The sequence below is a fragment of the Pseudomonas sp. P4_B3 genome (genome assembly GCF_056402295.1).
In genome coordinates, this window is the sequence record NZ_JBFUHR010000018.1 from 57,672 (window position 1) to 222,890 (window position 165,219).

Sequence of the window (165,219 nt, forward strand, 5' to 3'; positions counted from 1 at the left end):
GGAAATCGCCCGCCGGGTCAACCTTGAACAGGAACTGCGCAGCAGCGAATACCACTACCGCGGCCTGGTGGAGAGCCTGTCGGCCATCGCCTGGGAAGCAAAAGTCACCGACTTCACCTACAGCTATGTATCGCCCCACGCCGAAGACCTTCTCGGTTATCCCCTGTCCCATTGGCTGATTCCGGGTTTCTGGCGCAACATCATTCACCCCGCCGACCTGACCCGCGCCCAGACCTTCTGCGATCACGAAGTGCTGGCCGGGCGCGATCACCGCCTCGATTACCGGGTGATCACCGCCGACGGCCGCTGCCTGTGGGTGCGCGATATCGTCAGCCTGATCGAACACGGGCATGAGCCGGTGCTGCGCGGGTTGATGATCGATATCACCGACGCCAAGCGCACCGAGGAAGCGCTACGCCTGTCGGAGCAGAAATTCGCTTCCGTGTTCCAGCAATGCCCGGACATGCTGGTGATCGCGCGCCTGAGCGACGGCTGCCTGCTGGAAGTCAACGAAGCGTTCGAAGAACAGATCGGCCTCAAGGCCGAGGACGTCATTGGCCAGACCGCCACCAACCTGAACATCTGGGGGATTCCCGGTGTTGGGCCAGGCCTGTTGCAACGCTTGCAGGCCGGCAGCATCCGCAACCTGGAGATGCCCTTTCGTCGCAGCAACGGCCAGGTGTTTACCGGCCTGATCTCCGCCGAACCGTTCAACCTCGACATGACACCGGCGCTGGTGGTCGTAGTGCGGGACATCACCCAGCTCAAGGAAACCCAGCAACAGCTGCAAACTTCCGAAGAAAAATTCGCCAAGGCCTTCCACGCCTCTCCCGACGGTTTGCTGCTGTCTCGGCAAAGTGATGGCTTGCTGCTGGAGGTCAACGATGGTTTTAGCCGCATCACCGGGTTCAACAGCGCCATGTCGGTGGATCGTTCGGCGCTGGACCTGGGAATCTGGGTCAACCTCAATGAACGCAAGCAAATGCTCGACCTGCTGCACCGCGACGGCTTTGTCCGCGACTTCAGCTGCCATATCCGCCGCAGCGACGGGCAGATCCGCCTCTGTGAAGTGTCCAGCCGTCCGCTGCCGATTGGCGATGAAGACTGCATGCTGACCATCGCCCGGGACATCACCGAGCGGCACCTGATGCAGGAAAAACTGCAACAGGCCGCCACCGTGTTCGAAAGCACTGCCGAAGGCGTGTTGATCACCGATACCCAACAGCACATCAGCGCGGTCAACCGTGCGTTCACCGAAATCACCGGTTACAGCGAAAACGAAGCCCTGGGCCACACGCCACGCCTGCTCGCCTCAGGCCTGCATGACAGCGCGTTCTACGCGGCCATGTGGCATCAATTGACCGCCGAAGGTCATTGGCAGGGCGAGATTTCCAATCGGCGCAAGAATGGCGAGCTGTACCCGAGCTGGCTGACCATCAGCGCCGTGCGCAACCGCGACAAGTTCATCACCCACTTTGTCGCGGTGTTCGCCGACATTTCCAGTCTCAAACATGCCCAGGCCAAACTCGACTACCAGGCGCACCACGACCCACTGACCGGCCTGCCGAACCGCACGCTGTTCGAAAGCCGCCTGCTGACGGCGCTCAACAATCAACAGGAAAACGGCGGCCAGGGCGCCGTGCTGTTCCTCGACCTTGACCGCTTCAAGCACATCAACGACAGCCTCGGCCACCCGGTCGGCGACCTGCTGCTCAAGGGTATTGCCGTACGTCTCAAGGAGCAGTTGCGTGACATCGACACCGTGGCGCGCCTGGGTGGTGACGAATTCATCATTCTATTACCGGGCCTGCAACAATCCAGCGATGCCGACCACATCGCCACCAAATTGCTCAATTGTTTCGCCGCGCCGTTCCAGGCCGGCGAACACGAGTTTTTCATCAGCGCCAGTATCGGCACCAGCCTCTATCCGAAGGATGGCTGCGACGTTGCCACACTGATCAAGAACGCCGACGCCGCGATGTACCGCTCCAAGGCCAAGGGCCGCAACCGCGTCGAAAGCTACACCCGCGACCTCACCGCCCAGGCCAGCGAACGCGTGGCGCTGGAACACGAACTGCGCCGCGCCATCGAACGCAACGAGTTGCACCTGTGCTACCAACCGAAAATCAGCCTCGCGGACTACAGCCTGGTCGGTGCCGAAGCCCTGATCCGTTGGCGCCATCCGACCTTTGGCGACGTGCCGCGGGAACACTTCATCCCGCTGGCGGAAGAAAACGGCATGATCCTGCAAATCGGCGACTGGGTCCTGGAAACCGCCTGCCGGCAGATGGCCGAATGGCACCGGCTGTACGACAGTCCCGGCCCGCTGTCGGTCAACCTTGCCGGCGCCCAATTGCGTCAACCCAATCTGCTGGGCCGTATCGAACAGTTGCTCAAGGACAACGGCCTCAACCCCGGTTTCCTGCAACTGGAAATCACCGAAAACTTCATCATGAGCCAGGCCGAAGAAGCGCTGGCGGTGCTGCATCAACTCAAAAAACTGGGCGTGCAACTGGCCATCGATGACTTCGGTACCGGTTACTCGTCCCTGAGCTACCTCAAGCGCCTGCCACTGGACATCCTCAAGATCGACCAGTCCTTCGTCCGCGGCCTGCCGGACGATCCCCACGATGCGGCGATCGTACGCGCCATCATCGCGCTCGGACGCAGCATGCCATTCACCGTGATTGCCGAAGGGGTCGAGACACTGGCGCAACAGCAATTCCTCGCTGCCGAGGGCTGTGAACAAATCCAGGGCTACATCGTCAGCCTACCCCTGCCCCCCGACGAATTTGCCGCGACATTTCTTCGTACAAACGTAATGGCTTTTTCAGATGGCACAGCCGCGAAACCGTCGTTATAATCCGCGGCCTACTGAGGGCCTATAGCTCAGTTGGTTAGAGCAGAGGACTCATAATCCTTTGGTCCACGGTTCAAGTCCGTGTGGGCCCACCAAACAAGAAAGCCGCGCAATGCGCGGTTTTTTCGTGTCTGACGTTTAGTTTTGTTTACTTATGGTCTCGCTTTATCGGATGACGCCCGCAGACCTTGTAGGCAAACTCCGAATCTTGCTTTTGGGCACTTTGATGCCTTGTTGCGCTTTTCTTCGACGGGATAGTCTCTGGACGTCGCTGACCATTCAGCGATCGGGCTTGGAAACCCGTCGGATCAAAGCGCAGCAGTATCTACCACTACTCCAGTCGTTTTTTACGACTGCGAAACTGTGTTATGGCAGCTGTGCGTGGGACGCTTTCGGGCGTGCCGGTTTCCTTGATCCCCGGTTTTCCAACCTGCGTACAGCTGCCACCCATTCGCTTGGAAACGAAAATGGCCGCTCCTTGGATTAAGGAGTTACATCATGAGCAAACCCATTTCGTCCGATCCTTCACAACTGAAAACCGTCGGCTTCGCCCCCTTCCTCTATTTCTCGGACCAACCCCTGTTCCACGTCTGCCGCAACGTCCCCATCGCCGACGCTCTGACCCAAGCCTCTGACCTGCTGTTCCTCGCCAAGTCCCTCACCGTGGACGCCGCCTACGCCCAAGACTCCGACCGCCACGCCAGGGCCGCGCACTATCTAACGACGATGAGCAAAGCGGTGATTGATGATGTGGTGAAGGTGCTGACGCGAAGGCCTGTTCAATCGAGAACGGATGCAGATCAATAGAACACTGTTCACAGGACCGGAAAATTCCCAAAAAGGGACCGAGAATTCCCTTTTGGGGACTGATAGAGCCAGCCTCTTCGGGCTTTCGTTATTTCCAGTGCTGAACGACATCACTGCAACTGTCAGTCCAAACACGCAGCGAAGGGATAGCCTGGACTGCCCGCAGCCGCTCCAGCATCTGCCCCGTCAACACGACCTCATACGTATCCGCCGCCCGCCCCCACTGCTCCACGATGACCATGCCGTCCACCAGCGCCCCCGCCAATTCGGCAATCGTCTCGGCCTGATCCTCTATGATTTTTTGCGTCCGATCCCACACCCGATCAGTCATCGCTTTGAGCTGCGCCGTTATGCGTTCAGACGACGCTGGATCGGTATCGGGACAGGCGATGTTGCGCAGCAGATGCTGAAGCTCCCTGATTTTTGCGTAATCCTGTTCCGCCCCCTGCTCGCCTTTGAGGATGGCGGCGGCTTTGGGCTTATCGACGCGTTTTGCGGCTGAAGGTTTTGATGGCAGGGTCTGCGCCATTGCGCCAGCCAGGAGCACCATCATCCGGGCTTCCAGATGTTCCTTCATGGCTTCCATCGACGAAATTGGGCGCACCAAGGTAATGGAGGCCCCTCCCTGGTGCCGCAAATCCTTGGTCACTGTCAGCGTCACGCTGCCCGTTTCAAATCCCAGGGCGCGGGCCACCACGTAGTGCCCCATTTCGTGATGGGCGATCTGCAATGCACGGTCCCGTACAGCAGCAGGTAGCTTTGTTGTCATGTCCTTGGCCTCTCGCCCTCGACTGCATCAATCTTAGTCGATTGCCCACTCTCTTTCGGCCACAAGCGTCGCGTCGAACGAGCCTGTAACATGCTGGACCATTGATTCACGCCTCTGGAGCCACGCCGTTGCCCGACACTCGCCCCCCTGTTCTCGATGAAATCGACCGCCAATTGATTGCCGCCCTACAGATCAACGCCCGCGAGAGCGTGGCCATGCTTGCCCGGCAACTGGGCATCGCCCGTACCACGGTCACTTCGCGCCTGGCGCGGCTGGAAAAGGCCAAAGTGATCACCGGCTACGGTGTGCGCCTCGGTCAGCGGGTGGTGGATGGCGGGTTGCAGGCGTATGTCGGGATCACTGTGCAACCGCGTTCCGGCAAGGAGGTGTTGCGACGCCTGAGCGCGATGGCGCAGGTGCAGCAGTTGTGTGCGGTGAGTGGTGAATTTGATTATGTGGCGTGGTTGCGCACCGATTCACCGGAGCAGCTGGATCAATTGCTGGATCAGATTGGCAGCGTGGATGGGGTGGAGAAGACCACGACCTCCATCATCTTGAGCAGCAAGATTGATCGGGGGCAGCCGGTTTGAGATTCCAATTCAGGTTTCATGGGTGTCTGAACTGACGTCATCGCGAGCAGGCTCGCTCCTACAGTGGTCAGTGTGTATATAAAGTTCGTCATATCGACCAATAAAATGGCAAAATGACGACACTTTGCGTCTTATTAACGTGTTCTGTGCTCTCTAGAATGGCTGGCATCTTTTCCTATACTCAGATGCGCATTCCGCGTCGGGTCGCCAGCAAGGTCAGCCATGAACAAGAACAATCGCCATCCTGCAGACGGTAAGAAACCAGTCACCATTTTCGGCCCGGATTTTCCTTTCGCCTTCGACGACTGGATCGAACACCCGGCCGGGCTGGGCAGCATTCCTGAGCATAGTCACGGTGCCGAAGTGGCGATTGTCGGCGGCGGGATCGCCGGCCTGGTAGCGGCGTATGAGCTGATGAAGCTGGGCCTGAAACCGGTCGTCTACGAAGCTTCGAAAATGGGCGGCCGCCTGCGTTCCCAGGCGTTCAATGGCGCCGAAGGCATCGTGGCCGAACTGGGCGGGATGCGCTTCCCGGTGTCGTCCACCGCGTTTTATCACTACGTCGACAAACTGGGTCTGGAAACCAAACCTTTCCCTAACCCGCTGACGCCCGCGTCGGGCAGCACGGTGATCGACCTCGAAGGTCAGACCCATTACGCACAGAAGCTGTCGGACCTTCCTGCGCTGTTCCAGGAAGTGGCTGACGCTTGGGCCGATGCCCTGGAAGCCGGTTCGCAGTTCTCCGATATCCAGCAAGCCATTCGTGATCGTGATGTTCCACGCCTGAAAGAGCTGTGGAACACCCTGGTGCCGCTGTGGGACGACCGCACCTTCTACGATTTCGTCGCCACCTCCAAGGCCTTCGCCAAGCTCTCGTTCCATCACCGCGAAGTGTTCGGCCAGGTCGGTTTCGGCACCGGCGGCTGGGACTCGGACTTCCCCAACTCGATGCTGGAAATTTTCCGCGTGGTGATGACCAACTGCGACGACCATCAGCATCTGGTGGTCGGCGGTGTGGAACAGGTGCCACAGGGCATCTGGCGCCATGTGCCGGAACGTTGCGCGCATTGGCCGGCCGGCACCAGCCTCAGTTCCCTGCACAACGGCGCACCACGTACCGGAGTGAAGAAAATTGCCCACGCACCGGGCGGCCGTTTCGCCGTCACCGACAACTGGGGCGACACACGCGAATACGCCGCAGTGCTAACCACTTGCCAGAGCTGGCTGCTGACCACCCAGATCGAATGCGACGAAACCCTGTTCTCGCAAAAAATGTGGATGGCCCTGGACCGCACCCGCTACATGCAGTCGTCGAAGACTTTCGTGATGGTCGACCGCCCGTTCTGGAAAGACAAAGATCCGGAAACCGGCCGCGACCTGATGAGCATGACTCTCACCGATCGTTTGACCCGCGGCACTTATTTGTTCGACAACGGCGACGACAAACCGGGAGTGATTTGCCTGTCGTACTCGTGGATGAGCGACGCCCTGAAGATGCTGCCGCAGCCGGTGGAAAAACGCGTGAAGCTGGCGCTGGATGCGTTGAAGAAGATCTACCCGAAAGTCGACATCGCCGCGCGGATCATCGGCGATCCGATCACCGTGTCCTGGGAAGCCGACCCACATTTCCTCGGTGCATTCAAAGGCGCCCTGCCCGGCCATTACCGCTACAACCAGCGTATGTACGCACACTTCATGCAGGACGACATGCCAGCCGAACAACGCGGGATTTTCATCGCCGGCGACGATGTTTCGTGGACGCCGGCCTGGGTCGAAGGCGCGGTGCAGACGTCGCTCAATGCGGTGTGGGGCATTATGAAACACTTCGGCGGTGCAACTCACGCCGAGAATCCGGGTCCAGGAGATGTGTTCAACGAGATCGGACCGATCGCCCTGCCCGAGTAAGAGGAATCCGAAATGCGCGTAGCCCTTTACCAATGTCCACCGCTGCCTCTGGATGTCGCCGGCAACCTGCAACGCTTGCAGCAGCTTGCGCTGGAGGCAAAAGGCGCCGACCTGCTGGTGCTACCGGAGATGTTCCTGACCGGCTACAACATCGGCGTCGATGCCGTCAGCGTGTTGGCGGAGGTGTACAACGGTGAGTCGGCGCAGCAGATCGCGCGCATTGCCAAGGCAGCCGGGATCGCCATCCTGTATGGCTACCCGGAGCGCACCGCCGACGGGCAGATCTACAACGCCGTGCAGTTGATCGATGCCAATGGCGAGCGCGTCTGCAACTACCGCAAAACTCACTTGTTCGGCGACCTCGATCACTCGATGTTCAGCGCCGGCTCAGACGAGTTTCCCATCGTTGAGCTCAACGGCTGGAAGCTCGGTTTCCTGATCTGCTACGACCTGGAATTTCCGGAAAATGCCCGACGCCTGGCCCTGGCCGGTGCCGAGCTGATCCTGGTGCCGACCGCCAACATGATTCCCTACGACTTCATCGCTGACGTCACCGTCCGCGCCCGGGCCTTTGAGAACCAGTGCTACGTGGCCTACGCCAACTACTGCGGCAGCGAAGGCGACATTCATTACTGCGGCCAGAGCAGCATCGCCGCACCGGATGGCAGCCGTATCGCCCAGGCGGGTCTGGATGAGGCGCTGATCGTCGGCGAGCTGGATCGCCAGTTGATGCTCGACTCCCGCGCCGCCAATCGCTATTTCCTCGATCGCCGCCCTGAGCTTTACGGCAACCTGAACAAGCGCTAGTCCACTGTAATCCGCTAGCATTGGCACTTCACTGTTCTGGAAGTGCCCATGCCCGCGCTGAATCAACCTCGCCCCCCTACGGAAACCCTGGCCAACGGCCTGCGGGTGACGCTGCGTCATGCCCCGAACCTGAAGCGTTGCGCGGCGGCGTTGCGCGTGGCTGCCGGCAGCCATGATGTGCCGCTGGCCTGGCCCGGTCTGGCGCATTTTCTTGAGCATTTGTTGTTTCTGGGGACTGAGCGTTTTCCTGCGGGCCAAGGGCTGATGGCCTACGTCCAGAGCCATGGCGGGCAAGTGAATGCGCGGACCAGCGAACGCACCACGAACTATTTTTTTGAACTGCCACCCCAAGCGTTTACCGGTGGGCTTGAGCGTCTGTCAGACATGCTCGCCCATCCACGTATGAATCCGGACGATCAACAGCGGGAACGGGAAGTGCTGCAGGCGGAATTTGTCGCCTGGTCGCAGGATCCGGTGGCGCAGCAACAGCGGGCATTGTTCGATGGGCTTTCTGAGGCTCATCCGCTGCGAGGTTTCCATGCTGGCAATCGCGACAGCCTCCCAGTGTCGCAACCCGAATTTCAGCAGGTATTGCAGGATTTTTATCAGCGGTTTTACCAGACCGGGCAGATGACCTTGAGCCTGGCCGGGCCACAGAGCCTCGATGAACTAAGAGGTTTGGCCGAAACATTTGCCAGCGTCATTGCCGGCGGTGAAAAGGCCACGCAACAATCCCCGGCACCGCTGATGGCGACCTCAAACGCCAGTTATCAACAGGCTGGCGAGCGCCGACTGGATTTGCTGTTTGCCCTCGAAGCGCTACCCGACTCCGCCGCCGAAGCACTGGGTTTTCTGTGTCACTGGCTGAATGCCGAGAAACCGGGCGGTTTGCTGGCGGATTTGCGTGAGCGTGGATTGGCCGAAAAACTGAAGGCCGAGTCGCTGTATCAATTCGCCGGGCAAGCCTTGCTGCACTTGGCGTTTACATTGCCCGCCAACTCTTTGGCAACCGGGATTCGCGAGCGGCTGATGGATTGGCTGGGCTTCTTCGCCAGGCAAGACTGGAGCCGATTGCGCGAAGAATACGCAACCCTGCTCCAGCGCCAACAGCAAGTCAGCAGCGCCTTGCAACTGGCCCAACTGGACAGCGAACAACGCGAAGTCGGGTTATCTGACCAAGGCGTTACAGCCCTCAAGCAAGTCCTCAAACAAATCGGCGCTGTGGATAACTTCAGCGGCCGCTGGCAATTGCCAGCACCCAACCCGTTCTTGCCCTGCGAAGCACCGACAGCCAACGCCGGATTGATTCGCGGCCAGACCAGCGCCCACCGTGGCCTGCGCACTTTTGCCCAGGATCGCTCGCGCAGCCGTCGTGAACGTTCGCCGATGCAATTCAGCCAGGCATGGCCGGACAACGGTGCTGAAGGTGCGATTTATCTGCGCTGGCGCCTAGGTTCGACTCCCGGCAGCCACCTTCAATCACAGCTGGAAAACCACCTGCAACCATTGCGCGAAGACGCGCGTCAGGCCGGCGTGGATGTTTCCTTCAGTGCGTCGGGCAACGAATGGCTGCTGAAACTGAGCGGGCTTCAGGAGCCGATGCCCGGCGTCCTGGAGCATGCGCTGAAAGAACTGACAAAACCTGATGCCGCTGTCTCACAAGCCGAATCGACCAGCGTTGCGTTGATACCGATTCGACAACTGCTCAAAACATTGCCCGATCACTGCCTCGAGCACAGCGCGAGCTCGGATGACCTGCAGCAACTCTGGTCGAGTGCGCGATGGGATGGGTTGGCCATCGGGTTATCGGCTCAGACTCAAGCGGCCATGGGCCTGGCCTTGAGCCGCATACCCGGCACGCCGGACAATCAACTGACGCAGCCCTCTTCGATCCTCGCACAGCATCTGTGGAGCACTGTCGATACCGCCTCCAGCGAGCACGCGTTGCTGCTGTTCTGTCCGACAGCCACCCAGGAAATGGCCGACGAAGCCGCGTGGCGTTTGCTCGCTCACCTCTCACAGACGCCGTTCTACCAGCGCCTGCGGGTGGAGCTGCAACTCGGCTATGCGGTGTTCAGCGCCACGCGGCAGATTCACGGCCAAACCGGGCTGCTGTTCGGCGTGCAATCGCCAAGCGCTGCACCAACGGCGTTGCTGCAACACATCGAGCAATTCCTGAATCGATTGCCGGAGCTGATCCACGCGCTCGACGACACCACCTTCAATGCTCAACGCCAGGCTCTGGCGGATCAATTTTCCAGCGCCGCGCTCACCACGAGCCAAGCGGCCGAATTGCTTTGGCAGGGCAAGTTGGGCGGCCGCTCGTCGGATTATCTGACGCAATTACCCGAGGCAATCCTGCTGATCGACCGCGCCGAACTGCTGGCCGCCGCACAGCGATTGAATCAGGCCGAGGGCGGCTGGCTGAGCCTGGCCAACAGCCCTGCACCCGGCACTCCCTGGCGAGCGACAAAATGATCATTACCGGGGCTGTAAGGAGCTTTCTCAAAGTTTCACGGACAATCCCTTTGAAATTTTGAGTAACATTGCCACCTAACTATCTGGAACATCTCTGATTTGAGGTGGACTATACCTATAGATAGCGCTGTCCCACCCCACTTGAAGGAGTTCAATCTATGGCCTGGACCAAACCTGCCTACACCGACCTGCGTATCGGCTTTGAAGTCACCATGTACTTCGCCAGCCGCTAATCTGCCTTGGCGGACTGCAGCTAACGCCTCGGTTATCCCGAGGCGTTTTATTTTCAGCGTTGAAATGATGGAGCGTCCATGTTTGTCCAGATTCTAGGTTCCGCTGCCGGCGGCGGCTTCCCCCAGTGGAACTGCAACTGCGTGAACTGCGCAGGCTTTCGTGACGGCAGCCTGCGGGCCAAGGCGCGGACGCAATCGTCCATCGCGATTTCCGATGACGGCGTGAACTGGGTGCTGTGCAACACCTCCCCGGACATTCGCGCCCAACTCCAGAGCTTCGCCCCGATGCAGCCGGGCCGCGCCCTGCGCGATACCGGGATCGGCGCGATCATCCTGATGGACAGCCAGATCGACCACACCACCGGCCTGCTCATGCTGCGCGAGGGATGCCCGCATCAGGTCTGGTGTACCGACATGGTCCACGAGGACCTGAGCACTGGTTTCCCACTGTTCAACATGCTGACTCACTGGAACGGCGGGCTGAACTGGAACCGTATCGAACTCGATCAAAGCTTCACCATCCCCGCCTGTCCGAACCTGCGCTTCACCCCGCTGCCTTTGCGCAGTGCCGCGCCGCCGTACTCGCCGCACCGCTTCGACCCGCATCCGGGCGACAACATCGGCCTGATCGTCGAAGACCTCAACACAGGCGGCAAGCTGTTCTACGCACCGGGCCTGGGCAAGGTGGATGCAGAGCTTCTGGAAATCATGGCTGGCAGCGATTGCCTGCTGGTCGACGGCACGCTGTGGGATGACGATGAAATGCAGCGGCGTGGCGTAGGCACCCGCACCGGTCGCGAGATGGGCCACCTGGCGCAGAACGGCCCTGGCGGCATGCTCGAAGTGCTGGAACAACTGCCCGAGCAGCGCAAGGTGCTTATCCACATCAACAACACCAACCCGATTCTTGATGAGGACTCGCCGGAGCGCACGGAGCTGGATCGGCGCCAGGTTGAAGTGGCGTATGACGGCATGAGTATTGTGTTGTAAGCAATCGAGACCGCTGCGCGGTCTATCGCGAGCAGGCTCGCTCCCACAGGGGTATGCGTTTCAATTGTGGGAGCGAGCCTGCTCGCGATGAGGCCAGCTCAGGCACTGAAGAATCCACCGGTCCTACCCGGAGAACCGCAATGACCGACACCCCAATGTCCCCCGCCGAATTCGAAGCGGCCCTGCGCGCCAAGGGCGCCTATTACCACATCCATCACCCCTATCACGTGGCGATGTATGAAGGTCGGGCCACCCGCGAGCAAATCCAGGGCTGGGTCGCCAACCGTTTCTACTATCAGGTGAACATCCCCCTGAAGGACGCGGCTATCCTCGCCAACTGCCCTGACCGCGAGATCCGCCGCGAGTGGATTCAGCGCCTGCTCGACCACGACGGTGCGCCCGGTGAAGACGGCGGCATCGAAGCCTGGCTGCGCCTGGGCCAGGCCGTGGGCCTCGACCCCGACCAACTGCGTTCCCAGGAGCTGGTGCTGCCCGGCGTACGCTTCGCCGTGGACGCCTATGTCAATTTCGCCCGCCGCGCCAGTTGGCAGGAAGCCGCGAGCAGCTCGCTGACCGAACTGTTCGCCCCGCAGATCCACCAATCGCGCCTGGACAGTTGGCCCCAGCATTACCCATGGATCGACCCGGCCGGCTACGAGTATTTCCGCACGCGCCTGGGTCAGGCACGGCGTGATGTCGAGCATGGTCTGGCGATCACGTTGCAGCACTACACTACTCGTGAAGGCCAGGAGCGCATGCTGGAAATTCTCCAGTTCAAACTGGACATTCTTTGGAGCATGCTCGATGCCATGAGCATGGCCTACGAACTGAAACGCCCGCCGTATCACAGCGTGACCGGGGAACGGGTCTGGCACAAAGGAATCACCTTATGAGTTTCGATCGCAGCAAGACCCCGACCTGGCGCCCCGGCTACCGATTCCAGTACGAACCGGCGCAAAAAGGCCATGTGCTGCTGTACCCGGAAGGCATGATCAAGCTCAACGAAAGTGCCGCGCTGATCGGTGGTTTGATTGATGGTGAGCGAGACGTGGCAGCCATCATCGCCGAGCTCGACCAACAGTTCCCCGGCGTGCCCGAGCTTGGTGACGACATCGAGCAATTCATGGAGGTTGCCCGTGCGCAACACTGGATCGAACTTGCCTGATTCATCGGTGCAAGTGCCGCCCAAACCTGAAATCGGCTTGCCGCTGTGGCTGCTGGCCGAGCTGACGTACCGCTGCCCGCTGCAATGCCCGTACTGCTCCAATCCGCTGGATTTCGCCGAACAAGGCAAGGAGCTGAGCACCGAACAGTGGATCAAGGTGTTCCGCGAAGCGCGGGAAATGGGTGCCGCGCAACTGGGCTTTTCCGGTGGCGAGCCGCTGGTGCGCCAGGACCTTGCCGAGTTGATTGGTGAAGCCCGCAAACTGGGTTTCTACACCAACCTGATCACCTCTGGCATCGGCCTGACCGAGCAGAAAATCAGCGACTTCAAGAAGGCCGGTCTCGATCACATCCAGATCAGCTTCCAGGCCAGCGACGAACAGGTGAACAATCTGCTGGCCGGGTCGAAAAAGGCCTTTGCGCAGAAACTGGAAATGGCCCGGGCAGTGAAGGCCCACGGTTATCCGATGGTGCTGAATTTCGTGACCCATCGGCACAACATCGACCAGATCGACCGCATCATCGAGCTGTGCATCGCTCTGGAAGCGGACTTTGTCGAGCTCGCCACTTGCCAGTTCTACGGCTGGGCGCAACTCAATCGCGTTGGGCTATTGCCGACCAAAGAACAACTGGTGCGCGCCGAACGCATTACCAACGAATACCGCGCCAAACTGGAAGCCGAAGGGCATCCCTGCAAGCTGATTTTCGTCACCCCGGACTATTACGAGGAGCGCCCGAAAGCCTGCATGAATGGCTGGGGCAGTATTTTTCTGACGGTCACGCCAGACGGAACCGCCCTGCCCTGTCACGGCGCCCGACAGATGCCGGTGCAGTTTCCCAACGTGCGCGACCACAGCATGCAGCACATCTGGTACGACTCGTTCGGCTTCAACCGCTTTCGCGGTTATGACTGGATGTCCGAGCCGTGCCGCTCCTGTGACGAGAAAGAAAAAGACTTCGGCGGCTGTCGCTGCCAGGCGTTCATGCTCACAGGTGATGCAAGTAACGCCGACCCGGTGTGCAGCAAGTCGCCACAACACGGCGTGATCCTCAGGGCTCGCGAAGAAGCCGGGCACGCTACCCAGACCATCGACCAACTGGCCTTTCGCAATGAACGAAACTCACGCCTCATCGCCAAAAGCTGAACCTTTCAGCGCTGCCAAAGCCGTGGCCGCCGGTATCGACTTTGCCGAACTGCAGGTCGGTCGACAGGGCCTGTTCTGGAACGAGTACCGACCCGAAGACGCGGCGTGCCGGATCTGGCATTGGCGTGACGGTGCAGCGAAATGCCTGACGCCACTGGGGTTCAGCGTGCGCAGTCGGGTGTACGAATATGGCGGCGGCGCGTTTTGCCTGACGGACGACGGTATCGTTTTCGTCAACGAGGCAGACCAGCAACTGTATCGGCAATCACTGCAAGGCGAAGCGCCCGAAAGGCTGACGTCCAGTGCGTGCCGTTATGGTGATTTACAGTTCGCCAACGGGCAGGTGCTGGCGGTCGAGGAACTTCGCGATCAACACCGACTGGTGGCGATCGATCTGTTCGATGGCGCACGTCACCTGCTGGCCGAGGGTGCTGACTTCTACGCGGCACCGACGCTGAGCCCTGATGCCCGGCGCCTGGCCTGGATCGAATGGAGTCGTCCGGATCAGCCATGGACAACGACCCGCTTGATGGTTGCCGAACGCCTCGCCAATGGCGGGCTTGCCGAAGCTCGTTGTGTGGCGGGCGAAGGCGCGCAAGAGTCTGTGCAACAACCGCGGTTTGATGCCAACGGTCGCTTGTATTGCCTGACCGATCGCGCTGGTTTCTGGCAGCCATGGATGGAATCTGAAAAAGGCCTGAGCCCATTGCCAAGCGCCGCCGCCGACCATGGCCCCGCGCCCTGGCAACTCGGTGGCAGCACCTGGTTGCCGCTGGGCAACGACAGTTATCTGGCCAGTTGGACCGAAGGCGGGTTTGGCCGATTGGGCATAGGCGGCGATTCCAGCGCCGACTTCACCGGCGACTACAGCCGCTTCCGCCATCTCGCCGTGGATAAGCAGTTCATCTATTGCATCGCGGCGTCGCCCGTCAGTTCAACCGCCGTCATCGCCATCGACCGCCAGAGCCGGCAAGTGCAAGTACTGGCCGGCGGCATCGCACCGCTTGCTCCCGAACAGATCAGCCGCCCGCAAACCTTGCGCTACCCAAGTGGCTCAGGCGAAGCACACGGCTTCTTCTACCCGGCGATGACCGGCGCGGCGAAACCGCCATTGGTGGTGTTCGTCCATGGTGGCCCGACTTCGGCGTGTTACCCGATGTTCGATCCGCGTATCCAGTATTGGGCACAGCGGGGCTTCGCTGTGGCCGACCTCAACTATCGCGGCAGCAGCGGTTATGGCAGGGACTATCGTCAGGCGCTGCATTTGAGCTGGGGTGATGTGGATGTCGAAGACGCTTGCGCGGTGGTCAGCCATCTCGCCGAACGTGGCTTGATCGATGGCGACAAAGCGTTCATCCGCGGCGGCAGTGCTGGCGGTTACACCACCCTTTGCGCCTTGGCATTTCACAACGTGTTCCGCGCCGGCGCCAGTCTGTATGGGGTCAGCGATCCGGTGGCGCTGGGGCGCACGACCCACAAATTCGAAAGTGATTATCTGGATTGGTTGATCGGCGATCCTCTGCGGGATGCCGAACGCTACGCGGCCCGCACGCCGCTGCTGCATACCGGCAACATCCGCGTGCCAGTGATCTTCTTTCAAGGAGAACTGGATGCCGTGGTCGTCCCGCAGCAGACCCGCGACATGGTCACGGCGCTGCAGGACAACGGCATCCTGGTCGAAGCGCATTACTATGCAGACGAACGCCACGGTTTTCGCAAGGCCGGTAACCAGGCCCATGCGCTGGAGCAGGAGTGGTTGTTTTATCGGCGGGTGATGGAGCACGCCAGCTGAAATCGGCGGTATTCCAATCGCTGGCAAACCAGCTCCTACAGAACCGTGATCTCCCGTAGGAGCTGGCTTGCCAGCGAAAGCGATCTATCTAACGCCGCAAAAATTCAGCGCTTGGCGATGATGTACACCGCATGCACGATCCCCGGAATGTAACCGCACAACGTCAGCAGAATATTCAGCCAGAACGCCCCGCCGAATCCTACTTGCAGAAACACACCCAGTGGCGGCAACAGGATGGCGATGATGATGCGAATAAAGTCCATGGGACAGCTCCTGATTGGGGTGGACTCGTTCGAGCCCTACAGCTAATCGACCTGTGCCGTTTGTCAGGGTTCAGCCCGATTCCTCAGGCCAGTATCTCCAGACCGTGTTTGCGCACGATACTCAGCAACTTCAACGCCATGCCACTGGGGTGCTTATTCCCTGCTTCCCATTGCTTGACCGTGGAAGCGCTGGTGTTCAGGTAGCGCGCAAACACCGGTTGGCTGACATTGTTGCGCTCGCGCAGTGCCTTGATCTCTTGTGCGGGAATTGCATCCGGTATCGTTGCAAGACAAGACTCATCGAACTCACGCATGGTCGCCTTGCTGATTGCACCGATGGCGTACAAGGCACTGGCCGATTCGTGGATCGATTCCGATAGCTCACTTTTGAATTTTTTACTCATTTGGTATCTCCACAAACTCCTTTGCATCCAGCAAGCGCTGAATTTCCATTTCGGTCAGTCCACCATATGTCTTGGCCAACTCTCGCAAGTCGAGCAAATGCCTGGGACTGATATTGCTCTGATCTTTCTTTGCGTACAGGAACTGATAGACCCAATGAGCACCGCCCTTCGCTAGGATAATCGAGCGATGGCGGTTGGCATTCAAACGCTTCTTCCAGACTCCGCCGCCCAGATTGTCAGCCTGACCATTGAGCATTTCGGTGAATGCCTCCCGCAGCTCGTCATCACCGATCCAGGCCTTGGCAGCCTGCATTGCGAAGCGCTTTGTCTTGAACAGCCTTGGTGACATCGGCATCCCGTCCATAAAACATACCACCTAGTGGTATAGAAATCAAAACCAACGCGACAGCAATACTGTTTCGCTGGCACCGGCACTCCCTGCCGATACACGCTAGAAAGCCATTGATGCGCCAACCGCTCAAGCCGAGATTGCCTTTGGAAAAACCCGGCCACAAAAAAACGCCCCACGCCAAAAATGTCGGGCGTGAGGCGTGCGTATTACCGCGAGACGGTTCTGGAATGTGCGCAGGGCGCGTCGGATCAGACGGCAATCCCTTTGCGGCATTGCAATTGCGCGGTGCGTACTCGGGAGAAGGCGCGCGCCAGGCGCAGGAGCATTTCATCGATGTTGGCGTTGCTGACATTCAGCGCAGGGGTAAAGCGCAGGCAGTCGGGTTGTGGGGCATTGAGCAGCAAGCCTTCGTAGAGCGCGGCCTTGACCACCGCGTCAGCAGAATCGTCCGACAGCGTCAGCCCCCAAAGCAGCCCTTGTCCGCGCAACTCGCCGTGATCGTAACGATGGGCCAACCGCTCCAAGCCTTCACGCAGGTGTTGACCGGCTTCTGCGACGTGCTTGAGGAACGCCTTGTCCTGCACCGTATCGAGCACCGCAAGTCCCGCAGCGGTCATCAAGGCATTTCCATGATGAGTACCTGCCACCTCGCCAATGTCGAAACAGCAAGCCTTGCCCCGCGCCAGCAGCGCAGCCAATGGCACGCCGCCGCCCAACCCTTTGCCGAGCACGACGATATCCGCTGTTACACCGCAGGACTGTTCCGCGAGCAAGGTGCCACAACGACCAATGCCGGTTTGCACTTCGTCGAAGATCAGCAAAATGCCGAGTTCACGGCACAAGCGTTCGACGCCCTTGAGGTAGTGCGCGGTGGCCGGGATCACGCCGGCTTCGCTCTGGATCGGCTCGAGCATGATCGCAACGGTCCGTTCATCCACGGCCGCATGCAACGCTGGCAGATCATTGAATGGAACACGACTGAAGCCTGGCAATTGCGGCTCGAATCGGTTGGTCAGTGTCGAACTGTCCGACGCAGAAATCGTCCCCAGGCTGCGGCCATGGCAACCGTTGTTGGCCACAATAATTCGCGACGCACCGCCGCGATGCTGTTGACCCCATTTTCGCGCCAGTTTGATCGCTGCCTCACAGGCTTCGCTGCCGGTATTGAGCAGGTAGGCCTGATCACTGCCGGTGCTGGCACACAGGTGTTCGGCGAGGCTGAGCATACCGCGGTTGTACAGGCCGAAACCCGGGTTGATCAGCGACTGGGCCTGGGCAGTGATTGCATTGACCAGTACCGAGGGGCTGTGACCAAGGCTGTTGGCCCCGCCGCCCTGGGAAAAATCCAGATACGCACGGTCATCGCTGTCCCACAACCATGAACCCTGGCCACGCACAAACACCTGTTTCGGCCGCTCGACACTGGGCATCAAGTACTCGCTGGAAAGGTTATTGCCTAGGGATGGCAGGGAGGCGTCCATGACCAGATCATCAAGACTGGGAGGACTGCGGCGCAGACTGAACAGATTCATCTGACAAAACCTCTGATGAGGTTTTTTGCCTTACCTATGTAAACACCATCGAAGCAAAGGGTATTCATCGCGCTCTGTGGCCCTGTAAGCCCTGTGAGTGCGGTTAGACTAGGCTCAGGCGAGGCATTCAGCCATTTCGATTTCCCAGCATTTTCGATAAGTATTACTTATGGATTTCAAGCAACTGCGTTATTTCGTCGCGGTCTATGAAGAAGGCCACGTGGGCCGTGCCGCCGAGCGCCTGTCCATCTCCCAGCCGGCGCTGTCCCAGCAAATCCGCCACCTCGAACAAAACCTCGAGGTGAGCCTGTTCGAGCGCAGCAGCAAGCGCCTGTTGCCGACCCTCGCGGCCCACACGCTGTACAACCACGCATTGCCTTTGCTCGATGGCCTGCAACGGGCACGGGAAGCGCTCGGCAACTTCAAAGGTCAGGCGCTACGCACCCTGGCCATCGGCGTATTGCAGACCGTGCATACCAGCCTCGTTCCGCAGATGCTCGAGCGGGTGCGCAAGGCGCAGCCGCATCTGGTGGTGCAGATCTATGAACTGACCGGCCTGGAAATCGAGCGACGACTGCTCAACGGTTCTCTGGATATCGGCATCGGCTACCTGCCGCCCCGCCAGCCTGGCTTGCATGGCGTGATGCTGTACGAAGATGAACTGACCCTGGTCATCCCGGCAGAGCATCCGCTGCGTGAATTCAAGAAAGTGTCCATGAGTCAGGCCGCCGAACTGCCGATGTTGCTGCTGGGCGAGGAATTTCAGATCAGGCAGATCTGGCAGGCACAGCTGACAAGCCTCGGACGTCGCCCACAGGTGCAAGCCGAACTGAACAACATGGCCGGCATCCTCGACAGCCTGCCGCACACGCGCCTGGCGACGGTGCTGCCCGGACGCTCGCAAAAGACTCATGGCAACCACGAACTGCTGTGGAAACCCCTGAGCGAACCACGAGTGCCGCTGAAAGTCGGTTTGGTGTGCCGGGATGTGCAACGGCAGCAGGCCTCGCTGGCCTTGCTGCGGACATTGCTGGAAGAGGTGATAAACGGCCCGGATGGGCGCTTGAACAGCGCGCAGGCTCTGGATGGGCTGGGCTAGAAACTTTTCTTTGGGCAAAAGAAAACCCCGCCGAAGCGGGGCTTTGCAGACTGTTTCCCTGACATCCATTTCACTCCGCCGTCCTGGCAGAATCCTACGTGTCCCTGTTGTTGCTTTGCGCTTCCTGCGCTACGTCCATGAGAAGTAGATTAGCTGTGGATCCAATTTGTATCTATGGGAGAACAGCAGCACGTTATGTAAGAGAATGCTTACATAACGTTACTTCTTCAGAATTGTCCTGCATCCAGCAGGAACAACGATTCGCTACCGGCCTTCACCGACGCGCTCAACGAGTGAATGCGCGGCAGCAGTCGGGCAAAATAGAACCGCGCCGTGCCCAGTTTGCTGGCATAGAAATCGTCTTGCGCTTCCTTGCCGAAAGCCGCCTTGGCCATCAGAGCCCACATGTAGGCGTACGCCACGTAACCGAAAACCTGCAGATACTCGACCGACGCCGCGCCGATTTCGTTCGGATTGCTCTTCGCACGGTCAAGCAACCACGCGGTCAGTTCATCGAGGGTGGTCACTGCGTCGTTCAGCGGCTTGGTGAACTCGGCGAGGTCCGCGCTGGCGGTCGCCGTGAAGTGGCGAATCTCGTCGGCGAACAGGTTGTAGAACGCCCCGCCGCTACCCACGATCTTGCGCCCGACCAGGTCCAGCGCCTGAATGCCGTTGGTGCCTTCGTAGATCTGGGTGATGCGCACGTCACGCACCAGTTGCTCCTGGCCCCACTCACGGATGTAGCCGTGGCCGCCGAAAATCTGCTGACCGTGAACAGTGGTTTCCAGGCCGAGGTCGGTCAGGAACGCCTTGGCCACCGGGGTCAGCAACGCCACCAGGTCTTCCGCACGCTTGCGGGTGGTTGCATCTTCGCTGAACTTGGCGGTGTCCAGTTGCATCGCCACGTAGGTGGAGAACGCACGGCCCCCTTCGTTCGAGGCTTTCATGGTCAGCAGCATGCGACGCACGTCCGGGTGGACAATGATCGGGTCAGCCACTTTGTCCTTGTTCTGCGCGCCAGTTGGCGCACGGCTTTGCAGACGGTCACGGGCGTATTCCACGGCGTTCTGGTACGAACGCTCGCCAGTGGCCAGGCCCTGGATACCGACGCCCAGTCGCTCGTAGTTCATCATGGTGAACATCGCCGCCAGGCCTTTGTTTGGCTCGCCGACCAGGTAACCCACGGCTTCATCGAAGTTCATCACGCAGGTCGCGGACGCCTGGATGCCCATCTTGTGCTCGATCGAACCGCAATTCGCCGGGTTGCGCGCGCCCAGGCTGCCATCGGCATGGACCATGAACTTCGGCACCAGGAACAGTGAAATACCTTTCGGCCCCGCCGGTGCATCCGGCAGCTTGGCCAGTACCAGGTGGATGATGTTTTCGGTCAGGTCGTGTTCGCCACCGGTGATGAAGATCTTGGTGCCGCTGACCTTGTAGGAACCGTCGGCCTGAGGCTCGGCCTTGGTACGGATGATCCCAAGGTCTGTACCGGCGTGTGGCTCGGTCAGGCACATGGAACCGGCCCAGATACCGGCGTACATGTTCGGCAGGTACGCGGCTTTCAGCTCTTCGCTGGCGTGGGCATTGATCGACAGGCAAGCGCCGGCGGTCAGCATCGGGTACAGACCGAATGACAGGCTGGCGGAGTTGACCATTTCTTCGACCTGGGCCGAAACGGCTTTGGGCATGCCCATGCCGCCGTAGGACGGATCGCCACCGACACCGACCCAGCCGCCTTCAGCATAGGTCTGATAGGCCTGTGGGAAACCTGCTGGCGTGGTGACGGCACCGTCCGCCCAATGGCAACCTTCTTCGTCAGCGGCACGGCTCAGCGGTGCGATGCTTTTGCTGGTGACTTTGCCGGCTTCTTCCAGGATGGCTTCGACCGTTTCTGCATCGACGGTCTCAGCCAGTGCAGGCAGTTCGGCCCAGAGTTTGGCGACCTCGAAAACTTCATTGAGGACGAAGCGCATATCGCGCAGGGGCGCTTTGTAGTCAGCCATGGCAAACCTCGCAAGATCTATACAGGTGATTCACAGGAAGAGTGTTTTCGTTGGGTCGGAGTGTAACCCAACAACTTTTGCGACACATAGGGTCAACTCATGACCGCTTTGTTATTTTTAGTCACCAACAAAAAAGCCCGCGCAAGGCGAGCTTCTTTGTAACGGATTTATATGACTAAAGTGCAAACAACTCCGCCGGCAGTTGCATCAGGCAATCGCTACCCGCCTCTATGGCCGCCCGATGAGCGGCCGTGCGTGGCAACAGACGCTTGAAGTAAAACTCGCTGGTCGCCAGTTTGCCCCGGGAGAAGTCGCCATCGCCGCTGCCCGCATCGAGCTGCGCCTGAGCCACCAGCGCCATTCTCAACCACAGATAGCCGAGGATGATGTAACCGCTGTACATCAGGTAATCCACCGACGCGGCACCGACTTCGTCAGGGTTTTTCATCGCCGCCATGCCGACCCTGGTGGTCAATTCACCCCACTGCTGGTTCAGTTGATTGAGTTGCGCCACATACCCGGCCAGTTGTGGATGCTCGGCGTTCGCCGCGCAGAACTTATGGACGATTTTGGTGAAGCCGCGCAGCAGCTTGCCCTGGCTGCCGAGTACCTTGCGCCCGAGCAAGTCCAGCGCCTGAATGCCGTTGGTGCCCTCATAGATCGGCGCGATCCGGCAGTCGCGTACCAGTTGCTCCATGCCCCATTCGCGAATGAACCCGTGGCCGCCAAACACCTGCATGCCATGGTTGGTCACCTCCAGCCCGGTGTCGGTCATGAAGGCTTTGCAGATTGGTGTGAGAAAGGCCAGCAAGTCTTCGGCATCCTGACGCGCCGTTTCATCCGGGCTCAGGTGTGCAACGTCGAGCAACTGCGCGGTGAAGTAGGTCAGCGCGCGGTTGCCTTCGTTGAAGGCTTTCATGGTCAGTAACATCCGCCGCACATCAGGGTGCACGATGATCGGGTCGGCGGCTTTTTCCGGCGCTTTCGGGCCGGTCAGCGAGCGCATCTGCAAACGGTCGTTGGCGTATTTGATCGCGCCCTGGAAGCTCGCCTCCCCCAGACACAGCCCTTGCATGCCGGTACCCAGCCGCGCGTGGTTCATCATGGTGAACATGCAGTTGAGGCCCTTGTTCGGCTCGCCGATCAAGAAGCCCTTGGCCTCGTCGAAGTTCAGCACGCAGGTGGCCGAGGCCTTGATGCCCATTTTGTGTTCGATCGAGCCGCAGGATACGCCGTTGCGCTCGCCCGCTTCACCCGTCGCATCGGGCAGAAACTTGGGCACGATGAACAGTGAAATGCCCTTGGTACCGGCCGGGGCGTCCGGCAATTTGGCCAACACCAGGTGAATGATGTTGGCGCTCATGTCGTGCTCGCCGGCGGAGATGAAGATCTTGCTGCCGGAGATCGCATAACTGCCATCGGCCGCAGGCACGGCGCGGGTCTTGATGATGCCCAGGTCGGTGCCGCAATGGGCTTCGGTCAGGCACATGGTGCCGGTCCATTGGCCAGCGGTGAGCTTTTTCAAATAGGTCTGCTTTTGCGCCTCGGTGCCATGGGCGTGGATCGCCGACATCGCACCGTGGGTCAGGCCGGGGTACATGCCCCATGAGGTGTTGCTGGAACCCACCATCTCGCTGATCACCAGGCCCAGAGAGATCGGCAACCCTTGACCGCCGTAAAGCGGATCCGCCGCCAGGCCATGCCAGCCAGCTTCGACATATTGGGTGAAGGCCTGCTTGAAGCCCGCGGGGGTGGTGACCACGCCATTGTCGAAATGGCAGCCTTCTTCATCGCCACTGCGGTTGAGCGGCGACAGCACGTTTTCGCAGAACTTCGCCCCTTCTTCGAGGATCGCATTGACCATGTCCGGGCTGGCATCGGTGGCCCCCAGCGCGGCGTAGTTGCTGTGAAAGTCGAACACGTGGTCGATCAGAAAGCGCATGTCGCGCAAGGGAGCTTTGTACTCGGGCATGGTCATTCTCCGTCGGCAGATTTCTCCAACCTACTGCTGCCGACCACGCCTCACAATCACTTTGCGCTCGCTGAATGCGCCATCATCACTCAACCGTAGCGGCGTCCATGCGCACCGCGCCACGACGGTTCTGCCCGAACGCCATCACGCAGTTGCGCCCCGCGCCCTTGGCGCTGTAGAGCGCCTGGTCAGCGGACTTGAGCACCTCTTCGGGGGTGCGTTGATCGATCCGTTCGGCAACGCCGATACTGACCGTCACCGACACACTCGACGCACCGGAACCGGCACGCCGCTGGCGCCCCTGATGATCGTCCTGCGGGCGACTTTCCTGATTGCGCAGCTGAATGTTGTAAGTGGCGATGGACTCGCGGATCACTTCCAGGTGCGGCATGCACTCTTCGAGGGTCTTGCCTGCAAACACCAGGGCAAATTCCTCGCCGCCATAGCGATACGCCTTGCCGCCACCGCCGATTTTCGACAGTTTGCTGGCCACCAGCCGTAGCACCTGGTCACCGACGTCGTGGCCGTGGGTGTCGTTGAATTTCTTGAAGTGGTCGACGTCGCTCATGGCCAACACGTAATTGCGCCCCAACCGTTGCATGCGTTCATTCAGCGCACGACGGCCCGGCAGTCCGGTCAGTTCGTCGCGGAAGGCCATTTGATAGGCTTCGTGGGCAACGGCGGCGGCGATCATCAGCATCACCTGGCTGCACATGATGTTCAGCGTGAACGGCAGGATGAAGGTTTTCGGCAACATCCAGAACAACCCGAGCAGCCCCACCAATTGCGCGGCATGCAGCGGTCGCGGGTTGCGCCAGTATTGCCAGGCCAGCAGCAGGAACGCAGCCATGAACACCGGATAGGACAACTGGATCAGGCTCATCCAGGCGCCATGCAAGGCAGGCCAGCGAATCTCCGACAGCCAGATCAGCAGCGCGTGTGGATAACTTTGCTCAAGCCCCAGCGCCACGCAGCCGACCGCCAGCAATACCGCGAAACGCGCAATCATGTCCTGGAACAGATGGGTACGTTCCTGCCACGCCGCGAACACGCCAAACAGCAGCGGCAGCAGCAGGCAACACAAATGAAAGACCACCGCGGCATCGTCACGCACCTTGCCGTTGTCGCGGTAATAGTCGGTCTGGGTGTCGAGCAGGAAGTAGGCGATGTACACCGTGACCATCAGAAACAGTTCACGCTGGCGTCGGTACACCGCGCAATAGGCCCCACCGAGCAACAACACCAGGGTGGGAAGCACGTTGAACAGCGAGGTGAAGAAGACGTTCAGATCCTTGATGTATGCAGCCGCAAGCCCCGCCAGCAACAGCAGTAATGACGGCAGGAAATGGCTGAAACGCATAGCGGAAGAACGCAGCAAGGGTAAAGCTCCGACCCGTCAGATCAATAGATGGCAATGTGCCCACCCCCTTTAACGGCAGAAAACCCGATTTGCTGAGTGAAATACTGAGGTATTTGTAAAAGGTCGTCACTGGCGTCCATCGGCCGCCAGTGACGCAAGGGGCAATACGGTTACAGGTCGTTGTTGAACGGTTGCAGCGGCCCTTCCAGCGCTGTGCGACCTTCCGCACCGATCGGTCTGAGCTCGATTTCGGCATCCTTCGCTTGCCGGGTAGTAATCTTCGGACTCGCCGGTTTTTGCCCGACGGAATTTTCATCACCCTTTTCACCCTGTGCCAGCACCAGCGACGGATGGTCAAACGGCGCCCGTTCCCACGCGACCCGTGGATCGGTCAGCCCGACTTCCATGAACTTGACCAGTGCATCCACTTCATCCGGGGCCAGGCTCAGACGGGTGATGTCCGGATCAAGATTGGAGCCGTTGTGCTGATTGACCGCCGGATGCTCAAAGCCGCTGGTGTTGCTGGCATCTTCGCCACGCCGGTCGCCGCCGCGGTTGTAGAACTCCATCACCTGTTGCAGCGTTGCGCGACTGCCGTTGTGGAAATACGGCCCGGTCAACGCGATATTGCGCAAGGTCGGTGTCTTGAAGGCGCCATCGACCGCATCGCGGAAACCGACATTGGGCTTGAGCGTCGCGTCACAAGGGATGGCCGGGCTCAAAGGCGCTTCGAAGGTGCACACATCGACTTCCAGTGGGTCAGGGATCTGGCCGCCCTGGAGTACGGTGTTGTACTCACGGGTGAAAGACAACGGATTGCCCCACGCATCCGAGCCACCGAGCGCCAGGTCCTCCGACGTTGGACGCACCCCGGTGTTGTAGAAGCCGTTGTCATACAGCGTGATCAGGTTGTCGGCCATGACCATGCGTTCGATCCGTTCCTGAGGATGGAACAGCAAACGGCTGCCGGCGTTGGTCAATTCCGCGCCGCCGTGGCAACTGATGCACTTACCCTTGCCCAGGAAAAGTTCCATGCCTTGGACCTGCTGGTTATTCATGGCTGTGTGATCGCCCTGTAAATAGGCATCCAGCGGCGCCTGGTCCGAGATCAGCGTGGATTCATACATCTGGATCGCCAGCCCGAAGAACAGCGGGAAGTTCGCCTCCATCTGGGTGTATGGCGCACCGCCCAGCGAGACCTGCTGCGTGGCATTCCACAGGCGCGGCTGGAACGCGTTCTTGATCAGTTCACGGTAGGTCGGCCGATGACCACCGGATATCGGCCCGAGTACCGAATCGGTGGACGAGATCCGTTGCTGCTTGAGCATCAAGGTGTCGAGCATGCGCCGGCCGATGTCGGCGAAGGTACGCCCGCCGCAGGACATTTCCACCGGGCTGCCGGGAGGCCCTACCGCTTGCGAGGCGGCGGAAGCATCCTTGAGCGCCAGCCTGACTTTGGTCGCCACGCCACTGCGATCGCTGGTCACGAAAATCCCGGCGTCAGGGTCGCGATTGCCGAACGGTGAGAAACCGTTGAATACGTTGTTGGCCCGGCCATCCCAGAAGTTGCGCACGTTGAACGCAGCGTTGATCACCGTCGGTGCGTTACGCCCGGTGCTACGGCGAACATTGATACCGCCCACCTGGAAGATACCGTCTGGTTGCTGAATGCACTTGTCGAACCGCGACTGATTGGGCTTGACGAAGTTGGCGTCGAACACGCCTTGGGAGCCGATCACATCATCGCTTGAATAGACAATCGCCGAGTTGCGATCCAGCGGATCGGCCAGCACGTGGGTCGGGAAGTCGCTTTTCTTCAGCAGGTAGTTCGGGCCGCCCTTGCCACCGGACCTGGTGGTGTAGCTCGGCACGTCGCCCGGAATATCCGACGCGGTAAACGGCTTGTTGAAGATCGACGAGACGTTCGCGTTGGTATTCGCCTGGCCCGGGTTGATCTGGTTGGTGGTGCGATGATCGACACCCGCGTGGAAGTGGCAGGATGCGCAAGCGGTGGAGCCGTCACTGCCGATCTCCATGTCCCAGAACAATGCCTTGCCCAGGAGCACTGCCGCCGAGCGATTGAGCACGTAGTCGGTCATCAGGTCGACCTTGCGCCCGCCTTCGGTTCCTGAAGGGTCGGGAGGCATCATGCCGCGCAGTGACTGCAGACTGGGCACGTCCGGCACGACCGGGTCTGCGGCCCAGACGCTCATGACGGGCAGGCCAATGGCGAAGAGTGTCATCACCATTGCACGGGGCAAGCCGGTGGTTCGAAAGATGCTCAAATACTTAAACATGACGACGTTCCCGATTCAGTACGGAGTAGTCAGGCTCCGCGGTTGCCCTGTTGCGAGATGAGCTCATCGCCATGAATCTTGCTGCTCGCTCGAGTATCCACATCAACTTTAAGCTGCATGGAAAATGCGAGACCTAACTGGCAAAGCACTCTCGTGGCTCAGGCCTTTTTAAAGAATGATATTTGGCACTACTGGGTAGCGCTTGATGCAACTCTAGCCGCAACAAAATATTTCAACATGAAATTTTCAATACTTTTCATTTAAGTCAAATCAAGAAGCCCTACTATCAACAGCAATTGCGCACTATTCCTCAGTTCTGGTTAAACTTCACCCCATTATTGGGTGCCTTTCCCCAAACAGCCCGCATCAGGTGATCACCAACGATCTCTAAAAGCCAGCATTTAAAGGGCATCACGCCACCAGACTGCGTTTCTTGAAGATGGCAGAGTATTTGCTAATCCAAACACCCCGGTGTAAGCGGCACTTTAAAAAACACCTGTAAACCGCATCGCCAGCCAATAGAAACATCCATCAAACCTATAAAATCCATTCGTGCGCAAGTTGCACTGCGTCAGCTATTGCCTTTTTTATTTATACCTCTCACACAAGAATATTTTCTCGCTACCCTCTTCAACACCCCTCTTGCACACCTACGACCTTAGTAGTATTTAATAGACAACACTTCTCAACTACCACTAACAGAGACACACCCACTAAAACTTTTCACAGCACTCCAAACTTGGGTACATATCCCCACCTACTTCGGCGTTAACCACATAACATATAACTATGTGTATACCACCGACATCAGCGCAGCCCGCATTTTAGCTGGCTAACAAGCGACTGAACCAATCAGGCACGACTACTGCTATGTACCCCTCAGGCTCAAGGAAATGTCTCTCGCGTTTGCGTTCGTAACCGGCCAACGCAACGCAGGTGAAAGCATCCGAACGGCAAGTGACGACAGTACACAGGCACTTATCCCGCCGGATCGAGCCCCAATTCGACACTCACGGCTTTACGTTTTTCTTGCGCAGGATTCAGCGCATCAGCAGATCCGCGATCTCGATCGGCCGGCAATTGGTCCTGCAAGATTCTGGAGTGAGCCATGAGCTTATCTTTGTTCGAAAAAACGCTCGCCATACCGCTGCTGCCTCACAAGCGATTCAACGGCATCTTCAGTCGCCATGCTCTGCTCGCCAGTGCCGTCGCTGTCGCACTGGCCATTGGTGGTGGTGGAGATGCATTTGCCAAAAACGGAGCTGGCGGTGGCGGTGGTGGCGGCGGCGGCGGGACTGCCAAGCCCCCGGGTTTGCCCTCGCCGTTCACGACACCCACACTGCCCGATCCGATTTTTACAAACCCGACTGCGATTCATGGGTTTGACGTTACCGGTTTTATCCAAAACATGACCCTGGACACCACCAATGCGAATTGCCCCAATACCAGCGACCCGGGCCGCTTTGGGGGGACCGTCCAGTTGAACGGCGTCACGATTGTTGTCCCTTGCAACACCGTTATGCAGATGCCGGCCAATACCCTGACCTGGGCCGACTTTGTCAGGGGTGGAACGCTGGCGCTCGGAAAATCACCGGCAGCCTACCCCTCGTTCGAGATCCATGTGGTGGGTAATACTGTCTCCAACAAGCAAATTGCCGGGCTGATCTTTGTCTCCCAGCAATCAGTCAATGCGGGCAGCGGTGTCATCACCCGGATCGACTACACCAACGGCAACCTCGAAGTTGACAGCGGGAACCCGACGCAACCCACGATCATTCAGATCAACGATCCGACTGGACGTTTTGGCCGTGCCCAAAGCCCCGACCCACGCTTCTCCGTCGATGATGCCAACCCGACCATCCATGCCGCCACCGGCTACCCGATGTGCGTGCCGCGCACGATTTCCGGGGACGATGCGCTCTGCCCACAGAAAAACCGACCACAAGTGGTTACCCCGACCACGACCAACAACTGCCGCAACTTCAGCCAGGCCGGCGTCACGCCTCCGGCCAGTGGAGAGCTCTCGGGTCCAGCGGTGGGGCAGGTCTATTGCAGCCAGTACGTCATGAAGAGATTCAGCGATGCTACACGCACGGCGACGGACCCCGACCCGACACAACAGGCCCCCTTCGAAGTCGGCGACTTCATCAGCTGGTCCGGTACTCTGTTCAAGTCAGCAACAACGGGCCTCCCGGACTTCATCTCTGCACACACGATCGAGGCGAATGTCGGGATCTACACTCAGCCTGGTTCGCAGCCCAGCTACCTGGCTATCGGGGAATTTGGCATTGGTACGGCCGACCCGGCCGCAACGGCCATCAGCGGAGTAGCCCAGGAGACGCAGGACCGGATTTTCCTTGAAGCCTCGACCACCGACATCAAGACCCCGGTCGACATCTATCTGATAGATGTCAATCCATCGACGGGTGTGCAAACCAATCGCTGGATTACACCCTATGAGATGACGGGTGAATGCAACTCTGGGCTGGGCCTTGCGGCCAGTTGCCTGGGAGCCTCGGGCGGTATTACCACACAGAACACGGGCCCTCAGCCACAACGCGCCAGATTACGCGCGACCAAAGCGCCCACCGGGCTACTTAGCCAGCCGACACGTACCTTGCGCGTCGTTGCGCGGTCACTTTGCGTTCCACAGCTAAGCTTGTCCCAGCCCGGCGTGGACAGTTGCATCCAGAACGCGGGCAGGCTGACCGTCGCCAATGGACTGATTGCCGGACAGTATGTGGCGCCGGTGTTCGAGTTCATCTTTCCGGAAGGCGTCAAGCCTGGCGATCCCGTCGTCCCGAACGACTTCTGGCACCTGCCGTTCATACGTAACGGAGAAGGCGTGGGCACCCCGACTGGCGTTGGCCCTCTGGACCCGACGCCATGGTGATCAAGGCCTGACCACAGCGCAAAAAAAAACCGCCGCTCCCGGAGGAAGCGGCGGTTTTTTTGAAGGACTGCGGTAGGACTTAGTAGCCCAGGTCGAAGTTCTCTTCTTTCATGTCCATCAGGTTGTTGGCGCCCGACAGCATGGTTGCGACGTGAGTGCGGGTACGCGGCAGGATGCGCTGGAAGTAGAAGCGCGCTGTCTGCAGCTTGGCGGTGTAGAACGCCTCTTCGGAAGTGCCGGCAGCCAGTTTCTCGGCAGCCAGGCGCGCCATGTCAGCCCAGAAGTAGGCCAGGCAGGCGTAACCGGAGTACATCAGGTAGTCCACGGAGGCCGCGCCGACTTCTTCACGATCTTTCATGGCGGCCATGCCGACCTTCATGGTCAGTTCGCCCCATTCCTTGTTCAGTGCAGCCAGCGGAGCGACGAACTCTTGAACCGCTTCGTTGCCTTCGTTGGTCTGGCAGAACTTGTGGACGATCTTGGTGAAGCCCTTCAGAGCCTCGCCTTGGGTCATCAGCACTTTTCGGCCCAGCAGGTCGAGAGCCTGGATACCAGTGGTGCCTTCGTACAGCATCGAGATGCGGCTGTCGCGGACGTTCTGCTCCATGCCCCACTCGGCGATGAAGCCGTGGCCGCCGTAGATCTGCACGCCGTGGTTGGCCGATTCGAAACCGACTTCGGTCATGAAGGCTTTGGCGATTGGCGTCATGAAAGCCAGCAGTGCGTCGGCTTTCTTCTTCTCTTCCTCGTCCACACCGTACTTGACGATGTCGACTTGCTTGGCGGTGAAGTAAACCATCGCACGGTTGCCTTCGGCGAATGCCTTCATGGTCAACAGCATGCGGCGCACGTCAGGGTGGACGATGATCGGGTCAGCGGCTTTGTCCGGTGCTTTCGGGCCAGTCAGCGAGCGCATTTGCAGACGGTCGCGAGCGTATTTCAGGCCGCCCTGGAAACCCACTTCAGCGTGGGCCAGACCTTGCAGTGCGGTACCCAGACGTGCGGTGTTCATGAAGGTGAACATGCAGTTCAGGCCTTTGTTCGCCGGGCCGATCAGAAAACCGGTGGCACCGTCGAAGTTCATCACGCAGGTGGCGTTGCCGTGAATGCCCATCTTGTGTTCCAGGGAACCGCAAGACACAGCATTACGCGCGCCAACCGAGCCATCGGCGTTCGGCATGAACTTCGGCACGATAAACAGGGAGATGCCTTTGGTCCCGGCCGGTGCATCCGGCAGGCGGGCCAGTACGATGTGGACGATGTTATCGGCCATGTCGTGTTCACCGGCTGAGATGAAGATCTTGGTGCCGGAGACTTTGTAGGAACCGTCGGCCTGAGGCTCGGCCTTGGTGCGCAGCATGCCAAGGTCGGTGCCGCAGTGCGGCTCGGTCAGGCACATGGTGCCGGTCCACTCGCCGGAAACCAGCTTGGTCAGGTAAGCCTCTTGCTGCTCAGGGGTACCGTGCTCGGAGATGGTGTTCATCGCACCGTGCGACAGGCCTGGGTACATACCCCACGACCAGTTGGACTCGCCAACCATTTCGCTGATCGCCAGACCCAGGGACTCCGGCAGGCCTTGGCCGCCGTGCTCTACGTCATGAGCCAGGCTCGGCCAGCCACCTTCGACGAATTGCTTGTAGGCTTCCTTGAAGCCAGTCGGGGTCTTGACGCCGGACTCGCTCCAGGTGCAACCCTCGATGTCGCCCACACGGTTCAGCGGAGCCAGTACCTGCTCACAAAACTTGGCGCCTTCCTCGAGAATGGCGTCAACCATGTCCGGAGTTGCGTCGGCACAAGCCGGAAGGCTCTGATAGTGCGCTTCGTAGCCGAGCAGCTCGTCACGAACGAAGCGAATATCACGCAAGGGGGCCTTGTAGTCAGGCATAGCGATAAACCTCTGCTGATGTAACCGGGAATGAACGACCGCATTGATTTGTTGTTGCGATCAAACAGTTGTTTGAAACATACGTTTACGCCCAAATCTTGTCAAGCGTCGATCTTTTGCCGTTCGTCATCGCAGGTTTGGACACACAGGCACACGACAACGCAGCCGCGCTTTCGAAGCAGCCCGCCACACTGAAAAGATTAGTTGAGCAAGAAAGACTTACGCAGAAAAACGCCGCGAACAGGCGCGGCGCTGGAGGGTGCGGACTCTTTAAAGAATCAAGCGTAGGTATCGATCAACGTCCCGAGCACTTCGTCGGCTGCCTTGGCGACTTTCACGCCCAGCTCTGCCTGAATCTTGCCTTGGGCCATTTCGACCACGTTGCTGCTCAGGTCCGATTGCTGGCTGCGATCAACCGATCGCAGACGATCGACCTGCGCCTCGGAGGACTGGCTGGTGACCGATCGCTCGATCGTCATGTTGGCGATCTGCCCGGCGGCTTGATCGACACGGTTCTGCCCTGCCTGAAGGGTGCTCAGACCGGCATAAAAAGCGGTGTTTCCTGAGATTTCCATGGGAAAACTCGTCCTTTCAAAGGATCAACAGCGGCCATTGAAGCAGAGTGGCCGGCAAAACACCCGACAAAAACACTAATGGCACAGTGCCTTATCATAGGCAAAAGCCGCATTGCAAAAACGTCAGTCCAACAGGTCCAGTTGCAAGTGCTCGGCCACTGCTTCGGCCGTGACGGCCTTGAGTTTAGGTACACGTCCCAGGCACGGTGCCGGGAGGCGCTCGGCAAGGGTGGCCAGGTTTTCTTCCAGCCGCGAGGTTTTCGGGTCGATGATGTTGGCCACCCATCCCGCCAGTTGCAAACCGTCCCGGGCAATCGCTTCGGCGGTCAGCAAGGCATGGCTGATACACCCCAGTCGCACGCCGACCACCAGAATCACCGGCAACTGCAACGCGATGGCGAGATCCGACAGATTGTCCTGATCCGCCAACGGCACGCGCCAGCCGCCGGCGCCTTCGATCAGGGTGAAGTCCGCCTGCATGCCCAGAATCTGCCGCATCGGCGCCAGCAACGACTGCACCGTCAGCGCCACGCCCGCCTCTCGAGCCGCCAGGTGCGGTGCAATCGCAGGTTCAAAGGCCACCGGGTTGACCTGTGCATACGTCAGCGGCAGCGAACACTCCGCCAGCAAGGCCAGCGCATCGGCGTTGCGCAGGCCCTTGGGTGTCACATCGCAACCGGACGCGACCGGTTTGCCCGCCGCCGTGCTCAAACCCGCCGAACGCGCCGCATGCAGCAGCCCCGCAGCGACCGTGGTTTTACCGACATCGGTATCCGTGCCGGCGATGAAATAGGCTGCGCTCATAAGGGTTTCTCCAATACGGCGTACACCACTTGATAAGTCGCCGGCAGTCCCCGGGCCTGACGAAACTGCTCATAAGCCTCAATCAGACCCAAAATCCGCGCCCGGCCGGTCAAGCCACCCGGTCGACCGGGATTGAGGTTGTGCGCGCCCAGCGCCTTGAGCTCATGGGTCAGGCTGCGCACATCCGGGTAATGCAGCACGTGCGGTTCGTTTTGCAGACTGACGACATGTAACCCACTGGCTGAACACAGCTGTTGATACACACCAAACTCCCGGAAGCGATTGACGTGCACCATACCGTCGACCTGCCGCCAGCTGTCGCGCAATTCAAACAATGTCCCTGCACACAGACTAGCAAACGCGAAAATGCCACCCGGTTTCAGCACCCGAAAGGCTTCACCGAGCACCGAGGCGAAGTCCGCGCACCACTGCACCGCCAGGCTGGAGAAGATCAGGTCGCAGGTCGAATCCTGCAGTGGCAATCGCTCGGCATCGCCGGCCACGAAGTGCGTGGCACCGCCCAATGGCCGGGCGTGGTCGAGCATGCCTTCGGCAATGTCCAGCGCCACACCGTGACTTCCCGCAAATTGCTCATCCAGCGCACGACTGAAATGCCCGGTGCCACAGCCCAGATCCAGCCAACGCTGCGGTACGAAGCCCTGCGGCAGGCGCCTGAGCAATTGGCTACCGACATCACGCTGCAACTCGGCCACGCTGTCGTAGCTTGTCGCCGCACGGGAGAAAGAGGCTGCTACCTGGCGCTTGTCAGGCAAGCCGCCGGGCAGTTTGGGAAGAGATAAATCAGTCATCGCCGGACTCATGCAAAAAGGCCTGGATCGCCCCCGCTACCCCGTGGGGATCCTCCAGAAGAAACGCGTGACCGGCCTGTTCAATCAGACCGACTTCGACATCCGGCAGCAATGCCAACAACTCGCCCGCCGCTTCCACCGGCACCAACCCGTCGAGGCCGGCGAACAAATGCAGTTGCGGACCGCGGAACGATTGCAAAGCCTGTCGTGTATCCAGTTGCGCGAGCACTTGAAGACCACTGAGCAGCACCGGCGCGACGGTGTTCGGTGCGCCACCAAGCAACAACCGCGACAATCCGCGCGGGTCTTCGGCGCCTTGGGCGCAGAGCAATGAAAAGCGTCTCAATGTCGCACGAGGATCGGCTGCACATCCCGCCAGAAACGCATCGAAGGTTTCCCCGGACATGGCGCTTGACCATTGTTCATGAGCGACAAAAGAAACATTGCTGGCCAGGGTGAATACACCACAACAGCGATCGCCACGCCGGGCCGCCAACTCGCAGGCGAGCATGCCGCCCAACGACCAACCGCCAAGCCAGGCATCTTGCGGCAAGGTCGAATCAAGCTCATCGAGCCACTCTTCAAGATCGCTCGACTCCAGCTCCGGCAATGGCTCGATCTCGACGCGCAGATGTTCATCCAGACCGCGCAAGGCCGCCGCCAAAGGCTCCAGCGGTGAAACGCCAAGGCCCCAGCCGGGCAGCAGAATCAGACGATCACGCATGGCTTGGCTCCGGCTTCAGTTGTTGAAAACAATCGGCCAGTCCGTTTAACAATAGCTGTACCTGGGCCTCACTGTGGGCAGCCGTCAGCGTGACCCGCAGTCGGGCGCTGCCGGCGGGTACGGTCGGCGGGCGAATTGCGGTCACCATCAACCCGCGTTCGCGCAGCATTTGCGAAAGGCGCACCGCGCGCCCGGCGTCGCCGATCATGATCGGCTGGATCGGCGTGAAGCTGTCCATGAGTTCCAGGCCAATCTGTTCGGCGCCGTCGCGGAACTGGCGGATCAGCGCCTGCAAATGCTCGCGGCGCCAGTGTTCACTGCGCAGCAGTTCCAGGCTTTTCAACGTGGCGCAAGCCAGCGCAGGTGGCTGGCTGGTGGTGTAGATGTAGGGCCGGGCGAACTGGATCAGACTTTCGATCAGCTCTTCGCTGCCAGCCACAAAGGCACCCGCCGTACCGAACGCTTTGCCGAGGGTGCCGACCAGCACCGGAACGTCATCCTGGCTCAAACCGAAATGTTCGACGATTCCGCCACCGTTGGCGCCCAGCGGTCCAAAACCATGGGCATCGTCGACCATCAACCAGGCGCCTTTGGCTTTGGCCTCTCGGGCAAGCGCTGGCAAGTCGGCGATATCGCCGTCCATGCTGAACACGCCGTCGGTGACCACCAGCGTATTGCCGGTGGCTTTTTCCAGGCGCTTGGCCAGGCTCACCGGGTCGTTGTGCAGATAACGATTGAACCGCGCGCCGGACAGCAGCCCCGCGTCGAGCAGCGACGCATGATTGAGCCGGTCTTCGAGCACCGTATCGCCCTGCCCCACCAGCGCCGTGACCGCGCCGAGGTTGGCCATGTAGCCGGTGGTGAACAGCAACGCGCGAGGGCGACCGGTCAAGTCGGCCAATGCTTCTTCCAGGGCATGGTGCGGGGCGCTATGGCCGATGACCAGATGTGACGCCCCTCCGCCCACACCCCACTTCAAAGCGCCGGCGCGCCAGGCTTCGATCACTTGCGGGTGATTGGCCAGGCCCAGGTAGTCGTTGCTACAGAACGCCAGCAACGGCTGGCCATCGACCACCACTTGCGGCCCCTGCGGGCTTTCGAGCAGCGGACGCTGGCGATAGAGGTTTTCGGCACGACGGGCAGCAAGGCGTGCGGCGAGATCGAAAGACATGCAGGCCTCGGGGTCAATTCACAGGTTGGCGAACACTACGCAGTCCCCTGTGGGAGCGAGCCTGCTCGCGATGCGGACTGACATTCGACATGGATGTCGACAGACATGACGCCATCGCGAGCAGGCTCGCTCCTACAGGGGGTTTTGCATTCCTTCAGAGGAATAAAAGTTGGATTCAAACCGCGGCGTTATAGAACTGCTCGCTGCTCTTCTGCTCCACCAGAGCCTGTTCGATAGCCGCCTGATGCACTTCGTCGGCGTGCTCTTCGCGAGCTTCCGGCAGGATGCCCAGACGCGAGAACAGTTGCATGTCCTTGTCGGCCTGCGGGTTCGCGGTGGTCAGCAGTTTTTCGCCGTAGAAAATCGAGTTTGCACCGGCGAAGAACGCCAGGGCCTGCATCTGTTCGTTCATGGCTTCGCGGCCGGCGGACAGGCGCACGTGGGATTGCGGCATCAGGATGCGCGCGACGGCGAGCATGCGGATGAAGTCGAACGGGTCGACGTCGTCGGCATTTTCCAGCGGCGTGCCGGCGACTTTCACCAGCATGTTGATCGGCACCGACTCCGGGTGCTCCGGCAGGTTGGCCAACTGGATCAGCAGATTGGCGCGGTCGTCCAGCGACTCGCCCATGCCGAGAATGCCGCCGGAGCAGATCTTCATCCCCGAATCACGCACATACGCCAGGGTTTGCAGACGCTCGCTGTAGGTGCGGGTGGTGATGATGCTGCCGTAGAACTCCGGCGACGTATCGAGGTTGTGGTTGTAGTAGTCGAGGCCGGCCTTGGCCAGCGCTTCGGTCTGCTCCTGATCCAGGCGACCGAGGGTCATGCAGGTTTCCAGGCCCAGGGCTTTCACGCCTTCGACCATCTTCAGCACGTACGGCATGTCCTTGGCCGACGGGTGCTTCCACGCCGCGCCCATGCAGAAACGGGTCGAACCGATAGCCTTGGCGCGCGCGGCCTCTTCGAGGACCTTCTGCACTTCCATCAGCTTTTCTTTTTCCAGGCCGGTGTTGTAGTGACCGGACTGCGGACAATATTTGCAATCTTCCGGGCAAGCGCCGGTTTTGATCGACAACAGGGTCGACACCTGGACGCGGTTGGCGTCGAAATGCGCACGGTGCACCGTCTGCGCCTGGAACAACAGGTCGTTGAATGGCTGAACGAAGAGTGCTTTGACTTCGGCCAAAGTCCAGTCATGACGCAGGGTTGCAGTGGTGCTGGCGCTCATGGGCGTTTCCTTTGAATTATGCTTTGGCATGCGGCTGGGTAATGGAATGTCACAGCCGCTTCACAGATGTTTCGGCATATTTAAGGAAGAGCGATGCGCTGTCAACCGCGATACAAAGGCCAGGTTTACATCTGGTCAAAAAACAATCAAACATGTCTTTTGTGCGATGAGACGGCCGACGGCATCTCCCCTGTCTGCACGGCCTGCGAAACCGAGTTGCCCTGGCTCGGTGATCACTGCCAGACCTGCGCCCTGCCGCTCCCGGCGGCGGGACTGACCTGCGGCCATTGCTTGAAGCAGCCACCGGCATTCGAACAAGTGATTGCCCCCTGGACCTACAGCTTCCCGGTAGACGGCCTGATCACCCGCTTCAAACACAACGCGAAGTGGCCGTTTGGCCGCCTGCTCGCCGAACTTCTCGCTCAATACCTGCAACATCGCTTCGATGACGATCTGCAGCGACCCGATGTACTGATCCCGGTGCCGCTGGCCAACCGACGCCTGCGCCAGCGAGGGTTCAATCAGGCGGCGATGCTGGCTCAGTGGCTGGGTACGAGTCTCGATATCCCTTGCGACGAACGACTGCTGCTACGAACCCAGGACACCGATGCCCAACAGGCCTTGAACGCCGAAGCCCGCCGAAAGAACCTGCGTAACGCTTTTGCCCTGGCGTCCGGCGTCGTCGTCAAAGGCCAACACCTGGCCCTGATCGACGACGTCCTGACCACCGGCGCCACGGCCCAGGCCCTGGCTCGCCTGCTGATGGACGCCGGTGCGGCGAGGGTCGACGTCTATTGCCTGGCCCGCACACCAAAACCCGGTGAGACCCCCTGACTTGACTCGCGCGACCCAAGCGGCCAACGTCCTCACCATCGTCACCACCCAAAGCGACTTGTCATGTCCTTGCCTACCTTGTTGTCCCAGCACATTGTCCGCCGTCCGCAGCGCATCGCCCTGCTGCAGCACATCGCCGAACAAGGCTCGATCACCCGCGCGGCAAAAAGCGCAGGCCTGAGCTACAAGGCCGCCTGGGATGCGATCGATGAACTGAACAACCTGGCGCAGAAGCCGCTGGTGGAGCGGATCGTCGGCGGCAAGGGCGGCGGCGGTGCGCGCCTGTCCAACGAAGGCGAGCGCGTATTGCGCCTGTACCAGAAGTTGCAAGCCTTGCAGGCCCAGGTGCTGGAAGCCGCTGAAGACGCGAGCGACCTCGACCTGCTCGGGCGCCTGATGCTGCGCACCAGCGCGCGCAATCAGTTGCACGGCAAGGTGATCGCAATCGAACCTCAGGGACGCAACGACCTGATTCGCCTCGCAGTCGCCAAAGGCTTGATCGTCGACGCGCAAATCACCCACGACAGCACCGAGCGCCTGGAACTGCAAATCGGCACCGAAGTCGTGGCATTGATCAAGGCCGGTTGGCTCGACGTGCTGCAAATAGACTCTGTCGAAACGCCTGGAAACAATTGCCTCAGCGGCATCATCGAAAAAATTCTCGACGCCGACGACGGCCCCAGCGAAGTGCGCATCACCCTGCCCAACGGTCTGACCCTATGCGCCTTGGCCGAACCGAGTCATCTGCAAGCATCGCGGTTGACCTGCGGCAAACCGGTGCGCGTGGAGTTTTCGCCGTCCAGGGTTCTGCTGGGCACACCGCTATAAGCAAAACTGCAACAAAAGGTTCATTACTCACCATTAAGGTGTCTGCAAAATCCGCAGGGAGCCTGAAATGAGCCTATTAGAAGAAAACCAGTCCACCGACCTCGAAACCATGGTCGGCCTCAGTCGTCGCGGCTTCATCAGCGCAGGTGCCCTGTGCGGCGCCGCGATGTTCCTCGGCGGCAACCTGCTGAGCCGCAGTGTGATGGCTGCCAGCGTCAGCGCCGGTAACAGCCAGCTGCTGGGCTTTGACAGCATTGCCGCCGCCGCCACTGACACCATCACCCTGCCGCCGGGCTACAAGTCCTCGGTGCTGATCAGCTGGGGCCAGCCTTTGCACAAGGACGGCCCGGCGTTCGACCCGAGCGGCAACGGCAGCGCCGAACATCAGGAAGCCCAGTTCGGCGACAACAACGACGGCATGAGCCTGTTCGAATTTCCGGGCGAAAAAGACCGGGCGCTGATGGCGATCAACAACGAATACACCAACTACCGCTACCTCTACGCTCACGGCGGCATGCCGCAATCGGCACAAGAAGTGCGCAAGGCGCTGGCCTGCGAAGGTGTGTCAGTGATTGAAGTGCAGCGCAAGAACGGCCAATGGCAGTTCGTCCAGGGTTCGCGCTACAACCGCCGCATTCACGGCAACGCACCCATCACCCTGAGCGGCCCGGCCGCCGGACATGCCCTGCTGAAAACCAGCGCCGATCCGCACGGCAAGAACGTTCTGGGCACGTTCCAGAACTGCGCCAACGGCAAGACACCGTGGGGCACCTATCTGACCTGTGAAGAGAACTTCACCGACTGCTTCGGCAGCAGCAACGCCGAGCAGAAATTCGACCCGGCGCAAAAACGCTACGGTGTGGTGGCCACCAGCAAAGAGATCAACTGGCACCCGCACGACGAACGCTTCGACATGGCGAAGAACCCCAACGAACTCAACCGTCACGGCTGGGTGGTGGAGATCGATCCGTTCGATCCGAAATCGACACCGGTCAAACGCACGGCCCTGGGGCGCTTCAAACACGAAAACGCCGCCCTGGCCGAAACCGGCGACGGTCATGCCGTGGTGTACATGGGCGACGATGAACGCGGCGAGTTCATCTACAAATTTGTCAGCCGCGACAAGATCGACCACAAAAACCCCAAGGCCAACCGCGACATTCTCGATCACGGCACCCTGTACGTGGCGCGTTTCGATGCGGGGGACGGCAACGCCGATCACCCGAAAGGCCAGGGTGAATGGATCGAGCTGACCCACGGTAAAAACGGCATCGACGCCAGCAGCGGTTTTGCCGATCAGGCTCAAGTGCTGATCCACGCCCGTCTCGCCGCCAGCGTGGTGAAAGCCACGCGCATGGACCGCCCGGAATGGATCGTGGTCAGCCCCAAGGATGGCCAGGTTTACTGCACGCTGACCAACAACGCCAAGCGCGGCGAAGACGGGCAACCGGTGGGCGGGCCGAACCCGCGCGAGAAGAACGTCTACGGCCAGATCCTGCGCTGGCGCACCGAGCGCGACGATCACGGCTCGAAAACTTTTGCCTGGGACCTGTTCGTCGTCGCCGGTAATCCGGGTGTTCACGCCGGCACACCAAAAGGCGGATCGTCGAACATCACGCCGCAGAACATGTTCAACAGCCCGGACGGGCTGGGCTTCGACAGGGCCGGACGCTTGTGGATTCTCACCGACGGCGATTCGAGCAACGCCGGAGACTTTGCCGGCATGGGCAACAACCAGATGCTCTGTGCCGACCCGGTAACCGGCGAGATTCGCCGCTTCATGGTTGGCCCGGTAGGTTGTGAAGTGACGGGGATCAGCTTCTCGCCGGATCAGAAAACCCTGTTTGTCGGGATCCAGCACCCGGGTGAAAACGGTGGTTCGACCTTCCCCGAGCACCTGCCCAATGGCAAGCCGCGGTCTTCGGTGATGGCAATTTCGCGGGAAGATGGCGGGATCGTCGGCGCCTGATCCGGCCTCTTCGCGGGCAAGCCCGCTCCCACAGGGATTCATGTAGTCCTTGTGGGAGCGGGCTTGCTCCGGGCGGCGTTCCGACGAAGGCGTCAGCCCAGACACCACACATCTCAAGCCCAACCACTAAAACCGCGCCGTCTGCGCTACCATGCCTGGCCGGACGCAGCAGCCTGCTGCGCGCAGGAGTCAGCATGGCCCACCCGTTTGAAACCCTCACACCAGACCTCGTGCTCGATGCTGTAGAAAGCATCGGCTTTCTCAGCGACGCGCGCATCCTGGCGCTCAACAGCTACGAAAACCGCGTCTATCAGGTCGGTATCGAAGACGCCGAGCCGCTGATCGCCAAGTTCTACCGGCCGCAACGCTGGAGCAACGAAGCGATTCTGGAAGAGCACCAGTTCACCGCCGAACTCGCCGACTGCGAGGTACCGGTCGTGGCGCCGTTGATCCACAACGGTGAAACCCTGCACGAACACAACGGTTTCCGTTTCACCCTGTTCCCCCGCCGTGGCGGCCGCGCACCGGAGCCGGGCAACCTCGACCAGCTGTATCGCCTGGGCCAGTTGCTCGGCCGCCTGCATGCGGTCGGCTCGACCCGACCATTCGAGCACCGTGAAGCACTGGCGGTGAAAAACTTCGGCCATGACTCGCTGGCCACGTTGCTCGACGGCAACTTCATCCCCCGCAGCCTGCTGCCGGCCTACGAGTCGGTGGCCCGCGATCTGCTCAAGCGTGTGGAAGATGCCTACAGCAACACGCCACACCAGAACATTCGCATGCACGGTGACTGCCACCCCGGCAACATGATGTGCCGCGACGAGATGTTCCATATCGTCGACCTCGACGACTGTCGTATGGGTCCGGCAGTACAGGACATCTGGATGATGCTCGCCGGCGATCGCCAGGATTGCCTGAGCCAGTTGTCGGAACTGATGGATGGCTACAACGAATTCCACGACTTCGACCCGCGTGAACTGGCCTTGATCGAACCGTTGCGCGCCTTGCGCCTGATGCACTACAGCGCCTGGCTCGCCCGCCGCTGGGAAGACCCGGCCTTCCCCCGCAGTTTTCCGTGGTTCGGCACCGAGCGTTATTGGGGTGATCAGGTTTTGGCGTTGCGTGAGCAGTTGGCGGCGCTCAATGAAGAGCCACTAAAGCTTTTCTGACTACACAAATCCCCCTGTAGGAGCGAGCTTGCTCCGGGCGGCGTTCCGACGATAAACGCAAGGGCAATGCGTTTATCCAGACAGCACGCGTTATCGTTGGCGTCCATCGCGAGCAAGCTCGCTCCTACAGATACCGATGTTCACAAATGACCTACCTATTCAGTCAGGACATTCGCAGATAAATCTCCTTACAATCCCCTCTTTGTTAGCTGCCTAAGCAAGGATTCTGCATGCAAGCCGCCAACCCGCGTCGCGGGTACATTCTAGGCCTGAGTGCCTACATCATCTGGGGACTTTTCCCCCTCTATTTCAAAGCCATCGCCAGCGTGCCCGCCGTGGAAATCATCATCCACCGGGTACTGTGGTCGGCGCTGTTCGGCGCCTTGTTGCTGATGGTCTGGAAGCATCCCGGCTGGTGGCGCGAACTGCGGGAGAACCCGCGAAGGATGGCGACCCTGGCCCTGAGCGGTGCACTGATTGCGGCCAACTGGCTGACCTACGTCTGGTCGGTGAACAACGGCCGCATGCTGGAGGCCAGCCTTGGTTACTACATTAACCCGTTGGTGAACGTGTTGCTGGGCATGCTGATCCTCGGCGAACGGCTGCGGCGCATGCAATGGATTGCCGTCGGTCTGGCGGCTGTGGGTGTGGCGCAGCAGGTCTGGCAAGTGGGCAGCCTGCCGTGGGTGTCGCTGGTGCTGGCACTGACCTTCGGTTTCTATGGCCTGATTCGCAAGCAGGCACCGGTCAAGGCGCTGCCGGGGCTGGTGGTGGAAACCTGGATGCTGGTACCGATTGCCCTCGGCTGGTTGCTGCTCAATCCGACGGCCAGCAGCGCCCAGGCCGAATTCTGGACCACCTCCCAGGCCTGGTGGCTGGTGGCCGCCGGCCCGATCACGCTGGTGCCGCTGGTCTGTTTCAACGCGGCTGCCCGGCATTTGCCCTACACGACACTGGGCTTTCTCCAGTATCTGGCACCGACACTGGTGCTGCTGCAAGCGGTCCTGCTGTTTGGCGAACACCTGTCGTCCAGCACCCTGGTAGCGTTCATGTTCATCTGGGCCGGTCTGGCGGTTTACAGCGTCGACGCGTGGATAAGTTTGCGCCGCCGCAGCTGATCAAAAAACACACAAAACCCTACAGGCCACGTCTCCCGTGGCCTGTATCATTCCTTCCCAAGGTTATCCACAGCGTGATCCCCGCCGATTGTGCGCAAGTGGTTGAAACTGCTGGTTTTTTGATCAGATCTTGGAGAACCCCGGCCGGTGTGGTCTGGCGGGGTGTCTCTACAGGTTATCCACAGGCGGGTGCACGTTTAACTTGGATAACCTAATCAGGGTTCACTGCGCAGCACCAATTCGACCATCAGGTCGTCAGCCAGGGTTTCCAGGCGCGATTGCAGTACGTCCAGCGACAGCGTCAGCGGGACGGCAAGAATCGCTTCGGCATGGAACAACGGTTCGCTGCTCATCGGTGCCGGGCGCACTTCGGTGACCAGCCGCTCCAGGTTCACCCCCTGCTCGCTCAACAAGCGTGTGATGTCACGCACGATCCCCGGACGATCATTGCCCACCAGTTCCATGGCGATCGGCTTCCAGGTGCAGGATTGTTCGATGCCACTTTCGGCGATTAACACGCGAATGCCCTGGGTGGACAAGCCCTGTAGGGCATCGACCAATTCGTCGTAGGCCTCGGCCGGCACACCCACTCGAAGAATCCCGGCGAATTGTCCCGCCATGCGCGACATGCGGCTTTCCAGCCAGTTACCGCCGTGTTCGGCGATGCATTGGGCAATGCGCTCGACTTGCCCTGGCTTGTCCGGTGCGAATACGGTGAGTACGAGGTGGTCCATGGCGCAGCCCTCTGGTCATGACTTTTGTTATAGAGAACCAAGTATAGGCAAGGGTTGAACCTGTGCTGACAGGTCCGGCGCCTTCGCGAGCAGGCTCGCTCCCACAAGGGTTGCGCGGGCCATTGTGGGAGCGAGCCTGCTCGCGAATAAAGGCACCGCCGATCTGACTGACCCAACAAATCGTGTACAACTTTAGATATTTAACTGGAACAATCCACTGGTTTTTTGAGAACATCTTGCTCCGCACCGTGACCGCAATGCGTCATGGGGTCGCAGAACGACGTAATTAGTCTGATTTTCACAACCGCAATTCATCATGTAGTATGCCGCAGCGCGCACTACATAACGTTGGATCGATGTCTGCCTCAGGCACGTTCGCAACCCTGAAAGCCCTGTCAGCAAGGCCCCAAGCCGTTGATTGGTCCCAACCCAGCCGCCTGTCATGGGCATGTACTGGTAGAGGGGTTTGTGGTTTAAATGGCCAAAGGCTTCATTGTTAAATTGAAGAGCTGAAAAGCGAAATAGCTGAGCAGAGTGAGGCAAGCAATGACTGAACACGTTCAAGTCGGTGGCCTGCAGGTCGCCAAAGTCCTGTTCGACTTCGTGAACAACGAAGCCATTCCCGGTACCGGCCTCACCGCCGATAAGTTCTGGGCCGGTGCCGACAAGGTCATCCATGACCTGGCGCCGAAGAACAAAGCCCTACTCGCCAAACGCGATGATTTCCAGGCTCGTATCGATGGCTGGCACCAGGCGCGTCGAGCTCTTGGGACAGCCCAGGTGCACGACCCGAAAGCCTATAAAGCCTTCCTGCAAGAGATCGGTTATCTGCTGCCAGAAGCGGCCGATTTCCAGGCAACGACGCAAAACGTCGACGAAGAAATCGCCCGCATGGCCGGTCCGCAGCTTGTAGTGCCGGTCATGAATGCCCGCTTCGCGCTCAATGCCTCGAACGCCCGCTGGGGCTCGCTGTACGACGCGCTCTACGGCACCGATGCCATCAGCGAAGCCGACGGCGCGGAAAAAGGCAAAGGCTACAACAAGGTGCGCGGTGACAAGGTCATCGCTTTCGCCCGTGCCTTCCTCGACGAAGCGGTGCCTTTGGCGGCCGGCTCCCACGTCGACTCCACCGGCTACAAGATCGTCGACGGCAAACTGGTGATCGCCCTTAAAGGCGGCAGCAACACCGGCCTGCGCAACGATGCGCAACTGATCGGCTTCCAGGGTGATGCTTCGGCACCGACCGCGATCCTGCTGAAAAACAACGGCCTGCATTTCGAAATCCAGGTCGACGCCAGCGCCCCGGTCGGCCAGACCGACGCGGCCGGCGTCAAAGACATCCTGATGGAAGCCGCACTGACCACCATCATGGATTGCGAAGACTCGGTTGCCGCCGTCGACGCTGATGACAAAGTGGTGATCTACCGCAACTGGCTCGGCCTGATGAAGGGCGATCTGTCGGAAGACGTCGCCAAGGGCGGTCAGACCTTTACCCGCACCATGAACGCCGACCGCACCTACACCGCTGTCGACGGCAGTGATCTGAGCCTGCACGGCCGCTCGCTGTTGTTCGTGCGTAACGTTGGTCACCTGATGACCATCGACGCAATCCTCGACAAAGACGGTAACGAAGTGCCGGAAGGCATTCTCGATGGCCTGGTGACTTGCCTGGCATCGATGCACAACCTGAACGGCAACACCTCGCGCAAAAACACCCGCACCGGCTCGATCTACATCGTGAAGCCGAAGATGCACGGCCCTGAAGAAGCAGCGTTCACCAACGAGCTGTTCGGTCGCATCGAAGACGTGCTGGGCCTGCCACGCAACACCCTCAAAGTCGGGATCATGGACGAGGAGCGTCGTACCACGATCAACCTCAAGGCCTGCATCAAGGCGGCGAGCGAGCGCGTGGTGTTCATCAACACCGGTTTCCTCGACCGCACGGGCGACGAAATCCACACCTCCATGGAAGCCGGCCCGATGGTGCGCAAGGCGGACATGAAGGCGGAAAAATGGATCGGCGCCTACGAGAACTCCAACGTCGATATCGGTCTGAGCACCGGCCTGCAAGGTCGCGCGCAGATCGGTAAAGGCATGTGGGCCATGCCTGACCTGATGGCGGCGATGCTCGAGCAGAAAATCGCTCACCCGATGGCCGGTGCCAACACCGCCTGGGTACCATCACCGACCGCTGCTGCCCTGCACGCGCTGCACTACCACAAGGTTGACGTGTTCGCCCGTCAGGCCGAACTGGCCAAGCGTGCCCATGCTTCGGTGGACGACATCCTGACCATCCCGCTGACGGTGAACCCGCAGTGGACCGCCGAACAGATCAAGAACGAACTGGACAACAACAGCCAGGGCATTCTCGGTTATGTGGTGCGCTGGATCGACCAGGGCGTCGGCTGTTCGAAAGTGCCGGACATCAACGACGTCGGCCTGATGGAAGACCGTGCAACGCTGCGTATTTCCAGCCAGCACATCGCTAACTGGCTGCGCCATGGCATCGTCACCAAAGACCAGGTCATGGAAAGTCTCAAGCGCATGGCGCCAGTGGTTGACCGCCAGAACGCCGGCGACGCGCTGTACCGTCCGCTGGCCCCGAACTTCGACAGCAACATTGCCTTCCAGGCAGCCGTCGAACTGGTGATTGAAGGCACCAGGCAGCCGAACGGCTACACCGAGCCGGTCCTGCACCGTCGTCGTCGCGAGTTCAAGGCGAAGAACGGGTTGTAAACCAGCTCACTCCACAGCAATCCCCCGATTGAAAAACCGGGGGATTTTTGTTTCTGCGTCCTGCAAATGCAGAACTATCTCCTGAAACGCAACGCGTTTGCAGCGATGTGGCGGCCTATTCTCGATGCATTCATGAACAAGGCAATTCCAAGGACCGTGATGATGAGAGCAAACAGTTTTTCACCACCAATGGGTTCGTCGAGTACATACCACGAGGTCAAGATACCCGATATCGGAACAATCACTGACAAGGGTGCAACCTGGCTCGCCGGATACTTCTCAATCATTCGGTTCCACACCCAATACCCGAATACCGTCGCCACATAGGCCTGGAACAGGACCGATGCCAGCACTGGAGCAGTTATGTCCGTTAGCAACGACTGGAAAGGGGCTGCTCCCTTGACCCAGTAAGTCATCAGATATAGAGGAGGTGTTGCATACAGACTCGACCAAACGACAAAGGAAAATATATCAACCACTTTGCTTCTCTTGACCAGCACATTGCAAAGACTCCAGAACAATGCGCCGAGCAGTACCAGAAAAAGTCCAAAGCTTTCGGCATCACCGTGCGTTACATGAATAATGAACATCAGCCCCACCAACGCCATGAGAATGCCGGCCACTTGTATTGCCGTCATTTTCTCGCCAAACAGCAGCACTCCCCAGATGACCGTAAAAAAAGCACTGAATTGCAAGAGCAAAGATGTCACGCCGGCACTGACACCAAGAAACATGCCGTAGTTCATCAGCCAGCACATTCCGATACCAAACAACAAACCGTAGACGATAGTTACAAAAGTACTGACACCTTTCGGTTTCGGGATGAAGAACACCAGTGGCAATGCACAGAAAGTAAAGCGCATTGCTGTCAATATGAATGGATCGATGCCATCGAGACTGATATCAATTACCGTAAAATTGCTGCCCCACATGATTGTGACACCGACAATAAGTACAAGATCGCGAAATTCCATTTTCTTTATCATATCGTCCTCAATGCGATACACAGCCACACAACCCAGGAAAAGTAATGACCTTTGTCGGTATTTTATCCGCAGGAACTAGCCGCAGACTGAATACACGACAACCATCGGCATACTCAAGCCACTAAAAAGCGGAGTGCCAAACTGGCAACCTGGATAGTGCTACGACAGATTTCATTAAACCAAGTACAACATCAAATAGATGCCCACATTGGCTTTCAAGAACCGAACGATAGCTGAATAATCGAAAGAAGAAACAAGCTATGTGTGAGTAGCTTTTTCGCAGACCAATTAGATAAATTTAATTACAAGCCAAGCTCACAAAAACAACTCAAGCCTGTAATTAACAATTACAGGCTTGAGTTATTTAATGCCCAATTCGCGTTTTACCAGTGTCCGCAGATGACTGGCATCAATCGGCTTGAGCAGAAAGTCCACCACGCTCAAATGCATTGCGGCGATCGCATCCTTCACGTCGGCGTCACCCGAGACAATGATGATCGGCAATGCCGCCCTTACCGATTCGCGTACATGGCGGATCAGATCCAGCCCGTCAACGTGGCCCATTCGCAGGTCGGTGATCATTAAACCAATCGAGAGCTTTTTGATTTCTGCCTTGGTCAGCAGGATCTTGAGTGCCGCTTCGCCACTGGACGCCATTACACAGTGAATGCTGTCTATCGCCAGAATCTCTGACAGCAGCTCCCGGGCGTCTTCATCGTCATCGACGATCAGCACCCGTTGCTGCGGCAGGTCAGGTTCCAGCATGACGGCGCTCAGCGCTTCGCGCTCGGCGTCACTCAAAATGTCGTGGTCGGACATGGCTTTCCCTATATGTTCAATACAATTCCCTGACACAGCGGTGTGACATCGCTCAGCGAACCATCAATGTGCACCCCGTCGGATATTTTTCCAATAGCAGAATAGAGAGGTTTTTCTCACAGTTGCGTAAGGTTTTTCCGACATTCCATCACCCTGATCGCCTACCTAGACTTACGTCCAATGGGCACCCCGGCCACAGGGGTCGACCATGTCCGGGTCATCCGACTAAAACAATTCAAAAAAGACTGCGGTAATGGTTATGAGTAAAGCGGACGCCTTCACACAGGCAGGGAAAACCGCGGTGTTGCAGAACATCCAGGGCACGTTGCAATTCCTTCAGCGCTTCCCGCCCTTCAACCAGATGGAACACGCTCATCTGGCGTATCTGGTCGAGCAATGTCAGCTGCGTTTTTACGCCCCCGGCGAGAGCATCATCAAACCCGCCGACGGCCCGGTCGAGCACTTCTATATCGTCAAGCAAGGCCGGGTCGTGGGCGAGCGTCCGCACACGGCCAAGGGTGGCACCGAAACGGTTTTCGAGATCACCACTGGCGAATGTTTCCCTCTCGCGGCGTTGCTGGGTGAACGGGCGACCCGCACCGAGCACCTGGCCGGCGAGGACACCTTCTGCCTGCAACTGAACAAACCGGCATTCATCCGCCTGTTTTCGCTATCGGACACCTTCCGCAACTTCGCCCTGCGCTGCGTCAGCAGCCTGCTGGATCAGGTCAACCAGCAAGTGCAGCAAAAAGCCGTGGAAACCCTCGGCACCCAATATTCACTCAATACCCGACTGGGCGAATTGGCCATGCGCCACCCGGTGACATGCGCCCCACAGACGCCATTGCGCGAAGCCGTGACGTTGATGCACGAACAACAGGTCGGCAGCATCGTGGTGGTTGATGAACTCAAGGCGCCACTGGGGATTTTCACCCTGCGCGACCTGCGTCAAACCGTGGCCAACGGCAGCAGTGATTTCAACGAAGCCATCGAAGGGCACATGACCCGGGCACCGTTTTTCCTGTCGCCGGATCACAGTGCATTCGATGCGGCGATTGCCATGACCGAGCGGCACATCGCCCATGTCTGTCTGGTCAAGGACCGACGCTTGTGCGGCGTGGTTTCCGAGCGCGATCTGTTTTCCCTGCAGCGGGTCGACCTGGTGCACCTGGCGCGCACTATCCGCAATGCCCACAAGGTGGAAAACCTGGTGGCGCTACGGGGCGAAATCGGTCAACTGGTCGAGCGCATGCTGGCCCACGGCGCGTCTTCGACGCAGATCACCCACATCATCACCTTGCTCAACGACCACACCGTGTGCCGGGTGATCGAACTGACCCTCGCCGAAAAAGGCGACCCCGGTGTGCCATTCAGCTGGCTGTGTTTCGGCAGTGAAGGCCGTCGCGAGCAGACCCTGCACACCGATCAGGACAACGGCATTCTGTTCGAAGCCAGGGATGCGGCCCATGCCGCCGAGATTCGCGGCAAGTTGTTGCCCATCGCCCAGCAGATCAACCAGAGCCTGGCGCTGTGCGGCTTCACCTTGTGCAAGGGCAATATCATGGCCGGTAACCCCGAGCTGTGCCTGTCCCGGGCCGAATGGGCGCGGCGCTTTGCAGTGTTTATCCGCGAGGCCACCCCGGAGAACCTGCTGGGTTCGAGCATCTATTTCGATTTGCGCGTGGTCTGGGGCAGCGAGCAAGGCTGTGAGCAGTTGCGTCGGGGCATTCTCGATCAGGTCGGCGACAACCGTTTGTTCCAGCGCATGATGGCCGAGAATGCGCTGCGTAATCGCCCGCCTGTTGGGCGTTTCCGCGAATTCGTGCTGGCGCGCAAAAATGGCGAGAAGGCCACCTTGGACCTGAAGACTCAGGGCTTGGCACCGTTCGTCGACGGCGCCCGGTTGCTGGCCCTCGCCCACGGTATCGAAGCGAACAACACGCTGGAGCGTTTTCGCCAGCTGGTCGCCAAAGAGGTCATCGAACCCCTGGACGGCGCCGCGTACGAAGAGGCCTATCACTTCATCCAGCAAACCCGCATGCAGCAACATCAACTACAGACCCGGGAGAATTTTCCTTACTCAAATCGGGTCGATCCCGACAGTCTCAATCATCTGGACCGGCGCATCCTGCGTGAGTCCCTGCGCCAGGCACAACGCCTGCAAAGCAGCCTGACCTTGCGGTATCAGTTATGAGCCTGTTTTCATGGCTGCGCCCGGCGAGTCCCACCCTCCCAGCTCATCTGCAACATCGGCTGGACCAATTACCGACGGCTGCCGACCTGTCTGAGTGCAGCCTGCGCGAGCAACGCTGGGTGGTGCTCGATCTGGAAACCACCGGCTTGAACCTGAACAAGGACCAGGTGTTGTCCATCGGCGCGGTGGTGATCGAGGACGGGGCCATCGATTTTCGCCAGCAGTTCGAACGCACCCTGCAATATCCGCAAGTGAAACTCGGCCCCAGTGTGCTGATCCACGGCATTGGCCCCAGCGCCATTGCGGCAGGCAGCGACCCGGCAGAAGCACTGCTCGACCTGATGGAGTACATCGGGGACAGTCCGGTGCTGGCCTTCCACGCGCCGTTTGACCAACACATGCTCGGCCGTGCGCTGAAAGATCATCTGGGCTTGAAGTTGCAGCATCCGTTTCTGGACGTGGCGGACATTGCGCCGCTGCTATGCCCCCAGGCGCACATTCGCGAGGCCGGGCTGGACGACTGGATCGACTGGTTCAAGCTCGAAGTCTTCGAGCGCCACCACGCCAGCGCCGACGCCCTGGCCACCGCTGAGCTGGCGCTGATTCTGTTCAGCCGCGCGCGGCAGCAGCAGATTCATAGCCCGTTGAATCTGCAACAGCGCTTGAGTCAGTGGAAACGTCGGCAGCAGGCGCCTTCCTTCTGACCTATACGCAATCCCTGTAGGAGCGAGCCTGCTCGCGAAAATCGTCAACGGTGACACGTTTTTCTGGCAAGACCGAGGTGTCAGATGATTTTTCGCGAGCAAGCTCGCTCCTACAGGGGCTGTCACCAAATTCCCACCCGACCAACGCCAATTGCTTACCTCCCTCGCTTCTGACACAATCGCGAACAATTCTCGTTAGTTAATATTTCCCAATCGGTGTGCGGCGTGTCGTCAGTCCCAAGCCCTCAAAGTGAGCTCGTCGGTGCGTTATATCGCGACCATCGCGGTTGGCTTTTGGCCTGGCTTCGACGCAACGTCGCCTGCCCGCAGCGGGCCGAGGACCTGAGCCAGGACACGTTCGTGCGCTTGCTGGGCCGCGAGGAACTGAAGGTCCCGGGCGAACCCCGGGCATTCCTGGTGGCGATCGCCAAGGGCCTGCTGTTCGATTATTTCCGCCGCGCCGCGCTGGAACAGGCTTACCTCACCGAGTTGATGCTGGTTCCCGAAGCCGAACAACCGTCGGCGCAAGAACAGCAAATGATCCTCGAAGACCTGAAAAACATCGACCGATTGCTCGGCAAGCTTTCCAGCAAGGCCCGGGCAGCGTTCCTCTACAACCGTCTCGACGGCCTCGGCCACGCAGAAATCGCCGAGCGCCTGGGGGTGTCGGTGCCGCGGGTGCGCCAGTACCTGGCCCAAGGCATTCGCCAGTGTTACATCGCGCTATATGGTGAGCCGACGTGAATCCGCTCAGTTCCAAACCGGTATCGGCCAACGTGCTGGACGCGGCGATTGCCTGGCAGTTGTCCATGGATTGTGCCAACCCGGTAGAACGCGAAGAGTTCGCCAAGTGGCACGCGGCCCACGAAGAGCACGCCCGCGCCTGGCGCCAGTTGGGCATGCTCGACCAGCGTTTCGGCGTGGCCAGCGGCCCGGCCCGCACTGCCTTGCTGCAATCACGCGAAGGCATTCGCCGGCGAGTGCGCAAGCTTGGCAACAGTGTCGCCAGTATCGTTGCAGTGATCGGCCTGGCCCTGTTCGCCGGGGATCGTTACCTGCCGATCGACTATTGGCTGGCCGACCAGCGCACCGCCGTTGGCGAGCAGCGCACCCTGCGTCTGGCTGACGGCACGCTGATCAATCTCAATACCCACAGCGCGCTGGATCTGCGTTTCGATGAAAAGCAGCGGCGCATCGTGCTTCAGGAGGGCGAAATCCTGGTGGAAACCGGCCATGGCGATCCGCGGCCGTTCATCGTCGAAACCCGTGAAGGCAGCATGCGCGCGCTGGGTACGCGGTTTCTGGTCAAGCGCGAAGAACAAGGCACGCGCCTGAGTGTGTTGCAGTCGGCGGTGGCGGTTCACCCTGAGTCCAACCCGGCCGAACAGATTCTGCACGAAGGCCAGCAGGTACTGATCCGCAACAACGGTCTGGGTCCGGTGCTGGCCGTCAACCTCGGCGCGGATGCCTGGACCCGCGGCATGCTGGTGGTGGACAACACGCGACTGGAAGATCTGGTGCATGAAATCGGTCGCTATCGAACCGGTTACGTCGGCGTCGCGCCGGAAGTGGCCGACCTGCGCATCACCGGCAGCTTCCCGCTGCGCGACACCGACCTGGCGCTCAATGCCCTGCTGCCGACCCTGCCGGTGCAGATCGAACAGCACACGCAATGGTGGGTGAAGGTCGTGGCCAAGGCTGATCCCAAGCCCTGAGCGAGCATAGGCACCCTCGTCTGTAGGAGCTGGCTTGTCGGGTCGCCGCATCGCAGCGAATGTCGTCAACGATAACGCGTATCTACTGGATCGCCGCGGTGCCTTTGAGTGCATCGCTGGCAAGCCAGCTCCTACAAAAGCGAATACTGAATCGAAATTATTTTCATCCAGCCCTATCACTTTTTGATTTTCGTTCGGCACACAGGCAATTGAGAAATATTTCCATTCAGGAGCCGCTGTATGCCTCGTTCGCTAGACTCCCTGTTGCGCCGCAGTTTGCTGGCGGTCGCCATTGCCCTTTGCACCCCTTTGGCCGGCAGCCAACTGGTCGCCGCTGAACAGGTGTCCAGCGTCCGCACCTACAACCTGCCAACCGCACCGTTGGCCAGCACCCTGAACCAGATCGCCAGCCAGGCCGGGTTGGCCCTGTCGTTGACCCCATCCCTGGCGGCGGGCAAGACCTCGGCGCCGGTCAAAGGCCAGTTCGACGCAGCCGGCGCGTTGCGCGAAGCCCTGCGTGGCACTGGCCTGCAACTGGAGCTGAGCAGTGCGGGCACCTACAGCCTGGTGGCCGTGCCCGAGGGCGTGATGGACCTGCCGGCAACCAGCGTGATCGGTGTGCAAGACACTGAAAGCGCCTGGGGCCCGGCACAGGGCTACCTGGCCAAGCGCACCGCCGCCGGCACCAAGACTGACACCGCGCTGGTCGAAGCACCGCGTTCGATTTCGGTCGTCACTCGTGAGCAGATGGACGACCGCAACGTGCACACCCTCGATGATGCCGTGCGCTACTTGCCGGGCATCACCGCCAGCAGCTTCGGCAGCGACACCCGCTCCGACTGGTTGCGCGTGCGTGGTTTCGAACCGACTCAATTCCTCGACGGCCTGCCACTGCCAAAAGGTGTGTACGCCAACCCGAAACAGGAAACCTGGAACCTCGACCGCCTGGCACTGCTGCGTGGCCCGGCCTCGTCCGTATACGGCCAGACCCCGCCGGGCGGCCTGCTGGACATGGTCAGCCGTCGCCCAAGCGCTGAAGCCAGCAGCGAGATCCAGTTGCAGTACGGCAGCGACAACCATCGCCAGATCAACTTCGCCAGCACCGGCAAGATCGACGACGAAGGCCAGCTCCTGTACAGCCTCAGCGGCGTGCTGCGCGACGGCGGCACGCCTATCGACCACATCGATGACAAGCGCTACAACATTGCGCCGAGCCTGACCTGGAACATCGACGAAGACACCAGGTTCACCCTGCTCACGCAGTTCACCCGTGACGATACCGGTATCACCAGTCAGTTCTATCCGATCCAGGGCACCAAGATCGACATGCCATTCGGCGAGATCTCCCACCACAAGAACCTGGGTGATCCGAACTACGACTTCTACGACCGCACCTACTACGCACTGGGTTATGCCTTCGAACATCGCCTGAACGATGTCTGGCAGTTCCGGCAGAACCTGCGCCACACCAGGTCGGAGCTGTCGTTCCAGGCCGTGACTGTCAACAGCTACAACCCTGACTTTGCCAACCTCGGCTTTGTCGTCGACGATCAAGGCAACACCGGACGTGGCACCACCAACGTCGACGAAGACATCGCCCAATTCGCCGTGGACAACAACTTCCAGGGCGACTTCGTCACCGGCGACGTCAGTCACACCTTGCTGATCGGTCTGGACCACCAGCGCAACACTACCAACTACCTCTCAATCTTCGGCACCGCGCCGGGCATCAACGTCAACGACCCGGTCTATGGCTTGCCGATCACCCGTCCGCCACGCTCCACGGCGTTCTACGACTACGAGCAGAAGACCCAGCAGACCGGCCTGTACATCCAGGACCAGATGGCCCTCGACCAATGGCGCCTGACCCTCGGCGGCCGTGAAGACTGGGTCCACACCGGTACCAAATTCTTCAACAAGGGCAATGTCACCAACACCGAGCGCGACAAGAACTTCAGCGGCAATGCGGCAATCAGCTACGTGTTCGACTCGGGCTTCGTGCCATACCTGTCCTACGCCGAGTCGTTCCAGCCGACCAGCAATGCCGTCGCCTCACCGACCGAGTCGTTCATGCCGACCGAAGGCAAGCAATGGGAACTGGGGATCAAGTACCAGCCACCGGGCAGCAACACCCTGCTGACCGCTGCTGTGTATGACCTGACCCAGAAAAACGTTTCCGTCACCAACAACGTGGGCAACGTGACGGTCACCAGCCAGACCGGCGAAGTGAAAGTCAAAGGCCTGGAGCTGGAAGCCGTTTCCGACGTGACCGAAAACCTCAAGGTCACGGCTGCTTACACCCTGGCCAAATCCGAAGTGCAAGAGGGCATTTACAAGGGCAACCGCCTGCAACTGATGCCTAACCAGCAAGCATCGGTGTGGGGCGACTACACCTGGCACAACGGCGTGCTGGATGGCTTCGGCATCGGCGCTGGCGCGCGCTATACCGGCAATACCTATGGCGATCAGGCCAACACCTGGCTGGGCAAAGCCGGTGCTTACACGGTGTTCGACGCGGTGGTTCACTACGACCTCGGTCGCCTGGACAACAGCCTCAAAGGCGCTTCGCTGGCCGTTAACGCAACCAACCTGTTCGACAAGGACTACATCTCGACTTGCGACAGCTTCTACTGCTACTACGGCGACCAGCGCAGTGTCGTCGCCAGTGCAACCTACAAGTGGTAACGCGTTGAGCTGACACGCCCAATGATCAGGCCGTCCTTCGTGGACGGCTTTGGTTTTTCTGAAGGCCAAGAAATGAAAAGTAAAACAATTCGCCGCTGGTCCGCTGTTCATACCTGGACCAGCCTGATTTGTACGGTGTTCCTCTTGCTGCTGGCACTGACCGGCCTGCCGTTGATCTTTCACCACGAGATTGACCACTTGTTGGGCGATGCGCCTGAAGTGAAGGAAATGCCGGCGGACACTCCGCACCTGAATTTGCAGCAGTTGGTGCAGGCCGCCGAGCAACATCGCCCCTACGAAGTCCTGCAGTATTTTGGCTTCGAAGATGATGAGCCCAACACCGTGCTGACCATCATGGCCGCGACCGCGGGCACCGAGCCGAACTCGTCCCACACCTTCATGCTCGACGCCCGTACCGGCGAAGCGCTGGAGACGCCATCGGCCAACGGCGGCTTCATGCTGACCATGCTGCGCCTGCACGTGGACATGTTCGCCGGTTTGCCGGGCAAATTGCTGCTGGCGTTCATGGGGATTCTGTTCGTGGTGGCGATCGTTTCCGGCACGGTGTTGTATTTGCCGTTCATGCGCCGCTTGAAATTCACCACCGTGCGCCAGGACAAATCCACGCGCCTGCGCTGGCTCGACCTGCATAACCTGATCGGCGTGGTGACGTTGACCTGGGCCCTGGTGGTCGGCGTGACGGGCGTGATCAGTGCCTGCGCCGACCTGATCATTGCCGCCTGGCGCAACGACAGCCTGAGCGCGATGGTCGCGCCGTACCGCGATGCGCCACCGCTGACGCAACGGGCGCCGGCCACCCATCTGCTCGACATCGCCAGGGACGTTGCGCCGGGCATGCAGCCGGACTTCATCGCCTTTCCCGGCACGCAATTCTCCAGCGAGCACCATTACGCGGTGTTCATGAAAGGCAGCACGCACCTGACCTCGCACCTGCTGACGCCGGTACTGATCGACGCCAGCACCCTGCAAGTCACTGCCGTGGCCGAACGACCGTGGTACATGGACGCCATGGGCATGTCGCAGCCACTGCACTTCGGCGACTACGGAGGCATGCCGATGAAGATCCTCTGGGCGACCCTGGATGTGCTGACCATCATCGTGCTCGGCAGCGGTGTTTATCTGTGGGTGGTGCGGCGCAAGGCTGTAAAACCCGTGGCGGAAAAAGCGGAGAGCGTGGCATGAAGCCCCGGCAGTCGAACTTCTGGAAAGTGTTTGCCATTCCGACCGTCATCGCAGTGCTCAGCGCGGCAGGGTTGTTTGCCGCGTTGCTCGGGGATGGTGTTTGGGATTCGTTGAGCTGGTTGGGTTTGGGCATCCCCGCAGCACTTGCCCTGCGCGGCCTCCTGCAACGCCGCTCCTACAAGGGTGTTTGCCATCTTGAGCTATCGCTCCAACGCGCTATGCTGCCCGACACTGCCACCGATCGAGACGCTGCCATGTCCGCCCCGAGCATGACCCTGTACCACAACCCGCTCTCTCCCTTCGTTCGAAAAGTCATGGTGCTGCTGCACGAAACCGGTCAACAGGACCGCGTGGCGTTGCAGACCAGCGTACTCACCCCGGTCAACCCGGACCTCACGCTGATCGAAGATAATCCCCTGGGTAAGATCCCGGCGCTGCGCCTGGCCAATGGCAACATCATCCATGACAGCCGGGTCATCCTCGATTACCTCGATCAGCAGCACGTCGGCAACCCGCTGATCCCCCGCGAAGGCTCGGCCCGCTGGCGGCGCCTGACCCTCGCGTCCCTTGCCGACGGGATCATGGACGCGGCCGTGCTGGTGCGCTACGAAGTCGCCCTGCGCGCCCCGGAGAAACACTGGGACGAATGGCTCGACGGCCAGCGCGACAAAATCCGCCGCGCCCTGGCATTGCTGGAAAAGGACGCGATTGCCGAGCTGACCTGCCACTTCGACGTGGCCGCGATCAGCGTGGCCTGTGCACTGGGTTACCTGGATTTGCGCCATCCGGATCTGGACTGGCGCACGGCGAATCCGCAACTGGCGGCGTGGTATTTCGAGGTGAGCCAGCGGCCTTCGATGATTGCGACGATGCCGAAGGTTTAAGCCTGCAAAAGATCAGCAATCCGGCTTGTCGGCCGTAAACCGCCGAGCCGGATTCACCGCCGCCCCGAACTCACGCAACGCCTTGGCGCCAATCAGCAACGGGTAGTTGAAGCTGCTGCGGTCGGTGAGGTTGACCTCCACGGTGCGCTTGACGTTGCCCAGACACAGTTCCAGATCGACCACCGGACGCTTGGTTGGCGCGACGACTTCGCGGTCCTCTTCGTCCTCTTCGGAACGGGTCTTGATCTTGCTGATGCGCGCTATCTTGTGTTCGTAGACCTGGTTGCTCGCGTCCTTGGTGCCGAGGCGGAAACGCACCCAGTCTTCACCGTCACGCTTGAAGGTTTCGATGTCCTTGGCCGACAGCGACGCGGTCAGGGCGCCGGTGTCCATTTTGGCCTTGAGAACCTGCCCGCCGATTTCCGGCAGGGCAATGTATTCGTAACGCCCGTACAGGGTCGGCTCGACGGCCATGACCGGCAGGGCGATGAGGGAGAGCACTGCAAGGAGGGATTTCACGTAATGGGTTTCCATGAGAGTGAGCAGTCGGATTTTAGACCGTCGTTCGCTTGATCGTTCCCACAACGTTACCGACCCGAAAGTGAAACATTCGTCAGCACCGATTTGGCCTGCCGCCCGAAGCTGCTTATCATGGCGCGCCCAACCGCCTCCACGAGTGACTTATGCGCCGCCTGCTCACCGGCTGTTTCGTGACCCTGCTGCTTGTGCTCAACACCCTGGTCCTGATCGGGCCACTGCTGGTGTTTGCCCTGCTCAAGCTGGTCCTGCCTGGCCGTTTTCGCGATTACGCCTCATGGGTGGTGATGTGGATCGCCGAGACCTGGTCCGAGATCGACAAGCTGATTTTCCGCCTGTACATCCCCACCCAATGGGACATCCGCGGCGGTGACGATCTGCGCCGTGATACCTCGTACCTGGTGATCAGCAACCATCAATCCTGGGTCGACATCCCGGCGCTGATCCAGACGCTGAACCGACGCACACCGTTCTTCAAATTCTTCCTCAAGAAAGAACTGATCTGGGTGCCCTTCCTGGGCCTGGCGTGGTGGGCGCTGGATTACCCGTTCATGAAGCGCTACAGCAAGGCATTCCTGGCCAAACACCCGGAACTGGCGGGCAAGGATCTGGAGATCACCAAACAGGCCTGCGAGCTGTTCAAGCGCCAACCGGTAACCGTGGTCAATTATCTGGAAGGCACGCGGTTCACGTCGGCCAAACGCGCTCAACAGCAATCACCGTTCAACTACCTGCTCAAGCCAAAGGCTGGCGGCGTGGCGTTTGTACTGGCGGCAATGGGCGAACAGCTGGATGCGATTCTCGATGTGACGGTGGTTTACCCGCAGCAGAAGATTCCGGGGTTCTGGGACTTGATCAGCGGCGATGTGCCAAGGGTCATCATCGATATCCGAACCCGCGATCTCGACCCGGCGCTGTGGCAGGGCGACTACGAAAACGATCCGCTGTTTCGCGAGAAGGTCCAGAACTGGGTCAACCAGCTCTGGATCGAGAAGGATCAGCGCATCGACGCCTTGCGCGCCGGGCACCGCTGAATCAGCTACCGGTGCCCCAGATGCTGCCCAGGCTGCTCAGCAGCGTACCGCCGACGCCCTGCTGACCGAGGTACTGCAGGAGCACCGGGGTAAACAGGCCGATCATGCCGCTGTCCATGCCCAGGGCGCTGAAGGCGTTGTTCAGGTCGTTGGTGTCCTTGACGTTACCCAGGGCATTGTCCAGCCCTGCCGCTTTGCCGCTGGAGCCGAGCAGACCGGCCAGCGCACCCAACTCGCCGCCGCCCGAGAGCATGTCGATGCCTGGCACGCTTTTGGCCAGTTCCGAGTAGTCGGTCGAACTTAACTGGTTCTTCGCCAGCCCCAGCATCGCCCCGGCACCGCCGATGGCTTGCTGTGGGGTGATGTTCAATTGAGTGAGCGTGCTCAGCAAGTCGGCTGTCTGCGGTGTGGGTGCGGCAGTCGCTGCCACGTCACCGCCCTTGATGCCCGAAATCGCATTGGCCGCATCGTTCAGGCTGAACTGTGCAAAGGCCGGACTGGCGGACAGTGCCAACAGCGAAGCCAATGCAATGCCGCGTGAAATCTTCATCCAGACATCCTCTTGTGCCATGAAACCATCCGAAAACCGGCGGTAAAACTGCCGGTTTGACCAGGCATCCTCAATCATGTTCCTTGCCGCGCATCCACTTTTACCCCGGTCACGTATAAGAAACGTGAATCCCTGGATGTCGCGCGATGAATAAGGCGTCAACGCAACCTATCAATACTGATAGTACCTGCCGCAGTCCACCTCCCCCAACATGATGGCTCAAACCCATGTAAAGGAGTACATCATGATACGTAAAACACTCGCGGCAAGTGCCGTACTACTGTCAGTATTCACAGCCAACGCCTTGGCGGCAACCACTATGTGTCCGTCAGCTGCAAGCATCAAACAAAAACAGGAGGAACAAGGCTACAGCTATACCGCCCCCGGTCCGAACGGCCGCGTCTGGGTAGGCGAAAACCCCTATGCCAGCGAGGGAGATCTTAAAACCTTCGTATTCACCGGAGCGCTCTACCGGACCGTCAGTTCCGAAGGTAATACGGATGTAGTTTCGTGTGATTACGAGGGTGACGACTGGTATGCGTTTGCCAGGATGACGTTGTACTCCTTCAGAGAGTGGGCCCCCGTCAAGGGCACAAAATGGGAGGCGCAACCCATTAAAGAAAAGGCCGGAGCTTCCAACAAAGCCAAGTCCGTTGAACACTGCGATTCACGGGTGGAAAAGGAATGTGAGTTCAACTACAGAGTCCTGACCATGCCACCGACAGGCCATTGAACAAAAAAAAGGGCGACCTCGGTCGCCCTTTTTTTAACCCGACGGCCTTAGGCCGCGCTGAACATCTTGTGCGGATCGATCACAAACTTCTTCGGTACGCCGGCATCGAACTCGCCATAACCCTGCGGAGCCTGATCCAGGCTGATCACCTGAACGCCTACCACTTCGGCGATGTTGATGCGGTCCCACATGATCGCTTGCATGAGCGCGCGGTTGTACTTCATCACCGGGGTCTGGCCGGTATGGAAGCTGTGGGACTTGGCCCAGCCCAGACCGAAGCGGATGCTCAGGCTGCCCATTTTCGCGGCAGCATCGACAGCACCCGGGTCTTCGGTCACGTAGAGGCCGGGGATGCCGATCTTGCCTGCCACACGCACCACGCCCATCAGCGAGTTGAGTACGGTGGCCGGGGCTTCGTGTTTCACGCCGTCATGGCCATGGCCACGGGCTTCGAAGCCTACAGCGTCGATGGCGCAATCCACTTCCGGTTCGCCGAGCAGTGCGGCGATCTGCTCGTGCAGCGGCGTGTCCAGGGACAGGTCGGCGATTTCGAAGCCCTGGGCCTTGGCGTGAGCCAGGCGCACGGTGTTGACGTCGCCGATGATCACCACCGCCGCACCCAACAGGCGAGCGGATGCGGCCGCCGCCAGGCCGACCGGACCGGCACCGGCGATGTATACGGTGCTGCCCGGGCCGACGCCAGCGGTCACGGCACCGTGATAGCCGGTCGGCAGGATGTCGGAAAGGCAGGTCAGGTCGCGGATTTTTTCCATGGCCCGGTCGCGATCCGGCAGTTTCAGCAGGTTGAAATCGGCGTACGGCACCATGGCGTATTCGGCCTGGCCACCGGTCCAGTCGCCCATGTCGACATAACCATAAGCGCCACCGGGACGCGCCGGGTTGACGCTCAGGCACACGCCGGTGTGCATTTCTTTGCAGGAGCGGCAGCGCCCGCAAGCCACGTTGAACGGTACGGACACCAGGTCGCCGATATTCAGGTTCTCGACGTCGCTGCCCTTCTCGATCACTTCACCGGTGATCTCATGGCCCAGCACCAGGCCGGTTTGCGCCGTGGTACGCCCGCGCACCATGTGCTGGTCGGAACCACAGATGTTGGTGGACACCACACGCAGGATGACAGCGTGTTCAATCTTCCTGCCGCGCGGGTCCTGCATTTTCGGATAGTCAATACTCTGCACTTCGACCTTGCCAGCGCCGAGATACACCACACCACGATTGCCAGACATGCTTTCACCTCGCTGTTGTTTTTATGGAACCGCGTTGCCCAGGCAGGCAGCGCGTTAAGTGCTCGGGAATTCAAAAGATCGCAGCCTTCGGCAGCTCCTACATTGATCACATACCCCTGTAGGAGCTGCCGAAGGCTGCGATCTTTTCAGGCAGTAAAAAACGCTAGAGAACAACCGTCCTGTTCGCGTTCAAAAACACTCTTCTTTCAATGTGATAGCCCACCGCCCGGGCCAGCGTCAGCCCTTCGATATCCCGCCCCTTGGCGATCAAATCTTCCGGATAATGGCTGTGGTCCACTGCCTCCACACCCTGGGCAATGATCGGACCTTCATCGAGGTCGTTGTTGATGTAATGCGCCGTGGCGCCCACCAGTTTCACGCCCTTGTTGTAGGCCTGGTGATAGGGCTTGGCGCCCTTGAACCCGGGCAGCAGGGAGTGGTGAATGTTGATCGCCTTGCCATCGAGCTTGCGGCACAACTCCGGCGACAGCACTTGCATGTAGCGTGCAAGGATCACCAGTTCGGCGCCGGACTCTTCGATGACCTGCCACACCTGACGCTCTTGGGACGGCTTGTCGTTCGGATCCAGCGGGAAGTGGTAGTACGGAATCTGGTGCCAGTCGGCCAGCGGCTTGAGGTCCGGGTGGTTGGAGACCACGGCAGCGACGTCCATCGACAACTGGCCGATGCGTTGGCGATAGAGCAAGTCATTGAGGCAGTGATCGGCCTTGGAAACCATGATCACCACTTTCGGCCGATAGTTCGGCGCGACCAGTTCGAAGATCATGCCGAAGGCTTCACCGCGCTCGGCCAGGCCCGCGCGGAAGGACTGCTCGTCGAAACCATCGGGTTGGCGAAATTCCACACGAATGAAGAAACGGCCCGAGAGCCGGTCATCGAACGAATGGTGCTCGGTGACGTAGCAGCCCTGCTCGAACAGAAAGCGGGTCACCGCGTCCACGGTGCCGAGCACGCTGGGGCAGTCGGCGGTCAGAATCCATGTGTCTGGGGCGCGGCTCATGGTACGGTGACTCCTGTTCGTTTATTGGCAACCGCTTCGCGGTTGATCGCTGGCAAGCCAGCTCCTACAGGGACCGCGGTCAATTGTAGGAGCTGGCTTGCCTGCGAAAGCAATCTCAAGCCTGAACGCTCAGCCCGTACTCGGCAGAAGCATCCTGCAACCACAGCCACCAGTAATCCGAGAAGCTGCGACGAATCAACAGTTCCCAAGTGTCCTCAGCGGTGTGACGGATCATCAGTTGCGACTTGGCGAACACCGTGCCGACAGCTTTGCCTACCGGGAAGTTGTTCGGGTGCACGTCGTAGCTGGTGGACTTCATCAGCACCTGGCGCACGTTCGGGCCGCTCAGTTCGAGGACTTGCTGGCCACCGCTGACGTTGACGATTGCAATGTGCAGATCGCCAAGCGCTTTGCGGAGCTTTTGCTCGGCGGCCAATTCTTCGCCGGTCGGCACGATCAGCAGCCACTCATCCGGCCCCATCCATTGCAGGCTGGTTTCGCCTTTGACGATGACGCTCAGCGCGCCCGGCAACTCGATGCCAAGGGCCTTGTGCACGCCCGCGGCAAACGCGGCATCGTGGCCATCGCCACGAATGGTCAAGTGGCCGAGGAGTTTTTTCTCACGCACGGTCACGCCGGCGTTCTTGCGACCCTTGCCCACTAGGCTGGCGAGGTCGGCGTGATGCAGCGACGACTCGGCCTTGGCCCCGGAGGTTGGGCGTTGTTGGTAAACATTGGCTGCGGTCATAAAGCACCTTTCCTGAATTCTGTTAAAGAGTGTGGTTTCTGACCCTGTAGGAGCCGGCTTGCTGCGGGCGGCATTCCGACGATCCAGACGACTCGGTGTCCGGACTGACGCCTTCGCTGGCAAGCCAGCTCCTACAGGGGATCACCACACCTGGCAATCAAACGTTCTGGCGTTCGCCCTTCGGATCGAAGAACACCGAAGAAACGATTTCCGCCTCGATCACGCTGCCATCCGCCAGCGGTGCGAACACGCGCTCGCCCATGCGGTTCAGACCGCCCTTGACCACGCCCATAGCGAACGAATAGCCCAGGGAGTTGTGCAGGTAACTGGAGGTCACGTGACCAACCATGGTCATCGGGATCGCCTGCTTGGTGTTAAACACCAGCTGCGCGCCTTCCGGCAGCCATTTGTTCGGATCGATCGGCTTGAGGCCAACCAGTTGCTTGCGCTGATCACGCACGCAATCTTCACGGTTCATGCCGCGCCAGCCGATCCACGAGAACGGTTTGGTGCGACCGACACACCAGCCCATGTTCAGGTCGTCCGGGGTCATCGAGCTGTCAGTGTCCTGACCGACGATGATGAAGCCCTTCTCGGCCCGCAGCACGTGCATGGTTTCGGTGCCATATGGCGTCAGGTTGTACTTCTTGCCAGCGTCGACGATTTTTTCCAGCACACCCATGGCGTAGTCGGCTTGCACGTTGACTTCGTACGACAGTTCACCGGTAAACGAAATCCGGAACACCCGCGCCGGCACACCACCGACCAGACCTTCTTTCCAGGTCATGAACGGGAAGGCTTCGTTGCTCAGGTCGATGTCGGTGACTTCAGCGAGCAGCTTGCGGCTGTTTGGCCCGGACAGGGTCATGGTCGCCCAGTGGTCGGTGACGGAGGTGAAGTACACCTTCATGTCCGGCCATTCAGTCTGGTGGTACAGCTCCAGCCACTGCAGCACACGAGCGGCGCCGCCGGTGGTGGTGGTCATGACGAAATGGTTGTCGGCCAGGCAAGCCGTCACGCCGTCGTCGAACACCATGCCGTCTTCTTTGCACATCAGGCCATAACGCGCCTTGCCCACGTCGAGCTTGGTCCAGGCGTTGGTGTAGACGCGGTTGAGGAACTCGCGCGCATCCGGGCCCTGGATATCGATCTTGCCCAGGGTCGAAGCGTCGAGCAGGCCGACGCTGTCGCGCACGGCTTTGCACTCACGCTTCACTGCAGCGTGCAGGTCTTCACCGGATTTCGGGAAGTACCACGGACGTTTCCACTGGCCGACGTCTTCGAACTCGGCGCCGTTCTTCAGGTGCCACTGATGCAGTGCGGTGTAGCGTACCGGCTCGAAGATGTGCCCACAGTGACGACCGGCCACGGCGCCAAAGGTCACCGGCGTGTAGTTCGGACGGAACATGGTGGTGCCCATCTGCGGGATGGTCACGTTCAGCGAGCGGGCAGCGATGGCCAGGCCGTTGACGTTACCGAGTTTGCCCTGATCGGTGCCGAAGCCCAGCGCGGTGTAGCGCTTGACGTGCTCGACCGACTCGAAGCCTTCACGGGTCGCCAGTTCGATGGCGGCGGCGGTGACGTCGTTTTGCAGGTCGACGAATTGCTTCGGCGCCCGTGCGGTGTTCTTTTCATGCGGCACCTGGAACAGCGCCAGAGTCGGCTCTTCGAGACGGCTCAGGGCTTTCGGCAGTACGCCTTCGACGGTCTGGAACCCGGCTTCAGCGGCAGCGCGGGCGCCTCCTTCAAAACCGTCGGCCAGGGAATCGCCAAGGCCGTAGACGCCGTTGATGCCACCGACACACACGCGTTTCTGCGGCGCTTCACCCGGTACGAAACCGAGGATGTCTTCGCGCCAGATCGGCTTGCCACCCAGGTGCGAAGCCAGGTGAACCACCGGGCTGTAACCACCGGAGCTGGCCACCACGTCGCATTCAAGCCATTCGCCAGGGCTGGTCACGGTGTGGGCTTTGACATCGATGGCGGCCACACGGGCAGCGGTCACGCGCTTGCTGCCACGGGCCTCGATCACGGCGCTGCCGGTGAGAATGCGGATACCTTTGGCACGTGCTTCTTCCACCAGCGCACCACGCGGGTTGCTGCGGGCATCGGCGATGGCCACCACTTGCAGGCTGGCATCGAGCCAATCCAGGGCAACGCGGTAGGCGTGGTCGTTGTTGGTCGACAGCACCAGCTTCTTGCCCGGTGCCACGCCGTAACGACGCACGTAGGTCGAGATGGCGCCGGCGAGCATGTTGCCCGGCACGTCATTGTTGCCGTAGACCAGTGGACGCTCGTGAGCACCGGTCGCCAGCACCACGCGAGTGGCGCGGACCCGGTGGATGCGCTGACGCACCTGGCCAATCGGTGCGCGGTCGCCGAGGTGATCGGTCAGGCGCTCGTGAATGGTCAGGAAGTTGTGGTCGTGGTAGCCGTTGACGGTGGCGCGCGGCAACAGCAGCACGTCCGGGGTGTTCTTCAGCTCGTCGATGACGCTGGCGACCCACTCGGTCGCAGGCTTGCCGTCGAGGCTTTCGCGGGAATCGAGCAGGCTGCCGCCGAACTCTTCCTGCTCATCGGCGAGGATCACACGGGCACCGCTGCGCGCAGCCGCCAGTGCTGCCGCCAGGCCAGCAGGGCCAGCGCCAACGATCAGCACGTCGCAGTGCTGGTTCATGTAGTCGTAGGTGTCCGGATCGTTCTCGGTCGGCGAGCGGCCAAGGCCGGCGGCTTTGCGGATGTACTTCTCGTAAGTCATCCAGAACGATTGCGGGTACATGAAGGTTTTGTAGTAGAAGCCCGGTGGCATCAGCTTGCCGCCGACCTTGCCGAGAATCCCCATCATGTCGTTGTTCACGCTCGGCCAGCCGTTGGTGCTGGTGGCGACCAGGCCTTGATACAGCGCCTGTTGCGTGGCGCGCACGTTCGGGATCTGCGTGGCTTCGGTGGCGCCGATCTGCAGCACCGCGTTCGGCTCTTCAGCGCCCGCAGCGAAGATGCCGCGCGGACGGGAATACTTGAAGCTGCGACCGATGATGTCGACGCCGTTGGCCAGCAGTGCAGCGGCCAGGGAATCGCCTTCGAAGCCTTTGTAGTTCTGGCCGTTGAAGGTGAAGCTCAAGACTTTGTTGCGGTCGATCCGTCCGCCGTTGGACAGGCGATTGATCTGGCTCATACCTTCTCTCCCAGAGCCGTGCTGGCCGCTTTCGGGCTATCGGTCTTGTCGGTGAATTGTGGCTTGGTGCCGATCTTGTAGGTTTCGAGAATCTCGTAGGTCACGGTGTCGCGGGTGGCGTTGAAGTACTGACGGCAACCGGCGACGTGATCCCACAGCTCGTGGTGCAGACCGCGCGGGTTATCGCGGAAGAACATGTAGTCGCCCCACTCCTCGTCGGTGCAGGTGTTCGGATCCAGTGGACGCGGGATGTGCGCCTGGCCGGATGCATGGAATTCCTCTTCGGAGCGCAGTTCGCCGCAGTGAGGACAGAAGATATGCAACATGGGGATTTCTCCTGTTAGTGGGCAACCGCAGCAGCGCCGTGTTCATCGATCAACGCACCGTTGTGGAAACGGTCGATGGAGAAAGGTGCGGCCAATGGGTGCATTTCACCCTTGGCCAGGCTCGCGGCAAACACGTTGCCCGAGCCAGGTGTGGCCTTGAAGCCGCCGGTGCCCCAACCGCAGTTGAAGAACATGTTCGGTACCGGGGTTTTCGAAATGATCGGGCAGGCATCCGGCGTGGTGTCGACGATGCCGCCCCACTGACGATTCATGCGTACGCGCGACAGCACCGGGAACATCTCGACGATGGCCTGGATGGTGTGCTCGATCACCGGGTACGAACCACGCTGGCCGTAGCCGTTGTAGCCGTCGATACCGGCGCCGATCACCAGGTCGCCCTTGTCGGACTGGCTGATGTAACCGTGCACGGCGTTGGACATGATCACGCTGTCGATAATCGGCTTGATCGGCTCGGACACCAGCGCTTGCAGCGGGTGGGATTCGATCGGCAGGCGGAAACCGGCGAGCTTGGCCATGTGCCCGGAGTTACCGGCAGTCACCACGCCGACGCGCTTGGCGCCGATGAAGCCCTTGTTGGTTTCAACGCCGATGCACACGCCGTTTTCCTTGCGGAAACCGATCACTTCGGTCTGCTGGATCAAGTCCACGCCGAGGGCGTCGGCGGCACGGGCAAAGCCCCAGGCCACGGCATCGTGACGGGCCACGCCGCCGCGACGCTGGACAGTGGCGCCCATCACCGGGTAGCGAGTGTTCTTGGAGCAGTCGAGGTACGGGATCTCGTCGGCCACTTGCTTGGCATCGAGCAGCTCACCGTCGACGCCGTTGAGGCGGTTGGCGCTGACCCGACGCTCGGAATCACGGATGTCCTGCAGGGTGTGGCACAGGTTGTAGACGCCGCGCTGGGAGAACATCACGTTGTAGTTGAGGTCCTGGGACAGGCCTTCCCACAGTTTCATCGCGTGTTCGTACAGATGCGCCGACTCGTCCCACAGGTAGTTGGAGCGAACGATAGTGGTGTTGCGCGCGGTGTTACCGCCGCCCAGCCAGCCCTTCTCGACCACGGCCACGTTGGTGATGCCGTGTTCCTTGGCCAGGTAGTAGGCCGTGGCGAGACCATGCCCGCCACCGCCGACGATGACCACGTCGTAGACCTTTTTAGGGGTCGGCGTGCGCCACATTTTCTGCCAGTTTTCATGATGGCTGAGAGAGTGTTTGAAGAGGCCGAAGCCCGAGTAGCGTTGCATAGTCATTTACTCCAAAACCGCACTCAGCGATAAACCGGGAAGTCCGCGCACAGGGCTGCCACTTGCTCGGCGACATTGGCCTCGACATCGGCGTCGCCGAGGTTGTCGAGGATGTCGCAGATCCAGCCGGCCAGCGTGACGCACTGGGTCACCTTGAAGCCGCGCGTGGTCACCGCCGGGGTGCCGATGCGCAGGCCGGAGGTCACGAACGGCGACTGTGGATCGTTCGGGACAGCGTTCTTGTTCACAGTGATGTGGGCGCGACCGAGTGCTGCATCCGCCTCTTTGCCGGTGAGGCCCTGACGGATCAGGCTGACCAGGAACAGGTGGTTGTCGGTACCGCCGGACACTACATCGTAGCCGCGTTTGATAAACACGCCGGCCATGGCCTGGGCATTGTCGATCACTTGCTGCTGATAAGCCTTGAAGCCTGGTTCCAGCGCTTCCTTGAAGCACACCGCCTTACCGGCGATCACGTGCATCAGCGGGCCGCCCTGGGCACCGGGGAATACCGCGGCGTTGAGCTTCTTCTCGATTTCTTCGTTGGCCTTGGCCAGGATCAGGCCGCCACGTGGACCGCGCAGGGTCTTGTGGGTAGTGGTGGTGACCACATCGGCGTAAGGCAGCGGGTTCGGGTACAGGCCGGCAGCGACCAGACCGGCAACGTGGGCCATGTCGACGAACAGCAGTGCACCAACCTTGTCGGCGATCTGACGGAAGCGCGGGAAGTCGAGGGTCTTGGAGTAGGCCGAGAAGCCGGCGACGATCATCTTCGGCTTGCACTCGACGGCCAGGCGCTCGACTTCGTCGTAATCGATCAGACCGGTTTTGGTGTCGATGCCGTACTGCACGGCGTTGTACAGCTTGCCCGAGGACGACACCTTGGCGCCGTGGGTCAGGTGACCGCCGTGGGCCAGGCTCATGCCGAGGATGGTGTCACCGGCTTGCAGCAGGGCCAGGTACACGGCGCTGTTGGCCGAGGAACCGGAGTGTGGCTGGACGTTGGCATAATCGGCGCCGAACAGTTGCTTGGCGCGCTCGATGGCCAGGGCTTCAACCTTATCGACGTGTTCGCAACCACCGTAGTAGCGCTTGCCCGGGTAGCCTTCGGCGTATTTGTTGGTCAGGCCGCTGCCTTGCGCTTGCATCACGCGCTTGCTGGTGTAGTTCTCCGACGCGATCAGCTCGATGTGATCTTCCTGACGTTGCTCCTCGGCATTCATCGCCGCCAGCAGTGCATCGTCGTAACCCTGGATCTGGTCTTGCTTGCTGAACATCGCGTCTCTCCCAGCGGCGGCGGTGCGCCATTCGTCTCGGTGAGGCACTGGTTTTTCGGCAGTGCCCTTTGATAGCGATGGTATGACTGGCTTGGAGTCGTCAAATGCCTACGGGCGCCACGCAAAGGTGCGTTTACGACATGGCGGGAAATGGCTGGCCGAACCCGACCGTCGATCCAGCGCAGATCCCCTGTAGGAGCGAGCCTGCTCGCGATAGCGGCATCACATTCAACATTGATGTCGGCTGACCCGCCGCTATCGCGAGCAGGCTCGCTCCTACAGGGTCATCCGATGGCCTGTCGCACTGCGAGCAACAGCAGGAAATGCACGGGATACAGCGCATACGCCCAACGTCGAATGGGTGGTGGTTTTACGTCATGGGCATGTCGCAACAAGAACACTCCGAGCCATGGCGCAATCAGACAAGTGGCGACTGCCGCCATCGCCACGTGATTGCCCAATCGAACAGAGTAATACAGCACCTGCCACTGATTGCCCGCCAGGCACACCAACCCCGCCAACAGCGCGAAGTACCAGGGCCGTTGCAGTACCAGCAGCATCGCCAGCGGCAACAGCACGCCAAAGAACCCGAACATCAATCGCTGGGAGAAAAACCCTGCCAGCAGTACCGCGCCGACGGCCAGCAGTCGCGATGCAAGCACCGGCTGCTGCCAGCCACGAACCACCAGCAAGCCCAGGGCAAGGGTGGGCAGCACATTCAAGGTGTCGGGATCGGGAATGAACATTCGGTAAGGAATTTCACTCATCGCGCTAAACAGCAGCAACCACCCCAGATAGCGCCACTGGCCACCGGTCGTCGCAGTCCGCACGCGCGCCAGATTGGCCGCCATCGCCAGGCAGAACCACGGAAACGCCAGGCGTCCCGGCACATACAGCAAATCGGCGGAATAACCGACATATCGCAGGTGATCGAGCACCATGCTCAAAAGCGCCAGCCACTTGAGCAGATCCAGTGCCCCGTCCCGCTGCTTTAAGTGCATGGCCTTGTGCATGATCTTGTGCGTTGTCACGTGCATAATTGCCCTTCGACCGTGTATTTTCCCGACAGCGACATCCTGTGCGCTCCACCTGACGATCTTGGGTACAGTGCGCACCCTCATTGACCACGGGACGCTTCACCATAGGCATCTCGACCACGGAAGCAGGCCATGACCGACAAGAGCCAACAATTCGCCAGCGACAACTATTCCGGCATCTGCCCTGAAGCCTGGGCTGCCATGGAACAGGCCAACCACGGCCACCAGCGCGCATACGGCGACGACGAGTGGACCGCCCGGGCCTCCGACGGTTTCCGCAAACTGTTCGAAACCGACTGCGAAGTGTTTTTTGCCTTCAACGGCACCGCCGCCAACTCGCTGGCGCTGTCGTCGCTGTGCCAGAGTTACCACAGCGTGATCTGCTCGGAAACCGCCCACGTCGAAACCGACGAATGCGGCGCCCCGGAATTCTTCTCCAATGGCTCCAAACTGCTGATCGCCCGCACTGAAAACGGCAAACTGACCCCGGAATCGATCCGCGAGGTCGCGCTCAAGCGCCAGGACATCCACTACCCGAAACCCCGCGTCGTGACCCTGACCCAGGCCACCGAAGTCGGCAGCGTCTACACCCCGGACGAAATCCGCGCCATCAGCGCCACCTGCAAAGAGCTTGGCTTGAACCTGCACATGGACGGCGCACGGTTCTCCAACGCCTGCGCATTCCTCGGCTGCACCCCGGCCGACCTGACCTGGAAGGCCGGGGTCGACGTGCTGTGCTTTGGCGGCACGAAAAACGGCATGGCGGTGGGCGAGGCGATTCTGTTCTTCAACCACAAACTGGCCGAAGACTTCGATTACCGCTGCAAGCAGGCCGGGCAGTTGGCGTCGAAAATGCGCTTCCTGTCGGCGCCGTGGGTCGGGATCCTGGAAAACGACGCCTGGCTCAAATACGCCAACCACGCCAACCACTGCGCGCAATTGCTGGCCGAAATGGTCAGCGACATCCCCGGCGTGGAGCTGATGTTCCCGGTACAGGCCAATGGCGTGTTCCTGCAGCTGTCGGAGCCGGCCATCGCTGCGCTGACCGCCAAGGGCTGGCGCTTCTACACCTTCATCGGCAACGGCGGCGCACGCTTCATGTGCTCGTGGGACACCGAGCAAGAGCGCGTGCGTGAATTGGCGCGGGATATCCGTGAAGTGATGTCTCACTAACGCCACAATCCCTGTGGGAGCGAGCCTGCTCGCGATGAGGCCAGCACATCCAGCATAGATGTCAGCTGTCGCCAGGCCATCGCGAGCAAGCTCCCTCGCCATCTATTCGCTCATCCATTTTCGCCTACATTCAGTCACATCTCTCGCTGCAGCTCCTGAACGACTTCGTCTACATTGTTTGTCGAGCCGATCCGCTCACATAACAACAATCAGGAGCGTCAGCATGTCATTGCAAGGCAAAACCCTGTTCATCACCGGCGCCAGCCGCGGCATCGGTCGCGAGATTGCGCTGCGGGCCGCACGCGATGGGGCCAACATTGTGATCGCCGCCAAAAGTGCCGAACCCCACCCCAAGCTGCCGGGCACAATTTTCAGTGTGGCCCGGGAAGTGGAAGCCGCTGGCGGGAAAGCCTTGGCTCTGCAGGTGGATGTGCGTGAGGAAGACGCCGTACGCGAAGCACTGGCCCAGGCCAACGAACATTTCGGCAGCATCGATGCGCTGATCAATAACGCCGGGGCGATCAAATTGACCGGGGTCCAGCACCTCGAACTCAAGCGCTTTGACTTGATGCACCAGATCAACACCCGTGCCGTGCTGCTGTGCAGCCAGGCCGCCCTGCCCTATTTGAAGAAGTCCGGTGGCCACATCCTCAACCTGTCCCCACCCCTGAACCTGGCCACCAAGTGGTTTGCCCAGTACAGCCCGTACACCGTGACCAAATACGGCATGAGCATGCTGACCTTGGGCATGAGTGAGGAATTCAGGAATTACGGCATCAGCGTCAACTCGCTGTGGCCACAGACCATGATCGCCACCGCTGCCATCGAGTTTCAGCTGGGGTCAAGGGAATCGTTCAAGCATGCACGCCTGCCTGCGATCATGGCCGATGCGGCGCACGTCATTCTGAGCAGTACCAACCGCAGCCTGACCGGGCGGCTGTTGATTGATGAGGAAATTCTGCGGGAAAGCGGTGTGACTGAATTCAACCATTACCGTTTCGAGCCAGACAGCGACGACAAACTGATGCCTGACCTGTTCGTCGACTGAGATATCCACAACCCCTGTAGGAGCTGTCGAGTGAAACGAGGCTGCGATCTTTTGATCCCGCACGTCACCCTTCGGCACACTGCAGCACGACAGAATATACCCTTCGGCTTCGTCTTCTTCAGTGATCCCGCCGTTGTGTTCCATCTCGACTTCACCACCCAGCTTCAACACCTTGCAGGTGCCGCAGATGCCCATGCCGCACGCTTTCGGGATCATCAGGCCGACCTTGGCCGCCGCGGCATGCACGGTCTCGCCCGGGGCCACGCGGATGCTCTTGCCGGATGCGGTGAACTCCACCTGATGCAGATCCGCCGCGTCGATTTCCGGGGCATCGGCCGCTTGTTCAGCGTGTTCCACGGCGTCGGCGCGGGCTTCTGGCGGAGTCGCGCCGAAGGACTCTTCGTGGTAGCGCGACATGTCGAAGCCAGCGCCTTCCAGCAAGCGCTTGACCGCGCTCATATACGGTGTCGGGCCGCAGCAGAACACTTCACGCTCAAGGAAATCCGGCGCCATCAATTCAAGCATTCTGTGGTTCAGGTAACCGCGATAACCGGCCCAGGGCTCACCCATGCCATGTTTCTCGCAAATCAGGTGCAGGCTGAAGTTCTCGATCCGCGACGCCATGTGTTCCAGTTCGCGGTGATAAATGATGTCTTTGGGCGAGCGGGCGCTGTGGATAAACGTCATGTCGACGTTGCCGTTGGTGTCGTAGAACCAGCGCGCCATGGACATGCACGGCGTGATGCCGACGCCGCCGCTGAGGTAGAGTATTTTCGGCGCAGGGAAGTCCATGGCATTGAACAGTCCGACCGGCCCGTGCACCGCCAGCTCCTGGCCTTCATGTAGAGTGTCGTGCAGCCAGTTGGACACCTTGCCCCCCGGCACGCGCTTGATGGTCACCGAAAAGCTGTACGGCACCGACGGCGAACTGGAAATGGTGTAGGAGCGCATGATCGGCACGCCGTCGATTTCCAGCTCCAGGGTGACGAATTGCCCGGGCTTGAAAAAGAACAGAATCGGCTGGTCGGCCATGAAACAGAAGGTGCGCACATCCCAGGTTTCCTGGATGACTTTGACGCAACGGACAATGTGTCGACCATTGGCCCAGGTCTGGGTGGTTACCGGGTTCAGGAAGCTGTTGGACATGCTGATCTCCACGGCCGACTGTCGGCCTTCATGTTGGCGATTCTGCGTATAGCGCGAACCACCCATTTACCTATCTGCGACATTCACATACTTATCGCGACCAGCCCCCAATTACCGGGGGTTGCGCGTCGGGAACAGATTGGGCCATGTCGCCCATGGATAAGGTTCCGGGCAGCGCCGGCCCCACACTCGCCTCAACAGATAACTGCTGTTTTTTGTCTTGCGTCGCACAACCGTAGCCACTATTCGCCGGCCACACAGAATGGCCTTGAGGATTAAATGATGGACGTCACTACTACCCTGAGCCTGGGCGATCCGCTGGAACCCGCACGCAAGGCCACCGCACAGATGCTGCAAGAGCGCGAGCGCACCTTCTCACTGCCGCAGCCGTTTTACTCCGACGAGCGCCTGTTTGATATCGACATGCAGGAAATCTTTCAGAAAGAGTGGTTGATCGCCGGCATGACCTGCGAAATCCCGACCAAGGGCAACTACCTGACCCTGCAGATCGGCAAGAACCCGATCATCGTGATTCGTGGCGCCGATGGCGTGGTGCATGCGTTCCACAACGTCTGCCGTCACCGTGGTTCGCGGTTGTGCACCAGTGAAAAAGGCAAAGTCGCCAAACTGGTCTGCCACTACCACCAATGGACGTATGAGCTGGACGGTCGCCTGCTGTTCGCCGGCACCGAAATGGGCGCCGACTTCGACATGAAGCAGTACGGCCTCAAGCCTGTGAACGTGAAAACCGCTGGCGGTTACATCTTCATCAGCCTGTCGGAAAACCCGCCGGCCATTGATGACTTCCTGTCGACGCTGAACCATTACATGGAACCGTACGACATGGAGAACACCAAGGTGGCGATTCAGACCACCTTGTTCGAAAAAGCCAACTGGAAACTGGTGCTGGAAAACAACCGTGAGTGCTACCACTGCAACGCGTCGCACCCGGAACTGTTGAAAACCCTGCTGGAATGGGACGACGTCACCGACCCGCGTGCCGACCAGGCCTTCAAGGATCACGTAGCCGCTTCGGCCGCTGCCTGGGAAGCCGAGAAGATCCCTTACGCTCACGCCAGCTTCGGCCTGCGTAACCGCATCGTGCGCATGCCGCTGCTCAAGGGCACCGTATCGATGACGATCGACGGCAAGCAGGGCTGCAAAAAACTCATGGGCCGGATCCAGAACCCGGACCTGGGCTCGATGCGCATCCTGCACCTGCCGCACTCCTGGAACCACTGCATGGGCGACCACATCATCGTGTTCACCGTGTGGCCGATCAGCGCCCAGGAAACCATGGTCACCACCAAGTGGATCGTGCACAAGGACGCGGTCGAAGGCGTGGACTACGACGTGGAGCGCATGCGCCAGGTCTGGGACGCCACCAACGACCAGGACCGTCGCCTGGCCGAAGAGAACCAGCGCGGGATCAACTCCACCGCGTACCAACCTGGCCCGTACTCCAAGACCTATGAGTTCGGCGTGGTGAACTTCGTGGACTGGTACAGCGAGCGGTTGCTGAACAACCTTGGGGCCGAGCCTGCGCCTTATCTCAAAGGGGTTCCGGTCCAGGGCTAATCAAGATCAAAAGATCGCAGCCTTCGGCAGCTCCTACAGGTGTACACAAGACCCTGTAGGAGCTGCCGCAGGCTGCGATCTTTTTAAGGGCAACACACCATTACTGTAATGCCGAAGACCACCGCACCGACCCATTCTCGCCAATAAACGTCTCTTCGATGTTCTCCCCCACCAGCCGCACCTTCACATACCCGTTCAATACCCGATCCGGATAGGCCGGATCCCGCGCATTCTGCGTTTCCGACCACAACACCCGCGAATGCCCGTTCAGTTCACTGGCGTTGCCGTAAGGGATCGCCCCATGCCCGGCGCAACGTGCATGCAACCCGCCCTGGGTGGCGTAACAGATGCCGTTATGCAAATGCCCCCAATACCAGTAGTCCGGCTCGCGCCCCAGGGCGTCGCACACCGGTTGATACAGCGCGGTCTTGTTGTGCCCTGAGATGTCAAAGCCCTGGTGATGACTGAGCACCATCACTTTCTTGCGCTGCGGCAGGCTTTTCATCCAGTCGATCTGTGGTTGGTTCAGGGTGCCATCCATGTACAGGTTCATGGCGTCCGAGGCATACGCCGAGTCGAGGCCGATCACCAGCCAGTCGTCGTTGTACAACGCAAAATAGCTGGTGCCCTGCTGCGCCGCAAAGCGCTTGGCCAGTTCCTTGAAATAGCCGTGGGCGCCGCTGTACATCTCGTGGTTGGAATTGAGCGTGAACGAGCCCTGCGTGCCCATCGGCCAACCGGCCATGTCCACGTCTTCCTGGGAGCGGGTGCCGGCGTAATACACATCCCCCAGGTGAATAGTGAAATTGGCCCGGGCCAGTTTCATCTGATTGGCCACCGCCACCGCCGGGGCATGGCTGTCGAATGGCCCGGTGCCCCAGTCGCCGGCGATCGCCAGGGTCACGTCGCGCCCCATTTTCACCAGTGCCGGGTCCGTGGCGAACGGTGCATGATGGTGCAGGTTTTCAATCCACTTCAGCAGGGCCTCGCTCCATAAAAGATCGAGCAGTTCCCATTTACGGCAACCGAGCAGACTGCCGTCCTTCAGCACCCGGGTTTGCAGTTCATCCACCGATTGCGGCAAGGGGCTGGCGTTACCGATGCGCAGGATAGACAAGCCGTGGGCCAACTCCCACGGCACGCTCGGCTGATCGTCCGGCAACTCGCCGTGCTTGAGCACGTACTGCGCCTGATCGTGGCCACGTTTGAGCAGCGCGATGATGGCTTCGAACTCCTGGGGTTCGAGCTCGCTGACGAGCTTCATCCAGGCCATTTCCACGCGCGTGAGCAACCCGTGCAGCCGCACTTTGACCTTGTCGTACTCATTTCCCAAATGATTGACCAGTGACATATCGCCTTCCTCCATCCGATTGGAATCACAAGGTTTTCATGAACTCAATGAGCGCCCGCTTATCGAGTTCCGACAGCTGCGTGCCGTACAGGTGGCCGCCGTTGTGGTTGCCCTCCAGACGGGTGTCGTATTTGAAGTCCGCCGAAGCTTTCATTTGCTCGCCACTGGTGACGAAACCAACCTTGTCCTGGTCGTAAATGTCGGAGCCGGTGAAGAACACCTGCGGCCGCAGTTGCGGTGGTTGCAGCAGATCCCACAGTGTCGGCACCGAACCGTTGTGCAAGTACGGCGCGCGCAACCAGATGCCGTCGGTGGGCGTGTTGCTGTAGCTCTGGGTCTTGCGGTAGGCGCCAAAATCGAACGGCGACTTCTTGAAGCCGTGGAAGGCCGTCACCAGACCCGTGGTGAACGAATTCAGCCGATGGGGATCGGTACCCAGTTCATCAATGTTGGTGGTGACCTGACCGGTGTCGGTGCGGCCGAAATCATGGCAACCGGCGCAGTTGTTTTCCCAGACCGGCTTGCCCCTGGCGACCTTGGCCTGATCCAGCGCGAACGGCCAGGCCGGTGCCTTGTGGCCCAGCAGCCAGTTGGTCACCCGGTTGAAACTGGTTGGCAGCACCGACTCCGGCGTCGCGCCCACGGCCATGGCCGCCGCATAGTTGCGTTCGTGGATGTCGTTGTTGTTGCCGTCCCAGTGCAGGTACAGCGACTCCCGGGGTTTCTGGTTCCAGACTTGTGGCAAGTCGACGGTGCCGATGGTCGAGTCATCCGGGAAGCCGAACACCACCATTTTCGTCGGATTGAAGGTGTCGGTGCGACCCGGTCCTTGCGGTGCGCGCAGTTGTTGCCAGGCATAGGCCTGTTTCTGCTTGATCAGTGCGCTCGTGGCCATCGGGATGATCAGGTAGCGGTTGTACAATCGCTCGAAAAAACCGAGCTGGAACTTGCTGTTGATCGCTGCCATCACCGCGTCGGTGGTGAATTTCGGGTCGCTGGCGCAATCGTAGGCGAACCACTGGAAGGCTTGCAGCTGCAGGGTGTTGGCCGGCGCACTGGCCACCGCAGTGGCGACGTCGCTGGCATTGGCGCGGTAGGAGCCGGTGTGGCACAGCGCGCAGTTGGGCTCCACGGTCGGGTAGCCGATTTGTCGTTTGGCCATGCCGATCGGCAGATCCTTGCCATTTTCGTAGAGGAAACCGAACACTTCGTAGCCGCCAGGCTTCGGCAATTTTTCCGGGCACATTTGCGGCAGCACGGCGAACAGGTAATACGGGATTCGCGCCTCAATGCCGAGGCCGATGGCGGCGTACTTGTAGTGGTCTTCGTCGGAGGCGTATTGCTCGGCCGGCACCACCCGCAGCATCTGGTACCAGGTCTGGTAACCGATGAACGCCAGCAACAAAACCACAATCGAAGTGCCCACCTTGAAACTGTGCCGTTGCCAGCGCTGCGCCCACCCAGCACACCAGGCCCGCCAGCCATCGCACAGCAAGGCCCACGGCCGACTCGCCGGAGCGCTGCCCAGGTACAGCAGAATCCCGAGGATCAGGAACATGCTCAGATCGCCCAGCAGCATCGGCACGAATACCTGGGCCTGGTTGCTCGTATTGATCAGATAGATCCAGAACGCCACGGCGACCAGTCGCGACAATACGCACAGCCACGAATGCACGACATATCGCGGTGCGTTGAAGCCTGATGGCATGTAGAACAGGCTGATCCCCACCAGCAGCATGCCGGCATTTTCCAGCCACGGATCGGAGAGTTGCGGCGGCATACCGAGCATCGAGGTCAGCAATGCCGGCGCAAACAGCGCCGGGATTGCGAACACCATGTTCATTAAAATGCCTAACCAGATGAAGCGTTGAAACCAGCGGATGTAACTGTCCATGGCATCCCTTTCCTTTTGTCCTTTTCGAGCGCCACACCGCCCCCTTGTAGGAGCTGCCGAAGGCTGCGATCTTTTGCCTTTAAAAGATCGCAGCCTTCGGCAGCTCCTACGCGGTTGCGTCAGCCGAGGGCGGTTTTTTCCAGGTGTCCAAGGATGATCGGGTACACATCCGCCACCGCGTTCTTGCCGAACATGCAGTCGATGTGGCCGTAGCCCGGCACCACATGCCGGCTGTAGCGCTCCGGTCCATGGACTTTGCACACGCGCTCATAGGTCTTGAGCGTGCTTTCCGGCAGGTAGCATTGGTTGTCGGCGCCGCTGATGAAGCAGATTGGCATGCTCAAGCGCTCAAAGTGCGGCATGTACACGTCATGCCCCTTGAAGTCCACCAGATGCCCCTTGCGCACGATCAGCGCCAGATGCTCGAAGGTGTGCATGTTCGACTCACCGAACAGCTCGTGCAGGTTGTCGTGCAGGGTTTCATTGAGGGTGTCGTGGCGGTACAGCGAGGCGTACATGAAGGTGATGCGGTGGCACACCGGGTTGGTGCAGTAACCCTGGGCTTCGATCCGCGCATAGCCGTTGAGGGCTTTGTCGTAAAGCTTGTTGAACCAGTTCTCCTTGCTGTCGGCGTAGGCCGTGAGTGATTTGATGCCGAGCGCGTCGAGCATCCCCGGCAGGTGCAGCCCGGCCTTCAACCCTGTCGCAGTGGCGACCACGGTGTCGGCGGCAATTTGCGAGCAGACCACCGAGCGCACCCCTTGCAGCCCGGCCAGCAGCGACATGAAGAAAGTCGTCGCGCCGTAGCAATGCACCACGCACTGCACATCGTTAGCCTTGGTTTGCTGTTGGATCTGAGCGATGGCCGCCTTGAAATCGTATTGGGCGATCTGGTCGCCGTTCCATTCCTGTTTACTCGCCGGCAGCAGAATGCTCACCCGCAAATCCAGCAACCAGACGTCGTAGTCATGCTTGCACAGATATTCCAGCAGGTTGGTCTGGATGGTGTCGGTGGAGAAAATATTCGAGCCCACCCCCAAGCCATGCACCAGCATCACCGGGCCTTTTGTGCCGCCCTGATAGCGGGTCAGCCTTAATTCGACGCCATCTTCGGTTGAGAAGAAATGCACGCTCGGTGGCGGCGCATCCAGCGGCCGTTTCTGCCGCGGCGGTGCATCGGGGTTGAAGTAGATGTCACCGGCGAACACCCCGCCATAGCTTTCCCAGAGGATGCCGGCGAAGAACTTGCCGAAACGTGCCAGACCGTCGATGCGCTCGCGCTCGTTGCGGGCGTTGAGCACCTTCATGGTGGTCATCTGTTTGGCGAAATCGGTCGGGTGGATGTGCATCACTCCGGAGCCGATCACTTCGCCACTCTTGTCCGGCCCGCGATGCAGCGTGATGTAGAGAGTGCTGGTGTCGTGCCAGATGTTCAGCACGCCATTGTCTTCCGGCACGGTTTTGAAGGCGCTGAAGAAATAATCGCTGCCGTCCTCGGCGGTCATCTTCATGTCGTAGTTCATGTGGCGCACGCCGACCTGTTGCTGATACTGCTCGAACAGGTTGAACACACCATTGCTGGCGGTCAGCGGCTCAGACGACAACGCCGGGGCGCTAACCGTGCCGACCAGGGTTGCGGCGTGCTCCGGCTCCTTGATCATGCGGTTGAGGTCGGCAGCCGTGATGGTCAGGGTGAAGTCGATCGGCGAATTGTCCGCTTCGCCACGCTTGGCCGCGGCTTCATAGACTTTCAGGTCGGGGCTTTGAGCAGCGGTGAAGGCCCGGGAGAAATAGCCCTTCATGGTTTCGGTGAACTGCACACCGAGGGTCTGCGGCACCGACGGTTTGCGTGGCGCCGACGGCAGTCTGTAGTCGATGTGCCAGCCGCGATCAGCCGCCAGCAGCCCCATATTGCGCTCGCTCACCGCCGAGATGGTCAGCAGCGGGTTGACCGCCAGCGACGTCGGGATCACCGCACCGTCGGTCACATACAACGAGGCGTACACATCGCTGCCGCTGGCACCACTGAACACCTGCCCCTTGTGGTTGACCACGCCTTGCGCCGCGTCCTCGCCCATCACGCAACCGCCCAACGGGTGCACCGAGACGATGCTGTGCTTGAGCAACTTGGTCCAGATCGGATTTTCCACCCAGATCCCGCCCAGCGCCCTGGTGCTCTGGTGCAGCCGTTGGTTGCCGAGTTTGACGTTTTCCTGCTCGCCGACACCCGGCCAGTCGATACGCAGCTGGTCCTTGCTGTCGAGCAGCATGCGTCCATTGCCGCTGTCGTGACTCATGATCAGGTAGGTCTGCATGTTGTGCAGCGCGCCGTAGTACGGGCCACGCAGGAAGCTCTCGACTTCGCGTTCCTTGTACTTCACCTTGGCGCTGAACGTGTCGTCGCTCGGTACGCCAAGCAACTCGGCGAATCCGGCCATGCTCGGCACCATCGGCCGGCCGAGGGCGCCAGGGATCGAACCTTCTTCGATGACCATGCGGCTGCGCCAATCGCCTTCGGTACGCATGTCGATGATCGAGGTAATGCAAGGACCGACCGGGTGCAGTTCCTTGGCCGGATGCGCGCCGAAACCGATACCGTTGATGCTCTGTTCGCAGTTGTGGCCGAAGCCGAGAATGTCGCCGTTGCCGCTCATGTTCTCGCCAAGCTGGCCGGACATTGCCAGGCCTTTGTCGCGAGAGCGCAGGAGGATTTCGGTGGAGCCAAGCGTGCCGGCAGAGACCACGACGATGTCGGCTTTGACGAACAGGGTCGGTGCGCAAAACTTTTCGCGACCGCTCTCCAGGTACTGGAAGTGCACGATCCAGCCATCGCCATCGCGCTCCAGATACCGCACTTGGGCTTGACAGAAAATCTCCGCACCGTGGTTCCAGGCGTCCGGCAGGTAATTCATCAGCGTGGTGTTCTTGGCCTTGTTGTTACAGCCCGAAACGCAGTCGCCGCAGTGGTTGCACGGCAGCTGCTCGACGCCGACGTGGTTGGTGTTGTTCGGCAGTTTGTCGAAGGTCACGTTGATCGGTGGCTTGTAGAAAAGTGCACCCTGCTTGAGGTAATCCGCGGATTTTTTGTTGGCGTCGAGTTTGGGCAGGTTCGGCGCAGTGTCCGGATAGGGATTGGGCTTGAGCATTTCCCGGGCGCGGGCGTAACCGTCCTTGAGCAGGGTGTCACGGTGTTCGCGCACTTCCAGCGGCCAGCGCGGGTCGTCAAACACCCCGGGCTCCGGCTCCAGGGAGACGTTGGCGTTGATCAGCGACGTTCCGCCGAGGCCGCAGCCCACCACCACGTTCTGTTGGGCATTGACGTGCAGGTCGAACAGCCCGGTGCGTGAACCGATGTGGCCGTCCGGATCGTGCACCTGCAGCTCTTCAGTGGCGGCGAGCATGGTGTTGGGGTACTCGCCGGGGCGGATTTCCCGACCGCGCTCCAGCAGGCACACCCGTTTACCGGCCCGGGACAGGCGCGACGCGGCAATGCCGCCGCCGTAACCGGAACCGATGACGATCACGTCGTAGTGTTCCTTGATCTCGCTGATGGGCGTTGCAATCCGTGTCATGAGTAGGTTCCTCTCAGGCAAATTGGGCAACTCTACGGTTGCCTGCAATCAATGGACGAACGGGCACCAAGCCTGCGGGCGAACCCGGCGGCGGCGCAGCGGTTTGGGCAGGATTCAGGCGCTATAGGCGAGCGCGCTGGTTGGCGGTACGACGCAGCGTGCGTTTGCGCGGCAACGGCGTCGTCAGCAAAGCGCGGAACGCGCAGGGAATGGGGGACGAGCGATTGGACTGGCTATCCATCATGTGTTCTCCCTGAACCTGATGTGGATAAGTGACGGCTGTCCTTGGTGCCATTGGAGTGAAGACAGGCGACAGAATGAAGTCAAGGTATTGCCCTAGAACTGTATGAAATCTGAGCTATCGCGTTGCGCACTATAGCCGGCGGGGCTTGCAGGGTTTGGCGAACAAGTTATCCACATAGCCACCCACAGCAAATGGGGACAACTATGGAAGTGCTGGAAACTTTCTCCACAGAAAACGAAGAAAATCCGTGACTTATTCAAAATCGGAGTTTTCTGCGGCAGCAGGTCATTTTTTAATCAACAGCACAGACACCACGTTCTACATGGCCTGTGGCGGATGACAAACACCTTATCCACAGAAGCGCCAACAGACTTTGGGGGCAACTTCCCGACTTCTGTGGAAAACCTCTGAAAGCCACGAAATATCTGCACTTGCCAGCGCTTCAACTGTAAAAGACAGCGGATTGGTCGTTTTTTGATCAAGCTCGTGAAAGGCACGTTTCATAAGGCCTGCAGCGGTAAGCGAACATCTTATCCACAGAAACGCCAACAGAGATTGGGGGCAAGTCGCAGCGCTCACGCGTCCTTATTCCCTGAAAAAGCCATGAAAAACCATAGCTTAGGCTGGTTATTTTTTGATCTTGTGGCTGTATCGCCCGGTTTTCAAGGGCTGCAGCGATGGGCAAACAGGTTATCCACAGTGGCGCTAACAGGGATTGTGGGTAAACGCATCAACCCTTGTTGAAACACGAGCGCCCCGACTCGATATCCAGATTCAACTCAAAGTCATTGAAGGCACGCCAGCCGAGCAAAATCGACGGCACGTACCGACCAAGCACCCATGACGGCGGGATGGTGAAGCGCGGGTAGTACTTGTAGGTAATGGGCATGCTATGGCCTGACAGATTCAGCAGGCCCTTGAAGGTCTGATAGCGTGGCTTGTCGGCAGAATCAACGGGGGAGTTGCCCGGCGAGGCCGACGTCAGGTAATCGACATTGCCGGTGTCGACGATGGCCCGGGTAACCCGATTATCCAGGCGTGCGGCGATGGTCAAGCGTTGATTGATGTCCATGCGGGTATACACAATCGACGATTCACAGCGCGCGGCAGGCGCCGGGTTCAGTTCCAGGGTTCTGCGGGTGATTTTCAGGCGTCCCAACTTGCTGATCAGGTCCAGCCCCAACAAATTGTCCCGGTCGCTGACAAACACCAGCACATTCCTGAATTCGCTGCCTCCCACCTTTATCGAGTCAAGAATCCCCAGCCCGGCGGACAGGTCGCTCTCGCCATAAAAAGTGCTGTAGGCGTAGTGGGCGTCGGGCAACAGCCGGATCTCCATCAGCTTGGCGGTCTCGACATTGACCCGTGTTTGCGGGGCGCCAGTATCGAGTACGAAACGCGCCGAATGACCATTGGCCGCGTCGACATCGATGAAAGGCAGCACCTCGCTGGCAATGAAAGAGTCACTGGCATACGGATGAATCTTCAACACTTCGCGTTGCCCGGATCCTTTCACCGAGAACTCGCCGGTCCTTCTCAAGATCGAGAGGGACTGGTTGCCGAACATGGAAAACAACGCGTTCAGCTCCTGACTGGCCTCGATGGCCCGGGCGTGTTTGCGCTTGACCGCCAGAACATAATCCGGCAACTGGTTGGCCGCTTTGGCTTCGAACATCCGGGCGATGACAGACACTGAACAACCGAGGTTCTTTTGTGCATCCAGCACCCTGTCACAGTGCTGGCGCATTTGCGCCAGGGAGGCGTTCTGTCCCTGCGCGGACTGCAGCCACTGATCGAAGTCCGGTTCGGGCTCAGGTCGCGTAGCGGCCATCGGCCCCGTCGACACGGCCATGCCCCATCCAAGCAGCAACACGGAGAGCTTTACAGGCTTCATGGGCAACCCACTCATAAAAACCGGGTTTTATGATCAAGCGCTGAAAACTCCGTAACACCCTGCCGCACCCTGCACAGCGCACAGTGAAAATGTAGTTCAACGAACAGGACCGGGCCCTAGGGGCGGTACATCAGATAAGCTTCACCGGTAACCCGAATCATCGGGTGCGGCGTGATCTGGCAGGTGTCGACGATACGGAAACCGTGACGCTCATAAAAACGCCGGGCGCCGGTATTCGCGGCGTAGTCGATCAGACTCAGGCCATTGAGCCCTAGCCGGTTGGCCCGGTCGTAGGCGTAGGCGAGGAATTGCTTGCCCAACCCCTGGTTCCGCCAGCCTTCATGCAGCGCCAGGCTGGAAATATAGAGGGTGTCGGGGATTTCCATCGTGGCGTAGGGCGCCAACACCGGGTCGGTCACAGGAGCCGCCGACGGATCATGGCGCATTACGTAACTGTGCAGCATGCCGACGACTTCCCCTTGTACCTCGGCGATCAGACAATTCTGATAGGAAAAGTCCACATCATCGCGGGCATAGCGGGTGGCGCCGACATCCAGCAGGTCCTGGCCGGGTGCTGCCATCTGGCTCCAGATGTAATCTGCGGCGCCCTCCGATGAAATCTGGAACAACCGGGCAATCTCCCGCGCATCGCTGCGCAGGGCCGAACGAAACTCAACAGCCATTTATTTCCCCCAACGGACCGCTAGCGGACCACGCCTTCTTCAATCAACAACTTGAGTATCGCCTCAGCCCCAGCTTGCGCCGTCACGCCTTTAAGCACCTGCCCGCCTCCACCACTGGCCTTGGCTGTCGCGGCTTTCATACGGTCGGCACCGCTCTTGGCCTTGATCACCTTCAGGCGCTTGGGCCGTGGCTTGGCCGGTTGCAGGCTGGCCACTGCGAGCAGTTCATCATCGATGACTTCAACTTCCTGCGCTTGCAGCACGCCGCGTCGGGCCGGGCCGTAAGCGCTCTGGCGAGGCTTGGGCGCGGCGTTATCCACCGTTGCCAGAAACGGCAGGCGTACCTTCAGCCGACGGCGTTGACCGCGCGGCAAGGCTTGCAGCACCAGCGCCGTACTGCCATCGATGGACTCGACCTGCGCCAGTCCCACCACCAGCGGCCAGCCCAGGCTTTCGGCCAGCAGGAACGGCAACATGCCCGAGCCTTCACCGGTTTCCGCCTGACTGCCGGTCAACACCACCTGAGCACCTGCATCGCGCAGATACTCGGTCAGCGCCGGTAGCGCATCGGCGCCTTGCGGTTGCTCCAACACATGCAGTTGCTCCAGCCCCATGCCCAGGTAAGCGCGCAATGCAGGCTCGGCGATGTCGCCGGCATGCAGCACTTGCAGGTTATCCCCAGCCAGTTGCAGGCCCAGTTCTACCGCCCGCGCATCCTGTTCCGCGCGACGTGGCCGACCGGACGTCGGGTGGGCGCCGATGGACACCAGGCTGATGATTTTCGTGCTCATAACCCTTTCCTTCCCTTAAGCCGCATCGCGCTTGGCGTCGTTGCGATAAGCCTCTACCGCCTCGATCAAGGCTTGAAGAATCTCCGCGCTCTCACCGATCACCGAGAGGTCGGCACGCTTGATCATGTCGCAGCCAGGGTCGAGGTTGATCGCCACCACCTTGTCGCAGGCACCGATGCCTTGCAGGTGCTGGATCGCCCCGGAAATCCCCACCGCCACATAGACTCGTGCGGTGACCCAGGTGCCGGATGCCCCGACCTGACGATCGCGGGCCATGAAGCCGTCGTCCACCGCCACCCGCGAGGCGCCTTCGGTCGCGCCGAGGGCTTCGGCGGTCCTGTGGAAAAGTCCCCAGTCCTTGACCCCGTTGCCACCGGAGAAAATGAACTCTGCTTCAGCCATGGGGATTGCCGCCGGATCCACCGCCACCGCCCCCAGATCCTCGATGCGCGAGAGACTGCGGGCGACGGTTGTGGATAACTCCACCGGCAAGGCTTCGTGACGGGTTTCGCTGACCGGTTCGGCGCACTCGGCAGCCGCCAGAATCAAGCGCGCCAGCGGACGGGCAAGGTCTTGCAGGCCCGCACCGGCGCGGCCGATGCACTCCTGATCCTTGACCTGCCAGACCCGCGTGGCCGGGCGCTCGCCCAGTGCCGCGGCGAAACGTCGGCCGAGCTCGCCACCACCGCTGCGACTGTCCGGCAGCAACCAGTGACGCGGGCTGAACTGGTTATCCACAGCCCGCAGGCCCTGGACCCGTTGCTCCGGTGCATAACCGCTGAATTCGTCGCCCTCAAGCACTAGCAAGCGATCCACGCCAGCCGTAGCGAAGGCGTTTTCCTTGTGCTCACCGAAGACCACGGCCAATACCGCGCCGTCCTTGCCGGCCAACTGATGAGCCAGGCCGAGCAAGTCGCGGTCGTGGCTGCTCAAGCGACCGCCGACCATGTCCGGCACCACGCTGATGTAGAACGCGGGTGCAGGCACTTGATGCAGCGGCAATTGCACTTCAACTGCGGCCGAGCGTTTGGTCGCCCCGCCCTGCTGAGCGCCGCTGCGGTCGATTCGTTTGATGCCGTTGGGGCCGATAAAACCGATCCCGTGAGGATTCTTGCGGATGAGACCGTTAGGCCCCATCCAGCTGTGTTGCGCCGGTTGCATGGCCGCGTGCAGCGGGTGCAAGCGGTTGCGGGCGATCCATTCGGCGCGTGGGTCGCGGCGGATAATGTCGCTCATTAATGCACCTCCGCAGGTTCACGTTTGGCCGGTGCCGAAGGCTTTCCCGGCGTTGCGTCTTCGAGCAACGCATCGGCTACCAGTTCGGCGATGTCCTTGATCATTGGACGCGGTTCGACCACACCTTCGAGCATCGCAGTGCACTGTGGACAACCCACGGCCACCAGTTCGGCGCCGGTTTCGCGGATATCGTCCATGCGCATGTCGGGAATACGTTGCTTGCCGGGAATGTCGGTGATCGGCGCGCCGCCACCACCGCCGCAGCAGCGCGAACGGAAGCCGGAACGTTGCATCTCTTTCACTTCGATCCCGAGGGCGCGCAACACCTGACGCGGCGCCTCGTACTCGCCGTTGTAGCGGCCGAGGTAGCACGGGTCGTGGTAGGTCACGCTGTCGCCTTTGTGCTGACCGAGATTGAGCGCGCCAGCATCGATGATTTCCGCCATGTAGGTGCTGTGGTGCTGCACCAGGTAGTTGCCATCGAAAGCGCCGTATTCGTTTTTCAGCACGTGGAAACTGTGCGGATCGCAGGTAACGATGCGGTTGAAACTGTACTTGGCCAGGGTCTGGATGTTGCGCTTGGCCAACAGCTGGAAGGTCGCTTCGTCGCCCAGGCGCCGGGCCACGTCACCGCTGTCGCGTTCTTCGAGGCCGAGCACGGCGAAGTCGATTTTCGCCGCCTTGAGCACTTTGACGAACGCGCGCAGGGTGCGCTGGTTGCGCATGTCGAAGGCGCCGTCGCCGACCCAGAACAGCACATCGGTGGATTTCTTTTCGCTGAGCAGGTTGAGGTTCAGGTCAGCCGCCCAGTTCATCCGCCCGCCCGGCGCGAAACCGCCCGGGTTGTCGGTGGCGATCAGGTTCTCCAGGACTTCCGCGCCCTTGTTCGGGGTTGCGCCTTTTTCCAGGGTCAGATGGCGGCGCATGTCGACGATGGCATCGACGTGCTCGATCATCATCGGGCATTCCTCGACACAGGCACGGCAGGTGGTGCACGACCACAGGGTTTCGGCGTCCACCAGACCGTTGACGATCGGTTGATGCGGATTGCCCGCGTGCTCACCGATGGCCTTGCCCGGGTACGGACTGCCGGCGAACTTGGCATCGGTGCCACCGGCCAGGCCGACGACCATGTCCTGAATCAGTTTTTTCGGGTTCAGCGGCTGGCCGGCGGCGAAGGCCGGGCATGCCGCTTCGCATTTACCGCACTGCACGCAAGCGTCGAAGCCGAGCAACTGGTTCCAGGTGAAATCCTTGGGTTTTTCCACGCCCAGTGGCGCAGTTGGGTCATTCAGGTCGAGCGGTTTCAGCCCCGTGGAACGGCCACCGCCAAAGCGTTCGGCGCGACGGTGCCAGGCCAGGTGCAAGGCACCGGCGAAGGCGTGTTTCATCGGCCCGCCCCAGGTCATGCCGAAGAACAGTTCCGACACGCCCCACAGCACGCCAACTCCGAGAATCGCCGCCAACAGCCAGCCACCGAAGTTTTCCGGGAGGATACCCGCCACCGGCAGGGTCAACAGGAAGAATGAAGCCGAGAACGCCAGCAGGCTTTTCGGCAGGCGCATCCACGGGCCTTTCGACAGACGCGACGGCGGATTGCGTCGACGCAGGTAAACAAAGATCGCGCCGACGAACATCACCGCTGTCATCAGCAGCAGCGCATAGCCGAGGAAGCGGTTATGCAGGCCGAAACCGTGCACCAGAATCGCCAGCACGATGGACGCTACCGCACCGCCGGCCGTGGCGACGTGGGTGTTGGCAATGTATTTGTCCCGCGCCACTACGTGGTGCAAGTCGACCATGTAGCGCTTGGGCATGGCGAACAGGCCGCCGATCAGGTCGACTTTCGAAGCCCGGCCCCGGCGCCACATGGCCACCCGCCGCAACGCGCCCAGGACACCAAGGCCAAGGGCGGCGAACAACAGGATTGGAAGAAGGGTGTTCAACATGGTGAAGCTCCCACCAGTACATCTTGGAGAAACACGGTCGGCGTAGGAGCTGCCGAAGGCTGCGATCTTTTGATCTTCAGGTCTGGCGACTTTCAAAGATCAAAAGATCGCAGCCTGCGGCAGCTCCTACAGGGGGCGCGTCAGTGACTTAGAAATCCTTGCACAACCGCAGCGCGTCATAGATCGCAGCGTGTGTATTGCGCTGGGCCACGCAGTCGCCGATACGGAACAGCAAGTAGCCGTCACCCGTGGTGCTCAGCGAAGGTTGCGGCTTGATCGCAAACAAGGCTTCGATGTCCATCTGGCCTTTGTTGCGCGAGCCTTCCTTCAACGAGTAGTAGATTTCTTCGTCCGGACGCACGCCGTTTTCCACCACCACCTGGTCGACCACCCGCTCCTCTTTGGCGCCGGTGTATTCGTTTTCCAGCACCGCCACCAGCTTGTCGCCTTCGCGGTAGACCTTCTCCAGCATCATGTCGCCGGTCATGATCACTTCTTTCGGGTACATGCTGCGGTAGTAAGTCGGGAACGACGTACCGCCAATGGCCACGCCCGGCTTGATGTCGTCGGTGACGATCTCGACCTGGCTGCCCTTGTCGGCGAGGAAGTCGGCCGTCGACATCCCGGTGAACTCGCAAATGGTGTCGTAGACCAGCACGTTCTTGCCCGGTGCAACCTTGCCGTCGAGGATGTCCCAGCTGCTGACCACCAGGCCTTCAGCCGCGCCCCAGTGTTCGTTCTGTTCCAGGAATGGATGACCGCCGACAGCGAGCACCACCACGTCCGGACGCAGGTCGAGAATGGTCGCCGCATCCGCCGCCACGCCCAGGCGCAGGTCGACTTTCAAACGCGCCAGTTCCAGCTGGAACCAGCGAGTGATACCCGCGATCTGGTCCCGTTGTGGAGCTTTCGACGCGGTAGTGATCTGCCCACCGATAAATTCTTTCTTTTCGAACAGGGTCACGTCGTGGCCACGTTCGGCCGACACGCGAGCGGCTTCCATCCCGGCTGGGCCGGCACCGACTACCACCACCTTGCGTTTGACACCGGTGGTTTTCTCGATGATGTGCGGCACGCCCATGTATTCACGGGAAGTTGCGGCGTTCTGGATGCACAGCACGTCCAAGCCCTGATACTGACGGTCGATGCAGTAGTTGGCGCCGACGCACTGTTTGATCTGGTCGACCTGGCCCATCTTGATCTTGGCGATCAGGTGCGGGTCGGCGATATGGGCGCGGGTCATGCCGACCATGTCGACGTAGCCGCCCTCCAGAATACGGGTCGCCTGGTTCGGGTCCTTGATGTTCTGCGCGTGCAGTACAGGTGCCTTGACCACTTCCTTGATACCGGCCGCCAGATGCAGGAACGGCTCCGGTGGATAACTCATGTTGGGGATAACGTTGGCCAGGGTGTTGTGGGTGTCGCACCCTGAACCCACGACACCAATAAAATCGATCATGCCGGTGTCGTCGTAGTACTTGGCGATCTGCTTCATGTCCTCATGGGACAAGCCATCCGGGTGGAATTCATCACCGCACAGACGGATGCCGACGCAGAAATCCGGACCGACTTCCTTGCGCACAGCCTTGATCACTTCCAGGCCGAAACGCATGCGGTTCTCGAAGCTGCCGCCCCATTCGTCGGTACGCTTGTTGACCCGAGGGCTCCAGAACTGGTCGATCATGTGCTGGTGCACGGCGGACAATTCGACGCCGTCCAGGCCACCGGCCTTGGCCCGCGCCGCTGCCGTGGCGTAGTTGCCGATCACCCGCCAGATTTCTTCCGGCTCGATGGTCTTGCAGGTCGCACGGTGCACCGGCTCACGGATGCCCGACGGCGACAGCAGGGTTGGCCAGTGTTCGCCGTCCCAACGGGAACGACGGCCCATGTGGGTAATCTGGATCATGATCTTCGCGCCATGCTTGTGCATGGCATCGGCCAGGTTCTGGAAGTGCGGAATGATCCGGTCATCCGCCAGGTTCACCGACTTCCACCAGCCTTGCGGGCTGTCGATGGCCACGCTGGAGGAGCCACCGCAAATCGCCAGGCCGATCCCGCCCTTGGCTTTCTCTTCGTAATACTTGACGTACCGGTCGGTGGTCATGCCGCCGTCGGTGGCATAAACCTCGGCGTGCGCGGTGCTGAGCACGCGGTTACGGATGGTCAGTTTGCCGATCTGGATCGGCTGGAACATTGCTTCGAAAGCCATGGCGGGTTCCTCGACTTACAACGGCTTGACGATGAACAAGCCGTCTTCGTGGCCCTCTTCGGAGCCACCGTAGACTTGCTCGGCCACGGTACGGATCTTGCTGCCGCGAGCGGCGAGGATCTGGTCCATCGCGCCTGCAAACCAGCCAGTGAACATGTAGTCGACCTTACGCCCGACCTTGCCGTACACGTAGACGAATGCCGAGTGTTCGAGCTTGACGCTGGCGGTGCCTTTGTCGAGGTCGATGTCCTGGATCTTGAACAGGCCCCAGCCGCGCTGCGACAGGCGCTTCATGTAGTGTTCGAACACCGCGACGCCTTCCAGGCCGTGGCATTCGGCTTCTTTTTCACACCAGTGCCAGGCAGACTTGTAGCCGGCCTTGTAGAGGATTTCGGCGTAGGCTTCAGCGCCCAGCACTTCCTCGATGCCCATGTGGTTGTTGACGAAGAAATGGCGTGGCACGTACAGCATCGGCAGGGCGTCGGAGGTCCAGACACCGGTTTCGCTGTCGACTTCGATTGGCAATTGCGGGGCGATCTTGGCCATGGAAACTTAACTCCAGAAAATTCGTTGTGTTGCCCGCTGCACGGACGGCAGCGGGAAAGGATTCAGAGATGCGGTGGCTTATTCGCCCCAAACGTCCTTGAGGACATTCACCCAGTTCTCACCCATGATCTTGCGCACCACGCGCTCGGAGTGGCCGCGCTTGAGCAGGGTCTCGGTCAGGTTCGGGAACTCGCCGACGGTGCGGATGCCCAGCGGGTTGATGATCTTGCCGAAGCTGGTCAGGCGGCGGGCGTAGCCCTTGTCGTGGGTCAGATATTCGAAGAAGTCCTGGCCATGGCCCTGGGTGAAGTCGGTGCCGATGCCGATGGCGTCTTCGCCAACCAGGTTCATGGTGTATTCGATCGCTTCGGCATAGTCGTCGATGGTCGAATCGATGCCCTTGGCCAGGAACGGCGCGAACATGGTCACCCCGACGAAACCGCCGTGGTCGGCAATGAACTTCAGCTCTTCATCGGATTTGTTGCGCGGGTGCTCCTTGAGCCCCGACGGCAGGCAGTGGGAGTAGCAGACCGGCTTCTTCGATTCGAGGATGACTTCTTCGGACGTTTTCGAGCCGACGTGGGACAGGTCGCACATTACGCCGACCCGGTTCATCTCGGCGACGATTTCACGACCGAAACCCGACAGGCCGCCATCACGCTCGTAGCAACCGGTACCGACCAGGTTTTGGGTGTTGTAGCACATCTGCACAATACCGACGCCGAGCTGCTTGAACACCTCGACGTAGCCGATCTGGTCTTCAAATGCGTGAGCATTCTGGAAGCCAAAGAGAATGCCGGTCTTGCCCTGCTCCTTGGCCTTGCGGATATCGGCGGTGGTGCGCACCGGAATCACCAGGTCGCTGTTCTCGCGGATCAGCTTCTGGCTGGCGGCAATGTTGTTGACGGTGGCCTGGAAGCCCTCCCACACCGACACGGTGCAGTTGGCCGCGGTCAGACCGCCTTTGCGCATGTCTTCAAACAGCTCGCGGTTCCACTTGGCAATAATCAGCCCGTCGATAACGATGCTGTCGGCGTGCAATTCGGCTGGGCTCATCAGGCTGTCCCCTTATTAGCGATTCATGCGCCGAATCGTCTGCCGGCGCTTTGGGCCAGCATATGCCTCGGTGCCTAAGCAGCCGGGTGCAAAAACGACAAGGGAATTGCCGAAAGCGTCAATCCGCGACAAAGGGTCGTCGCCAGGCACAATCACCGACCTGTTCAAGGCCTTCGGCTTGGGCCAGAATTCGCCGCATCAATGGAATAGAGCGGCGACTTGAATGAAATCCATCCTTCTGGCTTTGGCACTGATTGCGACCGGCGCACACGCAGCCGAGGTGTCCGACGACAACCCGTGCGACAAAGTCGAAAACGACGTCCAGACCCTCGAGTGCTCGGCCTTCAGCAAAACCACCGCCGAAGACCTGCTCAAGGAAAACCTCCAGGGCCTGAACGAGCGCATGCAGTCGCAGTACGGCAAAAACCCGTCGCAACTGGCCGACATCACCGCCAAGCTCAAGGCCGCCCAACAGCAATGGCTGAAGACCCGGGATGCCGACTGCGCCGTCGAAGCCTTCCCGGCCACCAGTGGCAGCAAGGCGTTCACCATTGCCCAGAACGATTGCATTGCGCGGATGAGTGACGAGCGGTCGGAGTTTTTGGAGTCGATTGGGCAGGAATAGTCCTGAATGTCCCACTGAAAGCTGGCACTACCACCAGCTTTCAATCGCCAAGAAACCCTTTTCCCACAAAGCACTCTGATCTGACCTACAGCTTCTGTCCAAAGCCGCTGCTCTGCGGACTTTTCACGCAACATGCCGACAGATGTTGTTGATGGCCAACCATAAAAATATAAGTAAAGATTCGCAAATCTTATAAAAGACTTATATTCTTCCATGAACAGCATTCACTGGACTCGAAAGGCCGTTAAGCAACTCTTGAGATTGCATTCCGTTCACCAGATTCAGGTTCGTGATGCCATCACGGCGCTCGCTGGCATGCCTGAGACAGGCAATGTCAAAGCACTGGTCGGTCATGACTATGCTTATCGACTGCGTGTCGGTAACTATCGGGTCATGCTTGATTGGGATGGCGCGATCAAAGTGGTCAGTATTCAAGAGGTAAAAAAACGCGATGAACGCACCTACTGACATTCAAATCATCAACGACGCCGAAGGCAATCCAGCCTTCGTGGTCATTCCCTATGCACAATACGTGGCGCAGAAAATCGAGCCCGACTTGATCCCCCATGAAGTGGTGAGCCGTATCGTCGATGGCGCTACCCCTATCCGCGCCTGGCGCGAACACTTGAACCTTACCCAGGATGAAGTGGCCAAACGCATGGGCATAACCCAGCCTGCCTTTGCCCAACAGGAAACCGTCGCCAAGCCCCGAAAAGCCACTCGCGAAAAAATCGCTTTGGCATTTGGCATCACTGCCAGCCAGCTTGAGCTGTAAGCTGCACACCCTCTGTCACTTATGGGATTGAACATGAAAGTCTGCGGCATCGAAATCAAAGGCAGCGAAGCGATCATCGCCGTGGCCACGCTGGACGGTCAGGCGCTGGGCCATGTCGCGCTCGCCACCAAGAAAATTGCCCTGGACGATGACGATGAAGCCGCCAACGTCAAAGTGTTCGCCGCTCAGGTCGCTTCGTTTGTCCGTGAGAACTCCATCGACCGCATCGCGATCAAGAAGCGCAGCAAGAAGGGCGAGTTCGCTGGCGGGCCGACGACGTTCAAGATCGAGGGGGTTTTCCAGTTGCTGGAGAATTGCGAGGTGATGCTGTTGTCACCACAGACCATCACCGCGCAGTGCAAAAAATTCGCAGTTGAACTGCCGGAGACGCTGAATAAATATCAGCATGAGGCGTACAAGGCGGCTTGTTCGGCGTTGTTGAAGAAGTAACCCGCCCCTCCAGACACCAAAGATCTAATGTGGGAGCGAGCTTGCTCCGGGCGGCGTTCCGACGATAGCGGTGCGCCAGCCAACATCAAAGTGCCTGACAAACCGCCATCGCGAGCAGGCTCGCTCCCACAGGTTTCTCTGCTGTTGCCAAAACAGGGTGAACCCCAGGCTTGTTCAGGCTTTGGCGGTACGCCGATCCTCTCGCGGACACCGCTCATATTTCGCCCGATAACTACGGGTGAAATACGAAGGCGATTCAAACCCGCAGGCAATGCTCACTTCCAGCACGCTCATGTCGGTCTGACGGAGCAACTGCCGCGCTTTTTCCAACCGTAACCGCAAGTAGAAATTGCTCGGCGTGTCGTTCAGGTGCAAACGAAAAAGGCGCTCTAACTGTCGCCGCGTCACCTTGATCGATTCCGCCAGTTCCAAAGTGCTCAGCGGCGGTTCGCTGTGCTGCTCCATCTCCCCAATCACGTGCACCAGCTTCTTGTTGCTGATGCCGTAGCGCGTGGCGACTTCCATGCGCTGGTGGTCTTTGCGCGGGCGGATACGGCCGAGTACGAATTGTTCGCTGACCTGGATCGCCAGATCGGGACCGTGGGCCTGGGCGATCAGATCCAGCATCAAATCGATGGAAGCCGTGCCGCCAGCGGAGGTGATGCGCCGACGGTCGATCTCGAACAGCTCCTGGGTGACGCTGAGCTGTGGATAAGATTCCTTGAAGGCGTCGATGGCTTCCCAGTGCAGGGTCAGGCGATGGCCATCGAGCAGGCCGGCTTCGGCGAGGATGAAGCTGCCGGTGTCGATGGCGCCGAGGGTCACGCCTTCGTTGTCCAGGCGACGCAGCCAGTGTTCCAGCGCCGGGGTGGCGAACTTCAAGGGTTCGAAACCAGCGACCACCAGCAGTGTCGCGCCTTTCTTCAGCGGCTCCAGCGCCGCATCGGCGTTGACCGACATGCCGTTGCTCGCCAGCACCGCCCCGCCATCGGCGCTCAGTACATGCCAGCGATACAACTCGCCGCGAAAGCGATTGGCAACCCGCAACGGCTCGATGGCCGAGATAAATCCGATGGCCGAGAAACCCGGCATCAACAAGAAGTAGAAATCCTGGGACATGGAGCGCACTCGCTTAGCAGGTAACAAGAGGCCAGGTAACGAGAGGGCGGGCAGCGTAGGGAAGTTGATACGCCACTTGCGAGCGGCATTCAAGAGCACAGGTCGCTGCAGTGCAAGAGCTGGTCGCCGCAGTGCGCTTTCATCGGTGCTTTGCTGCGTAACTTGGCATCACCGGCGCATCAGACACCGGAACTCACAATAAACGAACTGCCGAGGAACCTGAGATGAAACGACTGATCAGCAGCTGTGTTCTTGCACTCAGTGGTACCGCTTTGCTGAGCGCCAGTGTCATGGCCGCCGAACCCGCCGCGTGCCAGAACGTGCGCATGGGTGTAGTGAACTGGACCGACGTGATCGCCACCAGTGCCATGACCCAGGTATTGCTCGATGGCCTCGGCTACAGCACCAAACAAACCAGCGCCTCCCAGCAAATCATCTTCGCCGGGATCCGCGACCAGCGTCTGGACCTGTTCCTCGGCTACTGGAACCCGCTGATGACCCAGACCATCACCCCGTTCGTCGACGCCAAACAGGTCAAGGTGCTTGAAGCGCCAAGCCTGCAGGACGCCCGCGCGACCCTCGCCGTGCCGACCTACCTCGCCGACAAGGGCCTGAAAACCTTCGCTGACATCGCCAAATTCGAAAAGGAACTGGGCGGCAAGATCTACGGCATCGAGCCTGGCTCGGGCGCCAACACCCAAATCAAGGCGATGATCTCCAAGAACCAGTTTGGCCTCGGCAAGTTCCAGCTGGTCGAATCCAGCGAAGCCGGCATGCTCGCCGCCGTGGATCGCGCCGTACGTCGCAACGAAGCCGTGGTGTTCTTCGGCTGGGCGCCGCACCCGATGAACGTCAACGTGAAAATGACCTACCTCACCGGCAGTGAAAACGCCCTTGGGCCGGACGAAGGCAAGGCCACGGTATGGACCGTCACCGCGCCGACATACGCCGAGCAATGCCCGAACATCGGCCGATTGCTGACCAACCTGACCTTCACCGCCGAAGACGAGAGCCGGATGATGCAGCCGCTGCTGGATCACAAGGACGCTTTCGAGTCGGCCAAGCAATGGCTCAAGGATCACCCGCAGGACAAAAAACGCTGGCTTGAAGGCGTCACCACCTTCGATGGCAAACCGGCCGCTGAAAACCTGAAACTGACCAGTAAATAAACCCGAACGAACCACCGTCTCGCAGCCCCAACGGGCTGCGAACGGCACCACCACGCCTGGCCAAAGCCAAAACTCGCCTGTAAGGAACCGCCAAATGAACCACGACGTCATCATCACCTGCGCACTCACCGGTGCTGGCGACACGACCGCCAAGAGCCCACACGTGCCGGTCACCCCGAAACAAATCGCGGCTGCCGCCGTGGAAGCCGCCAAGGCCGGCGCCACCGTGGTTCACTGCCATGTGCGCGACCCGCAAACCGGCAAGTTCAGCCGTGACGTGGCGCTGTACCGCGAAGTGATGGAGCGCATCCGCGAGGCGGACGTGGACATCATCGTCAACCTCACCGCCGGCATGGGTGGCGACCTGGAGATCGGTGCCGGCGAGAATCCGATGGAATTCGGCCCGAATACCGACCTGGTCGGCCCGCTGACCCGCCTGGCCCACGTCGAAGAACTGCTGCCGGAAATCTGCACCCTCGACTGCGGCACCCTGAACTTCGGCGACGGCGACACCATTTACGTCTCCACCCCGGCCCAGCTGCGCGCTGGCGCCAAACGCATTCAAGAGCTGGGCGTGAAAGCCGAGCTGGAAATCTTCGACACCGGCCACCTGTGGTTCGCCAAGCAGATGATCAAGGAAGGCCTGCTCGACAACCCGCTGTTCCAGCTGTGCCTGGGTATCCCGTGGGGCGCGCCGGCGGACACCACCACCATGAAAGCCATGGTCGACAACCTGCCGGCCGACGCGGTCTGGGCCGGCTTCGGTATCGGTCGGATGCAGATGCCGATGGCGGCGCAAGCGGTGTTGCTCGGCGGCAACGTACGGGTCGGGCTGGAAGACAACCTGTGGCTGGACAAGGGCGTGCTGGCGACCAACGGCCAACTGGTCGAGCGTGCCGGCGAAATCCTCAGCCGCCTCGGTGCCCGCGTCCTGACCCCGGCTGAAGGCCGGGCAAAAATGGGCCTGACCAAGCGCGGCTAATCAAACCTACGCATACCCCTGTGGGAGCGGGCTTGCTCGCGAAGAGGCCGGTACATCCGGCACATCTTCAGCGGTAGAACCACCGCTTTCGCGAGCAAGCCCGCTCCCACAAGGGATCACCGAACTCTTTAGGAAACCACCATGAGCTTCATCACCGAAATCAAAACCTTCGCAGCGTTAGGCAGCGGTGTCATCGGCAGCGGTTGGGTGTCCCGCGCCCTCGCCCATGGTCTGGATGTAGTGGCCTGGGACCCGGCCCCCGGCGCTGAAGCCGCCTTGCGCAAACGCGTCGCCAATGCCTGGGGCGCGCTGGAGAAACAAGGCCTGGCGCCGGGTGCATCGCAAGATCGACTGCGCTTTGTCGCGACCATCGAAGAGTGCGTGCGCGATGCCGATTTCATCCAGGAAAGCGCCCCGGAGCGACTGGAGCTGAAACTGGACCTGCACAGCAAAATCAGCGCCGCAGCCAAGCCCAATGCCTTGATCGGTTCCAGCACCTCCGGCCTGCTGCCGAGCGAGTTCTACGAGAGTGCCACGCACCCTGAGCGTTGCGTGGTCGGTCACCCGTTCAACCCGGTTTACCTGCTGCCGTTGGTGGAAGTGGTCGGCGGCAAAAACACCGCCCCTGAAGCGGTGCAAGCGGCCATGAAGGTCTATGAATCCCTGGGGATGCGCCCGCTGCATGTGCGCAAGGAAGTACCGGGTTTCATCGCCGACCGCCTGCTCGAAGCGCTGTGGCGTGAGGCGCTGCACCTGGTCAACGACGGCGTGGCGACCACCGGCGAAATAGACGATGCAATCCGCTTCGGCGCGGGCTTGCGCTGGTCGTTCATGGGCACGTTCCTGACCTACACCCTGGCCGGCGGCGATGCCGGTATGCGCCACTTCATGGCGCAGTTCGGCCCGGCGTTGCAATTGCCGTGGACCTACCTGCCGGCGCCGGAGCTGACCGACAAGCTGATCGACGACGTGGTCGATGGCACCAGCGATCAACTGGGCAAACACAGCATTTCAGCACTGGAGCGCTATCGTGATGACTGCCTGCTGGCAGTGCTGGAGGCGGTGAAGACCACCAAAGAGAAGCATGGGATGGCTTTCGCCGAGTAACCCCCAGGCTTGGGGCCAGCAGCACTGGCCTCTTCGCGAGCAAGCCCGCTCCCACATTGGAATGCATTCCCCCTGTGGGAGCGGGCTTGCTCGCGAAAGCGGCAGTCCAGTCACCTAATTTCTTGGATCAGTCATCATGCCCACCCTCACCACCTACCAAACCACCATCATCCCCGACTGGGTCGACTACAACGGCCACCTGCGCGACGCCTTCTACCTGCTGATTTTCAGCTACGCCACCGACGCCCTGATGGATCGCCTGGGCCTGGACAGCAACAGCCGGGAAGCCAGTGGCAACTCACTGTTCACCCTCGAACTGCACCTCAATTACCTGCACGAAGTGAAACTCGACGCCCAAGTCGAAGTGCACACCCAAATCATCGCCCACGACAGCAAGCGCGTGCACCTCTATCACAGCCTGCATCTGGTCGGTGATGCCCAGGAACTTGCTGGCAACGAACAGATGCTGCTGCACGTGGATCTCGCCGGGCCGCGTTCGGCACCGTTCAGCGAACTGTCCTTGAGCCGGTTGCAAGCCATCGTCGCCGAACAGGCAGACCTGCCAGCACCCGACTACATTGGCCGAGTGATCGCATTACCCCCAAAAAAATAACAAGGAGATCGCCATGAACACCGCCGCAGCATTTGCCGACTTTCGTACCTATCCGTTGATCAGCGCGCTGACTGGCGTGCAGACCCAGGCGGACCGTGTTCTGGTGAAGTGGGCCGACAATCGCGTCAGCCCTTTCCACCATCAATGGCTGCGGGATAACTGCCCATGCCCGCAGTGCGTCTACACCGTGACCCGCGAGCAAGTGCTGGAAATCGTCGATGTGGCTCAAGATCTGATGCCCGATAACGCCAGTATCGACGGCGATGGCTGTTTGTCGATTGATTGGCAGGACGGCCACTCAAGCCGCTTCGACCCTGGCTGGCTGCGCGCCCATGCCTATGACGACGAATCCCGCGCGGAACGCCAGGCACACAAGCCAAAAGCCAGGCTTTGGCACAGCGACTTGCAGTTGCCAGTGTTCGAATACCAGGCGCTGATGAATGACTCGAAAGCGTTGTTGCAATGGTTGCTGGCGGTGCGCGATGTCGGGTTGACCCAAGTCCGTGGCGTGCCCACAGAGCCCGGCTCGTTGAAGCTGATCGCCCAACGGATTTCCTTCATCCGCGAGAGCAATTTCGGCGTGCTGTTCAACGTGCAATCCAAGGCCGACGCCGACAGCAACGCCTACACCGCCTTCAACCTGCCGCTGCACAGCGACTTGCCGACCCGGGAGTTGCAACCGGGACTGCAATTCCTGCATTGCCTGGTCAATGACGCCGAGGGTGGCGAGAGCATTTTCGTCGACGGTTTTGCCATTGCCGACGCGTTGCGCCGGGAAGATCCGGAGGCTTTCAAAAGCCTCTGCGAAATCCCCGTGGAGTTTCGCAACAAGGACCGTCACAGCGACTACCGCTGCCTCGCGCCGATCATTGCTCTGGATGCGTTGGGGCAGGTGTCGGAAATCCGCATGGCGAACTTTCTGCGCGGGCCGTTCGATGCCTCGGTAGAACAGATGCCCAAGCTGTATCAGGCCTACCGACGCTTTATCGCGATGACCCGCGAGCCTCGGTTCAGGTTGATGCAGCGGCTCAATCCCGGTGAACTGTGGTGCTTCGACAACCGCCGCACCCTGCATGCCCGCAACGCCTTCGACCCCGCCACCGGCGCCCGGCATTTCCAGGGCTGCTATGTGGACCGGGATGAGTTGTTGTCGCGGATTCTGGTGTTACAGCGCTAGACCGCGTCATCGTTCTTCGTCGGAACGCCGCCCGGAGCAAGCCCGCTCACACAGTTGACCGAGTTCCTCTAGAGGAATGCGATCGAATGTGGGACCGGCTTGCTCGCGAAGGCGGTATATCAATCCACACAAAACCCACTGAATCACAGGCAAAAAAAACCCCGATCAAGCCGTGACAGGATCGAGGCAGAGGGTACTGTTGAGGAGCTGCCGTGCGAGGGTGACCAAACCTTCGTGAAGCGAGCTGAGTCCAGTGTGCCCACTCCCCGGCGGGCCAGGTTAGCCGAAAACGACATGTTCATAACCAATTGAGCCATTGCGACAATTCGCCCTTGCCGACACCCGGCACCCCTACCAGAATCGAACCACGACACCGTTCCCTGAAGAAGGATTGCGTCATGATGCACGCCGATTTGATAGACCAGGAAGACCTGTTGGGCCAACTCAAGTCATTGGGATTCGAAGTGCCCACCGGCGCCACCGCCGAGCAAGCCTGTGAGTGTGCGGTAAGGGGGTTGAACGATGTGCGGGCGATGACGCTGCGGACCATGGTCAAGCAGATGTACACCAGCAGCGCGACCATCCTGCCGGCGGTGCGCCAGGCGATCGACAAGCAGTTGTTGCCGGCGTTGGCGGAGTATCAGCAGAGTCACACAGGCCGATAAAAAGCCTTCGCGAGCAAGTCGGATCGCCGCACCGCCGCTCCCACATTGGTTCTGTGAACAACACAGATCAAATGTGGGAGCGGGCTTGCTCGCGAATGAAGTCGACCCGGTCTAGAGCCTTACACTGGCAAACGTCGACTCATTACGCGCTTGGCTCAGCGCCGACAACGGCCCGGACAACGGCGACAGCACCAGCGCTTGCGGCAAAGGCATCATCGCCACTTGCTGGGTGGTGTTGGACCCTACGCGCTCGTCACGCGGCGGAATGCCGAAGTATTCGCGGTAGCACTTGGAGAAGTGCGGGGTGGACACGAAGCCACAGACCGACGCCACTTCGATGATCGACATCGGCGTTTGCTTGAGCAGCTGGCGCGCGCGGATCAAGCGCAGTTTCAGGTAGTAACGCGAAGGCGAGCAGTGCAGGTATTTCTGGAACAACCGCTCGAGCTGACGACGGGACACCGCGACATACACCGCCAGTTCGTCCAGGTCGATCGGCTCTTCGAGGTTGGCTTCCATCAACGCGACGATTTCCTGCAACTTCGGCTGGTTGGTGCCGAGCATGTGCTTGAGCGGCACACGCTGGTGATCCTGCTCGTTGCGGATGCGCTCGTAGACGAACATTTCCGAAATGGCCGCCGACAGCTCACGACCGTGATCGCGGCTGATCAAGTGCAGCATCATGTCCAGCGGCGCGGTACCGCCGGAGCTGGTGAAACGGTTACGGTCGAGGGTGAACAAGCGGGTGCTCATCGCTACTCGCGGGAAGGCTTCCTGCATCGCTGCCAGGCACTCCCAGTGCACACTGCAATCAAAACCGTCGAGCAGGCCGGCGCAGGCCAGAGCCCAGCTGCCGGTGCACACCGCGCCGAGGCGGCGGGACTGGCGGGCCTGGCTTTGCAGCCATGACACGTGTTCACGGGTAACAGTGCGCTGGATGCCGATACCGCCGCACACGATGACGGTGTCCATTGGCGGGGCTTTGTGCATGGAGGCGTCGGGGGTGATCTGCAGGCCGTCACTGGCCCAGACCTGGCCGCCATCGACGGTGAGGGTGGTCCAGCGATACAGCTCGCGACCGGACAACTGGTTGGCCATGCGCAGGGGTTCCACTGCGGAGGCCAGAGAAATCAGCGTGAAATTGTCCAGCAGCAGAAAGCCGATGGATTGAGGCGCACGGTTCTGGGGTTGGGCCCCGGAGTTGAACGTCGTCATCGCGGTATCTCCTCACACAAAGCGGGTGATGGCCTCAGGCGGAGGCTCTTTTTATTGCCATCGTTCTCGCGTGGGAGACGGGCTTTGTAATGACAGAGCAATTGCCATGCCTAAATTTGAATGCGCGTTCAATAACTCCTAAAAACGACGTCGGAATGTGTCTATATATGTCTTGCAAGGCAGGGGGATTTAAATGGCCATCAGGACTGGCAAGCGCCCCGGCCCACAAGCTGTGAGCAATTCGGTAGCACTTGTGGGAACGGCGTTGCGCCGCGATGGAAAGGAGTGTCACCGCAGGCACGGGTGACGGGCGGTCGAAGGCCGGTTGGCCCTCGATCAGTGGCAAGTCGATTTATCTGTGAGCGACGCGCCAAAAGGTGGCGCGTTTTCGAGCGGGTGTTCACTTAGCGCGCAGTTTTGACTGGTCTGGCAGTGCGTAGGAGCTGGCTTGCCAGCGAAGAGGCCAATACATCCGACACATCTTCAGCGGTAAAACCACTGCTTTCGCTGGCAAGCCAGCTCCTACAGGGACCTGTGTGTCAGCACTCCACCGCACTCACCGCCAAGCCACCCCGCGATGTCTCTTTGTATTTGTCATGCATGTCGGCACCGGTATCGCGCATGGTGCGGATCACCCGGTCCAGCGAGATAAAGTGCTGACCATCACCGCGCAAAGCCATTTGCGCCGCATTGATTGCCTTGACCGCCGCAATTGCATTGCGCTCGATGCACGGCACCTGGACCAATCCGCCGACCGGGTCGCAGGTCAAGCCGAGGTTGTGCTCCAGACCGATCTCCGCCGCGTTGCACAGTTGCTCTGGTGTGGCGCCAAGAATTTCCGCCAGCCCGGCCGCCGCCATGGCGCAGGCCGAACCGACTTCGCCCTGGCAGCCGACTTCGGCACCGGAGATCGAGGCGTTCTTCTTGCACAGGATTCCCACCGCCGCCGCACCGAGGAAATAGTCGACGACATTGGCGTCGGTCACCGCCTCGCTGAATTTCATGAAGTAGTGCAACACCGCCGGAATGATCCCTGCCGCGCCGTTGGTCGGCGCCGTGACCATGCGCCCGCCGGCGGCGTTTTCTTCGTTGACCGCCAGGGCGAACAGGTTGACCCACTCCATAGCGCTCAAGGTCGAGCCGATCACGTTAGGTTTGTTCAGTTCCTGCAGGCTACGGTGCAGCTTGGCCGCACGACGGCGCACGTTCAGGCCGCCGGGCAGGATGCCTTCGTGTTTGAGGCCCTGTTCAACGCAATCCTGCATGGCGCGCCAGAGCTTCATCAGGCCGCTGCGGATTTCGTCCTCGCTGCGCCACACCCTCTCGTTAGCCATCATTAATTCAGCCACGCGCAGGTTATGTTTTTTACACAGTTCCAGCAGCTCGGCAGCGCTGGAAAAGTCATATGGCAACACGGTGCGGTCGAGGTCGACGACACCGCTGGAGGCCTGTGCCTCATCGACGACAAAACCGCCGCCGACCGAATAGTAGGTGTCGCGATGCAACTCGCCGTCAACGCCCTCGACAATAAGGGTCATGGCGTTGGGGTGGAATGGCAGGTTCTCGTCGATCAGGCGCATGTCCCGGGCCCAGATGAAGGGCACCGGCAAGCGACTGTCGAGCAGCAGCGTATCGGTCTCGCGAAGGGCCTGAATACGTATGCCGATTTGCGACGGATCGATCGCATCCGGCCACTCGCCCATCAGGCCCATGATCACCGCGTTGTCACTGCCGTGGCCGATACCGGTGGCCGACAACGAGCCGAACAGCTGGACTTCAACACGTCGCACCTGCTCAAGCAGCCCGCGCTCGCGCAAGCCCTGCACAAACAACGCCGCCGCCCGCATGGGCCCTACGGTGTGTGAACTGGAAGGGCCGATGCCGATTTTGAACAGGTCGAAAACACTGATAGCCATTACTGCCGAACTCCTGGATAGGCCCACTGCGCACGCGAAAGCGCACGGTGACGGAGCTGCTACGCTCAAGCTGCAATCCGCCGGGATGACCGCATCATCAAGCTTTTATCCAGTTGTTCGACGTCTCTAACCGACGCACTCATGCCCACCAGCGCCGCGTGTCTTTTACGCTGTGTTTTCGCCGTTTTTTTGCGGTTCAGAGGGGAAAATCGGGCTGAAAAAATCTGTAAACGACGTCACCGACACTGGATGCGACCATCCCTGTACTGGATACGACGCACCCTGTAGGCGTCAGATTTTCACTGGTACATGATCATATCGACTCGATTGCAAGGCGACGTGGTAGAGCTGTCTCCAGAACGCCATCCAACCGCAACCTATAAGTGCGGTGGTCCAGTCGGAACACTGCCAAAAAAAACACCAAGGAGTCCATCCATGAAAGGTTCCCCGTCGTTGTTGTTGGCCGCCATGCTTAGTCTGCCGGTTCTGGCGCAAGCCGCAGAACCGGCACAATGCAGTACCGTAAACTTCTCCGATGTCGGCTGGACCGACATCACCGCAACTACCGCGACCACCAGCGTTGTGCTCAACGCCCTCGGCTACAAGACCAAGACCACCATGATTTCCGTACCCGTGACCTACAAGTCCCTGGCCGACGGCAAGAACATGGACGTGTTCCTGGGCAACTGGATGCCGACCATGGAAAACGACATCAAGGCCTACCGCGATGCCGGCACCGTGGAAACCTTGCGCACCAACCTCAAGGGCGCCAAGTACACCCTCGCCGTCCCTCAGGCGCTGTACGACAAGGGCCTGCATGACTTCGCCGATATCGCCAAGTTCAAGAAAGAGCTCGATGGCAAGATCTACGGCATCGAGCCTGGCAACGACGGCAATCGTCTGATCCAGAGCATGATCGACAAAGATGCCTTCGGCCTGAAGGCCGCCGGTTTCAAAGTCGTCGAATCCTCCGAAGCCGGCATGCTGTCGCAGGTCGACCGCGCGCAGAAACGCGACACCGCCGTGGTGTTCCTGGGCTGGGCGCCGCACCCGATGAACAAGCGCTTCAAGATTCAATACCTGACCGGTGGTGATGACTTCTTCGGCCCGGACTTCGGTGCCGCCACCGTGGCGACCAACACCCGCAAGGGTTACGCGCAGGAGTGCGGCAACGTTGGTCAGTTGCTGAAGAACCTGGAGTTCACCGTCGACATGGAAAGTGAACTGATGGGCAACATCCTGGACGACAAGATGAAGCCTGACGCGGCCGCCAAGGCCTGGCTGAAAAAGAATCCACAGGTGCTCGATACCTGGCTCGCTGGCGTGACCACCATTGACGGTAAACCTGGCCTGGAGGCCGTGAAAGCCAAACTGCAGTAATCGCTTATGCCGGGCAGGTTCGCCTGCCCGGGCTGTTTATTTCCTTGCATGCGGACGTTCACTACCATGCTGATTGATCAGAAAATACCCCTAGGCCAGTACATCGCGCGCTTCGTTGAATGGTTGACGCAACACGGCGCCAGCACCTTCGACGCAATCGCCGTGACACTGGAAACGATGATCCACGGCGTGACGTTTGCGCTGACCTGGTTCAACCCGCTGGCACTGATCGGCCTAATCGCACTACTGGCACACTACATTCAACGCAAATGGGGTCTGACCGCGTTTGTCGTTGCCTCCTTTCTGCTGATCCTCAATCTGGGGTACTGGCAGGAGACCATGGAAACCCTCGCCCAGGTGCTGTTCGCCACCCTGGTCTGCGTGGTCATCGGCGTGCCGCTGGGCATCGTCGCCGCGCACAAGCCGATGTTCTATACTTTAATGCGTCCGGTACTCGATCTGATGCAGACCGTACCGACCTTCGTGTATCTCATTCCTACCCTCACCCTCTTCGGGCTGGGTGTGGTCCCGGGCCTGATCTCCACGGTGGTGTTCGCGATTGCCGCGCCCATCCGCCTGACCTACCTGGGTATCCGCGATGTTCCGGAAGAATTGATGGACGCCGGCAAGGCCTTTGGCTGCTCGCGACGTCAGCTGCTCTCGCGGATCGAACTGCCCCACGCCATGCCAAGCATCGCGGCCGGTATCACCCAGTGCATCATGCTGTCGTTGTCGATGGTGGTGATCGCAGCACTGGTGGGCGCCGATGGCCTGGGCAAACCGGTGGTCAACGCACTGAACACTGCTGATATCGCCCTGGGCTTCGAAGCAGGCCTGGCGATCGTACTGCTGGCGATCATGCTCGACCGTATCTGCAAACAACCCGACGCCAAAGTAGGGGGTGACGCATGAGCATAATTCGCTTCGATAACGTTGACGTTATCTTCTCCAAGGATCCACGCGAGGCACTCAAGCTGCTGGATCAAGGCATGACCCGCAACGAGATCCTGAAAAAGACCGGGCAGATTGTCGGCGTTGAAAAGGCCAGCCTGGATATCGAAAAAGGTGAAATCTGCGTACTGATGGGTCTGTCCGGCTCCGGCAAGTCCAGCCTGTTGCGCTGCATCAACGGCCTCAACACCGTCAGCCGCGGCAAGCTGTTCGTCGAGCACGAAGGCAAGCAGATCGACATTGCCTCGTGCACGCCGGCAGAACTGAAAATGATGCGCACCAAGCGCATTGCGATGGTGTTCCAGAAGTTCGCCCTGATGCCCTGGTTGACCGTTCGCGAAAACATCAGCTTTGGCCTGGAAATGCAGGGTCGCCCCGAGAAAGAACGCCGCAAACTGGTGGACGACAAGCTTGAGCTGGTGGGCCTGACCCAGTGGCGCAACAAGAAACCCAACGAGCTGTCCGGTGGTATGCAACAACGCGTGGGCCTGGCCCGCGCACTGGCGATGGACGCCGACATTCTGCTGATGGACGAACCGTTCTCGGCACTCGACCCGCTGATCCGCCAGGGCCTGCAAGACGAACTGCTGGAACTGCAACGCAAGCTGCACAAGACCATCGTCTTCGTGAGTCACGACCTTGATGAAGCGCTGAAACTCGGCAGCCGTATCGCGATCATGAAGGACGGCCGGATCATCCAGTACAGCAAGCCGGAAGAAATCGTCCTCAACCCGGCGGACGACTACGTGCGGACCTTCGTGGCTCACACCAACCCGCTGAACGTACTGTGCGGTCGCAGCCTGATGCGCACCCTGGACAACTGCAAACGCATCAACGGTTCGGTGTGCCTGGATCCGGGCGGCGATTCGTGGCTGGACCTGGCCGAAGGCAACACCATCAAAGGCGCTCGCCAGAACGGGTCTGCGCTGGACTTGCAGAACTGGGTACCGGGTCAGGCCGTTGAAGGCCTGGGTCGTCGACCAACCCTGGTGGACTCGAACATCGGCATGCGCGATGCGCTGCAGATTCGTTATCAGACCGGCAACAAGCTGGTGCTGCATGACAACAACAAGGTGGTGGGGATTCTTGGCGACAGCGAGCTGTATCACGCACTGCTCGGCAAGAACCTGGGGTAAATAAGGCAACAGACACAAAAACGCCGCGAGAGAATCGCGGCGTTTTTGTTTGTAGAAAGATCAAAAGATCGTCCGAACGCGGCCCGAACCTTCGGCAGCTCCTACAGGGGAATGCATTCGGCGTAGGAGCTGCCGAAGGCTGCGATCTTTTCAAGCGGCGACGCGGTGCAACTGATACACCGCGCCACTCACTTCTTAGCTATAAACCCGGCCAAGGAGCTGCCGATGGCTTTCAAACTGATCGAGCACGTCACGGGTGATCTGATCCTGAGTGAAGCCCATCAAGTCGTAGTCCTGGCTGCCGTTGTGCAGATACACCTCGGCACGGTAGTAACGCTGACGTGCCTCATCGGACTGAGCCGATTCGGTTGGCGTGGCCAGGTAACCGTCCAGACTCACTTCGTAGACAAACGGGTTACCCTCTTCCATCTCGGTGCGCAGGCCCATGCAGCGCTTGGACTTGCCCAGCAGCGTCTGCACTTGCAGACCTTGAGCACGCATTTGCACGGCGGCATCTTCCAGTGCCGGGCTGACGTGCTTGTCCATGAAACGCTGCACCACCGACTGGCTCGGTTGCAGGTCCAGCTGGGTCAAGCGCTCGCTGAAACCACGGCGACCGCGTGCCGCCAGTTCCGCTTGCTCCTGTTCGATCTGCACGTCCTGGCGCATGGCCTTGTGCAAGCCGAACATGAAGAACACCAGCACCACCGAGAACGGCAGACCGGCCAGCACCACCATGGTTTGCATGGCTTCGAAGTTGCCGGCGAACAGCAGGCCGATGGTCACCAGGGTGATCACCGCCGACCAGAAGATCCGCAACCAGTGCGGAGCGTCTTCATCGACGGTGCCACCCTTGCAGGACAGGTTGGCCATCATCACCGCACCGGAGTCCGCCGGGGTCAGGAACAGCACGAAACCAACGAAGATCGACACGCCGATCACCACCTTCGACGCCGGGTAATGCTCCAGCAACTGGTAGATCGCCATGGACGGCTGTTCCAGCGCCGTCTTCCCGAGTTCTACCGCCCCGTGGTTCATCACCAGGTCCAGGGCCGAGTTACCGAAGATCGACAACCACGCCAGGGTGAAGCCCAGCGGAATCAGCAGCACGCCGGCGACCAGTTCGCGCACGGTACGACCACGGGAAATACGCGCGATGAACATGCCCACGAATGGCGCCCAGGAAATCCACCAGGCCCAGTAGAACAGGGTCCACAGGCCCAGCCAGCGGTCGGACTTCTCACTGTCGCCTTCGTACACATAGAGGTCGAAAGTCTTCAGCACCACGCCGTTCAGGTAGTCACCGACGTTCTGTACGAAGCCGTTGAGCAGGTGCAGGGTCGGGCCGAACAACAGGACGAAAATCAGCAGGCCACTGAACAGAACGATGTTGAGGTTGGACAGGCGACGGATGCCGTTTTCCACGCCCGACACAGCGGCAATGGTCGCCACGGTGCTCATCACGATGATCACGATCAGCAGGTTGGTGTTGCTGTGTTCCATGCCGAACAGGTTTTCCAGCCCCGACGACACTTGCAGCGAACCAATCCCCAGGTTCGTCACCAGCCCCAGCAGGGTCACGAACATGCCGAAGCCGTCCACCGCATGCCCGGCCGCGCCCTTGACCCAACGCTCGCCCACCAGCGGATACAACGCCGAACGCAACGCCAGCGGCTGGTTATGCCGGTAGGCAAAGTAGGCAACGGCCAGACCGACCAATGCGTAAATCGCCCAGCCGTGCAGGCCCCAGTGCAGGAATGTCAGCTGCACGGCCTGACGGGCGGCAAGGTTGCTGCCGGCCACGCCTTCCGGCGGGTTGAAGTAGTGATCCAGCGGCTCCGACGCGCCGAAGTACAGCAACGAGATGCCGATACCCGACGAGAACAGCATCCCCGCCCAGGCGCCGTAGCTGAAGTCCGGGGTATCGTCCTTGCTGCCGAGCTTGAGTTTGCCGTAAGACGAAAAAGCCAGGCCGACGACAAAAATCAGGTAGGCGGCAATCACCACCATGTAGTACCAGCCGAAGCTGCGGGACAACCAGGCTTGCGCCGTACCCAGCATTCTGCCGGCCTCTTGCGGGGCGATGATCAGAATGGCGGTCAACAACAGAATCAACGCGGTAGAGGTGTAGAACACCCAACCGTTGACCGTCACCTTCTCGGGTGGGGTCTTTATTAGCGAGGCAGAACTCATGGCACAGATGCTCCGGGCAGTGCGAGAGAAGAACGCAAGACAAACGAGTTACCCGACCAATCGGTTAGTGGGCAGCCGACCGGCGGGTGATATAAAGACAGCCCGAAAAAAGCCCGAAACCCCTGGAGCGCCGCAGCGCGTAGGTTTCGAGCAGTTTCGGAAGTCGTTTTTTCCGCCGCTACATGTAGGAAAAATCTGTAGGCAGCGACGATTTGTCGCAGATCTTATTCTTTGTTGATTGAACGTTCAATCAAAACAAAATAGACTGGCCTCAACCCGGTAGCCGTTCTACGCCCACCGGAAGGCCTAAGGAGATGTGCAAGATGCCCAAGGTCGGTATGCAACCCATCCGCCGCCAGCAATTGATCGAAGCCACTTTGCAGGCCGTCGATCAGGTCGGCATGGGGGACGCCAGCATTGCGCTGATCGCCCGTTTGGCCGGTGTCTCGAATGGCATCATCAGTCACTACTTTCAGGACAAGAACGGCCTGATTGCCGCCACCATGGGGTACCTGATGACCGTCCTCAGCGAGAACGTCACCCTGCGCCGACAGGCGCTGAAAGATGACAGCCCGAGGGCGCATCTGCAGGTGATCATCGAGGGCAACTTCGATGCCAGCCAGGTCAATGGCCCGGCAATGAAAACCTGGCTGGCCTTCTGGGCCACCAGCATGCACCAGCCGTCTTTGCACAGGTTGCAGCGGATCAACGATCACCGTCTGTATTCCAACCTGTGCTGCCAGTTCCGCCGCGTGCTGCCGCTCAATGATGCGCGCAGCGCCGCCCGAGGCCTGGCAGCGTTGATCGACGGCTTGTGGTTGCGCGGCGCGCTGTCGGGAGATGCTTTCGACACCGGGCAGGCACAACAGATTGCTTACGAATACATGGATACCCAACTGGCCAAGCGGGTGAGTTAGAGCACACATAAACGCTCAACCACCGGACCGTGCCAACCACTTAATGCTCTTGCGAGGACTTTATGGCCCGTTTCGAACTGCAAAAACTCTACATCGATGGCGCTTACAGTGACGCCAGCAGCGACGCCACTTTCGAAGCCATCAACCCGGCTAACGGCGAAGTCCTCGCAAAAGTACAACGTGCGACCAAGGAAGACGTCGAGCGCGCTGTGGTCAGCGCCGAAAAGGGCCAGAAAATCTGGGCCGCGATGACCGCCATGGAGCGTTCGCGCATCCTGCGTCGCGCCGTGGAAATCCTGCGCGAGCGCAACGATGAGCTGGCCGCCCTGGAAACCCTGGACACCGGCAAGGCCTACTCCGAAACCCGCTATGTCGACATCGTCACCGGCGCTGACGTGCTGGAGTACTACGCAGGCCTGGTACCGGCCATCGAAGGCGAGCAGATTCCGCTGCGCACCACTTCGTTCGTCTACACCCGTCGCGAGCCGCTGGGCATCGTGGCCGGTATCGGCGCGTGGAACTACCCGATCCAGATCGCCCTGTGGAAATCCGCACCTGCCCTGGCGGCCGGTAACGCGATGATCTTCAAGCCAAGTGAAGTCACCTCGCTGACCACCCTGAAACTGGCCGAGATCTACACCGAAGCCGGCGTGCCAAACGGCGTGTTCAACGTCCTGACTGGCAGCGGCCGCGAAGTCGGCACCTGGCTGACCGAGCACCCGCGCATCGAGAAAGTCTCCTTCACCGGCGGCACCGACACCGGCAAGAAAGTCATGGCCAGCGCTTCGGCCTCGTCGCTCAAGGACGTGACCATGGAACTGGGCGGCAAGTCGCCGCTGATCATCTGCGACGACGCCGACCTCGATCGCGCCGCCGACACCGCGATGATGGCCAACTTCTACAGCTCTGGCCAGGTCTGCACCAACGGCACTCGCGTGTTCGTACCGGCCCACCTGAAAGCCGCTTTCGAAGCCAAGATCGTTGAGCGCGTTGCACGCATCCGCATCGGCAACCCGCAAGACGAAAACACCAACTTCGGTCCGCTGGTCAGCTTCGCGCACATGGAAAGCGTGCTGGGCTACATCGCCAAGGGCAAGGAAGAAGGCGCCCGCGTCCTGTGCGGCGGCGAGCGTCTGACCGACGGCGAATTCGCCAAAGGTGCGTTCGTCGCTCCGACCGTGTTCACCGACTGCACCGACGACATGACCATCGTCCGTGAAGAAATCTTTGGCCCGGTGATGGCGATCCTCACCTACGAAACCGAAGAAGAAGTGATCCGGCGCGCCAACGACACCGACTTCGGCCTGGCCGCCGGTATCGTCACCAAGGACCTGAACCGCGCCCACCGCGTGATTCATCAACTGGAAGCCGGTATCTGCTGGATCAACGCCTGGGGCGAGTCCGACGCGAAGATGCCGGTTGGCGGCTATAAGCAGTCGGGTGTCGGCCGTGAGAACGGCATCAGCTCACTGAACAATTTCACCCGCATCAAATCGGTACAGGTCGAGCTGGGCGATTACGTCTCGGTGTTCTAAGACCCGAGTCTTGTATTGCCTGCGAGGGCCTCTTCGCGGGCAAGCGCGCTCCCACAGGTTTGGCGTCGTTCGCCAAACCTGTGGGAGCCCCGATCCCTTGTAGGAGCGAGCTTGCTCGCGATTGAGTGCGCAGCACTCATCGAGGCTCGACCTGACCCACATCAAAGAGGGTGCATTCAATGTCCCAAGAATTCGACTACATCATCATCGGTGCCGGCTCGGCCGGTAACACCCTGGCGACCCGTCTGACCGAAGACGCAGGTGTCACCGTCCTGCTGCTCGAAGCGGGCGGCCCGGACTACCGCTTGGACTTCCGCACGCAAATGCCGGCCGCCCTGGCGTTCCCGCTGCAAGGCCGTCGCTACAACTGGGCCTACGAAACCGATCCTGAGCCACATATGGACGGTCGTCGCATGGAGTGCGGTCGCGGCAAGGGCCTGGGTGGCTCTTCGCTGATCAACGGCATGTGCTACATCCGCGGCAACGCCATGGACTACGACGGCTGGGCGAAGCTGCCAGGCCTTGAGGACTGGTCGTACCTGGACTGCCTGCCGTACTTCCGTAAAGCGGAAACCCGCGACATCGGCCCGAACGACTACCACGGTGGCGACGGCCCGGTCAGCGTGACCACGCCGAAAGCCGGCAACAACCCGCTGTTCCACGCCATGGTTGAAGCCGGCGTGCAGGCCGGTTACCCGCGTACCGAAGACTTGAACGGTTACCAGCAGGAAGGCTTCGGCCCGATGGACCGCACCGTGACGCCGGAGGGTCGTCGTGCCTCCACCGCCCGCGGCTACCTGGACCTGGCCAAGAAACGTTCAACCCTGACCATCGTCACCCACGCCCTGACTGACAAGATCCTGTTCGAAGGCAAGCGTGCAGTCGGCGTGCGTTACCTGGTCGGCGCCGCAGAAGAGCGCGTTGAGGTCAAGGCGCGCAAGGAAGTGCTGCTGTGCTCCGGCGCCATCGCTTCGCCGCAGATCCTGCAACGCTCCGGCGTCGGCCCGGCCGAGTTGCTGAACAAGCTCGATATTCCGGTGGTCCACGACCTGCCGGGCGTCGGTGAAAACCTGCAGGATCACCTTGAGCTGTACCTGCAATACGCTTGCACCCAACCGGTTTCACTGTACCCGTCGCTGCTCTTGCACAACCAGCCGGCCATCGGTGCCGAATGGCTGTTCAACGGCACCGGCATCGGCGCCAGCAATCAGTTCGAAGCCGGCGGTTTCATCCGCACCCGTCCGGAATTCGAATGGCCGAACATCCAGTACCACTTCCTGCCGGTAGCGATTAACTACAACGGCAGCAACGGTGTGAAAGAGCACGGCTTCCAGGCGCACATGGGCTCCATGCGTTCGCCAAGCCGCGGTCGCATCCAGGCCAAGTCCAAGGACCCGCGCCAGCACCCGAGCATCCTGTTCAACTACATGGCCACCGAACAGGACTGGCAAGAATTCCGCGACGGCATCCGCCTGACCCGTGAAATCATGCAGCAGCCTGCACTGGACGCCTTCCGTGGTCGCGAGATCAGCCCGGGCATCGATGTGCAGAGCGATGAGCAACTGGACAAGTTCATCCGCGAGCACGCCGAAACCGCGTTCCACCCGTCCTGCTCCTGCAAGATGGGCACCGACGAAATGGCCGTGGTCGATGGCGAAGGTCGCGTGCATGGCATGCAAGGCCTGCGTGTGGTCGATGCGTCGATCATGCCGATCATCACCACCGGCAACCTGAATGCACCAACGATCATGATGGCCGAGAAAATCGCCGACAAGATCCGTGGCCGCAAGCCGTTGCCGCGCAGCACCGCCACTTACTATGTGGCGGGTGAAGCGCCAGTGAAGGGCAAGCCGGTGCGGGAATTGAGCCAGATCGCTTAAGGCGTTACACCGCGTTACGGCTATTCGCGAGCAGGCTCGCTCCTACAGTTGATCGCGCTCCCTCATGGGAATGCGGTTGAATGTAGGAGCGAGCCTGCTCGCGATGAGGCCCGACCAGACACCACCCCCTCCCAAAGTATCCCCGCTTCAGACCGCTCCGCCCTTGATCCGCCCCCCCTCGCAGGCCTAATCTAGCGCCACGCAATCGTTTCACCCCTCCCCTCGCAGCACCGCTCCACCGCCACTCCATACCCAGGAGGTTCACGAATGTTCGATTTCTACCCCCAGCTCAAGCAGCGCTTCGCTGCCTTGCGCACGGGTGCTGAATTCTTTTCCCTGCGTTATGTGCGCGAATCCGGGCAGTACCTGTCAGTGCGCAAGAACGTCGCCGAACCGCCAAGCCTGAGCCGTGACGAAGGGGCGATGCTGACCGTGCGGGTCAATGGCGTCGAGGCCTATGCGGCCACCAACGACCTGTCGCAACAGGGCCTGCAAGCTGCCCTCGAACGCGCCGAACTCCAGGCCCATCGACTCAAGCCCCACGCCTTGCTGGACCTGCGCGAGCAGGCTGTTTCCAGCGACCGCGCCGATTATTTTTCGCCCAACCTCGACCAGGCGTTCCCGTCCCTGAGCGACTGCTACCAACTGCTTGGCACCGAGTCGGCCGCCGTACCCAAGGACGAGCGCCTGGTGAACTGGCAGGTCAGCCTCGGCATCACCCACGTCGAGCAGATCTACCTCAACAGCGCCGGTGCCGAACTGCGCCAGGCCCAACGCTTTGTCTACCCCGGCCTGGACGTCACGGCCTACGATGGTAATGACAGCCAGACCCGCAGCCTGGGCCGCGAGAACTTCGGCCAGCAAGGCGCGGCGGACGTCATCAGCCGCTGCGGCCTGATCGGTGCCGGTGCCCAGGTGGCCGATCAGGCCCTGCAATTGCTCCTGGCACCGAACACCCCGCAAGGCAAGCGCGACCTGCTGCTGATGCCCGACCAGATGATGCTGCAAATCCACGAGTCCATCGGCCACCCGCTGGAGCTGGACCGCATCCTCGGTGACGAGCGCAACTACGCCGGCACCAGTTTCGTCAAAGCCTGCGATTTCGGCCGCCTGCAATACGGTTCCGGCCTGCTCAACGTGACCTTCGACCCGGACATCCCCGAGGAGCTCGCCAGCTACGGCCATGACGACGACGGCACGCCCGCCAGCAAACAGTTCCTGATCCGTGAAGGCCTGTTGCTGCGCCCGCTGGGTGGTGCGCTGTCGCAATTCCGGGCCGGCATGGACGGCGTCGCCAACAGCCGCGCCTGCGGCTGGAACCGCCCGCCGATCGACCGCATGGCCAACCTCAACATCGAGCCCGGTGATCAGTCCATCGAACAGCTGATCGGCGGTATCGAACACGGCGTGCTGATGTCGACCAACCGTTCCTGGTCGATCGACGATGCGCGCAACAAATTCCAGTTCGGCTGCGAATGGGGCCAACTGATCGAAAACGGCGAACTCAAGGGCGTGGTGAAGAATCCCAATTACAGGGGCATCTCCGCGCAGTTCTGGAAAAGCCTCAGCGCCGTCGGCGATGCCAGTACCCTAAAGGTCCTCGGCACACCGAACTGCGGCAAGGGCGAACCGAACCAGGTGATCCGCGTCGGCCACGCGTCACCGGCCTGTGTGTTCAGCAACGTTGATGTATTCGGAGGAGACGCCTGATGAATCCTTCAAACAGCCAGTCCGCGTCGTTCAAGGCGCTGGTCAACAGCCTGCGTGCAGCGCTTCACGAGCCCGAGCAGTTCACCCTCAGCTACGCTGCCGAGTCGTCGGCCTTCGTGCGTTTCAACCACGCCAAGGTGCGTCAGGCCGGTCAGGTGCAGCAGGCGAGCATCGGCCTGAAACTGATCAACGAAGGCCGGCATGCCGACCTGCACATCACCCTGGCCGGCGATCCGCAGGTGGATGCGCAGCGCCTGAGCGAAGGTCTGCAACAGTTGCGTGAAACCCTGCCGCTGCTGCCTCCGGACCCGTACCTGCTGCTCAACCACAACGGCTGGCAGAGCAACAACGTGCAGTCGCATCCGCTGCCGGACACCGAGCAGGTGGTCGCGCAAATCACCCAGGCCGCCGAAGGTCTGGATCTTGTCGGTTTCTACGCTGCCGGCCCGATCAGTCGTGGCTTTGCCAGCTCTTCGGGCGCCTTCGGCTGGCATCAGGCCAACAGTTTCAACTTCGACTTCAGCCTGTTCCACGAGAACGGCCAGGCCGTGAAAGCCAGCTACGCCGGGCACGACTGGAGCAGCGAAGGCTTTGCCAAACGCTTCCAGCAAGCCCGCGAGCAGCTTGAGTTTCTGGGTCGGCCGCTACGCACTTTGGCGCCCGGCCAATACCGCGCTTACCTGGCACCGGCGGCGCTGGAAGAAATCATGGGCATGTTGTGCTGGGGTGGTTTCTCGGCACAGTCGATTGCCAGCAAAAGCAGCCCGCTGCAAAAGCTCTACGGTGGCGACAGCGCGTTCAGTCCGCTGGTCTCGCTGGATGAAAAAGTCACCGGCTCGCTGAGCCCGGCGTTCTCCGACGAAGGTTATCCGCGCAGCGATCTGGGGTTGATCGTCAATGGCAAGGCCGGGGCACAACTGGTCAGCTCGCGCAGTGCTGCGGAATACGGTTTGACCGCCAACGGCGCCAGCGGCGGTGAATCACCGAGTGCGCTGAACATGAAAGCCGGGGTATTGCCTGACACGGACATCCTCAAGCAACTGGGCACAGGGCTGTACATCAGCAACCTGTGGTACCTGAACTTCTCGGATCAACCGGCCGCACGCCTGACCGGCATGACCCGCTTTGCCACGTTCTGGGTCGAGAACGGCGAGATCCAGGCACCGGTCAGCACCATGCGCTTCGACGACAGCGCTTTCAGCCTGCTCGGTTCGCAACTGGAAGCGTTGACCGAGGAGCGGGAGTTGTTGCTGTCGGCGAGTACGTATAGCCAGCGGGCGACGGCTTCGGCGTTGTTGCCGGGGGCGTTGGTCAGCCGATTGACCCTGACCTTGTAAATGCGCAACACCCTGTAGGAGCTGGCTTGCCAGCGAAAGGGCCGTCAAGGCCGCCAAAAGCTTCGCTGGCAAGCCAGCTCCTACAATGTCGATGAAAACCTACCAAGAGGTCCCATGCCCAACCGCCCACCTCTCGACGCTGTCACCGCCCGTTGGGTGCCGTGGGTCGTCGCAATCGCCTTCTTCATGCAGTCCCTCGACGGGACGATTCTCAACACTGCCCTGCCAGCCATGGCCCGCGACTTGGCCGAAGACCCATTACGCATGCAGGGTGTGATCATCGCTTACATGCTCACGGTCGCGTTGCTGATCCCGGCTTCGGGCTGGATAGCCGATCGCTTCGGCACCCGAAAGATCTTTTTCAGTGCGATTTTGCTGTTCAGTCTCGGCTCGCTGCTCTGCGCATTGTCGAGCAGCCTGAGCATGCTGATCGGTGCCCGGGTGATCCAGGGCCTGGGCGGCGCGTTGATGCTGCCGGTCGGGCGGCTGGTGGTGTTGCGCGCCTACCCGCGCTCGGAACTGGTGCGGATCATGGGTTTCATCACCATTCCCGGGCTGCTCGGCCCCTTGATCGGCCCGACAATGGGCGGCTGGATGGTGCAATACCTGACCTGGCACTGGATCTTCCTGATCAACCTGCCGGTGGGTCTGGTCGGTTGCTACGCCGTGTGGAAATTCATCCCCGACCTTCGCGGCACCGAGCGCACCCGTTTCGATAGCCTGGGTTTCGTGCTGTTCGGCGCGGCGATGATTCTGATCACCATCGCCATGGAAGGCCTGGGCGAACTGCACCTGCCGCATTTGCGGGTGATGTTGCTGCTGTTCGGCGGCATGGCGTGCCTGGCGGCGTACTGGCTGCGCGCCGGGCATATCGACAACCCGCTGTTCGCGCCGTCGCTGTTCAAGACCCGGACCTTTGCCGTGGGCATTCTCGGCAACCTGTTCGCCCGCCTCGGCAGCGGCGCCCTGCCCTTTCTGGTGCCGTTACTGTTGCAAGTGGCGCTGGGCTATTCGCCGTCCCAGGCCGGGATGAGCATGCTGCCGCTGGCGGCGGCGGCGATGATCGCCAAGTGGGTGGCGCGCCCGCTGATCGAGCGCCTGGGTTACCGCATCGTGCTCACCGGCAACACCCTGGCGCTGGGGATCATGCTGGCGAGCATGGGTCTGGTCAGTGAGCAGACGCCGTACTGGCTGCTGCTGTGCCTGCTGGCGATCCTCGGGGCGATCAACTCCTTGCAGTTCACCGCGATGAACACCGTGACCCTGATCGACCTCGACGACGCCAGCGCCAGCAGCGGCAACAGCCTGCTGTCGGTGGTCGCGCAATTGTCCCTGAGCCTGGGCGTGGCCTGCGCGGGTGCATTGCTCGGTGGCTTTACGGCGGAGATCGGCAATGACGGCGTGGAGACGGTTTTGGGCGCCTTTCAACTAACGTTCGTGACGGTTGGAATCATGGCAATGCTGGCTGCAACGATCTTTTCCCAGCTCTCCCGGGAAGACGGACGGCGCGTCAAGCGTCCGGAAGAGCACATCGAACCTTAGGGCGAATGGCCATCGGACTGGTACACTGCGCGACATTTTGTTTTGCAGGCCAGTCCCGTGACCACCATCGCCACCGAATTTAATACTTTGCCGCTGTCCGCCGCCATGCTGGCTAACCTCGACTCCCTCGGTTATGCCCAGATGACGCCGATCCAGGCGCAAAGCTTGCCGGTGATCCTCAAGGGGATGGACCTGATCGCCCAGGCCAAGACCGGCAGCGGCAAGACCGCTGCCTTTGGCATCGGCCTGCTGAACCCGATCAATCCGCGTTACTTCGGTTGCCAGGCGCTGATCCTGTGCCCGACCCGCGAGCTGGCTGACCAGGTCGCCAAGGAAATCCGTCGCCTGGCCCGTGCCGAAGACAATATCAAGGTCCTGACCCTGTGCGGCGGCGTGTCCCTCGGCCCGCAGATCGCTTCGCTGGAACACGGCGCGCACATCATCGTCGGCACCCCGGGACGCATCCAGCAGCACCTGCGCAAAGGTTCGCTGGTACTCCACGGCCTCAACACCCTGATCCTCGACGAAGCCGACCGCATGCTCGACATGGGTTTCTACGATTCCATCGAAGAAATCATCATGCAGGCCCCGGAGCGTCGCCAGACCCTGCTGTTCTCCGCCACCTACCCGGTAGGCATCAAGCAGCTGGCCTCGAAGTTCATGCGTAACCCGCAGCAAGTGAAGGCCGAGGCGTTCCACGACGACACGCAGATCGAGCAGCGCTTCTACGAGATTTCCCCGGACGACCGCATGAGTGCGGTGACCAAGGTCCTTGGCCACTTCCGCCCGGCCTCCTGCGTGGCCTTCTGCTACACCAAGCAGCAGGTTCAGGAAACCGTCGACCACCTGACCGCCAAAGGCATTTCCGCCGTCGGCCTGCACGGCGATCTGGAACAGCGAGACCGCGACCAGGTGCTGGCGATGTTCGCCAACCGCAGTACTTCGGTACTGGTGGCGACCGACGTCGCCGCCCGCGGCCTCGATATCGATTCCCTGGACATGGTGATCAACGTCGAACTGGCCCGTGATTCGGAAATCCACATCCACCGCGTCGGCCGTACTGGCCGCGCCGGTGAGAAAGGCCTCGCGGTCAGCCTGGTGGCGCCATCCGAAGCGCAGCGCGCCCAGGCCATCGAGCAATTGCAGCAGACACCACTGACCTGGGATCAGGTGGACAACCTCACCTCCAAGGGCGGTGGTCCGCTGTTGCCGCAGATGAGCACCCTGTGCATTGCTGCCGGCCGTAAGGACAAGGTTCGTCCGGGCGACATTCTTGGCGCACTGACCGGTGACGCCGGCATCCCCGGTGCCCAGGTCGGCAAGATCGCGATTTTCGACTTCCAGGCCTATGTGGCCGTGGAGCGCGGCGTCGCCAAGCAAGCCTTGCAGCGTTTGAACGACGGCAAGATCAAGGGCCGTTCGTTGCGCGTTCGTATTTTGTAAGCGATCTTCGACCCAACGAAGATCCCCCTGTGGGAGCGGGCTTGCTCGCGAAAGCGGCTTATCAGTCGACATTGATGTTGAATGTGATGGCCCTTTCGCGAGCAAGCCCGCTCCCACATTGGTTTTGTGGTGATACATCAAGAGGACACCGTTTTGCGCTCTACCGAAGTCGTGATCATTGGCGCTGGCGCCGCAGGGTTGATGTGTGCACTGACCGCCGCCGGGCGCGGGCGCAAGGTGTTGTTGCTCGACCATGCCAACAAGGCCGGCAAGAAAATCCTGATGTCGGGCGGTGGCCGCTGCAATTTCACCAACATGTACACCGAACCGAGCAATTTCCTCTCGCAGAACGCGCACTTTTGCAAATCCGCCCTGGCCCGTTACACCCAGTGGGATTTCATCGGCATGGTGGCCAAGCACGGCGTGCCGTACCACGAGAAAAAACTCGGCCAGTTATTCTGCGATAACAAATCCAGCGACATCCTGGAAATGCTGCTCAACGAGTGCGATCAGGTCGGCGTCAGCCTGCACCTGGACACCTCGATCCAGACCATCGAGAAGCTCGAAAGCGGCTACCTGCTGGACACGACACTCGACCAGATAACGTGCGAATCGCTGGTAATCGCCACCGGCGGCCTGTCGATCCCGACCCTGGGCGCCACCGGTTTCGGTTACCAGGTGGCCAAACAGTTTGGCCACGAACTGCTGCCGACCCGCGCCGGCCTGGTGCCATTCACCATCACCGATCAGCTCAAGGCCTTGTGCACTGAGCTGTCCGGCACATCGGTGGATTGCCTGGTGAGCTGCAATGACCAGAGCTTCCGCGAGAACATCCTGTTCACCCACCGCGGCCTCAGCGGCCCGGCGATTTTGCAGATCTCGTCGTTCTGGGAGTCCGGCGATACCGTGGAGATCAACCTGCTGCCGGATCACGACGTGCCGAGCTGGCTGCAACAGCAACAGGCCGAACGCCCTAACAGCGAGCTGAAAACCCTGCTCGGGGAAATTTTCACCAAGAAGATGGCCAACCTGCTGGCGGACAACTGGTTCGTCTCCAAACCGATGAAGCAGTACACCCACGCGGAACTGGCCGATATCGCGGAAAAACTGGCGAGCTGGAAAGTCGTGCCCGCCGGCACCGAAGGCTATCGCACCGCCGAAGTGACCCTGGGCGGCGTCAACACCAATGAAGTGTCGTCCAAGACCATGGAATCGCTGAAAAGCCCGGGGCTGTACTTCATCGGGGAAGTGCTGGACGTGACCGGGCATCTGGGCGGGTTCAACTTCCAGTGGGCGTGGGCTTCGGGCTACGCCGCTGCGCAGTACGTCTGATAAACACAAATCAAAATGTGGGAGCGGGCTTGCTCGCGAAGGGGCCATAACATTCAACATCAATGTTGAATGAAAGGACGCTTTCGCGAGCAAGCCCGCTCCCACATTGGATCTGTGATGATTTGTAGATTGTATTCGCACAAGGAAGGAACAGATTTTGCTGTCTGATGTGATCGACGCCATTGCGTCGGCGTCATTAGTGGCTCAATTTAGCGTCATTGCCTCGGAAGGCCTTCGCATTTCATGTCATCGACTTCGTTCCGCCAGACTCTGCGGCGCCTTTGGGCGCTGGATAAATTCAGTTACAGCGTACGGGTATTCATTGCCCTGACCGGCACCATGGCGCTGTGTTGGTATCAGGACGAAATGGGCCTGTTGATCCCGTTGTTCCTGGGGATTATCGCCAGTGCCCTGGCCGAGACCGACGACAGTTGGCAGGGCCGTCTCAACGCGCTGGCCGTGACGCTGGTGTGTTTCGCTGTCGCCGCCCTGTCCGTCGAACTGCTCTTCCCCTACCCCTGGCTGTTTATCATCGCCTTCGCCCTGGCCGCGTTCTGCCTGACCATGCTCGGCGCCCTCGGCGAACGCTATGGCGCGATTGCCTCGGCGACACTGATTCTGTCGGTCTACACCATGATCGGCGTGGACCAGCGCGGCGGCGCGGTCATCGATGTCTGGCACGAGCCGGTACTGCTGGTGGCCGGTGCCGCCTGGTATGGCCTGCTCTCGGTGTTGTGGCAGGCGCTGTTTTCCAATCAGCCGGTGCAGCAGAGCCTGGCGCGCCTGTTCCGCGAGCTGGGCTTTTACCTGAAGCTGAAATCCTCGCTGTTCGAGCCGATCCGGCAGATGGACGTGGAGGCACGGCGCCTGGAACTGGCCCAGCAGAACGGTCGGGTGGTGGCGGCATTGAACGCTGCCAAGGAAATCATCCTGCACCGGGTCGGTAACGGTCGCCCGGGGTCGAAAGTCAGCCGCTACCTCAAGCTGTACTTCCTCGCCCAGGACATCCACGAACGTGCCAGTTCTTCGCACTACCCTTATAACGCCCTGGCCGACGCCTTCTTCCACAGCGACGTGCTGTTCCGCTGCCAACGCCTGTTGCGTCAGCAAGGCAAGGCCTGCCGGGCCCTGGCCGAATCGTTCCAGATGCGCCAGCCGTTCACCTATGACGCCAGTTTCGCCGAAGCCCTGAGCGACCTGGATGCCTCCCTCGAACACCTGCGCATCCAGAGCAACCCGGCCTGGCGCGGCTTGCTGCGTTCACTGCGGGCACTGGCGGCCAACCTTGGCACTCTCGATCGCTTGCTCAGCGATGCCAGCAACCCCGACGCCCTGGCCGACGCCACCGACAGCAGCTTGCTTGACCGTTCGCCGCGCAACCTCAAGGACGTGTGGCTGCGCTTGCGCACGCAGCTGACGCCGACCTCGCTGCTGTTCCGTCATGCCCTGCGATTGCCCCTGGCCTTGAGCATCGGCTACGCCATGGTGCATTTGATCCACCCGTCCCAAGGCTACTGGATCATCCTCACCACGCTGTTCGTCTGCCAACCGAACTACGGCGCCACCCGCCGCAAACTCGGTCAACGGATCATCGGCACCGCCATCGGCCTGACCCTGGCCTGGGCGCTGTTCGACCTGTTCCCGAACCCGCTGATCCAGTCGTGTTTCGCCATTGCCGCCGGGGTGGTGTTCTTTACCAACCGCACCACCCGCTACACCCTGGCGACGGCGGCAATCACCCTGATGGTGCTGTTCTGCTTCAACCAGGTGGGTGACGGTTACGGGCTGTTCCTGCCACGGTTGTTCGATACCTTGCTCGGCAGCCTGATCGCCGGGCTCGCGGTGTTCCTGTTCCTGCCGGACTGGCAGGGGCGGCGCCTGAACAAAGTGCTGGCCAACACCCTGGCCTGCAACAGCATTTACCTGCGCCAGATCATGCAGCAATACGCTGCGGGTAAAAGCGACGACCTGGCTTACCGCCTGGCCCGCCGCAACGCGCACAACGCCGACGCGGCGCTGTCGACCACACTGGCCAATATGCTGATGGAGCCTGGGCATTTCCGTAAGGAAGCGGATGTCGGATTCCGCTTCCTGGTGCTGTCGCACACGCTACTGAGCTACCTGTCAGGCCTGGGCGCACATCGGGAAACCCAACTGCCGGCGGACGTGCATGAACATTTGATCGACGGGGCCGGGGTGAAACTGGCTGCGAGCATCGACGAAATCGCCCATGGGCTGGCGAGCAAATCCTCAATAGCGATTCAAAGCGATGAGGAAGAAGCACTGGCCAATGAACTGGAGCAGATGCCCGATGAAATCGATGAGGGGCAGCGGTTGGTGCAGACGCAACTGGCGCTGATTTGTCGGCAGTTGGGCCCGCTGAGGACGTTGGCGGCGCATCTGATCAAGGATACGAGTGAGGATTGAGATCTGTGGTGTCTGAGCGGGCCTCATCGCGAGCAGGCTCGCTCCCACAGGGGCTCTGGTGTTCATAAAACTTGTGTCGACTGAAGATCTACTGTGGGAGCGAGCCTGCTCGCGAAGAGGCCATCAGTAACAGCACAAAATCTGGATCAACTCACTTACATCCCATGCTGCCTCATCAACTTGTCATAACTCCCGTCCGCCTTCATCGCCGCGATCTCCCGGTCGAAACCGGTGACGATCCGTGCATGCTCGGGATTCTTCAGGCTGACCATGATATGCAGGCTGTTCTCGCTCAATGCCTTGGGCAGGAACTCCACGGCGTTTCGCAGTTTGGGTGACTCACGGGCCAGGTAGTAGCGGGCGACGAATTCATCTTCCAGCGTCAGCTTGACCCGGCCGGCCGCGACCATGCGCACTGCCATGGCGAAGCTGTGCACCGGGATTTTCTGCAATGAGTCGTCGTTGTCGAACGCGGGCGAATAGGCGTAACCGCGCACGATGGCAATCGGATACGTGTGCAATTGCTGCAGGTCGTTGAACTCGATGGGCGCGTCTTTACGCTTGAGAAACCGTACGCGATTGAGCAGGTATTCGCCAGAAAACTGGCCGAGTTTTGTACGTTCGTCGTTGTACCAGGCGTTGACCAGCACGTCGTAGCGGCCCTCGCCCACACCCATCAAGGCCCGCGCCCAGGGCACTTGTTCAAACTCACTGGCATAGCCGGCCCTGGCGAGCGCGGTACTGACAATATCCGTGGCCAAACCACCGTTGACGAGCGTGGAATCGGTAAAGGGGGGCCAAGCATCAGCGACCAACCGCAGTTTTTCTGCCGCTGCTCCCTGAACCAGCAACAGCAACAGCAATCCAATCAAGGCAAAAGCTCGATGCAATCGCGGCATGCCAGAAAATCCTTAGCGGGCGGATTGCCCAACGTGTTTTCAGCCAGAACCCCAAGGCCTCGTACTGACAAGACCCGGGTACGAAACATTAGCTCATCGAAGCCACAGCACAGCGCTTCGATCCAGATTACACAAAGAAGACATCCGCGCGAGAAATGAATGATGGCATTTTGGCCTATGTCACAGATTCTTCCGCCATAAAGACTTCTGGCGTGACTGCGCTTAGTATCGGAACGACGTTTTCAGGGAATCAAAACATGACAGTCGATTGGATCTGCAAACACCACAGCGACCTGGGCAAGGAGCAGCTGTACGCCATTTTACAGCTGCGTGCAGAAGTGTTCGTCGTCGAACAAAAATGCGTTTACCAGGATATTGATGGCCAGGACCTGGAAGGCGACACCTGCCACGTGATGGCCTGGGACGGTAACCGGCTGGTGGCCTACCTGCGCCTGCTCGACCCGCAATCACAGGGCGGCGATGTAGTGATCGGGCGGGTGATCATTGCCCCGCAGGCACGCGGTGCAGGCCTGGGGCATGAGCTGATGGATCAGGCGTTGAAACAGATCGAGAAATACTGGCCCGGCCTGCCGGTCTACCTCTCGGCCCAGGCGCATTTGCAGGGGTATTACGGGCGTTATGGTTTTGTCGTGGCAGGTGAGGAATATGTGGAAGATGGCATTCCACACATTGGGATGCGTCGTCCTTGAAGACCCTTTCGCGAGCAGGCTCGCTCCCACACTGGATCGTGTTCACAGCTCAACTCAACTGTGGGAGCGAGCCTGCTCCGGGCGGCGTTCCGACGATGGCGTCAGTTCAGGCACCGCAAATCTCAGGGATACTCCAGCACTGCCTTGATCTGCCGCAGATTACGCTCGATCCACCCACGATCGATCGCCCCCCACTCGCGAATCCGATAGCGCCCCGCATGGTTGCGCGCACCCTCTTCCTGCTCGAACTCACAAATGATATCCAGATCCGCCAGCGCCGCGATGGTGTCCTGTGCCGTGCGCCGGGGCATGCCGGTGACCTCGGTCAGCGCCGGGACACTGCTGGCCAGCCCGCTGTCGATCAGGTACGCCACGTACAACCGGCGGTAGAAGCTGCTCTTGGTCTTGCTCACGTCCATCCAATGCTCCTTAAAAGATCGCAGCCTGCGGCAGCTCCTACAGATCCCGCCACGTCAGGTACACCCGCACATCAAATTCCACCTGGTGATAACCCGGCAGCATGTGCTCGCACAGTTTGTAGAAGGCCTTGTTGTGGTCCGACTCCTTGAAGTGCGCCAGCTCATGCACCACGATCATTTTCAGGAACTCGCAAGGCGCTTCCTTGAACAGCGAAGCGATGCGGATTTCCTTCTTGGACTTGAGTTTTCCGCCTTGCACCCTGGAGATCGTGGTATGCAGGCCGAGCGCGCGATGAGTCAGGTCCAGGCGGTTGTCGAACAGCACCTTGTCGATGGCCGGCGCATTACGCAGGTATTCCTGCTTGAGGTCCAAGGTATAGGTGTACAGCGCCTTGTCGCTCTGCACCCCATGCTTTTGCGGGTAACGCTGGCTCAGGTAATCGCCCAGCCGACCGTCGGCGATCAGCTGGCGCACCTGATCCTGCAAGGTGGCGGGATAGGCCTGAAGATATTTCAACACGGTCATGGGGCGGCAATACAAGTCACTAAAAGTTCGCCAGTGTAGCGAATTCAGCGGGCCAGCGCGCTCCAGTCAAACGGCTGGACAAAGACCCCGGTGTCTTCGGCCATCATCGGCCGGGCCACCAGAAAACCTTGTACATATTCACAACCGTTGGCCTGCAGCCATTCATACTGCGCGACGGTTTCCACCCCTTCGGCAATCACCAGCATCCCGAACTGTTTGCACAGGTCGATCACACTACGCACCAGCGCCGCGTCCCGTACCGATTCCGGCAACCGGGCGATCAAATGCCGGTCGAGCTTGAGTGTGTCCAGCTCCAGGTCGCGCAAGTGCGACAGTGAGCACAGTCCGGCCCCGAAGTCATCCAGTGCCACTCGTACGCCCAGATTGCGCAGCAGGCGCAATTGCTTGCGGGTTTCTTCGGGGTTATGCATCAAGGCCTCTTCCGTGACCTCGACTTCCAGATAACGTGGTTGCAAGCCATGGCGCTCAAGCACCTGACGCAACTCGGTGACCAGGTTGGGCACGCCGAACTGCGTACTGCTCAAACTGACGCCGAGCACCAGGTCCTCGGCAAACAGGGACTCCCAGGCTTTGCGTTGCCCGGCGCTGCGATGGTAGATCCAGCTGCCCAGACGACTGATCAGCCGCGCCTCCTCCAGCAATGGCAAAAACAGCCCCGGGGGTACATCGCCAACGCTCGGATGCTGCCAGCGCAACAAGGCCTCGAAGCCACGAATCCGCCCGTCGGCAATCGCCACCTGAGGCTGATACACCAGATTGAAATCCCGATTCTCAATGGCGCTTCGCACACTTTCTTCCAGCATCAGCCGCGAGCGCGCCCGGCCGTTCATTTCGTGATCGTAGAAGCGATATTGCTGGCGACCGGCACGCTTGGCTTCGTACATGGCGATGTCGGCCGCCCGCAGCATCCCGTCGAGATTGGCACCACAATCCGGGAACGTGGCGATGCCGATACTGGCACCCAGGGCGATATCGAGGCCGTCGATCTGCTGACAGATCGACACTCGCTCGATGAGCTTCTCGGCAATCTTCGCCGCTTGCTCGGGGAACTCCAGATCCAGCAGCGCGGTGAATTCGTCGCCGCCCATCCGCGCCAGAATGTCGAAGGGCCGCAGGCAGGCCCTCAACTGTTCGGATACCCAGCGCAGCACTCGATCGCCGGCATCATGCCCGAGCGAATCATTAACTCGTTTGAAGCCGTCGAGGTCCAGGTACATCAAGACCCAGGAACTGTCGGAACGCTCACCGCGCAACAGCAGGTTCTCGACGGTCTGGTAGAAACCCCGGCGGTTGAGCAATCCGGTCAGCGGATCGGTGACCGCCTGAAATTCCAGTTGCTGATGCAGATGGCGCACCACCGACATGTCCAGCACGGTGACCACCATCGCATGCTGCTCGGCAGGCAACGGCGCGCAGGACAAGGCCACCGGCACCTGCTGGCCGGGCGCCGTACGTAGCAGGGCATCGTGCAGGCGCAGGGTTTCGCCGCGTTTATATCCGGCCAGCAACTCGGAATCGGCCCAGATCGGGATATGCGGTTTTTGCAGGTAGTCCAGAAACTCCTTGCCTTGCAGTTCCTGCACCGTGGCATTGAGCAGCCGCGACATCGCCGGATTGGCAAAACGAATCAGACCGTCCTCACCCAATACCAGAATGCCTTCGGCCGCGTTATCCAGCACCGACGCATTAAAGGCACGAGCGGATTCCAGATCATGACTCAAGCGCTGCAAGGCCCGGCGGTTACGCTGGTGTTCGAGCAACGCCTGGACCTTGGGCGTGAAGATCTGTGGGTCGAACGGTTTGAACAGGAAATCCACCGCACCACTGGCATAGCCCTTGATCACCGCGTCCTGGGACTGTTCGTTGGCGGTCAGGAAAATGATCGGCGTGAAACGGGTCCGCTGGCTACCGCGCATCAGGCGCGCCACTTCATAACCGTCCATGCCCGGCATCTGTACGTCCAGCAGCACCAGGTCGATATCGTGTTCAAGCAACAAGCCGAGGGCCTCGAAACCTGAGGCGGCAGTCATGACCCGCCAGCCCTGGCGCTGTAACAACGCACGCATGCTGATCAGGTTTTCAGGGTAATCATCGACGACTAAAAGGGTTGAGCCGCCTTCTACTGGCGTGGGTTGCGCGCATTCCATGCTGCCTCTCTAATTGCGGGGTGTCAGGCCGGCTTCTCGTGAAAACCGGACAAATACGGTGCCATCACTCTAGACCCGGTTCTGCAAAAGCAGAAGGTGTCAGTAAGCCATCATATAATCATTGTGTCTTTTACCGACTAACGGTCGATTGTTCAGCTCCATGAAAACCAGGAAGATGGCATTTCGACAGGTTGTTGACGTCAACCACCCGTCAGACAAGCGTTAACAAAATATCCCGCTACGCTTATAAAGGCCGCCCCAAAGGTGCGGTCTAGAGCTTCTGGCACGCCCGTTCAGCATGAATCGAGTGGAAGAACCGACATGATCGATCTCGCAAGCTGGAACCTCAGCGTTCCCGTTGGCAACCCGCCGTACACCGTCGAAACCGCCAAACTGGTGGATGGTTTCAAGGATCAATACTTCCACTCCGACACCGGCACATTGTTTTTCTGGGCGCCCGTGACCGGCTCCCGTACCGAAAACGCGATTTATCCACGCACCGAATTGCGTGAAACCTACAGCAACGGCACGTTGAAAAACTGGTACTACCCCGACGCTGACAATTCCCTGCATGCGACTCTTTCGGTCAGCCAGGTACCCAGCTCGGGCAAGATCGTCATTGGCCAGATCCATGCCTATAACAGCCAGAAGCCCATGGTGAAGGTCGAGTATCAATACAAAACCGACAGTTCAACCGGCAACATCGTCGCCAAAGTCCGCATGCACCCCGACGACACCCCCCGAGTCATCACCATCGCCACCGGCGTGAAACTCAATCAGGAATTCTCCTACCTCATCCACCTCAGCCCCGGCGGTGCATTGGGCATCAGTGCGGCGGGCTATCAGTGGAATACCGATATCAGCGCGATGTGGCGTGATAAACCGCTGTACTTCAAGGCCGGCGTCTATGTGCAGGACAACACGGGGTACACAAGCGAAGGCGGGGAAGTGACGTTCAGCAAGCTGGATATTGATCACAATCAATAGTATTTACCGTTGAAAAGATCGCAGCCTTCGGACGATCTTTTGATCTTGCGCTCACAAAAAACCCGCATTTCTGCGGGTTTTTCATGCGACTAAAACGCTGACGGTCTTAGTTGACCTTGGCGTTCAACTCACCTTTCAGGTAACGCTGGTACATCCCTTCCAGCGAGATCGCCTTGATCTTCGAAGCGTTGCCGGCAGTACCGAAGGCTTCGTAGCGAGCAATACACACATCGCGCATGGCGGTCACGGTGGCGCCGAAGAATTTACGCGGGTCGAACTCGCTCGGGTTGGTGGCCATCAGGCGACGCATTGCGCCAGTGGATGCCAGGCGCAGGTCGGTGTCGATGTTGACCTTGCGCACGCCGTGCTTGATGCCTTCGACGATTTCTTCTACCGGTACGCCGTAGGTTTCCTTGATGTCGCCGCCGTACTGGTTGATGATCGCCAGCCACTCTTGCGGAACCGAAGACGAACCGTGCATCACCAGGTGAGTGTTCGGAATGCGCTTGTGGATTTCCTTGATGCGGTCGATGGCCAGCACGTCGCCGGTAGGCGGCTTGGTGAACTTGTAGGCGCCGTGGCTGGTGCCGATGGCGATGGCCAGGGCATCAACCTGAGTGCGTTTTACGAAGTCAGCGGCTTCTTCCGGGTCGGTCAGCATCTGGCTGTGATCCAGAACGCCTTCGGCGCCGATGCCGTCTTCTTCACCGGCCATGCCGGTTTCCAGCGAACCCAGGCAGCCCAGCTCGCCTTCTACCGAAACGCCGCAGGCGTGAGCCATGGCCACGGTTTGTTGGGTAACACGCACGTTGTAGTCGTAGTCGGTCGGGGTCTTGCCGTCTTCACCGAGGGATCCGTCCATCATCACCGAGCTGAAGCCCAGTTGAATGGAGCGCTGGCAGACGTCAGGGCTGGTGCCGTGGTCCTGGTGCATGCACACCGGGATGTGCGGGAATTCTTCGATGGCTGCCAGGATCAGGTGACGCAGGAACGGTGCGCCGGCGTATTTGCGAGCACCGGCCGAAGCCTGGACGATCACCGGGGAGTCAGTCTTGTCAGCGGCTTCCATGATGGCGCGCATCTGTTCAAGGTTGTTGACGTTGAAGGCTGGAACGCCGTAGCCGAACTCGGCTGCGTGGTCCAGCATCTGGCGCATGCTGATAAGTGCCATTGTGTATATCTCTCCCGGTTGAGGGTCGTTAATCGTGCCAGCCTGCCGTAGCGGCGGCGGCTATTCAAGTTTTTGCAGATCGGGGGTTGGCCCGGACTGCGGATTTGGTGTTGCATCTGGTAGCTGCCGCCCCTGTAGGAGCGAGCCTGCTCGCGATGGTAGACCAGACAACGCGGGCATTCAGGCCCCCAGCGTTATCGTTAACGACCATCGCGAGCATGCTCGCTCCTACAGGTGACAGCCACGGCCAATCAAATCATTGGTGGCGACCCAGTAAACCAGGCCTTCCTCACCTTTTATGTGAAACGCCAGCATGTCATTGCTGTACAGCGAACCCGATGCACCCGGTTCCTGCTTCAAGCGGTAGACCTGATCGGCACCGCCCAGCCGCACGTCGACTTCTTTGCGGCTGTCGTCGATGTAGCGCCACAACACCTTGGCCTGGCTGTCGCAGGTCCAGGTGGTCCAGTTATCCACAGGCGCGGACGATTGGAACAGGTTCAACTGAGCACAACCCGCCAACAACGCCAATGCCGCAACTGCGATAAAACCTTTCATCCGTGTCCCTCGGCTGACGGCGCACACTGCCAGCCCTGAGTAAAGAGTCAGACCCGTCAAGGGCAGCCATGTTCCTTGGCGGGTGCCTGGGTCTCGTATTTGTCCAGACCCTCGGGACCTGCGCGCTTGTTGAGCACCGGGTTGGTTTCGGCCTGCCAGTCAGCCTGGTAGCAGCCTTTGTCCGACTCGGACGGCGCAGGTTCCGGGGTGGCCTTAGGGTTACTCCCGCACGCCACCAACGAACCTGCGACGATCAACAGCGCTAACGTCTTGACCATGTAAACACTCCCTTGCCTGGTCAAACGGGCGACCCTCAGGCCTTGGCCCGGCTTTCCAGGACTTCAACGGCTGGCAGAACCTTGCCTTCGACGAATTCGAGGAACGCGCCACCACCGGTAGAAATGTAGGAGATCTGCTCGGCCACGCCATACTTGTCGATGGCAGCCAGGGTGTCGCCACCGCCGGCAATGGAGAACGCCGCGCTGTCTGCGATGGCCTGGGCCAGCACTTTGGTGCCATTACCGAACTGATCGAACTCGAACACGCCGACCGGGCCGTTCCACAGGATAGTCTTGGACGACTTCAGCAGCTCGGCGAAATTCGCCGCGGTCTGCGGGCCGATGTCCAGGATCATGTCGTCGGCAGCGACGTCAGCGATCAGCTTGACGGTCGCAGCGGCGCTTTCAGCGAACTCCTTGGCAACCACCACGTCCACTGGCAGCGGTACGCTGACCTTGGCGGCGATGGCGCGAGCGGTATCCAGCAGATCCGGCTCGTACAGCGACTTGCCGACTGGATGACCGGCAGCGGCCAGGAAGGTGTTGGCGATGCCGCCACCAACGATCAACTGGTTGCAGATCTGGCTCAGGCTGTTCAGCACGTCGAGTTTGGTCGACACCTTGGAGCCGGCAACAATGGCCGCCATCGGCTGGGCCGGAGCGCCCAGGGCCTTGCCCAGCGCATCCAGTTCAGCGGCCAGCAATGGACCTGCCGCAGCAACCTTGGCGAACTTGGCCACGCCGTGGGTCGAACCCTCGGCACGGTGAGCGGTGCCGAAGGCGTCCATCACGAACACGTCGCACAGGGCAGCGTATTGCTGGGCCAGTTCGTCAGCGTTCTTTTTCTCGCCTTTGTTGAAACGCACGTTTTCGAACAGCACGATGTCGCCAGCCTTGACGTCAACGCCGCCCAGGTAATCGGCCACCAGCGGCACTTCACGGCCCAGAGCGCGGCTCAGGTAGTCGGCGACTGGCTTGAGGCTGTTCTCGGCCGAGAACTCGCCTTCGGTCGGACGGCCAAGGTGCGAGCAGACCATCACGGCCGCGCCTTTTTCCAGGGCCAGCTTGATGGTCGGCAGCGAGGCCAGGATACGCGCATCGCTGGTGACAACACCGTCCTTGACTGGGACGTTGAGGTCTTCGCGGATCAATACGCGCTTACCTTGCAGATCGAGGTCGGACATCTTCAACACGGTCATGGGTCGCATTTCCTGAGTAGCTGATCTTAGAGAGCAGGTTTTTTTGAAGTCGCTGTTTGCAGATAGTGTTCTGCAACGTCCAGCATTCGGTTGGCAAAACCCCATTCGTTGTCGAACCAGGCCAGGATGTTCACCAGCCGTGGGCCGGAAACGCGGGTCTGACTGGCATCGACAATCGCCGAATGTGGGTCATGGTTGAAATCACAACTGGCGTGAGGCAACTCGGTATAGGCCAGCAGGCCTTTGAGCGGGCCGCTGGTGGCGGCTTCGCGCAGAATCCGGTTGACCTCGGTGGCGTCGGTCGCAGTGGCGGTCTGCATCGTGATATCGAGGCAGGACACGTTGACCGTCGGCACCCGCACGGCTTTGGCCTGAATTCGGCCGGCAAGTTCCGGCAGCAGGCGTTCGATACCACGCGCCAGACCGGTGGACACCGGAATCACCGACTGGAACGCCGAACGGGTGCGGCGCAGGTCTTCGTGGTGATAGGCATCGATGACCGGCTGATCGTTCATGGCCGAGTGAATAGTGGTAATCGACACGTAATCCAGGCCAATGGCCTGATTCAGCAGGCGCAGCAGCGGCACACCGCAGTTGGTGGTGCAAGACGCGTTGGACACCAGCAGTTCGTCGCCGGTCAGGCAATCCTGGTTCACGCCGTAGACGATGGTGGCGTCGACATCGGTCTCGCTGGCCATCGGCTGGGAAAACAGCACACGCGGGGCGCCGGCGTCGAGGAAACGCTGGCCGTCTTCGCGAGTGTGATAAGCGCCGGAGCACTCCAGCACCAGATCGACGCCCAGGGACGCCCAATCGATGCCTTCGGGGGTGGCACTGCGCAGGACCTTCACGCAGTCGCCATTGATATGCAGACAATCGCCGTCGACCTTCACTTCGCCGGGGAACCGGCCATGGGTGGAGTCGAAGCGTGTCAGGTATTCGATGCTGGCCATGTCCGCCAGATCGTTGATCGCGACAATCTCGAACCCGGCCTTGTCGCCTCGCTCGAACAACGCACGCAAGACGCAACGACCAATCCGGCCGTAGCCGTTGAGTGCAACTTTGTAGGGACGCGGTTGAGGCATGGGGTTCTCGATAGACGCAGGCAGATCGAAATCTAGTTAACAACGCAAACCCTGTAGGAGCTGTCGAGTGAAACGAGGCTGCGATCTTTTGATCTTGGTTTTGAAGATCAAGATCAAAAGATCGCAGCCTGCGGCAGCTCCTACAGGGGGCCGCGGTGGTCGTGAAACCACCGCGTCATGCTTAGTCTTCCAGCAGCTCTTCAGCCTGACCCAGGATGTTTTCCAGGGTGAAGCCGAACTCTTCGAACAAGGCTGGCGCAGGCGCCGACTCGCCGTAGGTGGTCATGCCGATCACACGCCCTTCCAGGCCCACGTACTTGTACCAGTAGTCGGCATGGGAAGCCTCGATGGCGATACGCGCGCTGACCTGCAACGGCAGGACCGCTTGCTTGTAGCCGGCGTCCTGGGCATCGAACACGCTGGTGCAAGGCATGGAAACCACGCGAACCTTACGGCCCTGCTCGGTCAGTTTGTCGAAGGCCTGAACGGCCAGGCCGACTTCCGAACCGGTGGCGATCAGGATCAGCTCAGGCTCGCCTGAGCAGTCCTTCAACACGTAGCCGCCACGGCTGATGTCGGCGATCTGCAGAGCGCTGCGGGTCTGGTGCTGCAGGTTCTGACGGGAGAAGATCAGAGCCGAAGGACCGTCCTTGCGCTCCAGTGCGTACTTCCAGCTCACCGCCGATTCAACGGCGTCGGCTGGACGCCAGGTATCGAGGTTCGGTGTGCAGCGCAGGCTGGCCAGTTGCTCGATTGGCTGGTGAGTCGGGCCGTCTTCGCCCAGACCGATGGAGTCGTGGGTGTAGACGTGGATCACGCGCTGCTTCATCAGGGCCGACATGCGTACCGCGTTACGGGCGTATTCCATGAACATCAGGAAGGTCGCGCCGTAAGGCACCAGGCCGCCGTGCAGGGCTACGCCGTTCATGATCGCGGTCATGCCGAACTCGCGCACGCCGTAGTACATGTAGTTGCCGCTGGCGTCTTCGGCGGTGACGCCTTTGCAACCTTTCCACAGGGTCAGATTGGAACCGGCCAGGTCAGCCGAACCGCCGAGAAACTCAGGCAGCAACGGGCCGAACGCGTTCAGGGCATTCTGGCTGGCTTTACGGCTGGCGATGGTTTCGCCCTTGGCCGCCACTTCGGCGATGTAGGCCGAGGCTTTTTCCGAGAAGTCAGCTGGCAGGTCACCGCTCAGACGACGCACCAATTCGTTGGCTTCGGTCGGGAAAGCGGCAGAGTAGGCAGCGAAACGCTGATCCCACTCGGCTTCCACGGCGCGGCCGGTTTCCTTGGCGTCCCACTCGGCGTAGATGTCGGCCGGGATTTCGAACGGGCCGTGATTCCATTTCAGCGCCGCACGGGTCAGGGCGATTTCCGCGTCACCCAGCGGGGCGCCGTGGCAATCTTCCTTGCCTTGCTTGTTCGGCGAACCGAAACCGATGGTGGTCTTGCAGCAGATCAGGGTTGGCTGCTCGCTTTTGCGTGCAGTGTCGATCGCAGTCTTGATCTCTTCCGGGTCGTGACCGTCGACATTACGGATCACTTGCCAGTTGTAGGACTCAAAGCGCTTCGGCGTGTCGTCGGTGAACCAGCCTTCGACTTCGCCATCGATGGAGATGCCGTTGTCATCGTAGAAGGCGATCAGTTTGCCCAGGCCCAGGGTACCGGCCAGGGAAGCGACTTCGTGGGAAATGCCTTCCATCATGCAGCCATCACCCAGGAATACGTAGGTGTGGTGGTCGACGATGTTGTGACCAGGACGGTTGAATTGTGCCGCCATGACTTTTTCAGCCAGGGCAAAACCCACGGCGTTGGCCAGGCCCTGGCCCAGTGGACCGGTGGTGGTTTCAACGCCCGGGGTGTAGCCGAGCTCCGGGTGGCCCGGGGTGCGGCTGTGCAGTTGGCGGAACTGCTTCAGGTCATCGATCGACAGGTCATAGCCGGTCAGGTGCAGCAGCGAGTAGATCAACATCGAGCCGTGGCCGTTGGACAGCACGAAGCGGTCACGGTCGGCGAACGATGGATTGCTCGGGTTGTGCTTGAGGTAGTCGCGCCAAAGTACCTCGGCGATATCCGCCATACCCATCGGGGCACCGGGATGGCCGCTGTTGGCTTTTTGCACGGCATCCATGCTGAGGGCACGAATGGCGTTGGCACGCTCACGACGGCTAGGCATCGCTGTTCTCCTGGGGGCTTGAATAAAACGAATCGGAAAAAAGGCGAGCATTTTCCCTCACCGGGCCGCCTCGGGGCAATGACAGATAGTCATCTGGAGGCGTTTTTCCAATGGATAACGACGTATTAACGTGATGAAACCTTTCTGCTCTGGCTTTGTTGACTGAACCTAACGTCAAGAAGTGCCATCTATCGAGCAATATCAAAACTTTTTGATATTGCTCTTGCGATGCTTTCGGCTCGTGACTAGACTGCCGGCCTTATGAACTTACGCGTGCCCTCCATTCAACATGACGATTGCGATGAACTGGCGGCCTTGTGCAAGGCTGGCGGCGATCCCCTGCGGTTGAATGTTTTGCGCGCACTGGCCAATGACTCGTTCGGTGTGCTGGAACTGGCGCAGATCTTCGGCATCGGCCAGTCAGGCATGAGCCACCACCTCAAGGTACTGGCCCAGGCCGGTCTGGTGGCAACGCGCCGCGAAGGCAACGCGATTTTCTACCGTCGCGCCCTGCCCCACACCGAACTGCCGGGCGGCAAATTGCACGCCGCCCTGCTCGAAGAAGTGGACAACCTGACGCTGCCGACCGACGTACAGTCGCGCATCGCCCAGGTCCATGGGCAACGGGCGGCCGCCAGCCAGGACTTTTTCTCTCGGGTAGCGGAGAAGTTTCGCGCCCAGCAAGACTTGATCGCCGGCCTGCCGCAATACCGCGAAAGCGTGGTGGCCCTGCTCGACAAGTTGAGCTTCGACAAAGACGCCACGGCCATTGAAGTCGGCCCCGGCGATGGCGCATTCCTGCCGGAACTGGCGCGCCGCTTCTCGCAAGTCACGGCGCTGGATAACAGCACCGCGATGCTCGAACTGGCGCGTCAGGTCTGCGAACGCGACAAGCTGACTAACGTTAGCCTGCAACTGGCCGATGCATTGAACGGCGTCAGCCTCAAGGCCGATTGCGTGGTACTGAACATGGTGCTGCACCATTTTGCCGCGCCGGCCGATGCGCTCAAGCACATGGCCAATTTGCTGCAACCAGGCGGTAGCCTGTTAGTGACAGAGTTATGTAGCCACAACCAGAGTTGGGCCAAGGAGGCCTGCGGTGATCTCTGGCTGGGGTTTGAACAGGACGATTTGGCCCGTTGGGCCACCGCTGCGGGACTCGCTCCCGGGGAAAGCCTCTATGTAGGCTTACGTAATGGTTTCCAGATCCAGGTCCGCCACTTTCAGCGACCGGCTGGCGACACTCACCATCGGTAAATTCAGGAAAACATCGAGATGAGCGAATACTCCCTTTTCACCTCCGAGTCCGTGTCTGAAGGGCATCCGGACAAAATCGCCGACCAGATTTCTGATGCGGTGCTGGACGCCATCATTGCTGAAGACAAGTTCGCCCGTGTGGCGTGCGAGACTCTGGTGAAAACGGGCGTGGCCATCATCGCTGGCGAAGTCACCACCTCGGCCTGGGTCGACCTGGAACAGATCGTTCGTGACGTGATCACCGACATCGGCTACACCAGCTCCAACGTCGGCTTCGACGGTGCGACCTGCGGCGTGATGAACATCATCGGCAAGCAGTCCCCTGACATCAACCAGGGTGTCGACCGTGCCAAGCCTGAAGATCAGGGTGCCGGCGACCAGGGCCTGATGTTCGGCTACGCCAGCAACGAAACCGACGTGCTGATGCCAGCACCGATCACCTTCTCGCACCAGCTGGTGCAGCGCCAGGCCGAAGCCCGCAAATCCGGCCTGCTGCCTTGGCTGCGTCCGGACGCCAAGTCGCAAGTGACCTGCCGCTACGAAAACGGCAAGGTTGTCGGCATCGACGCCGTTGTCCTGTCGACCCAGCACAACCCTGAAGTGTCGTACAACGACCTGCGCGAAGGCGTGATGGAGTTGATCGTCAAGCACGTGCTGCCTGCCGAACTGCTGAGCAAGGACACCCAGTTCCACATCAACCCGACCGGCCAGTTCATCATCGGCGGCCCGGTGGGTGACTGCGGCCTGACCGGTCGCAAGATCATCGTCGACAGCTACGGCGGCATGGCCCGTCACGGCGGTGGCGCGTTCTCCGGTAAAGATCCATCGAAGGTTGACCGTTCGGCAGCCTACGCCGGTCGTTACGTGGCCAAGAACATCGTTGCTGCCGGCCTGGCCGAGCGTTGCGAAATTCAGGTTTCCTACGCGATCGGTGTTGCTCAACCGACTTCGATCTCGTTGAATACCTTCGGCACCGGCAAGATCAGCGATGACAAGATCGTCAAACTGGTCCGCGAAGTGTTCGACCTGCGTCCATACGCGATCACCACCATGCTCGACCTGCTGCACCCGATGTATCAGGAAACCGCTGCGTACGGCCACTTCGGTCGCACCCCGGCAACCAAGACTGTTGGCGAAGACACCTTCACCACGTTCACCTGGGAAAAAACCGACCGCGCCGACGCTCTGCGTTCTGCTGCCGGCCTGTAAGATTTCCCCGCAACACCCGAAGCCCCGCACGGTTCGCGCCCTGCGGGGCTTTTTATTGCCTTGCGCTTGAGACCGTATGGCCTCTTCGCGAGCAGGTTCGCTCCCACAGTTGATCTTTGACGTGACTGATATCTGTGGGCAAACGCAAATCCCTGAGGGAGCGAGCCTGCTCCGGGCGGCGTTCCGACGAAGAGGCCAGCACAGCCACCGGACATACCCGGCAAAATACCCCCTCTGCGCGCCACCCCATACTGACCTAGCCTTCACGCACCTCACCGAGCAAGGACGCTCAAGATGCTTCCCGACCTGCGCCTGTTTTTCGCCTTTCTACTGACCTTTGCCCACCTGACCGCCAATGCCACCGAGTGCCCGGACTGGCCATCCGAACGCGCCCTGAACGAAGTCAACAAACTGCAACAGCAAATCGACTTCTGGGACGACAGCTATCACCGCCAGGGACGCTCACTGGTCGCCGATGAGCTCTACGACCAGTCCCGCTCGCAACTCACCCAATGGCGCCACTGCTTCAACCTGAGCCCGTCCGCAGACCCCTTGCGCACTGCGCGCGGCACGCTGCCCCACCCCATCGCCCACACCGGCCTGGACAAACTGCATGATCGTCCCGCCGTGGAAAACTGGCTGCGTGACCGGGTGGACGTCTGGGTCCAGCCTAAAATCGATGGCGTGGCGGTGACCCTGGTTTACCGCAACGGTCTGTTGGCCCAGGCAATCAGCCGTGGTGACGGCGAAAGCGGTCAGGACTGGACGGCTCCGGCACGGCAGATTCCGGCCATCCCGCAACGGCTGTCGCAGGCCCGGGACGTGATCGTGCAAGGCGAACTGTATTGGCGCCTGACCGATCACGTGCAGGCCCAGGCCGGCAGCCTCAATGCTCGTGCCTCGGTGGCCGGCCTGATGGCACGCAAGGTCTTGAGCGCCGAACAGGCCGCCGGCATCGACCTGTTTGTCTGGGACTGGCCCCAAGGGCCGGCGAGCGTACCCGCGCGTGCCGCGGCGCTGACTGCGCTGGGCTTCCCGAGTACCACGGCATACAGCCAGCCAATCACCTCCGTCACCGATGCCGAACGCTGGCGCGAACACTGGTATCGCTCCCCCCTGCCCTTTGCCAGCGACGGCATCGTCCTGCGCCAGAACCAGCGCCCGGCCGCCGAACGCTGGCAGGCCAGGTCACCTTACTGGGCCATCGCCTGGAAATACCCCTTCGCCCAGGCACTGGCCGAAGTCCGCCAGGTTCACTTCAAAATCGGCCGGACCGGGCGGATCACTCCGGTACTTGAACTGATCCCAGTGAAGCTCGATGACCGGCAGATCAAACACGTCAGCGTCGGTTCGCTGCAACGCTGGCAGGCGCTGGACATACGTCCGGGTGACCAGGTCGCCATCAGCCTGGCCGGGCTGACCATTCCCAGGCTCGATAGCGTTGTATTGCGCAGCAGCGAACGCGCCGAATTGAACGCGCCGCTGGCAGCGGACTTTCATTCATTGAGTTGCTGGCGACCGACTCCGGGCTGTGAGAGCCAGTTTCTCGCGCGTCTGACCTGGCTCAGCAGCAAACAGGGTCTGGCGCTGCCCAATGTGGGTCTGGGCACTTGGGAAAAACTCCTTGCAACAGGTCGCCTGAACGGCCTGGTGGATTGGTTGACCCTCGATGCTCAAGAGCTTGCTACCATTGACGGTTTCGGCGAGCGCAGCGCGGCTCGCCTTGCAGACAGCTTCGACCGAGCCCGGCAACGCCCGTTCGCGCACTGGCTGAAAGCCCTGGGGTTGCCGCCGACAGGTCAGGTGCACCTCGGCAATTCATGGCAGGCACTGGCGCAGCGAGACATCGAACAATGGCGGGCCGAGGCCGGTATCGGTCCGGGACGCGCGGCGCAACTGAACGCCTTTTTCCGCGATCCGCAGGTCCTGGCCTTGAGTGAAACATTACGTGATGCGGGGATTGACGGCTTTTAGCGGTCAGCCTTGCGCCCAGCGGGAACCCTAGGGGACCGCCGGGCTCCAACAAGCCATTGCCACACCGGCCCGCTTGTCTTCTTACATGGAGCTTTTATGAAATTTCTTTCACCGCTCGTCCTGTTGGCCCTTTGCAGCGTGCTGGCCACCCCGTTGATGGCGGACGAGGAAGCGCCGGGGCTGACCGGTTGCGCGGCCAGGAAGCAAGGTATCGTCAACCAGATCGAATTGGCCAAGGTCCACGGCAACGCCGACCAGCAGGCAGGCCTGGAAAAAGCCCTGAGCGAAGTCGAGGCGAACTGCACCGACGCCTCGCTGAAGAAGGAACGGGAAAACAAGGTGCTCGACGCCAGGCACGAAGTCAGCAAGCGTCAGGCGGACCTCGACAAGGCCATGAGCAAAGGCGACTCCGACAAGATCAACAAGCGCAAAGACAAACTCGCCGTTGCCCGCAAGGAATTGCAGGACGCTTTGGATGAGCTGGATAAGTAAGAACCGGAAAAAACCCAAGATCCACGGTGCCATCAGAACCAATCAATGATCCCGAAACGCCTTATGACACGCACTGCAAGCATCTTCGACTTTCTGCACCGCCGGCCCAAGATTGCTGGCCTTGTAGGGTTGAACCTGGCTGGCGATCACCAATTCACCGGTGGCGGATTCAAGGTCACGGGCCATGGCCTGGAAGCGCGCCTGCTGCTCCCAGACATCGCTCTTGGCGCTGGTGTGATCTTCCTCGCGCACCTGCGGAAAATGCTGCCACGGCTCACGGGACAGCGCATCGAGTTTCACCGAGCCCTTGGCGAACTTCGGGCCATCGAACGCAATGCGCCCACGCAGCATGCCGCCCAGGTCTTCGCCAGTCTTGAGCATCTGCTTGAAAATGGCCTTGCGCTGGCCGAGCGGCGAGTTGGGGTCGACTCCGCCACAAGCGGACAACGTCAGGCAGGCCAGCAATACAACAGAAAGTCTTTTAAGAGTCATGGTGGCTTCAGGTCACGGGAAACGGCGGCCAGTATCCTCGCGTCATCGGCAAAGACCAATAGCCCTATTATCAATAAGGGTTGTTTGAGCGCATGGAGCGCCCAGGCAACCGGCAAAGGAATCACTCCATGAACAGCCGTTTCAAGGCATGGCGTCACAGCCTGGCCTGGACCCTGCCGATGGTGGCCCTGCTCGCAGGCTGCACCGGTGGCGACAACCAACAACCGAAGACCCACGCTCTGGCGACCTATTCCAGTGCCACATGGGAAGCGCTGCCGGCGGTGTCCGACAACGACCTGGTCGCCGGCTTCGGCTCGTGGCGCAGCGCCTGCACCCGACTCAAGGCCGACCCGGTCTGGGGTGGCACCTGCACAGCGGCTGCCAACGTGCCGCAAACCGCCAGCGACATTCGCGGCTTTCTCAAACAGAACCTCGATGTCTATGGCCTGCGCGCCGCCAACGACAACCCCAGCGGCCTGATCACCGGCTACTACGAGCCGGTCTATCCCGGGAGCCTGACCCAGACCAGCGCGGCCAATGTCCCGGTCTATGGCGTCCCCGAAGACATGATCATCGTCGCCCTCGACAGCATTTACCCGGAACTCAAGGGCAAACGCCTGCGCGGTCGGCTCGAAGGTCGCGTGCTCAAGCCGTACGACGATTCGGCGACCATTGAAAGCAAAGGGGTCAAGGCGCCGGTCGTGGCCTGGCTGACCGATCCAATGAACCTGCAGTTCCTGCAAATCCAGGGTTCGGGTCGTATCCAGCTCGACAATGGCCGCCAGTTGCGCATTGCTTACGCCGATCAGAACGGCCATCCGTATCGACCGATCGGCCGCTGGCTGGTGGAACAGGGCGAGTTGAAAAAAGAAGACGTGACCATGGGCGCCATCAGCACCTGGGCCAAGGCCAATCCGTCGCGGATTCCCGAACTGCTCGGCAGCAACCCCAGCTACGTGTTCTTCACCCGTAACCCGGACAGCAACGAAGGTCCGCGCGGCTCGCTGAACGTACCGCTGACCGCCGGTTACAGCGCGGCAGTGGATCGCAAGGTCATTCCGCTGGGCAGCCTGTTGTGGCTGTCCACCACCAAACCGGACGGTACAGCCCTGGTTCGCCCCGTGGCAGCACAGGACACCGGCGGCGCCATTGCCGGCGAGGTTCGGGCGGATCTGTTCTGGGGTACCGGCGATGCGGCCGGGCAACTGGCCGGGGACATGAAACAGCAGGGGCAGATCTGGATGCTCTGGCCCAAAGGTGCGGCGCTACCACAAGTGCCGCAGGTGGCGGATACGGTTAAAGCAAATCCGTGAGCAACTGATTACTGTAGGAGCCGGCTTGCCGGTGAAGGCGGCGGGTTGATCAACAATGATGTCGCCTGACACTCCGCTTTCGCCGGCAAGCCGGCTCCTACAGGTCAATGGTGTCGGCGAAGATATCTCAGACCGACACCACAAAGAAACTCACGATCAACGCTATCCCCACGAACCACACCAGCGACCGCAGTGTCGGCCAGTCCGCCAGGTAGCAAATGATGTAGAGCAGGCGACTGGTGATGAACAACACCGACAGCACATTGATCGTCACCAGTTCGGCATTGCCGGCCAGGTGCGCCACGATCACCGCCGCGGCGAACGCCGGGATCACTTCAAAACTGTTCAGTTGCGCCGCGTGCGCCCGTCTGCCCACGCCTTCCAGAGAGTCGAGAAAATCCCGAGGGTCATGATTGTCTTTCAGCCGGAACCCGCCACTGATCTTGGCGAACCACGCACACACATACGGCAGGAAAATCGCTATCAAAATGCACCACAGAGCCACCGTCATAACGCCGTCCTTTCTTCTAGTTGTGGAGAATTGAGTTCCATCCGGGCGATCAAAATTTCATCACCAGTATGCCGATCATGACAAGGCTACAGGCGAGTAACCGTGGCCCGCCAAACGGTTCTTTCAGGTAACGCATGCCAAACAGCACCACCAGAATCACGCTGATCTCGCGCAACGCTGCGGCCTCGGCAATCGAACCCAACTGCATCGCCCACAGCACCAAAGCGTAGCTGAACAACACGCAGAACCCGACCGCCAGGCCCAGCCGCCACTGCTCGCGCCAGAACAGCATGAACGCGGGTCGTTTACGCACCACCGCCAATAGCGGAAACGGCCAGGCGCTGAGCAGAGTGACCCAGACCAGGTAATCCAATGGATGGGACCAACGCCGCAATGCCTGCCCATCGATGTAGGTGTAGCAACCGATGCACAGGCCGATCAGCGCCACCACCGGCAGCATTGACCACGGCAAACGCGCACCGCCGCCGCCCTGCCAGAGCAGGCACAGCATGCCGAACGGGATCAGCAGGATTCCGAAAATCTGTTGGTGGGTCAGCTCTTCCCCGGCAAAGATCAGCGTCAGCGCCAGCACCACCAACGGCGACAGGCCGCGCATCAACGGGTAAACCAGCCCGAGGTCGCCAACCCGATAGGCCTGGATCAACAAATAGCGATAGAGCAACTCGAACGCCGCCGATGCCAGGATCCACGGCCAGATCTCCAGCGGCGGTACGCTCAGGAACGGCAACATCAGTGCGACAAAGAGCAGCGCCACGCTGTCCATGCAGGCCACCACCAACAACCGCTCCGCACTGAACTTGATCAGGGTATTCCACGCCGCATGCAACAGCGCCGCGACCAACACCAACGCCGTCGCAAGCACGGCCTACTCCTTTTGTTGCCCGCCCCCTCCTCCGTAGGAGCTGCCGAAGGCTGCGATCTTTTGATCTTGAGAAGCAAAGATCGCAGCCTTTGGCAGCTCCTACAGAAGCGGATCAGAGAATTGATTCGCCATATATCAGTGGCTGTTTATACTGCAAGCGACCACGCCGCACTCAGTTGCGCACAGACTAATTCCAATAATAACTCTGCCCGGCCCGCTCTCGTCGAGAACGGTCGTCGGCCTGCGTATGCCTGATCACAGCGTCAAGACTACCGACAGAGACCTTGCGCATGCCACTCGCTTTGCTTGCCCTCGCTGTTGCCGCCTTCGGCATCGGCACCACCGAATTCGTCATCATGGGCCTGTTGCCCGACGTTGCCCGCGATCTCAGCGTGAGCATTCCCGATGCCGGACTGCTGATCACCGGCTATGCCTTGGGCGTGGTGTTCGGCGCACCGATCCTCGCCGTCGGCACCGCCAACATGCCGCGCAAAGCTACCCTGCTGGGCATGACGCTGATGTTCATCCTCGGCAACATGCTCTGCGCGCTGGCGCCGAATTACGCCACGCTGATGGCCGCGCGAGTGATCACGGCACTGTGCCATGGCGCATTTTTCGGCATCGGTTCAGTGGTCGCCGCCGGGCTGGTGGCACCCAACAAACGGGCCCAGGCGATTGCCATGATGTTCACCGGCCTGACCCTGGCCAACGTGCTTGGCGTGCCGCTGGGCACCGCACTCGGGCAATACGCAGGTTGGCGCTCGACCTTCTGGGCGGTGTCGGTGATCGGTGTACTGGCGGCGATTGCGCAATGGGTCTGGCTGCCGAAGAACATCGCGATGGATAAAGCCAACCTGGCCAGCGAGTTCAAGGTGCTGGGCAAGGCCAACGTACTGCTGGCGCTGGGCATGAGTGTGCTGGCCTCGACCAGCCTGTTCAGTGTGTTCACTTACATTGCGCCGATCCTGCAGGACATCACTGGCGTCAGCCCGCACGGCGTCACCATCATGCTGCTGTTGTTCGGCGTTGGCTTGACCGCCGGCAGCATGCTCGGTGGTCGTCTGGCGGACAGCCGCTTGCTGCCTTCACTGGTGGGCATGGCGCTGGCAGTACTGATGGTGCTGGCGGCGTTCACGCAAACCAGCCATTCGGCCATTCCGGCAGCGATCACGCTGGTGCTGTGGGGGACGTTCGCCTTTGCGCTGTGCCCGATCCTGCAACTGCTGATCATCGATCAGGCCATTGAGGCGCCAAACCTGGGTTCGACCTTGAACCAGAGCGCCTTCAACCTCGGCAACGCCGCCGGAGCCTGGATCGGCGGCCTGGTGGTGGCCAGCGGCGCGGACCTGGCGGACTTGCCGTGGACCGGTGCGCTGGTCAGCGGGCTGACCGTGTTGACTGCATTGTTCTTCATCTATCGCCAGCGTCGCGTTGCGGCTGCGTTTGATGTGGCGGGTTGAGCATCAACTTGATTGTATGCTCGCGAAGGGGGCGCCACCGATCTCACTGAGCGGCATCATCATCCTTGAACTGGTCTTTGACGTACTTGATCTCGGTTCGGCCATGGGGCGCGGGCAAGCCGTCTTCACCCAGGTTGACGAAGACCATCTTCTCCACCGTCAGGATGCTTTTGCGGGTGATCTTGTTGCGTACTTCGCATGTCAGGGTGATCGAGGTGCGGCCGAATTCGGTCGCCGTGATGCCCAGCTCGATGATGTCGCCCTGGCGCGAGGCGCTGACGAAGTTGATTTCGGAAATGTACTTGGTCACTACACGCTGGTTCCCCAACTGGACGATGGCGTAAATCGCCGCCTCTTCGTCGATCCAGCGCAGCAGGCTACCGCCGAACAAAGTGCCGTTAGGGTTGAGGTCTTCGGGTTTTACCCATTTGCGGGTGTGGAAATTCATATTCACTCCTGACCATCTTGCCGATTGATGCCTGGCATCATGGCAGAGCCCGGGCTAGAGCTCTATCAAGCTTCGACTATGGTCTCGATTACCGTTCGGACATTGACCAACAGAAACGCTTTGGAAGATCAGCATAGCCCGCTATAATCGCCACCGTTTCAAAACGGTCATCATCGCTTGATACCGTTTTCCCGCCACCTGTCCGAGGGGCGCTGCAGCAGGTTCGACCTGTCAGGCTCGGATGGGGCGTTGCCTGGCCTTGATCGGCCCGACACTAAACGCACAACGGCGCCCATTCGCATACATTACGAATGGAGGCTCTTCATGAGCGCTGTTATCACGCCTGCAGATTTTACCGATTACAAAGTCGCCGATATGTCCCTGGCTGCCTGGGGCCGTCGCGAAACCATCATCGCTGAATCCGAAATGCCAGCCCTGATGGGTCTGCGTCGCAAGTACTCCGAAGAGCAACCGCTCAAGGGCGCGAAGATTCTCGGCTGCATCCACATGACCATTCAGACTGCCGTGCTGATCGAAACCCTGGTTGCCCTGGGTGCCGAAGTACGCTGGTCGTCCTGCAACATTTTCTCGACTCAGGACCAGGCCGCCGCTTCCATCGCCGCTGCCGGCATCCCGGTTTTCGCCTGGAAAGGTGAAACCGAACAAGAGTACGAGTGGTGCCTGGAGCAAACCATCCTCAAGGATGGCCAGCCATGGGACGCCAACATGATCCTCGACGACGGCGGCGACCTGACCGAGCTGCTGCACAAGAAGTACCCACAGGTTCTGGATCGCGTCCACGGCGTGACCGAAGAAACCACCACCGGCGTTCACCGCCTGCTGGACATGCTGGCCAAGGGCGAGCTGAAAATCCCGGCCATCAACGTCAACGACTCGGTGACCAAGAGCAAGAACGACAACAAGTACGGCTGCCGTCACAGCCTGAACGATGCGATCAAGCGCGGCACCGACCACCTGCTGTCCGGCAAGCAAGCGCTGGTCATCGGCTACGGCGACGTGGGCAAGGGTTCCGCTCAGTCCCTGCGTCAGGAAGGCATGATCGTCAAGGTTTCCGAAGTCGACCCGATCTGCGCCATGCAAGCCTGCATGGACGGTTTCGAACTGGTTTCGCCATTCATCGACGGTATCAACAACGGTACTGAAGCAAGCATCGACAAGGCACTGCTGGGCAAGATCGACCTGATCGTGACCACCACCGGCAACGTCAATGTTTGCGATTCGAACATGCTCAAAGCCCTGAAGAAGCGTGCCGTTGTCTGCAACATCGGTCACTTCGACAACGAAATCGACACCGCTTTCATGCGCAAAAACTGGGCATGGGAAGAAGTGAAGCCGCAGGTTCACAAGATCCACCGTACCGGCGCTGGCGATTTCGACCCACAGAACGACGACTACCTGATCCTGCTGGCCGAAGGCCGCCTGGTTAACCTGGGCAACGCAACCGGCCACCCGAGCCGCATCATGGACGGTTCGTTCGCCAACCAGGTTCTGGCGCAGATCTTCCTGTTCGGCCAGAAGTACGCCGACCTGTCGCCAGCCCAGCAAGCCGAGCGCCTGACCGTTGAAGTACTGCCGAAGAAACTCGACGAAGAAGTGGCCCTGGAAATGGTCCGTGGCTTCGGTGGCGTCGTGACTCAACTGACCAAGACCCAGGCCGACTACATCGGCGTGACCGTCGAGGGTCCGTTCAAGCCGCACGCTTACCGCTACTGATCGGCCGGCTCTTCCTGTGTAGGAGCGAGCTTGCTCGCGATGGACGTTAACGAAAACGCGCGCTATCTGGCTAAACGCGTTGCCCTGACGTTTTTCGCGAGCAAGCTCGCTCCTACAGGGGCCTGCGTCCGCCTTACGCGTTTTCAAGGGTATTCCCATGTCCCAAGATCGTCGCTACAGCTTCGAGTTCTTCCCTACGAAGACCGATGCTGGGCAAGAAAAGCTGCTCGCCACTGCTCGCCAGTTGGCCACCTACAACCCCGATTTCTTCTCCTGCACCTACGGCGCCGGCGGTTCGACCCGTGATCGCACGCTGAACACCGTGTTGCAGCTAGAAAGCGAAGTCAAAATCCCTGCCGCTCCGCATCTGTCTTGCGTGGGCGATAGCAAAGCTGACCTGCGCGGCCTGCTGGCCCAGTACAAGGCCGCCGGCATCAAGCGTATCGTCGCTCTGCGCGGTGACCTGCCTTCGGGCATGGGCATGGCCAGCGGTGAATTGCGCCACGCCAACGACCTGGTTGAATTCATTCGTGAAGAAACCGGTGATCATTTCCACATCGAAGTCGCCGCTTACCCGGAAATGCATCCGCAAGCGCGCAATTTCGAAGACGATGTTGCCAACTTCGTGCGCAAGGCCAACGCTGGCGCCGACAGTGCGATCACCCAGTACTTCTTCAACGCCGACTGCTACTTCTACTTCGTGGAACGTGTGCGGGCGCTGGGTGTGAACATCCCGATCGTGCCGGGCATCATGCCGATCACCAACTACAGCAAGCTGGCGCGCTTCTCCGATGCCTGCGGTGCGGAAATCCCGCGCTGGATCCGCAAGCAACTGGAAGCCTACGGCGACGACACCCAGAGCATTCAGCGCTTTGGTGAACAGGTCATCACCGAAATGTGCGAACAACTGCTGCAGGGCGGCGCTCCAGGGTTGCACTTCTACACATTGAACCAGGCTGAAGCGAGCCTGGCGGTGTGGAATAACCTGAAGTTGCCACGTTAAAAGTCGTTAAAGCACGATTAAAAGATCGCAGCCTGCGGCAGCTCCTACAGAGAAATGTGTATTCCCTGTAGGAACTGTCGCACGCTGCGATCTTTTGCTTTCAGCGCACTATTAATGTGCAGCAATCCACGGAGTTAGAGCATCTGCAGTCAGTTTCTGGCTCTTTCCGGTTTCTCGTCGTAATCTCAAACCCATGCCTTTGATCACGCAATTAATCGCCATGCTTGTCTTCACTTGCCTGAGCTTCGCCGCTCGGGGCGAGAAGCTGCGCATTGTCACGGAGCCGTGGGCGCCTTATGTGTACGAAGACAACGGCAAATCACTGGGCCTGGACTACGAAACCACCGCCATTGTCTTCAAGCGCCTGGGCATCGAAGTGGAGTGGCAGTTCCTGCCATGGAAACGCTGCCTGTCGATGCTTGAAACCGGGCAGGCCGACGGCGCGCTGGACATCTTTCACAGCGTCGAACGTGATGCGACCCTGCTCTACCCCGGCGAACCACTGTCTGAAGTCCAGTTCGTGATGTTCTACGCCAATGAACGGCCCCATCCGTTTCGCACCCTCGATGACTTGCAAGGCCTGACCATCGGCACCTCGCCGGGTTACCTGTACAGCAAGGACTTCAGCGATTCGACGCTGTTCACCCGCGAGCCGGCTCCCACCCATGAAGCCAACTTCGGCAAACTGGTGCGCGGGCGCATTGACCTGCTGATTACCGACCGCCGGGTCGGCCAGCATTTGCTCGATGAACTGGGCATCCGCGGCAAGATCACCGAAAACCCCACGGTCATCAGCCAGCAAAGCCAGTTTCTCGCGGTACGTCGCAATGCGGGCATGGATCTGCTGGTGCAGCGTTTCGGCGCCGAACTCAAACGTTTCAAACGCGAGCCTGCCTACGCTGAACTGAGTGCCCGCTACGGCGCGGAACCGGCAGCCAACGTGAAGACTGAAAAGACCACGGCCGCCACGGAAAAAACCGTTGAGCAGCAGGAAAGCGGCGCGCAGTGATTGCTCTGTTATACTCCGGCCTTCCCGCCAGGCTCACGCCCGGACGCTCGGAATCGTTCAAGGCATCTCAACCCCGCTACTGCGCAGCTTTCAGCCCGCGCGAGCGCTTGCAGACGAGCCTTCGAGACCCAGCAGGACCGGACGGGATTGCGTCCTCTTAAACGCCATTCGCGCCAGGCAAGACTCCCATTGGGCCAAGCCCTAACTTAAAACAGGATTACTCATGTCCTTTGCTTCCCTCGGTCTCTCCGAGGCTTTAGTCCGCGCCATCGAGGCAGCGGGCTATACCGAGCCTACTCCGGTGCAACAGCGGGCCATTCCCGCCGTGTTGCAAGGTCGCGACCTGATGGTCGCGGCACAGACAGGTACTGGTAAAACCGGCGGTTTCGCCCTTCCGATCCTGGAGCGGTTGTTCCCCAACGGTCACCCGGACAAATCCCAGCGTCACGGCCCGCGCCAGCCGCGCGTACTGGTCCTGACCCCGACTCGCGAACTCGCGGCGCAAGTGCATGAAAGCTTCAAGGTCTATGCCCGTGACCTGAAGTTCGTCAGCGCCTGCATCTTCGGCGGTGTTGGCATGAACCCGCAGGTTCAGGCCATGTCCCGTGGCGTAGACGTGCTGGTGGCCTGCCCTGGCCGCCTGCTCGACTTGGCCGGCCAAGGCAGCGTCGATCTGTCCCACGTGGAAATCCTCGTGCTGGACGAAGCCGACCGCATGCTCGACATGGGCTTCGTCCATGACGTGAAGAAGGTCCTGGCCCGTCTGCCGGCCAAACGCCAGAATCTGCTGTTCTCGGCGACCTTCTCCAAGGACATCACCGACCTCGCCGGCAAACTGCTGCACAACCCGGAACGCATCGAAGTCACGCCGCCGAACACCACGGTCGAGCGTATCGAACAGCGCGTATTCCGCCTGGCCGCCAGCCACAAGCGTTCGTTGCTCGCGCACCTGATCACCGCTGGCGCCTGGGAACAGGTGCTGGTGTTCACCCGCACCAAGCACGGCGCCAACCGCCTGGCCGAGTACCTGGACAAGCATGGCCTGAGCGCCGTCGCGATCCACGGCAATAAGAGCCAGAACGCCCGCACCAAAGCCTTGGCCGACTTCAAGGCCGGTGAAGTGCGCATCCTGGTCGCCACCGACATCGCCGCTCGCGGTCTGGACATCGACCAGTTGCCTCACGTGGTCAACTTCGAACTGCCGAATGTCGATGAAGACTACGTGCACCGCATCGGCCGTACCGGCCGTGCCGGTCGTTCGGGCGAGGCGATTTCGCTGGTAGCCCCGGACGAAGAAAAACTGCTGAAAAGCATCGAACGCATGACCAGGCAGAAAATCGCCGACGGCGACCTGATGGGCTTCGATGCCAGTGCTGTGGAAGCCGAGAAACCTGAAGTGCGCGAGCGTCCGGACATGCGTAACCCACGCAATCCACGTGGCCCGCGCGGCGACGGTCCGAACGGCAGCGGTGGCGGCGGTGGTCGCAAGGACAAAGGCAAGGACAAGGGCAAGGAAAAACCGGCCGGCGAGCGCGGTGAGCGCCCGGCCCGTCAGCAAAAACCACGTGAAGGCACTCCGGCTCGCGAACAGCGTCCGTCGCAGCCTCCTCGTGCCGCCGCTGACCGTGCCCCGGACGAGTTCCTGGACGACGATGTCGATAACTTCGGTAACCGCGTCGACTACGTGCCGCAGCAGAAACCCGCGCAAGGCCGTGGCCGCCGTCCGGGTGCTCCGGCACAAGGCACTGCAGCAGGTTCGGGCGCTCCACGTTCCGGCAAGCCACAAGGTCGCCAGAGCGGTCCGCGCAACAGCGATGGCGCCAGCACCGGCACCCCACCGGCCAAGCGTAGCGGCCCTCGCAGTGGCGCACCGCGCGACGGCCAGGCCCGCCGCGAAGACTCGCGCAATCGCCGCCCGGCCCGTGACGACCAGCCGCGTTCGGAACCGGCCGTGCAGAACCCGCGCGGCCCCGCGCCGAAGATCATGCACAAGGAGTCCAAGGCTGACCGCTTCCCGACACCAGAGCAACTGGATCAACTGCCAAGCCGTCCTCGTGGTGAGAAACCAGCGCTGCTGACCCGCAATCGCTGAGTTATCGCTGCAATGAAAAATGCCCCGGTTCGAAAGAGCCGGGGCATTTTTGTATGTGCTGCGAAGTGCTTTTGTAGGAGCTGGCGAAGCCTGCGATCTTTTAAGATCAAAAGATCGCAGCCTGCGGCAGCTCCTACCGTCTCAGCATTACTTCGCTTTAACACCTTCAAACGTGATGTACAGATCGACCGCGTCGGACTGTGGGCCCAAGTCCATCATCTTGCCGAAATCGGAACGCTTGATGCTAGTAGTGCCCTCGAAGCCTGCACGGTAGCCGCCCCATGGATCCTTGCCTTCACCCAGGAAAGTGGCCTTGATCACGACTGGCTTGGTTACGCCATCAATAGTCAGGTCGCCGGTCACGTCGGCCGTGTCTTTGCCAGCGGCGTTTTTACCGGTGGCTTTGACGCTGGTGGACACGAACGTGGCCTTAGGGAAATCAGCCACTTTCAGGAAGTCTTTGCTGGAGACATGCTTGTCACGTTCGGCGTTGTTGGTGAAAACGCTGGCGGTGTTCACGTTGAACTCGATCTTGCTGTCTTCAGGCTTGGCAGCGTCGAAGCTGAACTTGCCATCCATGGTCTTAAAGGTACCGGTGATGAAGCTGTAGCCCAGGTGGCTGATCTTGAAGTTGACGAAGGCGTGTTGGCCTGTTGTGTCTACTACGTAGTCAGCAGCCATCACATTAGCGGACAGCAGGGCCGAACCGATTGCCAGAGCGGCGAGAGTCTTTTTCAACAACATGCTTTGTTTTCCTTGGGAGTCGAGGTTGAACTTCAGGCTTTGCGACCCAGCATTCGCTTGAGGGTCACATCACGGTCGATAAAGTGGTGCTTCAATGCTGCCAACGCATGGAGGCCGGAAAAAATTACCAGCACCCACGCCAGGTAGAGGTGAATCGCACCGGCGTTATCTGCCTGGTCCGGCAGTCCGGAAACCAGGGCAGGCACTTCAAACCAGTCAAACACCGGAATCCCGGCACCTTCTGCGGTGGAAATCAGGTAACCGGCAATCATCACAGCGAACAGACAGAGATACAGAAAGGCATGGCCGAACATGGCACCCAGACGCGTCATGCGGCTATAGCTGGCCAGGGTTGGCGGCGGCGGGCTGATGAAACGCCACAATACCCGCAACACCATGACGCCCAGCAAGATCAAACCAATGCTCTTGTGCAGATCCGGCCCGGTCTTGCGCCAAGGGTCGTAATAGCCGAGGCCGACCATCCACAGCCCGAGGGCGAACAAACCGAACACGGCCAGTGCCACGCCCCAGTGCATGAAGATGCTGACCCAGCCGTAGCGGGAGGTAGAGTTACGTAGCTGCATTGCCTAGATCCCTGTAAGTGCTGGCCCAAGACTATCGAGTTATCTATCGAATTAAAGCCGAAAATTTCGCTTTGAAATATCGAGAAATACGATCAAGAGTCTGAAACAGGCGAGTTAAGGAAAGATTAAAGTCGAAAGTGTTAGAAAAAATGAATACAAACCGAAGAACACCAGTACCAAATGTTTTATTCGATTTTTGACCCAGGCTTTCTTCAGGCAAAAAAAACGCGGCATTTACGCCGCGTTCTTTTTGTCCCAGGGCTTACTACGCCTTGGCATCCATTGCCGGAGTCGCCGCAGGTTTAGCCGCTGGCTTCTTGGCCGGCTCGGTTTTCTTGGCCGGTGCCTTGACCGGGGCTTTTTTCGCCTCAGTCTTGGCAGCCGGTTTTGCCGGAGCCTTTTTGGCCGGCTCGGTTTTTACCGGGGTCGCAGGCTTCGGTGCTTCCACCGGGGCCGGTGCGACCGCCGGGGCTGGCACCGGAGCAGGCGCTGGCGGTGCAACCGGCTCAGGTGCCTTGACCAGCTCTGGCTTCTTCTCGTCATCGGAGCCGCCGAACAGGTTGCTGAAGAAATTGCCTTTCTTCGCCGCCACCGCACCAGCGCCCGCCGCAGCGGCGGCCGGGACCACTTTCGTCGGTTCGAACGACTTGCCCGCCGCCAGGTCTTCAACCTGGCTGGCTGCACGCTGACCAGTGCGCAGCGCGCCTTCCAGGGTGCCCGGGTACAGGGTGTCGGTGTGTTCGCCAGCGAAGGTTACGCGCTGAATCGGGCGTTCCCACAGGCGCCAGAACTTGCTGATCTGGCCCGGACCGAAGGCCAGGTAGGCGCCGCCAGTCGACGGGTCGGTGCTGTAGCGACGGAGTTCATAACCGGTGAACGAACCGCGAGCCTGCGGATAGAACGCATGCAGGCGAATCAACACCTGATCGACCATCTGCTTGTCGCCGAACGCCTGCATCACTCGCGCATTGTCGCCGGACAGGTTGATCACCACATTGGCACCGCCCTTCAGGGCAGGCTCGATCCACAACATGCCCAGGCCGGTGTTGCTGTAGATCTCGCCAGACATGCGCGCCTTGGATTCCCACACCGGCGCCTTGAACTTCAGCATGATCTGGTCGCGCCATCCGTAGTTGGTGCCCTTGATCGCCGCCAGGTGCTGGGCGTCCAGCGTCGGGATCATCTGGATCTTGTCCAGGGCACGCAGTGGCACGGCCAGCACGACGTAGTCAGCCTGATAGCTGACGCTGTCGACTTTGACGATCACGCCGTCCTTGTCCTGAGTGATTGACGAGACCCGGGAATTGGTCTTGATGGTTTTCAGCTGCTTGACCAGGGCCTGGGCCAGCACCGGACTGCCACCGACCAGGCGCGAAGCCCGCAGGTCACGATCGGAGACGCCTCGGTAAACGCGGCTCTGCTGCGCGAAGTACAGCAGCGACAAGCGCGAAGGTTCGTCATAGCGGGTACGGATCTGCTGGTTGATCAACTGCCGGGCGGTGGCCGGCAGGTTCTGCTTGTCGAGCCAGCTCGACACGTTGATCTGATCCAGCGCATACAGCGTGTTGTTGGCAGCCGGATTCTGCGGGTCGTCGATCGAGCGCGCCAGATCGTCCACGGTCTTGTCGAAGCGCTTGAGCGCCTCGGCGGTGGCCGGCTGTTTGGTCGCCAGGTCGGCGGCGGAGAAATACTCACCATCGATCAGATAGCCAGGGGTCCGCACGAATTCAGGGGCCGGCGTGGTGCTCAGCTTGAAGTTCGATACGTATTTGTTCAACACCGGTTGGACCTTGTCGTTGCCGATCCACTCGCTGGTGGCCATGCCGGAACGGCCGCCCAGGCTCGACTTGGCTTCCAGCAGGGTGACCTGCCAGCCCTTGTTCTGCAGCTCGTACGCAGCAGTCAGGCCCGACAGGCCGCCGCCGATCACGATCGCGGTTTTATCCTTGGCCAGCGCAGACACGCTGAACAGCCCCAACATCACCAGCGCACAGGCGCGCAGCCAACCGACAGACATTCAGCGAACTCCGGAATCACACGAGGAAAACAGCAGTTTTTGCGAGCCAGACGGCTCAAGAACCGCGAAGGATACGTCAGCCTTCAAACACCCGCCAGCAACGTCTATCGGCCTGGATAAAGTAGCTCATTCGACACAATGGGTTGTCCCCGTGGCACGCATTGCATAGGCTTGCGCGATTGTTTGTCCGCGCTGGTCACGGACCGCCTCCAGGAGAGTGAAAATGGGCCTGAATAATCAGTGGATGCAACGCGATCTCGCCGTGTTGTGGCATCCCTGCACCCAGATGAAAGATCACGAACAACTGCCGCTGATTCCGATCAAGCGCGGGGAAGGCGTGTGGCTGGAAGACTTCGAAGGCAAACGCTACCTCGATGCGGTCAGCTCCTGGTGGGTCAATGTATTCGGGCACTCTAACCCGCGGATCAACCAGCGCATCAAGGACCAGGTCGATCAGCTCGAACATGTGATCCTTGCCGGTTTCAGTCATCAACCGGTGATCGAACTGTCCGAGCGCCTGGTGAAGATGACGCCGGAAGGCCTGACCCGGTGCTTCTACGCCGATAACGGTTCGTCCTGCATCGAAGTCGCGCTGAAAATGAGCTTTCACTACTGGCTCAATCGCAGTCAGCCGAACAAGAAGCGCTTCGTTACCCTGACCAACAGCTACCACGGCGAGACCATGGCGGCGATGTCGGTGGGCGACGTGCCGCTGTTCACCGAGACCTACAAAGCGCTGTTGTTGGATACCATCAAGGTGCCGAGCCCGGATTGCTACCTGCGGCCCGAGGGCATGAGCTGGGAAGAACACTCGCGCAACATGTTCGCGGCCATGGAGCAGACCCTGGCCGAAAACCACGACACAGTCGCGGCGGTGATCGTCGAGCCGCTGATCCAGGGCGCCGGTGGCATGCGCATGTACCACCCGGTGTACCTCAAGCTGCTGCGAGAAGCTTGCGACCGCTACGGCGTGCACCTGATCCACGACGAAATCGCCGTCGGCTTCGGCCGCACCGGGACGATGTTCGCCTGCGAACAGGCCGGCATCCGCCCTGACTTCCTCTGTCTGTCCAAGGCCCTGACCGGCGGCTATCTGCCGCTGGCGGCGTGCATGACCACCGACGAGGTCTACAGCGCCTTCTACGACGACTACCCGACCCTGCGCGCCTTCCTGCACTCCCACAGCTACACCGGCAACCCGCTGGCGTGCGCGGCGGCCCTGGCGACCCTGGATATTTTCGAAGAAGACAATGTCATCGAGAACAACAAGGCCCTGGCGCAGCGCATGGCTTCGTCGACGGCGCATCTGGTCGACCACCCGAACGTGTCCGAAGTGCGCCAGACCGGCATGGTGCTGGCCATCGAAATGGTCAAGGACAAGGCCAGCAAAGAGGCTTACCCATGGCAGGAACGTCGCGGCCTGAAGGTGTTCCAGCACGCCCTGGAGCGCGGTGCTTTACTGCGTCCACTGGGTAGTGTGGTGTATTTCCTGCCGCCGTACGTGATTACCCCGGAACAGATCGACTTCCTCGCCGAAGTAGCCAGCGAAGGGATCGACATTGCGACCCGTGACAGCGTCAGCGTGGCAGTGCCGAAGGACTTCCACCCGGGGTTCCGTGATCCGGGTTGATTGATTTCAACCGTAATCCTGTGGGGCCGGGTAGACCGCTTTCGCTGGCAAGCCAGCTCCTACAAGGATTTGTGTGTGCCACAAATTTTGTGTGCGGCACCTAACCTGTAGGAGCTGGCTTGCCAGCGATAAGGTTGGTACGACCTTCAGATGATTTGCACCTTTTTCAGAGACCCAGCATGAGACTGTCCCGCTTCTTCATCGACGCCCCCCTGAGCATCGGCGAGCACGAGTTGCCCGAAGCCCAGGCCCATTACATCAGCCGCGTGCTGCGCATGGCCGAGGGAGATGCGTTGCAGTTGTTCGACGGCTCGGGCCAGGAGTTTCGCGCCACACTGGTCGAAGTCGGCAAAAAGCGCGTGGTGGTGCAGATCGATGAAGGCTTCGCCGGGCAGATCGAGTCGCCGCTGAAAATCCATCTCGGCCAGGGCCTGTCCCGGGGCGAGCGCATGGACTGGGCGATTCAGAAAGCCACGGAACTGGGCGTCACTGAAATCACCCCGATCTTCACCGAACGCTGCGAAGTCCGCCTCAAGGACGAGCGCGCCGACAAGCGCCTGCTGCATTGGCGCCAGGTGGCGATCAGCGCTTGCGAGCAATGCGGGCGCTCGCGAGTACCGGTGATTCATCCGCCGCTGTTGCTGGCTGACTGGCTGAAGCAAACGCAAGCCGAGTTGAAACTGGTGCTGCACCCGGTGGCCGAACCGTTGGTGAGCCATGCCAAGCCTTCAAGCCTGGCATTCCTGATCGGTCCGGAGGGTGGTTTGTCCGATGCCGAAGTCGATCAGGCCAAGGCCGGCGGCTTCCATGCCGCCCGCCTCGGTCCACGGGTGCTGCGCACCGAAACCGCGCCGGTTGTTGCACTGGCGGTGGCCCAGCAACTCTGGGGTGATTTCTAAAAAGTAAAAAGATCGCAGCCTGTGGCAGCTCCTACAGGCTGCCGCAGGCTGCGATCTTTTGCATTTTACTGCACCGGATCACTCACCGGTTTGGCAATGATCGCCTTGAGTTCGCTGGTCATCGGGAACTCGAGGTTCAAGCCCTTCGGCGGGATCGGCTGCTCGAACCAGCGTTTGTAGATGCCATTGATCTCGCCCGAGCTGTACAGATCCGCCAACGCACCGTTGACCAGCGCCAGGAACTGCGGGTCGTCCTTGCGCACCATGCAGCTGTAGATCTCCCGCGATTGTTCCTCCCCGACTACCACCCACTTGTGCGGGTCATTGGCCTTGGCACGCTCGCCGTAGAGCAGCGCGTCGTCCATGTAGAACGCCACCGCCCGGCCTGATTGCAGCATCTGGAAGGCTTCGCCGTGGTCCTTGGCGCTGATCACGAACATGTCGATCTTGTGATCGACGTTGTAGCTTTTCAGGAAGCGCTCGTTGGTGGTGCCGGCGGTAGTCACCACGTTCTTGCCGCGCAGGTCGGCGAAGCTCTTGATCCCACTGTCACTGGCCGTCAGCAACTGGCCTTTGACGTAGATGAAACCGTAGGAGAACGCCACCTGCTTCTGCCGTTCGGCGGTTACGCCGGTGGAGCCGCACTCCAGGTCCACGGTGCCGTTCTGCACCAGTGGAATGCGGGTCTGCGAGGTCACCAGGTTGTAGTTCACCTTCAAGTCTGGCAGCGCCAGTTGCTGCTGGATGCGCTCGACGATCTTGCCCGCCAGATCCACCGAGTAACCCATCGGCTTGCCGCTATGATCACCCACGTAGGAGAACGGCACCGAAGCATCGCGATAGCCCAGGGTGATGCTGTTGGCGCTGGCGATCTTGCTCAGGGTGCCGGTCAGCGGCGCTTCATTGGCCTGAACCTGACTGCCGAGCAACAGGCCAAGCGTACAAGCGAGCAACGTGATTTTTTGCATTGTTATTCTCCGTTGTGGGTGCTGGTTTATCAGACGCGTGCAGCGATGACGGTGATTTCCACCAGCACCTGCGGACGGGCCAGTTCGGCCTGCACGGTGGTGCGGCTCGGTGCCTGCCCCGGCGATAGCCAGGCCGACCAGACCTCGTTCATCGCGGCGAAATCCTCGGTGATGTTCTTCAGGTAAATGGTCGCGCTGAGCAGATGATCCTTGTCGCTGCCCGCTTCGGCCAGCAAGGTATCGATTTTCGCCAGCACTTCGCGGGTCTGGCCGCTGACATCCAGGGCATCGCCCGGCACCTGCCCGGAGAGAAACACCAGGTCGCCAAAGGTCACGGCGCCAGACAGGCGCGGGTTGCTGTGCAGTCGGGTAATGGTCATTGCAGTGTCCTCTTCAGAGATCGGTGTTCAGGCGGCCCGGTGGTTGAAACCATGCAGGTCGATGGAAGGCTCGCGCTCGCCGATCAGCTCGCTGAGCAAGCGCCCGCTGCCGCATGCCAGGGTGAAGCCCAGCGCGCCGTGGCCGAGGTTGAGCCACAGGTTGCGATACGCCGTCGCGCCCAGCAACGGCACGCCGCTGGGGGTGGCCGGGCGCATGCCGGCCCACTCGACGGCTTCGTCATAGGCGCCGGCATTTGGAAAGGTGTCATGGGCCTGACGCTTGATCAGCGCCAGGCGCTTGGGGTCCAGCGCAGGATCGAAGCCGACGATGTCGACCATCGCCGCCACCCGCAATTGCTCGCCGATGCGGGCGTAGACGATCTTGCGGTCGTAGTCGGTAATGCTCACGTCCGGTGCCCGGTGACCGGCGCCGATCGGCAAGGTCAGGCTGTAGCCCTTGAGCGGATAAAGCGGCAGTTGCAGCCCGGGCAGCGCCAATAGTGGGCTGCGGTGACCGGCGGCGATCACCAGTTGCTCGACCGGCAGCACGTGTTCGCCCAGTTCGATGGCGTTGACGCTGCCGTTGCTGTGGCGAATGCCGGTCACCGCTTGCCCGAGGAGAAATTCGCAACGGCCGGACGCCTTCAGTCGTGCGGCCAGTTGCTGGCAGAAACCGTGGCAATCGCCGACCTCTTCGTCCGGGGTGTAGATTGCCCCGACAAAGGGCGCATCGGTCAGCGCCGGTTCCAGCTGCGCGCATTCGGCCGGCGACAACACCTGCTGTTGCTGCGGGTCGGCCAGAGACTGGCGCGCATGCTCGAAGCTGCTGTTCTGACGGAAAGTCACCAGTTTGCCATTGCGCCGCCACTGGAATCCCGCCAGTCCATCGTCCTCGCGCCAGGACCTCAAGGTGTCCTGGCTGAACAGCGCCAGACGCAGCAAGTGCGCGGCGTTCTCGCGGTTGACCGAGCGGCGGCAGGCGCCGAGGAACGCCGCCATCCAGCGCCACTGGGCCGGGTCGAAGCGCGGGCGCAGCTTCAGCGGTGAATCGCCGCGCAGCATCCAGCCGATGGCTTGCCAAGGCACACCGGCGTCGGCCAGGGGCGCGACATAGCGATAGGACAACTGGCCGCCGTTGGCGAAGCTGGTTTCGCTGCCCAGCGAGTCCCGTGCCTCGACCACCGTCACCTCGAAGCCGTCGCGCACCAGCGCATAGGCCGTTGCCAGGCCAATCACGCCGCCACCGATGATGCACACACGCTGAGCCATGTCCGTCCTTAAAACCGTTGTGAAGACGAGGCCAAGGTTAGAGCCAGGTGACAGACGTTGAACAATGCATAAAGATAGCAATCCCATAAACAAAGGTTATGGACTTGCCATGCGCCTTCGCCATATCGAGATTTTCCAGGCCATCCGCCAGACCGGATCGATCAGCGCTGCCGCGCAATTGCTGCACGTCTCGCAACCGGCAGTGAGCAAGGTGTTGCAGCACGCCGAGCAGCAATTGGGCTTCCCGTTGTTCCTGCGGGTACGCGGCAAGTTGCAGGCGACGCCGGAAGCACTGGAGCTGGAGCGCGAAGTGGACAAGGTCAGCGAAAGCCTGCAAGGCGTGCGACGCCTGGCGCAGAGCCTGCGCCGCGAGCCTGGCCACAGCCTGCGCATCGGTGCCACCCCGGCGCTGGCCCTGTCATTGCTGCCGCCGGCCATTCACGAATGGACCGGGCGTTACCCGGACATCGTTTGCGAACTCTCCAGCGCCCACAGTCGCGAACTGGTGCAGAACCTGTTGATGCGCGAAGTGGATGTCGCCCTGACCCTGCAACGCCCGGATCACCCGGGGCTCAAGGCCCAGGCGCTGGCGTCCGGCGTGCTGGTGGCGCTGGCGCCGAGTGGTTACTGGCCTCAGGAAGAGGCGGGTAAACCGTTGCCGCTGATGGCGCTGGCGGATGCGCCGCTGATCGGTTTATCCAGCGCTGATCCGCTGGCCGCGCGGCTCGACAGTTACCTGGAAGCGGTCGAACCGCCGCCGCGGGTACGCATCGCCGTGCAAACCTACTCACTGGCACGGGCGATGGTGGAATCCGGCGCGGGCCTGGCGGTGATCGATCCGTTCACCGCCCTTGGCGCCTCTTGCGCCAGCACAACGATCCGCCCTCTGGCACCGCCGCTACCCATCACCCTGTACGCAGTGACCCGCGCCGCCGAACCACCGCCCCACACCTTGAACGACCTGTTGCAGGTGTTCAGCCGTCGAGCCCGGGAGCAGCTGGATCGCCTGGTTCCGGTACAGCCTTAAAGCACATAAAACAAGATCGCCACAAAGTGCAGCAAGCTCCCGGCGATCACGAACAGATGCCAGATCCCGTGGGCATGGCGCAGGCGATGATCGAGGGCAAAAAAGATAATCCCGACGGTGTACAGCACCCCGCCCGATGCCAGCCACGCAAACCCGACGCCGCCCAGCGCCGCGAGCAGCGGCTTGACCGCCACCAGCACGATCCAGCCCATCACCGCATAAATCACGATCGACAGAATGCGCGCTTCCGAACGCGGCTTGATCTCCTGCAGGATGCCGATCAGCGCCAATCCCCAGACAATCCCGAACAAGGTCCAGCCCCACGGCCCGCGCAGGGTCACCAGGCAGAACGGCGTGTAGCTGCCGGCGATCAACAGATAGATCGAAAAGTGATCGACCTTCTGCATGATCGCTTTCTTGCGCCCGCGCACGCTGTGGTACACGGTCGATGCGCTGTAGAGCACCAGCAAGGTAAAGGCGTAGATCGCCATGCTGACGATCTTCCACGGGCTGCCGTCGAGACTGGCCAGCACAATCAGCCACACCCCGCCGACAAACGCGGCCACTGCCCCGACCAAATGCGTCCAGGCGTTCAGTCTTTCCCCGTGATACATGTATTGCTCACCTCGAATTTCATTACCGAACCGCGCAAGGCTCAGGCCTCAAGCGTAAAAGCGCAATGTTTCTGTACGACGGGCCCGGCGTAATTGGGCACAATCGAGGCATTCCAAAAAGAGTCCGCCCCATGCTGATCGATGAAGAGTTGACCCTGAAAAAACTCGAGGTGTTCCTGGCCTTCATGCGCACCGGCAACCTGGCGCGGGCCGCGGCCGAATTGCAGACCAGCAATGTCAGCGTGCATCGGGCGATCCATTCCCTGGAAAGCGCCCTGCGCTGCCCCTTGTTCAAGCACGAAGGCCGCAGCCTGACGCCGCTGGAAAGCGCTTATGTGCTGGAAGAGCGGGCACAGAAGCTGATTCAGGACGTCGTCGAAAGTGTGCGCTTGACCCGCGAAGCCGCCGGGTTCTCCGCCGAACGTTTCAAACTTGGCTCGCTGTATTCACTCACGGTGAAGACCGTGCCGCAGCTGATCATGGGTTTGAAGATCCGCCGTAGCGAGCTCAACATCGACCTGATTCTGGGCTCCAATATCGACCTGCTCTACAAGCTCAAGAACATGGAAGTCGATGCGGCCCTGGTGTCGCTGGACGACAGTGTCAACGATCCGGATTGCGAGCAGATCCCGCTGTTTTCCGACGACATCTTCCTCGCCACGCCCGCTGACTCGAAGTTTGCCCAGCGAACTGAAGTCGACCTGGCCGAGGTCCGCGACGAAACCTTCATCACCCTGACCCAGGGCTTCGCCACCCACCAGGACGGCAAGCGGGTATTCGAGCAGGCAGGGTTCGAGCCGAAGGTGGCGATGCAGGTCAACGACATCTTCACTCTGCTGAGCATGGTCAGCTCGGGCGTGGGTTATGCGTTGCTGCCGGGGCGGATTGCGGCGGTGTACGAGAACCGGGTGAAGCTGATCCCGCTGCAGGAAAAGTACCGCTTGCAGCAGCACATTGGCGTGGTGTTCCTGAAGGCCAAGGAGCGTGATCCGAATCTGCTGGCGTTGCTGGCGGAGTGTCGGATGTATGCCAATCGTCAGGCCTGAAACCGAGTTGCGCCCTTCGCTGGCAAGCCAGCTCCTACAGGAACGCGCTGTCCCTGTAGGAGCCGGCTTGCCGGCGAAGACGTCAGAACAGGCACCGCAGATCCAGGACTAGCCAACAATCCCGCGAACAATGAAGAACAACAGCGAAGGCCCCAGCAGACAGCCAAGCCCGGTGTGGAACGTCGCGGTCAACGCGCCATAAGGCACCAGGCGCCGATCCGTCGCCGCCAATCCGGCGGTCACGCCGCTCACGGTGCCGGCCAGCCCACCGAACACCATCGCCGAGCGCGGGTTATCCAGGCCCATCCAGCGCGCCGCCATCGGGGTACCCACCATCACCAGAATCGCCTTGATCAGACCCGTGGCAATCGACAGCGCCACCACATCGGAACTGGCGCCAATAGCCGCGCCGGTCACTGGCCCGACGATGTAAGTCACCGCACCGGCGCCAATGGTGGTCATGCTCACCGCATCGCGGTAACCGAAGACCCAGGCCATGCACGCACCGACAATAAACGGCAGCACTGTGCCCAACAACAGCGCGATCACGCCGATCAAGCCGGCCTTTTTCGCTTCCGTGGCCTGCACCTCGAACGCCGTGGCGACGATGGCGAAGTCCCGCAGCATGGCGCCGCCCATCAGCCCGATGCCGGAAAACAGCGTCAAATCCGCCAGGCCTTTTTGCCCCCCGGTCATCGTGCCACCGACCCAGGCCAGTACCAGGCCGATGACGATGGCAATCGCCGAACCGTGGATGCGCCCGAAGGTCAGGCGTTTGGAGATCACCACTGACACCCACATGATCACGCCGACAAAGGCGAATGCGGTGACCAGACCGTTGTGTTCCAGACCGTTCTTGATGAGATCCCACATATCAGCGACCTCCTGCCGGTGCGCCAACCGGCGTTACATCCACCGGTTCATCGGGCAAGGGTTCGCCTTTGTGGGTCCGGCTGATCAGGGCAATGGTGCAGCCGCAGATCACCACCGAACCGATCGCCGCCAACACCGCCACCGGACCACCATGCAGCGCCGTGACCACATTTTGTTGCGCGGCCATCGCCACTACCACCGGAATGTACATGGCGCCCCAGAAGCCGACGCCCAGCTCGCAATCCTTGGTCATGCCGCCACGCTTGTGCATCCACAACCGTGCGCAGATCAGCAGGATCATCGCGATCCCGACACCGCCGACGTTTGACTTCACTCCCAGCAACACACCGAGCATGTCACCCATGATCACCCCTGCCAGCGTACAGATCGCCAACAGCGCCACACCGTAAATAATCATTGTTGTAGTCCTCAAAGTGCATTTCGAATGTTGTTTTTGTTGTTCGAAGCCTGGGGGCGTTCTCAATTAGTTTCACCACCGCGTTGTCGCCTTAAAGCGGGCCAGGCAAGGCGCAGGCCGCTGGGAATGGTTGTTCCCTTTCCAAGGCCTGCAACGCAGCCTGGCCCGCTTTAAGGCACAACCCGAAGGGCCGGGCCTGCTGTTGTGCAGGGCTGCGTTGCTCGAAGCTTATTTGGAATGACCAAACCACGCTTCTCGCGCCTTGCCCTGCACAACAGCAGAC

The 165,219-nt window shown here is 60.3% G+C and carries 138 protein-coding genes, 1 tRNA gene, 1 pseudogene and 1 riboswitch (1 of these 141 cut by a window edge); of the genes and pseudogenes, 71 read left to right on the top strand and 69 right to left on the bottom strand.

Annotated elements, in window-relative coordinates:
• From AC1DWG_RS20575 to AC1DWG_RS20585, 3 genes are all read left to right on the top strand, one after another.
• Positions 1-2,863 carry the 3' portion of a bifunctional diguanylate cyclase/phosphodiesterase gene (locus AC1DWG_RS20575; protein ID WP_477759785.1) on the top strand. It extends 884 nt beyond the left edge of the window, so 2,863 of the gene's 3,747 nt are visible here — the last part of the coding sequence; the start codon falls outside the window, past its left edge; the stop codon is at positions 2,861-2,863.
• A 15-nt stretch (positions 2,864-2,878) separates the two neighbouring features.
• A tRNA-Ile gene (locus tag AC1DWG_RS20580) sits at positions 2,879-2,955 on the top strand.
• A 403-nt stretch (positions 2,956-3,358) separates the two neighbouring features.
• Positions 3,359-3,667 carry a DUF3077 domain-containing protein gene (locus AC1DWG_RS20585; RefSeq protein WP_477762847.1) on the top strand — a complete coding sequence of 103 codons (309 nt, stop codon included), beginning with the start codon at positions 3,359-3,361 and terminating at the stop codon, positions 3,665-3,667.
• A gap of 88 nt (positions 3,668-3,755) precedes the next feature.
• On the opposite strand, the gene AC1DWG_RS20590 is transcribed toward AC1DWG_RS20585, so the two are convergent.
• Complete coding sequence (locus tag AC1DWG_RS20590; protein ID WP_477762848.1) at positions 3,756-4,436, bottom strand: zinc metalloprotease; 681 nt, start codon at positions 4,434-4,436, stop codon at positions 3,756-3,758.
• 128 nt (positions 4,437-4,564) lie between these two features.
• Here AC1DWG_RS20590 and AC1DWG_RS20595 point away from each other — a divergent pair, with 128 nt between their 5' ends.
• The 10 genes from AC1DWG_RS20595 (at position 4,565) to AC1DWG_RS20640 (ending at position 15,540) form a co-directional block, all read left to right on the top strand.
• Positions 4,565-5,026, top strand: coding sequence for an Lrp/AsnC family transcriptional regulator (locus tag AC1DWG_RS20595; protein WP_007980298.1), 462 nt, complete (start codon positions 4,565-4,567; stop codon positions 5,024-5,026).
• Between the two features lie 222 nt (positions 5,027-5,248).
• The gene (locus AC1DWG_RS20600; protein ID WP_477755089.1) at positions 5,249-6,931 is read left to right on the top strand and encodes a flavin monoamine oxidase family protein; all 1,683 of its coding nucleotides are present in this window, start codon (positions 5,249-5,251) and stop codon (positions 6,929-6,931) included.
• Positions 6,932-6,943: 12 nt separating this feature from the next.
• On the top strand, positions 6,944-7,738 hold the full coding sequence (locus AC1DWG_RS20605; protein ID WP_477755088.1) for a carbon-nitrogen hydrolase family protein: 795 nt from the start codon (positions 6,944-6,946) through the stop codon (positions 7,736-7,738).
• Between the two features lie 48 nt (positions 7,739-7,786).
• Positions 7,787-10,216 (top strand): pyrroloquinoline quinone biosynthesis protein PqqF, encoded by a 2,430-nt coding sequence (gene pqqF / locus AC1DWG_RS20610; RefSeq protein WP_477788277.1) that lies wholly within the window; start codon positions 7,787-7,789, stop codon positions 10,214-10,216.
• A 158-nt stretch (positions 10,217-10,374) separates the two neighbouring features.
• Positions 10,375-10,449: a pyrroloquinoline quinone precursor peptide PqqA gene (pqqA, locus tag AC1DWG_RS20615; RefSeq protein ID WP_003444522.1), complete on the top strand. Its 75-nt coding sequence runs from the start codon at positions 10,375-10,377 to the stop codon at positions 10,447-10,449.
• Positions 10,450-10,527: 78 nt separating this feature from the next.
• The gene (pqqB, locus tag AC1DWG_RS20620) at positions 10,528-11,439 is read left to right on the top strand and encodes a pyrroloquinoline quinone biosynthesis protein PqqB (RefSeq protein WP_477762851.1); all 912 of its coding nucleotides are present in this window, start codon (positions 10,528-10,530) and stop codon (positions 11,437-11,439) included.
• 140 nt (positions 11,440-11,579) lie between these two features.
• Positions 11,580-12,332, top strand: a complete 753-nt coding sequence (gene pqqC / locus AC1DWG_RS20625; protein ID WP_007993179.1) for a pyrroloquinoline-quinone synthase PqqC — start codon at positions 11,580-11,582, stop codon at positions 12,330-12,332.
• Positions 12,329-12,604, top strand: a complete 276-nt coding sequence (gene pqqD / locus AC1DWG_RS20630; RefSeq protein WP_008051583.1) for a pyrroloquinoline quinone biosynthesis peptide chaperone PqqD — start codon at positions 12,329-12,331, stop codon at positions 12,602-12,604. The genes pqqC and pqqD overlap by 4 nt, the downstream gene beginning before the upstream one ends.
• Entirely contained in the window at positions 12,576-13,748 is a 1,173-nt protein-coding gene (pqqE, locus tag AC1DWG_RS20635; protein WP_477788278.1) for a pyrroloquinoline quinone biosynthesis protein PqqE, read from the top strand. Before pqqD ends, pqqE begins: the two co-directional genes overlap by 29 nt.
• Positions 13,714-15,540: a S9 family peptidase gene (locus tag AC1DWG_RS20640; RefSeq protein ID WP_477788279.1), complete on the top strand. Its 1,827-nt coding sequence runs from the start codon at positions 13,714-13,716 to the stop codon at positions 15,538-15,540. Before pqqE ends, AC1DWG_RS20640 begins: the two co-directional genes overlap by 35 nt.
• A gap of 104 nt (positions 15,541-15,644) precedes the next feature.
• Here AC1DWG_RS20640 and AC1DWG_RS20645 read toward each other — a convergent pair whose 3' ends face one another.
• The 4 genes from AC1DWG_RS20645 to AC1DWG_RS20660 all read right to left on the bottom strand — a co-directional run bounded on the left by AC1DWG_RS20645 (position 15,645) and on the right by AC1DWG_RS20660 (position 18,091).
• A complete protein-coding gene (locus AC1DWG_RS20645) occupies positions 15,645-15,803 on the bottom strand; it encodes a YqaE/Pmp3 family membrane protein (RefSeq protein ID WP_003228885.1) in 159 nt (52 codons plus the stop codon).
• A gap of 83 nt (positions 15,804-15,886) precedes the next feature.
• A complete protein-coding gene (locus tag AC1DWG_RS20650) occupies positions 15,887-16,207 on the bottom strand; it encodes a helix-turn-helix domain-containing protein (protein WP_477762854.1) in 321 nt (106 codons plus the stop codon).
• Entirely contained in the window at positions 16,200-16,556 is a 357-nt protein-coding gene (locus AC1DWG_RS20655) for a type II toxin-antitoxin system RelE/ParE family toxin (protein ID WP_095944832.1), read from the bottom strand. The genes AC1DWG_RS20650 and AC1DWG_RS20655 overlap by 8 nt, the downstream gene beginning before the upstream one ends.
• Before the next feature lie 251 nt (positions 16,557-16,807).
• Positions 16,808-18,091, bottom strand: coding sequence for an aspartate aminotransferase family protein (locus AC1DWG_RS20660; protein WP_477788280.1), 1,284 nt, complete (start codon positions 18,089-18,091; stop codon positions 16,808-16,810).
• A 169-nt stretch (positions 18,092-18,260) separates the two neighbouring features.
• On the opposite strand from AC1DWG_RS20660, the gene AC1DWG_RS20665 reads away from it, so the two are divergent.
• Positions 18,261-19,190: a LysR family transcriptional regulator gene (locus AC1DWG_RS20665; RefSeq protein ID WP_477788281.1), complete on the top strand. Its 930-nt coding sequence runs from the start codon at positions 18,261-18,263 to the stop codon at positions 19,188-19,190.
• Positions 19,191-19,417: 227 nt separating this feature from the next.
• Here AC1DWG_RS20665 and AC1DWG_RS20670 read toward each other — a convergent pair whose 3' ends face one another.
• The 4 genes from AC1DWG_RS20670 to AC1DWG_RS20685 form a co-directional block, all read right to left on the bottom strand.
• On the bottom strand, positions 19,418-21,196 hold the full coding sequence (locus tag AC1DWG_RS20670; RefSeq protein WP_477788282.1) for an acyl-CoA dehydrogenase C-terminal domain-containing protein: 1,779 nt from the start codon (positions 21,194-21,196) through the stop codon (positions 19,418-19,420).
• Positions 21,197-21,371: 175 nt separating this feature from the next.
• Positions 21,372-23,168 carry an acyl-CoA dehydrogenase C-terminal domain-containing protein gene (locus AC1DWG_RS20675; protein WP_477788283.1) on the bottom strand — a complete coding sequence of 599 codons (1,797 nt, stop codon included), beginning with the start codon at positions 23,166-23,168 and terminating at the stop codon, positions 21,372-21,374.
• A gap of 85 nt (positions 23,169-23,253) precedes the next feature.
• Entirely contained in the window at positions 23,254-24,528 is a 1,275-nt protein-coding gene (locus AC1DWG_RS20680; RefSeq protein WP_477788301.1) for a GGDEF domain-containing protein, read from the bottom strand.
• A gap of 170 nt (positions 24,529-24,698) precedes the next feature.
• The gene (locus AC1DWG_RS20685) at positions 24,699-26,825 is read right to left on the bottom strand and encodes a cytochrome-c peroxidase (RefSeq protein WP_477788284.1); all 2,127 of its coding nucleotides are present in this window, start codon (positions 26,823-26,825) and stop codon (positions 24,699-24,701) included.
• A 1,108-nt stretch (positions 26,826-27,933) separates the two neighbouring features.
• Here AC1DWG_RS20685 and AC1DWG_RS20690 point away from each other — a divergent pair.
• Positions 27,934-29,718 (top strand): hypothetical protein, encoded by a 1,785-nt coding sequence (locus tag AC1DWG_RS20690; RefSeq protein ID WP_477788285.1) that lies wholly within the window; start codon positions 27,934-27,936, stop codon positions 29,716-29,718.
• A 79-nt stretch (positions 29,719-29,797) separates the two neighbouring features.
• Here AC1DWG_RS20690 and AC1DWG_RS20695 read toward each other — a convergent pair whose 3' ends face one another.
• The 7 genes from AC1DWG_RS20695 to bioB form a co-directional block, all read right to left on the bottom strand.
• A complete protein-coding gene (locus tag AC1DWG_RS20695; RefSeq protein WP_008051571.1) occupies positions 29,798-31,603 on the bottom strand; it encodes a phenylacyl-CoA dehydrogenase in 1,806 nt (601 codons plus the stop codon).
• Between the two features lie 278 nt (positions 31,604-31,881).
• Positions 31,882-32,178 carry a pyrroloquinoline quinone biosynthesis protein PqqE gene (locus AC1DWG_RS20700; RefSeq protein WP_477762860.1) on the bottom strand — a complete coding sequence of 99 codons (297 nt, stop codon included), beginning with the start codon at positions 32,176-32,178 and terminating at the stop codon, positions 31,882-31,884.
• Between the two features lie 123 nt (positions 32,179-32,301).
• A complete protein-coding gene (gene bioD / locus AC1DWG_RS20705) occupies positions 32,302-32,982 on the bottom strand; it encodes a dethiobiotin synthase (protein WP_007982063.1) in 681 nt (226 codons plus the stop codon).
• Positions 32,979-33,791 (bottom strand): malonyl-ACP O-methyltransferase BioC, encoded by an 813-nt coding sequence (gene bioC, locus AC1DWG_RS20710; RefSeq protein WP_477762861.1) that lies wholly within the window; start codon positions 33,789-33,791, stop codon positions 32,979-32,981. Before bioC ends, bioD begins: the two co-directional genes overlap by 4 nt.
• Complete coding sequence (locus AC1DWG_RS20715; RefSeq protein ID WP_477788286.1) at positions 33,784-34,515, bottom strand: alpha/beta fold hydrolase; 732 nt, start codon at positions 34,513-34,515, stop codon at positions 33,784-33,786. The genes bioC and AC1DWG_RS20715 overlap by 8 nt, the downstream gene beginning before the upstream one ends.
• Positions 34,508-35,686, bottom strand: coding sequence for an 8-amino-7-oxononanoate synthase (gene bioF, locus AC1DWG_RS20720; protein ID WP_477762863.1), 1,179 nt, complete (start codon positions 35,684-35,686; stop codon positions 34,508-34,510). Before bioF ends, AC1DWG_RS20715 begins: the two co-directional genes overlap by 8 nt.
• A gap of 175 nt (positions 35,687-35,861) precedes the next feature.
• A complete protein-coding gene (gene bioB, locus AC1DWG_RS20725) occupies positions 35,862-36,917 on the bottom strand; it encodes a biotin synthase BioB (RefSeq protein ID WP_007981424.1) in 1,056 nt (351 codons plus the stop codon).
• Positions 36,918-37,010: 93 nt separating this feature from the next.
• Between bioB and AC1DWG_RS20730 the strand changes: the two genes are divergently transcribed.
• The 5 genes from AC1DWG_RS20730 (at position 37,011) to rarD (ending at position 42,835) form a co-directional block, all read left to right on the top strand.
• A complete protein-coding gene (locus AC1DWG_RS20730; protein WP_477762864.1) occupies positions 37,011-37,751 on the top strand; it encodes a double zinc ribbon domain-containing protein in 741 nt (246 codons plus the stop codon).
• A 63-nt stretch (positions 37,752-37,814) separates the two neighbouring features.
• Complete coding sequence (locus AC1DWG_RS20735; protein WP_477762865.1) at positions 37,815-38,579, top strand: TOBE domain-containing protein; 765 nt, start codon at positions 37,815-37,817, stop codon at positions 38,577-38,579.
• 67 nt (positions 38,580-38,646) lie between these two features.
• Positions 38,647-40,548 carry a PhoX family protein gene (locus AC1DWG_RS20740; RefSeq protein WP_477762866.1) on the top strand — a complete coding sequence of 634 codons (1,902 nt, stop codon included), beginning with the start codon at positions 38,647-38,649 and terminating at the stop codon, positions 40,546-40,548.
• A gap of 194 nt (positions 40,549-40,742) precedes the next feature.
• On the top strand, positions 40,743-41,717 hold the full coding sequence (locus AC1DWG_RS20745) for a serine/threonine protein kinase (RefSeq protein WP_095944920.1): 975 nt from the start codon (positions 40,743-40,745) through the stop codon (positions 41,715-41,717).
• A 230-nt stretch (positions 41,718-41,947) separates the two neighbouring features.
• Entirely contained in the window at positions 41,948-42,835 is an 888-nt protein-coding gene (rarD, locus tag AC1DWG_RS20750; protein ID WP_477753024.1) for an EamA family transporter RarD, read from the top strand.
• 215 nt (positions 42,836-43,050) lie between these two features.
• Here rarD and AC1DWG_RS20755 read toward each other — a convergent pair whose 3' ends face one another.
• On the bottom strand, positions 43,051-43,569 hold the full coding sequence (locus tag AC1DWG_RS20755; protein ID WP_223460390.1) for a glycine cleavage system transcriptional repressor: 519 nt from the start codon (positions 43,567-43,569) through the stop codon (positions 43,051-43,053).
• 546 nt (positions 43,570-44,115) lie between these two features.
• Here AC1DWG_RS20755 and AC1DWG_RS20760 point away from each other — a divergent pair.
• Entirely contained in the window at positions 44,116-46,305 is a 2,190-nt protein-coding gene (locus AC1DWG_RS20760; protein WP_477762867.1) for a malate synthase G, read from the top strand.
• Between the two features lie 74 nt (positions 46,306-46,379).
• Here the strand turns inward: AC1DWG_RS20760 and AC1DWG_RS20765 are convergent, their stop codons facing one another.
• Both AC1DWG_RS20765 and AC1DWG_RS20770 read right to left on the bottom strand, forming a co-directional pair.
• On the bottom strand, positions 46,380-47,291 hold the full coding sequence (locus tag AC1DWG_RS20765) for an EamA family transporter (RefSeq protein ID WP_477762868.1): 912 nt from the start codon (positions 47,289-47,291) through the stop codon (positions 46,380-46,382).
• A 360-nt stretch (positions 47,292-47,651) separates the two neighbouring features.
• Entirely contained in the window at positions 47,652-48,110 is a 459-nt protein-coding gene (locus tag AC1DWG_RS20770) for a response regulator (RefSeq protein ID WP_477753027.1), read from the bottom strand.
• Between the two features lie 253 nt (positions 48,111-48,363).
• Here AC1DWG_RS20770 and AC1DWG_RS20775 point away from each other — a divergent pair, with 253 nt between their 5' ends.
• The 7 genes from AC1DWG_RS20775 (at position 48,364) to AC1DWG_RS20805 (ending at position 57,495) form a co-directional block, all read left to right on the top strand.
• Positions 48,364-50,304 (top strand): putative nucleotidyltransferase substrate binding domain-containing protein, encoded by a 1,941-nt coding sequence (locus tag AC1DWG_RS20775; protein ID WP_477788287.1) that lies wholly within the window; start codon positions 48,364-48,366, stop codon positions 50,302-50,304.
• Positions 50,301-51,008 (top strand): 3'-5' exonuclease, encoded by a 708-nt coding sequence (locus AC1DWG_RS20780; protein ID WP_477753029.1) that lies wholly within the window; start codon positions 50,301-50,303, stop codon positions 51,006-51,008. Before AC1DWG_RS20775 ends, AC1DWG_RS20780 begins: the two co-directional genes overlap by 4 nt.
• Positions 51,009-51,233: 225 nt before the next feature.
• On the top strand, positions 51,234-51,752 hold the full coding sequence (locus AC1DWG_RS20785; RefSeq protein ID WP_477753030.1) for an RNA polymerase sigma factor: 519 nt from the start codon (positions 51,234-51,236) through the stop codon (positions 51,750-51,752).
• Positions 51,749-52,723: a FecR domain-containing protein gene (locus AC1DWG_RS20790; protein WP_477762870.1), complete on the top strand. Its 975-nt coding sequence runs from the start codon at positions 51,749-51,751 to the stop codon at positions 52,721-52,723. The genes AC1DWG_RS20785 and AC1DWG_RS20790 overlap by 4 nt, the downstream gene beginning before the upstream one ends.
• A gap of 240 nt (positions 52,724-52,963) precedes the next feature.
• Positions 52,964-55,408, top strand: coding sequence for a TonB-dependent siderophore receptor (locus tag AC1DWG_RS20795; protein WP_477762871.1), 2,445 nt, complete (start codon positions 52,964-52,966; stop codon positions 55,406-55,408).
• 72 nt (positions 55,409-55,480) lie between these two features.
• The gene (locus tag AC1DWG_RS20800) at positions 55,481-56,611 is read left to right on the top strand and encodes a PepSY-associated TM helix domain-containing protein (protein ID WP_477788288.1); all 1,131 of its coding nucleotides are present in this window, start codon (positions 55,481-55,483) and stop codon (positions 56,609-56,611) included.
• A 254-nt stretch (positions 56,612-56,865) separates the two neighbouring features.
• Positions 56,866-57,495: a glutathione S-transferase gene (locus AC1DWG_RS20805; RefSeq protein ID WP_477788302.1), complete on the top strand. Its 630-nt coding sequence runs from the start codon at positions 56,866-56,868 to the stop codon at positions 57,493-57,495.
• Positions 57,496-57,507: 12 nt separating this feature from the next.
• Here the strand turns inward: AC1DWG_RS20805 and rloA2 are convergent, their stop codons facing one another.
• Entirely contained in the window at positions 57,508-58,014 is a 507-nt protein-coding gene (gene rloA2 / locus AC1DWG_RS20810; protein ID WP_477788289.1) for a retropepsin-like aspartic peptidase RloA2, read from the bottom strand.
• A gap of 164 nt (positions 58,015-58,178) precedes the next feature.
• Between rloA2 and AC1DWG_RS20815 the strand changes: the two genes are divergently transcribed.
• Positions 58,179-59,066 (top strand): acyltransferase, encoded by an 888-nt coding sequence (locus tag AC1DWG_RS20815; RefSeq protein WP_477762873.1) that lies wholly within the window; start codon positions 58,179-58,181, stop codon positions 59,064-59,066.
• Position 59,067: 1 nt separating this feature from the next.
• Here the strand turns inward: AC1DWG_RS20815 and AC1DWG_RS20820 are convergent, their stop codons facing one another.
• Positions 59,068-59,616, bottom strand: coding sequence for a DUF2780 domain-containing protein (locus tag AC1DWG_RS20820; protein ID WP_477753038.1), 549 nt, complete (start codon positions 59,614-59,616; stop codon positions 59,068-59,070).
• 244 nt (positions 59,617-59,860) lie between these two features.
• Here AC1DWG_RS20820 and AC1DWG_RS20825 point away from each other — a divergent pair, with 244 nt between their 5' ends.
• The gene (locus tag AC1DWG_RS20825; RefSeq protein WP_477762874.1) at positions 59,861-60,349 is read left to right on the top strand and encodes a hypothetical protein; all 489 of its coding nucleotides are present in this window, start codon (positions 59,861-59,863) and stop codon (positions 60,347-60,349) included.
• A gap of 47 nt (positions 60,350-60,396) precedes the next feature.
• Here the strand turns inward: AC1DWG_RS20825 and fdhA are convergent, their stop codons facing one another.
• The 8 genes from fdhA to AC1DWG_RS20865 all read right to left on the bottom strand — a co-directional run bounded on the left by fdhA (position 60,397) and on the right by AC1DWG_RS20865 (position 70,445).
• Positions 60,397-61,596, bottom strand: a complete 1,200-nt coding sequence (fdhA, locus tag AC1DWG_RS20830) for a formaldehyde dehydrogenase, glutathione-independent (RefSeq protein ID WP_477753040.1) — start codon at positions 61,594-61,596, stop codon at positions 60,397-60,399.
• A 163-nt stretch (positions 61,597-61,759) separates the two neighbouring features.
• A complete protein-coding gene (purU, locus tag AC1DWG_RS20835) occupies positions 61,760-62,617 on the bottom strand; it encodes a formyltetrahydrofolate deformylase (RefSeq protein ID WP_477753324.1) in 858 nt (285 codons plus the stop codon).
• A 115-nt stretch (positions 62,618-62,732) separates the two neighbouring features.
• Positions 62,733-63,365 (bottom strand): sarcosine oxidase subunit gamma, encoded by a 633-nt coding sequence (locus AC1DWG_RS20840; RefSeq protein ID WP_150725144.1) that lies wholly within the window; start codon positions 63,363-63,365, stop codon positions 62,733-62,735.
• A 157-nt stretch (positions 63,366-63,522) separates the two neighbouring features.
• Positions 63,523-66,540 (bottom strand): sarcosine oxidase subunit alpha, encoded by a 3,018-nt coding sequence (locus tag AC1DWG_RS20845; protein ID WP_477762875.1) that lies wholly within the window; start codon positions 66,538-66,540, stop codon positions 63,523-63,525.
• Entirely contained in the window at positions 66,537-66,866 is a 330-nt protein-coding gene (locus tag AC1DWG_RS20850; RefSeq protein ID WP_223456827.1) for a sarcosine oxidase subunit delta, read from the bottom strand. The genes AC1DWG_RS20845 and AC1DWG_RS20850 overlap by 4 nt, the downstream gene beginning before the upstream one ends.
• Positions 66,867-66,880: 14 nt before the next feature.
• Complete coding sequence (locus AC1DWG_RS20855) at positions 66,881-68,131, bottom strand: sarcosine oxidase subunit beta (protein ID WP_007947735.1); 1,251 nt, start codon at positions 68,129-68,131, stop codon at positions 66,881-66,883.
• Between the two features lie 23 nt (positions 68,132-68,154).
• A complete protein-coding gene (gene glyA, locus AC1DWG_RS20860) occupies positions 68,155-69,408 on the bottom strand; it encodes a serine hydroxymethyltransferase (RefSeq protein WP_130210172.1) in 1,254 nt (417 codons plus the stop codon).
• A gap of 284 nt (positions 69,409-69,692) precedes the next feature.
• The gene (locus AC1DWG_RS20865; protein WP_477788290.1) at positions 69,693-70,445 is read right to left on the bottom strand and encodes a TraX family protein; all 753 of its coding nucleotides are present in this window, start codon (positions 70,443-70,445) and stop codon (positions 69,693-69,695) included.
• A gap of 132 nt (positions 70,446-70,577) precedes the next feature.
• Between AC1DWG_RS20865 and AC1DWG_RS20870 the strand changes: the two genes are divergently transcribed.
• Together AC1DWG_RS20870 and AC1DWG_RS20875 are read left to right on the top strand one after the other, a co-directional pair.
• Entirely contained in the window at positions 70,578-71,618 is a 1,041-nt protein-coding gene (locus AC1DWG_RS20870) for a threonine aldolase family protein (RefSeq protein ID WP_477762877.1), read from the top strand.
• A 223-nt stretch (positions 71,619-71,841) separates the two neighbouring features.
• The gene (locus AC1DWG_RS20875) at positions 71,842-72,666 is read left to right on the top strand and encodes an SDR family oxidoreductase (protein ID WP_477762878.1); all 825 of its coding nucleotides are present in this window, start codon (positions 71,842-71,844) and stop codon (positions 72,664-72,666) included.
• A 60-nt stretch (positions 72,667-72,726) separates the two neighbouring features.
• Here the strand turns inward: AC1DWG_RS20875 and gbcB are convergent.
• A pseudogene (gene gbcB / locus AC1DWG_RS20880) lies at positions 72,727-73,812 on the bottom strand (glycine-betaine demethylase subunit GbcB); the annotation flags it as partial.
• 282 nt (positions 73,813-74,094) lie between these two features.
• Here gbcB and gbcA point away from each other — a divergent pair.
• The gene (gene gbcA, locus AC1DWG_RS20885; RefSeq protein WP_477753318.1) at positions 74,095-75,390 is read left to right on the top strand and encodes a glycine-betaine demethylase subunit GbcA; all 1,296 of its coding nucleotides are present in this window, start codon (positions 74,095-74,097) and stop codon (positions 75,388-75,390) included.
• A 100-nt stretch (positions 75,391-75,490) separates the two neighbouring features.
• On the opposite strand, the gene AC1DWG_RS20890 is transcribed toward gbcA, so the two are convergent.
• The 12 genes from AC1DWG_RS20890 to AC1DWG_RS20945 all read right to left on the bottom strand — a co-directional run bounded on the left by AC1DWG_RS20890 (position 75,491) and on the right by AC1DWG_RS20945 (position 92,815).
• Positions 75,491-76,741 carry a metallophosphoesterase family protein gene (locus AC1DWG_RS20890; protein ID WP_477753317.1) on the bottom strand — a complete coding sequence of 417 codons (1,251 nt, stop codon included), beginning with the start codon at positions 76,739-76,741 and terminating at the stop codon, positions 75,491-75,493.
• Positions 76,742-76,766: 25 nt separating this feature from the next.
• Complete coding sequence (locus AC1DWG_RS20895; RefSeq protein WP_477762881.1) at positions 76,767-78,635, bottom strand: c-type cytochrome; 1,869 nt, start codon at positions 78,633-78,635, stop codon at positions 76,767-76,769.
• 119 nt (positions 78,636-78,754) lie between these two features.
• Positions 78,755-82,207 carry a GMC family oxidoreductase N-terminal domain-containing protein gene (locus tag AC1DWG_RS20900; protein ID WP_477788291.1) on the bottom strand — a complete coding sequence of 1,151 codons (3,453 nt, stop codon included), beginning with the start codon at positions 82,205-82,207 and terminating at the stop codon, positions 78,755-78,757.
• Between the two features lie 121 nt (positions 82,208-82,328).
• The gene (locus AC1DWG_RS20905) at positions 82,329-82,451 is read right to left on the bottom strand and encodes a hypothetical protein (RefSeq protein WP_477762883.1); all 123 of its coding nucleotides are present in this window, start codon (positions 82,449-82,451) and stop codon (positions 82,329-82,331) included.
• A gap of 730 nt (positions 82,452-83,181) precedes the next feature.
• Entirely contained in the window at positions 83,182-84,303 is a 1,122-nt protein-coding gene (locus tag AC1DWG_RS20910) for a retropepsin-like aspartic protease (RefSeq protein WP_477763141.1), read from the bottom strand.
• Positions 84,304-84,461: 158 nt separating this feature from the next.
• Positions 84,462-85,028: an N-acetyltransferase family protein gene (locus tag AC1DWG_RS20915; RefSeq protein ID WP_477762884.1), complete on the bottom strand. Its 567-nt coding sequence runs from the start codon at positions 85,026-85,028 to the stop codon at positions 84,462-84,464.
• Positions 85,029-85,048: 20 nt separating this feature from the next.
• Positions 85,049-85,819, bottom strand: coding sequence for an electron transfer flavoprotein subunit beta (gene etfB / locus AC1DWG_RS20920; RefSeq protein ID WP_477762885.1), 771 nt, complete (start codon positions 85,817-85,819; stop codon positions 85,049-85,051).
• Positions 85,820-85,834: 15 nt separating this feature from the next.
• On the bottom strand, positions 85,835-87,055 hold the full coding sequence (gene etfA / locus AC1DWG_RS20925; RefSeq protein WP_477762886.1) for an electron transfer flavoprotein subunit alpha: 1,221 nt from the start codon (positions 87,053-87,055) through the stop codon (positions 85,835-85,837).
• Entirely contained in the window at positions 87,055-89,004 is a 1,950-nt protein-coding gene (gene dgcB, locus AC1DWG_RS20930) for a dimethylglycine demethylation protein DgcB (RefSeq protein WP_477762887.1), read from the bottom strand. Before dgcB ends, etfA begins: the two co-directional genes overlap by 1 nt.
• A 148-nt stretch (positions 89,005-89,152) precedes the next feature.
• Positions 89,153-91,213, bottom strand: a complete 2,061-nt coding sequence (dgcA, locus tag AC1DWG_RS20935; protein ID WP_477762888.1) for a dimethylglycine demethylation protein DgcA — start codon at positions 91,211-91,213, stop codon at positions 89,153-89,155.
• Positions 91,214-91,228: 15 nt separating this feature from the next.
• A complete protein-coding gene (locus AC1DWG_RS20940) occupies positions 91,229-91,759 on the bottom strand; it encodes a DUF5943 domain-containing protein (protein WP_007975505.1) in 531 nt (176 codons plus the stop codon).
• 78 nt (positions 91,760-91,837) lie between these two features.
• Complete coding sequence (locus AC1DWG_RS20945) at positions 91,838-92,815, bottom strand: dipeptidase (RefSeq protein ID WP_108216971.1); 978 nt, start codon at positions 92,813-92,815, stop codon at positions 91,838-91,840.
• Between the two features lie 223 nt (positions 92,816-93,038).
• Here AC1DWG_RS20945 and AC1DWG_RS20950 point away from each other — a divergent pair, with 223 nt between their 5' ends.
• The 4 genes from AC1DWG_RS20950 to AC1DWG_RS20965 all read left to right on the top strand — a co-directional run bounded on the left by AC1DWG_RS20950 (position 93,039) and on the right by AC1DWG_RS20965 (position 94,665).
• Positions 93,039-93,440 carry a lysozyme inhibitor LprI family protein gene (locus tag AC1DWG_RS20950; protein ID WP_477762889.1) on the top strand — a complete coding sequence of 134 codons (402 nt, stop codon included), beginning with the start codon at positions 93,039-93,041 and terminating at the stop codon, positions 93,438-93,440.
• Between the two features lie 213 nt (positions 93,441-93,653).
• The gene (locus AC1DWG_RS20955; protein WP_477762890.1) at positions 93,654-93,908 is read left to right on the top strand and encodes a type II toxin-antitoxin system RelE family toxin; all 255 of its coding nucleotides are present in this window, start codon (positions 93,654-93,656) and stop codon (positions 93,906-93,908) included.
• Positions 93,892-94,215 carry a helix-turn-helix domain-containing protein gene (locus AC1DWG_RS20960; protein ID WP_056726566.1) on the top strand — a complete coding sequence of 108 codons (324 nt, stop codon included), beginning with the start codon at positions 93,892-93,894 and terminating at the stop codon, positions 94,213-94,215. The genes AC1DWG_RS20955 and AC1DWG_RS20960 overlap by 17 nt, the downstream gene beginning before the upstream one ends.
• Positions 94,216-94,248: 33 nt before the next feature.
• Complete coding sequence (locus AC1DWG_RS20965) at positions 94,249-94,665, top strand: DUF3010 family protein (protein WP_477762891.1); 417 nt, start codon at positions 94,249-94,251, stop codon at positions 94,663-94,665.
• A gap of 174 nt (positions 94,666-94,839) precedes the next feature.
• Here the strand turns inward: AC1DWG_RS20965 and AC1DWG_RS20970 are convergent, their stop codons facing one another.
• A complete protein-coding gene (locus AC1DWG_RS20970) occupies positions 94,840-95,784 on the bottom strand; it encodes a GlxA family transcriptional regulator (RefSeq protein WP_477762892.1) in 945 nt (314 codons plus the stop codon).
• 224 nt (positions 95,785-96,008) lie between these two features.
• On the opposite strand from AC1DWG_RS20970, the gene AC1DWG_RS20975 reads away from it, so the two are divergent.
• The 6 genes from AC1DWG_RS20975 to AC1DWG_RS21000 all read left to right on the top strand — a co-directional run bounded on the left by AC1DWG_RS20975 (position 96,009) and on the right by AC1DWG_RS21000 (position 101,497).
• Positions 96,009-96,953 carry a choline ABC transporter substrate-binding protein gene (locus tag AC1DWG_RS20975; protein ID WP_477762893.1) on the top strand — a complete coding sequence of 315 codons (945 nt, stop codon included), beginning with the start codon at positions 96,009-96,011 and terminating at the stop codon, positions 96,951-96,953.
• A 94-nt stretch (positions 96,954-97,047) separates the two neighbouring features.
• The gene (gene cdhC, locus AC1DWG_RS20980; protein WP_008048151.1) at positions 97,048-97,935 is read left to right on the top strand and encodes a 3-dehydrocarnitine:acetyl-CoA trimethylamine transferase CdhC; all 888 of its coding nucleotides are present in this window, start codon (positions 97,048-97,050) and stop codon (positions 97,933-97,935) included.
• A 141-nt stretch (positions 97,936-98,076) separates the two neighbouring features.
• Positions 98,077-99,042, top strand: coding sequence for an L-carnitine dehydrogenase (locus AC1DWG_RS20985; protein WP_008019487.1), 966 nt, complete (start codon positions 98,077-98,079; stop codon positions 99,040-99,042).
• 136 nt (positions 99,043-99,178) lie between these two features.
• Complete coding sequence (locus AC1DWG_RS20990; RefSeq protein WP_477762895.1) at positions 99,179-99,655, top strand: thioesterase family protein; 477 nt, start codon at positions 99,179-99,181, stop codon at positions 99,653-99,655.
• Positions 99,656-99,668: 13 nt separating this feature from the next.
• The gene (locus AC1DWG_RS20995) at positions 99,669-100,832 is read left to right on the top strand and encodes a gamma-butyrobetaine dioxygenase (protein WP_477762896.1); all 1,164 of its coding nucleotides are present in this window, start codon (positions 99,669-99,671) and stop codon (positions 100,830-100,832) included.
• A 398-nt stretch (positions 100,833-101,230) separates the two neighbouring features.
• Positions 101,231-101,497 carry a hypothetical protein gene (locus AC1DWG_RS21000; RefSeq protein WP_007995656.1) on the top strand — a complete coding sequence of 89 codons (267 nt, stop codon included), beginning with the start codon at positions 101,231-101,233 and terminating at the stop codon, positions 101,495-101,497.
• Positions 101,498-101,608: 111 nt separating this feature from the next.
• On the opposite strand, the gene gbdR is transcribed toward AC1DWG_RS21000, so the two are convergent.
• Together gbdR and AC1DWG_RS21010 are read right to left on the bottom strand one after the other, a co-directional pair.
• Positions 101,609-102,712 carry a choline metabolism transcriptional regulator GbdR gene (gbdR, locus tag AC1DWG_RS21005; RefSeq protein ID WP_007975492.1) on the bottom strand — a complete coding sequence of 368 codons (1,104 nt, stop codon included), beginning with the start codon at positions 102,710-102,712 and terminating at the stop codon, positions 101,609-101,611.
• A 539-nt stretch (positions 102,713-103,251) separates the two neighbouring features.
• Positions 103,252-104,628, bottom strand: coding sequence for an L-serine ammonia-lyase (locus AC1DWG_RS21010; protein ID WP_477760723.1), 1,377 nt, complete (start codon positions 104,626-104,628; stop codon positions 103,252-103,254).
• Between the two features lie 435 nt (positions 104,629-105,063).
• On the opposite strand from AC1DWG_RS21010, the gene AC1DWG_RS21015 reads away from it, so the two are divergent.
• The 3 genes from AC1DWG_RS21015 to choV all read left to right on the top strand — a co-directional run bounded on the left by AC1DWG_RS21015 (position 105,064) and on the right by choV (position 108,095).
• The gene (locus AC1DWG_RS21015) at positions 105,064-106,008 is read left to right on the top strand and encodes a choline ABC transporter substrate-binding protein (RefSeq protein WP_046039346.1); all 945 of its coding nucleotides are present in this window, start codon (positions 105,064-105,066) and stop codon (positions 106,006-106,008) included.
• A 66-nt stretch (positions 106,009-106,074) separates the two neighbouring features.
• On the top strand, positions 106,075-106,920 hold the full coding sequence (choW, locus tag AC1DWG_RS21020) for a choline ABC transporter permease subunit (RefSeq protein ID WP_477752446.1): 846 nt from the start codon (positions 106,075-106,077) through the stop codon (positions 106,918-106,920).
• The gene (choV, locus tag AC1DWG_RS21025; RefSeq protein ID WP_477760724.1) at positions 106,917-108,095 is read left to right on the top strand and encodes a choline ABC transporter ATP-binding protein; all 1,179 of its coding nucleotides are present in this window, start codon (positions 106,917-106,919) and stop codon (positions 108,093-108,095) included. The genes choW and choV overlap by 4 nt, the downstream gene beginning before the upstream one ends.
• Positions 108,096-108,290: 195 nt before the next feature.
• Here the strand turns inward: choV and AC1DWG_RS21030 are convergent, their stop codons facing one another.
• Positions 108,291-110,231: a BCCT family transporter gene (locus AC1DWG_RS21030; RefSeq protein WP_477760727.1), complete on the bottom strand. Its 1,941-nt coding sequence runs from the start codon at positions 110,229-110,231 to the stop codon at positions 108,291-108,293.
• Between the two features lie 380 nt (positions 110,232-110,611).
• Between AC1DWG_RS21030 and betI the strand changes: the two genes are divergently transcribed.
• The 9 genes from betI to yccS all read left to right on the top strand — a co-directional run bounded on the left by betI (position 110,612) and on the right by yccS (position 124,411).
• Complete coding sequence (gene betI / locus AC1DWG_RS21035) at positions 110,612-111,205, top strand: transcriptional regulator BetI (RefSeq protein WP_223445474.1); 594 nt, start codon at positions 110,612-110,614, stop codon at positions 111,203-111,205.
• Between the two features lie 62 nt (positions 111,206-111,267).
• Positions 111,268-112,740 (top strand): betaine-aldehyde dehydrogenase, encoded by a 1,473-nt coding sequence (gene betB, locus AC1DWG_RS21040; protein ID WP_477752449.1) that lies wholly within the window; start codon positions 111,268-111,270, stop codon positions 112,738-112,740.
• A gap of 179 nt (positions 112,741-112,919) precedes the next feature.
• The gene (betA, locus tag AC1DWG_RS21045; protein ID WP_477788292.1) at positions 112,920-114,620 is read left to right on the top strand and encodes a choline dehydrogenase; all 1,701 of its coding nucleotides are present in this window, start codon (positions 112,920-112,922) and stop codon (positions 114,618-114,620) included.
• A gap of 267 nt (positions 114,621-114,887) precedes the next feature.
• Positions 114,888-116,330: a TldD/PmbA family protein gene (locus AC1DWG_RS21050; protein WP_477788293.1), complete on the top strand. Its 1,443-nt coding sequence runs from the start codon at positions 114,888-114,890 to the stop codon at positions 116,328-116,330.
• The gene (locus tag AC1DWG_RS21055) at positions 116,330-117,667 is read left to right on the top strand and encodes a TldD/PmbA family protein (RefSeq protein ID WP_477762899.1); all 1,338 of its coding nucleotides are present in this window, start codon (positions 116,330-116,332) and stop codon (positions 117,665-117,667) included. The genes AC1DWG_RS21050 and AC1DWG_RS21055 overlap by 1 nt, the downstream gene beginning before the upstream one ends.
• A gap of 114 nt (positions 117,668-117,781) precedes the next feature.
• Positions 117,782-119,209 carry a multidrug transporter subunit MdtD gene (mdtD, locus tag AC1DWG_RS21060; RefSeq protein ID WP_477762900.1) on the top strand — a complete coding sequence of 476 codons (1,428 nt, stop codon included), beginning with the start codon at positions 117,782-117,784 and terminating at the stop codon, positions 119,207-119,209.
• A gap of 105 nt (positions 119,210-119,314) precedes the next feature.
• Positions 119,315-120,652 (top strand): ATP-dependent RNA helicase DbpA, encoded by a 1,338-nt coding sequence (dbpA, locus tag AC1DWG_RS21065; protein ID WP_477788303.1) that lies wholly within the window; start codon positions 119,315-119,317, stop codon positions 120,650-120,652.
• Positions 120,653-120,805: 153 nt separating this feature from the next.
• Positions 120,806-121,984, top strand: coding sequence for a BaiN/RdsA family NAD(P)/FAD-dependent oxidoreductase (locus tag AC1DWG_RS21070; RefSeq protein ID WP_477788294.1), 1,179 nt, complete (start codon positions 120,806-120,808; stop codon positions 121,982-121,984).
• Positions 121,985-122,227: 243 nt separating this feature from the next.
• A complete protein-coding gene (yccS, locus tag AC1DWG_RS21075; protein WP_477762902.1) occupies positions 122,228-124,411 on the top strand; it encodes a YccS family putative transporter in 2,184 nt (727 codons plus the stop codon).
• A 155-nt stretch (positions 124,412-124,566) separates the two neighbouring features.
• Here the strand turns inward: yccS and AC1DWG_RS21080 are convergent, their stop codons facing one another.
• Positions 124,567-125,310: a substrate-binding periplasmic protein gene (locus AC1DWG_RS21080; RefSeq protein ID WP_477762903.1), complete on the bottom strand. Its 744-nt coding sequence runs from the start codon at positions 125,308-125,310 to the stop codon at positions 124,567-124,569.
• Positions 125,311-125,567: 257 nt separating this feature from the next.
• On the opposite strand from AC1DWG_RS21080, the gene AC1DWG_RS21085 reads away from it, so the two are divergent.
• Positions 125,568-126,020, top strand: coding sequence for a GNAT family N-acetyltransferase (locus AC1DWG_RS21085; RefSeq protein WP_477752457.1), 453 nt, complete (start codon positions 125,568-125,570; stop codon positions 126,018-126,020).
• Between the two features lie 122 nt (positions 126,021-126,142).
• Here the strand turns inward: AC1DWG_RS21085 and AC1DWG_RS21090 are convergent, their stop codons facing one another.
• The 3 genes from AC1DWG_RS21090 to AC1DWG_RS21100 are packed head-to-tail and all read right to left on the bottom strand — an operon-like array spanning position 126,143 to position 129,133.
• On the bottom strand, positions 126,143-126,439 hold the full coding sequence (locus tag AC1DWG_RS21090) for a winged helix-turn-helix domain-containing protein (RefSeq protein ID WP_090178776.1): 297 nt from the start codon (positions 126,437-126,439) through the stop codon (positions 126,143-126,145).
• A 37-nt stretch (positions 126,440-126,476) separates the two neighbouring features.
• Complete coding sequence (locus tag AC1DWG_RS21095) at positions 126,477-126,965, bottom strand: YgjP-like metallopeptidase domain-containing protein (protein WP_477762904.1); 489 nt, start codon at positions 126,963-126,965, stop codon at positions 126,477-126,479.
• Between the two features lie 44 nt (positions 126,966-127,009).
• Entirely contained in the window at positions 127,010-129,133 is a 2,124-nt protein-coding gene (locus AC1DWG_RS21100; protein WP_477788295.1) for a putative bifunctional diguanylate cyclase/phosphodiesterase, read from the bottom strand.
• A 321-nt stretch (positions 129,134-129,454) separates the two neighbouring features.
• Between AC1DWG_RS21100 and AC1DWG_RS21105 the strand changes: the two genes are divergently transcribed.
• Complete coding sequence (locus AC1DWG_RS21105; RefSeq protein WP_477752459.1) at positions 129,455-130,120, top strand: polysaccharide lyase family 7 protein; 666 nt, start codon at positions 129,455-129,457, stop codon at positions 130,118-130,120.
• Between the two features lie 106 nt (positions 130,121-130,226).
• Here AC1DWG_RS21105 and fba read toward each other — a convergent pair whose 3' ends face one another.
• The 6 genes from fba to tkt form a co-directional block, all read right to left on the bottom strand.
• The gene (gene fba, locus AC1DWG_RS21110; RefSeq protein WP_007981624.1) at positions 130,227-131,291 is read right to left on the bottom strand and encodes a class II fructose-bisphosphate aldolase; all 1,065 of its coding nucleotides are present in this window, start codon (positions 131,289-131,291) and stop codon (positions 130,227-130,229) included.
• Between the two features lie 228 nt (positions 131,292-131,519).
• Positions 131,520-131,849, bottom strand: a complete 330-nt coding sequence (locus tag AC1DWG_RS21115; protein WP_477762906.1) for an MliC family protein — start codon at positions 131,847-131,849, stop codon at positions 131,520-131,522.
• 56 nt (positions 131,850-131,905) lie between these two features.
• Positions 131,906-132,127, bottom strand: coding sequence for a hypothetical protein (locus tag AC1DWG_RS21120; RefSeq protein WP_108217004.1), 222 nt, complete (start codon positions 132,125-132,127; stop codon positions 131,906-131,908).
• A gap of 35 nt (positions 132,128-132,162) precedes the next feature.
• Positions 132,163-133,326 carry a phosphoglycerate kinase gene (locus AC1DWG_RS21125; RefSeq protein WP_057712964.1) on the bottom strand — a complete coding sequence of 388 codons (1,164 nt, stop codon included), beginning with the start codon at positions 133,324-133,326 and terminating at the stop codon, positions 132,163-132,165.
• Positions 133,327-133,352: 26 nt separating this feature from the next.
• Positions 133,353-134,411 (bottom strand): erythrose-4-phosphate dehydrogenase, encoded by a 1,059-nt coding sequence (epd, locus tag AC1DWG_RS21130; protein WP_108229589.1) that lies wholly within the window; start codon positions 134,409-134,411, stop codon positions 133,353-133,355.
• A gap of 181 nt (positions 134,412-134,592) precedes the next feature.
• Entirely contained in the window at positions 134,593-136,590 is a 1,998-nt protein-coding gene (gene tkt, locus AC1DWG_RS21135) for a transketolase (RefSeq protein ID WP_477752461.1), read from the bottom strand.
• Between the two features lie 261 nt (positions 136,591-136,851).
• On the opposite strand from tkt, the gene AC1DWG_RS21140 reads away from it, so the two are divergent.
• The 4 genes from AC1DWG_RS21140 to AC1DWG_RS21155 all read left to right on the top strand — a co-directional run bounded on the left by AC1DWG_RS21140 (position 136,852) and on the right by AC1DWG_RS21155 (position 141,522).
• Positions 136,852-137,847, top strand: a complete 996-nt coding sequence (locus AC1DWG_RS21140) for an ArsR/SmtB family transcription factor (RefSeq protein ID WP_477762907.1) — start codon at positions 136,852-136,854, stop codon at positions 137,845-137,847.
• A gap of 18 nt (positions 137,848-137,865) precedes the next feature.
• Entirely contained in the window at positions 137,866-139,056 is a 1,191-nt protein-coding gene (gene metK / locus AC1DWG_RS21145) for a methionine adenosyltransferase (protein ID WP_477752463.1), read from the top strand.
• 294 nt (positions 139,057-139,350) lie between these two features.
• On the top strand, positions 139,351-141,030 hold the full coding sequence (ligB, locus tag AC1DWG_RS21150; RefSeq protein WP_477788296.1) for an NAD-dependent DNA ligase LigB: 1,680 nt from the start codon (positions 139,351-139,353) through the stop codon (positions 141,028-141,030).
• A 96-nt stretch (positions 141,031-141,126) separates the two neighbouring features.
• Positions 141,127-141,522 carry a DUF1090 domain-containing protein gene (locus AC1DWG_RS21155; RefSeq protein WP_477788297.1) on the top strand — a complete coding sequence of 132 codons (396 nt, stop codon included), beginning with the start codon at positions 141,127-141,129 and terminating at the stop codon, positions 141,520-141,522.
• Between the two features lie 42 nt (positions 141,523-141,564).
• Here the strand turns inward: AC1DWG_RS21155 and AC1DWG_RS21160 are convergent, their stop codons facing one another.
• Positions 141,565-142,014 (bottom strand): c-type cytochrome, encoded by a 450-nt coding sequence (locus AC1DWG_RS21160; RefSeq protein ID WP_477752466.1) that lies wholly within the window; start codon positions 142,012-142,014, stop codon positions 141,565-141,567.
• Between the two features lie 128 nt (positions 142,015-142,142).
• Between AC1DWG_RS21160 and mltA the strand changes: the two genes are divergently transcribed.
• Entirely contained in the window at positions 142,143-143,327 is a 1,185-nt protein-coding gene (mltA, locus tag AC1DWG_RS21165; protein ID WP_477762909.1) for a murein transglycosylase A, read from the top strand.
• A gap of 127 nt (positions 143,328-143,454) precedes the next feature.
• On the opposite strand, the gene AC1DWG_RS21170 is transcribed toward mltA, so the two are convergent.
• Positions 143,455-143,838, bottom strand: coding sequence for an MAPEG family protein (locus AC1DWG_RS21170; protein WP_477752468.1), 384 nt, complete (start codon positions 143,836-143,838; stop codon positions 143,455-143,457).
• A 49-nt stretch (positions 143,839-143,887) separates the two neighbouring features.
• The gene (locus AC1DWG_RS21175) at positions 143,888-144,721 is read right to left on the bottom strand and encodes an EamA family transporter (protein ID WP_477762910.1); all 834 of its coding nucleotides are present in this window, start codon (positions 144,719-144,721) and stop codon (positions 143,888-143,890) included.
• Positions 144,722-145,011: 290 nt separating this feature from the next.
• Here AC1DWG_RS21175 and AC1DWG_RS21180 point away from each other — a divergent pair, with 290 nt between their 5' ends.
• Positions 145,012-146,181 (top strand): MFS transporter, encoded by a 1,170-nt coding sequence (locus tag AC1DWG_RS21180; protein WP_477788298.1) that lies wholly within the window; start codon positions 145,012-145,014, stop codon positions 146,179-146,181.
• Between the two features lie 43 nt (positions 146,182-146,224).
• On the opposite strand, the gene AC1DWG_RS21185 is transcribed toward AC1DWG_RS21180, so the two are convergent.
• Positions 146,225-146,629, bottom strand: coding sequence for an acyl-CoA thioesterase (locus AC1DWG_RS21185; RefSeq protein WP_007994339.1), 405 nt, complete (start codon positions 146,627-146,629; stop codon positions 146,225-146,227).
• 198 nt (positions 146,630-146,827) lie between these two features.
• Positions 146,828-146,930: riboswitch (S-adenosyl-L-homocysteine riboswitch) on the top strand.
• 23 nt (positions 146,931-146,953) lie between these two features.
• On the opposite strand from AC1DWG_RS21185, the gene ahcY reads away from it, so the two are divergent.
• From ahcY to AC1DWG_RS21205, 4 genes are all read left to right on the top strand, one after another.
• The gene (gene ahcY, locus AC1DWG_RS21190; protein WP_108217017.1) at positions 146,954-148,363 is read left to right on the top strand and encodes an adenosylhomocysteinase; all 1,410 of its coding nucleotides are present in this window, start codon (positions 146,954-146,956) and stop codon (positions 148,361-148,363) included.
• A gap of 157 nt (positions 148,364-148,520) precedes the next feature.
• Positions 148,521-149,366, top strand: coding sequence for a methylenetetrahydrofolate reductase [NAD(P)H] (gene metF / locus AC1DWG_RS21195; RefSeq protein WP_477752471.1), 846 nt, complete (start codon positions 148,521-148,523; stop codon positions 149,364-149,366).
• A 193-nt stretch (positions 149,367-149,559) separates the two neighbouring features.
• Positions 149,560-150,375, top strand: a complete 816-nt coding sequence (locus AC1DWG_RS21200; protein ID WP_477762912.1) for a substrate-binding periplasmic protein — start codon at positions 149,560-149,562, stop codon at positions 150,373-150,375.
• A 223-nt stretch (positions 150,376-150,598) separates the two neighbouring features.
• Complete coding sequence (locus tag AC1DWG_RS21205; protein ID WP_477788299.1) at positions 150,599-152,467, top strand: DEAD/DEAH box helicase; 1,869 nt, start codon at positions 150,599-150,601, stop codon at positions 152,465-152,467.
• A gap of 147 nt (positions 152,468-152,614) precedes the next feature.
• Here AC1DWG_RS21205 and AC1DWG_RS21210 read toward each other — a convergent pair whose 3' ends face one another.
• The 3 genes from AC1DWG_RS21210 to AC1DWG_RS21220 all read right to left on the bottom strand — a co-directional run bounded on the left by AC1DWG_RS21210 (position 152,615) and on the right by AC1DWG_RS21220 (position 155,812).
• Positions 152,615-153,208, bottom strand: a complete 594-nt coding sequence (locus tag AC1DWG_RS21210) for a YceI family protein (protein ID WP_477788304.1) — start codon at positions 153,206-153,208, stop codon at positions 152,615-152,617.
• 35 nt (positions 153,209-153,243) lie between these two features.
• Complete coding sequence (locus AC1DWG_RS21215) at positions 153,244-153,795, bottom strand: cytochrome b (RefSeq protein ID WP_477788300.1); 552 nt, start codon at positions 153,793-153,795, stop codon at positions 153,244-153,246.
• A 265-nt stretch (positions 153,796-154,060) separates the two neighbouring features.
• The gene (locus tag AC1DWG_RS21220) at positions 154,061-155,812 is read right to left on the bottom strand and encodes a flavin monoamine oxidase family protein (protein WP_477762915.1); all 1,752 of its coding nucleotides are present in this window, start codon (positions 155,810-155,812) and stop codon (positions 154,061-154,063) included.
• A 223-nt stretch (positions 155,813-156,035) separates the two neighbouring features.
• On the opposite strand from AC1DWG_RS21220, the gene AC1DWG_RS21225 reads away from it, so the two are divergent.
• Together AC1DWG_RS21225 and AC1DWG_RS21230 are read left to right on the top strand one after the other, a co-directional pair.
• On the top strand, positions 156,036-157,442 hold the full coding sequence (locus AC1DWG_RS21225) for an adenosylmethionine--8-amino-7-oxononanoate transaminase (protein ID WP_477762916.1): 1,407 nt from the start codon (positions 156,036-156,038) through the stop codon (positions 157,440-157,442).
• Positions 157,443-157,621: 179 nt separating this feature from the next.
• Complete coding sequence (locus AC1DWG_RS21230; RefSeq protein ID WP_477762917.1) at positions 157,622-158,341, top strand: 16S rRNA (uracil(1498)-N(3))-methyltransferase; 720 nt, start codon at positions 157,622-157,624, stop codon at positions 158,339-158,341.
• Positions 158,342-158,406: 65 nt separating this feature from the next.
• Here AC1DWG_RS21230 and AC1DWG_RS21235 read toward each other — a convergent pair whose 3' ends face one another.
• The 3 genes from AC1DWG_RS21235 to AC1DWG_RS21245 are packed head-to-tail and all read right to left on the bottom strand — an operon-like array spanning position 158,407 to position 160,958.
• Positions 158,407-159,309, bottom strand: a complete 903-nt coding sequence (locus tag AC1DWG_RS21235) for a transporter substrate-binding domain-containing protein (protein WP_477762918.1) — start codon at positions 159,307-159,309, stop codon at positions 158,407-158,409.
• A gap of 29 nt (positions 159,310-159,338) precedes the next feature.
• A complete protein-coding gene (locus AC1DWG_RS21240) occupies positions 159,339-159,689 on the bottom strand; it encodes a RidA family protein (protein ID WP_477762919.1) in 351 nt (116 codons plus the stop codon).
• 27 nt (positions 159,690-159,716) lie between these two features.
• Entirely contained in the window at positions 159,717-160,958 is a 1,242-nt protein-coding gene (locus AC1DWG_RS21245; protein WP_477762920.1) for a D-amino acid dehydrogenase, read from the bottom strand.
• 109 nt (positions 160,959-161,067) lie between these two features.
• On the opposite strand from AC1DWG_RS21245, the gene AC1DWG_RS21250 reads away from it, so the two are divergent.
• Positions 161,068-161,985, top strand: coding sequence for a LysR family transcriptional regulator (locus AC1DWG_RS21250; protein ID WP_108217029.1), 918 nt, complete (start codon positions 161,068-161,070; stop codon positions 161,983-161,985).
• Here the strand turns inward: AC1DWG_RS21250 and trhA are convergent.
• Complete coding sequence (gene trhA, locus AC1DWG_RS21255; RefSeq protein WP_477762921.1) at positions 161,982-162,599, bottom strand: PAQR family membrane homeostasis protein TrhA; 618 nt, start codon at positions 162,597-162,599, stop codon at positions 161,982-161,984. The genes AC1DWG_RS21250 and trhA overlap by 4 nt on opposite strands.
• A 131-nt stretch (positions 162,600-162,730) precedes the next feature.
• Between trhA and AC1DWG_RS21260 the strand changes: the two genes are divergently transcribed.
• Positions 162,731-163,645 carry a LysR family transcriptional regulator gene (locus AC1DWG_RS21260; RefSeq protein WP_057712939.1) on the top strand — a complete coding sequence of 305 codons (915 nt, stop codon included), beginning with the start codon at positions 162,731-162,733 and terminating at the stop codon, positions 163,643-163,645.
• A gap of 108 nt (positions 163,646-163,753) precedes the next feature.
• Here AC1DWG_RS21260 and madM read toward each other — a convergent pair whose 3' ends face one another.
• Together madM and madL are read right to left on the bottom strand one after the other, a co-directional pair.
• On the bottom strand, positions 163,754-164,518 hold the full coding sequence (gene madM / locus AC1DWG_RS21265; RefSeq protein ID WP_102673448.1) for a malonate transporter subunit MadM: 765 nt from the start codon (positions 164,516-164,518) through the stop codon (positions 163,754-163,756).
• Between the two features lies 1 nt (position 164,519).
• On the bottom strand, positions 164,520-164,936 hold the full coding sequence (madL, locus tag AC1DWG_RS21270) for a malonate transporter subunit MadL (protein ID WP_160386103.1): 417 nt from the start codon (positions 164,934-164,936) through the stop codon (positions 164,520-164,522).
• Positions 164,937-165,219 lie beyond the last annotated feature (283 nt).

Excerpts from the sequence above, each read along its gene's own strand:
- pqqF (WP_477788277.1), top strand. The coding sequence starts at position 7,787 with ATGCCCGCGCTGAATCAACCTCGCCCCCCTACGGAAACCCTGGCCAAC.
- AC1DWG_RS21080 (WP_477762903.1), bottom strand. The coding sequence starts at position 125,310 with ATGCCGCGATTGCATCGAGCTTTTGCCTTGATTGGATTGCTGTTGCTG.
- trhA (WP_477762921.1), bottom strand. The coding sequence starts at position 162,599 with ATGTATCACGGGGAAAGACTGAACGCCTGGACGCATTTGGTCGGGGCA.
- bioF (WP_477762863.1), bottom strand. The coding sequence starts at position 35,686 with ATGTCTTTCGATCTCGCCGCACGCCTTGCTGCCCGTCGTGCCGAAAAC.
- AC1DWG_RS20805 (WP_477788302.1), top strand. The coding sequence starts at position 56,866 with ATGTCCGCCCCGAGCATGACCCTGTACCACAACCCGCTCTCTCCCTTC.
- AC1DWG_RS21230 (WP_477762917.1), top strand. The coding sequence starts at position 157,622 with ATGAGACTGTCCCGCTTCTTCATCGACGCCCCCCTGAGCATCGGCGAG.
- bioC (WP_477762861.1), bottom strand. The coding sequence starts at position 33,791 with ATGACTGATTTATCTCTTCCCAAACTGCCCGGCGGCTTGCCTGACAAG.
- mdtD (WP_477762900.1), top strand. The coding sequence starts at position 117,782 with ATGCCCAACCGCCCACCTCTCGACGCTGTCACCGCCCGTTGGGTGCCG.
- AC1DWG_RS21225 (WP_477762916.1), top strand. The coding sequence starts at position 156,036 with ATGGGCCTGAATAATCAGTGGATGCAACGCGATCTCGCCGTGTTGTGG.
- AC1DWG_RS20670 (WP_477788282.1), bottom strand. The coding sequence starts at position 21,196 with ATGGCTGACTACAAAGCGCCCCTGCGCGATATGCGCTTCGTCCTCAAT.
- yccS (WP_477762902.1), top strand. The coding sequence starts at position 122,228 with ATGTCATCGACTTCGTTCCGCCAGACTCTGCGGCGCCTTTGGGCGCTG.
- AC1DWG_RS20755 (WP_223460390.1), bottom strand. The coding sequence starts at position 43,569 with ATGGACCACCTCGTACTCACCGTATTCGCACCGGACAAGCCAGGGCAA.
- AC1DWG_RS21220 (WP_477762915.1), bottom strand. The coding sequence starts at position 155,812 with ATGTCTGTCGGTTGGCTGCGCGCCTGTGCGCTGGTGATGTTGGGGCTG.
- AC1DWG_RS20655 (WP_095944832.1), bottom strand. The coding sequence starts at position 16,556 with ATGTCACCAAGGCTGTTCAAGACAAAGCGCTTCGCAATGCAGGCTGCC.
- AC1DWG_RS20730 (WP_477762864.1), top strand. The coding sequence starts at position 37,011 with ATGCGCTGTCAACCGCGATACAAAGGCCAGGTTTACATCTGGTCAAAA.
- AC1DWG_RS20795 (WP_477762871.1), top strand. The coding sequence starts at position 52,964 with ATGCCTCGTTCGCTAGACTCCCTGTTGCGCCGCAGTTTGCTGGCGGTC.
- choW (WP_477752446.1), top strand. The coding sequence starts at position 106,075 with ATGCTGATTGATCAGAAAATACCCCTAGGCCAGTACATCGCGCGCTTC.
- AC1DWG_RS20890 (WP_477753317.1), bottom strand. The coding sequence starts at position 76,741 with ATGTCACTGGTCAATCATTTGGGAAATGAGTACGACAAGGTCAAAGTG.
- AC1DWG_RS21170 (WP_477752468.1), bottom strand. The coding sequence starts at position 143,838 with ATGACGGTGGCTCTGTGGTGCATTTTGATAGCGATTTTCCTGCCGTAT.
- AC1DWG_RS20740 (WP_477762866.1), top strand. The coding sequence starts at position 38,647 with ATGAGCCTATTAGAAGAAAACCAGTCCACCGACCTCGAAACCATGGTC.
- AC1DWG_RS21205 (WP_477788299.1), top strand. The coding sequence starts at position 150,599 with ATGTCCTTTGCTTCCCTCGGTCTCTCCGAGGCTTTAGTCCGCGCCATC.
- AC1DWG_RS21140 (WP_477762907.1), top strand. The coding sequence starts at position 136,852 with ATGAACTTACGCGTGCCCTCCATTCAACATGACGATTGCGATGAACTG.
- etfB (WP_477762885.1), bottom strand. The coding sequence starts at position 85,819 with ATGAGCACGAAAATCATCAGCCTGGTGTCCATCGGCGCCCACCCGACG.
- AC1DWG_RS20680 (WP_477788301.1), bottom strand. The coding sequence starts at position 24,528 with ATGCGTTTCAGCCATTTCCTGCCGTCATTACTGCTGTTGCTGGCGGGG.
- gbcA (WP_477753318.1), top strand. The coding sequence starts at position 74,095 with ATGGACGTCACTACTACCCTGAGCCTGGGCGATCCGCTGGAACCCGCA.
- AC1DWG_RS20870 (WP_477762877.1), top strand. The coding sequence starts at position 70,578 with ATGACCGACAAGAGCCAACAATTCGCCAGCGACAACTATTCCGGCATC.
- AC1DWG_RS21085 (WP_477752457.1), top strand. The coding sequence starts at position 125,568 with ATGACAGTCGATTGGATCTGCAAACACCACAGCGACCTGGGCAAGGAG.
- AC1DWG_RS21000 (WP_007995656.1), top strand. The coding sequence starts at position 101,231 with ATGATGCACGCCGATTTGATAGACCAGGAAGACCTGTTGGGCCAACTC.
- AC1DWG_RS20975 (WP_477762893.1), top strand. The coding sequence starts at position 96,009 with ATGAAACGACTGATCAGCAGCTGTGTTCTTGCACTCAGTGGTACCGCT.
- AC1DWG_RS21125 (WP_057712964.1), bottom strand. The coding sequence starts at position 133,326 with ATGACCGTGTTGAAGATGTCCGACCTCGATCTGCAAGGTAAGCGCGTA.
- AC1DWG_RS21010 (WP_477760723.1), bottom strand. The coding sequence starts at position 104,628 with ATGGCTATCAGTGTTTTCGACCTGTTCAAAATCGGCATCGGCCCTTCC.
- AC1DWG_RS20645 (WP_003228885.1), bottom strand. The coding sequence starts at position 15,803 with ATGGACTTTATTCGCATCATCATCGCCATCCTGTTGCCGCCACTGGGT.
- rarD (WP_477753024.1), top strand. The coding sequence starts at position 41,948 with ATGCAAGCCGCCAACCCGCGTCGCGGGTACATTCTAGGCCTGAGTGCC.
- AC1DWG_RS20640 (WP_477788279.1), top strand. The coding sequence starts at position 13,714 with ATGAACGAAACTCACGCCTCATCGCCAAAAGCTGAACCTTTCAGCGCT.
- AC1DWG_RS20985 (WP_008019487.1), top strand. The coding sequence starts at position 98,077 with ATGAGCTTCATCACCGAAATCAAAACCTTCGCAGCGTTAGGCAGCGGT.
- choV (WP_477760724.1), top strand. The coding sequence starts at position 106,917 with ATGAGCATAATTCGCTTCGATAACGTTGACGTTATCTTCTCCAAGGAT.
- AC1DWG_RS20955 (WP_477762890.1), top strand. The coding sequence starts at position 93,654 with ATGAACAGCATTCACTGGACTCGAAAGGCCGTTAAGCAACTCTTGAGA.
- AC1DWG_RS20845 (WP_477762875.1), bottom strand. The coding sequence starts at position 66,540 with ATGAGCCAGATCAATCGCCTGTCCAACGGCGGACGGATCGACCGCAAC.
- mltA (WP_477762909.1), top strand. The coding sequence starts at position 142,143 with ATGAACAGCCGTTTCAAGGCATGGCGTCACAGCCTGGCCTGGACCCTG.
- AC1DWG_RS20875 (WP_477762878.1), top strand. The coding sequence starts at position 71,842 with ATGTCATTGCAAGGCAAAACCCTGTTCATCACCGGCGCCAGCCGCGGC.
- purU (WP_477753324.1), bottom strand. The coding sequence starts at position 62,617 with ATGAGCCGCGCCCCAGACACATGGATTCTGACCGCCGACTGCCCCAGC.
- AC1DWG_RS20970 (WP_477762892.1), bottom strand. The coding sequence starts at position 95,784 with ATGTCCCAGGATTTCTACTTCTTGTTGATGCCGGGTTTCTCGGCCATC.
- AC1DWG_RS20600 (WP_477755089.1), top strand. The coding sequence starts at position 5,249 with ATGAACAAGAACAATCGCCATCCTGCAGACGGTAAGAAACCAGTCACC.
- AC1DWG_RS20735 (WP_477762865.1), top strand. The coding sequence starts at position 37,815 with ATGTCCTTGCCTACCTTGTTGTCCCAGCACATTGTCCGCCGTCCGCAG.
- fba (WP_007981624.1), bottom strand. The coding sequence starts at position 131,291 with ATGGCACTTATCAGCATGCGCCAGATGCTGGACCACGCAGCCGAGTTC.
- AC1DWG_RS20825 (WP_477762874.1), top strand. The coding sequence starts at position 59,861 with ATGATACGTAAAACACTCGCGGCAAGTGCCGTACTACTGTCAGTATTC.
- etfA (WP_477762886.1), bottom strand. The coding sequence starts at position 87,055 with ATGAGCGACATTATCCGCCGCGACCCACGCGCCGAATGGATCGCCCGC.
- pqqD (WP_008051583.1), top strand. The coding sequence starts at position 12,329 with ATGAGTTTCGATCGCAGCAAGACCCCGACCTGGCGCCCCGGCTACCGA.
- dgcA (WP_477762888.1), bottom strand. The coding sequence starts at position 91,213 with ATGGCTTTCGAAGCAATGTTCCAGCCGATCCAGATCGGCAAACTGACC.
- epd (WP_108229589.1), bottom strand. The coding sequence starts at position 134,411 with ATGCCTCAACCGCGTCCCTACAAAGTTGCACTCAACGGCTACGGCCGG.
- AC1DWG_RS20915 (WP_477762884.1), bottom strand. The coding sequence starts at position 85,028 with ATGGCTGTTGAGTTTCGTTCGGCCCTGCGCAGCGATGCGCGGGAGATT.
- AC1DWG_RS21245 (WP_477762920.1), bottom strand. The coding sequence starts at position 160,958 with ATGGCTCAGCGTGTGTGCATCATCGGTGGCGGCGTGATTGGCCTGGCA.
- AC1DWG_RS20765 (WP_477762868.1), bottom strand. The coding sequence starts at position 47,291 with ATGATAAAGAAAATGGAATTTCGCGATCTTGTACTTATTGTCGGTGTC.
- ahcY (WP_108217017.1), top strand. The coding sequence starts at position 146,954 with ATGAGCGCTGTTATCACGCCTGCAGATTTTACCGATTACAAAGTCGCC.
- AC1DWG_RS21215 (WP_477788300.1), bottom strand. The coding sequence starts at position 153,795 with ATGCAGCTACGTAACTCTACCTCCCGCTACGGCTGGGTCAGCATCTTC.
- betA (WP_477788292.1), top strand. The coding sequence starts at position 112,920 with ATGTCCCAAGAATTCGACTACATCATCATCGGTGCCGGCTCGGCCGGT.
- AC1DWG_RS20895 (WP_477762881.1), bottom strand. The coding sequence starts at position 78,635 with ATGGACAGTTACATCCGCTGGTTTCAACGCTTCATCTGGTTAGGCATT.
- AC1DWG_RS20590 (WP_477762848.1), bottom strand. The coding sequence starts at position 4,436 with ATGACAACAAAGCTACCTGCTGCTGTACGGGACCGTGCATTGCAGATC.
- AC1DWG_RS20665 (WP_477788281.1), top strand. The coding sequence starts at position 18,261 with ATGGATTTCAAGCAACTGCGTTATTTCGTCGCGGTCTATGAAGAAGGC.
- tkt (WP_477752461.1), bottom strand. The coding sequence starts at position 136,590 with ATGCCTAGCCGTCGTGAGCGTGCCAACGCCATTCGTGCCCTCAGCATG.
- AC1DWG_RS20995 (WP_477762896.1), top strand. The coding sequence starts at position 99,669 with ATGAACACCGCCGCAGCATTTGCCGACTTTCGTACCTATCCGTTGATC.
- AC1DWG_RS21160 (WP_477752466.1), bottom strand. The coding sequence starts at position 142,014 with ATGACTCTTAAAAGACTTTCTGTTGTATTGCTGGCCTGCCTGACGTTG.
- AC1DWG_RS20695 (WP_008051571.1), bottom strand. The coding sequence starts at position 31,603 with ATGCCTGACTACAAGGCCCCCTTGCGTGATATTCGCTTCGTTCGTGAC.
- bioB (WP_007981424.1), bottom strand. The coding sequence starts at position 36,917 with ATGAGCGCCAGCACCACTGCAACCCTGCGTCATGACTGGACTTTGGCC.
- AC1DWG_RS20760 (WP_477762867.1), top strand. The coding sequence starts at position 44,116 with ATGACTGAACACGTTCAAGTCGGTGGCCTGCAGGTCGCCAAAGTCCTG.
- AC1DWG_RS21100 (WP_477788295.1), bottom strand. The coding sequence starts at position 129,133 with ATGGAATGCGCGCAACCCACGCCAGTAGAAGGCGGCTCAACCCTTTTA.
- AC1DWG_RS20685 (WP_477788284.1), bottom strand. The coding sequence starts at position 26,825 with ATGTTTAAGTATTTGAGCATCTTTCGAACCACCGGCTTGCCCCGTGCA.
- betI (WP_223445474.1), top strand. The coding sequence starts at position 110,612 with ATGCCCAAGGTCGGTATGCAACCCATCCGCCGCCAGCAATTGATCGAA.
- AC1DWG_RS20910 (WP_477763141.1), bottom strand. The coding sequence starts at position 84,303 with ATGGCCGTGTCGACGGGGCCGATGGCCGCTACGCGACCTGAGCCCGAA.
- AC1DWG_RS21155 (WP_477788297.1), top strand. The coding sequence starts at position 141,127 with ATGAAATTTCTTTCACCGCTCGTCCTGTTGGCCCTTTGCAGCGTGCTG.
- AC1DWG_RS20990 (WP_477762895.1), top strand. The coding sequence starts at position 99,179 with ATGCCCACCCTCACCACCTACCAAACCACCATCATCCCCGACTGGGTC.
- AC1DWG_RS20850 (WP_223456827.1), bottom strand. The coding sequence starts at position 66,866 with ATGTTGCATATCTTCTGTCCTCACTGCGGCGAACTGCGCTCCGAAGAG.
- AC1DWG_RS21240 (WP_477762919.1), bottom strand. The coding sequence starts at position 159,689 with ATGACCATTACCCGACTGCACAGCAACCCGCGCCTGTCTGGCGCCGTG.
- AC1DWG_RS20690 (WP_477788285.1), top strand. The coding sequence starts at position 27,934 with ATGAGCTTATCTTTGTTCGAAAAAACGCTCGCCATACCGCTGCTGCCT.
- AC1DWG_RS20960 (WP_056726566.1), top strand. The coding sequence starts at position 93,892 with ATGAACGCACCTACTGACATTCAAATCATCAACGACGCCGAAGGCAAT.
- AC1DWG_RS20900 (WP_477788291.1), bottom strand. The coding sequence starts at position 82,207 with ATGACACGGATTGCAACGCCCATCAGCGAGATCAAGGAACACTACGAC.
- madL (WP_160386103.1), bottom strand. The coding sequence starts at position 164,936 with ATGATTATTTACGGTGTGGCGCTGTTGGCGATCTGTACGCTGGCAGGG.
- AC1DWG_RS21095 (WP_477762904.1), bottom strand. The coding sequence starts at position 126,965 with ATGACCGTGTTGAAATATCTTCAGGCCTATCCCGCCACCTTGCAGGAT.
- AC1DWG_RS21105 (WP_477752459.1), top strand. The coding sequence starts at position 129,455 with ATGATCGATCTCGCAAGCTGGAACCTCAGCGTTCCCGTTGGCAACCCG.
- cdhC (WP_008048151.1), top strand. The coding sequence starts at position 97,048 with ATGAACCACGACGTCATCATCACCTGCGCACTCACCGGTGCTGGCGAC.
- AC1DWG_RS21185 (WP_007994339.1), bottom strand. The coding sequence starts at position 146,629 with ATGAATTTCCACACCCGCAAATGGGTAAAACCCGAAGACCTCAACCCT.
- fdhA (WP_477753040.1), bottom strand. The coding sequence starts at position 61,596 with ATGTCTGGCAATCGTGGTGTGGTGTATCTCGGCGCTGGCAAGGTCGAA.
- AC1DWG_RS20585 (WP_477762847.1), top strand. The coding sequence starts at position 3,359 with ATGAGCAAACCCATTTCGTCCGATCCTTCACAACTGAAAACCGTCGGC.
- AC1DWG_RS20715 (WP_477788286.1), bottom strand. The coding sequence starts at position 34,515 with ATGCGTGATCGTCTGATTCTGCTGCCCGGCTGGGGCCTTGGCGTTTCA.
- AC1DWG_RS20855 (WP_007947735.1), bottom strand. The coding sequence starts at position 68,131 with ATGCAACGCTACTCGGGCTTCGGCCTCTTCAAACACTCTCTCAGCCAT.
- AC1DWG_RS20700 (WP_477762860.1), bottom strand. The coding sequence starts at position 32,178 with ATGGAAATCTCAGGAAACACCGCTTTTTATGCCGGTCTGAGCACCCTT.
- AC1DWG_RS20815 (WP_477762873.1), top strand. The coding sequence starts at position 58,179 with ATGCGCCGCCTGCTCACCGGCTGTTTCGTGACCCTGCTGCTTGTGCTC.
- AC1DWG_RS20950 (WP_477762889.1), top strand. The coding sequence starts at position 93,039 with ATGAAATCCATCCTTCTGGCTTTGGCACTGATTGCGACCGGCGCACAC.
- AC1DWG_RS21115 (WP_477762906.1), bottom strand. The coding sequence starts at position 131,849 with ATGAAAGGTTTTATCGCAGTTGCGGCATTGGCGTTGTTGGCGGGTTGT.
- AC1DWG_RS20840 (WP_150725144.1), bottom strand. The coding sequence starts at position 63,365 with ATGACCGCAGCCAATGTTTACCAACAACGCCCAACCTCCGGGGCCAAG.
- AC1DWG_RS21200 (WP_477762912.1), top strand. The coding sequence starts at position 149,560 with ATGCCTTTGATCACGCAATTAATCGCCATGCTTGTCTTCACTTGCCTG.
- AC1DWG_RS20945 (WP_108216971.1), bottom strand. The coding sequence starts at position 92,815 with ATGAGCCCAGCCGAATTGCACGCCGACAGCATCGTTATCGACGGGCTG.
- pqqC (WP_007993179.1), top strand. The coding sequence starts at position 11,580 with ATGACCGACACCCCAATGTCCCCCGCCGAATTCGAAGCGGCCCTGCGC.
- AC1DWG_RS21090 (WP_090178776.1), bottom strand. The coding sequence starts at position 126,439 with ATGGACGTGAGCAAGACCAAGAGCAGCTTCTACCGCCGGTTGTACGTG.
- ligB (WP_477788296.1), top strand. The coding sequence starts at position 139,351 with ATGCTTCCCGACCTGCGCCTGTTTTTCGCCTTTCTACTGACCTTTGCC.
- glyA (WP_130210172.1), bottom strand. The coding sequence starts at position 69,408 with ATGTTCAGCAAGCAAGACCAGATCCAGGGTTACGACGATGCACTGCTG.
- AC1DWG_RS20775 (WP_477788287.1), top strand. The coding sequence starts at position 48,364 with ATGGTTATGAGTAAAGCGGACGCCTTCACACAGGCAGGGAAAACCGCG.
- AC1DWG_RS20965 (WP_477762891.1), top strand. The coding sequence starts at position 94,249 with ATGAAAGTCTGCGGCATCGAAATCAAAGGCAGCGAAGCGATCATCGCC.
- AC1DWG_RS21260 (WP_057712939.1), top strand. The coding sequence starts at position 162,731 with ATGCTGATCGATGAAGAGTTGACCCTGAAAAAACTCGAGGTGTTCCTG.
- dgcB (WP_477762887.1), bottom strand. The coding sequence starts at position 89,004 with ATGTTGAACACCCTTCTTCCAATCCTGTTGTTCGCCGCCCTTGGCCTT.
- bioD (WP_007982063.1), bottom strand. The coding sequence starts at position 32,982 with ATGAGCGCAGCCTATTTCATCGCCGGCACGGATACCGATGTCGGTAAA.
- dbpA (WP_477788303.1), top strand. The coding sequence starts at position 119,315 with ATGCTGGCTAACCTCGACTCCCTCGGTTATGCCCAGATGACGCCGATC.
- gbdR (WP_007975492.1), bottom strand. The coding sequence starts at position 102,712 with ATGACGACGTTCAACTCCGGGGCCCAACCCCAGAACCGTGCGCCTCAA.
- betB (WP_477752449.1), top strand. The coding sequence starts at position 111,268 with ATGGCCCGTTTCGAACTGCAAAAACTCTACATCGATGGCGCTTACAGT.
- AC1DWG_RS20905 (WP_477762883.1), bottom strand. The coding sequence starts at position 82,451 with ATGATGGATAGCCAGTCCAATCGCTCGTCCCCCATTCCCTGCGCGTTC.
- AC1DWG_RS21250 (WP_108217029.1), top strand. The coding sequence starts at position 161,068 with ATGCGCCTTCGCCATATCGAGATTTTCCAGGCCATCCGCCAGACCGGA.
- metF (WP_477752471.1), top strand. The coding sequence starts at position 148,521 with ATGTCCCAAGATCGTCGCTACAGCTTCGAGTTCTTCCCTACGAAGACC.
- AC1DWG_RS20745 (WP_095944920.1), top strand. The coding sequence starts at position 40,743 with ATGGCCCACCCGTTTGAAACCCTCACACCAGACCTCGTGCTCGATGCT.
- madM (WP_102673448.1), bottom strand. The coding sequence starts at position 164,518 with ATGTGGGATCTCATCAAGAACGGTCTGGAACACAACGGTCTGGTCACC.
- AC1DWG_RS20660 (WP_477788280.1), bottom strand. The coding sequence starts at position 18,091 with ATGAATCTGTTCAGTCTGCGCCGCAGTCCTCCCAGTCTTGATGATCTG.
- AC1DWG_RS20940 (WP_007975505.1), bottom strand. The coding sequence starts at position 91,759 with ATGGCCAAGATCGCCCCGCAATTGCCAATCGAAGTCGACAGCGAAACC.
- AC1DWG_RS20800 (WP_477788288.1), top strand. The coding sequence starts at position 55,481 with ATGAAAAGTAAAACAATTCGCCGCTGGTCCGCTGTTCATACCTGGACC.
- AC1DWG_RS20780 (WP_477753029.1), top strand. The coding sequence starts at position 50,301 with ATGAGCCTGTTTTCATGGCTGCGCCCGGCGAGTCCCACCCTCCCAGCT.
- AC1DWG_RS20820 (WP_477753038.1), bottom strand. The coding sequence starts at position 59,616 with ATGAAGATTTCACGCGGCATTGCATTGGCTTCGCTGTTGGCACTGTCC.
- AC1DWG_RS21050 (WP_477788293.1), top strand. The coding sequence starts at position 114,888 with ATGTTCGATTTCTACCCCCAGCTCAAGCAGCGCTTCGCTGCCTTGCGC.
- AC1DWG_RS20605 (WP_477755088.1), top strand. The coding sequence starts at position 6,944 with ATGCGCGTAGCCCTTTACCAATGTCCACCGCTGCCTCTGGATGTCGCC.
- AC1DWG_RS21180 (WP_477788298.1), top strand. The coding sequence starts at position 145,012 with ATGCCACTCGCTTTGCTTGCCCTCGCTGTTGCCGCCTTCGGCATCGGC.
- AC1DWG_RS21055 (WP_477762899.1), top strand. The coding sequence starts at position 116,330 with ATGAATCCTTCAAACAGCCAGTCCGCGTCGTTCAAGGCGCTGGTCAAC.
- AC1DWG_RS20865 (WP_477788290.1), bottom strand. The coding sequence starts at position 70,445 with ATGCACGTGACAACGCACAAGATCATGCACAAGGCCATGCACTTAAAG.
- AC1DWG_RS21015 (WP_046039346.1), top strand. The coding sequence starts at position 105,064 with ATGAAAGGTTCCCCGTCGTTGTTGTTGGCCGCCATGCTTAGTCTGCCG.
- metK (WP_477752463.1), top strand. The coding sequence starts at position 137,866 with ATGAGCGAATACTCCCTTTTCACCTCCGAGTCCGTGTCTGAAGGGCAT.
- pqqB (WP_477762851.1), top strand. The coding sequence starts at position 10,528 with ATGTTTGTCCAGATTCTAGGTTCCGCTGCCGGCGGCGGCTTCCCCCAG.
- AC1DWG_RS21120 (WP_108217004.1), bottom strand. The coding sequence starts at position 132,127 with ATGGTCAAGACGTTAGCGCTGTTGATCGTCGCAGGTTCGTTGGTGGCG.
- AC1DWG_RS20650 (WP_477762854.1), bottom strand. The coding sequence starts at position 16,207 with ATGAGTAAAAAATTCAAAAGTGAGCTATCGGAATCGATCCACGAATCG.
- AC1DWG_RS20675 (WP_477788283.1), bottom strand. The coding sequence starts at position 23,168 with ATGCCCGAGTACAAAGCTCCCTTGCGCGACATGCGCTTTCTGATCGAC.
- AC1DWG_RS20770 (WP_477753027.1), bottom strand. The coding sequence starts at position 48,110 with ATGTCCGACCACGACATTTTGAGTGACGCCGAGCGCGAAGCGCTGAGC.
- AC1DWG_RS21235 (WP_477762918.1), bottom strand. The coding sequence starts at position 159,309 with ATGCAAAAAATCACGTTGCTCGCTTGTACGCTTGGCCTGTTGCTCGGC.